Raw genomic sequence first — 170,306 nt, 5'->3', positions numbered from 1 at the left:
GGACCAGCGAGGCGCTGGACCCAGGGTTGAAAAACTGCGCGGTGCGCAGTTTTTCAAACAGGCCGACGAAGAGGCCGGGGTGCCAGCAGAAGCCGTAGCGCGGCTGTCTTGGTGGGGGAACGCCGCCACCGGTCAAAGGCCAATGGTGATCTTGTCTACCAAAGGCCGCAGCGCGGACAGGTCGACGGCCAACGCCTCGTCGCATGACGTCGTGGTGTGACGCGATGGCCTCACGTTCCAAACAGCACGGCTCCGTCCCTCCACGTGATGGGGTCGTAAGTCTTCGGGCGATGAGCCCATGGTCTCCCGCATCGTGCCCATCTCTCGAAGCCACGAGCCCGCCGCCCCTTCCATCGTCCCCGTTCCTCCAAGGCACGGCCTCGTACCTCCGGAGGGTCGAGGGCACGCCCCAGAGACACGTCCCCGTTCCTCCAAGGCACGGCCTCGTGTCTCCAAGGCACGGCCTCGTACCTCCGGAGGCTCGACGTCGTCTCTTCGGACACATGCCCCCATCTCTCGCACACACGTGCACGTCGCCTTTTCGCTCGGCCCCCAGGCTTGAAGACACGGCCTCATCGATGAACTGCGCATCGCGCAGCTCCTCGAACCGACGCCAGCGAACCTCCCCATGGTCTTGCCACCGGCCCGCTGGAAGGCCGCGCGCCTGTCTCGGTTGGCAACGTCGCTGCTGGTCTTGACCGGGCCTGTTCGATGAACTGCGCATCGCGCAGTTCATCGACCCCGGGTCCAGCCCCTGGCTGGTCCGGGTCCAGGGGTGGACAACCCCTGGTCGGGGCCCGGGGTGAAACCCCGGCGCTACGCCTGCATGTCGCTCGCCGGCGCGCGCTTGGGCAGGCGAAGCTGGGCGTGCGGCGTGAAGAGCAGGCGCCTTCCGAATTCCCCTGCGAGCACCCCGGAGACCGCAGCCACGGCGACGAGCTGATACAGGATCACGATCTGGTAACGCACGGCCTGCTCGGGCGCCGTGCCGCTCACGATTTGACCCGTCATCATCCCCGGCAGCGCGACGAGCCCGACCGTGAGCAGGCTGTTGATGGTGGGGATCATCGCGGCGCGCACCGAGGCCCGCACGTGCCGGGCGAGCGCCTGCTCGGGCGTCGCCCCGAGCGCGAGGAGCTGCTCGATCTCGCCCGCATGTGCATGCGCAGCGGCGAAGATGCGCTCGAAGACCTGTGCCACGACGTTCATGGCGCTGGCGATCATCATCCCGCTGATGGGCACGAGATATCTCGCCTCGTACATCGGGTGCAGAGGCACGACGAAGATGAAGACCGGGGCCAGCGCCACCACGGAGCCGAGCACGATGGCCAAAAGCGCATAAGGAAACAGCGTGCGTGCCGAGGGCCCGTGCTCCACGCGCCGCGCGCTGGTCGCTGCGGCCACGCCGAGCATCCCCGAGATGGCCAGCGCCACCCATTCCGGCCGCTCGTGCTTGAAGAGCAGGAGCAGCACGTGACCGATGGCGAGAAGTTGCACGGCCCCGCGCAGCGCGCCCCAAGCGAGGTCACGCTCGAGGTCGAGCCGCTTCCAGCGCGAGGCGAGGATCGCCAGCGCGACGAGCCCGAGCGTCATCACGAGCCGCGGCAGCGGGATCTCGAGGTAGCTCACGGCCCCTCCGCGACGGCCACGAGCTTCCCCGCCTGGAAGACGTAACGCCTCCCAGAGAGCGCCTCTGCGTGCGCCGCGATGTGCGTGACCATCACCACGCCGCGCCCTGCGGTCGCCATGCTGCGGACGAGCTCGATCACCTGCAGGGCCGTCTCTGGATCGAGCGCGGCCGTGGGCTCGTCGAGGAGCAGCACCTTCGGTTCGTTGGCGAGCGCGCGGGCCAGCGCGACGCGCTGGCGTTCTCCGCCCGAGAGCTCGCTTGCCCCGCGCGTGAGGAATGCTTCGTCGAGCCCTACGGCCCGCAAGAGCTCGATTTGCCGCTCGGGCGCGAGGGCCTCGCCGCGTAGCGCCGGCCCGGCAGCCACGTTGTCCGCGACGGTGCCAGGCAGCATCGGCGGCGCCTGGGGCAGATAGGCGACGCGGGTCCGAAAGCGGGTCGGAGGCAGCGTGATCGCATCCACCCCGTCGAGCAGTACATGCCCGCTGTCGATCGGAATCAGCGTCGCCATCGCCCGAAGAAACGTGCTCTTCCCGCTGCCGGAGGCGCCCGCAATCGCGACCTTCTCGCCGTACGAGACCACGAGGCTGGCGCCGTCGACGAGGGTGCGTCCTTCGCGGATCACGCGGATGTCGCGGGCTTCGAGGGCAGAGGGCATGGGGCGTCCCGTCTGCTCGTCTAGCTTCGGGGATGGGCACGCGCCAGACGTGCGTCCTTGCGATGCGCCGGGCAGCCTCGGCCTCCCGGCGCGAAGCTCGCCCGTCTGGCGCGCCGTCGAATTCGAGGAAGCCGCGCGCGGAAGAAATCCTTGCCATCTCCGGACGACGACCGGCGACGGGGGAACGAGGCGCCTTACGAAAATGGGGCGCGTGGATGCGGTGCAATCGCTCGATTTTCCTATCCGCGGGCCCACGTTGACAGCGCGGAGGGACGTTTGTAGGCATGCGATATGGGGGAACTTCGGAGATACGACATTGCGGCCGATCTGCCCCGACCGTCGTACCTGCGGACCAGAACGCTCGCGCCGTGTGTTGTTCCGCTTCCCTGTCGACGCGTCGTTCCTGCTCGGAGGGTTGCCTCCGCGAGGGCGCTGGCGCCTGCTCGGCATCGGGCCATGCAGAGGGCCTCCCCATGACGCACCTTTCGACCGAACCAGGAATGGTTCCGATCCAAGGGTATCGCGTCATCGCGAAGACCGGCGAGAGCGCAGGATCCGTCACGTACCGGGCCTACCGCGAGGCCGACGGCGTCGAGGTGGCGGTGAAGGTGCTGCATATCGACTCCGCACGGATGGCCGACATCACGCGGTTCAAGCACGCCTACGGCATCATCAAGCGCATCGATTCGGAGAGGATCGTCAAGGTCCACGATGTCGAGGAGCACGAGGAGGGGCTCATGCTCATCACCGAGTGTTTCCCGGGCACCGCGCTGTCCGCGAAGCTCCCCGGCAAGCTCGACCTCCGCGCGTTCCTGGACGCCGCCGTCTCGATGGCCGAAGCCCTGGTCGACATCCACCGGTGTGGTGTCATCCACGGCGACGTGAGGCCTCCGAACATCCTGCTCGGCGCGAGAGGTCAGGTAAAACTCACGGGATTCGGCGTCGATTCCATCGTGACGCGTGAAAAAGAAGCGATCTACAGCCCCCGCGTCCTCTCGGAGGTGCTCCCCTACACATCCCCCGAGCAGACCGGCCGCATGAATCGCAGCGTCGACGACCGCACCGACATGTATTCGCTCGGGGTCGTCTTCTACGAGATGCTCGCCGGGCGAAAGCCATTCGAGGCGGCGGATCCGCTCGAACTGATGCACGCTCACATGGCCGTGAAGCCGGCTCCCCCCTCGGACATCCATTCCGAGGTGCCCGACGCGCTCTCGGCCATCACGATGAAGCTCCTCAGCAAGAACGCGGAAGACCGCTACCATGGCGCCGATGGGCTGAAGGCCGATCTGGAAGCATGTCGATCGCAATGGGAGCGCACCGGCAGGATCGGGCCCTTCCGCCCCGGCCAGTACGACAGGCGAGATCTCTTTCAGATCCACCAGAAGCTCTACGGCCGCGAAGGGGACATCCGAAAGCTCATCACGTCGTTCGACGACGTGCTCCAGGGCAAGCGCGCGATCGTCCTCGTTTCGGGCTATTCGGGCATCGGCAAATCGTCTCTCGTCCAGGAGATCCTGAAGCCGCTGGCGCGCGAGAAAGGCTACTACATCAGCGGGAAATACGACCAGCACAACCGCGACACGCCCTACAGCGCCATCGTCCAGGCGTTCGACGCGCTCATCAAGCAGCTCCTCTCTGAAAGCGAGGAGAGAATCACGACGTGGCGAGACGCCATCCGGAGCGCCCTCGGGAGCAACGGTCAGGTGCTCTGCGACGTCCTCCCTTTCCTGAAGCACATCATCGGCGAGCAGCCGCCCGTCCCCGCGCTCGGACCGATCGAGGCACAGAATCGATTCAATTTCTACTTCCAAACATTCGTCTCGGTGTTTGCCAGCCACGCCCACCCGCTGGCCATGTTCCTCGACGACCTGCAATGGGTGGATTCGGCCAGCCTCAGCCTGATCACGGCCCTCCTCGCGAACGAGGACATGAAATCACTCCTCTTTTGTGGTGCGTATCGCGACAACGAAGTGAGCCCGACACATCCCTTCCTCGTCGCGCTGAAGGAGCTTCAAAAGGGCGGACTCGGCGTGGTGAACATCGTCCTCGAGCCCCTCCGGCGGGTCCACTTGATCGAGCTCATCAACGACAGCCTCCAGGTCACCGACGGAGCTCCGCTCGCGAGCGCGGTTCTGAAAAAGACCGGGGGCAACCCGTTCTTCGTCAAGCAGTTCATGAGGCACCTTTACGAGACGAAGGTGCTCGTCTTCGATCCCAAGGCGGGTTGGGGCTGGGACCTGCCGCAAATCGCGCGGCTCGGGTGCACCGACAACGTCCTCAGCCTCATGGTGGAGACCCTCCGGCGCCTGTCGCAGGCGACGCAGGAGGTGCTGCGGCTGGCCTCGGCGATCGGCAACATGTTCGCGCTGGACGTGCTGAACACCGTCAGCGAGCGCCCTCCCGAGGAGACGTACGGGAGCCTCGACAAAGCCCTCGGGGAAGGGTTGATCGTGAGCGCCGACCAGCAGTACCGCTTCGCGCACGACAAGATCCAGGAGGCTGCGTACGCGCTGATTCCCGAGGGAGACCGACCGGCGTTCCACGACCGGATCGCAAAGCTCCTGCTCGGCAAGCTGGACCTCGCCGAGGGGCGCAACCTATTCGACATCGTCAATCACTTGAACAGCGCGGGCGACCTGATCCGGGCCCCGCACGAGCGCATGCAATCGGCCAGGCTCAACCTCGAGGCTGCGGGGCGAGCCGAGGAGTCGGCGGCCTTCACCGCGGCGTTGAAGTACCTGGAGCATGGCATGGCCATGTTGCCCGAGGACGCGTGGACCTCCGCGTACGAGCTGACGTTCGTCTATCACACGAAAAAAGGATTGATGGAGTCGCTCTGCGGGCGGCACGACGACGCGCTCGCGACCCTCGCGGGCTGCATCGACCATGCGAGGGGACGCCTCCACAAGACCGAAGTGCGGCGCCTGAAAATGAACGTGCAGATCCTCGAAAACGATCTGCCTGCTGCCCTGGAAGAGGGGCTCGCGGCCCTGCGGGCCTTCGACATCCATTTGCCGCCCTACCCCGATGACGACATGCTCACCGCCGAGTTCGAACGGACGATCGCCATGATCGGGGACCGCCCGATTGCATCGCTCGTCGACCTGCCCGCGCTGAACGATCCCGAGATCGCCGTCCTGCAGGATGTCCTGCAAGAGATGTTTTCGCCTACCTATCAGCTCGGGACGAACAATTTCGAGATCACGGTGATGCGGATGCTACAGAATTCGATCGAGCATGGTGTCTCGAAGAATTCGATCTACGCGTACGTGAATTTCGGGACGGTCCTGTGCGCCAGGCACGAGATCGAGAAGGGATATGCGTTCGGGCGGGCGGCGGTCCGCCTCAACGAGATCCATCCGGACAAGAAGTCCGAATCCATGCTGTGCAACATGTGGGGAGCGTGGGTCCAGCACTGGAAGGACACCTACGAGGAATCGAAGGCTTCCTTGCGCAAGGGCATCCACGCCGGCATCGAGACCGGGCAATACATCTGGGCCTTTTACAACACGTGCAACGCGACCGTGAACAGCCTGCTCCGCGGGGCACACCTGCGCGACATCCTCGAGGAGGCGAAGCAGTATCTGCCGCTGTGCAAGCTCGATAAATTCAATGCGATCACGTGGATGGTCGGGGCCGTCGCGCAGGTCGCCGAAAAGCTCTGCGCGACGTCCGAGGGCGAACGGACGCACGCGGCGTGGGCGGACATCGACGCCGTCGCCGAGGAGGCCCGCAGGATCAACAACCAGGCGTCCCTTTACTTCTTGAACATCTTCGAGGTCCTCGCCGGCGTCTTTCAGGGCGCGTACGAGGAGGTGGCGCAGCGATGGGGCTCGACCGACCCGGAGAGCCTGGGAATGCTCGCGGCATGGCACGCGAGCCCATGCTATTCTTTTTATGGCGCGCTTTCGTTCTCGCGGGCCGCCGACGCTGCCGCCCCAGCGCTCAGGGAAACGTACCTCGCGAGGCTCAGGGAAGGCGCGCACAAGGTGGAGTCCTGGGCGCAGCTCGGCCCGGCGAGCTTCCGCCACCGCAGCCTGATCCTGCAGGCAGAGCTCGCCCGGGTGGAGGGGCGCGAATGCGCGGGCGCCCTGTACGATCGCGGGATCGCCGCCGCGCGGGAGGGGCGATTCCTGCATGACGCGGCGCTGGCCAGCGAGCTCTGCGCCCGCCATTACATCGATCTCGGCAGGGAGTTTTTGGCGTACGCCTACATGACCGAGGCGCATCGCCTCTACGCTCGGTGGGGCGCTTTTCGGGTCACGGAGCGCCTGGAGAGAGACTTCCCGCACCTCCTCCCGCGCGAGACGACGCGCCGGCAGCAGGATCGGGGCGCGCCCGGGCCTCCCGCCTTGTTCGACGCCTCGCGCGCGGAGCTCGATTTCGCCACCGTGCTCAAAGCCTCGCAGGCCGTCTCCGGGGAGCTCGTCCTCGACCGGCTCATCGAGACGCTGCTGTCGATAGCGGTCGAGCACGCGGGCGCCGAGCGGGGCCTCTTGATCCGCCCCCATGGCGCCGAATGCGACATCGAGGCCGAGGTCGTCACCGTGCGCGACCGGGTCGAGGTCACCCTGCGCGAGGCGCCCATCACCCCGGCCGATCTTCCCACGGCCATTCTGCACTACGTGATTCGCACGCGGGAGACCGTGATTCTCGACGACGCGGCCGCGCCCAACCTGTTCTCGGAGGACGCCTACGTGCGCGAGCGGCGCCCCCGCTCCGTGCTTTGCCTCGCCCTCGTGAAGCAAGGCACGCTGGTGGGCATGCTTTATCTGGAGAACAACCTGACCCCGCGTGTCTTCACCGCCGACCGGATCGCGATGCTGGAGCTTTTGGCCTCCCAGGCCGCCATTTCTCTGGAGAATGCGCGCCTCTATACCCTGCTCCAGCAAGAAAACAGCGAGCGAAAGCGGGCGGAGCTTTTGCTGCGGGAAAGGGAAGCGCGGATCCGACGCCTGGTGGACGCCAACATCATCGGGATCAATTTTTGGGACCTGGATGGCAGGATCACGGACGCGAACGATGCATTCCTGCGCTTCATCGGCTATAGCCGGGAGGATCTGGTCTCGGGAAACCTCGACTGGATGAAGATCACGCCTCCGGAGCATCACGCCGTCGACGAGCGGGCGCGGGAGCAAGTGCGTTTGACGGGCCAGTTCGGTCCTTTCGAGAAAGAATTTTTCCGGAAGGACGGCAACCGCATCCCGGTGCTGCTCGGCGTTGCACGATTCGAGGGGTCGGAGAGCGAGGGGGTGGCGTTCGTCCTCGACTTGACCGAGCGCAAGCAGGCGGAGGAGCTCCAGAAGCTCTTGCTGAACGAGCTGAACCATCGGGTGAAGAACACGCTGGTGATCGTGCAGGCAATCGCCGCGCAGACGCTGCGCATGGCGGATTCGCCCAAGGCCTTCACGGAAGCCTTCATGGCCCGGCTGCTGGCCCTGTCCCAGACGCACAACCTCTTGAACCAGACCTCCTGGCAGAGCGCCAGCCTCCGCGATATCGTATGCGCCGAGCTGGCGCCGCACGCCAATGGCGACGCCGGCCGCTTCAGCCTGGCCGGTCAGGATGTGCGCCTCCGCCCGGAGGCAGCGGTGACGCTCGGCATGGTCTTCCACGAATTGTCGACCAACGCGGCCAAGTACGGCGCGTTGTCGCTGCCGTCCGGTCACGTCCAGGTCACGTGGAACGTGAACACCTGCGCGGCCGAACGGCGGCTCCACCTGGAATGGCAGGAGATGCACGGGCCGCCGGTGCGGGTGCCACGCCGCAAGGGATTCGGCTCGCGCCTGATCGAACGTGACCTCGGGCGCCAGCTCGAAAGCGAAGTGCACCTCGAATTCCTGCCCGAGGGCGTGCGTTGCGTGATGGACCTGCCCTTGGAGCGCGTAGCCGCATGATGACCGTGGATCCCAAGAATGCGGGCGTGCTGCAGGGACTCCGTGTCCTCATCGTCGAGGATGAAGCCTTGATTGCCTCGTTCCTCGAAGACGCGCTGACCGACCTCGGCTGCGAGGTGATCGGCCCGGCCTCGAACATGAAGGACGCGCTTCGGTTGGCCCGCGAGGCGGTGATCGATGGGGCGGGACTGGACATCAACATCGCCGGCGAGAAGGTCTATGCCGTGGCCGACATCCTCGCCGAGCGGGGTCTCCCGTTCGTCTTCATGACGGGATATGGGAAAGCAGGGCTGCGCGAGTCCGATCGCGGCCGGCCCGTGCTGCAGAAGCCCTACAATCTCGATCGGCTGGTGGAAATCATGACGCAGTGGCGATAGCCGCAGGGCGCGCGGCGTCGTTCACGCACCGATCGAGGATGGCTCGTAGCGCGTCACCCAGACGCGGAACTGAAGCTCGCCGAAGATGAAGCGGGGCGCCGTGAAGCCTGCCTGGGCCAGGAGCGCGAAGACCTCGGCATCCGAGGCCGGGATCCGCAGCGATGCCATTGCCTTCCGTCGGTGCTCCACCACCTCGGGCGGCTTGCCATTCAATACGATCCGCTGCTCCTCGACGGCCCTGAGCAGCGGCTCATCTCCAACCCGACAACCGATCACGAAGTGCGCCCCCGGCGCGAGCCGCCCGGCGATCTCCCGCAGGAGCGCGATACGCGCATCGTCATCCGGAAGATGATGCAGGACGCCGATCATCTGCGCGCCGTCGAACAAGGGCCCGCGCGGGAGATCACGGAGCTCGCAGGCATGAAGGCTCGTCCGTTCGAGCAGGCCTGCCGCCTCGAGCTTCTCCCTGGCAATGTCGAGCATCTCCGGCGAGGGATCGACGCCCGTGAATTGAAAGGCGGATCCTGCGTAGCGCGCGAACGGCTTCACCTCGCTCCCGGTCCCGATGCCGACCATCAAAAGCGACGCGGCCTTCTGGTCCGCGAGCGCCGCGACGAGCACCTCCGCGGCGACCTGGTGCATGGCCTCGTAGCCCACTATCGAGAGGCGCACCTGGCTGTCGTACTGCAATGCACGCTCGCGCTCGAAGATCACCGCATGTTTTCCGTGCTCGTCCGTTTTCATCACGCGCTCTCCTTGGACCAACGGTCATCGGACCGCCGGCAAGCAAGAAGTAGCCATCTCCGCCAAAGCACGACAGGGCGGGGCTTTTGATCCAATCGGCGGATCTTTCGAAGCCGGCCCACACGCACGATCCTCGCGCCCTGTCAAGGCAAACTCCATTTCGGACGCGGCGCGCGCGGGTCCTCGGTCACCTTCACACGCGCGCAACGCGCCTCTGCTTGGCTCCCGGAGGCTCCCGGGTCAGAATCCTGGTTCGCGCATGCGCCCTGGGGACATCATCGGTGAGCGCTTCCGTGTCGAGCGCCTGGCCGGCGTGGGCGGCATGGGGGAAGTGTATCGCGCCGAGGATCTCCAGACCGGACACGTCGTCGCCGTGAAGCTCCTCCGCGCATCGGAGCTCTCGAACAGCGAACGGCTCGCGCAAGAAGCCCGCGTGCTCGAGGCGCTCGGCCACCCGCACATCGTGCGCTACGTCGATCACGGCGTCGCCCCCACGGGCGCCCCCTGGCTCGCCATGGAGTGGCTCGAAGGCGAGAGCCTCGCCGCGCGCCTCGGCCGACAAGGCCTGCGCCTCGAAGAGTGCATCACGCTCGCCGTGCGCGTCGCCGATGCCCTCGCCACGGCCCACGCGCGCGGCGTCGTCCACCGCGACATCAAACCCAGCAACCTCTTCCTCGAGCGCGGCGAGATCGAGCGCGTCAAAGTGCTCGACTTCGGCGTCGCGCGGGATCGAGGTCGCGGTCGCTTGACCCTCACCGGCACGATCGTGGGCACGCCGGGCTACATGGCGCCCGAGCAAGCGCGCGCCGACAAGGCCGGCGTCGACGCGCGCGCGGACGTCTTTTCCCTCGGCGCCGTGCTCTTCGAGTGCCTCACCGGGCAGCCCGCCTTCGACGGCGAGCACGCGTTCGCGATCCTCGCGAGCCTCTTGCTCGCCGAGGCCCCGCGCGTGCGCGACCTGCGCCCCGACGTGCCCCAGGCCCTCGACGATCTCGTGTCCAGCATGCTCTCGAAGGACGTGGCGAGCCGGCCCTCCGACGCAGGCGCCGCCCTGCGCGCGCTCGTCGCGCTCGGCCCCGTCGAGGGCAACGCCACGCCCGTGCACACGGCCTCCGCGGAGGTCATCACCGACAGCGAACGGCAACTGCTCAGCATCGTCGCCGCGCTGCCGCCCTCGCTCCCCGACGGCAAGGAGGCGCCGTCGCGGTTCTTGCCGCGGGATCGGATCGTGGCCATCGAGCAGGAGATCGCGAAGCTCGGCGCCCGCGTGGAGGAGATCGACGGCGGCGCGCTGCTCCTCGGCCTCGTCGGTCGCGGCAACCCCACCGATCAGGCCGCACGCGCAGCCCGCGCCGCGCTCCGCCTGCGCGCCCTCGCCCCCGAGGCCCGCATCGTGCTCGTCACGGGGCGCGAGGAGACCTCGCACGGGCTCGCGCTCGGCTCGATCTCGAAGCGCGCCGCCGCCCTGCTGGATCTCGGCGAAGAGGCGGGCGCCGTGCGGATCGACGCCTCGACACAAGCCCTGCTCGACGTGCGCTTCGACGTGAGCGCAGGCGCCGACGGGATCTTCCTGCGCGGCGAGCGCGAGGTCGGTTCGGGCACGCGCACGCTGCTCGGCAAGCCGAGCCCGTACCTCGGCCGCGAGCGTGAGCTCCGCAGCGTGCGCGACTTCCTCGAAGAGGGCCTCGACGAAGGCAAGCCGCGCGTCGCCGTCGTGCTCGGCCTGCCCGGCATGGGCAAGTCACGCCTGCGGCACGAGCTCGTCGAGCAGCTCCGCCGCGGCGCCGTGGAGCCCGCAATCGCCATCGGCCGCGGCGATCCGATCGGCGCGGGATCGGCCTTCTCCATCCTCGGCTCCGCCATCCGCACGATGGCCCAGATCGGCATCGGCGAGCCCGTCGCCTCGCGCAGGCTCAAGCTCGAAGCGCTCGTCGCGACCTACATCGAAGGCGACGATCGCGCCCGCGTCACGGCGTTCCTCGGCGAGATGGTCGGCGCGCCCGCGGGCGACGAGCGCCCCGACCTCCGCGCCGCGCGCCAGAACGCCACGCTCATGGCCGATCGCATCCGCGAGGCGTGGATCGACTTCGTCGAGGCGCTCTCGGTCGTGCGCCCGCTCGTGGTCGTCCTCGAGGATCTGCACTGGGGCGACCGCGCATCGATCAAGCTCGTCGACGCGGCGCTCGCGGTGCAGGGCGAGCGCCGCTTCGCCGTGCTCGCGCTCGCCCGGCCGGAGCTGCACGATCTCTTCCCGAAGATCTGGGCCGATCGGGAGCTGCTCGAAGTGCGCCTCGGCGAGCTCGGGCGCCGCGCGGCCGAGCGGCTCGTCCAGCATTTCTTGGGTGAAGTCATGTGCGAGGAGGAGATCCAGCGCCTCGTCGATCGCGCAGCGGGCAACGCCTTCTACCTCGAAGAGCTCATCCGCGCCGTGGCCGAGGGCCGCGGCCGTGATCTGCCCGAGACCGTGCTCGGCATGGTCGAGGCGCGCCTCCTCTCGCTCGAACCCGAGGCGCGGCGCGTCCTGCGCGCGGCGAGCGTTTTCGGCCAGTCGTTCTGGTGGGGCGGCGTCGCCGCGCTCATCGGCGACGCGTCCTTGCCGAACGGCCGCGTCGGTCTGCTCGATCGCCTCTGCGAGCGCGAGCTCATCGTGCGCCGCCGCGAGACCCGCTTCCTCGGCGAGGAGGAGTATGCCTTCCGCCATGCGCTCGTACGCGAGGGTTCGTACGCGATGCTCACCGAGCGTGATCGCCGGCGCGGACATGCGCTCGCGGCCGAGTGGCTGCTCACGTCGGGCGAGACGGACCCGACGATCCTGGCCGATCACTTCGAAAGCTCGGGCGACATGGAGCGCTCGGCCGAGTTCTTCGCGGCCGCGGCCGAGCTCGCGCTCTCGGCCGGTGATTTCTCCGCGGCCGTGAGCTTCACGGATCGGGGCCTCGTGGCGAACCCGCGCGCGGACATCGTGGCCCAGCTCCGCGCGATCCGCGCCGACGCATGGAACTGGACGAGCTCCTCCGCGAAGGCCTACGAGGCGGCCATGGAGGCGCTCGAGAGCGCGCGCTCTGGCAGCAAGGAGTACGGCCGCGCGCTCGGCGCCGCCCTGGGCAGCGCCTTGCTCCTGCGCAAGAAAGACGCCCTCGACGCCCTCATGGGCGAGCTCTACCGCATCGAGCCCGCCGAAGACGCCATCCCCGCGCTCTCGTTCGCCTACAGCTCTGCGATCATCTCGCAGCTCGTCATGGGCGAACGCGCCATGGCCGAGCGCTTCTTGCGCCGCATGGAGCAGGTCGTCGGCCCTCTCCTCGCCCGTGATCCGTCCGTCGCCGGCCGCTTCGGCTACGCCCGCGGCTACTGGCATAGGTACGCCGAGCAGGATCCGTACACGGCGCTCGGCATCGAGCGCGAGGCCATCGCGAACTTCATGGTCTCGGGCGATCGACGGTTCCTGCCGCTTCTCCGCGCCCATGTGGGCCTCGACCTCGTGCTGCTCGGCGCGTACGACGAGGCCGAACGCGAGTTCGAGCTCGCCCTCGCGATCGCGTCGGCCGACAGCGTCTCCGCGCTCCTCGCCGGCTGCTTCCGCGCCGGGCTCCTCGTCGAGCGCGGCGCGCTGGACGAGGCCATCACGCTCGGCACCACCGTCGCGGACGAGGCCGCCACGCACAGCGAGGGAGTGATCAGCGTGAGCGTGCAGTACTTCATCCTCGAAGCGCATCTGCGTCGTGGCGACCTCGACGCGGCTCGGCGCCTCCTCACGGCCGTCGCGCCGCTCGTCGAGCTCCTCCCGCTCGGGCGGATATGGGCGCTCGCGGGCCACGCAGCGCTCGAGCTCGCCGAGGGCCGTCCCGCGAGCGCCGTCGAGCTCACCGAGAGCGCGCTCGCACAGACGGCCGAGATCGGCATGCGGCACACGAGCGCCCACGCGCGCATCGTCCTCACGCGCGCCGAAGCCCTTTGGGCCGTCGACAAGCACGGCGAGGCCCGCGCCACGATCGAAGACGCCCGCGCGGATCTCCTCACCCGCGCTGCGCGCATCGCGGATCCGGCCTACGCCCGGACCTTCCTCGAGGCGGTCCCGCTGCACATGCGGATCCTCGACCTCTGGAAGGCGTGGAGCGGCGTCTAGAACCGGCCCTCGCATTGCCTCCGCGCCCGCGCCCGGTACGCTCCATCGTATGCGCCGAAACTTCGCTCCCCTTCTCCTTGCTTGTTTCTTCGCCTCCTTCACCGCCTCGTCCGCACACGCCGACGAACCACCGGGCTGGGTGCCCCGCGACGAACCCGAAGCCCTCCCGCCACCTCCTCCCGCGCCGCCGCCCCCGCGCCCGGGACCCACGACCTACACGATCGAACAGCGGGAGTTGTCCGAGACCCCGACGAAAATGGCGAGCCCGACGGCGTTCTACGTCGGCACGATCCTCGCCGGCGCGGGGCTGCTCGGCGTCGTCACGGGGCTCGTGATCCGGGCGGATCTCCCGCAAACCGAATGCACCGACTGTCCCGCGGCAGAGAAGCGCTCGGCGTCGCTCGGCCTGATCCTCGGCGGCGGCCTCGGCATGTTGATTGGCATCCCCATCGCCGTGGTCGGTGGGCGAACGATCTCGGAGCAACCGTCGTGGGCGCGCCCGCAGGTATTCGTCTCTCCGCGCGGCGGCGCGCTTCAGTGGACGTTCTGAACGTCGCGTCACCCTCCGATTGACGAATTCGTCCCCGTCCGCCGAGCCTTGGAATGCGGCGCGCACCCGGGACGTCGCGCCTCCCAAAACGAGCCCGAATTGCTCGAAATGGCCCGCCTCTCCGGGACGTCGCCGCTGGATGCGGTGTGCATGCCGTATCCACGCCGCACGACGGAATCCTGCTCGCATGCAATGCATGCACGGCTGCAATCTGGCTCGCGCGAATTTCCCGACCGTCTGTGGATTCCCTGGTGTCTTGATCGACCAAGCTGCCCGGGCATGACGCGTGCACCCCTGGGGGTGGGCGACCTAGGCGCTTGGCCTTGTTGTGGAAAGGCTCTCACGTGCTTCTAGCCATGCAGGAACAAGGAATTCGATACGACTTTGGTTCGAGCCGGATGTGCTTCGAGCCGCCGAACACCTGCTTCGTGACGTATGTCGGCGACCTCGACGCCGACATCGTCGCGCGGATGAACGCGGCGCTCGAAGAGACCATGCGGCGGCACGAGCCCGTCGACTTGCTCGTGGATCTGTCTCGTACGGGACAGGTGACGGAGCTCGTCCGGCGCCACGCCGTGGGCGGCATGCTGGCCCTGAACCCGCGCGCCACCGCCGTGTTCGGCGCCGATTTTCACCTCCGCGTGGTCGTGTCGATGATCACGAAGGCGATTCGATTGCTCCACGTGGATCTGCGCGGGCAGATCAAGTTCTTCGACCGCGAAGCGGACGCGCGCGCCTGGCTCGCCGAGGTCAAACGGAAAGAGAGATTGCAGCGCAGCGCTTGAGCGCTTTGGGGGGGCGATCATGCTTGCAGCCAAGGAACGGCCCGACGAGACCATCACGGTTTGTCCTGCCAGGGAAATCACGGCGCCTCACGCGCCGGACCTCGCGCTCGGGATCCCGCGCCACTGGTGGCCCGATCCGCTCGTGAACGTGCACGCGGCGCGGATCGAAGAAGAGACGCTCGCGTGGTTCCGCGAGCTCGGCTTCGGCGAGCGCTCGATCTGGATCGTCCGCACCTTCGCGCCGGCCGACTATGCGGGCATGCCCTTCCCGCTCGCGGCCCCGCGCGAGCTCTTGCTCCTCGCCAAATACCTCTCGCTCTGGCTGCTTTGGGACGACGTCGACGTCGAGGGCCGCGAGCGCACCTTCCCCTTCTGCGGCCCGGCCGTCCTCGAGCCCAGCGCCTCCGGCGTCACCACCCTCTTCGGCGCCACGTGGTCGGCCCTGCTCCGCGAGCTCGCCACGACCATGAGCCCCGCCTGGATGGCGACCCTCTGCGAGGCCATGGACACCTGGAGCACGGCCGCGCTCAAGGAAGCGCGCACCTCGAAGCAGCGCCGCGCGGGGCTCGCCCACATCTCGTACGAAGAGGCGCTCCGCTCGCGCATCGACACCATCGGAATGGCCGCGACGGGCTACCTCCTCGAATACGCGCGGGGCATCGAGCTCCCGCCGGACTTCCACGCCCACGAGACCGCGCTCGCCTTGAAGACCCTCTCCGGCAAGATCGTCGGCTTCGGCAACGACATCTGGAGCCTCGGCAAGGACTGGGCTTCGGGCTACGTCAACGTCATCCTCGCGCTCCGCGAGGAGCAAGGGCTCACCATGCTCGAGGCCGTGCGGCGTATCATCCGCGACCACGACGAGGCCATCGCCGAGTTCGATCGCCTCGCCCGCGCGCTCCCGAGCTTCGGCGCGGCGTGGGACGCGCACATCGCGACCTGGGTGCAGGACCTCCGGCATGCGTCCCTCGGCTTCACGCTTTGGGAGTCGCGCGCCCCGCGGTACGCGGCGTTCAAGATGCTCGTGAATGGCACTCCGATCGATCCTTCCTTCATCGTGCCCACGTCGCTCGCCCCGCGCGCCGCCGCCGCGACGGCGTCCGCGTATGCTCCCCACGCTTGACACCGCCTCGCGGCTGGCATCACGTGCGCCGCGCGATGTCGTCCACGAACCCCCTGGTCAGCGATCGATTCGTCGACTTCCTCCTCTACGAGGTGCTCGACCTCGCAGGCTTGCTCGCCCTGCCCGATTTCGCCGAGCACACGCCCGAGACCGTGGGGATCTACCTCGGCACGGCGCGCAGGCTCGCGCGCGAGCTGCTCTTCCCGGCGTACAAGCCGATGGACGAGGCCCCGCCGCGCCTCGAAAACGGCCGCGTGCGGGTCCACCGCGCCATGCACGACATCTATCCGCGCCTCGTCGAGCTCGGCGTCCTCTCGGCCACGCGCCCGCCCGACGCGTACGGCCAGATGCTCCCGCTCACGGTCGCCTCCCTCGCCGCGAGTTATCTCATGGCGGCGAACCTCTCGGCGTACGGGTATCTCGGCCTCACCACGGGCGCTGCTCGCTTGCTCGAATCCTTCGGCTCGGACGAACTCAAAGAGCGCTTCATGAGCCGGCTTTATCGCGGCGAGTGGACCGGCACCATGGCCCTCACCGAGCCCCAGGCCGGCAGCAGCTTGAGCGACGTCGAGACCCGCGCCACGCCCGCGGAGGGCGGGCATTACCTCATCAAAGGCTCGAAGATCTTCATCTCGGGTGGTGATCACGACCTCACCGAGAACATCGTCCACTTGACGTTGGCCCGCATCGACGGCGCGCCGCCCGGCATCAAGGGTGTCAGCCTCTTTGCGATCCCCAAACTCCGCTCCGAGCGGGGCGGCCTCGTCCCGAACGACGTCGAGGTCGCCGGCGTGATCCACAAGATCGGCTGGCGCGGCCTGCCGAGCCTCGCCCTCAATTTCGGCGAGGCGGGCGATTGCCACGGATATCTCGTTGGCGAGCCTCACCGGGGCATTTCGTACATGTTCCAGATGATGAACGAGGCGCGGCTCATGATTGGAATGAATGGCGCTTCGACCGCCTCGGTCGCGTTCCACGAGTCGCTCGAATACGCGAAGACCCGGCCCCAGGGCCGCTCGCTCGGCGACAAGGATCCGCGCACGCCGCAGGTCCCCATCCTCGAGCACGCCGACGTCCGCCGCATGCTCCTTCGCCAGAAGGCCATCGCGTGGGGCAGCATCGCGCTCCTCGGCCTCACGGCGCGCCTCTCGGATCTCGCCGAGCATGCCACGGAAGAGACCTCCCGCGCGCGCGCCGCCATGCTGCTCGACCTGCTCACGCCCATCGCCAAGAGCTTCCCGGCCGAGCGTGGCTTCGAGTCGAACGCGCTCGCCGTGCAGGTCCTCGGCGGCTACGGCTACACGAGCGAATACCTCCCCGAGGCCTGGCTACGCGATCAGAAGCTCAACAGCATCCACGAGGGAACGACGGGCATCCAGTCGCTCGACCTGCTCGGCCGCAAGGTCATCGCGGCCGGCGGCGCCGCGTTCGGCGCGCTGCTCGAAGAGATCGCGGCCACCTGCGACGGCGCGCGCGACGCGGGCGTCCACCCCGATCTCGTCCAGCGCGTCGAGGGCGCGGCGATGGCCATGCGGCAGGTCACGCTCCACCTCGGCGCGCTCGGCGCACAGGGAGACGTCCGAGGCATGCTCCTGCACAGCGCTGATTACCTCGACCTCGCCTCCACCATGGTGATCGGCTGGACGTGGCTGCGCCTCGCGGCCACGGCGCAAAAAAACCAGCAGGATCGCCCGCAGGATGACGATTTTTACAACGGCATCGCCTCGGCCGCCCAGTATTGGATTCGCACCGAGCTGCCGCGCGTCGGCTACCTCGCCCAGCTCTGCCGCTCCGGCGAAGATTCATACGAACGCGTACGACCGGAGTGGCTCTGACGCGCACGGATCCGACGACGACGGTCGACGATCCCCTGTCCTCCGCGGCCGTCCTCGGGCTGCGCCGTAAGCCTGCGATCTTGTACGGATCACGCGGTCCGTGGTAGGGTCCGCGGCAGTGCCGCGGAGTGCGGCGCGAAGGCCGACGGTGACATGGAACTCAGACGAATCCTCCTTGCTTCAGTCGCCCTCCTCGCGATGGCTCCCCGGGTCGCGAGCGCCGCGCCGGTCACGATCCCAGAGGGCGTGGACGATCCCATCGACGGCCTCGGTACGGGCCTCTGCGCGGCCTCGGCGATCGCCACGAACCCCAACGCCGATTTCGGACTGAACGCTCCGGACAATTACAACGGCGCGGTCAACTCGTTCATCGAGGTGCATGCCGCCGATCGCGTCGAGCAGACCATCCGCACGCTGCTCGACCTGTCCAACAACAACGCCGCGAACCAGGCGCTGAGCTACGGTGACTTCGTCGACGCCGCGCTCAATCAGGGGTGCAAAACCGGCGGCTGCGATTTCTTCTTGAACGACACCACAACGTCGTTCGGCACCCGCATCCGTGGCTTCCTCAACGTGACCGCGGATCTGGTCAACCAGCCGATCCATTTCGGGTTTTACTCGGACGACGCCGTCAGCCTGACGATCTACGACAAGAGCGCCGTCGGCTACTCCGTGGTGTTCCGGCCTCCGGCGTTCGGCGCGGCGACGTACCGCCTGACGAACCAGGTCACCTTCCAGAAGGCGGGCCTCTATCCGGTCGAGATCCTCTACGTCGAGCTCATCGAGCACGCCGCGCTCGAGATGTCATACTTCGTCGGCCCCTTCACCGACTTCGAGCGCCCCGCGAACGCCCCGCCGGTCACCAAGCTGAACGACCTCGGCTTCACGCTCTTCCCTGCGACCATGTTTTTCCAGACGCTCAGCGGCACGCCCGCGTACCCGGACCTCGGCGTCTGCAAGCAGTGCAAGCGCGAGTTCGTCAACCAGCCCGGCAACAACGGCTGCGACGCGGGGTACTACTGCAACGAAGCCGCCCTCTGCGCCCCCTGCGACACCGACAATCTCTGCGGCCCGAGCTGCGTGAAGTGCGGCGCCGACACGCCCTTCTGCGTGAACATCAACGGCAACGTCCAGTGCGGCGCCTGCGACACCGACGCGGACTGCAAGGGCGGCTTCACCTGCAACCCCGACACGAAGACCTGCGACGAGTGCAACGACAGCTCCGACTGCCCCAAGGGCGCGGCGTGCATCGAGAACAAGTGTGAGCCTTGTGCGACGAGCGCCGAGTGCGCCGGCGCCTCCTGCAACTGCTGTCCCGACGGCGCGAACGGCCAGCAGATGAAGTGCGCCCCGCTCGAGCCGAACGGCAACCCGAGCTGCGTCGAGTGCACGACCGACGCCGAGTGCGGCGGCGGCATCTGCAACCTCTCCGTCGGCCGCTGCCAGGGCACGCTCCCCGAGAACAACACGCCGACCTGCTGCGGCGACGGCTGCGTCAACTGCACCGCGCTCGAGGTCATCGTCGTCAACGGCACGGCCCAGCCCCGCTATCCGTTCTGCCTGCCCGGCCCCGTCGGCACCGCGTGCGCCGAGTGCCGCCACGACATGGATTGCGGCGAGGGCGCCTTCTGCCTCAGCGGCACCTGCACCCCCTGCACCCGCGACAAACGCTGCGGATTGCGCTGCGATAGCTGCGGCGGCGACACGCCCTTCTGCTCCGGCCAGAACGCCGCCGCCGCTGCGTGCGTGCGTTGTGTCGACGACGCGCAATGCGGCGCGGGCTCGACCTGCGACACGGCGACCCACACCTGCACGGTCAGCACGGGCTGCATGCTCACCTGCTCCTCCGAGACGCCTTATTGCAACGGCACGGCCTGCGTCGCTTGTTATGCCGACTCGCACTGCCCCTGCGGCGGCACCTGCAACCTCTCCTCGAACACCTGCACGCCCTCGTGCAAGACCAATGTCGACTGCCTCGGCAGCGACCACTGCCGCTGGAACGAGACGGAGACCGCGAAGGAGTGCGCGCTCGGCCCGATGCCCGACGGCGTCGATTGCGGTGGCACCCTCGCCACGATATGCTCAGCACGGCCCGGTCGACATGGAGGTGGCGCGCCCGGAGCCGCATTGCTCGTCCTCTCCGTCCTTGGCCTGCTTGGCCGCCGCCGCCTCCGTTCAACCCTCCGAGGTGAGTCGTGAAGCGATCGATCTCGTTCTTGCTCTCGCTCGCGACGCTCGCCGTGGCGCCTGTGGTCGCGGAAGCCGCCGAAGAAGGCCGCTTCGACGCGCAGACCTTCCGGCCCTCCGCGGCCCCGCGTGATCTCGTGATGATCCAGAAATCCGAGGTCGTCAGCCATCTCTCGCCGACGTTCGGCATCTACACGGACATCGGCCTCGATCCCCTCGCGGTCGCGGCGATCACGACGGGGCAACAGATCCGCGCCGTCGGCGCGCGCCTTCAGGTCACGGCCCTCGCGGGCATCGGCTTCTACGACATCTTCGACATCACGATGGCGATGCCGTTGGTCGCCTGGCAGATGTCCGACAACCTGAGGCCGCTCGGCACCGAGGGCGAGATCTCGCCGAGCGCGCTCGGCGATCTTCGTTTCAACACAAAGATTGCGATCCCCTACCTGAACCGGAAAGCCCAAATCAAAGAGGGCTTCGGCATGGCGGTCACGGGCAACTTGAACTTGCCCACGGGGGATCAGAACGCGTTCGCCAGCGACGGCGCCGTCTCCGGCGGCCTCGGGCTCGTCGCGGATTATCGCTTCAACTTCGGCCTGCTCGTCACGGCAAACGGCGGCGTCTGGTTCCGGCCCGACCGACAGTTTGCCGGGACGAAGGTCGGCGACATGGCGAACTTCGGCATCGGCGCGGAGATGTACGTCGTGCAGCGCTGGGGTTGGTCCGTGCTCGGCGGCGTGTACGGCAGCGTCTCGATGGTGAAGTTCCCGGACAGCCCCTCGCAGGTCCCGGCCGAGGCGCTCATGGCGATGCGCTGGCAGTGGGCGAGCGGCTTCTCGCTCACGGTCGGCGGCACGTTCGGCGCGAACTGCGGGTTCGGCGCGCCCGTCTTCCGCGCGTTCGCGGGGCTCACGTGGCAACCTTCGAAGTCGCGTGAGCAGCAGGAGATCGATCGCCTGAAGCAGGTCGACAGCGAGGATCCAGATCACGACGGCCTCATCGGCGACGCGGATCATTGCCCCGAGCTGCCGGGCGTCCCGCAGAACATGGGCTGCCCCGACTCCGACTCCGACAAGGACGGCGTCCCCGATCGCGACGACAAGTGCCCGATGCTCGCGGGCGGCCGCGGCGGTTGTCCCGGCGCGTTCGTGAAGGGGGACGAGATCAAGATCCTCGATCAGGTCCACTTCGCGACGGACAAGGACATCATCCTCGACGATTCGAAGAAGGTGATCGAAGCGGTCATCACGGTCCTCCGGGACAACCCCGAGATCCGCGCCGTCGAGATCGAGGGCCACACCGACGTGCGCGCGGGCGACGTGTACAACCACAACCTCTCGCAGCGCCGCGTGGAGAGCGTCCGGGCGTACATGATCCAGAGGGGGATCGATCCCTCGCGCCTCACCGCGAAGGGGTACGGTCACTCCAAACCCATCTACGACGACTCGATGTGCCTCGGGAAGGATGAAGAGCTCTCAGAAGACTGCAAGTTCATGACGCAGACGAACCGCCGCGTCGTCTTCCGCATCAAGGGCCAGGGCAGCGCGCCCGGCACGGCCGTGGGCGGCGGCGGCACGGTCCTCTCGCCGGGCGACAAGACGCTCGACGGCGAGGGCGTGATCAACGGCAACGGCGTGCTGAACGGCGGCAGCACCTTGCCGAGCGGCGGCATCCTTCCCAAGGGGAACGGCGTGCTCGACACGAAGGATCCGACCCTTCCTGGCAGCACCCTCCCGCGCTCCGGGGAGCAACTGCAGCCCGAGGCGCCGAAGGAGGAAGGCGCGGACAAACCGGCCGACGGCAAGGACAAACCGGCCGACGGCAAGGACAAACCGGGCAAGCCCGGCGCCGCGCCTGCGCCTGCAGCGCCGAAGCCTGGTGCCGCTCCTGCGCCCGCAGCGCCGAAGCCCGGCGCCGCGCCTGCGAAGCCGCCTGCGCCCGCGAAGCCCACCACGCCGAACCCCACGGCGCCGCGCTGATCCCCGAGGCCTCGCTCCGACGAACGGAGCGAGGCCCCGCGCCCCCTCCCCCGCCCTCCCTCACGATCTCGCTCGCTCGCGCGCGCCGCGAGTGCCCGCGATTTTTTGGTGCACAAACGAAACGAGGCCACGAGCGACCCTCCCCTTGCGGAGGCTCGCGCGCGACCTCGTCTCCCGTTGCCTTGCGGCGGGCTACTTCTTCGTCGTGGTCTTCGTCGTGGTCTTCGTCTTCGTCGTCGACGTCGAGCCCGTCGCCGACGTCGTGGGCGTCGGCGTCGGCGCGGCGGCCGTCGTGGCGGGCGTCGCCGCTGCGGTCGGCTGCGGCGCCGGGGCCGATTTCACCTCGGCCGCGGTGTTGATGGGCGTCGCCTCCTTCGGCGGGTTCGGATCCGCCGCCGGCACCGGCTCGGCGCCCTTGTCCGCCTCGGAATGGGCGCCCATGTCGATCGGCTTCGACGAGGATCCTTCGCGCCGGATCCAGACGATCGCCGTCCCTGTGGCGACCTTTCCGTACGAGGCGTCGGGCAGGCGGATCTCCTCCTCGATCGCCTCGATGACGGCGTCGCCGCCTGCCATGCATGCGGACTTGCGGAGCGACCGCAGGCGCTCGGGCTCGGTGCGGGCTCCAGGTTCGCTCTGCACCGGCTCGAGGCGGTGGAACTCCCTGTCGGGTTGGGTCTTGCCCGCGAAGATGGGCATGTCCGTGCAGAACTCGCCCGACGGCGTGCGCATGTCCTGGAAACGCGGAGGCGCCGCGCAGGCGACGAAGATCGCGGCCGTCGCGGCCGAGAAGAGAACGACACGTTGCATGGCTATTTTCTTACCAGTTTCTATGCACGTCGTGCAAACGTCGCGTCGAGCCAAGAGCCACCGAGTGCACGCCCGCCCCGGGTTGGGCAGCTTTCCGGCTGGCCTACGCCCGCCCATGCGGTAGAGAAGGCGCCCCCGAACGAGGACGCGCCATGACCACGCCTGCCCCGGCCGAGCTGCCCCGCGACACGATCCAGGTCCTCCTGCTCGAGAACATCCACCCGAGCGCCACGGAGACCTTCCACGCCTTCAGCGAGGGGCGCACCTACGCCATCACCAAGAAGAGCAGCGCGCTCAAGGAGGACGAGCTCATCGCCGCCCTCCCGGGCGTGCAGCTCCTCGGCATCCGCAGCAAGACCCGGATCACGGCGCGCGTCGTCGAGAACGCCCACGACCTGCTCTCCATCGGCTGCTTCTGCATCGGCACGAACCAGGTCGACCTCGTCGCCGCCAACGCCCGCGGCGTGCCGGTCTTCAACGCGCCGTTCAGCAACACGCGCAGCGTCGCCGAGCTCATGATCGGCGAGATCATCCTGCTCGCCCGCCAGCTCGGCGATCGCTCGCGCGAGGTCCACACGGGCGTTTGGAAGAAGGTCGCCGCGAATTGCTACGAGGTCCGCGGCAAGGTCCTCGGCATCATCGGCTACGGGCACATTGGCCGCCAGCTCGGCGTGCTCGCGGAGGCCGTCGGCATGCGCGTGCTCTACCACGACATCGCCGCGCGCCTGCCGATGGGCAACAACCGCTCGGTCCCCTCGCTCGCGGCCTTGCTCGCCGAGGCCGACTTCGTCTCGCTGCACGTGCCCGAGACGCCGGAGACGCGCAACATGATCGGCGCGGCCGAGCTCGCGAAGATGCGCAAGGGCAGCTACCTGCTCAACGCGAGCCGCGGCACCGTCGTCGACATCCCGGCGCTCGTCGCGGCGCTGAAGAGCGGGCACCTCGCGGGCGCGGCGATCGACGTCTATCCCGAGGAGCCCGAGTCGAACACGGATCAGTTCAAGACCGAGCTCCAGAACCTTTCGAACGTCCTGCTCACGCCGCACATCGGCGGATCGACGGAGGAGGCGCAGGAGGCCATCGGGCGCGAAGTCGCGGCGGTGCTCGGCAAGTTCGCGACGATGGGCGCGACGACGGGCTCGGTGAACTTCCCGCAGGTCGAGCTCCCGCCGGTGAAGGGCACGCACCGTATCTTGAACGTGCACCGGAACGTGCCCGGCGTGCTCCGCGACGTGAACCGTGTCGTCGCCGATCTCAACGCCAACATCGACAGCCAGTTCCTGGCGACCGAAGGCGCGATTGGTTACCTCATCATGGACCTCGAGCAGGACGTCTCCGCCGAGGTGAGCCGCCGGCTCGAGGCATTGCCCTCGAACATCCGGACGCGCGTCGTCTATTAAAACACCTTCCCCGGATTCATGATCCCCAGCGGATCGAGCACCCGCTTGATCGCGCGCATGATCTCGATCTCGGTCCCGGATCGCGAATACCCGAGGTAGTCCTTCTTGAGGAGCCCGATCCCGTGCTCCGCCGAGATCGATCCACGGTATTTCCGGACGAGATCGAACATCATGTGATCGGCCTCGTGCGTCCGCGCGAGGAACGCCGCTTTCGCCAGCGCGTCGGGCTTCATCACGTTCACGTGCAGGTTCCCGTCGCCGATGTGCCCGAACAGCGCGATCTCCCAGCCCGGATAACGCGCCTCGAACACGCGCTCGAGCTCCGCGCAGAAGCCTTCGAGCTCCTGGATCGGCAAGGCGATGTCGTTCTTGTGGGGCATCCCGGTCGCGCTCAGGCTCTCGCTGATCGCCTCGCGCAGCGTCCAGATCGCTGCGGCCTCGCCCGCGTGTTGCGCGAGCGTCCCGTCCGTCACCACGCCTCGCTCGAACAGCGACCCGATCCACGCTTCGAGCGCGTCCGGCTCGGCCCGCTCCACTTCGAGCAGCACGTAATAATCGCTCGGCGTCGCGAGCGGCTCGCGCACGCTCCGGTGCCGCCGCACCCGCGCCATGCACTTTTCCGTGAAAAACTCGTACGCCGTGATCACGAACGGCCCCGTACGCGCCTCCCGGAAGAGCGAGAGCACGCCCGCGAGGTTTGGCACGGCGAACAGGAGCACGTCGAGCTTGCCGGGCAGCCGCGTCAACTTCAGCGTCGCCTCCGTGATGATCCCGAGCGTCCCCTCGCTCCCGATGAAGAGCTGCCGCAGATCGATCCCTGTGTTGTTTTTCTCCAGCGCGCCGCCGAGCTCGAGCACCTCGCCGTTCGCGAGCACCACTTCGAGCCCGAGCACCCACTGCCGCGTCAGCCCGTAACGGATCACCTTCACGCCGCCCGCGTTCGTGGCGATGTTCCCGCCCACCTGGCTCGATCCCTTCGATGCGAAGTCCACGGGCCAGGTCAGGCCGTGCGCGCCCACGTGCAGGTGCACATCCTCCGTCACCGCGCCGGCCTGCACGCGCACGGTCGTGCCGAGCACGTCCACCGCGTCCATCCGCCGCATCCGCGACAGCGACACCACGACCTCTCCCTTTGCCGCCACCGCGCCCGCCGCGAGCCCCGTCCGTCCACCCGAGGGCACGATCGGCACCTGAAATGCCGTACAAAGCTTCAGGAGGCGCGACACATCGTCCGTCGTGCGCGGCAACGCCACGGCTGCGGGGCGCGGCTCGTACACCTTCGTCCAGTCGCGGCCGAACGTGGCGAGATCGGAAGGATCAACCGAGAAGAAATCGGCTGGGAAATCGCGGGCGACGGCGGCGAGGAACCCTTCGGGCAGCGCGGTCATGGTCGCTCGATACAGCGCTCGCGTCCTCCCTGCAACCGGCAAGCGCCGCTTGACGTAGCGGGCCCGACGGCTACCACGAGCGCGATGAGTCGCTGGCTCGAACGTACCCACGTAGAGGACGCCTCGTCCGTGCTCCGGCGCGCCATCGCCGCCGGCTTTTTTCGCGAGGACACGCCGGCCGCGCTCTTCCACGACCTCGGCCGCGTCCGCGCGCGTCTTACCGAACTCGACGCGTGTTTCCCCGAGGGCACGCTGCATGCCGTCGCGGTCAAGGCGAACCCCCTCGTCGAGATCCTCCGCGCGCTCGTCGCGGCGGGCGCGGGCCTCGAAGCCGCCTCCTTCGAAGAAGTCCGCCTCGCGATGGCGGCCGATTGCCCGCCCTCCCGCATCGTCTTCGACTCGCCCGCGAAGACGAAGGACGAGCTCGCCTGGGCCCTCGCGCACGGCGTCCCGATCAACGTCGACAATTTCGAGGAGCTCGATCGCATTGCGTCGAGGATCGGACAAACCAAACCCGCACATATCGGCCTGCGCGTCAATCCCCAGGTCGGCGGGGGCTCGATCGCGCTCACCAGCGTCGCGACCCGCGCCTCGAAGTTTGGTGTCCCGATCGAACGCCGGGACGAGATCATCGCCGCGTTCGAGGCGCACCCCTTCCTGTGCGCGCTGCACGTGCACGTGGGCTCGCAAGGCATGCCGCTCGCAACCCTGGTCGAGGGCGTGCGACGTGTGGATTCGCTGCGGGCCGAGATCGAAGCGCGCACCTCGCCGGGCCGCGTCCACACCTTTGATCTCGGCGGCGGCCTCCCCGTCGCGTATCGGCCCGACGACACGCAGATTCCGCTCTCCGCGTACGTGAATGCATTGAAGGAAACCACCCCCGGGCTCTTCGCCGGCGGCCTCCGGCTCGTGACCGAGTTTGGCCGGGCCATTCACGCGACGGCCGGCTGGGCGGCGAGCCGCATCGAATACGTCAAGCAAGCCGGCGACGAGCGCCTCGCCGTGATCCACCTCGGCGCCGATCTCCTGGTCCGGCGCGCCTATCGCCCGGATGAATGGCACCACGAAATCGCGGTCCTCGACGCGGAAGGGCGGCCCAAGGGCGGCCCCACGGAGCCCGTCACGATCGTCGGTCCCCTCTGCTTCTCGGGCGACGTCCTCGCCCGAGGCCTCGCCCTCCCCCGCGTCGATCCGGGCGATTTCGTGGTCCTCCACGACGTCGGCGCCTACACGCTCGGCATGTGGTCGCGCCATTGCAGCCGCGGCCTGCCGCTCGTCCTCGGCTATGACGGAGAAACCCTCTCCGTCCTGAAAGACCGCGAAACGCCGGACGACGTCGTCGCCTTCTGGAGCCGCTCCCGCGAGCAACCCCCCGGAAGCGAACCGTAATCCCTCTCTATCGCCGCGTCCCCTGCGGAATCCTGTGCGGCCGATGCTCCTGCTTCACCCAGAGCCGCAGGTGCGACGCGCCTTCGGGGTCCTCCTCCACGATCTCGTAATCGGGCGGCATCTTCCCGCCGAACCCCTGGTACGTCACCACGCGCATCCCGGGCGGCGCGGCTTCGAGCGCGGCCTCGATCCGCGCCACGTCCTCCTGGAACCGCTCCAGCGAGAGCGGCACCGCTCCGTCCATCTGCCACGACGGCGCGACCAGGTTCTCCTCGAACGGGTTGTAGAAGTAGAGCGCGTCGAAATACGAAAAATCGATCTCCTCGATCGTCCCGTGCACGAGCCGCGCGTTCCTCGCGCCCACGGCCGCCATCACCTCGCGGCCCACGTCGACGAGCGCCCGCCTGTGCTCGATCCCCACGAAAATGCTCTCCGTGACGAGCGCGCCGACGAGGCAGAATTTCCCCACGCCTGCGCCCACGTCGAGCACGCGCGCCCGCCCCTCGGGCGCGCAGAGCTTGGCCGCGCGCACGGCGATGGAGACGGGCGTCCAGAATCGTGACGAGAGCTCGCGGACGTCTGCAGGATACAGCGTGTCCAGCGCCTCGTCGGTCACTGGCTCGCCGGCGCGGAGCGCCTCGATCGTTTCCCACTGGGACGCAGAGAGCACGAGGGTGCCTGGACGGTGATGCGGGAGAACGGCGCGCATGCGCGGTTCATCGGACGCGGGATCCGGGACCGGGAGCCCTCCGGAGAGGCGCTCGCGGCCGCTTTACCGGATGATGAGCTCCTGGATCCGTCCGCGCCCCGTGCCCTTGCAGTTGATGGCGCGCGAAGCGCCCACCGCGGCGAGCTCGAAGCCGTCCCCATAGAGCGAGTACACCTCGGGCGCCGACGAATTCGAGAGCAGGACGCGCACCCCGCGCTCCTTGAGCTCGCGCGCCACGTCGCGAAGCCTCTGCTGCTCGTGCATCCCGAACCCGCCGCTCGTGTACGACGTGAAGCTCGACGACGCCGAGAGCGGCACGTAAGGCGGATCGAAATACACGAAGTCGCCCGCCCGCGCCCGCGCAGCGACGTCCTCGAACGAAGCATGCCGGATCGAGGCGTGCTTCAGGGCCCGCGAGCAGGCACGGAGGTTCTCCGCGTCGCAGATCGTGGGGTTCTGGTAATCGCCGAACGGCACGTTGTACTGGTTTGCCCGGTTCACCCGGTAGAGCCCGTTGAATCCCGTGCGGTTCAGGTAAATGAACCAGGCGGCCACCTCCACGTCGGTCTTCGTGTCGATGTCGCTCGAGCGCAACTTCATGAAGAAATCGCGATCGTGCGGGTAGGACGCGAGCCTGTCGATCACGTCCTCGACGGCGTCGCGCACGCCGAGGTACGTGCGCACGAGCCGCTCGTTCGTATCGCTGAGCTCTGCGCGCTCGGGCATGAGGTGGAAGAAGAGCGCGCCGCCCCCGACGAAGGGCTCGTGGTACGTATTGAAGCGCGACGGAATGCGCGGCTCGAGCTCGTGGATGAGCTGCCGTTTTCCGCCGACCCACTTGATGAACGGTTTTGCCGTCCCCGGCTCGATTTCACGAATGTCCGGACGCGGCTTTCCACGGGCCTTGAGGGGCCCGGGGCGGACGGACGGAAGGGGAACTGCGGCCGGGGTGGAGAGCGGTCGAATCGCGCGCTCGAGCATGTGGATACCCCAGCACCTACAATGGGGAATCGCGCTCGGCAAAACTTTCGATCGAAGAAGTTCCGGACAAATTCTATCGCTGAAAACTTGTCCCGGATTCGTGCGCTGAAAACTTGTCCCTGAACAACCGATCGGGTCTCACGGGTTCAGGGCTTCGGAATGCGGAGCGTCTTCGATATCATCGCGCTGCCGCTCACCACGAAGAGCAATACGATCGGGTGCAGCTCCCACGGCCCGAGCGTGACGGCCCCGCCCGGCAGCGCCGCGCCGATATACCCGTGCGCCGAGAGCGCGCCGAAGAGCGCCACGAGCGCGAGGCTCGTCGGGATCGGCGTCCCCTCATAATACTTCACCTTCCCGCCCTCGTCGGCGAGCTGGCTTGCCGTCGCGTTGTACCGCGCGAGCCGGCTGATGCCGCAGGCCACGAAATACACGAGCGCGATCGCGTCCCAGCCCCCGCGCATCCCGAGCCCGAACGCGAGCGCGGCCGGGGCCACGCCGAACGACACGAGGTCCGCGAGCGAGTCGAGCTCTTGCCCGAGCATCGAGACCTCGCGCCGCGCCCGGGCCACGCGCCCATCGAGGAAGTCGCAGAACAGCGCGACCGGGAGCAGCCCAAAGGCGAGCCGGAGGAACGTAACGTCGCCCGAAGCCACGTACTTCATCGTCGCCAGCATCGACCCGGTGCCGGCAAAACCATTGCCGAGGGTCAAGAAATCCGCGATCTGGAAGTCACGAATCATCGAGAAGCGGCGGCGTCGAGGCTTCTTCATGGCAGCGCTGGCATCCATGGCACAACGTGGGCACGCGGCCAAGATCCCCCGCACGGTACCGCCCCGCGCCTTGACACCCCCCGTGTTTCCATCGGACCCTCGACGCCCTGGACGACGCCCGCCCGCCGAGGCGTTCCCGGTCCGCCATGGCCCCCACGACCCCGCGCCTGCTCCCCCGCCTCGCCCCGATCCTCGCCCTCCTCGTCGCCGCCGCATGCGACCCGCCCAAGACCGAACCCGCCGCCTCCGCTCCCGCTTCCGCTTCCGCGCGCGCCTCCGCTCCCGCGTCCGCATCCGCCGTCACCCCGGCCTCCGCCCCCGCCGCGCCTGCCTTCGGCCCCTTTGGTGAGCTCGTTCGCACCCTCTCCGAGCCGGGAGGCGACTTCATCTCGGACAACCTCATCTCGAACGAGACCTCGTACCTCCAGACGGCCGACGCGCTCGCGGCGCGGCCGGCGGGGGGCGTCTACGTCGGCGTCGGGCCGGAGCAGAATTTTACGTATCTCGCCCTCACCCGCCCGCGCCTCGCGTTCATCGTCGACATCCGCCGAGATAATCTCCTCCAGCACCTGTATTATCGATTCCTCTTCGAAGAAGCCGAGAGCCGCTCCCATTTCCTCGCCCTGCTCGTCGGGAGGCCCTACGACGCGGCCACGGCCCCGCCCACGACCGCGGACGTCGACGCCGTCCTGAAGCACGCCGAGACGAAAGCGCCGGATCCGAAGCTCTTCGCCACGACCGTCGATCGGGCCATGAAGCGCATGCAGGAGGCCTACGGCGTCACGCTCACGGACAAGGACAAACGCGCCCTCGCGCGGATGACGCAGGTCTTTTTCGACAAACAGCTCGATCTCCGGTTCGAGCTCAAAGAAACCTCCGGCCGCAAATACCCCTCGCTCCGCGAGCTGGTCGGCGCGGCGGATCCCGCAGGCAAGAAGCGCGGGTTCCTCGCGACGGACGAAACCTTCCGGTTCGTCCAGACGATGGAGCGCGAAGGCCGCGTCGTCCCCGTCGTCGGCGACTTCGCGGGCGACGGCGCATTCCCCGCCATCGCCGCGTTCCTCCAGAAAAACGACCTCCGCGTGAGCACGTTTTACGTATCGAACGTCGAGCAATACCTGCTCGAACCGCCCACGTGGTCGAAATGGATCCGGAACGTCGCCGCCCTCCCACGCACGGACGACGCGCTCTTCCTGCGTTGTTACCTCGACCAGGGCAAGAAGCACCCGAAGCAGATGGAAGGCCACCGCACGGCCACCGTGCTCGCCAAGATCGACGATTTCGTCACGCGCGAGCAGAAGGCCCCGACGCGATCGTGGTTCAAGATCGCGACCGAAGGCAACCTCGACTGAAACGAGAACGTGGGCGCGCGCGGGGCTCTGCCCCGCACCCCGGAAGGGGGCTGTCCGCCCCCTTCACCCCGGACCAGGCACGGCCTGGACCGAAAGCGTAGAAGCCGCGCGATGCGCGGTTTCTGAAGCCCGGCGTCTCGCGCTTGACGATCGGGCCTTATGCGCACCGCACCACATCATCTCTTGACATTCGGGGGGTTCCCGATTGAGATCCCCCCCGGAGGATTTTTCGTGCACAGATCTATGTTGTTGCAATTCGGATGGACGCTCGTCTGCGCCTCGCTGATCGGCGTCGCGGGATGCGGCCCGGCTGGCGGCGAGTCGAGCGGCAGCGGCGCCAACGGCCAGGGCGGCGACGCCGGGAGCGGCGGTAACGGGGGAAACAACCCTTCCGGGACCGGCGGGATGGGACAGGGCGGCGGGGGCGGCGGCGAGTGCACGGATCAATGCAGCGCAGGGCAGACCCAGTGCTCGAACACGCAGCTCCAGACGTGCGCGCTCCAGGCCAATGGCTGCTACGATTGGTCCACGCCGCAGAGCTGTCCCACCTTCCAGACGTGCTCCGGCGGGCAGTGCGCCTCGTCCTGCACCGATCAGTGCTCCGCGGGGGAGACGCAGTGTTCCGGGGCGAACGTCCAGTCCTGCGCGCTCCAGGCGAACGGCTGCTACGATTGGAACCCGGCGCAGGCATGTCCCACGTTCCAGACCTGCTCCGCCGGCCAGTGCGCGCTCGCGTGTACGGACACGTGCTCGAATGGCGGCACGCAATGCGCGAACGGACAGATCCAGACCTGCGGCCTGCAGGTCAATGGCTGCTATGACTGGAACCCCGCGCAGAACTGCCCGACGTTCCAGACCTGCAATGGCGGCCAGTGCGTCAGCTCGTGCAGCGATCAATGCATGGGCGGCGCGACGCAGTGCTCGGGTCCGCAGGTCCAGACGTGCGGGCTCCAGGCGAACGGCTGTTACGACTGGAACCCCGGCGCGAGCTGCCCCTCGGGCCAGGCCTGCGAGGCCGGAGCCTGCGCCTCCCAGTGCGACGACAAGTGCACGCAGGGACAAACCAAGTGCTCGGGGACGCAGGTGCAGTCCTGCGCCATGCAGCCGACCGGCTGCTACGACTGGGCCGCGCCGATGGCCTGCCCGTCGCCGCAGATCTGCCAGGGAAGCGCGTGCGCGTCGTCGACGTGCGTGCAGAACGATCTGCGCTGCAACGGCAACCTCCTCGAGGTCTGCAACGGCAGCAACCAGTGGCAAACCCAGCAGGTCTGCGCGCAGGCGTGCGACCCGGCGATGAAGGCCTGCACGGGTACGACCACCTGCGTGGCCGGCTCGCGGCGCTGCAACGGCCTGCAGACGCAGGTCTGCAACTCCACCGGCACCGCGTGGCTCACGGTCGAGACGTGCGCCATCGCCTGCGACAGCGGCAGCGGCCTCTGCGCCGGCTCGTGTGAGGCGGGCGAGAAGCGCTGCAATGGAAACACGCCCGAGACCTGCAACCCCACGGGCACCGCCTGGACGCAGGGGCAAACCTGCGGGACGTATTGCTTCAACGGTGACTGCGCGCAGCCGAGCCTGGTCATCGACGCCAACGCCAACGCCACGCTCAACGGCGAGCAGGTCTTCGCGGGCGACGTGACCATCATCAACTCGAGCGTGCTCACGGTCCCTTCGGGCAAGCTCGTGATCCGCGCGAAGAACTTCGTCCTCGACGCGAGCTCGCAGATCGTCGTGACCCCGACGGGCAACGATCCGCGCGGCAAGGGCGGCAACGGCGGCGCGAGTTCCTGCAACGCGCAGGGATATTGCACCGCCTCCGGCACGCTGCCCGCCGGCGGCGGCGGCTACGGCGTTGCGGGCGCCACCACCAGCGCGACGTTCAGCTGCTACTACAGCGGCACGCGGTACTGCAGCGTGTCGGCCCAGGGCGGCCCCGTCTACGCGATCGCCGATCAGGATCCGGCGACGGGCTCGAGCGGCGGCACCTGCACGAGCGGCACGCCGGGCCTGGGCGGCGGCATGCTCGTGATTTACGCCGAGAACATCACGATCGCGGGTCAAGTCACGGTGAACGGCCAGAGCGCGTCCGGCTGCGCCGGCGGCGGCTCCGGCGGCGGCGTCGTGCTGCGCGCGACGAACGATCTCAAATTCACGGGCTCCATCTCGACCGCGGGCGGCAACGGCGGCTCGAGCGGCGGCGGCAACGGCGGCAACGGCGCGGTCAAGCTGCTCTACGGTAACTCGAAGACGCTGACCGGCTCGGTCGTGGCCTCGAAGTTCGAGTCCTACATGGCGCCGTTCGACGTCTCGTCGTCCACGCACCCGAGCTCCAACCTCTGGTACAACGACGGGTATCCCTCCTTCGAGCTCGCGTGGAGCAAGCCGTTCACGGCCTCGGCTGGCTACTACTACAAGCTCAACACGGCCTACGGCTTCGTGCCGAATTCGTCGAACGCGAGCTACAAGCCGGAGGAGTCTGTCCTGTACACGCCGGCGGATCTCGCCGTCGGGACGAACTACTTCCACATCAGCACGCTCGGGCCGTTCGCCAACTTCGGCACCGTCGAGTCGCGCTTCGTGGTCAACATCAACGCGACCACGCCCACGGTGTCGTCGTCGAGCCACACGACCCCATCCACCTGGTACACGAACAACTCGCCGTACTTCGCGTGGACGCTGCCGAAGGCGGACGAGAACACGAAGAACTTCTACTGGGAGTTCGATCCGTACGCGACGACCATGCCGGATCACGACTCGAACACGATCCCCATGGATCTGACGAGCCCGCAGAACTCGAAGCAGATCCTCCTGCCCGGCAAGGCCAACGGCATCTGGTTCTTCCACCTGATCGCCGAAGACACGATGGGGAACCTGACGAAGAACGCCACGCACTTCCGCGTCCAGATCGGCACCGATCCGGGCAAGGGCAGCGTGTCGGGCACGGTCACCGACGCGATGACGGGCCAGTTCGTGTCGGGCGCGTCGATCACCCTGAACCGCGGCATGCACGACGGGACGACCAACGCGAGCGGCGGCTTCGCCTTCGCGAACGCGGTCTTCGCGCAGCAATACGAGGTGCGCGTGAGCAAGGCCGGATATCAGGACATGGTCAAGATGGTCACGGTCACCTCCGGACAAACCTCGACCGTGAACTTCGCGATCCAGCAGTAACCCAGATCGACCCACCCCTCCGCGGCCGGGACGAACCCGTCCCGGCCGCGCTCCCCTCCCTCGCCGGATCCCGTCAATTGCAGGTGAGCTGCGGCTGCACCGGCGTCGCTTTCAAAAGGACGGCCGTGCCATCGCCGATCTGCCCGGCGTCGTTGCGCCCCCATACGTAGATCAGGCCGTCGGCCGTGAGCGCGAAGCTGTGCTGCGCGTCGGGGCCCGCCGCGATGGTCTTGATCGCGGGCAGCCCGGTGACCTGCGCCGGCGTCGATCGTGACGATGTGCTGCCGTCGCCGAGCTGCCCGTTCTGGTTATCGCCCCAGGTCCATAACGTCCCGTCACTCCGAAGCGCCATGCTGTGCAAATCCCCTGCAGCGATGGCCACCACGTCGGAGAGCCCCTGCACCTGCACGGGCGTATTTCGCTGCGTCGTGGTGCCGTCGCCGAGCTGACCGTTCGTATTCTGGCCCCAGGCCCATACGGTCTTGTCGGACTTCAGCACCAGGTTATGCCCCTGCCCGGCTGCCACGGCCGCGGCCCCCGTCATGCCTTGCACCTGCACGGCCGTATTTCGTTGCATCGTGGTGCCGTCGCCGAGCTGGCCATACAGATTCGAGCCCCAAGCCCACGCCGAGCCGTCCGCCCGGAGCGCCACGTTGTGGAGCTGCCCGGCGGCGACGATGGCCACGTTGGAAAGATTCTGCACCTGAATGGGCGCCGTGCGATTGTTGACGCTCCCATCGCCGAGCTGACCGTTCGTGTTCTGCCCCCAAGCCCATACCGCGCCGGCCTTCGTGAGCGCCAGCGAATGGTACGAGCCCGCGGTGACGGAAATGATGTCGGCAATGTTCTGCACCAGCACCGGCGTATTCCGTTGCGTCGTGGTCCCATCGCCGAGCTGGCCATACAGGTTCGATCCCCAGGCCCGGACCGTGCCGTCGCTCTTGACCGACACGGCGTGGACACGACCCGCGGCGATCCGCAAGGCGCCCGTCAGCCCCTTGACCGGTACCGGCGTGGCCTGATTGTTCGTGCTCCCTTCGCCGAGCTGGCCCGAGGCGTTGCTGCCCCAGCCCATGACCGTGCCTTCGCCGCGCACCGCCAAGCTATGCCCGCGACCGCCGGCCACGTCGACGAGGCAAGGCCCCTTTTCGCACGTGGGCCCCGTATATCCGGGGGCACAAACGCATACGAAGGCGCCATCGGTGTTCGTGCAGGTCGCGTTTGCGCTACACGGGTTCGACGTGCACTCGTCGATGTCCTCGCATTTCGTGGGCTCGCCGCTGCACGTGAAGCCCTGCTCCGTCGAACACGTGGCCGAGCACCCGTCACCGTCCGCCGTATTGCCGTCGTCGCAGTCCTCGCCGCCGCCGACGATCCCATCCCCACATTCCTGGTTGCCCTCCCCTCCGGCCCCCCCCTCGCCAATCGTCCCGGAGGCCCGCGCGCAGCCCCCGCCCGATGCTCCGAGCACGCCCGAGAGAAGCGCCCCGCTCAGCAACGTGGCCAGCGCTGTCCAGCTCGTCATCGTTCGAATTTGGTCCACTGCTCGACTCCTCCCTCTGGATCTCGCCGCGTACCACGTCCATCTACCCGATTCCAGGAACCTTCAAAGCCCCAGCGCGAGCCCGCTCTTGTTGCGCGGCTCGGCGGCGCCCGTCCACACACCGCCCGGACCCCGCACGATCGACGGCGCGTCAGCGATCGCGTCCCACGCCTCGAATTTGTGCCCACGCGCGCCGAGCGCCCGCTGCACATCCTCCGGCAGCCCGCCTTCCTCGATGAAGATCTGATCGGGCAAATGTTGATGATGCACCCGCGGCGCGCCCACGGCCGCGGTCGCGCCCATTCCGTGATCGAGCACGTTCGTGATCACCGCGAGCGCCGCCGAGATGATCGTCGGCCCTCCGGCCGCGCCCGTCACGATCCGCACGGCCCCGTCCGGCCCCACCACGATCGTCGGCGTCATCGACGAGAGCATCCTTTTGCCCGGCGCGACCGCATTCGCCTCGCCCTGCACGAGGCCAAAGACGTTGGGCTTTCCGGGCTCGGTCGCAAAATCGTCCATCTCGTTGTTCAGGAGAAACCCGCCGCCCCGCACGACCACGGCCGAGCCGAGGGACGTATTGATCGTCGTCGTCAACGCCACGGCCGCTCCGCTGCGATCGACGATCGAAAAATGGGTCGTGTGTTTTTTCTCGTTCGCGCCCCCGCGCCCGGGCCCGACCTCGGACGAGGGCGTCGCGCGGGCCGGCTCGATCGAGGCACGCGCCTTCTCCATGGCCTCCGCCGAGAGAAACTCGCCCGTGGGGACCGGCACGAACGCAGGATCCCCGAGGAAATGGTTTCTCTTGGCGAACGCCCGCCGCGACGTCTCCACCGTCACGTGCAGCGCCTCCGGCGACAAAAAGCCCATCTTCCCGAGATCGTAGCCCCCGAGCACGCCAAGCGAGAATGCGAGCACGAGCCCGCCGGACGAGGGCGGCGGCATCGCGAACACCTTGTGCCCGCGATACTCCATCTCGACCGGCGTCCGCCAGACCGGCCGATAGGCCGCGAGATCCTCGGCCGACACGATCCCCCCGCCCGCCTCCATTTCCTCGACGAGGAGGTTTGCCGTCTCGCCCTCGTAAAACCCCGGCGCCCCGCGCTCCGCGATCCGCACGAGCACCTGCGCGAGCGCCGGGTTTTTCAGCACCGCCCCCACGCCGAGCGGCTTTCCCCCGGGCATGAACATCGCGGCCGAGGCCGGAAACCGGGCGATGTCCGCCGCGCGATCCCGGAGGATCTCGGCGAGCCCCTCGTCCACGACGAACCCCTCCTCCGCGAACCGGATCGCGGGCGCGACGAGCTCCTTCCACGGAAGTTTCCCGTACGTACGATGTGCCTCCCATAACCCGGCCACCGCCCCCGGCACCCCCGCGGCCAGGTGACCCACGAGCGACGCGTCGTTTTTCCCAAAGAACATTTCCCGCGTCACCTTCGCCGGCGCGGTCTCGCGGAAATCGAGCGCGCGCACCTCCCCTTGTTCCGCGCGTACGACCATGAATCCCCCGCCGCCGATGTTCCCCGCCTGCGGGAACACCACGGCGAGCGCGAATGCCACACCCACCGCCGCGTCCACGGCGCTCCCGCCCTTGCGGAGGATCTCCACGCCCACGCGCGTCGCGTCGGCCGCGTCGCTCGTGACCATGCCCTCCCGCCCCGACGCGGGCGCGGCGCGCAAATCGAAGCGCCACTTCGCAGGGACACGCGCGAGCGCGGGCACCACGGCAGGCGAGGACGCGACCGCCGGCACCTCCGGGGGTTTTGCGCCTTCGCCGCACGAAGCCGCGAGGATGGAGGAAACGAGGAAAGTAGCGCGGGCGAGGAGCCGGCGCGCGGCAGCGTTGGCGTTCACGGGCGCTACATACCACGCGCATGGCGAAGGCTCGCATCGATCCTACGATCGTCTTCATGCCGCCGCGCCCCTCGCGTAAGGATGGACAGGAACCGCGGAGGTCCTCCATGCGATCTTTCTTTTCGTCCATCACCCTCGCCACGCTCGCCTGCACCACCCTGCTCACCGCCTGCGGAGGCAATGGCGGCAAAGTCGAAAGCGGGAGCGGCGCCGGAAGCGGCAGCGGCGGCGAAGGCGGCACCGGCGGCGGCACCGGCGGCGCAGGCGGCAGCGGCGGCGCAGGCGGCGGCGGCAGCGCTCCGATGGGCTGCGAGCCGCCGAACGAGCTTGCCGACGTCTCCAGCCCGACCACCGTCGTCGGCACGGGGACGCCCGCGAGCTGCACCGAAGCGGCGCTCGACGCGGCGATCACGAGCGGCGGCGTCATCGTCTTCGATTGTGGCCCCGACCCGGTCACCATCGTCCTGAGCAAGGCGAAGACCATCCAAGCCGACACCGTCGTCGACGGCGGCGGCCGCGTCACCTTGAGCGGCGACCAAAAGACCCGCATTTTCGAGATGGACACGAAAAACTTCGAGGCCACGAGCCCCACCCTCACCGTGCAGCGCCTCACGCTCCGGGACGGCAAAGCCTCGGGCACGGCCATTCCGCTCGGCACCGACGTCGACGGCGGCGGCGGCGCCATCTACCACGTCGGCGGCAACGTCAGCGTCGTCGATTGCGTGTTTCTGGACAACGAGGCCGCGCTGGAGGGCCCGGACGTCGCGGGCGGCGCCATTTACAGCATCGGCCGCGGCACGCTCCGCGTGACGAGCAGCCGCTTTTCGGGCAACCGCGCCTCGAACGGCGGGGCCCTCGGCGCGCTCGGCGCAGCGATCCTCATCGCGGACAGCACCCTCGAAGAAAACCGGGCCACGGGCTACGGCGCCAACTCCGTCGAACCGAATGGCCAGCAGGTCGGCCGCGGCGGCAATGGCGGCGCGATCTGCATGGATGGGCAAGGGCGCACGCTCTCGATCTGCGGCACGCTCGTCCAGAACAACCAGGGCCGCGCCTACGGCGGCGCGCTCTTTCGCACCGGCTACGAGACCGAACCCACGATCATCGATCGTTCGACCTTCGACGGGAACTCCATCGTGGATCAGAACGACGCCCCGGGAATGCCGAGCAGCGCCGGCGGCCTCTACATCCAGGGCACGCACGTCACGATGACCGCGTCGACGGTCTCGAACAACCAATCCGAGGCCGTCGCGGGCCTCTGGATCCTCGGCCACGGCGCGACACCTGCCATTGCGGATCTCACGAACGTGACCCTCACGGGCAACACCACCTATCCCCGCGCTGATTTCACGACCCGTGGCATCGGCGGCGGCCTCTACATCGGCGACAAGACCAGCGGCAAGCTCACGAACTGCACCATCGTCGGGAACGCGGCCCAGTTCGCCTCGGGCATCGCCAACGTCTCGAACCTCGAGCTCCACAACACGATCCTCCACAACGACGCCGAGAACCCGTACACGCCCCTCAACTGCACCGGCAGCGCCTACGCGCAGCCGCCCGGCACCGGCACGAACAACCTGCAATGGCCCATCGGGATCAAAGACGACATGGATTGCACGCCGGGCATCTCCCGCGTGGATCCGCTCCTCGGCGACCTCGCCGACAACGGCGGCCCCACACGGACGATCGCGCCCCAGGCGGCGAGCCCCGCGATCGGCGCGGGCACCGATTGCCCGCCCACCGATCAACGGGGCAACCCCCGCAATCCAGCACAGTGCACGCTCGGCGCTTACGAACCCTGACCGATTCGATCACGCGCGCCCGCGGTCAACTCGCGTCGGCGCGGGCGACCGGGAGCCGGAAGCAGAACCGGCTCCCCCGCGGCGCGTCGTCGATCCAGCTCGTGCCGCCGTGCGCCTCGACGGCCATTTTGCAAAAGGCGAGCCCGAGCCCCCACCCGGTGCGGCCCTTCTCTTCGACCCGCACGTACCGGTCGAAAATGCACTGACGCATGTCGACCGGAACCCCGGGGCCCTCGTCGCAGATCGCGACCGTCACCCACGCGGCGTCCGCATGCGCCTCGATGCGCACCGTGCTCTTCATGGGGCTGTGACGAATCGCGTTGTCGACGAGGTTCTGCAGCGTGCGTCCGACGAGCTCTCGATCGGCCCAGAGCGCGCCCTCGGGCACCTCACACGACACCACGATCCCCTGCTCGCGTTTCTCGGCGAGCGGCAAGAGCTGCTCGCGAATCTCGGCGATGAGCCCGCCGAGATCCACGACGGCGTAACGCGGCACGAGCCTGCCCTCCTCGCTCTGGGCGATATCGAGCACGCTCGCCGCCGTGCGGACGATGCGCTCCGCCGAGGAAAACACGACGCCCCAGCGGCGCCGCTCCGCGGGCTCGAGGTCGGGGCTCCGGAGCTGCAAAGAAGCGGCGAGCACGATGGCGGCGGCGGGGCTCTTGAGATCGTGCACGACGAGCGCGCTCAGCGCCTCCTTTTGTCGCTGAAGCTCGAGCAGCGCCGCGTGCTCCTCGGCGAGCCTTTGGCTCTTCTCCTCGAGCTCGCGCGTCCGGTCCAGCACGCGTTTCTCCAGCTCGGCGTAGACCTCGACATTCTCCATCGCCACCGAGGTGCTATCGGCGAGCGCCTGGAGGAGCGCGAGCTCGCACGGCGTCGTGTGGTGCTGCGTCGCCCAGTAATTGCCGATGGCGCCGATGGGCGCCTTCGTCCGGATGGGCACCATGCACAGGCTCTTCACGAACGTCGGCCGATACGCGTCGAAAGGGATGCGCGGATCCTCGTAGATGTCCTCGATGGCGACGGCCTCGTGGTGAATCATCGACCAGCCGCTGATGCACGCGGTCATCGGGAATCGCCGGCCTTTCCAGAGCGGCTCGATGGCGTTCTCCTCCGCGTAGTAGCAGAGGTCGCCGTCGCGCAGGACGAACGTCGCGCCGTCGGCGCCGGTCAGCTCCCGGGCCGCCTTCCGCACGACCTCCATCAGGGCCGGCATGTCGCGCACGAGCGATAGATCCTGGACGACGCCGACGAGAGAGACAGGCGAAGGCTCCCCCCCCTCCGTCCGCGTGTATTCCCCGAGGCGCGCAGGCTCGACCAGACTGCTAGCAGCAGCCGTCATCTTTATTTGATACGGCAGAGCCAAGGCCGTGACAAGCTTACGTTCGGGCACATCGTTCGATTCGGACCAGCCCCGGTCCACCCGCAAGAGAACGAGGACGCCTGCCTGCCGGGCGAACGGCCCCTCGCCTTTCGCTGCCTCCTCACCTCACCGCCGAAGGACGATCCAGGTCCCCGGCGCGTTCGGGCGCGCGTCCGCGCTCGACCAGCCGTCGGGGACGGGCGGGTCGGTCCAGGCAAACACGATCGACGCGTCCTCGGGCGAGAGGTTGATGCAGCCGCCGCTCTTCGGGCTGCCGCCCACGCCCCCCCGCATCCTCGCCATACCCTCCTCGAACGACTCCCCCGCCCCGCGCGCGAGGAGACTCGGCGAGGCCGTCATGACGGTGCAACAGGCGCTGTAACGATGCCGCGTCAGTTGTTGCGCGCGAGTGACAGGCCGCGCGGATGGAACTCGATTTTGCCCGCTCAGCGAGGCCCTGAACCCTGTCGGGCGGGTCGGCACGGCCATTGCGATACCGATCAAACGTCGGCGCCCCGCGCGGCAGGTAGCTCGCGGCCACCGCCATCACGCCCGATCGCAATAAGGAGCATCGCCATCATGAAGACGAGCCTCGAACACAAGCGCAATTGGTTCTTCGCAACCGCCTTCCTCGCCGCGGCCCTCCTGTATCCGGTCCTCACGGCGGAGGCGAGCGAGGGGGTATCGGCCCAAAGCCAGGACGCCGTGGAGCAAGCGGAGCAGCTCGTCGGCTATCAGACAGCACCCGAAGCGACGCCGATGCAGTCGGGGGTCATCAAGTGCTGCAAGGACACCAATGGTGACGGGACCCCCGATACTTGCGTGTGGCTGCCCAGCACCGGCCATTGCGGTGAGAACGGCGGCGAATACCACAGGGCTTTGTGCCCGAGCGAGGATTCCCACCCGTCGCGTTGCCAGTTTATGTAATGCCACTCGCCGCGTGATCTCGCCGAGCGCCTAGCAGAGCTCGCCGCGCGTGCAGCGAGCCAGCATGGCCGTCCGAGAGCAGGGGGCGCCTTGTGTTGCACGCACCACACCGCGGCCAAGCTCCAGCGCCCGAAGCCCCTCGACCTAAACCCTTCCTCAACAGCGGTACACAATCAGATCCTGGTTGCCGCTCCCGCGCCCGCTCCCGCTCCCGCGCCCGCGTCAGGCACGGGCGCGTGCCTTGGGGCCGCCGCAGCCGGCCGCAAGCGCGAAGAGGAGCGTGAGGCGGGGTCGGATCAATGCGAGGCGAGGATCTCCGCGATGCTCGCGTACCGGCTCGGCGCGCGCGTGCCGTAGTGCAGGAGCCCGCCGCCGGCCGTCATCCACGACTCGTCGAAGCGACCGTCGGGGGACTGGATCCGCACCAGGTGATCGCCGTTGTCGAACGCCCAGTGCCGGCCGTGCGGATCGAAGTGATCGATGAGCGCGCCCTGGCGTGTGCGGATGTGGAACTGATCCGACGGGATGTCCCACGTCCGGTCCACGACGAACTCGTAGATCTGCCAGATGTTGCCCGAGGGCAGCACGCCCCAGTCCGTGTTCAGGCCCGCGTCGTTCGGCAGGCCGAAGACCCGGTAGTCGCCGAAGCGCCGCGCCGCGTCCCAGAGATCGCCGTTGCGGCTCGCGTCGTGGTGCAGCGTGATCATCGACTTGCGCACGAGGCCAAAGCCTTTCGTGTCCGTAGAGTCGTCGTACGTGCGCCGGAAGATGTGCTCACAGAGCTGATCGGCGCCCGCCGAGAAGCCCACCGTGAGCAGGCCACGCGCCTTGCGCTCGTGCAGGATCCGCCCGAACAGCCCCGGCTCGCCGTTGAAGCGCGCGCCGAGCTCCTTGTAGCGGTGCAGCCCCGTCACACTGTGACCACCGCCGAGGATCACGACCTCCGACGACCACAGGGAATGCCAGAACGTCTCGACGTCCTCGCGGCGCAGGCCGCTGTTCCAGTAAAACGGCAGGTACTCGAGGCCAAACCGATCGTAGAAGCTGAAGAAATACCGGAAGTTGCCCCAGGCGAACTCCTGGCGTTCGTACTCGCTCCCGTTCTGCGGGGTCTCGGACATCGGAAGGAACAGGATCCGCCTGTTGTCCTCGCCGCGCAGCGCGCGCTGCACGATGAAGTGATCGTGGATCAGGTCGGAGCGGTCGTGCGAGCTGTAGACGAGCGAGGTGCCTTTCATGATCGGGGCAGAGTAGAGTCCCGGAAGGCGCCGTTCGTCAAGGCGATCGTGACGGAACGTGATCAGTCCATGAAGAGCATCAAGGAGAGCGCGGAGAGGCGCTCGGCGTCGCTCCATGTGGACAAGCCGCGGCCGACCTGCAGCTCCACCTCCTCCGGCTGCCAGCGCCCGTCACAACGCTTGCGCCCCACGTAGACCGGCCCACGGCGCCCGAGGTCGAGCTCACACGGCCCGAGCACCACACGCGCGCGCTCGTCGCTCAGCGCGACCTCCACGTTCCTCCCGTAGACGAGCCCGCGCGCCGTCACCACGCGCTCTTCGCGCGCGATGGCGAGCTCGAACGGCAACGACGACGCGAGCCCGCGCACGCGATCGCCCTCGATGCGCATGTCGACGAGCCGACCGTAGACGCGCCCGCGCAGCGCGTGATCGTCGGCGTCGGTGTAGCGGCCGAGGTTCACGTCGAGCCCGAGCACCCCGCCCGCGTTCACCTGACCGCCGATGACCTCGCGGCCATGGCTGAAGACGGCGAAACGATTGTAGTCCCGGGGTTCGTCGTAGAGCTCCTCTTGCGAGGGGAAGTTCGACGGAACCGCACACCCCAGGGGAACGACGAGCGCGAAAAGCGACAACATCCACGTTCGCACGAGCACCTCCCTCGGCCGGTTACGCTCGGGCAAGCCGAGCTACAGCCCGGCGATTCTGCCACGGGATGCAGCCCTTGAAAACCCTCGCGACGCGTGAGCATCATGCGCGCCGATGAAGCACTCGCGCCCCTCCCCTCTCGCCGTTCTGCCCGTGCTCCTCGCCGCCTGCGCCGGCGCGCCGCCGGCCCCGCCCGAAGACGGCGAGGGCGCGCCCCCGCCCCCGCCCGCGACGGCGACCGCCGAGGTCAAACCCGACGCGCCCGCGAACAAGGCCGCGTTCCCCTACCCGAAGACGCGCAAGGTCGACGCGGCGGACACGTTCTTCGGCGTGAAGGTGGCCGATCCGTACCGGTGGCTCGAAGACGAACGTTCGCCCGAGGTGCAAGCGTGGGTGAAGGCCCAGGACGAGCTCGCGCGCGCCGAGCTCGCGAAGCTGCCGAAGCGCGAGGCGCTCGCCGAAAAACTCCGCGCGCTCTCGTACCTCGAATTCGTGAGCCCGCCGCTCCGCCGCGGAAAACGTTCGTTCTGGTCGCACCGGCCCGCCGACAAGGAGAAGAGCACGATCTACTGGCGCGAGGGCGAGAAGGGAGAGCAACGTGTCCTCATCGACGTCGCCTCGCTCAGCGCCGATGGCTCGACGTCGCTCGGCGCGTGGGTGCCCTCGTACGACGGCAAATGGGTCGCGTACATCGCGCACCCGAACAACGCGGACGCGGGGGAGCTCCGCGTGCGTGAGGTCGCGACGGGCAAGGACAGCACGATCGACACGATCCCGGGCGCCGAATACGCCCACCCGCTCTGGACGCCGAAGGGCGACGGGTTTTACTACGTCTCGATCCCGGTGGATTCGAAGATCCCGGCCTCCGAGCTGCCGGGGTACTCCGAGGTGCGCTTCCACAGCCTCGGCAAGAAGGCGGACACGGACACGGTCGTGCTGCCGAAGAACGGCGATCCCGAGACCGAGCTCGAAGCGCGGCTCTCGCGCGACGGCCATTTCCTCGTGGTCAACGTCCTGCACGGCGGCAACGTGAGCGGCATCAAGTTCCTCGACCTGCGCAAGAAGGGCGCGGCCTGGGTCGATCTCGTGAAGGGCTACGAGGGCTCGATGAACGCCTTCGCCTACAAGAACGTGATTTACCTCCGCACCACGGAGGGCTCGCCGCGCGGGCGCATCTTTGCCATCGATCCGGCCAAACCTGCGCGGGATCAGTGGAAGGAGATCGTGCCCGAGTCGAAGGACGCGGTGCTCCAGGAGGCGTCGATCGTCGGCGGCCACCTCGCGCTCGACTACCTGCGCAAGGCGTCGAGCGAGATCGAGGTCTGGACCACGGCGGGCAAGAAGGTGCACGCGATCAAGCTGCCCGGCATCGGCACGACGAGTGGCCTCCTCGGCGAGCCGGACGAGGATCGCGCCTACTACGTGTTCACCTCGTTCACCTACCCGACCTCGATCTTCGAGGCGAGCATCAAGACCGGCGAGAGCAAGCTCTGGTACGCGCTCAAAGCGCCCGTCGATCCGGCGCCGTACGGGGTCGAGCAGGTCTTCTACCCGTCGAAGGACGGCACGCAGGTCTCGATGTTCGTCGTCCGCAAGAAGGACGCCCCGAAAAACGGCACGACGCCCTTCCTCCTCACGGGCTACGGCGGCTTCAACATCAGCAAGACGCCGGCCTTCTCGCCCATGCTCTACACGTGGCTGGAGAACGGCGGCGGCCTCGCCTTGCCGAACCTGCGCGGCGGCGCGGAATACGGCGAGGAATGGCACCGCGGCGGGATGCTGACGAAAAAGCAAAACGTGTTCGACGATTTCATCGCCGCGGCCGAGTGGCTGGTGAAGGAAAAGCTCACCGCGACCGATCGCCTCGTCGTGTATGGTGGTTCAAACGGCGGTCTGCTCGTCGGCGCCGTGGCGAACCAGCGGCCGGACCTCTTCAGCGCCGTGCTTTGCGCGGTGCCCGTGCTCGACATGATCCGGTATCCGCTCTTCGGCGACGGGAAGACGTGGGTCTCCGAGTATGGATCGCCCAAAGAGGAGAGCCTCTTCAAGGCGCTCTATGCGTATTCGCCGTACCACAACGTCAAGCCCGGGGCGAAGTACCCGGCGTTCTTGATGTTGTCGGCGGACGCGGATGATCGCGTGCATCCGCTGCACGCGTGGAAGACGACGGCGGCGCTGCAGGCGGCGCAGGCGGGGGATCCGCCGGTCCTGATGCGCGTGGAGAAACATTCGGGGCACGGCGGCGCGGATATGGTGAAGAGCCGCGTGGAGCAGGCCGTCGATATGCTCGCGTTCGCGTTCGGGCACGTGGCGCACTGAGAGAGGCGGCAGCGGCGACGGTTGCCGCTGCTGCGTCATCCCTTCAGCAAATTCTCGGTCGCGCCGAGGAGCTCGACGTCCGTCGGGACCGGCTCGACGCCGGTCGTGCCGTACCGCTGCGCGAGGACGCGAGCCTGCGCGTCTTCGCGTTCCGCGACTTCGACAATCACGGCATCGTACGAAAGACCGTAGTTGCGCCGAAGCTCGGCGTTGTAGGCGAGGGCGTATCGCGCCGCGTCGAGGGTGCGGACGAACCCGCGCGCATGGTCCACGAGGCGCTCGTACTCGCCTTCGACTTCGAGGAACCGAACGAGCTTCGTATCGGGCGCACCGGGGGCCTCCATCATGACGAACGGATACGTCTGCGCCGACGGTTCGGAGGTCGCCCTCGCGTGGTCGAGGGCGCGAGCCGCCAGATGCTCCAATGGATGGTTTCTTTCGAGGGGAACGGGCGCTGCGAACTCGTCACGCAACGCGCCCTTGAGCACGAGGCTCGGCTTGAACGAGAGGCGTCGCTTTCCCCCCTTCTTCTCGATGCGAAGCTCTCCGAGCCCGGACACCTTGACGACATTCTTGCTCGAAAGTGCGGCGACGAGATGCGCGTGGAGCTTGGGACAGGAAACGGTCGGGCATCCCCGTGTCCCCTCTCCCGCCTCGGCCGAGCGGGGCGCCGAGGCATCGTCGACAGCGTCGAGCGTGACCGCCTCCAGGAGTGCCTTCGACGGAACGAAGCGCGGATCGAGCCGCCGCGGTACGAAAAGGGGCCGACCGCTGCTCGGCACCACGGAGATGTGGGGGGGAGCCTCGACGCACGCGAAGGAGCCGAAGCTCGTTTCCACCCTGCCCGACGGCCGCCGGAGCGACGCCGCGAGCATTCCGCATAATTCGTTCAGCTCCTGGGCGATGTCGGGTTTCACGAGGGCCTCCCGGTCGGGTCCCAACGTAGCGCATCGTAGCCCGCCTGCGGGCAACGGAGGGTTCGCGTCCACGCGAACGACGAGGGCGACGACACGAGTGGAGGTTCGCGTCCACGCGAACGACGAAGGCGACGACGCGAGTGGGGGGTCGCGTCCACGCGAACGACGAGGGCGAAGGCGCGAGCGGGGGTTCGTGTCCACGCGAACGACGAGGGCGACGACACGAGCGGGGGTTCGCGTCCACGCGAGCGCCGAAGGTGAAGGCACGAGCGGGGTTCGTGTCCACGCGAGCGCCGAAGGCGAAGGCACGAGTGGGGGTTCGTGTCCACGCGAACGACGAGGGCGAAGGCGCGAGGGAAGGTTCGCGTCCACGCGAACGACGAGGGCGAAGGCGCGAGCGGAGGCTCGCGTCCACGCGAGCGCCGAGGGCGAAGGCGCGGTGGAGGGACCGCTCGGACGTGGTCACCGTGGGCTACGATGGGGTGGAGGGACCGCTCCGCGCTTCTGCGCGCTGCTCGTCGACCCCGCGCCTCCGCACACGGTGTACCTCGATGGCTTCGCGACCGCCGAGGGGCGCTTCGTCGCGGCGATTTGACCAAACCGTGGCCTCCAGCGGAGCATAACGATCGAAGTCGGACACGGGTTTGGCCATGCAATACCCATCGGCCACGCGCGTGCCCTTTTTGCCCGTTGCTCCCGGCCGCCCGCTGGGGCATAGGCCGCGCCCATGGGCGCCTTCTTCACCAACGTGCATGTCCGCCTCCCCCAGGGGACCTCACTCGAGCCGCTCCGCGCCGCGCTGATCGCCGCCGCCGAGGAAGAGGGCGCGGAGCTCTGCGCCGAGGGCGCGGAGCCGGACCGGACCGTGCTGATCCTCGGGCCGAACAAACAGGGCTGGGTGTCCCTTTACGACGAGCGCACCGAGGGCCAGGACCAGGCGCGGCTCGACGATCTCGCCGCGCTGACCTCGCGCGCACTCGACGCGCCCGCCCTCACCGTGCTCGTGCACGACAGCGACGTGCTTTGTATGGACCTCTTCGACAAGGGCGCCTGCGTCGACCGATACAATAGCCATCCGAGTTATTTCGGCGAGGAGGCCGACGCGGGGGACGCCGAGGATCTTTCGGGACACCCGGAGCGGTGGGTGAAGGGCTTCGGCCTGGCCCTCTCGGCCGCGGAGCTCCGCGCCATCTGGAGCGGCAAGGAGCTCTTCGCGGAGGTCACGCTCGCCGAGACGGCGCGCGCTCTGGGTGCACCACCAGAGCAAATGGGCGTGGGGTACCGGTATCTGGACGAGCAGACCCGGGCGAAGGCGACGGCGCTTCGCTTCCGGCTGCGCGAGCGGCCGGGGTACGAGGCCGCCGCCGCGGGGCCGACGGTGCTCGTGGCGCAGACGGTCGGGGAGAACGTGCCGGCGAGGTTCGCGGTGGGCGACGAAGTGCGCGTATCGCTGACCACGCACAACCAGGGCGGGCCGTCGCAAGGATTGCTGGTGGCGGCCTGGGGCGAGGCGATCACGCAGGGTCTCGTGAAGGTGGAGCACTTCGAGGTGCTCGTTGGTGATGTGCGCGCGGGCGCGCAGCACGAGATGGTGGCGCCCTCGGCGCGCGAGCACCAGGGCAGCACGGTGGTGGTGGCCGAGCTGAAGGAGGCCGTCTTGCCTGCGGGCGTGCCCGGGGGCTTTCATGCAATGGCGCCCGGCGGGGACTGGCAGCGCGCCTTCACGGCCATGCAACGGGCGCAGGTGCACGTGAACGTGGTGGGCCGGGTGGTCTCCGCGGGAGCGGCGGCGCTCCACGTGGGATTGGTGCCGCTCGCGCATCGCGAGGGGCAAACGTCGATCACCTACGAGCTGACCCTGGACGCGCCTCTCTGGCGTCCGCTGCGCGCAGCGCCGGAAACACCCTCGCAACTGCTCCTGCCGCTCTCGATGGGGCAGCTCTTGGTGGCATTCGTGGTCTTCCCCGACCGCAGCGAGGCCGTCGCCCAGCACGCGGCGCAGGCGTTCGAGAAGCTCGCGACGCTGGCGGCGAAAGCGTCGGCCTTCGATACCACCATGTTCCTCGCCAAAGCGGGCCGCCGTCCCGATACGAAGTCAGCGCCGGGCAATGGTTTTTTCAAGGGCGCGCGCTGGCGGGCGCTCGTCCAGGGAATGCGCGAGGAGCAGGTCGTCACGGTCCAAGCGCAAGAGGACATACACGCGCGCATGGCCCAGGCGGCGGCCACGGGCTTGATGCCCATGCCAGGGCTCGGGGTCTCGTTCGGCGGCTCGATCCTGCCGCAAGAGGAGCCGGAGACCACGGTGCTCAGCCTGTGGGTGAACGTCACGGAGCTCGCCGAGGCGCAAGGTTCCGCGGCACGGGCGCACCTCGTCGAGGTGGTGGAGGGCGCCGTGGAGCGGCTGGGCGCGCTGCAAGGGTTTCTCGCGCGCTGGGGGACGGCGCCGTCGAACAGCCTGGATACGACGCCGTACGAGGTGGCGTGTGGCATTCACCACGGCACGCTGCGCCCGAGCAGGGCCTCGCGCTGGCTGCGCGCGGTGGGGAGCGAGGTGACGTGGATCGGGGCGCCGCTGCTCGCGCATCTGGACGCGGCGTCCCGGGAGAGGCTCGCGCAGGTGGCGGACGTCCGCGCGGGGACAGAATGGCTGCGCGTGGAGGCGCGGCCGGGGGAATCGCTGACGGAGATCGAGCGGGCGCTCGCGGCGTTGCTCCCGGAGCGTTGAGGAAGCCGTGCGGCCGTGGCGTCGGGGGGACGACGCACCGACGGCGCGCGCGGATCAAAAAACGCACGGCTGTGCAAAAAGCGCAACCTTCCGGTTCGACCTTGGCGATGGCCGTCGCGAGCGCGTGTGCACTTCGGCTAGGATGCGCGCACCAATGACATCCTCCTCTTCCATTTCCATGAATGCAGCCACGTTGAAGGTGGTCGGGCGGCTCGGCTGCTGGGCCCTCGGCCTCGGGGTGATGCTCGGGTCGACGGGGTGCGAGATCATCGCCCGCATCGATCGCAGCGAGATCGATCAAGGCACCAGCGGCACGAGCGCGGTCTGCGGCGACGGCGCCCTCGCCGCGCCGGAGGCCTGCGACGACGGCAACAAGGCGAGCGACGATGGCTGCTCCAGCGACTGCAAGGTCGAGAGCGGCTGGACCTGCACCGAGCAGCCGAGCACGTGCACGAACGTCGACGACTGCGCCCCGAACCCCTGCCAGAACGGCGGCACCTGCACCGACGGCGTCGACAGCTACACGTGCCAGTGCGCGCCCGGCTTCACCGGGACGAACTGCGAGACGAACGTCGACGGCTGCACCCCGAACCCCTGCCAGAACGGCGGGACGTGCACCGACAGCGCCGACGGCTACACGTGCGCGTGCGCGCCCGGCTTCACCGGGGCGAACTGCGAGACGAACGTCGACGACTGCACGCCCAACCCGTGCGAGAACGGCGGCACCTGCACCGACGGCGTCGACGGCTACACGTGCCAGTGCGCGCCCGACTTCACCGGGCCGAACTGCGAGACGAACGTCGACGGCTGCACCCCGAACCCCTGCCAGAACGGCGGGACGTGCACCGACAGCGTCGACGGGTACACGTGCCAGTGCCCGACCGGCTTCACCGGGACGAACTGCGAGACGAACGTCGACGACTGCGCTTCTGACCCCTGCCTGAATGGCGGCACCTGCACCGACGGCGTCGACGCCTACACGTGCCAGTGCGCGACCGGCTTCACCGGACCGAACTGCGAGACGAACGTCGACGACTGCACCCCGAACCCCTGCCAGAACGGCGGGACGTGCACCGACAGCGTCGGCGGTTACACGTGCCAGTGCCCGACCGGCTTCACCGGGGCGAGCTGCGAGACGAACGTCGACGACTGCGCCCCCAACCCCTGCCAGAACGGCGGCACCTGCACCGACGGCATCAACAGCTACACGTGCCAGTGCGCGGCGGGCTTCACGGGGACGCTCTGCGAGACGAACATCGACGACTGCACCCCGAACCCCTGCCAGAACGGCGGCACCTGCACCGACGGCATCAACAGCTACACGTGCCAATGCGAGCCCGGCTTCTCCGGGGCGAGCTGCGAGACGAACATCGACGACTGCGCGCCGAACCCCTGCCAGAACGGCGGCACCTGCACGGACGGCATCAACGGCTACACGTGCCAATGCGCGCCCACGTACGCGGGGACCAACTGCGAGGCGTGCGCCGGCACCCTCGCGAACTGCAATGGGCTCGCGTCCGACGGCTGCGAGGCGAACCTCCAGAGCAGCGTCGACCACTGCAACGCGTGCAACCTCGCGTGCTCGATGGGCGACATCTGCTCGAATGGCGCGTGCCAGACGCCGCCCACCGGCCAGGTCCCCGGCACGCCGATCGACGTCCCGGCGACGCACACGCCGCTGGCGCCGGCCATCGCCGATGTGAACGGCGACGGCAAGCTCGACATCCTCGTGGCCAACGCCGAATCCGGATCGACGAGCACCCCTTCCGGCTCGGTCTCCGTTTTCTTCGGCAATGGCGACGCGACCGTCCAGGCGGAGGTCAATTATGCGGGCGCGCCGCTCTCCAGCAACGCGGTCGTGGCGGCGGACGTGGACGGCGACGGGTGGCTCGACGCCATCACCGTCGATGGCCAGACCAACCTGCCCGCCACGAACGGGAACATCAGCGTCTACCGCAACCTGGGCGCGAGCGCGCCCGGGACCTTCGGCACGATGACGAGCTTCACCACCGGCGCCCCGGGCTCGGTGCACCTCTGCGCCGGGGACTTCGACGGTGATGGGTCGGTCGACATCGCCACCACCAGCGTCGTCTCGAACCAGGTGAGCGTGATGTTCGGCGACGGCGCGGGCAGCTTCGACGCGCCCGTGCTCATCTCCATCCTCTCCACCGGCGGCGTCCAGTCGACCATTGCCTGTCGTGATCTGAGCGGCGACGGCCACCCCGATATCGTGGTGACGAGCCCGAGCTCCGCGCGCCTCTCGATCCTCATCAACCAGGGCGACGGCTCGTTCGCGGCCCCGGTCGCCTACACGAACGCGGCGAATGGCCAGACGGCTGGCATCGCCTTCGGCGACGCCGATGGAGACGGCACGCTCGACATCCTCGCGAACGGCGCGGCCGGCCGGTTCCTCTTTTTCTTCAAGGGGAATGGCGATGGCACCGTCGCGAGCGGCGTTTCGTCCACCGTCTCGCCCACTGCGATCGCCAACTCGGCGCTCGGGGTCGTGGCCAGTGACTTCAACGGCGACGGCAAGCTCGACGCCTACGTCCTGGCCACCACATCCGCGGGCGGCGTCCGCCCGATGACCGGCAACGGGAACGGGACCTTCGCCGCGGGCGACTTCGTCGCGACCGGCGCGTCGCCCGGCCTCAACGCCATTGCCGTCGCGGATCTGGATGGGGATGGATACGACGATCTCATCCTGACGAACAAGGGATCCGCCACCCTCACCGTGATCCCGAACGGACTCTGAGAGGGCGTTCCACGGGCGGCGCGAGGCATCCCTCGCCTCGCGCCGCAGCCTGGGGAACATCCTCGGAGATGTCAGCGGCGACGGCGGCGAAGAAGGAAGCCGAGACCGACGAGCGCGAGCCATCCGGGAGTCCCCGAGGAGCGCGGGTCGACCGCGCATTGCACGCCCCCGCCACCGGGAGGCGTACCTGCGCCGCTGCTGCTGCTGCTGCTGCTGCCGCTGCTGCTGCTGCCGCTGCCGCTGCTGCTGCTGCTGCTGCTGCCGCTTCCGCCGCCGCCTGCTCCACCTGCTCCACCTGCGCCGCCTGCGCCGCCTGCGCCGCCTGCTCCACCCGCGCCGCCTGCTCCACCCGCGCCGCCGGCTCCACCCGCGCCGCCGGCTCCACCGGCTCCACTCCCACGGCCATCCACGCACACGCCGTCCGTGCAATCACCGCTCGCGCATTCATCGCCGATGACACATGCAGCGCCGAGCGCGGCATTGCCGAGCGGGTAGAGCTCCACGTTCGTCCAAATGGGTCCGCTGAACGCGTGCAACTGTCCGCCGGCCACAACCAAACCGTGCCCCGGCACGAACGTGGCCGTGTGTCGCCAGCGGTTCACGGCCATGGGCGGGAGCAACGTCCAGGTCCCCGTCGTGGGATCATACACCTCCGCGGACGTGAGCGCCGTGCCGCCACCGAGGCCGCCGGTGACCATCACGCGCCCGCTCGGGAGCGACGTCATCGTATGCCCCCACCTCGCCTCGTTCATGGGCGCGATCTCGACCCACGTATTCGCGGCCGGATCATAGACCTCTGCCGCCGCGGTGGGCGGAAAGCCTCCCGCGACGAGCACGTTGCCGGACGGCAAGAGCGCGGCCGCGTGCCGGTAGCGGGCCGCGTGCATGGGCGAAACGAGGGTCCACGTATCGGTCGTGGGGTCGTACACCTCCGCCTCGGCCCGGGGCCACTGAATCTCGTCGCCCTCTTCCGTCGGGCCCCACGCCCGGCCGCCCGCGACGAGCACGCGCCCGGAAGGCAACGTCGTCGCCGTATGGCTGGCGCGGCGTTGATGCAGGCTTCGAACGAGGAGCGTTTGGCCCATGCGATCATAACGTCTCGAGGTACCCGACGTGTTGAAGTCCATCACTCCGCCCGTGGAGAGCACATTGCCGTCCGGGAGCGCGGTGAGTGTCATATCGTCGTCAAAAGAGGGGAGCTGGGGTTCTGCGATCCAGGTGTCGCTCACGGGGTCATACGTGTAGGCCTGCTCGATGTCGCAGACGATCCACAGGCCATCTGGGAGCAGAGCCCCTGTCACGAAACGCATGGTGGGCGCGGGATTTCGCGGCGTCCACGTACCGGTGGCCAGATCGAGCGCCTCGAACAAGGAGGGCCCGCCCACGGCGACCACGCCAATGCCCGGAAAAAATTCCGCCGCATGGCCGTGGCGTGCCACGCCCATGTCCGGCAGGCCCTGCCAGGACGGAGCCGCGAGCGCAGAGGACGAAACGAGCGAAAGGCAAAGGGGCGCGATGCAAGCAATGAAGGGTTTACGAAGGTGCATGGATCTCCCCATGGGGGTCGAGATACGCCCCCATTCCCGGGACGGGACGACGGGGGGCCACCGTGCATGGTCTGCGTGAGGACGTCAACACGAGAGCAAGCAAAAGCCCCTTGCCTTCCCCCCAGATCCCTGCTGCTCTCGCCGCCCATGCCCGGCCGCACCTTCGCCATTGGCGACATTCACGGCGACCTCGACGCGCTCCTGCGCCTCCTCGGCACCCTGCCTCCGCTCGACGCCGCCGACACCCTCGTCTTCGTCGGCGATTACCTCGATCGAGGTCCCCGCTCGGCCGACGTCGTCGCTCTCCTCCGCGCCCTCCCCTCGCAGACGCCCGCGAAGGTCGTCCTCCTCCGCGGCAATCACGAAGACGGCTGGCTCCGCGTCCTCGAGCGCGGCTGGCCCGAATTCGTCATTCCCCCGCAAAACGGCTGCCTCCCCACCCTCCGCTCCTTCCTCGGCCGACCCCAACCGGCCGAAGGCGAAGGCATGGCCGACGACGAGGTCGAGCCCCTCTTGAAAGGGACCTTTTTCCCGCCGGACGTCGTCGAATGGATGCAGCAGCTCCCGTACTGGTACGAGGACGAGCACGCGATTTACGTGCACGCGGCCCTGCCGAAGGGCCCGAACGGCTTCGAGCACCCTTCCACCACGCAGAAGCGCCTCGCGATGCTCTGGTGCCGCGACGACGACTTCGTGCGCGAGTATCGTGGCAAGCTCGTCCTTTTCGGGCACACGGCCACGAAATACCTCCCGCCCGAGCTCTCGGACTACACGCCGGAGGACAAGGAGGACGCGTGGGTCGGTCCGTGCGTGATCGGGATCGACACGCGCTGCGGCAAGGGGGGATTTCTGACGTGCGTGGAGCTGCCGTCCGGACAGGTGTACGAGTCGCGCTGAGTCAGGGCGCGCCGGCGATCTGCTCCCAGGCGTCGCATTGCGCCTTGCGCACGCCCTCGCCGCTCGAAATCGGCGCATCGAGCACGATGTGCGAGTCCTTCTGCACGTCGTATTGCGGCCAGGGCGCGGCGCCGCTGCCGTTCGGATCTCCCTTCGCGGCGAAACGCCCCCAGTAGCCCATCATCGCGTCCGAGAGCGCGACGTCCTCGGGGGCCGGCGTGAAGAGCGCGATGTCCGTCAGCGTGTGGAAGACGTAAAGCAGCTCGACCGCGTGGGCCGCCGGGTTCTCGCCTTGCGCCGTCTTCGCCCGCCGCGTGAAGAAGTACCGATAGACGGCCTCGCTCTGGTTCCCCGCGACGGCCTGCGCGATGCTCCGGTTCGGGCAGTTGAAGCGCAGATCGGAGTAGAGCGCGACGAGCGCGTCCTGGGGCGTGGGATAATCGCCGACCGGATACGCGGCGAGGACCTGGGGCGCGAGCGGGCCGAACGATTGCGTGACCACGGTCTCGAATTGCGCGGCCGTGGACACCTCGATCGCCATCCCCTTCGCGAGCTCCTCGCCGTTCGTGCCAATCACGAGCGGCACGTGGTTGTGCTCGCCCGCGGAGAACGTCGCGAGCGTCGCCTTGGGCAGCACGTAGCCGTCGATGACGGGGCCGTACTTGGCGGCATCCATCCCGATCGAGACGTTCCCGATCCCCACGGAGCCCGGCAGCTCCGCGAGCAGTTCCGCCGGCGTCTTGCCCCGCAGGCACGCGAGTGTGTCCGCCGCGCTCCCGCAGGACGATGCAGCGACGCGCTCGCTCATCGCCGCCTCGGCGTCTTGCTTGGGCGTCGAGGTCGTGCCCCCGCTCTCGGCGAGCGCCGCGGCGAAGAGGCCCTTCGCGAGCGGCGAAGCCATGAGCGTGAGCGTGTTCAGCGCGCCGGCGGATTCGCCGAACAGGAGGACCTGCGCGGCATCCCCGCCGAACGCGGCGATGTTCTTCTGGACCCATTGCAGCGCGGCGATCTGATCCTGCAGGCCGTAATTGCCAGACGCCGAGACAGGCGACTCCGCGGCGAGCTCGGGCAAGGCGAGGAAGCCGAGCGCGCCGAGGCGATAATTGATCGTCACGACGACGGCCTTTTGCGACTCGGCGAGGTCCTGACCATTGTAGAGCGGGGCGCCGCCGGGGAGGGTCTCGCTGCTCGCGCCCTGGATGTTGCCGCCGCCGTGCACGAAGAACAGGACGGGCAGCTTCGCGCTGTCCTCCGTGACGTCGGGGGCCCATACGTTGAGGGAGAGGCAATCCTCCTCGCCGATGGCCGTCTTCGTTTTTTCGTCGAACTGCGGGCATTTCGCGCCGAACGAGCTCGCGTCCCGCACGCCCTCCCAGCAGGCGGCGAGCGCGGGCGGCTTCCAGCGAAGGTCACCCACGGGCGGCGCCGCATACGGAATGCCGCGGTAGACCCAGCTCGCGCCTTCCATCTTGCCGCGGACGAGGCCGCTGTCCGTGGCGACGATGCCCGGATCGGAGGGCGTCTCCACCACGCAACGCGCAGAGTCGCCGCCGCTGCCGCCGCTGCCGCCGCTGCCGCCGCCGCCGCCGCTGCCGCTGCTGCTGCTGCCGCTGCTGCTGCAGGCGAGGAGGGCCGCTGCGAGCGGGACGAGCAGCGTCAAGGCCGAACGTGGGTGACCGAGGTTCATCGAGGTTCCTTCTTTCTCAGGGCGCGGCCTGGCATTCCGAGCTGACCGCCGGCAGCCCCCAGTGCCAGTTCGGGACCTGGACACGCGGGTAATAGGCGGCGAAGACGAAGCACATCTCGCTCGACGTGTCCTCGCCGAAGGTCACGTTCGAATTGCTCGGGTTTTGCCAGACGCAGCGCGTGGTGATGGTGTCGCCGGGGTTGATGGTGGTGCTCGTCATGTCCCAGTATTGATCGTCGAAGCTCCACGGCTCGCGGTGCGTCAGGTCGACGGCGGCTCCGCTTCCCTTCTTGTGCTGGGCCGAGATGACCGTGCCGAGCTTGTGCATGTGCGGGCCGATCGCGAACGTGTTGAGCTTCGGGAAGCCCGCCGGGACCGTGAGGCTGCAACTCAGGTCGAGATCGCTGTGCGGCGGGATGTTGATCTTCGTCGTGCCGAACGCGAGGATGTCCGCGTCGTTCGGGCGCAGGTTCGTCGTCGTGCACAGGTCGAACCCGCTCAGATCCGTCTGGCCGTCGAGCGCCGTCAGGTTCGAGTAGTGCATTTGAATCATGTAATGGCCCGTGCCCTCGATCGGCAGGCCCGCCTCGGGCGGCAAGACGAGCGCCTGCGCGCCGGGCGCCCACACGCTGACGAGGCGCCCGCCCCCCGAATCGCCCGCGCCGCACGGCTTCGGCGTCGTGCCGTACGCCGACGGCACCTCGTACAAGAGCATGTGATGGACGATGACGTCGTTGTCGACGGCCGGCGCGATCGTCGTGATGTGCCGCTTCGTTTGCACGACGGCGTCGGCGCCGAAACATACGTACGCATCTTCCGTGAGCTTCGGCATGGTCCACGCGGTCTTCGGCCGGAGCAAGACATCGGGCGTGCATGAGGGGCCCGATCCGCCGCCTCCCCCTGCGCCGCCCGTGCCCGAGCACGACTCGCCCGAGGCCCCGGGCGCGCCGGCCGCGATCCACGCATCGAGGACGCCCTGCGAGGCCGGATCGAGCAAGCCCTTCGGCGGCATGGGCCGGGCCACGTCGTGGATGCGCGTGCCCACGAGCTCGTGGACCTTTTTCGAAGGATCACTCTGCGCGCCGATGTGGAAATCGGCCGCCGTCACGAGGGCCATCGGCGCCCCGTATTTGGGCGGGGCCGCGTGGCAGATCTGGCAATTCTCGGCGATGATCTCGGCCACGTCGCACGGCAGGTCCGGGCCGCCGCCCATGCCGCCGTTCCCGCCGCCGTTCCCGCCCGCGCCGCCTTCGCCGCCCGGCGTCGCCGAGCCGCCGCCGCAGGCCCAAAGCAGGATCGGAATGAGGACCACGCCCGCTCGTAATCGTGTGTTCGTCATGAGGTGCTCCGTTCGCGAGCCCCCATGAGACACCGGAGACGGGCCGAACGTAAAGAGCCCACGGAGACCTTCGCCCGTGTATCCTCCGGCCGCCCGGACGAGGCGCCGGGTGAAGGGTGCGAGGACGATGGCGAACTTCTTCCGAGACAACGAGGACCTCCGCTTCTACGTCGAGCGCTGGATCGACTGGGAGCCCATCGCACGCGCCACCGAGCACGACTTCCGGAGCGAAGGGGGTCCGCAGAACCTCGGCGAGGCCCTCGACCTCTACCGCGACATCCTCGACATGATCGGCACCTTCGCCGCCGAGGAGATCGCGCCGCACGCCGCGCAGATCGACCGGGAGGGCGTGATCTTCCAGGACGGCGAGGCCTCGTTCCCGCCGCGGCTCGCGTCGATCTTCGAAAAGATCCGCAGCATGGAGCTGCACGGCCTGTGCCTGCCGCGCGAGCTTGGGGGGACGAACGCGCCGGCGATGCTGTATTTCATCGGCACGGAGGTCCTCGGCCGCGCCGACGTCTCGGTGATGGCGCACCACGGCTTCCACGGCGGCATCGCGCTGGCGATGTTGATGTTCTCCATGCGCGAGGGCACGAGCGAGATCGATCCGGAGACGGGCCGGATCCTGAAGACGCGCTTCCGCTCGTACATCGACGAGATCGTCCGCGGCGAGGCCTGGGGTTGCATGGATATCACCGAGCCCGACGCCGGCAGCGACATGGCGCGGCTCCGCACGCGCGCCGAGCAGGACGCCGAAGGAAACTGGTTCGTCACAGGGCAGAAGATCTTCATCACGTCGGGCCACGGAAAATACCATTTCGTCATTGCGCGGACCGAGGAGCCGAAGGACGAAGCCGACCCGTTCGCGGGCCTCGGGGGCCTCTCCATGTTCCTCGTCCCGACGTACGAGGATCTCCCGGACGGCACGCGAAAGCGGATCGTGACGCTCGATCGCGTCGAGGAGAAGCTCGGCCATCACGCGTCCGTGACGGCGGCGCTCTCGTTCGACCGCGCCCCCGCGCACCTCGTCGGCAAGCGCGGCGAGGGGTTTCAATACATGCTGACGATGATGAACAACGCCCGCATCGGCGTGGGGTTCGAGACCCTGGGCCTCTGCGAGGCGGCGCTCGCGATCGCGCGCGGCTATGCGGCGGAGCGGCGATCCATGGGCAAATCCATCGATCGGCACGAGATGATCGCCGATTACCTCGACGAGATGCACACGGACATCCAGGGCATTCGCGCGCTCGCGATGCACGGCGGCGTGCACGAGGAGCTCGCGCAAAAGAAATCGCTGCGCCTCCAGTTCGGCCGGCTCTCGGAGATCGAACGGGCCCGGTTGGGACGCGAGATCTCGAGGCACAAGCGCGAGGCGCGGCGCGTAACGCCCCTTGTAAAATATCTCGGCGCGGAGAAGTCCGTGGAGATGGCGCGGCGCGCGGTCCAGATTCACGGCGGCGTGGGGTATACGAAGGAGTATGGCGCGGAGAAGCTCCTGCGGGACGCGACCGTGATGCCCATCTATGAAGGCACGAGCCAGATCCAGTCGCTCATGGCCATGAAGGACGCGCTCGCCGGCATCCTGAAGCGCCCGGCCGCCTTCCTGCGCCGGGGCGCCGAGGCGCGCGTGCGCAGCGTGTCGGCGCGGGATCCGCTGGAGCGCAAGCTCGCGCGCATCCAGGTGCTCTCGCACGCCGCGCAGCAGCACCTCGTCGTGCGGACGGCGGGCGACAAGCTCGGCGACGCGCTGCGCTCGCCCGTCGGGTCGTGGTCGACGAAGCTCCTCGGGAGCTGGGATCCGAAGCGCGATTTTTCTTATGCGATGCTGCACGCCGAGCGGCTCACGCGCCTGCTCGCCGACGAGGCCATCGGCGAGCTTCTGTTCAAGCAAGCCCAGAAGCACCCCGATCGGCGGGAGGTCCTCGAGCGGCACCTCGAGCGCGCCGAGATCCGCGCGCGGCACCTCGCGGACGCCATCACGACCACCGGCGATCGCCTGCTCGCCTCGCTCTCCGGGACGGACGAGGCGAAACCCGCGGCCGCGGAATGAAGAAAAAGGCGCGCATGCTCGCGCTCGCCCTGCTCGCGATCGTCGGGCTCACGCTCTTCGCAATCGCGCTCACCCGGGCGAACGTGGGGCTCGAGGGCCCGCACACGACACGCGTGTCGTCGGCGACGCTCGACAAATCACTCGAAGCTGCGATCGAATTCAAGCTGCGCGAGGCGCGCCTCGCCACGGTGGAGGACGCGATCGAGCTCTCGCTCCGTTTGACCGGCGCGCGGCTGCATTTCGGGCTCGGGCACCCCACGCGGCTCTCGTTCGGGGCGGAGCCGCGCGAGGCCAACTGCATCGAGTACGCGCACCTCTTCGCGCGGATCTTCGACATGGCCGCCGCGCGCTCGAAGCTCCCGGCGCGGGCCTACGTGGTGCACAGCGACCGCGCCGCGGTGTTCGACAAGGTCGTGCCGCTGCCGGGGCTGCGGGATCACGACTGGGTCGTGGTCGAGGACGAGACGCCCGGCGCGAGCCGTCAATGGTTCGTCGACGCCACGTTCGAGGACGCGTGGCTCGGCTGGGACCTCACACACAACGTCAAAGGAAACGTGAAGGGCAGACGGTAAAGGCCCGGCAGGGTGGGTGCTCCCGGCGCTCCGGGATTGACGCGAACCTGGACAATCCGGTTTCACGGCGTGCTCGTTCCCAATGCGGCATTGCGACATCGACACCCGACCAAGGTCGGGTTTCCTGCGCCGGCATGATTGTGATATATGGGCACCGATGTCTACCAGACCGAAATTGACGCACGCCACGGGGACACCCGTGGTCGACAATGTGAACATCCAAACCGCCGGTCCACGCGGCCCGGCGTTGCTGCAGGACATCTGGCTGATCGAGAAGTTGGCGCACTTCGACCGCGAGGTCATCCCCGAGCGGCGCATGCACGCCAAAGGCTCAGGGGCGTACGGGACGTTCACCGTCACACACGACATGACGCGCTACACCCGCGCGCGGCTGTTCGCCCAGATCGGCAAGCAAACGCCCGTGTTCGTGCGATTCTCGACAGTCGCCGGCGAGCGCGGCGCCGCCGACGCCGAGCGTGATATCCGCGGCTTCGCGGTGAAGTTCTACACCGAAGAAGGCAACTGGGACATCGTTGGCAACAACACGCCGGTGTTCTTCTTTCGCGACCCGCTGCGCTTCCCCGACCTCAATCATGCCGTGAAGCGCGACCCCCGGACCGGGATGCGCAGCGCGGACAATAACTGGGACTTCTGGTCGTCGCTGCCCGAAGCGCTCCACCAGGTGACGATCGTGATGAGCGATCGCGGCATCCCGCGCAGCTACCGCACAATGCATGGCTTTGGCAGCCATACCTTCAGCATGCTCAATGCCGAGAACGAGCGCGTATGGGTCAAGTTCCACTTCATCAGCCAGCAGGGGATCGATAACCTGAGCGACGCCGAGGCTCTCGCAGTCGTAGGACGAGACCGCGAGAGCCACCAGCGCGACCTATTCGAAAGCCTCGAGGCGGGTCGGTTTCCGCGCTGGAAGCTCTGCCTTCAGGTCATGACCGAGGCGCAGGCGCGGACGCACCGGCACAACCCGTTCGACCTCACCAAGGTCTGGCCGAAGGCCGGCTATCCGCTCATTGAGATCGGCGTCCTCGAGCTGAATCGCAACCCCGACAACGTGTTCGCTGAGGTCGAGCAGGCCGCTTTCTCGCCAGCCAATATCGTCCCCGGGATCGGCTTCTCGCCGGACAAGATGCTGCAGGCGCGGCTCTTCTCGTACGGCGACGCGCAGCGCTACCGACTGGGCGTCAACTTCAATCAGATCCCCGTCAACGCGCCGAGGTGCCCGTTCCACAGCTTCCACCGTGACGGCGCGATGCGCGTCGACGGCAATCTAGGCGCCACGGCCTCCTACTTCCCCAATCGACACGGCGAATGGGACGATAGCCCGAGCGCAGGCGAGCCGCCGCTGCCCGTCGCCGGCGACGCAGCGCATTGGGATCATCGCATTGACGAGGACCACTGGGAGCAGCCGGGTTGCCTGTTCCGATTGATGTCTTCTGGGCAGCAGCAGGCGCTGTTCGACAACACCGCGCGTTCGCTCGGCGGCGCGTCGGTCGAAATCCAACGCCGGCACGTCTCCAATTGCATCAAGGCCGACCCCGCTTACGGGGCCGGGGTGGCGCGGGCGCTCGGCCTTGACCGGGGCTAGCGGCGGGTTCGCATAGAGGAACGAAGCGTTATGGCAACAATCACCGTCAAGGATAGCACGCAGATCTACCAGACGATCGGGCCGCAGGTAGACAGACTGCGCCCTCATCCTTGCATTCGTCATCGTCTTCGCACTCGCCCCCAAGCGCCGCGCCCGGATCGATGGCCCCCCTGCAGTCCGGCTCGTCTTTGAGGGTGTTGTTCGCGTAAGTGTCCGCGCCCCTACCATGGACGGGTAGATCGGCGCGTTGGTGGTTCCTACAATCCGAAAACCAGCAGGATGAAAGACCCTGAGCCCCTGCGCCAACAAGCCGGCTCTTTCGTGGTCGCCGTCGTGGACGACGACGAATCGCTGCGTCAGTCGGTCAGTAGCCTCTTCAGGTCGGTTGGGCTGAGCGTCGAAACCTACTCCTCGGCCGAGGCGTTTGCGTCGGGTGCGCAGCTCGAATCGCTCGCATGCCTGGTGCTCGATCTGCGTCTGCCCGGAATGAGTGGGCTGGAGTTGACCACACAACTCAGGGCCGCGGGCTCGCGTTTGCCGATCGTGATCTTGAGCGCCATCTCGGACGAAGACACGCAGAGGCGTTCCCAACAGGCGGGAGTCAGCGCATTCCTTGCCAAGCCGTTCGCAGCGGAGGAGCTGTTGAGCGCAGTACGAAGGGGAGCTCGGTGAACACGCCCGAACCGGTGGTCTTCGTCGTCGACGACGACGAATCGATTCGCTCGTCGATCTGTCGCCTGCTTCGCTCGGTCGGGCTCAGCAATCAAGCTTTCTCCGACGCCGCCGACTTTCTTGCCGCGCCTCTCCTGAACCGGGCCGGTTGCCTCGTCCTCGACGTCGGCCTGCCAGGCTTGAATGGACTCGAACTCCAGGAATGGCTGAACCGGAGCGGCGTGGCGCTACCGATCATCTTCCTCACCGGTCGCGGGGACATTCCGATGTCGGTGCGAGCGATGAAGGCCGGAGCTCATGAGTTCCTGACCAAGCCGTTTCAGGAACGGGAACTCCTGGAAGCGATTCGCGAGGCGCTCAAGCGCGACTGTGACCTGCGCAGCGCACGCGAACGGCGCTCCCTGTTGGAGAATCGCTACGCGACGCTCACTCCGCGTGAGCGCGAGGTCATGGCGCACGTGATCGCCGGCCTGCTCAACAAGCAGATAGCGAGCGAGTTCGGCACCGGCGAGGCGACAGTCAAGGAGCAGCGTGGCCAAGTCATGGCCAAGATGAAGGCCGATTCCTTGGCGGATCTCGTGCGCATGGCGATGGAGCTCGGTAGCGTCGTGGCTCGCAGGCCCTTTCAGGCGGCAACTCCCTTGACGCTCACCTGCGCCGATCGACCCCACCCGACCAAATTCGGGTAGCCGGGCCCGCCGGTGGGCCAGAGCGAGAGTCGGTCGAATGCGCTGGGTTCCTGATGTCTGGCGCGCACGCGGGGAAACCCGGCGCCTTTTGCCGTGGGCGTGAGGACCCGGTGGATCTTCCCGAACGGCCGGCGGCACAAAGTGTTCAGCGCGTGCGGCACGCAGCGCAGGCCGCGTGCCGCACGCACGAGACCTCAACCCTGAATGAACGCTAGCAGGTCTGCATTGACCACATCCGCGTTGATCGTGCACAGCCCGTGACCCAGGCCCTTGTGGACCTTGAGCGTCCCGCGCTTGAGGAGCTTGATTGCCAGCAACGCCGAGTCCGCGATCGGAACTATCTGATCGTCGTCGCCGTGCATGACGAGGGTCGGGACGTCGATCTTCTTCAGATCCTCGGTGAAATCCGTTTCGGAAAACGCCTTGATGCAATCGTAGTGGGGCTTGATGCCGCCCATCATTCCCTGCCGCCACCAGTTGTCGATCACACCCGGCAGCACTTTCGCGCCGGGCCGATTGAAGCCGTAGAACGGGCCCGAGGGCACGTCGCGATAGAACTGCGCGCGGTTGGCGACGAGCGCAGCCCGGAATCCATCGAACACCTCGATGGGCAGCCCGCCGGGATTCTTCTCGCTCTTCACCATGACCGGAGGCACGGCTCCGATAAGTACGGCTTTCGCGACACGCCCGCCGCCACCGTATTGCGCGACATACCGCGCCACTTCGCCGCCGCCGGTGGAGTGTCCGATGTGGACGGCATCCTTGAGCTTCAGATGTTCCGCAAGCGCGGCGACGTCAGCGGCGTACGTATCCATCTCGTTGCCGCTGAACGTCTGTGAGGACCGTCCGTGCCCGCGCCGGTCGTGCGCAATCACGCGGAACCCTTTCGAGAGGAAGAACATGAGCTGCGCATCCCAATCATCGCTGCTCAAGGGCCAGCCATGGTGGAACACGATCGGCTGACCGCTGCCCCAGTCCTTGTAGAAAATCTCGGTGCCGTCTGCGGTACGTACGAAGCTCATGATGTGGACTCCTCGGTCTTGTGGGATGGCTGGAATCTGAACGTCTGCGACCTGCGCGTTACGCCAGTTCGCGGTTGAAGAACTCGAGCGTGCGGGCACGGGAGAGGCGCGCTGCTTCGGCATTGAAGTGCATTCCGCCGTGCCGCGAGAACGCGTGACGGCAACCCGGATAGCTGAAGACCTCGAACTTCGGGTTTCCCGCGAGGACCGCAGCGATTTCTCGCTGCGCTTTCTTCGGGATGAACTCGTCCTCTTCGGCGAGGTGCATCTGCAAGGGTCCGTCGATGTCCGCTGTTTCGCTGAGAAACTCCTCCGTACGCCCACCGTGAAAGGCGACCGCCGCATCCACGCGCGTGCGCGCCGCTGCGAGAAATGTGAGCAGCCCGCCAAGGCAGAAGCCCATGACACCCACTCGTCCCACAGCTCCCGTAAGCGGGCGCGCAGCGGCTATCGTCGCTTCGACGTCGCGCACGCCAGCGTCGATATCGAACGCCTTGTAAAGGGCCAGGCCCTTCTCCCAGTCGGGTTGCGATTGAACGGACAGGTCCACGTGCGACTCCCCCTGGCGCCAGAACAGTTCCGGGCAGATCGCGATGAATCCTGCCGCGGCAAGCTCGTCGCAAGTGGCACGAAGGTCCACATTGACGCCAAAGACTTCATGCAGAACGACGATGGCCGGTGCCGCCACTGCTGCCGGTCGCGCCAGGTAGCCGTCGAAGCTGCCCTCTGCTGAGCGGATGCGAAACACATGTTCGGGATCGTTATGCCAGGTCGATGTCGTCATTTGCGTGCTTCCCCGGTCGGAATATACGTTGCAAGGCAGTCAGAGCAATAACCCAATGATTTCCGCCTCCTCGGAGGCGCAACACGCTTCCCGCACGGCGCGGAACCGTGTCCTTCCCGCCCGGGCAGCGCCCCGGCGTGGCGGCCCCCAAGTGAGGCGCGCGCTACATCCGCGCCGTCATCCACTCGACGATATCGCGCAGCACGCCCTCCTTGCCGACGTCGGCCAGCAGATCGTGGAAATGCCCCTCGTACAGCTTGAGGGTCTTGTCCTTCGATCCGGCCTTCTCGTGGAAAAGCTGGCTGCCATGCGGCAATGTCACCCGGTCCTCGGTGCCGTGCAGGATCAGCACCGGCAGCGTGATCTGCGGGAATTCCCGCTTCAGTCGCTCGTCCGCGCGCACCATTTCGGCCACTGTCTGCGTCGGGTACCCCGCGCGCTCGATGAGCGGGTCGTTCTTCATCCGCTCGACGAAGCTCTTGTCGCGCGAGAAGTCGTCGTCGTCGAGCTTCAGGACGTGGGCATGCGGCACGATGTGGCTGAGGCCCTTGAGGATCGCCAGCGCGAAGTCCGGCGCGGGCACCTCGTGCGCGAAGCTCTCGCAGATGAATCCCGCGAGCTCCTCGCCGTGCTCGAGCGTATAGATGGACGAAATCACGCCGCCGGCGCTGTGCCCGAGCAGGAACACCGGGAGCCCGGACTCCCGTGATTTCGCCAGCCGCACGAGCGTGTGCACGTCGTCCACGTAGTCGCTGAACTTGTCGACGTAGAGCCGCTCCCCCTCCGATCGCCCATGCCCGCGGTGGTCGAGCGCGTACACCGCGAATCCATGCTCGACGAGCTGCTCCGCCGTCCACTCGTACAGGCCGCTGTGGGCCTTGAAGCCGTGGACCAGCACCACCACGGCGCGCGGCGTCCCCGGGCGCCACGAGCGCATGAAAATCTTCAGCCCACCTTTGCCCTCGAACGTCTCTTCTTTTTTCATCTCGCCGTCCTTCCAGTTCTGCTCTGTGCGCACGCTCAGGGAGCCGTTGGGCGCGTGTATGAACGGGATCCTTGTCGGATGGAACCCGACCAAAGGCGGGTCTCGTTCCCCTCCCTTCAAACGACCCCGTACAGCTCCGTAAGTTTTGAGCTCGTATCGGATGTTATCGCCGACGAGCCCGAGACGCTCCTTTGCAATCGGCGGCCTCACGAGATACCGGGACATCCACTCCACGCGTTTGCGATCCCGACCGCCGAGCGGCGCCCCCTTGATACCTCAACGTCGAGGCGTCCCGCGAGCGCCCGTGCGGCTGTCCACCTCGGCCGCCTGCTGCCCCCCGTGTTCGCGGTTCTAGCGCGCGTGCATCCCAAATCCGTGTCCGTTGCTCTTTCTTGCGTGCCTTGCGCGAGGATTGTGAGCGCCAATGCGGCTCGAATTGGTCATTGATCCACCGTGTCACTTTTGCTAGTTGCCTCGGGCCACGCCGAGCCGTGAGCGGGGCCGTCGCTTCCAGTCAACGAGGTAGTCCATGTCCACGCGAGCGCGCCCTCGCAGAGGACGAGCATGAACGAGCTGTCGGCTGGATCGGTGCTGCTCCGACACGATGGGGAGTGGGCGCTGTGGCGACGACTCGGGACGGCGCAAGTGCCGCCATCGCTCGTGCTCGCGCCTACGTCGAGACACGTCTCGGCCGAGCGCCTGCTTCACGAGCACGGCCTTCGCGACCAGCTCGATCCGATCTGGGCGGTACGTCCCCGGGAGCTCGTGCAAGAGGCGGGCAAGCCGGTGCTCCTCCTCGACGACCCGGGCGGAGAGCTCCTCTCCACACGGAAGCACAACGACGACGTCGGTTCGCTGTTGCGAATCGCGACCGAGCTGGCGAGCGCTCTCGCCAAAACGCATGCGCACGGCTTGATTCACCAGGACATTCGTCCGGCCAACATTCTCGTCGACGCGGGCGGACGTGTCCGCCTCACTGGCTTCGGGCTCGCCATGCGCGCCGATCGCGAGCACCGCATCTTCGACTCGGGGCGACACGGCGCGGGCTCGCTACCCTACATCGCCCCGGAGCAGACCGGCCGCATGAACCGGTCCGTCGACATGCGGAGCGATCTCTACTCTCTCGGCGTCACGCTGTATCAGCTCCTGGCCGGTGATCTGCCGTTCTCGGCCTCGCTTCCGATCGAGTGGGTCCATTGCCACATCGCAAGGCCGCCGGTGCCGCTCGAAGAACGCGCCCCCGCGCTTCCGGCGACGATCGCCGCGATCGTCATGAAGCTCCTCGCCAAGGCGCCCGAGGACCGCTACCAGACGGCGGCTGGCGTGGAGGCGGATCTCCGGCGCGGCCTCGAACAATGGGAAGCCGGAATCGTATCGGCGTTCCCGCTCGGCGAAGCCGACATCCCGGACCGCTTGGTCCTGCCTGAGCGCCTCTACGGAAGAGCGCGCGAGATCGGCGACGTGCTGCGCGCGTTCGAGCGCGTGGCGACCGAAGGAACCGCAGGGCTGCTCCTCATTTCCGGGCCCTCCGGCATCGGGAAGTCGGTTGTCGCGCGCGAGCTCGATCGCGCTCTCCTCGCACGACCAGGCTGGTTCGCGTCCGGCAAGTTCGATCCGTACAAGGGAAACATCCCCTACGCGCCGCTCGCCCAGGCTTTTGGCGCTCTCGTACGGCAGCTCCTCACCCGCTCGGAGGAGGAACTCGCGTGGTGGCGTGAGGCGCTCGTCAGGACGCTCGGCCCGAACGCCCGTCTCATGTGCGAGCTGGTTGCGGAGCTTTCGCTCGTCCTCGGACCGCAGCCGCCGGCCCCCGCTGTGCCGCTCGAGAACGCGCGGGACCGGCATTTGTTGGCCTTCCGTCAGTTTCTCTCGGCGTTCGCCCAGAACGACCGGCCGCTTGCGCTCTTCCTCGACGACCTCCAGTGGCTGGATCGCGGCACGCTCGACTTCATCGACCACGTCGTGGCGCACCCGGACGTGAAGCACGTCCTCGTCGTCGGCGCCTACCGCAGCAACGAGGTCAGCGAAGCGCACCCGCTCACCGCGACCCTCCGTCGGTTTCGCAGCGTGAGCGCTCCGCTCGTGGAGGTCGAGCTCGCCGGCCTCTCGAGCTCACACGTGAGCGAGCTGATGACCGACGCGCTCCGGGCTCCCCATGCCGACGTCGACGACCTCTCTCGGCTGATCGTCGAGAAGACCGAGGGCAATCCTTTCTTCGCTCTCCAATTTCTTCGTGAGCTCTGGGACGCACGCTTGATCAGCTTCGATCGAGAGCGTCGCCTTTGGACGTGGGACCTCGACGTCATCCGGGGACGCCCTTCGACCGAGAACATCGTCGAGCTCGTCCTCCGCCGCATCGAGCGGCTCCCGAGAACCACGGGGGATGCGCTCGCGGCGCTCGCGTGCTTCGGGAACGCGGCTTCGGCTGCCGAGCTGGCGAGCCACTGCGAGCGCGAGCTCCAAGAGATCGACGACGGTCTGACGGACGCGGCCTCCGTCGGCCTCCTCCATCGAGGGGCCTCAGGCTTCTCGTTCGTCCATGACCGCGTACGCGAGGCGGTTTACTCGCTCCTCTCGGAAGAGCAGAGGGCGGCGCTCCACGCGAGGATCGGTCGCAAGCTTCGTGGTGCGGCTCCAGCGGACATGGTTGAATCCGTGTTCGACGTCGTCGGGCACCTGACGCGCGGCCTCCCGCTGTTGTCGGCCTCGGAGCGAGTGGAGCTCGTGACGTTCAGCCTTTCGGCGAGCAAGCGCGCGAAGTCGACCGGTGCTCACGCGACCGCGCGGACGTACGTGAGCGAAGCGACCCGGATCCTCGAGAGCCTCGAGTCGGATCCGTGGTCGCGGCATCCCGAGCTCATGTTCGAGCTCGCCTACGGCCATGCCGAGTGCGACTCGCTCTGCGGGGAGCTCGCGAGCGCCGAGCTTCGACTCGTCGATCTCGCTGCCCGCGCCACGCGCCTGACCGATGCGGGAAGAGTCGTGGCGCTGCGCGCGGCCGTCTCCTACTACTCGGGCGACTTCGACCGAGGCCTCGAGGTCGGACTCGAGTACCTGAATGGGGCTGGAAGCCCGTTGCCATCGGCACCGACGGACGAAGACCTCGCCCGCGAGTACGGCCGGCTTCGAGAGCAGATCGGGACGAGGAGCATCGCCGATCTCGCAGACGTTCCGGTCTGCGCGGATGAGCTTCACGCCCGAACCCTCGAGCTCGCGTTCCAGTTGACCCAGCCGGCGCGGTGGGGCAATCACGATCGGCTCCACGACCTCCTGGTCTGCCGCATGGTCAATCTGAGCCTCGAGCGCGGCCACGCGGAAGCCTCTGCAATCGGCTATCTGCTGCTGGGCATGGTGGTCGGCCCCCGGTTCGGCGACTACGCCATCGCGCGCCCGCTCGGAGAGCTCGCCATAGAGCTCGTCGAACGCCATCGGCTCGACCAATACCGCGCCCTCGTGCGACACGGCATGGGCGCGATGATCGGGCCTTGGTCCCAGCCCTTCGACGTTTGCGTACGCTACGAGAGGCACGCGCTCGCAGAGGCACAACGAATCGGAGAGCCGATCGTCGGAAGCGGGTGGTTCCAGATCGTCTCGAACTATCTGGCCAGTGGAAGACCCCTCGCCGATGCCGAAGCGGAGGCCGAAGTCGCCATCCAGACGGCTGCGAAGCTCAACGTTCTGCCGTGCGTCGCGCTCGCAACCGACCAGCTCCGGCTGATCCGCACGCTGCGTCGGGCCGGCAGTGCCTTCCCGGACATGTCGGACGCGTCGCGCGACGAGGCGGCCTTCGAGCGCGACCTCGAGACGAACCCAGGGATGCCGCTCGTCACGTGCTGGTACTGGATCCGGAAGCTGACCGTCCGCTTCTTCGCGCGGGATCTCCGGACCGCGCTCCACGCTGCGAATGCCGCGCGCGCGCTCATCTGGTCTTCCGCGTCGAACGTCGATGTGGAGGAACACCATTTCTATGCCGCGCTGGTGCATGCGGGGCTCTGCGACGGCGCGCTGCCCGAGGCCACACACGCGCATCGCGAGAGCCTGGCCGAGTACAAACGGCAGTTCGACATCTGGGCGACCCACTGCCCCGAGAACTTCGGGGCGAAGGCGATTCTCCTCGCCGCGGAGACGGCGCGGATCGAAGGGCGGGGTTTCGACGCGGAGAGCCTCTACGAGAAGGCCGTGCGCATGGCGCAAGAGCAGGGCCTGATCCACGTCGAAGCGATCGCCAGCGAGCACGCGGCACGGTTCTACGAGCGGCGCGGCCAGGCGATCGTCACCGAGGCTTATCTCCGCCACGCTCACGCCGCCTATCGCGCCTGGGGCGCGGAGGCGAAGGTGCGCGCGCTCGAGCATGCTCACCCGTCGCTCTTGGAAGGCCAGCGCGGCGGAGGCCCCGCCGCGCTGGCGCGTGGGCTCCACGAGCTCGATCTGACGACGGTGGTCCGCCTGAGCCAAGCGATCTCGCAGGAGATCGTGCTCGAGCGATTGATCGAGACGCTGCTCAAGGCGGCGCTCGAGCACGCCGGCGCGCAGCGAGGCGTGCTCGTCCTGCCGCGCGGAGAGGCCCTCGAGGTCGTCGCCGAGGCCCGCGCGCAGCCCGATGGCGTGAGCCTCGACCTCCGGCGTGCTCCCGTCTCCGAGCGCGAACTCCCGCTCGCGCTGCTCCACTATGTTCGGCGGACGCAAGAGAGCGTGCTGCTCGGGGATGCGGCCGAAGCAAACCAGTTCTCCGAAGAAGCCTACTTCCGTCGACGCGGATCACGCTCGGTGCTCTGCCTCCCCCTCGTCAAGCAGGCGCGGCTCGTAGGCGTTCTGCACCTGGAGAACGACCTCGCGCCTGGCATCTTCACACCGGGGCGCTTCGCGATCCTGGAGCTCTTGGCGTCGCAGTCCGCGATGTCGCTCGAGAACGCGCAGCTCTATGCGGACCTGCGGCAGGCCAAGGTCTACATGAGCAAGGCCGAGAGCATTGGTCAGACGGGCACCTTCAGTTGGAAGCCTCGGACGGAGGAGATCTTCTGGTCCGACGAGGTGTTCCGCATCTTCGGTACGGCGAGCTCGCCATCGGTGGAGTCGATGCGCGCGCGCATCCATCCCCACGACGTGAGCATCTTCGATGCCATCGTCGCCGACCCCTCGCGCCTCGTGGAAGGCCCGCAGGTGGAGTATCGGCTGATGATGCCGGACGGCTTCGTAAAGCACGTCAGCATTTCCGCCCATCGCGTATCCGACGACGCGACGGAGCAGGAGCAGTACGTCGGCGCCATCCGGGACGTCACGGAGGTCAGACGTTCGGAGGAGGCCCTCCAGCGCACGCAGGCAGCGCTCGCCGATCTCACGCGGGTGTCGAGTCTGGGCGAGATGGCAGCCGCGATCGCCCACGAGATCAGTCAGCCGCTTGCCGCGATCGGCGCCAATGCGAGCGCCTGCGTGAACTGGCTCCAGCGTGACCCGGCGAATCCGGAAGAGGCTCGCGAGGCCGCGAGCTGCATCGCCCGCGACGTCACGCGGGCGGAGAACGTGATCCGTCGGCTCCGAGCCCTGTTTGGACGCTCAGGGGAAGCGCACATGCCGCTCGACCTCAACGAGGCGATCCGAGAGGTCGTCCTGCTGACCCGGGCCCGCGTGCAGCGGAATGGCGCAGCGATCCGCCTGGACCTCGCCGATCAGCTTCCCCCGGTGCTCGGCGACCGCGTTCAACTGCAACAGGTCATCGTGAACCTCGTCGTCAATGCGTCCGAGGCGGCATGCGGTGTCGCCCCCGGTCCCCACGAAATCCTGGTGCGAACGCGCCTGACCGAACCAGATGTCCTTGTGCTCGAGGTGAAGGACAGCGGTCCGGGCGTGAGCCCGGAGGAGGCCGCGCGACTCTTCAGCCCTTTCTATACGACCAAGCAGGGAGGTATGGGAATGGGCCTCTCGATCTGCAAGACCATCGTAGAGAAGCACGGTGGTCGCATTGGAGTGCGTCCGAACGAGGATCGAGGGGCGAACTTTCACGTCTCGCTCTCGGTTGGGCGCTAGGTCAGCGTACTGTCCGCGCTCGAATCTCCCCGCGCGGGCCTACGTGGTGCACAGCGACCACGCCTCGGTGTTCGACAAGGTCGTGCCGCTGCCGGGGCTGCGGGATCACGACGGGGTCGTGGTCGAAGACGAGACGCCCGGCGCAAACCGTCAATGGTTCGTCGACGCCGCGTTCGAGGACACGTGGCTCGGCGGGGACCTCACACACAACGTCAAAGGAAACGTGAAGGGCAGGCGGTAACGCCTCGGCAGGGTGGGTCCTCCCGGCGCTCCGGGATTGACGCGAACCTGGACAATCCGGTAGCGTCCAACGAATGGTCGCCCCAGTCCTCGAATCTCCCTCGCTCCTCGACCAGCCCCCAAACACTGCGCCAACGGAAGGCGCCCTCGCTCCCCTCGTCCCCCTCGACGAGGCCGCGCTCGCCGCGGGTCCGACGAGCCGCCGCAACTTCCTCGCCGGCGGCATCGCCGCGGCCGCCACGCTCCTCGGGCGGGACGCCCTCGCCCTCGTCGGCGGCGACGACGTGCCGGTCTTCCGGATTCATCCGGCCATCGGGATCGCCCGGGTCGGCAACGCCCCGCCGGACACCTTCTTCATCGGCCCCGAGATCCCGGGCCAGCCGCCGCTCGGCGACGCGCCCGGCACCGCCGTGCCGAACTACAAAGTCGACGGCAAGATCAAACCCCAAGCCGTTCGCTTTCGCATTTTCGAGTATCGCTGGATCAACGGCACGTTGACGCTGATCCGCGAGGTCAACCTCAGCACGCCCGGCATCCTCGATATCACCTGGACGGCGCACCTCGCCAACAAGAAGGCGTCGTTCCACAAGTTCTACGGGATGGCCGGCGAGAAAGGGCCGCCCGGGCCGCTGCGGAATGCGTCGGTCGAGGATCGACGCTCGCTCGAGATCGACTTTGGCCCGCGCTCGATCAACGGCGCCTCCGCGGGCCCCGTCCGGTTCCGCGCGGGGACGAGCGGCGATCCCAGCCAGGAGTCGTGCCCGCTCGACGTGAACGGCGAGCCCGTCATCAAATACCTCGGCCAGCTCCGCACCGACGACGAGGGGCGGCTCATCGTCCTCGGCGGCCGGGGCCGCGCCCGCTACAACACCGCCGAGCAGCCGCCGATGCCCTCGTACGCGAACAACGACGGCTGGTTCGACGATATCTCCGACGGCCCGGTGACGGCCGTGGTCACGGTCGAGGACAGCAACGGCAGCATCCGGGAGATCCCCGTCGACGCGGGCGGCGGCGCGTGGGTGCTCGTCGCCCCGCCCGATTTCGCGCCGCACATCACGAGCGCGGTCACGCTCTACGACCTGCTCTACGACATGGCCGTGCGCGAGCTGCCCATCCCGCTCGACAACGCTCTCTACGATCCGGGCGGGCCACTCGCCCGGCTGCGGCAGCTCGCGTCCGATTTCCAGCCCGACGGGCCCGTGGAGTTCCCCAACTTCTTGCCCGATTTCACCACCGAGGTCCGTTCGCTGTTCGCGCGCGGCGGCGGTTATCGCTGGGTGATCGAGTCGGCGGGCGACACGTCGCACGCGCCCCTCTTCGGCGCGAACGTGGGGGATCCCGATCCGCAATACGCCGCGATGCGGAAAGGCTTCTTCGGGGCCATGCGCGAGCCGAAGGATGCGCCGAACGCCAAAGGCAAAGGGACGATGCCGATCTTGCTCGGCGACGACCCCTACAACAGCGACGCGCCCAAATACGAGAAATGGCTGACGGTCACGCGGACGCAGTTCGGGCTCCTGCGCAACTGGGCGAACGGGCAATTCGTCCCGGGCCCCGTCGCGGTCGCGCCGGAGGGGATCACGGCGCACGGGCTCGATCGTGCCCAGCTCGAGTCCGCCTCGGGCGGCGCGTTTTTCCCAGGCATCGAGGTGGGCTGGCAAATCCGCAATGCCTCGCTCTTCATCGAGCCCTTCCGGCTCGACCACCAGGCGATGAGCGCCTATTGGGGCGAGGAGGCGGCCATCGGCCCGGGGCATTTCTCGCGGCAGATGGCGCTCCCGTGGCACGCCGATTTCACCGACTGCGCCGCCGAGGGTGCGAAGGGATGGTGGCCGTCCGTGCGACCGGACCACGTCCTCACGGCGCCCGGAGCCACGGAGCGCGAGGACTGGGCCCGGCCCACCAAGAAGTTCAAGTCCGGCAAGAAGAAGGTCCAGCACGAGGACATGGTCGACAACTGGTTCAAGTTCGGCTTCGTCGTACGGCAGCCGGACAAGACGCAGATCGAGACCGAGCGCGCGGCGCAGATCCCCTAAGCTCGTGAAGCCGCCTCGCTGGGGCTTTGCCCCAGGCCCCAGCAGGGGCTATCCGCCCCTGCACCCGGACCAGCCAGGGGCTGGACCCAAGCTCGATGAACTGCGCGATGCGCAGTTCATCGAACAGGCCCGGTCAAGACTGGCAACGACCCTGCCCACCAAAACAGCCGCGCTGCTGGTTCGGCTGGCCCCCCGGCTTCTTCGTCGGCCCGTTTGAAAAACTGCGCGCAGCGCAGTTTTTCAACCCTGGGTCCAGCGCCTCGCTGGTCCGGGGTCGAGGGGGCGGACAGCCCCCCGCGGGGTCCGGGGCAGCGCCCCGTCCGCGTGTTCGCACGCACGGCGGGGGCCATGTGCGTTCGCCAGGAATCGCATTACGTTCGTGACTCGGGCGCCGCGTCCGGAGGAAATGGAACCGAGCGATCGGCAAACTTGGAGACGGGGGAAGGCACGTCCATGGGGAGGACTTTGTGCCCGCCGAACCGGCGGGTGCGACCGCTGCACCACCTCGCGAGGGGCCTCGCCGGGGTGGTCCTGGACGCCTACTTTTCCGATAGCAGGAAGCGGAGCGCCGAGCGGAGCCTGCGCGAAGAGATCCGGATCAACGAGACGCTCCAGCGCATCGGCGCCGCGCTCGCGGCCGAGCTCGACCTCGACAAGCTCGTGGAGAAGCTGACGGACGAGGCGACCGTGCTGACGGACGCGCAGTTCGGCGCCTTCTTTTACACCGGGCAGACTGGAGAGCCCCTGACGCTCTATTCGCTCGCCGGCATCCCGCGCGAACGATTCGAGCGCCTCCCGCTCCCTCGTTTCCCCGTGCTCTCCACGCCCATGAGCGAGCGCGTGGTGCGCGTCGACGATCTTCACGTGGATGCCCGTTATGGGAACACCCTGCTGCATCACGGGGCGCCGAGGGCACCGCTGCCGGTCCGCAGTTGCCTCATGGTCCCGGTCGTGTCGCGCTGCGGGAAGGTGCTCGGCGCGCTGCTCTTCGGGCACGCCGAGCCGCGCGTGTTCACGGAGCGGGACGAGCGGGTCGTCGTTGGCATCGCTGGGCAGGCTGCGGTCGCGATCGACAACGCGCGGCTTTACAAGGCTTCCGAGGGCGCGCGACGGCAAGCCGAAGAGGCGCACGGGCAGGCCGAGGAGGCGCGCGCGCAGGCCGAGGCGGCGCGCAGGCAAGCCGAGGAGGCGAGCCGGCTGCGGGACGAGTTCTTGAGCCTGGTCTCGCACGAGCTGCGCACCCCGATCACCGCGATCATGGGCTGGACGCAGGTCCTCGCGACGCGCGAGTGCGACGCGGAGACACGAAAGCGCGCGCTCGGCGCCATCGACAGGAACGTCCGGGTGCAGATGCGGATCATCGACGATCTGCTCGACGTCTCGCGCATCATCACGGGCAAGCTCGGGCTCGCGCAGCGGCGCATGGATCTCGGGGACGTCGTGGGGGCGGTGCTCGACGTGGTTCGCCCCGCCGCGCAGGCGAAGGGCATCGAGCTCCACGTCACGCCCGAGCGCTCGTCCATTCCGGTCTTCGGGGATCCCGATCGGCTGCGGCAGATCCTCTGGAACCTGCTCGCCAACGCCATCAAATTCACGCCGCGCGGCGGGCGCGTCGAGGTGGAGATCACGCGGGACGAGGGCTTCGTCCACCTGATCGTGCGGGACACCGGAAAGGGCATCAGCGCCGGGTTTCTCCCGTACGTGTTTGATCGTTTCCGGCAGGCCGACAGCTCGGCGTCGAGGCCGCAGGGCGGGCTTGGGCTCGGGCTCGCCATCGTGCGCCACCTCGTGGAGATGCACGGGGGTACCGTGAAGGCCGAGAGCGCGGGCAGTGATCACGGGGCGACGTTCACGGTCACCTTGCCGCTGCCGCAGGAGGCGCGGGACGGAGGCCACGACGGCGAGGCGAAGACAGGCGACTATCGCAGCGAAGGTTCGTCGAGGTATGCTGCCGCCGTGGAACACGTACCGAGGAGAACCTGATGAGCCGCCATCTCGACGCGGATCCGGAGTGCAAAGGTGGAGACGGCGGGATCGATCTCGTGATCGAGGGGCGCCCGCGGGACCTCGGGGGCTTCGTCGTGCGACGGGTCCTGCCGTCGATGATGCGGCGTCTCGTGGGACCGTTCATCTTCTTCGATCACATGGGCCCCGTGGCATTTCCGCCAGGCGAAGGGCTCAGCGTGAGGCCACATCCGCACATCGCGCTGGCGACGATCACGTACCTGCTCGAAGGGGCGTTCGTGCACCGCGACAGCCTCGGCTCCGAGCAGACGATCCGGCCTGGCGACGTGAACTGGATGGTGGCGGGACGCGGCGTGGTGCACTCGGAGCGTACGGCGCCCGAGGTGAAGACGAGCGGCGGGCGGATGCACGGGATCCAGACGTGGGTCGCGCTGCCGCAGAAGGACGAGGAGATCGAGCCGCGCTTCGAGCATCACCCGCGGAGCACGATCCCGATCGTGAACCGCCCCGGCGCAGAGCTTCACGTCATCGCGGGGACCGCGTACGGCGCGAAGGCGCCGACGGGCGTCCTCTCGCCGACGCTCTACGCCCACGCGCGGCTCGATGCTGGCGCGAGCTTGCCCGTGGATGAAGAGCACGAGGAGCGCGCCGTGTACGTGGTCGACGGCAGCGTCGCGTGCAGCGGCAAGACGTTCACGGAGGGCACGATGTTCGTGCTGCGCCCGGGCGCGTCCGTGAGCCTCCAGGCGCTCGAGGCGTCGAACGTCATGCTCGTCGGCGGCGCGCGCATCGACGGCGAGCGGCACATCTTCTGGAACTTCGTTTCGAGCTCGAAGGAGCGCCTCGACCGCGCGAAGGCCGACTGGCGCGAGCAACGTTTCCCGAAGATCCCGGGCGACGACGTCGAGTTCATCCCGCTGCCCGAATGACGCTGCGACGCTCCCGCGCGGGCCTCGTGTACGATCTCGGCTGGGCCGGCGCGCGCTTCGGGGTCGCCTTCTTGCCGGTGATCCTCTTTCCCTCGTGGATCACGTGGATCGTCGCCGTGCTGCTCGCGCTCGGCGTCGTCTTCTTGATCGTCGCGGCGTTCATGTATTCGTACGCCGCGGCGTGCCCGGCGTGCGGCGGGCTCGTCCTGGGGTTGTCGCAGCGCGATTGCGTGGGGTACCAATGCGGCCATTGCAAGCGGTTCGTCGAGGTCGAGCGAGGTGATCTCGTGCTCACGCCGCCGGATCGCGTGGACGACACGCCTTCGTTCGGGGTCGTCCTGCGAGGCTCGCCGGGCGAATTGCCGGCGATCTGCTGCACCTGCGGCGCGCCCGCCGCGCGGACGCGGACGTACGCGGATGCGCGGATGGGTGTCTCGCTCGCCATCCCCCATTGCGAGCGCCACGAGCCTTCGGTGCGGCTGCGGAAGGTGGCGGGGCACGTACGGCTCGACGTCGCCTCGCTCCGCTTCGCGCGGGCCCTCGGCGAGCGGGACGGGCTCGACCTCGTCGGCAGCGGTCCGTACAGCGAGGCGCCGGCCCGTGTCCCCTGGATCTCCGGCCTCGGGGGGCTCGGGTTCATGGGGCTCGGGTTCTTGATTATGCGGCTGGAGCTGTCTTCCAAGGGGCTGCTCGCGGGGGTCGCCGCGGGGGTTGGCGCGTTCGTGCTGATGCATTTCGTCGTGGGCGCCGGGTTTCTGGTCCGGCGGCGGGTCGTCAGGGATTGAGGCCGGCGCTCTGACGCGCCTTTCGCCCTTTCCGAGGGGAAGGGGTGCCTGACGACGGGAAGTGCCGACAGGTCGAAGGCACGCTCGCCGGGCTTGTTGACAACGGCTGGGAGGTTGTCGACACGCGCGCCGGGCTCGTCGGCAACGGGTGGGGAGGTTGTCGACGTGCGCGCTGGGCTTGTCGGCAACGGGTGGGAGGTTGTCGACATGCGCGCCGGGCTTGTCGGCAATGGGTGGGAGGTTGTCGGCATCCGCGCCGGGCTTGTCGGCAATGGGTGGGAGGTTGCCGGCATCCGCGCCGGGCTTGTCGGCAATGGGTGGGAGGTTGCCGGCATCCGCGCCGGGCTTGTCGGCAACGGGTGGGAGGTTGTCGACGTGCGCGCCGGGCTTGTCGGCAATGGGTGGGAGGTTGTCGACGTGCGCGCCGGGCTCGTCGGCAACGGCTGGGGAGGTTGTCGACATGCGCTGCCGCTGCCGCTGCTGCCGCTGCCGCTGCTGCCGCTGCCGCTGCCGCTGCCGCTGCTGCTGCTGCCGCTGCTGCTGCCGCTGCGGCGGCGGCGGCGGGAGGGCGTGCCGCCCAAGCGGAGGCGGCACGCCTGGGCCATTAACGCCTGGTCAGGCGATGCAGGGTACCGACGAGATGGTCCAGCTTGTTGCGCAGCTCCTCGTCCACTTTATCTACGTATCCGAGTGCTTCCGCTACATCGAGGCACGCGCGGACCTCTGCCGCCGAGCCCATGGCCGTGTGCCACCGAGCCCGCTCGTTCCTTCCTTGTGAATACGCGCCCTCGCTCAAGTTCAACGGGACACTCGTCGCCGCCCGCCGCAACTGATCCCCCAAGTTTGGATCCTTCGACCCGATGCGCTCCATCGTCGGCCGCAACATCCTGAGCATCTCGATCGCCACGTCATAAATCCTGAGAACCATTGTTTCCTCCGAATCCCCGACCGGGGACCCCCGCCCCCGGCCCGCGCGCGGAGGAAGGCGAAAGGCTGCGAGGCGAAGCCTCGCACCGCGCGGAGCCGCGCGGAGCCGCGCGCAGCGAAGCGAGCACGGCGAGCACGGCGAGCACGGCTTGGCCTTTCGCCTTCCGAGCACGCGGGCACAATCGCCCTCCCCGGACGAGGACAGAGCACGAGCGTTCCGGAAGCAGCAGCAGCAGCAGCAGCAGCAGCAGCAGCAGCAGCAGCGGCAGCAGCAGCGGCAGCAGCAGCAGCAGCGGCAGCAGCAGCAGCAGCAGCAGCAGCGGCAGCAGCAGCAGCAGCGGCAGCGGCAGCGGCAGCAGCAGCAGCAGCAGCAGCAGCAGCAGCAGCAGCAGTCAAAGGCCCAAAAGCTCTTGCAAAAAGACGCCCCCCTGCCCTGCACCGGCGTGCGTAAAGAACAGCCGCCCCGCGTCGAAATCGCCTCCCTCCGCGATCCACTCGGCCGCATGCGCCGACAGCCGCGCGACGGGCTCGCTCGGGAACGCGAACGGCGAGCGCGAGCGATACACGAACGTGGCGTCCCAGGCCGTGGGATAACTGGTCACCGTCAGGTAAAACCAACCCTTTCGCTCGAACACGAACGGCGACTCGGTATGGCCGCTGTCGTGCCGGATCGTCTCCGGCCCGAGCGTCAAGGCCAAACGCGGCTCACTCCATGTCGCGAGATCGAGCGACGTGCGGTACGCGACGCCGCTCAGGCGGCGGTCCTTGGACGCGCAGCGCGTATAATACGCGACCCATAGATTCGCGAATCGAACGAGCATCGGATCCCGGGCGATGCAGAGGTCCTCGAACAGCGTCCCCCCGGCGCGCGTGAAGCTCGTCCCGTTCGTGGAGCGCGCGATGCGGAAACCCGCGCGATCGTGGTCGCGCGCGCCCACGTGGTACATCATGACCAGGCTGCCGTCGTGATCCCGGGCGAGGTGGGGGGCCCAGATCCAGGGCTCGTCGTGCTGGGCGCGGAGCGTGAAGCGCGGAGGGGTGATCGAAAAACTCGGCGCGGAGGCGTCGTACCAGCGCGCGGGCCCCGGGCCGTCCGCGAGGGCGTGGATGAACGCGCGCTCGTCGAGGCCCTCGTAAGGCTCCTTGTGGAAGATGCCCGTGAGCAACCATCGCCCATCGGCGAGCTCGATCAACGAGTGATCATTGACGTAATGGGGCCCCTCGGGCAGGGACCCGGTGTCCAGGATCTTCACGTTTCGCCCCTGCGAAAGCGTGGGCAAGCCGGCGCTGGTGAAATATCGCAAAAGGTAGCTGCTCTCGCTGAAGGGCTCCGGGGACTCCGTCGCGTCGACCTCGACGACGGCCCCCTTGCCGGCCGCGCAGGCCCCGGGAGGAAGCTCGATCCAGAGCGCGTCCTCCGCGAGCACGCGGGCCTTGTTTTGCTGGGATTCGAAGAAGGTGCCGACGTCCTTTCCGTCGAGCCGCACGCGCGCCTCCTGCGGCCCTCGCGATTGCGCGTAGGAGCGGACGAGCAAGAGCGCGCGGGCGTCCTCGGAGGGGCAATGCAAGAGGATCCGCGTGACGCCGCGGCGCTCCCGCACCGGGAAGGTTTGGACGGGCGTGTCCCGCTCGGCGTCGACGGCCGAGGTCCGGAGGCGCGTCGCCCGGATCGACGCCCTTTGCTCCCCGATCGCGCGGATCCCGGAGAACACGTACGCGAGCCCGAGCGAACGCACGCGCAGCGGCGTGTAGGCGCCCGTGGGGCCGACCTCGAAGCCAAAACGCATGCCGGAGCGGCTCACGAGGGGGTCGGGCACGTGCAAGCGATAGAGGGAATGCTCGAACTTCGCGCGCTTCCATTCGTCCTCGGGATCCGTGACGAGGAAACGGAGCTGGCCGCTCAACGGGTTCGCGTGGGCCCCGAGGAAGTACCAGCCGCCATTGTAATAGTCCTCGGTGCCGGTCCCGTGCTGCACCGGGAAGCGCATGCCGTCGGTCCGGATCATCTCGTCGCCCTCCAGGTACCGGCGATCGCCGCGCAGGCCTTCGTCGAGGTTCTCCAGCAGCGCCACGAACTGGAGGGGTTCGTCGCTTTCGAACATGGGCAGGGTGGTCTCGCGCCCGGGCGCCGCCTGATCGCGGTATTGCGCAGCGAGCCGCACGCCGGGGCGGGCCTCCGCGAGATCCGCGGCGACCTTGATTTCCTCGATCGGATCCTCGGACGCCGCTTCGAGCGAGAGCGCCTCCCCCGCGGCGAGCGGAATGGGCAGGCGCGTCGCGACCCGCCCCAAAGCGCCCATCTTCCACGCAGCATGAAGCGCGCTGCGGAACGTGACCCACCCTTCGTCGACCGCGTCCCGCTCGCTGGCGAGCCCAAAAAAGAAGGACGCCGGCACGGGGGGCTGCTCCCCGATGCGCACCCGGAGATCCCCGAGGCGCGCGGCCGGCAGCTCGACGAAGAGCCGGGAGACCGTGGTCGGGCCCGTCGCGACAATACGCGTCGTCCCGGGTCCGAGCGTGCTCCCGGGGCTCCACGCCGGCGGCTCTTCCGTCCAGTCCTCGCGCAAGAACCGGGAGAGCGCCGCGGCGTCCGGGCCTGCCGCGGATCCGGGCCCCTCGCGGTAGGTGATCTGATGATAAAGAGCGACGCCGCGATACCGCACCTTGGCCTCGCGGGAATACGCGAACGGCACGTAACTCGTGAATGCCCCGGAGCTCGCGTCGACGCCGAGGACGAGCGGGGATTTCCACGGGCCTCGTCCCTCGAAGAAATCACGCGGGTCTCCGCGGAACGTGGTCTGCCCATCGACCTCGATCCAGAGCTCCTGGCCTTCTTTTTCGAGCTCCTTCCGCGGCGCCGTGATCCAGATCCGGGTGATCCTCCCCTCCCCGCGTGCATGAAAAAGAACCCGAAAATCTCCCTCCACGGCGACGCCCGCGCGGAATCCATCGTCGTTTCCCCCCGCGGGATCGTGCGTGGTCACGCTCTGGGTGATCCACCCCGGATGAAAGGTGAGGAGCTCGGAGAGGACCGGGGAGATAGGCAAAGAACTCCCATGCGGGGCGATTGCGAGCGCTGCGCCGAGGAGGTGCTGGAGGGACATGGGGCAAACCTAATGTGGCCCCCGCTGGAATGGTGCCGGCCTCCTTGCTCGCCGCGAACACGAACGTGTATGCTGCGCCGATGACGGAGACCGGTCAGGGCGATCCCGAACCAGCGAAACCGAATACCACGGAGCTCGCGCCCATCGCCGCCGTGGAGCGCGTCGTGGTCCTCGACGTGGTACGCGCCTTCGCGCTCTACGGCGTGCTGCTCGCGAACACCGTGCCGTGGTTCAGCGCGATCGCGTTCATGCCGCGCGACGTGGCCCTCGCGCAGACGGACACCGTCGACAAGGTGTTCCTCTTCTTGCTCGGCCTTTTCGTCGACGGAAAGGCCATGGCGCTCCTGACCATGCTCTTCGGCCTGGGCTTCTCCGTGCAGCTCGAGCGCGCCGAGGCGCGCGGGCGCAGCGTGGTGCCGCTCCACGTCCGCAGGCTCGCGGCGATGGCGCTGATCGGCGTCTCGCACGTGCTCCTGCTCTGGTGGGGCGATGTCCTGTGGAGCTACGCGATCGCCGGCTTCGGCCTCCTGCTTTTCCGCCGCGTGCGCGGCTGGAAGCTCCTCGCGTGGGGCCTCTTCCTCACGGTCGTCCCGGCGTTCATCTGCTCCATTCCCCCCATCTTCAAGGCGCTCCGGGCCTACACGCCCGCGCCGCCCGATTTCATGGCGTTCCGTGCCGACGTGTACGCGGCGATCCTCGGTCACGATCGCCGCCTGCTCACGGTGCTGCACGTGAAGCAGGCCATCTATCACGTGGGCTTCATCTGGATCTGGTACTTCGTGTGGCTCGTCGGGCGATTTCTCGTGGGCGCCTGGGCCGGCACGACGAGGATCTTTCAAGAGGCCGAGGCGCGCCTCCCGTTCTTCCGCAAGCTCCTCGGCTGGGGCCTCGGGCTCGGCCTTCTCGGCTCCGCGATCCATCCCGTGCGCATGCTCCTCCATCGCCGCGGCGTCGTCATTCCGGAGCTCGTCGGGCTCGCGCTCGGCCCTGTCGCAGAGCTCGGGGTCATGCTGCTCGCGGCCGGATACGCGGCCGCCGTGGTCCTCTTGATGCAGCGGCCCGCGTGGCGTCGCGCCCTCTCGCTCTTCGCGCCCGTCGGCCGGATGCCGCTCTCGACCTACCTCGGTCAGAGCCTCCTGAGCACGTTCGTCTTTTATGGCTGGGGGCTCGGGCTCGCGGGCCGCATCCACGTGTGGTGGACGCTCCCGATCACGCTCGGCATTTTCACGCTGCAGGTGCTCTTCGCGCACGCATGGCTCGCGCGCTTCCGCTTCGGGCCGATGGAGTGGGTGTGGCGCGCGATGACCTACGGTCGATTGCAGCCCAATCGATTACCGGCGCGGCAAGAAGAGCTCGCGTAGGCGCGCGTCCCGCAGAAAGAGCCCGCCCCAGAGGAATGCGGCGACGTAGACCGGGAACAGGACGTGGCTGAAGAGCGGATTGCCGACCCGCACGTGCGTCGCGATCGCGCCGCCGAGATACCCCGTCAACAAGATCGCCCCGAGAAACGAGGTCCGCGGAATCACGTAGGTCACGACGCACGCGAGGAGCAGGCTCCCGAGGCTGCGGGCGAGGCCCGGGGGAAAACCGAGCTGTTCGTGGGCCGTGAGCACCTCCGGCGGTGCCATCAGCTTGAGGGAAACGTCGAAGAGCAGGAACGCCACCGCGAGGCCGCTGAGGATACGTCCGGTCCAGGCCATCTTCGTCGACGTGGGTTCCATCGGGCGCTCGGACACAAGGGCAGTCGTCACCATCTCGTTCTCCTCCGGCTTCCAGTCCGTTTCGGGTTCGGCGGCCCGGTCCCCCGCGCCGTCGACACACCCCATGGACCACCCGCCCCCGAAAAACTCATCGGTCCCCGCGAAAGATTTTTACGCGCGCCGATTCGGCAAACTCCACCGTTCGTGAGGAGCGTGGTTTGGATGTCGTGCAGGCGGGCATCCCCGCTCACCTCGCCACGCGGAGCGTCTGCCGGACCCTCGAGCAAGTTTGAGCCGTACGTGGCCGAGGCGTATGATTGCCCGTCCGGGTCTCCCTCATGCACCACGCATCTCCACCGATCCCTCCCTTCGGGCCCGGGGCGCCCCGCGCGTCCGTATCCGAGGTCCTGGCCGCGTTCCTCGCGAGCCTCGGCGTGGAGGTCGCGTACGGTCTCGGCGGCGGCTCCATCGTCCCGTTCTGCCACGCGCTCGCGCGGAGCCGGGTGCGCGTCCTGCACTGCCGCCACGAGTCCGGCGCGGCGTTCGCGGCGCTCGAGGAGAGCCTCGCCAAGGACCAGCCGACCGTGGTCTTCGCGACGGCCGGCCCTGGGATCACGAATGCGATCACGGGGCTCGCCGCCGCTCGCATCGAGGGCGCGAAGGTCGTGCTCGTCTCCGGCGGCACCTCGCCCTCGCAGCGCGACCGCGGCGCCGCCCAGGAGACGACCGCGCGGACGCTCCCCGCGGGCCTGCTCTGCGACGGCCCTCTCTTCCACTACGCGACGACCCTGGAGCATCCCGCCCAGTTGCCGGTCATCCTGCGACGATTGGCCGTCGGCGCGCAGGCCGTGGAGGGGTTCGTCGCGCACATCCATTTGCCGCTGAGCATGCAGTCGGCGATGTTCGAGGGCCCGGCCCTCGCCGAGACGAATGCGCTGCCCGGCCCGGCCCCGTCCGCCGAGGCCCTCGACGCCGTGGCGAAGATCCTCACGGAAGAGCCCTGCGCGTTATGGGTGGGTTATGGCGCGCGAAAATCCGTTCCGCTCGTCCGCGCCCTCGCCGAGCGGCGGTCGATGCTCGTGATGTGTTCCCCCCGCGCGAAGGGCATTTTCCCCGAGGATCATCCGCTCTCCATCGGGACCACGGGCGTCGGGAGCCATGCGCGCGTGGCGTCGTGCCTGAAGGCCGCGGGCATCCGCCGCACCCTCGTGCTCGGCACACGGCTATGGGAATGCACGTCGTTCTGGCGGCAGGATCTCGTGCCGCCGCGCGGCTTCCTTCACGTGGACGTCAATCCTGCGGTGTTCGGCGCGGCCTATCCCTCGGCGGAGACGCTCGGCGTGCAGGCCGAGATCGGAGCCTTTTTATCGGCATTGCTCCCGCGGCTGCCGGCGCGTGAAGGCGCGCCGCCCGCGCTGCCCCCCATGGCGAGGCCCGCGCCGCTGGATCCGCTCGCGGAAGGGGCGGTCCGGCCGCGTTTTCTTTTCGAGGCGGTGCAGCGCGTCGTGGTCGAATCCTCCGACGCGCCCGTGCTCACGGAGGCGGGCAGCGCATTCGTGTGGGGCAACCACGTGCTCCGGTTCCAGGAGCCGGGGCGCTATCGCTCGGGGCTCCATTTCGGATCGATGGGCCACGCGACGACGGGCGTGCTCGGGGCCGCGCGCGCGCGGGGCAAGGCGGCGGTCGCGCTCGTGGGCGACGGCTCGATGCTCATGCTGGAGGAGGTGAGCACGGCCGTGCGGTACGGCATCCCGGCGATATGGGTGGTCTTGAACGATCGCCAATACGGCATCGTCGAGCACGGCATGCGCGCGTCGGGGTATGATCCGGTGGAGACGACGCTGCCCGATACGGATTTTTCACTGGTAGCAAGGGGGCTCGGGGCGCTCGGGGCGAGGGTCGAGCGGGAGGAGGAGCTCGAAGCGGCGCTCGGGGCAGCGCTCGCTGCGGGAAAACCCTTCGTGGTGGACGTCCGGGTGGACCCGGAGGAACGACCGCCCATCACGAGCCGTGTCCGAAGCCTGGAGGCGCAAACCGCCAAGGAGAGCTTTTCCCCATGACTACCTCCGCAGGGATGCGATCCCTCGCCATCACGTTCCCCGGTGGCCTGAAGACGAACGATTATTGGCGCCGCCATTATCCGCAGATGCTCGGCGCGGCCGTGGAAAAACGGAACGTGTGGGCGGCGCCCGAGGAGCCACGCGAGAATCCGGATGCGTTCGACGCCGAAATGGCGAAATACCTCGACGACCCGTTCCGCGGCGCCCGGGAGCGGCGCGTGCTCCTGCCGCACGAGAATGCGATGTCGCTCGAGACACGCGCCGCGACGATGGCCCTCGGGGCCGCCGGAATCGAGCGCGCGGAGGTGGATCTCGTGATCGCGTGCTCGCTCTTTCACGACGTGATGGGGATCGGCCACGCCACGTTCCTCGCCGGCGAGCTCGGCCTCCGCTCGGCCGCGTGGAACCTGGAGACCGCGTGCTCGGGCGCGTTCGCCCTCTTCGAGACCGCGTGCGCGCTCGTGCGCGCGGGGCAATACCGGAACGTGCTCGGCGTCGTCTCGTGCACGTATTCGCGATCGGTCGAGGAGCACGATACGATGTCGTGGTTCTCGGGCGACGGCGCCGGGGCGTTCGTGGTCTCGGAGGTGCCTGCGGGCGAAGGGCTCGTCGCCTCGGCGATGCTGCACAGCGCCGAGACGTGCAAGGCCTTCCTGCTCGACGTCGTCGACGATCCGAAGCGCGGCAAGCAGGTGGTCCGGCTCCGCTCGGATCGGAGCGCGAGCAAGGTCCTGCGCCAGGTCTCCGAGCCGTATCTCCGAAAGACGGCCGACATGGCCCTCGAAAAGGCGGGGCTCCGGATGGCGGACATCGACTGGCTCGTCGTGAACACCCCGACCGCGTGGTATGCCTCGTTTTGCGCGCGCGTCCTCGAATTCGATCGGGCGCGCACCATCGACACGTTTCCGCGTTATGCGAACTGCGGCCCTGCGCTGATGCCCGTCAACCTGTATACGGCCGCGGCGGAGCTGCCGATTCGGCGCGGGGATCTGGTCCTCCTGCACACCGTCGGCAGCGCGTCGAGCTCGGGCTCGGCCATCGTTCGCTGGGGCGACGTTGCGCTCGGCCCCTCGCCCGGTCTGCCCCTCGAGGTTTTGTAAGGACCATCGACGAACCCCGGCGACGCGTCGTACGCGATCCTTTTCCAGGGCCGCGTCTCCTGCTAGCCTTCCGGGCCGTGGAGATCGTCTACGACCAACCTGCCGTCGCCATGGGGTGGCGTCCTCCCGTCCTCGTCGTGTTGTGGAAGCAGGCGCCGACGTTGCCGGCGGCCATCCAGGTGAACGAGCGCGGGTCGAAAATCATGCAGGCGCACCCGGGCGGGAGCATCTTCATCGTGGTCACCAGCGCCGATCATGGCGCGCCCGAGCGCGCCGCAGCGAACGCGCTCGGCCAGGCGACACGCGCGCTCGAGAAGCACATTCTGGCGCACGCGTTCATCATCGAGGGTCAGGGGCTCAAGGCGGGCGCGATCCGCGCGACCGTGAAGACGCTGCAGTCGCTCACGCGCGTGATTTTCCCGTGGACCATCGCGTCGACCACGGAAGAGGGCATCCTGTGGGTGGCCCGCAAGGCGAAGTTCCTCAGCGAGGAAGAGGCGCAGGTCGTCCTCGCGGACGTCCAGGCCATGAAAGCGGCGGCGAAGGGCTGAACGCGGCGGGCGTCGAAAAATCGACGCTTTGCGGAGGGCGTCTACGCGGAGCGGCATTGCCGCCGATTCCCGTCCGACGTTGCAAAGGCGCTCGGCCCGAGCAAAGCAATGCGGAGGAACGCGCTCGGAAGCGAGGCGGATCCCCGGCGCACGCCGTGTCGCCCCGGTGGCATTCCGGTTGCACGTGCCCGGGGGATGATGGCTACGTACCCTTACGCGGGCTGCTCCAGGGCGGTCCTGGCGCTCGGCATTTCGACCCTCGTCGCGACCTCCGTATCCGCCGCGGAAGAGCCGCCCCGCGCCGCCGTGGGCGCGCAAGCGACGGGGTTCGTCGTCGGCGCGAGCCTATGGGTCGCCCCCCTCGACGAAGACGTCCTCCGCGAAGAGCTGACGATCGGGTTCAAGGTCGAGGGACTGTTGCTCGGCGTCAACATGTATTACGCCAGCCACACACGCGACTATAAACCGGAGGTTGGCTCCAGGAAGGAGGACGAAGAGACATTCGTGGTCTCCCCTGGGGCCCAGTTCGTCCTGGGTCGCACCAAGAACGCGCGGTTCGAGCTCCTCGGCCTCCTCGGTGCCGGCGTGGGGACGTGGAGGCAATCGAACAGGGTGGTTCCCTCCTTTCAGCGGGGAGATGAAGCCCCTCCGGAACCCACGGTGAGCGCAGGCAACGGCCCTCGCGTGCGCTGGTATGTGGGAACCGGCGGACGCGCCTGGTTCTACCCCACGTTCGGATTGAACCTCGGCGCAGGGCTCCTCGGCGATTACCGCCTGCAGAAGGGCACCTTTCGCGAGCCGCCCGTCACCCTGTTTCTGCAAGCAGGCGCCATCGGCGTTTTCTGAAAGGCAGGAGCACGCACCCCCATGAAAACGAAATGTCTCCTGCCTGGGGCCGCCGGCCTCGTGCTCCTCGTGGCCACGAGCGCGGCGAGCGCTGAACCGAAAGACGAGGCGCGCAACGGTCCGCCAGAGTGGGGCTTTGCGATCCAACCGTCATTCTCGACCGCCCCGCGTGGCCACGTCGATGGAAGCCTCCTCCTCGGCGCCGCCCTCCCTCGTCTCGTGCTCGGCCTCGGGGTCGACCTCTCGCGGGCCTTCGACGAGCCGCACGACGACCCGCTCTTCATTCCGTATGCCGAGCTTCAGGGGACCCTCCTTCGCTCCGAGGATCGGCGTACGGAGCTCTTCGTCTTCGGCTCGGTAGGGCGCGTGCCCATCGGCGTCACCAGCGCCTTCACGAGGGAACGTATCTTCCGCTGGCGGGTCGCGCCGGGGCTGCGGGTATGGCCCCTCCGCAGCCTGGCCGTCACCGCCGCCGTCGGCCTCACGGCAGACGAATACGAACGATTCGGCCACGATGACTGGGACCAAGGCCAGCACGTCACGATGTTCGGGAGGCTCGGGCTCCTCGTGGTGCTCGGGAAGTGATCCGTCGCTCGAAACGCAGCCTCAGGCCGCGCCGCGCTCGCTCGGAATGCCGAGCTTGTTCGAGCGCGCGGCGTCGAGCGAAATCGTGAGATGCTCCTCCAGCGCGTCGAAGATGGTATCGACCATGCCAATGGCCACGTCGCGCTCGGCCGTCGTGATGCGCTCGCTCGTGATGAACGCGCTTCGCGGCAGGCGCTCGCCGCGCGCGCCATGCGCCACGTCGTGCCGATCGCAGAGGTAATCGAGCCTGATCCCGTGCTCTTTCTCCACCACGTCCGCGAGCCGCTTCACGTTCTCGAAGAACGCGTGCCCGCTCGCCTCCAGGGCCGCGACGAACCAGAAGAGCATCGCCGGATCCCGGTGGCCCATCGCGAGCTTCGCGAACGTCGCGAGGTTTTTCCGGTGCGTCTCGACCTGCGGATCGAGGAACAGGAACTTCAACGTGTCCTTCGCCTTCCACCCGAGGACCTCGTCCATTCCGAGGGCCTGCCAGTCGTTCAGGAAGAGCGCGCTGTGCGTCTCCAGGTCGTCACACCATTCATTGATGCGCCGCTCCTTCGGCGTCCGGGGCTCGGGATAACGGACCGCGTATCGGTTGAGATCGCGGTAGCCCATGATGTCGGGCACCCATAGCGGGAGCAGCCGCATGAGCTTTTCCCGCGGGGAGACGCTCGTCTCCTCGCGCAGCCACGCATAAAAAGGATGCCGCGCCGCCTGCGCCTTTCGCTCCTCGATGACGCGAAGGACATCCTCGTGATACAGCGCCATGGGCTGCTCGAGCTCGACCTCGTACGAAGGCCGCTCCCTCGGCACGGCTTCCGCGCGGCGCGCGATCCCTTCGGCGGGGGGTCGTTTCGGGAGCACGCCCGGCTCCATGAACGAGCGCCCGTAGTTCAGGAAGCAATCGTGGACCTCCTCGAAGAGGTCGAACATGCGGTTCGACAGGCGCATCGCCAGCGGCCGTTGCTGCTCGTCGAGGACCTCGTCGTCGAAGACGCCTTTGGATCCCCAGACGAACCCCGGCTCCCGGTCGAGGTGGTGATTGCCGTAGTAGATGTACCGGAGCCCCGTCTTCGCCTCGATCTCGCTCGTGACCTTCGCCATGTGATGAAAAAACGCGTTCCCCGCGGCCTCGCCGGCCTCGGAGTGCGTGAAGCGGACGAGCGGATCCCCCGCGTCCTCGACGTCGAGCCGACCGAACTCCAGCACGAAATACCGAAATCGCTCGTTCTCCTTCGACAGGAAGAGCCACCAGAGCATGTCGCTCGCGCGAAAGCCGAGGCGCTCGTCGAGCTTCATCTTGCTCCAGTCCTCCAGGAAGAGCCGCGAGTGGGTCTCGTCCTCGCGCGTGCCGCCGTTCAGCGCCTCCTCGAAGCGGTTTCGCGGCTTCGGGAAGCGGATGAAATACCGGCTCGCGTCGCGGAAGTTCATCACGAACACGGTCATGATCGGCGCGATCAGGACCTTGTCCTCGAGCGGCACCGCGTCGGAATGCAGCCAATCGAAGAACGGGTGCGACAGGATGCGCTCCCACCGCGCCGCCTTGAGCTTCATGAACTCCTTCATTGTAGGCCTCCTTTGCCTTTGCCGTGGCTCCGATCGGGCGAGTCTATCACGAGCAGAAATCGAAGGAGGTCCCTCCCCGCGAAGCCGCCGTCGAAAGAGCCGGTCACAGGACGCATGTGCGCCGGCCCGCCTCGCGAAGCGTGATCTTCCCTTGCCTCGCGCCTCGCCTTCCGCCTATTCTCCCTCGCCCCCTCCGTCTGGAGAAACCCTGTGTCCTTGCTCATCGATCCGGAGATCGCCGCCCGCGTCGACCGCCTCGAGTTGCCCTTCAACACCTACGGTGTCGATCCCTACGGCGCCTCGAAGCAGCACCTCGCTCGGCTGTTCACGGCCTTCCGGTTCCTCTACCGCCATTACTTCACCGTCGGCGTCGAGGGCGTCGAGCACGTCCCCGCCCGCGGCCGCGCCATGCTCGTCGGCAACCACTCGGGCGGCATCGCGATCGACGGCGCCATGGTGATCACGTCCTGCTTCTTCGAGCTCGAGCCTCCCCGGCTCGCCCAGGGCATGGCCGAGAAGTTCATGGCCCAAACGCCGTTCATGGGGCTCCTCGCCACGCGCAGCGGGCAGCTCACCGGGCTCGTGGAGACGGCCGAGCACCTGCTGCACGACGATCGGCTGCTCATGATCTTCCCCGAAGGCGCCCGTGGCACCGCCAAGCTTTATCCCGAGCGCAACACGCTCGTCCATTTCGGATCGGGCTTCATGCGCCTCGCCATGAAGACGCGCACGCCCATCATTCCGTTCGGGTTCGTCGGCGGCGGCGAGGCCATTCCCACGATCGCGAATTCGTATGCCCTCGGAAAGCTCTTCGGCGCGCCCTACGTCCCGATCACGCCCTGGGGCGTCGCGCTCCCGGCGCCCGTGCGGCTCGAGCTCACGTATTCGGCGCCCATGACATTCGAAGGGTCGGGGACCGAGGAGGACGAGGTCATCGAGGGCTACGTCGAGCAGGTGAAGCAGCGGATCGCCGGCCTCATCGAGGTGGGCCGGGAGAGGCGGCGCAAGGCGCTCGCCTGGTCGCGCGGGGCAGAGGACGAGGCCCGGATCGAGGGTGAGCCGGGCAGCACGAAAAAAGAGGAGCAGCGATGAGGGTTCTCATTCCCGGCATCGGGGGCGTGCTCGGTCAGCGCGTCGCGCGCCGCCTGCTCGAGCAGGGGCACGAGGTCATCGGGATCGATCGCCGGCCGTGGCACGACGCGCCGCCCGGCATCGAGCTCCACAACGTGGATATCCGCAAGCGCGCGGCCGAGGACGTCTTCCGCAAGAGGCGGCCCCAGGCGGTCATTCACATGGCCACCGTCACGCACCTCGTGGAGAAGACCGCGGAGCGCTACAAGATCAACCTCGGCGGCACGCGCGCCGTCTTCGAGCATTGCCGCGATTGGGGCGTCGAGCACGCGATCTTCGTCGGGCGACACACCTATTACGGCGCGGCCGCCGATTCGCCGCTCTACCACAAGGAAGAGGACCCGCCGATGGCGGTGACCACCTTCCCGGAGCTGTCGGACCTCGTCGCGGCCGATCTGTATGCGTGCACGGCGCTCTGGCGGCTGCCCAATCTGTGCACGACGGTCCTGCGCATGGCGTACACGCTCGGGCCCACGGGGCACGGGACGCTCGCCACGTTCCTGCGCGGGCGGCACGTGCCCATGGTCCTCGGATTCGATCCGCTCTTTCATTTCATGCACGAGGAGGACGTGACGACGGCGATCTGCCTCGCGCTCGAGAAGCGGGTGCAGGGCGTCTACAACGTCGCCGGGCCGCAGCCGGTGCCGCTCTCCGTGGTCGTTCGCGGGACGGGGCGATCGCCCATTCCGCTCCCCGAAATCGCGTTCCGCGCGGCGCTCGGCCGCTTCGGCCTGCCGCGGCTGCCGCCGGGCGCGCTCGCGCACATCAAATACCCGGTCGTGGTCGACAGCGAGGCATTTCGCGCGGCCACGGGCTTCGTCCACCAGGTGGACGAGGTCCGGGCGATGCAAGAATTTCGGGACGCGTTCCCCGTGCGGGGATAACCGCGAGGGCGCGCCCCTTCCTCGGGAGCGCGCCCTGCCCAAAGACGTTCTACTGGCAAGCGCCGCGGAGGCACTTGCCGCTCAGGCATTCGATGCCCTTCGTGCACGTCTGGCTGGCGACGCTCTTGCACGCGCCCTTGCCGTCGCAGACGGAGGTGCCGCCGCCACACGCCTGGGCCTCGTGGGTCTCGTTCTCCGGGACGTAGGCGCAGATGCCCACGGCGCCTTCGAGGTCGCACCGGACGCACGCGGCGCCACACGCCTCGTTGCAGCATACGCCGCCCGTGCAGTAGCCGGTCGCGCAATCGCCGGCCGCCCCGCAGGCGAGGCCCTGGGTGCACGGGCCGCAGGAGCCGCCACAATCGACGTCGGTCTCGAGGCCGTTGCGGAGGCCGTCGCTGCAGCTCACGCACGCGCCCATGACGCAGGATTGCCCGACGGCCGCGTCGCATTGCGGGCCGCACGTGCTGCGCGCGCCCGGGAGCGGCTCCTGGCATACCCAGCAGGGCTCGACCGCGCACGCCGCGTCGCAGCCGTCGCCCGGCGCGGTGTTGCCGTCGTCGCACGCCTCCTTGTCGTGGCGAACGCCGTCCCCGCAGCGCGACGCGAGCGCGCTGGCGCCCAGGTCGGGCCCGGACGGCACGAGATCCTCGAGGTATTCGCCCTCGACCACGCAGCCGTAGCCGAGAAGTGCGCAAGCCACGATCCACAAGCAATCCCGTCCAACGTGTTTACGCGCCATGACGACCGTACCCCCCAAAAGTCAGAACCGGATGTACGCCTCGGTCAGAACAGGAGCTGGACGCCGAGGAGCCCGCCTTGGAAGCGCACGACCGCCTGCGGGACGATTTCTTTTTTCTTCGCGGTCCTCGCGTCGTCCTCGATTTGAATGGCATACAGGGCCGTCCCAAGGCCGGCGACGCCGGCGCCGACGAACGACAGGATCGAGGCGTTCGCGAGGAACGCCATGTCGCGCTGCATGTCATTGAAACCGCCGGGACAGCTCCGGCAGGGATCGGCCCGCAGCCGCTCGCTCTCGGCGTCGAGCGTCGCCGCCGCGGCGCCGAGGCCAATGCCGATCGAGGCGAAGAGCACGGTCGCCGCCACGCCGCCTTCGACCACCTCCTCCGCGCCCCGATCGGGCGTGATGGGCGGCGGGACCGTGACCTCCCAGGGCTCGCGGCAGAGGCCGTTTGCCGATTGGAAGAGCCCGCCCGAGAGGACCAGGAGCGATAGAATGCCCCGCACGACCACGCGCGAAGAACCCCTCGCGTTCTCACGAGAATGCATCGTTCCCCCCATATCAATGCAATCTCTAGCACCCGCGTGGGGGTCGTACGAGCAAATGCTCGCGGCGCGGCGCGCTCGCGCGGCCTACGTCCGCGCGCTCACCGATTCCAATGCCGAGAACAATGAAAAGTCAGCGTTCGTCGGGCTCGAAGAGCGCGCCGGGGTTCATGATGCCGGCAGGATCGACGGCGCGCTTCGCGGCGCGGAGCGCGAGTTCGAATGGCTCGGGCCGCTCGGCGCGAAAGTAGGGGCGGTGCACGCGGCCGACGGCGTGATGGTGCGTGATGGTGCCGCCCGAGGCGAGAATCGCGTGGCTCGCGGCGTCCTTGATGGCCGCCCACGTCTCCAGCTCGTGGCCTTCCCGCGCGGGGCCGAGGAACGTGTAATACGGCGCGGGGCCGTCCGGATACACGTGGGTGAAACGTCGCGCGAGGATGCCGCCGCCCAGAGTACGCTGCAATGCCGGGAGCACGGCCTCATGCACGGCGACGTCGAGCGCCTCGAACCTGTCCCACGTGCACGCCGTCTCGAACGTGTCCGCGAGGACGCCGAGGGAGACGAGCGCGCTCTGCAGATACGGCGCGCGGAAAAACGATTGCTTGTACGTCGCCTGCGCCCGCGCCCCTTCGCCGCGCTCCTCGCGAAACACCGGTCCCTCGGGGCACACGCCGCCTGCCTCGGCCGTGATCTCGAGGGCCCGGTTCATCGAGGGCCCGAGCGGGTGATCCGCTGATTCGAAGGCGAGGAGCAGCACGGCCCCGCCGTCGACGAACACGCCGCCGAGCAGGGCGTCCGTGCGATCGAGCAAGCGACAATTCGAGGGATACAGGCCCGATTGCGCGAGCATGCGGCACGCGCGGGCGCCGTCCGCGAAGTGCGGGAACGTCACGCTCGCCGAGGCCCGGTACCGGGGCCGCGCCTGCAGGCGCACCCACGCCTCCGTGATGACGCCGAGGATCCCCTCGGAGCCGAGCGCGAGCCGGTCCGGATTCGGCCCCGCGCCCGAGGCGGGCAGCCTGCGGCTCGCCCAGGTGCCGGCGGGCGTGATCATCCGGACGGAGGAGACGAGATCGTCGATATGGGTGTACAGCGTCGCGAAATGGCCGCCCGCGCGCGTCGCGATCCAGCCGCCGAGGGTCGAGAATTCGAAGCTCTGCGGGAAATGGCGGAGCGTGAGCCCGTGCGGGGCGAGCTGCTCTTCGAGGACGGGGCCCGTCGCGCCGGCCTGAATGCGCGCCGATCGGGAGACAGGCTCGATTTCGAGCACCCGATCGAGCCGCCGCAGGTCGAGCGAGACCACGCCGCGCGGGCGATCCCCCACGCTCGCCTCGACGCCCCCGACGACGCTCGTGCCGCCGCCGTACGGGATCACGGCGATGCCCTCGGCCGCGCAATGGGCGAGCAACCGCTCGATGTCCTCCTCGGACTGGGGAAAGCTCACCCAGTCGGGGGCGACCGAAAAATCACCGTGGTAGGCCCGGACGAGGTCACGATACCCCTTGCCGTACGTGTGGAGGATCCGTTCCTTCGGCGCGGCCGAGGAGATCGGCGCGAGGGACGTCGGCGGCAGGACGCGGGGCTCCGGGAGGCGCGCGGCTTCGAGGGTCGGCAAGGGCCGCAGGGAAAACTCGCGTCCCAGGAGGGCGCTGACCTGCGCGGCGAGGGCCTGCCGCCCAGGTTCGTCCGGAAAAGCGTCCGTGTACCCCCACGCCCAATGGCTCCGCTCACGCTCGCTCATCGTCCTTTGGCTCCTCCGCGACAGGCGCGGCCTTGGCGCTCACCGGTGCGCTCGGCGGACCGGCCGGCGGATCGGCGGGCGCGTTCGAATCGAGTAGCATGGCCATCCAGCGCGTCTTGTCGCTCCCTTCGAGGAGGATGCGCGCCACCATCGTGAGGGGCACCGAGAGAAACATGCCGGCCGGCCCCCATAACCACCCCCAGAACAGGAGGGAGAGAAAGACCACGGTCGCCGAGAGCCCGAGCCTGCGCCCCATCCACGCAGGTTCGAGGATGTTGCCGAGCACCGTGTGCACCACGAGAAACCCGGCCGAGACAGCCAGCGCCCGCCCCGGGCCGTGCGAGAGGAGCGCGAAAAAGACCGGCGGCGCCCCGGCGATGAGCGCGCCCACGTTCGGGATGTAGTTCAGGAGAAACGCGACGAGGCCCCAGAGCAGCGCGAAATCCACGCCGAGGACGTAAACGATGAGGCCCGCGAGGAGGCCGACCGCGATGCTGACGACGGTCTTGATGAACAGGTAGTTCTGCACGTCGCCCACGATCCCGGGGAAGAGCCCCACGTAGCCGCCGCGCGCGCCCGCGAGGACGCGGAGCTTGCGCGAGAACGTGCGCGACTCGAAGAGCATGAAGCCGAGGATCAAGAGGACGATGAAGATGTTCGAGACGAGCCCCGCGAGATCCCGGATCATCCCGGCGCCGAACGAGAGCACCGTGCCCGGCGAGACCATCTGCGTGATGGCGCCCTTGGGGACGTGGACGTTGTGCGCGCGCAGCCAGGTCGTGAGCTCCGCGGCGACGATGTCGAGGCGGGTCTGGTACCGGGGCACGGCCTCGCCGAACTCGGTCGCCGAGCTCGCGACGACGGACGCGCCGGCGCTGAGGACCGCGATGTTCGCGAGCAGGACGAGGGTGGCGGCGACGGGCTCGGGGACGCGCCGCTTCTCGAGCCACGCGAGCGGCGGGGCGCTGACGACGGCGAGCAGGAGCGCCATCATGATCGGCACGAGCACGCTCGTGGCCGCGTGGAGGGCCGCGACGACGACCACGAAGGCGGCGAGCTGCAAGAGGGCGTCGGAGCGGCGAGACGGGACGCGGGTGTCCAAGGCGGCGCCATCCTAGCCGGACGGGACGCATCGCGCACCCTGGATGCTCGTCCCTTCCCCACGGCACGGCCCGTGCGATGGGCTGCGCCCCGGATGCGGGCCCAAACCCAATCGAAAGGCGGAGGAGACACGATGGGACGAACGATGACCCTGGCCATGTTCATGCTCGCCGCGGTCGTGGCGAACGCGTGTGACGGGAGCGGTGGCGGCGGAGACGGCGGCGCAGGCGGCAGCGGCGGCGCAGGCGGCAGCGGCGGTGCAGGCGGCACGGGTGGCAGCGGCGGCATGATTGGCACAGGCGGGAGCGGTGGCACAAGCGGCGCGGGCGGCAGCGGCGGCAGCGGCGGCAGCGGCGGCGCGGGCGGTGGGAACGTGCTCGGGCCTGGGGAATGCCGCACGAGCGCCGATTGCAACCAGGGAGGCGAGTTCTGCTTGTCGCCGGGCGAGCAGCTCCCGTGCGGGATCTGTTACGACCCGCCGAACCCCTGCACGACGGACGCGGCGTGCGCCGCGCAGGATCCCATGACGATCTGCGCGAAGGCGCCGTGTAGCTGCGGTGAACCCGAGTGTTTGCCCGGCTGCACCTCGGACGCGGCGTGCCTGCCCGCGGAGCACTGCTCGCCGGGGCACCGGTGCGAGCCGGATCCGTGCGCCATGGACGGCGATTGTCCGGCGAATTTCGCGTGTGCCCCGCAGGTGCTGACGTGCGCGCGAAAGGCTTGCAGCGCGGACGCGGAGTGCAGCGGCTTTTGCGTCAATGGCCTCTGCCACGCCGAGGCCGGCGCCTGCGCCCTGCCGCCGCCCTGACGGCCGACGTCCGCGAATCGAACACGCCTCAGGGGCAACTGCAATGCACCTGGGCCGTGCCCACGCAGAAGACGTCCCACGACAACTTGCAGCACGTCTTGTCGATCAGGCAAACGGCGTTCACGCAGGGGTCGCAGAGCGGATCGAGCTCGCCGCCGGGCGTACACGGGTCGTGCGCGCAAGCCGGCGGGCCCACGCTGCACCCCTCGTCCACCACGCCGTCGCAGTTGTCGTCGACGAGGTTGCCGCACATCTCGTCCTGCGGAGAGGCCAGGGGCGCACACGAGAGCGCGCCCGCGGCGCACGTGCGGATGCCCTCCGCGCACGCGCCGGGTTCGCCCGTATCGCACGTCTCGCCGCCGCCGGGGTTGTCCTCGTCGATCACGCCGTTGCAGTCGTTGTCGAGGCCGTCGCAGATCTCGACGGAAGGCGAGGCCGTCTGGACACAAACGAGCCCCGTTTTGCCATGGCAAACGAGCGCGCCCGCGCTGCACACACCCGGCGCGCTCGTGTTGCATTCGTCGCCGACGCCCGGGCTCTCCTCGTCGACCACGCCGTCGCAATCGTCGTCGACGCCGTTGCAAACCTCGGGGATGCACGCGCTGCCGCCGCTGCCGCCTGCGCCACCGCTGCCGCCGCTGCCCACGCTCCCGCCTCCACCGCCGCCTCCGCCTCCGCCTCCACTGCCGGTGACGTTTTCCTCCACGACGGGACGTGTCGTCCCCCGCGCGCAACCGGCGGCCCCCACGAGGAGCCCCGCCGAAACCATCACCGCCCATCCCACGAGATACCGCTCGCCCATCACGCACCCTCCCCCACGTCGACGCGGGCGAACCACCTCATCGGCCGCCCGCGCCAAGCCATCCGGCCCCCTACGATGATCCAAAGCACGTAGTGGGGGTCACCAAATGGAATGCGTGAAGAGACGTTCGCGAGACGAGGACGGAATTCGCCCACGGACAGGCGCCTCGAATACGTGCGCCGCGACCCTCATGGTTCTTCCCGCGCCTTCGTCCCGCGTGTACAAGGAGACATGCTTCGAAACGAATTTGGCTCGGTGGGGCGATGGGGGCGTGTCCTGGGCGTGATGGGCGCCCTTTCTTTGCTTGCGGCTTGCGGGTCGGGCAATGGCACGACCGGGAGCGGCGGCAACGGCGCAGGCGGGAGTGGGGCCGCCGGCGGCAACGGCGGCAGCGGCGGCAACGGCGGCGGCAACGGCGGGGGCGGCAACGGCGGCAGCGGCGGAATCGGCGGGGGCGGCGGCGCGGGCGGGTCGGGCACACCGGCGGGGCTCTTCGAGGCGCCGAACCCCTGGAACAAGGACGTCTCGGCCTTGCCGAAAAACGCGGAGTCGGACGCGATCACGGGCTGGCTCGAGGACAATGGCGGCTGGGGCGCGGGCTCGTTCCGGATCGATTTCAGCATCGAGCTGCTCCACGCCGACGCGAACACCGAGATGCGCACGTTCGAGACCACGGACGAGTTCTACTCGCCCGATTGCGAGCACGTCCCCTACCCCGTCCCGGCCGGCGGCGCGCTCGAAGGCGAGCAGGGGTATGCGTGCACGAACGACGGCGATTGCCACCTGCTCGTCGTGCACGAGCCGACGAAGACGCTCTACGAGATGTGGCGGGCGAACATCGTGGGCAACACGTTCTACGGCGGCTGCGCGGTGACGTGGGACCTGACGAAGTCGTACCCGCCGAACCTGCGCGGCGAGGGCTGCACCTCCGCGGACGCGGGCGGCTTCCCCATCTCGGCGATGCTCTTCTCGGCCGACGAGGTGGCGGCCGGATCGATCGATCACGCGATCCGGTTCATCCTGCCGAACGCGCGCATTCGCGACAACGTGTACGTGCATCCGGGCACGCACAGCACGGGCCCGACGTCCGGCGGCCCGAACGCGCCGCCCTACGGCGTGCGCTTCCGCCTGCGCGCAGATTACCCGCTCGAGACGTTGCCGACCGAGGGCGCTCGCGTGGTCGCGCGAGGCCTCCAGAAATACGGCATGTTCCTGGCCGACGCCGGCAACATCGCGCTCACGGCGCAGAGCGACAGGTTCACGACGCACAAATGGGACGAGGTCGGCGTGGACTCGTTCTCGCTCACGGACATCCAGCCCGGGGACTTCGAGGTCGTCGACATGGGCGACCCGATTCAATGGAGCGGGGACTGCGTGCTGAACCCGCCGTGATCGGCGTCAAAGCATCTCGGGGAAGCGGCTGAAACGCTCCCCGAAATGCAAGACGAACGGGTTCGTCATGAGCTCGTAACGAAAGCCCTGGATGGGCGCGATCGGCACGTCCATCGGCAGATCCTCCACGCAGCCATACGAAAAGATCCAGGTCTCGATGACCTGCCCCGTCGGGGCGTCCCGCCGCGCGACGCGCTCGATCCTCGATCCGGACCAGGCGACGTCGGTGATGAACTTCTGCGTGCCCTGATCAAAGACGTCCCACGTGCGCCGGACGAGCCGCCCCGCGTCGTACTCGAAATCGATCGATTGATCGAGCACGCCGTCCCCCTTCGTGTCGTACTCGACGCGCGTGATGCCCCCGCTCTCGTTCCAGAAGAAGCGGTCGACGTAGTCGGGCTGTCCGTCGCCGTCGGCGTCGAAGTCCCGCCGCGAGAGCCGCTCCGCCGCGAGGTCTTCATACCAAAAATCCTCGGTGACGACCTGCTCGCCGTTCATGTACACATGTTCGGCCTTCACGAGCCACTGTCCCGCCGCATAGAACTGGCGTAAGACGTTCTCCTCCGTGCCGTCGCCGTCGTCGTCCCACCCCGTTTCGAGGACGAACGGCTCGCCTCCGAGATACCGGTACCGCATCACGCGGGAGAGGACCCCTTCCTCAAAATTCTCGTCCCGCTCGTGGTTGCCCGCAGCGTCGAAGAAGAAGCGCGATTCGCTCGACGAGTCGCCCTCGGGCTTCGAGGAGACGTACGTCGTACGCACCACGCGATCCTGGTCGTCCCATTCCCAGGTCATCTCGCGGTGCGGCGTGCTGAAGCGGCTATCCTCGACCGTCTGTGTGATCCGTCGGCCAAGCGCGTCGTAGCCGCGTTTCACGAGGAAGACCCGCTTGCCCTCCGCCGTCCGCTCGGCATACTGGATGACGCGGCCGCCCTCGTCGTAATGGTAAACGGCCGTCAAACGAAGCGCTTCGTCGAGCTGATACTCGATCCGGTTCGTGCAGACCGCCCCGGGGACCACGTCCTCGTCCTCGTCCACCACAGGCACGGAATCGGCTGCGGCGGGCCCCCCGCAGCCCAAGGCGCCAAAGGCCAGCGGGAGGAGGACGAGCCTGCGGAGGCAGCGCATCCCCCGAGGGTACACGCAAAAAGCGCCGGAGGGTTCAGCCTTCCAGCACCTCGAACCGGATCCCCGCTGCCTGGAGCCGCTCGATCAGCACCTCGCCCATGCCCGCGGCCGGCGTCACGACGCCGACGTGCGGCGCGAGCCGGTCCCGATCAAACGCCAGGCACAACGCGCTCTCCGCGATCATCTTCGAGGTCTCGCCATACCCGGGATCTCCGCCGCTCACCCGCGTGAGCACGCGGCGGCTCGAGCTCCGCCCGCGGAACGTGACCTCGAACCAGCTCCGCGCGCGCTTTTCCGCGCTCGGGCCCTCCCCCGAAGGGCGGAGCCGCGAGAGCAGCTTGCGCGCCGGCCCGATCTGCGAGAGCCCCACGATCGTGCCCATCCCGAGCGTGACGCCCGCGAGCACCAGGGGCGACGAAAAGACGAGGTTGTGGCCATACCGGAAATCGGGGCCGTACACGTCGAGCGCGCGGGCGCTGCGCAGGACGATCTGCGGATCGATCGACGGCATCGGGCAAGCCCAGCCGCCGAGCTCCGGCTCCTTGCGCACGCGCGGGCGCAGCTCCTCGACGATACGGCCGTCGGGCAACGGATCCTTGGCCCAGGGGCGCGCGTTCCCGGCAGCGAAGCCCACGCCGCCCATTTCGTTGAGCAGCGATTGCCACGTGCCGCCCGAGAACGACCCGGTCGTGCGGACGAACCCTTCGAGCGTGATGGGCTCGCCCTTGGGGAGCTTCTGCACCGTATAAAGCGCGCCGAGGTCGTGCGGGATGCTGTCGAACCCGCAGCAATTCACGATACGAACGCCCGCCTTGCGCGCGTCCTCGTGGTGCCGCTCGATCAGGCGATTCACGAAGCTCGGCTCGCCCGTCAGGTCGACGTAATCGGCGCCCTCGCGGATGCAGGCCTCGACGAGCGGCTCGCCATGGACGGCATAAGGCCCGACGGTGGTGAGCACGACCCGGGCGGATCGGGCCAACCGCGCGAGCGAGGCGGCGTCGTCGGAGCTCGCTTCGAGGAGCGGGAGGGAGGAACCCGGGGGCAGGACGGACGCGACCTCGCGCTGGACGCCTTCGAGTTTTCCCTTGCTGCGGCCGGCGAGGGCCCAGCGGAGGGGCGTCTTCCTCGACGTCTCGGCGAGGTAATGGGCGACGAGGCGGCCGGTGAAGCCGGTCGCGCCGAAGAGGACCACGTCGTATTCGCGCTCGGTCGTCATGAGAGGCTCGATACCACGGCGGGCCCTCGGGCAGGAAGGGCCGTGCTACCCTGGCCCGCCATGAGCATCGAGCAGGCCGGAAAGCTCATCGCCGGAGCGCAGTCGGCCCTGTTCATCACGGGCGCGGGCATCTCGGCCGCGTCGGGAATCCCGACGTACCGCGGCGTGGGCGGGCTCTACGGAGATCGGGTGACCGACGAAGGGATGCCCATCGAAAAGGCCCTCTCCGGCCCGATGTTCCGGCGCTCCCCCGAGCTCACGTGGAAGTACATCCACCAGATCGAGCAAGCCTGCCGCGGCGCCGCGCCGAACGCCGCGCACGTCGCGCTCTCGCGCCTCGAAGCGCGCCTGCCCCGGAGCTGGGTGCTCACGCAAAACGTCGACGGCTTCCACCGCGCCGCCGGCTCGCGCAACGTGATCGACATCCACGGCGACATCCACCGGCTCCACTGCACCGGCTGCACGTTCACCGAGGTCGTCCAAGACTACGCCCACCTCGCCCCCTGCCCCCGCTGCACCTCCTGCGAAAAGGTGCTCCGGCCCGACGTCGTGCTCTTCGGCGAGATGCTGCCGATGACCAAGCTCGAAGTGCTGCAACGTGAGCTCGATCGAGGCTTCGATGTCGTCGTCTCGGTCGGCACGTCGAGCCTCTTCCCGTACATCGCCGAGCCCGTCCTCGACGCCGCGAGGCACGGCATCCCCACGATCGAGGTCAACCCCGAGCCGACGGTCATCTCGCACGCCGTCGCGCTCCGCCTGCCGATGGGCGCCGTCGAGGCGCTCGAAGGGATCTGGCGGATCGTGGAGCACACGTCGTAGGTAGCGCCCTCCGAGGCTCGTCCGCATCGGCCTCCTGTCCTCGATCGAGGCCCCGAGCCCTCAGCCTTCCCACCCAGATACGGTGTCGAAAACCTGGCATGCGGTTGCCGAAAACCTGGCATGTCGGTTGCCTAGCGCGCCGCGCTCGCGGAGAATCCCGCGCGTCCTTTGGCACCACATTCCGGTGCAGCGCTTGTTTGAGGAGAAGACATGAGGAACATGAAGCAAATCCTGGTCGCTTTGGGGCTCGTGGCGTTCTTGGCCGGCTGCAGCGACGGCGGCAACGAGAACACGGGCGGCGCAGGCGGCGACGGCGGCAGCGGCGCCGCGGGCGGCCAAGGCGGCGCAGGCGGCGAAGGGGGCCAAGGCGGCGCGGGTGGCGCGGGCGGCGACGATCTGCAGGCCCTTTACGAGGCCGCCGTCACCGACGCCTCGACCCCGGAGGCGGACGAGATCTCCGACAAGCTGACGGAGATCCGCCCGGACAACGCCGAGCTCGTCCTCGACGCGAATGGCCGGGTGAAGATGGTCACCTGGACCTCGTACGCGGGCTACGACGCGCTCGTCGGCATGGAGACGACCGTGCCCGTGGAGGTCTGGGTCACGGCGGCGCCGAAGCTCGCGGAGTTCTGCAAGGCGACGGGCCTCAAGGGCGCCGCGCTCGACCTCCGGCTGGAGCAGCTCCTCGGCCTGCCGCCCGGAAACGGCAAGACCCGCGTCGTCGAGCTCTGGGTCCCGATGAACAGCATGTTCCGGCCCTCGCCCGACATGGAGATCGACGACAACGTTGCCCAGCTCGACTTCCCCGCCGGCACGCCGCAGACGCACATCGACTGGATCACCAACCTGCGCATGACCTCGTACGGGGACCCCGGGTACCCCTGGACCCAGCTCGGCTACACGTACGACTGGCTCCCGGGCGGCGCGTCCGAGGTCGGCCTGAGCGAGTTCGTCATCAGCAAGGGGACGATGCTCGCCGTGGCGGACGTGAAGAGCCAGGAAGAGTACTGCACGCCGTGATCCCGCGGCGTTAGCCCCACGCCCGCAAGAAAAACAGCCCCACCACGATCACGACGAGCGCCGCCACGATCCCCCAGACGAGCAGCGCTCGGCTCTCCCCGCGCGGCTTCGCCTTGGGCGACGTTGCCCGGCCCTCGCGCGGGGCGAGCACCTCGATCTCCCGCCGCCCCGGTTTGTCCCCCGCCCCCGGCGGCACGTCCTTTTTCTCCCCGAGCACCCGCAGCCACTCGGCGAGCGCGCCGATCTCCCGCGTGATCTGCGCGAGCTGCGTCTCCGTGTTGTCCGCGATCGTGCGCAGCACGGCCGGCTCGGCCTCGCCCCGCTGCTCCTGCGCCTCGCGCAGGATCGCGCCCAGCAGCGAGAGCCGCTCCAGCACCTCGCGCATCGGCGTCATCTTGTCGCGCAAGCTCGTCACCTTGCGGGCGAGGCCGTCGATCCGGCCGAGCGCGTCCTCCAGATCGCGCAGCCGCTCCTGCTGGTAGGACGCGACGAACGCCTCCAGCGCCTTGCGCATGTCGTTCGCCGCCGAGAACCGCGCCTCGGCCTCGAACGCGAGCGCCTTGACGAGCACGTGGTAGAGCCCCTCCGGCATGAACGCCGGCCGCGCGGGCGGGTCGTACAACGTCTTGGCGCGCCGCTCGATGATCTCGTGCACGCGCCCGTCGGTCGTCGCGGGGTACGGCACCGAGCCCGTCGCGAGCTCCCACAAAACCGAGCCGATCGCGTGCAGATCCGACGCGGCGCCCACCTTCTCGCCCGTCGACTGCTCCGGGCTCATGTACGCGGCCGTGCCCGCCGTGCCGGGCATGCCCACGAGCGAGAGCGAGTCGCTCTCGCCTTGCACCTGATCAAAGGCCCACAGGCCGAGATCGGTGATCTTGACGTCGTAGCCCTCGCGATCGGGCACGTGCCGGACGAAGATGTTCGCAGGCGTGAGATCGCGGTGGACGATGCGGTGGAAGTGCATCTTCGCCGCGCCGCGCAGGATGGCGATGCCGATGCGGGCCACCTGCGCCGGTGGCAACCGGCGCTCGATCGCGGGCAGCGAGGCCACGACCTCCGCGAGCGTCTGCCAGGGGACGTGCTCCAGCGCGAGGTAGGCCGGCGCGACGTCGTCGAAGCCGAGGACGTCCACGAAAAACTGCTTGTGCTGCGCGAGCATCTGCGCCGCGGCCACCTCGCGGCGGAACATCTCCTTGAGCGACGCCTCGAGCTCCGGCAGGCCCTTCTGGATGACCTTCACCGCGACCCAGGGCCGATCCTTCGAGGCCTGATCGTAGGCCCGGAACACGGCGCCCATGCCCCCGCGGCCGAGCAGCTCGACGAAGAGGAAGCGCCCGCGCAGGACGTAGGGCATCGCGGCCCAGCCCTCGACGGGGCGCGGACGCTCGCAGGCGCAGGAGAGCTGCGAGCCGTCGGTGAAGGTCCGCCAGCACTCGTCGCAGACAAAAAGCAGCGGCGCGGCGGCGGCCGGGGTCGCGGTCACGGAGGGCGGCGGACCGTCGTAGAGGTGGCCGACGCCGGGGAGCGCCTCGTTGCGGAAAAAAGGCGACGACGGGGCGCGGGGCGAGAGCGACCGGGCGCGCACCGTGGGCGTGGGGAGGCTCGGCGAAGGGCTCACCACCGCGCCGCTGTCGCTGTCCGCCGGCTTTCGATCGTCCTCGCCCTTGTCCGTCGTCACGCTCGGAGCGCCTCGGAGGCGAGTATCTCTTGCCCTTCGGCAGAAATCACGGCCGTTCTTGCGCGGACGCGACGCGCGGGAAGGTCAGGGCCGCGCGAGCCGGAACGAGGGATCGTACGCGGAGAGCGAGGGGTACACGAGCGGCGCCGTCGTGTCCCAGGCGAGCAGGCGCTCGCGGTAGGCGGCGAGCATGTGGGCGCGATCGGCCTCCGTGGCGCGCGCGGGCGCCCAGGCGACGAAGGACGGCAGCACGTCGAAGCCGACGTACCGGAAGACGCCCTGGTTCACGGGCGCGAGCAGCATGTTCATGTCACCCGCGAGGCCGTTCTCCTCGTACATCGTCGCGGGCCCGCCCGTGGTGACGGAGGCCATGGCCCGCTTGCCGCGCATCGTGCCGTGGTCGTACCACCGGCCCCCGCCGTAGACGCGCTGGAACGCGAACACCCGATCCACCCAGCCCTTCAGGATCGCGGGCATCGAGAACCACCACATCGGGAACTGGAAGATCAAGGCGTCGCAGGCGAAGAGTTTTTCCATCTCGGCCTGCACCTCGGGGGCAAAACCGTTCGTCTCGACCGCGTGGGCCTCCTCGACCTGCTGCTTGTAGACGGCGGGATCCTTGCGGCCCGTGAAGTTGTGCGGCCCCGAAACGGGATCCCAGCCCATCGTGTAGAGGTCCGACACGACGACGTCGTGCCCGCGGCCCTCGAACGTCTCGACGGCGAGGCGCGTCAGGGCGGCGTTGAAGCTCTTCGGCTCGGGGTGCGCGTGAACGATGAACACCTTCATGGCGTGGCGCTCCTTCAAGAAAGACGGCGACCCCCCCGGGGGCGCCACCCGCATCGTATCAGCGGAAAAAGTCGAAGCTCGTCCCGAGCCCCTGTTCACGCGCGGCCGCATGCACGACCCGCGCGAGCGCGACGTCTTGCACGGCGAGCCCCGTCGAATCGAACACCGTGATCCGCGCGCCCTCGCGTCCCGGGCGCTTGCCCGCGAGGACCTCGCCGAGCGTCGCGTGGATCTGCTCGCGGCGGAGCTCGCCCGTTTCCAGCGGGACGTTCACCTCCCCGCTGTGCGTCGCCTGCTCCCAGTCGTCGATGACGACGCGGCCGTCGACGAGGATCGCGGGCTCGAGCTCCTGTTTGCCGTGGGCATCCGCGCCGATCGCGTTGACGTGGGCGCCGTCCTTCACCCAGGCGCGCTTCACGACGGGCGCGCGCGCCGGCGTCGAGGCGTTCACCACGTCCGCGCCCGAGGCCTCTTCGAGCGACACGACACGCCCGCGCGCCTCTTCTGCGAACACGCGCGCGGCGTGCTCCGAAACGTCGGCGCAGAGCACCTCGAACGTATCGCCGTAGACCGCGCGATGCGCTTCGAGCAGCGTGCGCGCCTGCACGCCGCACCCGACGAACCCCACGGTCCGCGGCGCGCGCGCGGAAAGGTGCTTCGAGGCGATCGCGGCGGCGGCCCCGGTGCGCACCGCCGTGAGCAGCGTCGCATCCATGACGGCGAGCGGCAGCGCGGTCGCGGGATCGGAGAGGATGTACATGCCCATCACGGAGGGCAGATCGAAGCGCGCGGGGTTCTCCGGGTGGGAGTTCACCCACTTCACGCCCGCGGCCCCGTCCACGTACGCGGGCATGGCGCGTAGATCGCCGTGGTAGGCGTCGAGCTCCAGGTAGACCTTCGGCGGCATGAGCGCGCGGCCCTCGCCGTGCGCGGTGAAGGCGGCCTCGACGGCGGCGATCGCGGCCTCCATCGAGAGGAGCTTTTGGACATCGGAGCGCGAGAGGAGGATGGTTGCGTGGGGAGGCATGGGCAGGCCGGCGATATAGATCAGCGAGCGGCCTGCTTCCACCCGGCGTGGATCAAGGGGCCGGCTTGGCGGCGCGGGCGGCGCGGAGGTGCGCGAGGGCCCCGCCCCAGGCAACAAGCTGGTCCAGCATGCCGTGTACGGTCTTCTCGTGGTGGTCCGCCGGCTTGAAAACCGTAAAATTCTCGAAATCGGTGCGAAGCGAGAGCGCGACCTGGTTCCGGACGTGGGCGACCTGGAGCTCGGACAGGACGAGGCGGAGCTGCTCGACGGCGCGGGTGCCGCCGGCGCTGCCATACGCGACGAACCCGGCGGCCTTGTCGTTCCATTCACGATAAAGGAAATCGAGCGCGTTCTTCAGGGCGCCGGAGGGGCCGTGGTTGTATTCGGGCGTGACGAACACGTACGCGTCGAAGGAGGCGATCGTCGCGCTCCAGGCCTTCGTGTGGTCCTTCGTGTATTTGCCCGTCGACGGAGGGAAAGGCTCGTCGAGCAGCGGGAGGTTGTAGTCCGCGAGGTCGACGAGCTCGAAGCTCGCGTCCGTGCGCTTTTGGGCGAGGTCGTGCACCCAGCGGGCGACGGCCTCCGCTTTCCGACCGGGGCGCGTGCTGCCGATGACGATGGCGACTCGAATCATGCGAGGTCGATCTCCTGGGGGTTGTCTCGCCGCAGCGTGCCACGGATGGGCCGGTTTTGCGGGAGAATCCGCTGCCGTTTGGCTTTCTCGTCGAAGCCACGAGGCGCACGAGCGCCCGTGGAGGGAGCTTGCCCGCCCCGCCCGGGTGCGGGTACCTTCCCCCCGGACGAGCAGAGGAGCCTCGGGTGCCGGAGGACATCGCCGCGCTTTTACGGAGAGCCCTCGCGGGCGAGCGGGCCGCGGTCCGCGCGTTGATCGATGCGCTCGCGCCCGTCGTGCAGGCCCGCGTCGCCCGCATCTTGCTCCGGCGCCGCGCCCCCCAGCGTGATATCCGCCAGGAGACGGAGGACCTCGTCCAGGAGGTGTTCGTCGTTCTTTTCGCCGACTCCGCCCGCGCCTTGCGCCAATGGGATCCTGCGCGAGGAATGAGCCTCCCCAATTTCGTCGGCCTCGTCGCGGAGCGCGAGGTCATCTCCATCCTGCGCAGCAAACGGCGCAACCCCTGGACCGAAGAGCCGATGCTCGACGAGGAGCTCGACCCGAAACACGACGAACAGCCCTCGACGGAGCGGCTCTTCGAGGACCGGGAGGCCGTCGCGGCCCTGCTCGCGGCCATCCACGCGCGGCTCGGCGACCGCGGAATGCTCCTCTTTCAATGGCTCGTCGTCGAAGGCCGGCCCGTCGAGGAGATCTGCGCCGCGCTGGGCATGACCCCGGACGCCGTGTATGCCTGGAAGAGCCGCCTCGCCAAGCTCGTTCGCGAGGTCGCCGAGGATCTCGCGTCAGACCCGGGCCTTTCGCCGCGAATCCCCTCGTCCAAGGTCAAGCCATGAAGGACGACGACCTCCTCGACGCCCTCGGGCGCGCTGCACGAAAAGACGATCGCCTCGCCGATCCACGCTGGGATGCGCTCGCCCGCGGCGAGCTATCCGACGAGGAAATCAAAACGCTCGCCGAAGGCTCGGACGCCGCGCGCGACGCGGTCGAGGCCTTTCGTCCGCTCGGCGAGCCGACACGCGCGCGCCTCACCGAGCAGGCCCTCGCCGCGATCGGCGCGCAAAACCCCACCGCGGCCCCCGCCGAGGTCGTCCGGCGCAACCGCCCGCGACGCGCGCTCCTCGTTCTGCTCGCCGCTTGCCTGGCCGCCCTCGTCGCGTTCGTGTGGCTCGCACGAAACGACGCAGGGCCCCCGCTCCCGGCGTACGCCCTCGCCGTCGAAGGCGGGGATCGACCGTTCCGCGCGGATACACCCTCCCCCGACGAACCTCGCCTCGCCCCCGGGTCCCGGCTGTCCCTCTCGATCCGGCCCGCCGCGGACGTGCTCGGCGCCGTCGAGGCGCGCGCCTATTCGATACGAGACGGCGTCGTCGCTCCTTCTCGCCCGCGCATCGAGATCGCAACGAGCGGCGCAATGCTCGTCACGGGCACGCGCGAGGAGCTCTTCCCCGATGTCGGGCCGGGCCGGCTTCAGATCGTGATCCTCGTGGGCCGGCCGGGGACGCTGCCCGCACACACGCCCGCCGCTGCCGAGCTCGCCCCCGCGGGCCCTCCGCGGGCCTTTCAGGTCCTGCGCGCCGCCGTTTGGCTCACGGACCCGAACGAACGATGAGCGCGCGCGTTTCCCGTTGGCTCGCGGCCCTTCTGTGCTGCGTTGCCTGCGAGGACGCGCCCGCCCCGCCCGCCCCGCCCCCGCTTCGCGTCGAGTTCGCCGGCTGCGCGGCCGTGCGCGAAGGCCCGGTCTGCGAGGTCCTCGCCCCGAGCGCGCTGACCTTCTGGGTCGAGACCCCCGAGGACGCCCATCTCTCCGCCGAGATCGACGGCACCACGCAATCCTTCCCCACGACGAGCGCGCCGGGAGGCCGCCGCGTGACCGTCGACGCGCCCGCGGGCAGCCGAGAGGTCGCCCTTCGCGCTGCGCGCGGCGGCGCGGCCGCGGTCTTTCGGCTCCGCCTCGATCCGCTCATCACCTCGCCGGCCCTCGACGAGGCCGAGGCCCTGCGCCGCCGCGGAAAGCTCGACGAGGCCGAGGCGAAGCTCGCCGCGCTGCCATCGGATCCCTCCCGCGTCCTCCGCCTGGGAGCGCTCCGCAAGCGCGCGCGCATCGAGAGCAAGCGCGGCGCTCTGGAGCTCGCCGCCCGCCTGTTCGCCGAAGCGCTCACGGAGGATCGCGCGCTCGGCCGTGTCTCCGACGAGCTGCACGACCGCTTCGCCCTCTTCCACATGCACCTGTATACGGGCCGCCGCTTCGCCGACGCGCGCGCCGCGCTCTCCGACGTCGAGCGCCTCGCGCGTGATTTCCCCGAGGGCCGCGTGATGGCTTCGTATTACGAGGGCCTGCTCGCGCGGGAGACCGGCGACCTGCGCGGCGCGCTCGGCCACCTGCGCGCCTCGCAAGAGGCCGCGGCCCGGCTCGGCTTCGAGGCCCAGCGCGTCGACGCGCTCGAAGTCGAAGCGAGCGTCCTCTCGCAGCTCGGCCGCCACCACGATGCGCTCGCCGCCATGGACGCGGCGCGTGGCGCTTTGCCCAGAGACGCGAGCCCGTGCCGGCGCGCCGAATCCGACAACAACCTGGGCTGGGTCGCCCTGCGCGCGGACGCGGACGGGCAAGGGCCACGCGCGCCGGAGCCTCCGCTCCGCGCGGCGCTCGAAGCCTTCCGCAAGGAATGCCCGCGACCGGCGGAGGTCGCGAACGTCCTCCTGAACCTCGGCCTGCACGCGATGCATCGAGACCACCCCGAGGAGGCGCGGGCCCACCTCGAAGAAGCCCGGCGCGCCGCCCCCCGCGTGGATGCGCGTTTCGAGGCCTGGGCCGCGGTGCTGGACGGGCGCATTGCCCTTGCCAAGCCGGAGACACGCACGGCCCTCGCGCCGCACGAGCGAACACGCGCCATCGGACGGGCCGCGCTCCTCTCGGACGTGGAACTCGAGGGTGCGCTCGGCCGCGCGCGGGCGCTCGAGGCGCTCGGCCGGACGGACGACGCCGCGCGCGCGTATGCCGAGGCCGACGCGTTGCTCGACGTCGTGCTCCGGGCGGTCCCGCTCGGCGAGGGCCGCGAGACCTTCCTGCACGGCGCCGAGCAGGTCACGCGTCTGCGGGTCGAGTTCCTCCTCGGGCGGGCCGAAAAGGCGGATCGCGGCGCGCGCGACGCGTGGCTGCGGGAAGCGGCGCTCGCGGCCAAACACGGCAAATCGAGGCTCTTGCGGGCGCTCGGGTGCGCCGCGCCTGCCTCGCCGACCCGCCGCGAGGCGCTCGATCGCGCCCTCACCCGATACCAACAAGGGCGCGCCGCCCTCGAAGCGGAGCTCGCTGCATCGTGGCGGCTGCCGGCCGACCGCCTCGACGCGGCGCTCCGCGCGCACGATGCGCGCATCAAGGACCTGCGCGCCCTCCTCGACGACGCGCTCGCGCACCTTTGCCCGCACGACCCCGATTCCACGCAAGGGCCCTTCGTCCCGGCCCCTTCCGAGGTCACGCTCGTCCACCTGCCCACGCGCCGCGGGTGGACCGGCTTTGCAATCACATCCGACGCAATCGTCGTTCACGACGCCGTGGGCGCTCGGCCCGACCTTTCGCCGTCCCGCCTCGCCGAGGCGCTGCTCGAGCCCTTCGCAGGCGCCCTTCGCGGCGCGTCGCGGCTGCGGCTGATCACGCATCCGTCGCTGGATCGGCTCGATCTGCACACGCTGCCGTTCGAGGGCGCTCCGCTCGGCGCGCGCCTGCCCGTCGTGCACGGCGCGGGGTTCGAGCGCCCGCTGAGGCCGCCTTCGGAGGGCCCACTCAAGGCGCTCGTCGTCGCCGATCCACGCGGCAACCTTCCCGGCGCGCGCGAGGAGGCCCGCGTGGTCGCCGCCGCGCTCCGCGCGCGGGGCGCCTCGGTCCTCTTGCTCGAAGGAGAGGCCGCCACGCACGCCGCCGTGGTCGCGGCATTGACGGATCCGGCGACGCACCTGTTTCACTTCGCGGGTCACGGGATCTACGAGGGCCGTGACGGCTGGGAGAGCGCCTTGCCGCTCGCCACGGGCGCGCTCGCCGTGGCGGACGTCCTCGCGCTCGCGCGGGTGCCGGCCGACGTCGTGCTCTCGGGCTGCGATACGGGCCGGGCGGGGACGAGCGCCGCCGCCGAGGGCCTCGGGCTCGGGCAGGCCTTTGTCGTCGCCGGGGCGCGGGCCGTCGTCGCCTCGACGCGCCCCATCGAGGACAAGAAGACGCTGCCGTTCGTGCGCGCCTTGTACGGCGACAGCGCGGGGCCGCTCGACCTGGTCGCGGCGCTCCACCACGCCCGGCGCGCGGCGCACGAGGGGGATTGGCCGAGCGACGTGGCGAGCTTCCGAGTCCTCTCGCCTTGAACGATCTTTTTTCCGAAGCCGCGTCAGATGGCCGCTCCCCGCGGCGAAGACCCAGGATGCGCCCGAAGCGCATCCCCATGCTTATGGTCTCCCGACGCACGCTTCTCCGCCCGGGCCGAGGGCCCGGCGTCCTCTCAGCCTTCGCATCTTTCGCGACCGCTCTCGTTCTTTCGACGAGCTGCACTCCGGAGCCCCCGCCGCTGCACGACGTGTCCCCAGGGCTCTCCCCCATGGCGGGCGGGACCTCGACGCCCACGGCGGGATGCGCGGGCCTGCGCTGGGTGGGCCTGTCCACGACTGGCGCGTGCCCGATGCCACCCCCGGGCTGGATCGGCGGGCCGGCCTTCGGCGTCCCCGCGGGCAGCCCCCCCTTGCCGCCGTACCTCGCGGATTATTGCCTCTATTCATGGACCGCGCCCGGGTTGCCTGCGGCGGCGGACGTGAACAACCTCGGCGTCCAGCTCGCGGGCGCGGGTGTCCTCGGCCTGGCGGAGGATTGTGTCGTGGTCGGGCCGCTCGCGGACGGTTTCTCCGACGCGTCGCGCGAATGGCTGCACGCCGAATACCTGTCGCGGATGGGCAGCTTCGGCCCGCTCACGTTCGGGAGCAAGCGGCCGGCCGAAGTGCGCATCGCGCTGGCCGACTCCTCGCCCGACGACGTGGCGGGGACCCTCCCGCTCGGCACGCTCGACCATGGTTATCTGCTCGGCTGGCTCGCGAAAGACCTCGCCTGCCCCGCGGGGGGCCATTGCGCGGCGCGCGTCACGACCGAGCTCGCCCTCCCGCGGATCGACGCCGAGAAGGCGGATTTCACGAAGGGGGGCCTGGTCGGCACCCGGCTCGACCTGGCCCGCGCGATCGTCATGGCCGTCGAGCGGTGGAAAAAAGACCGCGCCGATCACCTCCTCCTCGGCGCCGGCGTCGATCATCCGCGCCTCGTCGTCAACCTCAGCGTCGGCTGGGAGCCCGCGCTCGGCTGCGACAGCAATCCCGCGTCGAATGCGGTCTCGGCGTCGGTCTACGATGCCCTGGTCCACGCCCATTGCCATGGCGCGGCCGTCATCGCCGCCGCGGGCAACGACAGGGGCGGCCCGAGCCCTCCCCACGGATTGGTCTGTCCAGCCGCCTGGACGGTCGATGCTGGGCCGGCCTCCGGGACCTGCACGTCCCTCGAAGGAACGGGTTACACGAATGCCTTCGCCGGTGGCCTGCCCCTGTTTCCGCCGGGCCGCGAGCCTCCGCTGCTGCATGCCGTCGGCGGGCTGGAGTATGCGGATCGACCCATTGCACGGACGAGGCCGGAGGGCATGCCGCCCCTCGCCGCGCTCGCGCTCCAGGGCGTCGCCGCGGGGCCGTCGTGGCCCTTCCCCGCGCCGCGCACGGGCACTTCGCTCGGCGCGGCGGCGGTGTCGGCGATTGCCGCGGCGGCGTGGGCCTACCGGCCGAGCCTCACCGCGGGGGAGCTCCTGGAGCTCGTATACGCATCGGGCGAACGAACCAACCTCGTCGCGGACGTGCCCTCGCCGGCGGAGGTGAAACGCCCCTCGCTCTGCGCCGCGCTCGTGGCGGTCTGCTCGCTCGGGAACAACGCCGCGTGCCCGCCGGGCCTCGTCTGCGCGCCCATCCCGCCTCGATCCGACCAGAATCCGCCTTTGTTCCCGGGTGGGCTCGCGCTCCTCGACGCGGCGTTCGAGGACGCGCCCGCGTTCGTGGCGCCTCCGCCGAGCGACGACCCGGCGCCGAGCGAGCAGGTTCCGAGCCTCGCCATCCCTCCCTGGGTGCGCCCGCAACCCGACAGCCCACCTTGTGGCTCGTGTGTGATTCACTTTGGCTCCGTCCACGACCCGGCCTGGCTCGTGGTGGAGCTTGATTCTCGTTATGGCCGGGAGCTCACGGACATGAGCTTGATCCTCTCCGGCGTGACCCCCGCGGGGACGCTCGCGCGGGTGACGGTGGGCCCGCTCGGGCCGGCGCAGATGAACGGCCTGACCGGGCCGTTCCGCGTGACGGGGATCCAGCGCTCCTCGCTCGCGCGCGTGAGCTCGGCGGTGCTCTCGTGGCAGTCCACGGACCCGGTGACGGGCGAGGTGGGATCCGTGAGCGAGCAGATTTTGATTTCCGATTGATCAGACCCCGCGGGGCCCAGGGCGGCGCCCCGGCACGGCGGCTCGTGAGGAGACGCCTCAGGGACTCCCGCAGACCTCGTTCGAGTCCACGCTGTCCACCCCGCCTGCCTTGCATTGCGCGCGATAGCAGTAGACCGTCACCGACGAATAAGCGCCGTCGTCGTGTTGCTCGATCGTGCTGCCTCCGAGCGTGTAGACGAGCGAGAAGGCCCCGCCGTTCTCGTTGCGATAAAGGAGGATCTTGTCGCAGCCCGTCGCGGTCCACGTGACGTGGAGCGCGTCTCCCATCGGGATGACCTGGTCGAGCACGGGAGGCGACGGCATCGGGGGCGCGTCGTACACGCGGGGCCACACCAAGCGACCCGGCGCGCCCTCGGTGCCCTGCTCGGTGTGGCATTTGTTGCAATCGCCGTCGGTCTGCGGCCCGGTCATGGAGCGCGTGACTCCATTCGCGACGAGCCGCGCCGAATAAGGGACCGGCACGCCCGCCACGACCGCGCTCGACATGAAGTTGCCTGCGGCGTTCGGCAGGAGCGTCATCGTCACCTTGCCCGTCGTGTCGAGGATCTCCACCTTCGCGCCGGGCGGCGGCGGGCTCAGGCAAAGATCCTTCTCGTGGAACGCGGGAAAGACCGTGCCCATGAAGAAGTAATTGAAATCCGAGGCCTGGGTCTTGTGACATGCGCGGCACGCGAGGCCCGGGTTCATCTGGGCCGTCGACGTTGCGGCCGGATCCCAGGTCTTGCCGCTCGTGCACGTCGTCTCCGCCGGCTTGTCGGGAATGGCCCCGCACGACCCCGCCGGCATGCCCGCGGCCACCCATTGCTCGAAGACTTCCACCTGCTTCGTCGACGCGGGGGGTTCGGACAAAGGCGGCATCGGCGCCGCCGCCAGGTGCATTCGTTCGAGGCTCCGTTCCCCGACGGTCTTGCCAGTGTCGCCCGCGAGCGCGAGGAAATCGTGCCGCGTGACGAGGGGCATGGGCGCCCCGGCCGCGACAGGGGACGCGTGGCAGCTCACGCAGATTTCTTCGAGGACCTCACGCACGTCGCAGGGAAGCTCGTTGGGTCCCAGGTCGACGCCGGCGTCCGGCGCTTGCCCCGTCGAGGACGCGCCCTGGGGGTCCTCACCCGAAGGAGGGCCGCTCGACGAGCAACCGAGGGCGGACACCATGAGGAGAGAAAAAAAGGAGAAAGCCGTTTCTCGGGCGCGCATGCGCGGGAGTATCACCGACGACGCGCCGCTCGGCCATGCGGCGGATTGTCGCATGGCGCGCGGCAGACCGTGTCATTGAGGAAGCGCGAGGCCAGGCGGAATGTACTCGCAGGGCAACTTCCCGCTCGGCGGCCTCGGCAATGCATCCACCTCGTCGATGCACGAGACGATCGCCGTGGGCTCCCCGCCGCCCGCGCCGCCGCTCCCGCTGGAGGAGCTTGCAGACGAGCTGCCGCCGGCGCCACTCGAAGAGGAAGTGCTCGTATTCTGCGCGGGCTCGTCGGAGCAGCCCCACAGACAGGCCACCGTGGTGGCCAAGAAGAGCCAACGTTTCATCACGGCCCCCTTCCGGCTAGTAACGAACCCAGATTTCGTCATTCGCCTTCACGCCGTCCGCGGACAGCAGGTTGACGCCTTGCGTGCCCTTGATGAGCTCGACGGTGGCGTCATTGAAGCTGTAGGCATCGGAGCCACGCCAGACGATGAGCGCATCCTTGAAATAGAGGCTCAAGTCGGGGACGTCGGCGGGCACGGTGAACTTGTTCCAGCCCGGGAGGTGATCCGGGACGAGGGCTTGCGTGGCGGCGGGCTCGCCCGTCTCGCCGGGCAGGGCGACCCATTCGGCGTACGAGAGGGTCGCGTCGGCGGCGCGGCAGACCTGATGAACCTTGTAATAGATCGAGGTGAACGGCGCGGCGGGCAGCTTCGCGCGGAAGGCGATCTTGTAATAGTTCGTGTCCTTGGGGAGGGCGTCCGCTTCGTCCTTCTGCCACGTCACGCTCGTCACGAGCGCGGTGTCGACGGCGTCATAGGTGAGCGAGGTCTTGCCGAAATCGCTCTCCATGGGGCGCACGGAGGTCATGCCTTTGGGGATGTCGACGGTGATCGCATAGGTGTCCGCCCCCTCGCAGCCGTGGCCGACGCCGAGCTCGACGATGAGGGTCTTTCCGGCGATGGCCGTCGGGGCCACCGCGGCGATATGGGCCTGCGCCGAGGCGCTCACAGCGAGCACGCCCGCAATGGCCAGCGAGCCGAGAACCTTGTTCTTCATTTTCATGGTCTCCTTCGATAACGGAGGCCGAGGACTAGCATGACGGGCGTAGGGCGACGGTGCGTCACGATGTCGCATGGACGCCTCCCGCCTCTTGTTCTACGAGGGGCGCCGTGCTTGATCGATCTCGGACTTTCAAGGTGGATCGTTATGCGTTCGCCACGCTCGTGCTCGTGCTTGGGATCACGGGCTGTTCACGTCGCGACGAGGGGGCCCCGGAGCCGGGGCCAAAGTCGGTCGCCTCGGCGGCGCCGCAGGTGACGGCGGCGCCGGGGAACCACGAAAAGGCCCCGGCGGCAAACGACGCGGAGCCGCAGCCCGATTTCATCAAGCATCCGCCGGTTCACCTGAAGCCTCCGTGTGCGAGCACGAGCGCGGCGGCGGCGAACGACGGCGGCAACCGTTGCGTGACGCTGACCCTGCGTTGCGCCGAGCTCGACCGGGGCGAGCCCGTGTGGCTTTTGACGAGCCCGGCCCTCACGAAGGTTCGGTTGCCCGAAGGCGCGAAGGGACTCCGGGTCAGCGCCGAGGACGAGGTCTCGGCGACGGTCTGCTGCAAGGCGCCGGCCGCGGAGAAAGGGCCCGTCCAGGCGCAGATACGGCTCTTCACGGATGACGTGGCCGGCGCGACGCACGCGTTCGAATGCCCTTGAGGGCCGCGGTGGCGGCGCGCAGGGGGACGGCGTCGTCGCCTGCGCGTCTCCAAACGTCCTAGGCCCCTCGCGTCACCGTCGCGCGCGGGTCTCCAAACGTTCGAACACCCTCGCGTCACGGTTGCGCGTGCCGGTTCGAAACGCGCGGCCCCCCTCGCGTCACCGTCGCTTGCGGGTCTCCGAACGTTTGGAGACCCGCGCGTCACGCTTGCTTCTGCCTCTCCAAGCGTTCGATCCCCTGCGCGTCACCGTCGCACGTGGGTCTCGTGACGTTCGAACACCCGCGCGTCACGTTCTCTCGCCCCCCTTGGAACGTTCAAACACCCTCGCGCGCCGAAAACCTGCGCACGAGAACACGCCGAGGAACGCGGGCGCCTCCCGCTACGCCTTCGGCGGCGTCGCCATCATGCCGACCATCAGGTCGAGGTACGCGTCGCCCGAGGGATCCACGAGCTTGCGGCTGGCGAGCGTGCGCATGAGCGCCGAGGTCTGGTAGCGCAGGTGCGGCTTCTCGTCCGTGGCCGCGGCCAGGATCGTCTGCGCCACGTCATCGCCGGTCTGCGGCGTGCTCGTGGCCTGTCCGAAGTTCTGGCGGTACGTCTTGTACATCTCGGCATAAGGGCCGTCCGCGGGCAGCGAGTCCTCCCCCGGAGGCGGGGCGGCCGCGTTTGCAAACTCGGTGGCGACCGGCCCCGGCTGGATGAGCGACATGTGGATCCCCAGCACCTTCGCCGCGGGCGCCGCCGACTCGACCAGCCCCTCGACCGCGAACTTGGCCGCGCAGTAGACATCGTTGAACGGCGTGCCGATGACGCCGCCCAGGCTCGACACCGTGATGATGCGCCCCGCGCCGCGCTCGCGCATGCCCGGGAACACCGCCTGCGAGACACGCCAGACGCCGAAGTAGTTGAGGTCCATGGCGCGCTGCGCCGCCGCGATCGGCGTGTGCTCGAGCGTCCCGAGGTACCCCGCGCCCGCATTGTTGACCAGGATGTCGATCCGCCCGTGGTCCCGGAGCACGCCGCTCACACAGGCGTCGACCGACGCCGGGTCGACGACGTCGAGCTGGCGAATGTCGAGCTCGACGCCCTCGCGCGCCGCTCGCTCGCGCAGCGCCGTCGCCTTGCCGAGGTCCCGCATCGTGGCCACGACGCGAAAGCCGGCCTTGGCGAAGACGACCGCCGTCGCGAGGCCAATTCCCGAGGACGTGCCCGTGATCAATACGATTTGGCTCATGAATTCATCTCCTCACGGACCCCTATCACACCCTCGCCGGGGAAAGCGCGCGCTCGACAAGCGCCTCCACGGACCCGACGGGATCCATCCTTGACCCCCGGTCTGCGTCGGAGGGGATGCGCCCCGAGGGTTCGAGGGCAGGCCATGCAGCGTGGGGCCCGACCCCGGACGTACAACGTCCGCTCATCTCGTGATTTGTCTTGCCCGACTCGTTCGTCCCCCAGATAGATAGGCAACAGATCATCGCAGGAGGGGTTTCCAGATGAGACGAGGGGGTCTTCTCGTCGCGGCGCTCGTCGTCGCGGCGCCGGGCGCCGTGTTGCCTGGATGTTTGTGGTCGTTCGGGGAGGAGGAAGGACAGAGTCGCATTTGCGCGGCGCCGGTGGGGGGAAACGAGCATTGCGTCTCGTCGGGCGAGGGGCCCGCGCGCGCGTGGAACCAAGCGGCGGCGCGCGGCACCCTGCCCATCGAGATGTGGGCCGAGCGGCCGGAGGGGATGACGCTCGATACGCTCGTGACGAGCCCGGGCGACATGGCGCGGTGGCTCGTGGATATGGATCGAGCCCTCGGGTATGTACGCGACGAGCAGCGGAGCGCGGAGTCGTACAAGGCGAGCATGGAGGGCCGGCTCCGGAACCTGCTCGCGTCGGCTCGCATCCAGCAAAAGGAGCTGCTCGCCGAAGAGCCGATCGACGCCGTGGGAGGCTTCGAGGCGGCGCTCGTGGCGAAGGCGAACAGCGAAAAGGCCCCGCTCGTCGCGGAGATCGCCGCGGACAAGCTTTCCATGGGCGCCGTGCAGGGGGTCCTCGACGAGGTGACGCTCGATGTCGGGCCGCTGTCGGCGGCCTATGCGGCTCTCGCCGCGGACTTCACGGCGTATCGGAAGACGGAGTCCGGGGAGATGGACACGTATACAAAGCTCGCGGCGAAGGCGTCGATGGCGACCGTGACCGAACTCGACGCGATCGAGGCGGTGATCCTCGAAGCGGCCCATGACGCGAGCGCGGGGCCGCAAGAGATGGTGCTGCGGGCGATGAAGCTCTCGGCGGAGATCACCCAATTCGAGGTCACGTCGCAGGAGGTGCTCGCGCCGCATGTGGATTTCATGGTCACGCATGCCACGCAGAGCCCGGACATGACATCGAGCGCGCAGCGATCGATCCACGCGATGCTCGGGTATGTCGATCGGCGCGTGCGCCGGAGTGATCGGGCGGCGATGTCCCTCCTCCTCGGGATCACGATGCGGAGGCAAGCGCTTGTGTTGCTCGACGAGAGCCAAGACGTGCGGGCGCAGGTGGCGGAAGCGAAGATCGCGAAGGCGGAGGCGACGTTCCAGGAGAGCGCGGAGGCGCAGGTGCTCGCGTTCGAGAAGGCCCCTCCGCTGGGGGTGAAACTGTGGATCCCGTACCTCGCGAAGCGGTACGACGAGGTCACGGCCCTCTTGCAGATGCGCCCGCTCTGCGAGTTGCCTTCGTCGTCGTGGCGTGAAGCCGGCTGCACCGCGATGCGCCCGCATTTCAAGGCGGCGGCGACGTACCGCGCGACGACGTTGCCGGGGCTCGTGCAGACCGGGCTTTCGACGATGAAGGCGCAAGGGGTAGGAGGCGCGCTCCTCGACGCGGCGGCGGCGAAGCTCGCGGCGGGGGATGTGAAGGGGGCTGCCGTTTTGCATGATGCCGCATTGCGTGGCGCGGAGGGGACATGAATCGCTTGCTTGTTTGCTGGATCGTGGTGTTCGCGCTTCTCGTGCCTGCACATGCGCGGGCGGGGACGCCGTACAGCGTTCACTGGGAGATGCTCCAGGAGAGCAACTCTTGCGAGGATGCCCGGCTGAACATCCCCGGTGGTGCGTATTTCCACGCGAACCGGATGCCGCTCGCGACGTTCGAGGTCCCGGGGGCCTACGCGGCGATCCCGAACGGCCCGCGGAGCAACGTCGCGGAGGCGCCGTTCGACTCGGTGCTGCTTCGGATGGGCACAAACGAATTCACCTTCGGCGTCCAGAACGCCAAGGGCAACGATACCTGCGTCCGTGCGCAGAACTTCGTGACGCTCGTCTCGATCCCGCTCGGGATCCAAAAACCGCTCTTCCACGTCCGGCGCGACGGGACGGCTTTCAGCGGCAGCACGCAGGTCGGGCTCTCGCTGTCGGAGATCAATCCACCGCTCGCGCAGGCCATCGCGAACCTGGAGGTCGAGATCGCGGCGGAGCGGAAATGGCTCATCGAAAACGCGTCGAAGGCCGCGAACCTCGCGGAGAGGCTCGATCTGCTCCAGCAGATCGACACGGAATTGCACGACCTCGTGTCGCGGCCGCTCGACGAGATCAGCGAGGTGGACCTCGACGCGATTCTGGAGCGGTATGGAGACGTGGTCGACGAGGCCACGCGGGAAGCGCTGAAGCAGCTCCTCGCGGATTTGAAGAAGAGCGTGCAGGAATTGAAGGACGAACTCGCGAGCCTGCTCGAACATTTCGGCGCGCAGGCGGACGCGGTGGCGGATCTGGTGACGGGCGAGGCGCGGGCGGCGGGGTTTTCGCCGGAGGATCCGTGGGAGTATTCGCTGACGTCGTCGGAGGTGCCGTGGGTGGAGGTGCCCGATGTCTCGGGCGCGGCGGGGGCGTTCGATCCGGGGAAGGATCCTTATGCGGCGTATGCGGATGCGGTGATTGAAGCGCTTTCGCAGGACGTGCAGGGCGGCAAGGTGATCCTGCGCGGGGACTTCGTGACGAATGTGCGGGCGTGGAGGTCGAATACGGCGGCGATCGAGAAGGCGCTGGCCGCGCGGGTGAGTATTTCCCAGGCGGAGACGAGCGCGTTCTTGCAGGCGCAGATTCGCGTCACGGAGTACGTGCGGCAGTTCATGGATGCGTCGGACTGGTTCCTGGATTCGCCGATCCCCGCGGATGTCCGGGCGCAGGTGGATGGGGTTCTGAAGAATGCTTTCGCTGATATGGCGGAGCAGATGAAGGAGAGCCTGAATGTGTGGGAGGCGATCGCGCTCGGGCCGGAGCAGGGCTCCTTCGTGGAGACGGTACGTGCATTTGCCGGAGCGATGTCGTTCGTCGGGGAAGGGGCGGCGGCGTATGCGGAGGTGATGCAGACGCTGGTGCATGCGTCGTCGCGGATTGCGATCGGGTTCGTGCCGTATGCGGGGCCGGCACTCGATTTGTGTGAGGCGGTGACGGGCAAGTTGTTCTGTTTGCCCGGGGGGAAGGACCTCACGACGGGAGAGCGCGTCTTCTCGGCGATCGGGTTCGGGATCGGCAGCGTCATCGTGCCCATGAAGGGCGTGAAAAACGCGGGGGTGACCCCGGGGGCCAAGGAGATCGCGCAGCAGGTCGTGAACCTGGGGGACGACCTCGGCTTGGCGCTCCAAAACCGCTTTATCACGAAATGGAAGGGGCTCGGGGTACAACACGGGAGCGTCGAGCTCATCACGGACTTCGCGAACGAATTCGAGCGCAAGGCCATCCTCCACTTGATGAAGGACAAGGGGCACAAGGTGCTCGGGGTGGGGGGTAGCGTGCGGGACGCGCTCGGGATCGCGAAAACCTCGCCGGTACCGGACTTCGCCACGATCTCGAAAACCGACGGGCTCGTCCTCAGCGAGGTCAAGGCCGTCACCTCGGGCAGCGTCGATGTGACGAAGGTGCTCAAGCAGCTCAACAGCGCCGTGACGACGCTCAAGGGTAAAAACCTCGACGGTCTCGTGGAGAGGGTGCAGATCATCGCACCCAAGGGCGCGGGGTACAAGAACGACTACATCCCGAAGGACGGGAAGCTGTTCAACTTCAAAACCCAAAAGTTCGTGGCAATGTCCGCGAGGCCCGACCTCGTCGTTCACGTGTTGGAGCTGTGACCGAGCCGAGGGGCGCCCGGTTTCAGAAAGACGTTTGCCCACGACGTCGAGCGTGGTATGGGCGGCCTGCCTCCACGCAAGGAGCCTCGAACCATGAGCGTAGTTTCCGAACCCGATGTCTATGCCTATGCCGACGAGGCAAACAAAATCGATGCCTATGTAGCTGCGCTGTCCGCCCTGCACACGCGGCCACCGAGCTACGTACACACTTGGCAAACACAGAACATCCACATATCGACGCTAGGGGTGGAGGAGGAGATCTACCGCGATCCCATTTCGCTAGAAGAGATGATCAAACTGATCCGTGCGCATCTCACGCCGACATCGGAGGCGACCGCGCACGTGACCGTCCACATGCCCGGCCAGGATTGGTTCGCCAATCTGTCGGTTCTTTGCCAGGCGGCAAGGTATGGCAGCGAGGAGTTCGCCGTCCAGCCGCTCACGGTCAACTACGGTCGCACTTACATGTTTCTGAACGAAGTGGAGGTCGCCGCGTCGCACGAGGTGTTGTCGGTCCCCGTCGGCGCGGCGATGCTCGCGCGGTTCGCTCAGCAGGACATCGAGAACATTCTCCGCCGGTTTTGCGCGCCCGACGCGAGCGGGCGCGTCAAGGCCGGCGGCGTCACCGTACGGGACAAGGACCGCAGGATGGAGGGCTTCTGGTGGAATGCGCCGCTCGAATTGTCGGCGACATACAACGTCGACCTCCACGTGGCGCGAGACGTGGCGCTCTCTTGGCTTCACCTCCACGACGGCGATCGGGTCGAATACGTCGCGGGCCTCTCCCTCGACGCGCTGGCGGCGCGGGTGGAGGCCGCGCCGAAGGGAACCACGGTCGGCCTGGCACCGACGACGAAGCTCCTCATCGACCACCTGGGGGAGGACTCCGATGCCTCCGACCACGAAGAAACCCGCGGCCTGCACGCCGGATCCATCCGCCGCGTCCCCCGCGCGCGATTGCCGGAAGACGAGGAGCTCTCCCGGGAGCAAGTCCTTGCCATTCTCCAGACCCCGCCGGAGGTGTTGCTGCAGGCGCTCGAGACCGCCGCCGCCGTACCGGATGCGCAATGGGTGGAGGCGGAGCGCCGCGCCCTGGAGGCCCTGGAAGCGGAGAAACACGCCGAGCAGAAGGTCGTCGTCAACGTCGATACCTACGCGCATCGGTGCTTCATGGAGCGACACGCCCCTTATCATGTCCGCCGCCTGGAGACGGGCGGAGTCATGATTGCGACCCACTGCTACCGCCACCTCTGGCCCCTCTGGTCGGAGGCGCTCGCCCTCCTCGGGATTCGGCCGTAAAAAGCTCCGCTCTACGCGCGCATCGGTGACGTGCCAGAGAGCCGAACTGTTCGGCGCTCTCGTCGTCGGCCGCACCGAGGTCGCGATGACCCTCCTCGTGCGCAACGCACCCCGCCGAGCCCGGCGCTGCCCCTGCATGACCGCGGTGTAATCCTCGGACCCGGTCTGCGTCAGCAGGGGCGAGGGTTGCGACCCTGCGGCGGCCGCGTGATGGATCGGGGCCCCGCATCCCTGCGAGATCGCATGGAAAGGAGCTCGGAGTCACCGCATGAAGACCACGCTGGGCCTGCTCGTCCTGCTCTTCGCGTCCGCTTGCAGCGGGCCGGAGGTCCCTTCGGCCTACCAGCCCACTTCTCCCGCATCTCCCGCAGCGCCCCCGGCGCCCCGTCCCCCCGTCGCGGCCGTCCTCGCGTCCGCGGATCCGCTGGAGGCCGGCGTCTGCGTGCCCGGAAAACCCTGCGTCCTTCCCGACGCCCAGGGCGCCGCGGAGGACAAGGGCGGCCACCCGCACGGAAACCACGGGGGCCACGACCACGGGCATCACGGCGGCCACGGGGACCACGGCGGCCATAACGGCCACAAGCATTGACCGGGTGAACCTTCCATGACGACGAGGCCTTTTTTCTCGTTCTCCGCGCTGGCGCTCGCCCTGGGCCTGTCCGCCGGCTGCGCGAGCGGCTCGCTCCCCCAGCACGTGGGCGAGGTGAACGACATTTTCGCGGCGCGAAACCGGCGGGATCTCGCCGTCTCCGTGCCCGGCGAGGACGAAGACTGGGAGAAAACCGCGGCGGAGGTGCCGAAGCTCCTCGCGAAGCCACTCGACGCCGACGGCGCCGTGCGGATCGCGCTCGCGCAGAACCGCGAGCTGCGCGCGGCGTTTTACGAGATCGGCATCGCCCGCGGCCGCTTCGTGCAGGCCGGCCTGCCGCCGAACCCCGAAATCGATCTCAGCGTCCGGCGCCCGGACGATCCCACGCAGCCGCTCCAGCTCGACATCGGCATCGAATACAACCTCAGCGGGCTTTTGATCCTCCCGCTCCGCAAGGGCGTCGCCGAAGCCGAGCTCGCCGCCGAACGGCTCCGCGTCGCAGGGCAAGTCCTCGACATGGCCTACGCCGCCCGGACGGCGTTTTATGCGGTGCAGGCGCGCCAGCAGGAGCTCGATCTCCGCGTCCGCGCGCTCAAGGCGTTTCAGGCAGGGTTTGCCGCCGCCGAGGAGTTGCATCACGTCGGCAATCTCCCCGAGGTGGATCTCGCCAATCAGCGGGCCGCGGTGGAGGCGGCGCGCGTCGACGTCGCGGAGGCGGAGAACCGGCTGCTCGACGCGCGGGAAACCCTGCATGTGGCGCTGGGGCTCTCCGGCGAGCAGACCCAGTGGAGCATCGAAGCGAGGCTCGCGGATCCGCCGGCCGAGGCGCTCGTGTTCGAGCGGGTCGAGGAGCGCGCCGTCGCGTCGAGCTTCGAGCTACAAGAGCTCGACGCGCGCATGCGCGCCGCCTCGAAGCGCGCCGGGCTCGCGCGGACCGAGGGCAACCTCCCGCATATCTCGGGCGGCTTCCACGGCGAGCGGGATGCTTCCGTGTGGGAGATCGGCGGCCACGTCACCGTGGGGTTACCGATTTTCGATCGCAACCAGGGCACGGTCCTCAGCGCGCGCTCGGAGTTCGGCGCGCAGCGCGAGCGATACCTGGCGACCGCCACGGCGCTCCGCGCGACCGTGCGGACCGCCCTGAACCGCGTCGAGTCCACGGGGCGGCGCGCACGCCATTACCGCGAGGTCGTCCTGCCCGCGCGGGAAAAAGCCCTCGCGGAGACGGTGCTCCAGTACAACGCGATGCAGGTCAGCGTCTTTCAGGTCCTCGACAGCCAGCGGCAGGTCACGCAAACCGGCCTGACCTACGTCGAGACGCTCCTCGATTATTGGAATGCGCGCGCCGCGCTCGATCAGATCCTCGCCGGCCGCCACCGCGGCCTCGCGCTCGGCCCCGCCGGCGCGACGCGAAACAACCTCCCCACGGGCGGCGACAGCGCCGCGGCCGGGCACTGACGGCAAGGAAGAAGCACCATGGATCGCCGCAAATTCGTTCAATTCGGGGTCGCCGCCGGGGGCGCCTTGCTCGCCTCGCAAGCGTTCGGCCAAAACGCAAAGCCCGGCGCCGCGCCTGCGCGCCCCGCGCCGAAGCGCGCCGTGTTCCCGGGCGGACAGGTCGCCGTCACCACGCCGAACGGCGTGACGCTCCCGCTCAAAGAAAAGGACGGCTTGAAGATCGGTCACCTCGTCGCGATGCCCGTGAAGCACACGTTCGCGCCGGGACTGGAGGGCGATTGCTGGGGCTACAATGGCCGGACGCCGGGGCCCACGATCGAGGTCGTCGAGGGCGATCGCGTGCGGATCTACGTGACGAACAAGCTCCCCGAGCCGACCACGGTGCACTGGCACGGCGTGATTCTGCCGAACGGGATGGACGGCGTGTCCGGCCTCAACCAGCGCCCCATCAAGCCCGGCGAGACGTTCGTCTACGAGTTCACGTTCCGGCACGCGGGGACGTACATGTATCACCCCCATTTCGACGAGATGACGCAGATGGCGCTCGGGATGATGGGGATGATCGTGGTGCACCCGAAGCGGCCGAAGGGACCGGCGGTCGATCGGGATTTTGTGTTGATGACACACGAGTGGAAAATCACGCCGGGCTCACGCCGGCCCGACCCGAACGAGATGACCGATTTCAACGTGCTGACCTTCAATTCGAAGGCGTTCCCCGGGACGGAGCCGCTCGTCGTGGGCCGCGGCGAGCGCGTGCGCATCCGCTTCGGCAATCTCTCGGCGATGGATCACCACCCGATCCATTTCCACGGCCTGACCTTCGAGACCACGTGGACCGACGGCGGCGAGATCCCAGCGGCCGCGCGGCACCCCGAGACCACGGTCCTCGTGCCCGTCGGCAGCACGCGCGTCATCGAGTTCGTCCCCGACGAGCTCGGCGACTGGGCGTTTCATTGCCACATGACCCACCACGTGATGAACCAGATGGGCCACGGGATGCCCGTCATGGTCGGCGCGAATGCGCGGAAGATCGACCCGCGGGTGCAAAGCCTCGTACCGAGTTATATGACGATGGGGCAAAGCGGCATGGGCGACATGGCCGAGATGGGCATGCCGGTGCCGAAGAACTCGATCCCCATGGGCGGCGGGCCCGGGCCCTTCGGGTCGATCGACATGGGCGGGATGTTCACGATCCTGAAGGTCCGCGACAATCCCGAGACGGCGGATCCCAAGGGCTGGTATACGCATCCGAAAGGGACCCAGGCGGAGCGCGCGGAAGAGGCGCTCCTGAAAGCGGATGGAATCGATCCGGAGGCGACGTTCGGGTGAACGCGCGCGCTGCCTCCGCGCGCCTTCAGCCCCGCAACACCACGAATTGATCGGCGAGCGGGCCCCGCTCGAAAGACGCGAGGGTGGCCGCGTCGACCGGGACCCGTTCGCCGCGGGGATACACGCGGCCCGCGTCGTCGGTGACCGAACGAAAGGGTCCCTTGTAGACGACGATGCCCGGCGGCGCGTCTTCGGCGGGCGCGGCCGGCGCAAAGCCCACGAGCATGAGCTCGCGCATGCGTGCCCCCGCATGCTCGAAATTCGGGCGCGCCCCGAGCTTCTGCACGTAGAGGCCGACGAAACCGGCGTCCACGAGCCAGGCCAGCGGCTCCGATTCGAGCGGGGTATGGCGCACCAGGGCCGCGGGCCCGGGGAGCCGAGGAAACCCGCCCGGCAGCGCTCGATCACTCGCGAGCCCGTGAATCATGACACGCCCGCCAGGCACCAGGATCCGCCGCACCTCGGCGAGGAGCGTCCGGCGTGTCTCCTCGGGCATGACGACGTTGAACGTCCCCCGGAGCCTGACGTCCTCGATCGAGGCATCCGCGAGCGGCAAGGGAAAGACGAGCGCGTCGCCGAGCCGGTGCTCCCACGTCGCGCCGACGCCGCTGCGATCCCGCGCGGCGAGCGCGTCCGACGCGCTCAGGCTCCCGCGATGCGTGATCTCGCCCGTGAGGGCATAAACCTCCCAGAGGTTCTTGTCCGGATCGAGGAGCCAGAACTTCGTCTGTCGGGCATAACAACACTCGACGTCGTCCTCGCGCTCGGTCAGGAGCCCCGCCTCCTTCAGGCGCTCCTGCATGCCCGCCACGGAGTCCGGGGCCGCGAGGCGCAGGCCGAGGTGGTTGAACGAATCCGCGCTGCGGTGATACACGGGCTCCAAGGAGAGCACGAGCGGCGGATCGTCGAGCTCGAACTTGGCGTAATCCTTGTAATGCTTCGCCGGCTCCTGGCCGAAGAAGGCGCGATAAAACGCGACCGCCTTGCCAAGGTCGCCGACGTTGAGCGAGACGTGGGTCTTCTCGGAGCGCATCGGGCCTCGGGATCAGCGGAAATGAAGGTCGGCGAGCCCCATCATGCCGTAGATGGTCCGCAGGTAATGGTGAAACGCCTGGTAGTGCTCGTCCCGGAGGGCCTTGCCATCGCGCTCGGCGTTGTAGCTGTAGAGCAGGTGCCGCCGCATCGAGCCGGAGCGGTTGATGTCCGAGCGGTGGGGCATGAACGCGCCGAAGACGACCGCGTCCCCGGGGTCGAGCGTGAGCTTGACGGGCGAAAAGCCCTCGACGACCGAATCGGAGAGCATGTGGAAGTTGCCGTCCCGCTCGGCGAGGCAGCCGCGGGCGTGCGCGCCGGGGAAGACCTCGATGCAGCCATTTTCGGCGTTCGCCGCGTCGATGGCGAGGACCACCGTGGTAAAGCTCTCGGGGAAGCCGGGCCAGGCGATGAAGTCCTGATGCAGCGGATAACCGCCCGCGCCGGCGGGCTTGTAGATCAGCTTGTCCTTGAAGGGATGCGCGTGGTCCTGGAAGAGCTGTTCGAGGACGTGGGCGATGCGGCGGTCGTGAAACCAGGCGGAACACCTGGGCGCGATGTCGGTGACCGGGTCGAAGAGCTCGAAGACGGGCTCGCAGGTCTCGTAATGGTATTGCCACCGCACGCGCAGGTTGTTCTTCGCCATCAGCTCCTTGCGTTCGAGGAGCGCCGCCGTCTCCTCGGCGACCTCCTGCACTTCGGAGGGGGAGAAGAGGCCACGCAGCACGAGGTAGCCGTCGCGCTGATACGAATCGACGAGGTGCCCGATGTCCATGCCCTCACCCTACCGCGGGGCCGAGGTCGTGGTCTATAGGGAGGAGGCTCAGGCCCGGACGACGCGGCACGCAAAACACTTGTACGCCTGCTGTCCGGAGAGCGCGTCGAAATGCCCGTCGTCGACGAGCAGGTTCGCGGGCTCGTACCGCGGGAGCCCGAGATCGTCGCCCACTTTTTGCGCAGGGCCGAAGAAGTTCGGCACGAAGATCGTGTCCTCGCGAATGCCGTCGAAGAGGAGCGCGGTCGCCGTGATCACGCCCCGCGAGCTCTCCACGCGGATCACGTCCCCGTCGCGGATCCCCGCGCGTGCCGCCGCGCGCGGGTGGATCTGGACGAGCCGGAGGCCGTTCATCATCTTCCCGGTGTTCGTCCATTGCGTCATCGTCGCGAAGTGGACGACGCTCGGCCGGCCGATCATCCCGAGGAGCGGGAACCCGGCGCGCGCGGCCTCGTTCGGCGGCACGCCGAGCTTGACCCGCGGCGTGGACGAGCCCGGGTGCAGCGGATTCGGGACCTTTTCCGGCAGGTGCACGACGGTCGGGACCCCGGCGCCGACCTCGGGGTGCGAATAAAAAGGCGGGAGCGCGGCGTGCCCCGCGCGGGCGAGCTTATCGTGGATCTCCGGCGTGTGGATCTCGATTTTGCCGCTCGGCGTGAAGAATCGTTTCCCTGCGTGCCCGAGGGCGCTCGCCACGGAGGCCCACGAGGGGTGGTCGAGGTAGAGCGTGCTCGTGCCCGGGTGATCCTCGGCGGGGCAAGGCCACCGGAGCGGCTCGGCGCGCTCGCGGAGGCGCTTCGAGGTCATCCCCGCCATGCCCGGCGTGTTCTTGACGAAGACCTCGTCCCACAACGTGCGGTACTCCTTCCACGCCGCCGGGAGGTTGTCTTTCCAGTACGAAGGCGGGTGCTTTGGATCGATCGCGGCCATCGCGTGGGCGAGGTCGATCCAGAAGTGAATGTCGGGCCGCGCCTCGCCGATCGGGTCGATGACCTTGTCCGACCAGCGAATGGCGCGGTCGTCGCGGCGCATGTAGATGCATTCCTGTTCGAGCACGCTCGGGACCGGGAGCACGTAATCGGCGTAGAGCGCGGGCTCCTCCAGGAAGAGGCCCGGATACACGAGCAGCTCGAGCTTTTCATAGGCCGCGCGCACCCGCGCCGCATTCGCGCCGTCGACGAGCGGGTTTCCCATCAGGAACACGGCGCGCAGGCGGTAAGGATCCTCGTCGAGGATCGCCCGCGGGAACACGTCCGGCCCGAGCAGGCCGGGGCCCTTTTTCTCCGGGACCTCGCCTTGGATCTTCGGCAACCGCAGATCCCCCGGCCAGGTGTTGTGCATGAAATTGCAGCCGCCGCCGGGCCGGCCGACATTGCCGGTGATGGCCGCGAGGAACGCCATCGCCCGGTAGGTGTGGAACGCATTCATCTGATGCGAGATGCCCGCATTGCAGAAGATCGCCGCGGGGCGGGCCTTCGCATACGCCTCGGCGAGGGCGCGGATCGTGCTCGCGGGGACGGTCGTCATCCGTTCGCCCCACTCCGGGGAAAACCCTTGCGCCTCTACGTGCTTGACGAGCGCGTCGAACCCGACGACCCACTTGTCGACGAACGCCGCGTCGTAGAGCTTTTGCCGGAGGACATGCGCGAGCATGGCATACACGAGCGCCATGTCGGTATGCGGGCGGATGGCGATGTGCTGGTCCGCAAAGGCGGACGTCGGCGTTTGCCGCGGATCGACGACGACGAGCTTCGCGCCGGTGCGCGCGCGCGCCCGGAGGAGGTGCTCGAACGTGACGGGGTGGGTCTCGGCCTGGTTCGTGCCAAAGAAGAGGAAAAACTTCGAGCTGCCGAGGTCCTCCTGCCCGGTGATGCCGTCCTTGCCGTAGCCGTTCGTGAAATTGCCGAGGCCGAAGGTCCAGGCGAGCGCGTCGCCGCCCGCATCGTTGCAGACGGGCCCGACGTCGGTCGCGTTGGGCGATCCATAAAGGTCAAAGAACCGGCCGATGATGGATCCGACCCCGCGCACGAGCCGCCCCGAGGTCTTGCTCGCGACGCCGGCGGCGCCGGTGGAATCGCGGATCTCGACGAGCTTTTTGGCGATCTCGGCGAGGGCCTGATCCCAGCCGATGGGCTCGAACCGCGAATCCGGGGAGCCTTTCGCGCCGGAGACACGCCGGAGCGGCGTCCGAATGCGGTGCGGGTTGTAGACGATCTGCGCCATCATCGGGCCCTTGACGCAGAGGTTGCCGTCCTGGACCGGATCGGCCGTCTCGCCCTGGATGTCGATGATACGCCCGCCCTTTTTATGGACCTTCAGGCCGCAAAGGGAGTTGCAGAACTGGCAAGCAGCACTCACGACCTCGTCGGGCTGGAGCGCCCCGGAGTTCCGGGTAAGGTCGAAGGCCCCGCGCGCAGGCTCGGGCGGAGGCGGAGGCGCCGTGGCCTCACACCCCGCCACGATCCCCGCCGTGGCGCTCGTCGCGGCCGACAACTTGAGGAAACCCCGACGCGAAAGGTTCGAATCACCCGCCATGTCGGGGCGGGATCATGCGCCGGGGCACGAGCAAAACACAAGCGTTTTGCGGAGCGCTCGCGACGAGGCCACCTCGGCGAGGAGCGTCCTCCCCTTCAGCTCGACTTCGGTTCGATCGTCGGAGAGGCGTTCCCCAGGCTCGCCTCCGGGCGGGCCTTGAATTCGAGGGTCACGGCCTTCGAGAGTCGCACGACGGAGCCGGGCCGGATCGGCGCTTCTTGGTCCGGCGCGACCATCTGCCCATCCACCTCCGTCGGCTGGCGCGAGACGGGGCGCAGCACATACCCTTCGGGTTTGCGCCGAAGCTCGAAATGAAAACGGCTCACGAGCTGTTCGAGCTGCTTGTCTTGCAGCGCGAGGACCACGTCATTCGCCCGCGTCCCCTCCTCCCCGCGGAGCCGGCCGAAGCTGATGATGTCCTGCCGCGGCAAAACGAAGGTGTCGCCGGTTTCGCGGAGGACGACGCTGCCGGGCAAGCGGTGTTCGTCGCGCCAATCGAAGCGGAAGAGCACGAGCGCCTCGGCGTGCCCCCGGACGACCACGGGGGGAACGGGCCAGGCACGCACGCGCATGCCGGGCGGCGACTCGCGCAGGGCCGCCGCCGAGAGGCGCAACTCGCCGGGCTCCGCCGTCGAGGCGATACGCGCGCACAGGTTCACGGAGTCGCCCGATACGATGACGCCGTCGGTCAGCACCGGCCCGGCGTGCACGCCGAGCCGCACCACGAGCTGATGATCACGCGACCGGGTCCCGTTTTCCTGCGAGGCGCGCTCGAGGAACGTGACGAGCCCGGAGACGGCCTTTTCGACGTCGGGAAAACAGGTGAACGCGCCGTCGCCCGCGACGTCGACGATACGCCCGCCGAACCCGTGGATCGACTCGCCCAGGAGATCGTGATGGAGCTGCTGCAGCGCCCGGCCTGCCTTGTCCCCGAAACGCGCGAAATAGGCCGTCGAGCCGACGATGTCGGTGAAGCCGAGGGCAAGCGGCTTCTCGAAGCGCCGCGTGAGGACCTGCGAGAGCTGGGTCTGGAGCCGGATGATTTCCGTCAGGCTCATCGCATCGAAGTCGAGCTTCATCGTGGGCCGAACCAAGGTAGCTCGAAAGATACGTCCCGCCTAGCCTTTTAGGAGGCGCGCGCAGGGGATGTGTCGATCGACCCGAGGACCCGCTCCAGCGTGGCGAGGTCGACGGGCTTCACCAGGTGCGCGGTAAAACCAGCCTCCCTCGCGCGCCTGCGATCTTCCTCGTGGCCGTAGCCTGTCAGCGCGATGAGAATGGTCTCGGCCTGCGCGGGGTCACGCCGGAGCACGGAGGCGACCTCGTATCCGTTCATCCCGGGCAAACCAATGTCGAGCAAGACGACCTCGGGCCGGAAGGTGCGCGCGGCTTCCAGCGCGGCGCAGCCATCGAGGGCCGTGTGGACCTCGTGCCCCGCGATTCGCAGGAGCATCGAGAGGCTCTCCGCGACGTCGGCATGGTCGTCCACGACCAAAATGCGGCGCGGCCCCGCGGGGCAGCCCCCCGCCGGAGGCCTCGGGCCCGACGGCAGGTCCGTCACCGGCAAGGCCGGCAGGCGGACGATGAATTCGCTCCCCTTCCCTCGCCCCTCGCTGCAGGCCTCGACCGTGCCTCCGTGCATTTCGGCGATGTTTTTCACGAGCGTCAGGCCGATTCCGAGGCCGCCCTCCGATCGGGCCAGCGAGCGATCGACCTGCGTGAAGAGGTCGAAGACCCGGGTCAGCATTTCCTTGGGAATGCCGACGCCGGTGTCCCGCACCCGGATCGAGGCGATGTCCTCCGCGCGCTCGACGGCGAGCGTGATGCGCCCGCGCTCCTCGGTGTACTTGGCCGCGTTCGTCAGGAGGTTCTCGACCATCTGCGTGAGCCGCGTCGGATCGGCGTGGACCCAGACAGGCTCGGTCGGCATTTCGACGGAGACCTCGTGCTTGCGGGCGTCGAGCAGCGGCCGCGCCGTCTCGAGGGCACGCCCCACGGCCACCGCGACGTCCACGTGGCCCTTCTTGAGCTTGATCTTCCCGCTCGTGATGCGACTGACGTCGAGGAGATCGTCGACGAGCCGGGTCATGTGCTGGACCTGACGCTCGATCATCGCCGTGGACCGCTCGACCCGCGGATCGGCCATCCCCACGATTCGCAGGATCTGCGCGGCGCTGCGGATCGGCGCCAGGGGATTGCGCAGCTCGTGGGCGAGCATGGCCAGAAACTCGTCTTTGCGGCGGTCGGCCTCGCGGAGCGCCTGCTCGGCCTCCTTGCGGGCCGTCACGTCCATGAAAATGCCCTCCCACATGGTCTGGCCCGAAGACAAGCGGCGGAGGCCCGAACGGCAATGAATCCACACGAGGCTGCCCCAGCGCGTCCACAACCGATATTCGCAATCGAACGGGGCGACGCCACGGACGGCGGCGATCTCCTGCGCGGCCACGCGAGCGCGGTCGTCCACGTGCACGAGGCCATAAAGGACGGAGGCGTCCGCGAGAATCTCGGCAGGCGTGAAGCCTACGAGCGGCTCGACGCCGGCGCTGACATAAAGAAATCGCCGGTGCCCCTGGGCGTCGGCGAGGAGCTGGTAGATCGCGCCCCGCGGCAGGTTGTCGCTGAGGGTCCGGAGCCGCTCCTCGGTCTCGCGCAGCGCCTTCCTCGCCTGCCTGGACTCGGTCACGTTGACGATGGTCGCCACGAAGCCCGTGATCCGGCCCTCGTCGTCGACCTCGGGATCGTACGCGCACCGCATGACCTGCGGGCCCAGGTCCTCATAAGGGATCTCGATCTCGAACTCGACACGCTCGCCGCGGAGGGCGGCCGAAACGTGCGACTCGATGGCCGCATACGCGAGCTCGCCGAGCATGTCGCGGATGCGCCTGCCGACGAATTCGCTCTGCCGGCGGCCGAAGCGGGCGGCGTAGGGCTTGTTGACGTATTTGTAACGGCGGTCGGCGTCGCAATGGGCGATCAGGACGGGGATGCGGTCGGTGAGGAGGTGGAGCTGCCGCTCGCGGTCGTGCTCCGCCTCCTCGACCCGCTTGATGTCGGAGCGGTCCCGCATGATCTTGGCGAAGCCGCGGAGGAGCCCAGCCTCGTCCCGGAGGGGCGTGGCGACGCCGGCCGACCAGAAGCGCGTGCCGTCCTTGCGGACGTGCCAGCGATCGTCGTCCCCGCGCCCGCTCGCCAGGGCCTCGTCGCGCTCGTGCTGCGGTTTGCCGCTCCGCACGTCCTCCGGCGTGAAGAAGAGGTCGGAGGACCGGCCGAGGACCTCGTCCTCGCGATACCCGAGGAGCCGCTCCGCGCCCTTGCTCCAGCTCAGGACGACGCCGTCCGGGTCGGTGATGAAAAGGGCGTAATCGAGGACGTTCTCGGCGAAGAGCCGGAACATCTCGCCTTCCCACGCCCTCCTCTCCGCTCGCTCGTGTTTGGTCACGAAGCCCCGCCCTGCATGTAGGGCGAACCCGCGGGAACGGTCAGGACGCGCGGCGCGAAAGGAGCGCGCAGGCGGGCGGGGCGCTCCGAGCGGATCAGACGTCGAACGCGTCCGCGTCGCCACGTGCGGCGCGCGCGCGGAACGCCGCGGTCTTCGCAGCCGCCACGCTTTGCGCGGCATCCTCCGCCAAACCCTGCGCGCGCCCCGTGCGTTCGATCTCCTGGCGGAACGCGCGCAGCGCGAGGATCCGGCTCGTGACGGACACGAGCACGGCGAGCGCGAGGAAGACGATCATGAAGGTCGTCGAGATGTTCCACACGGCGAGCCCCGTCGCGGCGAAGAAGCACACGGCCGAGAGGAGGCGCGATTGCTGGATGGTCTGGGAGTAAACGCCCTGGGCGCGCGCCACCACGAGCTCGGCATTCGCGAGCGTGGCCGCCTTCTCGCTCTTCACCGCTCGCTCCGGACGCGCAAGCGTCAAATCGCCCCGCGTCTGGACATTCGGCAACGTCGTCATGGCATCCTCGTTCGTCATGTCGTGGGCCGTCATCAATCGATGGTCGTTTCTAAGCGATGCGGTGGCCTCGGCTGAGCGTCGGCTGCCGCGTGGAGGGAGGCTCGACGCTGAGGCCGGGAATGAAGCTCAGCACGGTCGCCGTCAGGATGAACGCGCCTGGGGCCAGGAACGCGAGATACCCGCCGACACGCACGGCCGGCACCATCAAGGCCGCGCCCGACGCGAAGGCGATGATCTTTCCGCCGCGCAGCATCGCGCCCTGCAGCGCCGTGCGACGGGCCTCGCCGCGCGAGAAAAACGAGCTCGCGAGCTGGACGCCGAGCTCGGTCGCCGGCCCCGTCATGTGGGTCGTGCGGACAGCGAGCCCCGTGGCCGTGGAGACGGTCGCGTTTTGCAGCCCCATGGCGAAGCTCAGGAGCGAGAGAAGCACGAAGTCCTTCGGCTGCTCGACGGAGGCGCCGAAAGGCCCGAAGAGCCCCACATGGCCCGCGATCGCGACGCCCCCGAGCATCAACGTCACGAAGATCAGCGGCGCCGCATGGAGCGGCTGCTTGCCACGCTGGTGGCGCCTCTGGAGCACGATCACCGAAGACATGGCGCCCACGATGAAGCAGAGCACCACGAGGCCATATTCGGCCATGAGCCCCCACATCCCGGCGTCGATGCCGAGCTGGGTGGTCAGTCCCGTGATATGCGTGACGAACCGCTGGCAGGCCAGAAACGCGCCCGCATTTACGCTCCCCGCGGCGAACGCGAGCAGAAGCCAGCTCGGCGCGTGGCGCATCGAGAAAATCGTGGGAGGCGTATGGAGCGCGACGGACATCAACATCCCTTCGTGTGGTGTTCGATGGAAAATCCACCCCGCGGAGCCACCAGCGCTTTTTCACGGAACATGCCAGCGACGGATCCCGCACGAACACGGGGGGCGCCGCGCAGGATCCGGGTCCTTCGTCGGGTCCCACCGACGCCGGATCGACGGCCCTCACCGACAGTGTCGGGGATCAGCGACAATGGCGCCGGGCCGAGCTCCGTGTCAGCTCATGTCCGGCACGATCCACGATCCACGTATTCCCGGCTTTTGTCCTCTTTCGGAGCTCATTGATGCGGCTCGTCTCGCGGCTCGTCCTCTCGCACGCGCTCCCCGTCGGACTCATGGTCTGCGCGCTCGTCGTCATGCTCGGCTCCCTCGCCCGGATCAGCTCGTCCCTCAAGGAGGTGCGTGACGCCGAGCTCGGGTCGCTGAACACGGAAGAGGCCGTTCACCGCGCCGCGTGGGCCGTCGAGATCGCCGTGCGGCACGGCGCCGTGGACTGCGAGCACGGGCGATCGTCCGAGGACGCCGCGCGTGTCATCCGGCAGCGCGCCGACGAGCTCGCCTCCGTGCTCGAGGCCGCGGGCAAACCCGTGCGCGAGTCCATGCTCGAGCCCGTCCGCGGCTACCAGGCGCTCGCCACCCGCGTCTCGACCGGCGATACCTGCGGCCACCTGCTCACGACCACCACGCGGCTCGAGCGCGAGCGGCTCGACGAGAAGCTCACGGACGCCTGGATTTCGCGCATGTTCGAGCTGCACTCCGCGCTCCTCCGCAAGGACGAGGAGTCGGGCCGCGCCGCCGGGTCGGCGCTGTCGAGTGGCATCGTGCTCGCGCTCGTGGCGTGCGTCGCGTCCGTCCTTCTGGCGCAGCGGCTCGCCCGCACGGTGACGCAGCCCCTCGCCTCGCTCTCGTCGAGCGCGCGCAGCGTGGGGCGCGGCGACTTCACCGTCACGGTCGAAGCAAAGGGCCCGCTCGAGGTGTACGAGCTCGCCGAGGAGATGGAGGTCATGCGCCGCCGCCTCGCCGAACTCGAATCCCTCAAACAAGGGTTTCTCGCGTCCGTCTCGCACGAGATGCGCACGCCGCTCACGAAGATCCGCGAGGCGCTCGCGCTCCTCGCCGACGGCGCGGGCGGCAAGCTGAACGAGCGGCAGGCGCGTATCGTGGAAATCGCGCAGGTGGCCTGCGAGCGCGAGATCCGCACCGTGACCACGCTCCTCGATCTCTCGCGGCTCCGCGCCGGCGCGCCCCTGCAACGCAAGCCCGGCGCCTCCGTCGACGAGGTCCTCTGGGCCGCGGTGCGCGACGAGGACATCGAGGCCCGCGAGCGTGGCGTCACGGTCGACGTCGAGACGCCCGGCGAGGCGGCCAAGGCCCTGCTCGACATGGTGCTCGTCGAGCGCGCCATCGCGAACATCGTGCGCAACGCCGTCGCCGTGTCGAAGAAAGGCCAGCACGTGCGGGTTCGTCGCGACCTCGTGCCCGAGGGCCCCGGCAAGGCCGCCGGCACCTGGGCACAGATCAGCGTCGTCGATCAAGGGCCGGGCATTCCGCCCGAGATCCGCTCGGTCATCTTCGACGCGTTCGTGACGCACAGCGTGGACAGCTCGCCGAAGCGGGTGGGCATCGGGCTCGGACTTGCGCTCGCACGGGAAATCGCGCGGGCGCACGGCGGCGACATCGAGGCGGCGGACGACCCGGCGGGCGGCGCGGTGTTCCGCATGTGGCTGCCCCTCGAAGACGCCGAGCCGACGTCGCGCGCCCTGCCCCCGCACGTGTGATAAAACCCCGCCCGAGGGGGAATCCCATGCGGAAGGACGAGCTCGACACCACCCCGCGCCCGCACATCCTCGTCATCGATGACGAGCCACACCTCTGCGAGCTGCTCGCCTACCGCCTGGAGCACCACGGCTACCGCGTCAGCACGGAGCTGTCGGCCCGCGGCGGGCTCGAAGCGCTGGAGCAAGCGAACATCGACGCGATCATCCTCGACCTGCGCCTCGAAGACGCCGACGGCATCGAGGTGCTCAGCGAGGTGCAAAAACGCTCGCCCGATCTGCCGGTCATCATCCTGACGGCCCACGGGACGATCGAGACCGCGGTGCTCGCGATCCAGCGGGGCGCGTACGGATTTCTGACGAAGCCGTTCCAGGACTACGAGCTGCTCCAGAAGCTCGCGCAGGCCATCGAGAGCGGGCGGCTCAAGCGCGAGGTGGCGGGCCTGCGGCGCATCGTGGGGGACACGTCGAGCGACATCCGGCTGCTCGGCACGAGCGACAACATCGCGGCCGTGCGCGAGCGGATCGCCCGCGTGGCGCCCGCGGACGCGACCGTGCTGCTGCTCGGCGAGTCCGGGACGGGCAAGGAGCTCGCGGCGCGCTCGCTCCACGCGCTCTCGGCGCGCAAGGCGCGGCCGTTCGTCGCCGTGAACTGCGGGGCGCTGCCGGCGGAGCTGCTGGAGAGCGAGCTCTTCGGGCACGTGCGCGGCGCGTTCACGGGCGCGAGCCGCGACAAGGACGGCCTCTTCGCGGCGGCGCGCGGGGGAACGCTCTTGCTCGACGAGATCGGCGAGGCCCCGGCGCCGGTGCAGGTGAAGCTCCTGCGCGTGCTCCAGGAGAAGCGTTTTTCGAAGGTCGGATCCGCAACCGAGGAGGACGCGGACGTGCGCATCGTGGCCGCGACGAACCGCGATCTGCGCGCCGAGGTCGCCGCCGGGCGCTTCCGGGAGGATCTCTTCTACCGGCTGCACGTGGTGCCGATCGTCATGCCGCCGCTCCGCGAGCGCACGGACGACATCCCGCTGCTCGCCGAGCTCTTCCTGCGCCGCGCAGCCGCGCGGTACGGCCTGCCCGAGCCCTACCTCTCGCCCGACGCGATGCGCGTGCTGCTCGCCCATTCCTGGCCGGGCAACGTCCGCGAGCTCGCGAACGTCATGGAGGGCGCCATCCTGCTTTGCCAGGAAGAACGCATTCGCCCGCAGCACATCCTGGCGACGCTGGCGACGCCCGCCCGCGCGCCCGCGCCGCTCCCCGGGGAGACGCCGGCCGAGACGAGCGAGGAGGAGCCGCCGTCCGGGCTCGCGAACCTCGATCCCGAGGCGCCGCTGCCGCCGCTGCGCGCCGCGCGGGACTCGTTCGAGCGCGCTTATCTGGTCGAGGCCTTGCGCCGCGCCAGCGGCAACGTGAGCGCCGCGGCCAAGCTCGCGGGGCGCAACCGCACCGACTTCCACGATCTGCTCCGCAAGCACGGGCTCTCGGGCGCCGATTTCAAGGCATGACCTTCACGCGGCGGTGAACGCCGGACGATGCGCTCGCGCGTGGCGCAGCGCGGCCGAGCGCGTACGCGACGCCGCTGCGCAAGCTGCCGAGGAGCACGATCGCGCCGAGATTCGCGCCGAGATCCACGAGCGTCCGCGCGACCTCGGGCCGCATGCCGGTGATCACGGCCCTGGCGCCGAGGAGCCCGATCGCACGGGAGGCGCGGACGAGCGCCTCGGCCACGGCGACGTCGACGACGCGCACGCCGGTCACGTCGAGGATCACGGTGGTCGCGCCGTGCTGCTCCACGCCGGCGAGCAGCGTGCAGAGCAGGTGCTCGGCGCGCGCGGGATCCATGGCGCCGATGAGCGGCAGGAGGACCACGCCCTCCGCGAGGGGGATGAGCGGCGTGGAGAGCTCGAGCAGCGTCGCGCGTTGCGCCTCGATGAGGCACTGCGACAGGCGCGCGCGCTCCTCCTCCATTTGCTTGCGCTCGGTGATGTCGCGCAGCGTGCCTGCCATGCGGATGGGTTTGCCGTCCGCGTCGCGGACGAACACCTTGGCGCGGCTCATGACCCAGACCCAGCCGTTCGATTTGTGCCGCATGCGATACTCGAGGTGGTAGGTCCGGAGGCGGCCTTCGAGGAAGCTTTGCAGCGTCTTCCACACCTCCCCGGCGTCGTCGGGATGCATGAGCGAGCTCCACGTCTCGGCGTTGCAGGGCATCTCGCCGGGCGCGAGGCCGAGCATCTCGAACCACGTCGGGCTCATGAAAGCCTCGTTGGTCCGGAGATCCCAGTCCCAGCCGCCGTCGTCGCTGCCATCCACCATCCAGCGAAAACGCTGCTCGCTCTCGGCGAGCATCCGCGCGCGCTCGTTTCCCTCCGCGATCTCGCGCTCGAGCTCCGCGACGCGCGCTTCGAGCCGTGACACGTCCGCTCGCGCAGCGATCTCGGACCCATCCATGAGCCACCTCCCCCCGTTTGCCCCGGTGTCATGAAAGGATCGTGCGCGGGCGAGGTCAACGGGAATACGATTGCGAGATCCCCGAAAAAAACGTTCCGTCTTGCACGGCGTCCCCCGCTCGAGCGTAGGAGGAACGTGGACCCCGGGATCGATTACGACGTTTTCCTGGACGTCGGCCTCGAAGAGGTCTGGCAACAACAGGCCGCAAAGGCGGCCGCAAAAGGACGGGCCGCTCCACGGGGACGGCGCGACGTCCTACAGCGTCACACACGAGCCGCGCGTTTCCTCCGTTCGGGCCGGAGCGCGCGTGTCTTGACGCACTGCGGAAACCTTCACGAAACATGCGGGGGTGTATCGATCGAGCATGAAGGTCGATACGGGCGACACCGCCTGGCTCCTCGTCTCCACGGCCCTCGTGCTCTTCATGACGCCGGGCCTCGCCCTCTTCTACGGCGGGATGGTGCGGCGCAAGAACGTGCTGTCGACGCTGATGCACGCCTTCGCCGCGCTGCCGATCGTGACGCTCCAGTGGGTGCTCTTCGGTTATTCGCTCGCGTTCGGGCCCTCGATCGGCGGGCTCGTGGGCGGACTCGGCTATGCCGGGCTCGCCCCGCTCGCGACCGAGGCGCGCGGGACCGTGCCGCACCTCGCGTTTTGCGCGTTTCAGATGATGTTCGCCGTCATCACCCCGGCCCTCGTCGCCGGCGCCTTCGCGGAGCGCATGCGGTTTCCGGCGTATGCCGTGTTCGTCCTGCTCTGGTCGACGCTCGTGTACGATCCGGTCGCGCACTGGGTCTGGAGCGAGAGCGGCTGGCTCTTCAAAATGGGCGCGCTCGATTTCGCGGGCGGCACCGTCGTGCATCTCTCGGCCGGCGCCTCGGCGCTCGTCTGCGCCGTGGTCCTCGGCAAACGCGTCGGATACCCGCACGAGCGCCACCAGCCGCACAACCTCACGATGACGCTCACGGGCGCGGGGATCCTCTGGTTCGGCTGGTTCGGCTTCAATGCGGGCAGCGCCCTCGGCTCCGGCGCGCTCGCCGCGCTCTCGATCGTCACGACGCACGTCGGCGCGGCCGCGGGCGCGCTCGGGTGGATCGCGGTGGAATGGTGGCAACGCGGCAAACCCACAGCGCTCGGCGTCGCCTCGGGCCTCGTCGCGGGGCTCGTCGGCATCACGCCCGCCGCCGGGTTCGTCTCGCCGGCCGCAGCCGCGGTCATCGGGTTCGTCGCGGGCGCGGCTTGTTATTTCGCGGTCGTAGGAAAAGAGCGGTTCGGGTATGACGACGCCCTCGACGCCTTCGGCGTGCACGGCGTGGGCGGCGCGATCGGCGCGCTCCTGACGGGCGTCTTCGCGCAGAAGGCCTTGAATGATGCCGGCCGGGACGGCGCGCTCGCGGGCAACGTCGCGCAGCTCGGGCCGCAGCTCGCCGGCATCGTGGTCGTGGGCCTGTATGCGGCGATCGTCACGTGGCTCCTGCTCAAGGCCATCGACAAGGTGATCGGCCTGCGTGTCGCCGAGGACGAGGAGCGCGAGGGCCTCGACGCGACCGAGCACGGCGAGACGGGCTACGCGTCCTGATCGCGGAGGATCTGCGCGGACGGCCCTCCCCCGCGGCCCTCCTGCGCGAGGGGCAGCGTGAATGCGAACGTGCTGCCCCTGCCGATTTCGCTCTCGACCCAGATACGCCCGCCGTGGGCCTCGACGAGCTGGCGGGCAATGAAGAGCCCGAGCCCGAGCCCCTCGATCTTCGTGCCCGTCCTCGCCCGGTAATACCGCTCGAAGAGGTGGGGGAGCTCCTCGGCCGGCACGCCACAGCCGCGATCCCGCACGGCAATGACGATCTCCACGTCCTTCGCCTCGATGCCGATCGTCACGATCTCCTCGGGCGGGGAGTATTTGAGCGCATTGCTGACGAGGTTGACGAGGATCCGCTCGAAGCGCGCCGCGTCGAGGATCACGGGGGGCAGCTCCTCGGGCGGGCGCTCGAGCCGCAAGCGCGCCTGATCCTGCATCGTCCACGCGCGCGAGACGATGTCCTGAATCAGGGGCAGGAAATCGAAGGCCTCGGTGTGGAGCAGGAGCTGGCCCGAGTCGAGCCGCGCCGAGTCGACGAGGTCGTCGATCATCGAGGCCATGCGCCTGGCGCTGCCGACGACGCGGTCGACGACGGACACCTCGTGGTCCATCCGGGCGCGCGAGAGCATGCGCCGAAGCATCTGCGCGGCCGACATCATCACCGTGATGGGCTGGCGCAGGTCGTGCGAAATGGCGTGCAGCACGTCCTCCCGCGCTTTCTCCAGCCGCCGCAGCTCGGTGATGTCGCGCGCGACGACGACGCCGAGGGAGATCGGCCCCTCCCCGTCCTGCACCGCGCTCGTGCTCACGAGGTTGTGGCGGCGGGAGCCATCCTGAAGTTCGATCACGTATTCGACGTCCGTGATGGTCTCGCCCCGCAAGAGCCGCTGGGAGGGGTATTCTTCCCAGGGCAAGAGCGCTCCGCCGGGCGAAAGCAGCCGCATGTGCGTCAGCGCCTCGCGGACGTGGGAGACCAGGACGCCGCTGAGCGCGCGGCTCGCCTGGTTCTGCAAAATCACGTGGCCCTGGCCGTCCATGACGAGCACGGCCTCGGCCATGCTCCGGAGGAGCGCGCGTAGCTCGGCGGCCTTGCGCTCGGCCTCCGCGCGCGCGGTCGCGAGCGCGTGCTCCATTCGTTTTCGCTCGGTGATGTCCGAGAACACCCCCACGGCCGCGACGATACGCCCTTCGCGATCCACGACCGGCGCCACGCTCATGCTGACCTCGACGCGCTCGTCGGGGCTCCGCACGTACGTGTACTCCTCGTCCCGGATGGTCTCGCCCCGGAGCGCGCGCGTGAGCGGAAATTCCTCGACAGAGCACTGGTTGCCCTCGTGGAAAAAAGCGGCGCCCTCGCATTCGGCGAGGGTCGAGGCCTGCTGCGGGGCGCCGGCGATGCGCGCGCTCTGTTCATTCGTGAGGAGAAACCTGCCCTTCGCGTCGACGATGTTCACGCCCGAGGGCATCTGCCGCAGCACCGCTTCGAGCAGCCCGCGCTCGGTCTCGATCCGCGTGAGCAGCCGTTCGCGCTCCACCGCGGCCTGCCGTTCGGCCGTGACGTTGCGGACGACCGCGACGACCTGATCGTCGAGGAGGGGCAACATGCGCGCCTCGAAAAAGAGCGTTCGCTCGTCCCACGTGAGCTCGTATTCCAGCGTGAAGGGGACGCGGGTCGCGAGCACCTCGTGGATCGCGGCCTCGCACCGGCGGGCGACCTCGGGCGGCAAGACCTCACCGACCCGTTTGCCGAGGATCTCGTCGCGAGGCATATAGAGATCGGCCAGGCGACCTGCCCTGCAATCGAGGTAGGTGCCCGCGGCGTCGAACCGGAAATACAGATCGGGCAGCGCCGAAAAGACCGCCTCGAGCTCCTTCGTTTTCCGCCAGAGCGCGTCCTCCATCTTCTTGCGCTCCGTGACATCCCGGGCGAAGGCCGCGATCCCGACGATCCGCCCCTCGGCGTCGCGCTGCGGCGCATAAAAGGCGTCGAAGCAGCGGCGCTCGTCGCCGATCGGGAGCCAGGACTCGCGCTGCACGCCCTTCCCCGTCGCGAAGACCTCCTGCTTGATGGCCGTGAGCTCCTCGGCCGACGCCCGCGGAAAAACCTCGGCGTCGGTCCGGTCGATCAAGTCCTCCCGACGAAGGGGCGGGCAGAGGTTGTAGACCTCGGTATAACGGAGGTTGAGGTCCTGATAAAAGACGATGTCCGGCAGCGCGTCCACGAGGTGACGAAATCGCACTTCGCTCTCGCGCAGCGTGTCCTCGGCGCGCACGCGGGCCGTGACGTCGCGGAGGAGGGCATACGCGCCGGAGAGCGCGCCTGCATCGTCCCGGATCGGGCTCGCGGTCACGGCGATCAGCCGATCGGCCGCGCCCGGGACGTCGAACGAGAGGATCTCGTCCACGACCGACGCGCCCTCGAGCGCCTGCGCCAGGGGTGTCTCCCCCCAGGCGAGGATTCGACCGTCCTTCCGGCGCACGGTCGCCTCCGCGATCACGAGCCGGATGTCCTCCCCGGCCTGGAGCGGGCGCCGCACGAGCGCTCGCAGGGGATCCTTGGCGAACGCGACGCGACACGCGGCGTCGACCACCAGCACCCCATCGGCGATGGGCGCGAGCGTGGCGCCGAGGGAAGACAGGTGTTCGATGGATCTGGGCAAGACCCCCCCGTCCCGCGAGGCCCGTCCGGGACGCCCGCACGAAGGCTCGCGGGGGCCTAGACCCTACCAGGAAAACCACACGGAGAGTAGCGGATTGGGGGGAGCCTCGGCACGCCCCAGCACACCGAGGGCTCGCACCGGTCCCTCAGGTCGAGAGCTCGCCTCCGGCGACCGGCTGCGCCGAGGGAGAGGACGGGCGCGTCAGCATATCGAGCGCCTTTTTCACCGAGCCCACCGCCCCGGCGAGGTACACGATGTCGCCGGCCATGAACGGGTCGTTCGGGTCCGTCTGTTCGAGGAGCTTTCCCCCGCGCCGCATGGCCACGATGAGGGCCCCCGTTTGCCCACGGACCCCGAGCGCAGCCGCAGATCGGCCGACGGCCGCGCTCGTCTCGGTGAGGAGCGCGCTCTCGATTTTCAGCTCGGCGAGATCCCCATGCTCGCCGAGGACGCGCCGCGGAAGGGTCTGGGCCCGCTCGGTCGTCTGCGTCGAGGCGCGGACCTCGTCGATCCGCTCCTCGATGACGTTGCGAGGGATCTCGAGCCAGCGGAGCAGCCGCGCGAGGATCTCCACGCCGCCCTCGACCTCCTCGGCGACCACGTCGGTCGCGCCCATCGAGAGGAGCGGCTCCTTTTCGAGCATGTACCGCGCCCGCATGAGGATCGGCACGTCCTTGGCGACGCGCTTGGCCGTGTCCACCACGCGCTGGGCGGCTTGCGGGTCGTTCATGAGGAGCAGGAGCGCGCGGGCCTTTTCGAGGTGTGCGTGCCCGAGCGCCTCCTCGCTCGTCGCGTCGCCGTAATAGACCGGCTCGCCCGCCGCGCGCGCGACGCGCACCGTCTCGGAGTTGAGCTCCAGCACGACGTACCTCGCGCCGCACGCCGCGAGCGCGCGCGCGACGAGCTTGCCCGCGACGCCGTACCCCACGATCACCACGTGCCCAGAGAGCGCGTGCTCGTCGCCCCCGTCGGCCTCGTCGATGCTGCGCACCCCGATGAGCCGTTCGAGCGGCAAGAGCAGGCGCTCGCCGGCCGTCAAATGCGGCGCCACGCGCACGACGACGGGCGTGAGGAACATGCTCGTGATGCCGGCCGCGAGCAGCGGGCGCGTCGCGCTCGCATCCACGACGCCCGTGCTCTCGCCGAGCCGCGCGAGCACGAACCCGAACTCGCCGAACTGCGCGAGCCCGACGCCCGCGAGCCACGCGACACGCGCCGGGAACCGCATGGCGAAGGCCGCGAGCGTCGCGAGGAAGCCCTTCGCCCCGAGGAAGCCCGCGAGCAAGAGCAGCACGAGGAGCGGCTGCTCCAGCACCACCCGCGCGTCGAAGAGCATGCCGAGCGAGACGAAAAAGACGCTCACGAAGGCGTCTCGGAGCGGCAACATGTCCCCCATGGCCCGGTGCCCGTATTCGGTGTCGGCGACGACCATGCCGCCGAGGAAGGCGCCGAGCGCAAGGGAAAGCCCCGCCTTTGCCGTGAGCCATGCCGTGCCCACGCAGAGCGCGAGGACGGCCAGGAGGAAGACCTCGCGGCTCCGCGCCGCCGCGACCCAACGGAGCGCGCGCGGGACGACGAGGCGCGCGACGAGGACGGTCGCAATCACGAGGGCCGCGGCTTTGCCGAGCGCCAGGCCAATCGCGCGGGCCATGTCGCCGCCCTGCGCGGCCGTCCCTAGCATCGGCACGATGAGAACCATCGGCACGACGCAGAGGTCCTGGAAGATCAGGGTGCCGACGATGAAGCGGCCGTGCGGCGCGTCGAGCTCGCGCCGCTCCGCGAGCGCCCGGAGGACGATCGCGGTGCTGGAGAGCGCGAAGACGAACCCATAAAACACGCTCCGCCCCGCCGGTTGTCCGAGCGCCATGGCGACGCCGGCCACGACGGCCGTGGTCAAACCGACCTGGAGGATCCCGCCGAGCGCGACCTGCCGGAAGATGCTCTTCAGGCGCGCGAGCGAGAACTCGAGGCCAATGGTGAAGAGCAAGAGGACGACGCCGACCTCGGCGAGGATCTCGATCGAGTGAATCGAATGGACGAGCTTGAAGCCGAACGGCCCCACGAGTGCGCCCGAGAAGAGCAGCCCCGCCACGGTCGGCAGGCGCAGGCGCGAGAGGATGACCGTGACGAGCACCCCGAGCGCGGCAATGACGGCAATTTCATCGAGGAGAGGGATTTCACCCATGGGACCGCCTCTGTTTCACACGACCGCGTGCGCGCGCTTCTCCTGCTTCGTGCGCTTGGGCGCCCGACGCTGGACCGCGCTCCCGCCGAAGAACCGCTTGTCGATCCACTCCGTGAGCGGAGCGGCGATGTAGATGGACGAATACGTGCCGACCGCGATGCCAACGAGCAGCGCAAAGGCAAAATCTTTGATCATGCCCGTGCCCCACCAGAGGAACGCAAACATCGAGAGGGCCGTCACGCCGGAGGTGATGATCGTGCGGCCGAGCATCTCCGAAATGGAGAGGTTGATGATCGCCGCGAACGAGAGCCCGCGGTGCCGCGGCAGGTTCTCGCGGATGCGGTCGTAGACGATGACCGTGTCGTTGATGGAGTAGCCGACGATCGTGAGCATCGCGGCGACCGTGGAGATCGTGATCTCGCGCTGGGTGATCGCCATGGCCCCGAGCGCGATGCCGACGTCGTGGACGAGGGCGACGATCCCGCCCGGCGCGAAGCGCAGATCGAAGCGGAGGGCGATGTAGCCCATGATGAAGATGAGCGCGATGAGGACGCTCTTGATCGCCGCGTCCCGGAGCTGCGCGCCCGCCTTCGGGCCGATCCACTCGACGCGCAAGGCCTGCTCGGGGACCTTGTCGGCGCCGAGCTCTTGGCGGAGCCCGTCGAGGAGCAGATCGCCCTTCGATCGGAGGTGGATGTCGACCTTGTGATCCCGATCGTTCGCCAGGACCACGCCTCGCTCGCGTGATTGCAGCGTGATGCCCTCGATGCCCTCGATCTGCTTTTCGATCGCGGCGAGGTCGGGATTGCTCTCGTAACGGAGCGAGATCTTGTCGCCGCCGGGGCTGAAGCGAATCTCCGTGGGGACGAGCACGCTCGCGCAATGCGGATCCGCTGCGGTCTCGCCTTCCTCCGCGAGGCAAAGCCGATGCCGCACGGCCTGCTTTTGCCCCTCGGTGAGCGTATTGACTTCGAGGACACGAATCATCACCCGGTTCGGCGTCCCGGGGCTCGTGACCTCAATCACCTCCGGGGACTCGAATCCCGCGCGCTCCACGGCGTGCCGGATCTCGGTCGTGGGGACGCTCTGCTTGAGCGCGACCTCGATCTCGGTGCCTCCTCGGAAATCCGTGCCCAGCCGGAGGCCCGGGACGAAATAGGTGACGATGGAGAGGAGGAGCAAGAGGACGCTGCCGCCGATGAAGTATCGGCGCTTGCTCATGAAATCGAACTGACGTCCGGGCTTGATGAACTCCATGGCTCAAGCCCCCGCCGGGGGCTCGGCCCCACGATTGTCCATGAGCACGCGACAAACATTGCCGGCGACGAGCCGGATCCCCACACCAAGGAACACGGGGACCGACGCGAGCAGGAGGAGCAGGAGCTCCGAGCGCAAAACGACCGCATACAACGTTGACATCTTTTCCTCGAACCCAAGCCCATGGGCATACGAGCCAGCGCACCCCCGGAATCATGCGTCCCGAGGGCATGCGTCATCGAAGGACCAAAGCCAAAACAGCGCCCGATCCCCGTTTGGGAGGGCGCGAAGGACCTTGGTTCCGTGGCGACGAACGAAGAAGGCGGAGCGTTACGTCGCGCCAAACGCGCGCATTCGCCGTTCAGCTCCGGCCTTCGGGCTGGGGAGGACCACGGGCCGGGTTGACGGCCAGATAATCGGGAGATCGGAGCGCCCGTTCGGGGAGCTCTTGGAATCGGCGCCGCTCGACCGGCGAACCCGCAAGCGCACGCGCGGCCGCGGCGCGGACCATTGCGACGGGCCAGCCGATCGCGCCGGGATCCAGCGGCGTATCCATCGGGCCGCGGGGCCGCGCCCAGGACGGTGGGGGCGGTTGCCGGGAGGGACGATCCGCTTGATCTCCCGCGCCCTCGGGCACCGGACGCACCCGCGCCTGCACGGGAGCGGGGGCCGCGACCTGCTGCAGGAGCTCGACGACCGCGCCCACGGTCCGCGTCGTGGAGAACGTGCCCGCGCCGCTCCCGCGCACCTGCACGAGCCCGATCGAGCTGAACACCAGCGAGACGAGCGCGAGCAGGCCGGCGACGACACCAAGCGGGAGAGCGCGGCCTTCGTGTGGCCTCGGGTCTCGGCGCCCTGTCGGGTCGTATGCCATCGGAGGGCGCGTCATGAAAGCTCGTGGGGACGATCCTTCTCCCTCGGATCGTCCAGAAACTCAAGCCCGAAGATCAGAAAATTGATTTGAGCTACAACGACCTCGCGACGCTCCCCGAGCCGACCTCGACAACGGGGGGACGTCGGATATCCTCACGCCCTCGGATGTCTGCGTCAAAAACCCCACCCCTTTACGGCGCCCGCCTCGAATACGTCCGTCTGCCCGCGGCCGCGCCGCGCGCGGGGGCGCCTTCCCTCGTGTTCCTGCACGAAGGGATTGGCTCGATCACGATGTGGCGAGATTTTCCGCAAAAGGTGGCCGATGCCACCGGATGCGAGGCCGTGGTGTACGACCGCGCCGGGTATGGCGGGTCTGATCCGGCGAGGCTGCCGCGCCGGCCGACGTACATGCACGACGAGGGGCTGCGCGTGCTCCCCGCGCTGCTCGATACGCTCGGAATCGAGCGGCCGATCCTGATCGGCCATTCGGACGGCGGATCGATCGCGTTGATCTGCGCCGGGGGCACCGACACGCCGCTCGCGGGCCTCGTCCTGATGGCGCCGCATGTGCGGGTGGAAGACATCTCGATCCGCAGCATCGAAAAGGCCAAGGACGCGTATACGACCACCGATCTGCCGGCGCGGCTCGGCAAATACCACGACGACGTGGACGCCGCGTTCTGGGGCTGGAAGGACATCTGGCTGCACCCGGATTTCCGCGCCTGGAACATCGAGGAATACCTGCCGCGCATTCGCTGCCCGATCCTCGCGATCCAGGGCGTGGACGACGAATACGGCACGATGGACCAGATTCACCGCATCGCCGCGCAGGCAAACGACGTCGCGCTCGTCGCGCTCGACGCGTGCCGCCATTCCCCCCACAAGGATCAGCCGCAGGCGGTGATCGACGCGGTGCGGGCCTTCGTCGCGCGGCTGCTCTCCGAATCGGCTTGACGGTGCACGGCCGCCCACGTAGCGAAAGGCAATGTGCACGCTGCGGCCCACGGCTCTCCTCCTCGCCTCCGCGTCGATCGTGTCGTGTGGAGGCGCTGAACCGGCGGTGACGAGCGCGCCGCCCGCGCGGAGCGCCGTGGCGACGGCCCCGGCGGCGCCGACCGGGGCGCCGAAGCCGCCGAAGCCCCCGAAGCCGGTCGCGGATCCGTGCGCGCTGCCGACGGCGCCGATCGAGGAGCTCACGACGGCCGAGGGCGCCACGGTGTTCACGACCGACGGCGCCTATCTCGTCTGGTCCGACGGCAACGCCGTGGTGCGCGCCGCGATGAACGGGGGCGATCGCAAGACGCTCGTCGCGGACGTGACGAAACAGGCGGTGGTCCGGGGGCTCGCCCTTTCCCAGGGAGAGGTCTGGTTCCGGGCGGAGGAGCGCTACGATCAGGGCTGCGCGGGGCTCCTCGGGTTCGTCGGGCAAAACGGCGGGCCGGTCACGTCGGTGACGCCGGAAGGGTGCATCTCGGGGTTTGCCCTGACGCCCGATCGGGTCGTGTTCACGCGGGAAGAGTCGGTCCCGACGCAATCGGGCATTTCGAGCGGGCTTTACGCGGCGCCACGAAAAGGAGGGCCCGGAAAGACCCTCCTGCGCCCGTTCAGCGGAGGCAACCGCGTCGCGACGGACGGCGAATTCGTTTATTTTCAGGGCGGCTACGACACGCTCGACCGCATGCCCCTGGGCGGTGGCGGCGGCCAGGCGGTGTCGGACGGCAAGATCGGCGATGCGTTCGGCGGGTACGACGGGCGCCGCTTCACGCTCGCCGGAAACGACATCTTCGCCTTGCACGGGCACCCGAACCTCGGCGGCATGAAGATCGCGCGGCTCACGAAGGACGGCAAGGACGCGCAGCTCCTCGGCCCCGCGGTCCCCGCGCATCCGAGCGGAGCGACGCTCCCCGCAGGGCCGCTCGTCACCGACGCGCAATTCGTGTATTGGGCGTCTCCCCTGCGCGGCGCGGTCCTTCGTGTCCCCAGGAATGGCGCCTGCGCGCCGTACGAAATTGCCACGAACCGCGAAAAGCCGGACTGGGTGGCGGTGGCGGGCTCGTACGTGTACTGGATGGAGCTCGACGCCAAACCCCCGCGGATCGCCCGGCGCAAGCTGTACGAGGATCCCGAGCCGCCCATCGTCCCGGCCGCGACGACAGCGATTCCGACGGCCGCGCCCACGCCGCCCCCCGCGCCGCCCGCGCCCACGTTCGCCGCGCCCGAGCGGCCGTTCGTCCTCGCGGGCGACTTTGCGGAGCCGACGACGGTCTCGTTCGCCGGCGGCAAGGTCTTCGTGTTGCTCCAAGATTACGGCCCGAAGCCGCGCAACGACGAGGATGCCCCGTCCCCGTACTGGATTCACGTCCTCGAATTGCGCGGGACGAAGTTCCAACCGATCAAGAAGCACCGGGTCGAAGGCCACCTCGTCGCCGAGCGGGTGACCGAGAAAAACGGAAAGCTTTACCTCGTGGTGCGGAACCCCGACGCGCGGGGCGAGGCGCATTATTACGAGCCGCTCGGCGCGGGGAAGCAACTGGCCGGGTACGACGGCGAATGGGAGGATCCGACCGGCCCGAACATGCCCCCCTCGTGCGAAGCCGCGCCCCCGCCGGCCACGAAGCTCGCGCCGATGCGGGATCTCTATGGCTGGCCGAGGCTCGACGACGCGCGCTTCTTCATCGGGACGTCGTGCGACGGAAAACCCAAGATTCAGGTCCTCTCCCAGGACAAATCCCAGATGATCGCCATCGAGCCTTCCGACGAGCTCATGCACACGCAGCTCGGGATCCTCTGGAAGGGCGCGGCCGGCGTGTTCCTCTTCGAAAAGGGGGCGTTCCGGCGCATCGCGGCAAACCTTCCCAAGGATACGTGGGACGTCCTCCGCGCGCCCGACGGCACGATCGTCGCGCGCGGCCGGGAGAATTTCGCCCTCCGCGGCGAGGCATGGGCGCCCTGGCAGCTCGCAGGCGGCAGCGCCCGTGTCACGGTGGTGTCCGACGGCGCGGCGCTGTGGGCTTTTGTCGGGGAGTCGTCGATCGGCATCACCGAGCTGCATCGGTACGCGCCGGGCGGCGCGAACAACGCGGCGCCTATCGACACGAGCACGGCGCGGCTGCCCAAGAGGCGCTGAGAGGAGCTTCCAGGCTCAGAAGCGGATCCCGTTCTGCGCCCGGTGTTTCCACCACTTCCAGCCGAGCACGGCCGCCGGGACCGCGGCGACGGTCGCGAGGACGGGCATGCCCGCCACGGCCAGAGCCACCGTGCCGGCCGTCACGACGCCCGCCTTGACCGCGTTCTTCTTGGACTCCTCGAGGACCTCTTTCCGGGACTTGCTCATGCCACGATCATGACACGCGCCGGGCAGGACGGTAGCCCCGGCGATCAGCCGCCCTTCCTTGCCCCTTCGAGGGGCGTGCCGAGCGCGACGAGGTGCTCGACGAGGTTCGTCACGTGCGGTACGCCGAGGCCCGTCACCGGATCCCAATCCGTGCACGCGCTGTAGCCGTCGACGCGCTGGACGACAGCCTTGCCCACGCTGTTCGCGACGCGCACGCAGACGTCGGTTTGTCCGATCGTGATGTCGCGGAACGCCGGGGGCTCGGCCTTGCGCAGCGAATAGAGCGCCGGGTTGACGAAGCCGACCCGGCCCTTGCCCGCCCGGCGCCGCCCCTCATTGGCGAGCGCGATGATCGCCGCCCAGATCGGCGCGGCCATGCTCGTGCCGCCCGCGTAATCGATCCAGTTGCGGCCGATCACCGCCTGGTACCCGAGCGCGGAGAGCACCTCCCCCCGCTGCACCGAGGGGCCCGAGGCCATCAAGGCGACGTCGGGAAAACCGCGGCCATACGGGACGACCGCAGGCGAATTCGCGCCGCGCGCGTACCATTTGCGCAAGCTGTCGTGTTGCCACGCCGGCGTGGGCACGTCCTGGCTGAAGCCGCCGCTCGAAGCGAGCTGCGTGAACTGGACCATCTTGGCCACGGCGACCGGCGGCGGGCCGCTCCAGGCGAGCTCGGTGAGCGGATCGAGGCACGTGATCATGGTCCCGCCGACGCCGAGCACGCGCTCCTCGACCGCAGGAAATACGCCGTGCGGCCAGGGCGCGTCGCTCACGGCATATCCGTCGACCATGCGGCGCGGAATGCCGTCGAGCGCGCCCCAATCGCCCGCCGCGCTGACCACGGTGATCCCGAGCGCCGCGGCTTGATCGAGCAGACCCGTGACGACGCTCGATCCGAAAATGCGATAATACTTCCGCTCGGGGGTGATCCAGCTCGTCGAGGCCACCGTGACGTCGCGGGCCTCGTCGCCGATGACGGCGAGCAGGAACATCGACCAGGGATCGGCGATGACCTCGGGGTCGACGAAATACACGACGAGCCGCGCCCCGGGCGCCATTGCGCCGGCCCAGGCGACGGTCATCGTGGCCTCCAGCCGGTGCAGCGGATCGACGAGCCGGCCGCCGCGCGTGGGCCCGAGATCGATCATCTCCACCGCGGGCGGCGTGACGCCGTGCGCGCGCCAGAAGAGGTGCAGGTCGCCGATGTCGATGGAGCCGCCGAGCATGAGCAGCGCAATGGTCTCGCCCTCGCCCGTGAGGTGGTCCGGGAACGAATAAATGCGGCGGATGTCGGCGGGCGTGACGCCGGCGAGGTTCGGCGGGGGTTTGCCCGGTTCACTGCGGACCGAAAAAGGAAATCCCTCGCGGAGCTCGACCGGGACTTCCTCTTGCCGGGCGCGGGAGACCATGGAGCTGCGGGCCTCGGGGGCGTTGCGCAGGCCGTGGACGGCCTGGATGAAGCCGGCGAGATCCCGGGGCACGGCCGTGTCGACGCGCGGGGCGCGGTGGCCCGTGGGCTCGCGGAGCCAATCGGCGAGGTGGCGGCCGAAGGCGCGGCGGATCGGCTCCTCGGGCGCGCGCACGACGATGAGCTGTCGGCCGACGGGCCCGGATGGCAGGGGTTCGAGGCCGGCGTGCCGGAGCCACGTGTGCACGGCGTCGATCTGCACGTCGTGAAGCGCGACGAGGCCCGCGAGCTCGGCGCGCGAGAGGTGATGGCCGAAGCGCGGGCTCGCGGGATCGGAGCCCTCGATCACGAAGTCCAGGAGCTCCGCGCGCGAGCGTTCGTGGAGGATCACCGTGATGTCGATCGGCTCGTTCGGGCCCGGCGGCGGCGTCATGGACATGCGGCGAGCCTACCCGAGCGGGCTCGGGTGAGGCAAACGGGGGCCTCGTGCGCGCGCCGCGGCTCGTGTTTGGCGCGGGCGGATGCTAGAGAGCCGGGATGTCCGAGGTCCGAACGCCCTCTCCCCGCGAGCGCTTGCACGAGCTCTTCCTCAAGGTCGACTCGTTTTTCGCGCGCGCGCAGGGCCGGCACGGCGAGGCCCTCACGTGCCGCGCGGGGTGCGACGACTGCTGCCGGCGGCGCTTCTCGGTCACGACGATCGAGGCGGCGGCGGTGCTGGATGCGCTCGATCACCTGCCCGCCGAGGAGCGGCAAACGGTGGCGGCGCGGGCGGCCGATCCCAGCGGGACGGTTTGTCCGGCCCTCGGCGAGGACGGCCGCTGCGCCGTGTACGAGGCGCGCCCCACGATCTGCCGGACGCACGGCTTGCCCATTCGTTTTACCGAGCGAAAGGACGGGCGGTCGCTCCCGGTCGTCGACGCGTGCCCGAAGAACTTCGTCGGGCAGGACCTCGCATCGATCGATCCGTCGAGCGTGCTCGATCAAACGACCCTCTCCACGGTGCTCGCGGCGCTCGACGCGGCGTACGCGGATGCGGAAGGGCTCTCGCGCGGGCAGCGGATCGAGATGACCGCGCTCTGCGGCCCCTGACACGAACATCAGCCTTGACTAATATAAGCTGGTGATGATACTCATCCGCCGTGCAAGCGTTCGACGTCCTCGGGGACCCGGTTCGCCGCCGGATCCTCGAGCTGCTCGCCGACGGTGAGCAGACTTCTGGGGCGATCTCCGAGGTCATCCAGAGGGAGTTCGGGATTTCGCAGCCGGCGGTATCGCTGCACCTGAAGGTGCTGCGGGACAATGGATTTGCCACGGTCCGGGCGGAGGGAACCCGCCGGCTGTATGCGGTCGACGTCCGGCCTTTGCAGGAGGTCGACCTGTGGCTCGATCGCTTCCGCCAATTCTGGGAGCAGCGCCTGGACGCGCTGGCCACGGAACTCGCGCGCGGCAAACGCGAGCGTCGCTTGAAGGCCGAAACGCGTTCGTCCACGAACGACGACACGACATCGAAGGAGAAGGACAAACCATGATCGACCTCGTGAAGGAGCTCAACGCCGTCCATCGCTCGACCGGCCCCAAGACCATGCCCGGGGGCGAAGGCCACACGGTGAAGTTACGACGGAGCTACGATGCGGCGATCGAGGACGTCTGGGATGCGATCACGACCCCGGCCCGCGTCCAGCGCTGGTTTCTCCCCCTCACGGGTGACCTGCGCGTCGGCGGTCATTACCAGCTCAAAGGGAATGCCCGCGGCAAGATCCTGCGCTGCGAGCCTCCCCGCCTGCTCGAAGTGACGTGGACGGTGGCCCCGGAGGACGACGGGAACAGCAAGGTCGAGGTGCGGCTGTCGGTCGGTGAAAAGGAGGAGACGGTCCTCGAGCTGGAGCACGCCGCCATCGCGCCGCCCGGCATGTGGCCCGAATACGGGCCCGGCGCTGTCGGCGTCGGCTGGGATCTCACGATCCTCGGCCTGTGTTACGAGCTCCGTTCCATGTTCATCGAAGACAAGGACGCCTGGGGGCTGACGCCGGAGGCACGGGTGTTCATCACCGGCAGCAGCGTTGCCTGGGGCGCCGCGAACCAGGCCGCCGGCGCATCGGCCGCCGATGCGCAGAAGGCCGTCGAGAACACGACCAAGTTTTACGCGCCAGAGCCGACGCCGGGGACCTGAGCCCGGATCGACTATGGATGCATTTACATAAGCTGTACAGGATTGGCGCCTCTGCGGGGATCGTGTAGCCCTGGTTCGGGCGATGAACCTTGCAGGCATCGACGTGAACCTCGTCGTCGCCCTGGACGCCCTTCTCCAGGAGCGCAGCGTCACGGAGGCCGCCAAGCGGATCGGGCTCAGCCAGCCGGCGATGAGCCACGCGCTCGCCCGGCTCCGCGAGACGCTCGGGGATCCGCTGCTCGTGCGCGTGGGCCGCGCCATGGCGCTCACGCCCCGCGCCGAGGCCCTCGTGCCCCGCGCCCGGGCCGTCGTCGAGGAGCTCGAAACCCTGCTCGCGCCGCTCCCCTCGTTCGACCCGAAGACAAGCCGGCGTACCCTCAAGCTCGGCGCCACGGACTACGTGCAGTTCGTCCTTTTGCCCGCGCTCGAAGAAATCCTCTCCCGCGAGGCGCCGAACCTCACGTTGCACATCCTGCCCATCGGCGTCCCTCCGGCCGCCGATTCGCTCTGCGAGGGCGAAATGGATGTGGCGGTCGGGCGCTTCGAGCACGAATCGTTGCCCCTCGACGTGCGCCGCGTGCCGCTCTTCCAGGACACCTTCGTCGGCGTGGCGCGCGCCGATCACCCGCGGGCGCGCGGAAAGCTCGATCTCGCGACGTACGCGGAGCTCTCGCACGTGCTCGTCTCCCCGCGCGGGACGCCGGGCGGGATCGTGGACGGCGCGCTCGCGAAACAGGGGCTCGTCCGCCGCGTCGCCCTCACCGTCCCGCATTTTCTGGTCGTGCCCCACATCGTGGCGACCTCCAATCACGTGACGACGATGCTCGCCCACGTGGCCGCGACGTTCACCGCGCTCCTGCCGCTCGCCACGTTCGAGCCGCCCCCCGAGCTCGACCTCACGCCGGTCACGATGACGATGATGTGGCACGAAAGGACGCACGAGGATCCCGGCGCGCGCTGGCTCCGCGACGCGCTCGTGCGGGCCGCGCGGCCGCTCGCCCACGCGCGAGGCGCGGAGCGCGAGAAAAAGGCCCCAAGCCCCAAGGCCCCGCTCGCCCCCGAGCACGCCTCGTGACAAAGTCGAAAGCGTCATGAGCGACGCAAAACCGCAGGAGACGAAGGCAAACCCGGTCCCCCTCCCCGCGATCCCCAGGGTCGAGGTGCCGCCCATGCCGGCCATCCCCGACGTCGAGGTGCCGCCGTTCGCTCCGCTCGCCGGCGAGGGCCCGCGCGTCCCCGAGGCGCCGCCCATCCCCCCGCCGCCGGTGATCCCGGAGTCCCCGCTCGCGCCACGCCCGCCCCTCGCAGCGGCGCCCCCGGCGCCCGCCGCCACGCCGTACGTGCCGCCCATTCCCCCGGAGACCTATCCGGTGCCGGCCGCGCCCGAGGCCTACGCGACGCCCGAGCCGCCGGCCGCGTACCCCGTCCCCGAGCCGCCCGCGCCGTACCCGGTCCCCGAGCCGCCCGCCTGATCGCAAGGGACCTCGTCTCGCCCGACGTCCGTTGCGGCACCCGCGAGATCCACGTTCAGTCGGGCAGAACGATCCTCTACGATGCACGCGAGGACCATGCCCCACCTCGTCGTGCGCAAACCGGGCCAGATGGCCTATTCCGTGCCGCTCCCGGACGTCCTGCGCATCGGGCGGCACGAGCAAAACGAGCTCGTCCTCGACGATCACCAGGTCTCGCGAAAGCACGCGACGCTGACGCGCGCCGAAAAAGGCTTCGAGCTGCGTGACCTCGGCTCGCGGCACGGCACGCGGGTGAATGGCGAGCCGATCACGGCGCACACCCTCGAAGGCGGCGACCGGATCCAGATCGGCAACGTGCTGCTCGAGCTCCACGAGGAGGACGAGCGGACGATCGTGCACCACCAGGTCACGGCCCCGGGGCCGCCGCCGCGCAAGGCCGAAGCCGATCGGCGCTTGTCGTTGCTCTTCGACGTCAGCCGCGCGATCGGGGCGATGGGCGACACCGAGGTGATGCTCGGCGAGATGCTCGAAGCCATCGTGGACGTGCTCGGCGGCGAGCGGGCGCTCGTGGGGCTCGGCGACGCGACCCGCGGCATCGTGCGGCGTTTTTGCCGGGCGCGGCGCGGCTCCTCCGCGGACGTGGTCCTCTCGCGCGCGGTGCTCGAAGCGACGCTCGGCCGGCGCGAGGCGGTGATCGTGCGCGACGCGCTGCGGGACGCGGGGCTCGCGACGATGCAGCGCGAGCGAATCGTGTCGGCGATGGCCGTGCCGCTCGGGCTCTCGGCGCGGCCGGTGGGCCTTTTGTACGTGGACGATCGGCAGGAGGCTGCGCGCTTCGGGCCGGACGATCTCGCCTACCTGACGGCGCTCGGGCACCTCGTCAGCGCGGCCCTGGAGAGCGCGGAGCGATACCAGCGGGCGGAGGCCCTCGCGGAGGCGCTCACGGGGGGCGGCGTCGTGGAGGAGATCCTCGGCCGCAGCGCGCCGATGACGCATCTCCGGGCGCAAATCACGAAATACGCGGCGGCGGGGCACGCGAACGTGCTCGTGCGGGGCGAGAGCGGCTCGGGCAAGGAGCTCGTGGCGCGGGCGCTGCACGAATCGAGCGCGCGCGCGGTGCGGCCCTTCGTGACGCTGAACTGCGCGGCGATCCCGGAGACGATGCTGGAGAGCGAGCTCTTCGGCTACGAGAAGGGCGCATTCACGGGGGCGGTCGCGAAGAGACGCGGCAAGTTCGCGCTCGCGGACGGGGGGACCTTGTTCCTCGACGAGATCGGCGATCTCGCGCTGCCGGCGCAGGCCAAGCTCCTGCGCGCGCTGCAGGAGGGCGAGATCCAGCCGCTCGGCGCGGAGCGGACGCAAAAGGTCGACGTGCGCGTGGTGAGCGCGACGCACAAGGACCTGATGAACGAGATCGCCGAGAAGCGGTTCCGCGAGGATCTCTACTATCGGCTCGCGGTCGTCGAGATCGAGGTGCCGCCGCTGCGCGAGCGCGAGAGCGACGTCCTGCTCCTCGCCATGGCGCTGATGCACAAATCGGCGTCGGCCATGGGCAAACGAATCGATGGATTTTCCGAGGCGGCCCAATCGGCGCTCCTGCGGCACGATTGGCCGGGCAACGTGCGCGAGCTCCGCAACGAGGTCGAGCGCGCGGTGATCCACGCGGACGGGCCGCTCGTGGACGCGCATGACCTCTCGCCGCGGCTCGGCGCGGCGCGGCCGAAGCCGGGGCAGCCGCGGGGCAAGAGCCTGGCCGAGCAATTCGCAGAACTCGAACCGACGGAAAAAATGCTCGTGGAAGAGGCGATGTCGCGGGCGAAAGGCAACGTGAGCGAAGCCGCGCGGCTGCTCGGGATCACGCGCATCATGATGAAGCGGCGCGTGGATCGGCTGATGGGCGGCGGGGACGCGTAACGTCCCGCGAGCACGCGGAGGACCTCGATCGATCAGGTGATCGATCGATGGATCGATCGATCGCCGATCGGATCGATCCCCGCGGGGCCCGCGCGCGTCTCCCGCGAAAAAACCCAGGATGTCCGCTCGATTCGATCCTGGCACGGATCACGCAATCACTCTCCGGCGAACGACGAGCCACCCCGCCCGATGAACGGCGCGGAAGGCGTGGCTCCCGGAGGTCTCTCGCCATGCTCTCGACGACGCGTGTGTTCCGTTCCTCGCTCCGCTTGTTGCTCCTCGCCGCCCCGATCGCTGGCTGCGTCGCCGACCCCGGCGCCGAGGACGAGGCCTTCACCGACGAGGCGCCGCAAGCCCTCGCGACCGAGACCTGCAATGGCGTCGACGACGACGGCGACGACCGGATCGACGAGGACGGGATCTGCGCTTGCCAGACGTACGTGCAGGGCGGCCACGAATACCGTGTCTGCCAGAACCAGCTCGATCACGCGACGGCGCAGGGGATGTGCGAGGGGCGCGGTTACGGCCTCGCCCGCATCGAGGACCTCGCCGAGAACGCCTTCTTGCAGCCGTTCGCCGTGGGCACGCAAGGGTTCTGGATCGACCTGCATGACCGCGTCACCGAGGGGGACTACCGCTGGTCGAACGGCTCTTCCGCCTCCTTCCTGAACTGGTCCACCTACGAGCCCAACAATGCGAGCAACGAGGATTGCGGCATGATGTGGGACACGGGCAAGTGGAACGACCTCAACTGCGCCTGGACGAACAGAACGTTCTGCGAGCTGCAAGATCCCGTCGCCTGGATCGACCTCGTGAATGCATCGAACCCCTCGGGCACGCGCCTCGAAAGGACGGCCGCGGGGACGGGCGGCGCGCGTTCGTCGGGGAACATCGGCGCGGGGGATGGATTCGTGCAGTTCTCGCCGGGCGAGGTCGCTTGGAAGAAGGCCGCCGGGCTCGGCGTGGGGAACACGGGCACGAACCGCGAGGACATCGAGTTCGGCATTCATTTCACCCACGACGCGAGCGGCGCGCCGCAGCTCCGCATCCAGGAAGGCCCCTGGGACAAGGGCAGCTTCGGGACCTACGCCGCAGATGACGTCTTCCGTGTCGAGGTCCTCGAAGGCAAGGTGCGGTACCTCCGCAATGGCCTCCCCTTCTACACGAGCGCCACGGCGCCCACGGCGGGCATGGTCCTCGATACGAGCCTCGAAGGGGCCGGCGCGTTCCTCACCGACGCGCGCGTCCACGGCTGCGTGACGGACGAGATCGGCTGCGTGAAGCCCGGGTTCTGGGACGACGTCGTGTATGCCATGGCGCGCGAGAACAACCTGCGCCGCGTCGGCAGCGCGGTCGCGGGCGCCGTCTCCCGCAAGGCGATCCCGCTCGGCGCGAATGGATACGTCCAGTTCTCGACCGGCGAGGTCACCACGAAAAAGGCCGCCGGGCTCGGCGCCGCGAACGCCAACGCGACCCGCCACGACATCGAATATGGCATTTACCTGACGCACGACGCGAGCGGAAACCCGCTGATCCGCGTCCAGGAGGGCCCGTGGGACAAGGGCAGCTTCGGGACGTACGCCGCGAACGACGTCTTCCGCGTCGAGGTCCTCGACGGCGAGGTACGGTATCTCCGCAATGGCGTGCCCTTCTACACGAGCGCCACCGCGCCGAACGCGGACCTCCGCCTCGACACGAGCCTCGAAGACGCCGGGGCCACGATCACGAACGCGGCGCTCGGGACGTGCAAGCCTGGGAATGGGGGGTGCGTCAATCCCGGCTTCTGGGACGACGTCCGGTATGTCTTCGCCGCCGGCAACGAGCTCGAAGCCGTGTGGGGGACGAGCGCCATCGGCGGAGCTGTCTCGCGCGCGTCGATCCCGTTCGGCGAGGACGGGTATACGGAGTTCGCCGTGCTCGAGGTCGGCACGAAAAAAGCAGCGGGGCTCGGGACGGGCAACGGAAACGAGAGCCGCCATGACATCGAATATGGCATTTACCTGACCCACGACGCGAGCGGCGCGCCGCTGATCCGCATCCAGGAAGGCCCGTGGGACAAGGGCAGCTTCGGGGCGTACGCCGCGGGGGACGTCTTCCGCGTCGAGGTCCTCGACGGCGAGGTCCGTTATCTCCGCAATGCCGTGCCGTTCTACACGAGCTTGACCGCGCCGACCACGGATCTGCACCTCGACACGAGCCTGGAGAACATCGGCGCCGTCGTCGTGGACGCGAAGGTCGTGACGTGCGGGGTCAACGACGCGAAGTGCATCGCTCCGGGCTTCTGGGACGACGTCCGGTACGTCTTCGCGGAGACGGGCTCGCTCGAAAGCGTGTCTGGGACGAGCGGCGTCGGCGGAGCGGTCTCGCGGCAGGCGATCACGCTCGGGCAAAATGGCTACGCCGAGTTCTCCGCGGCGGAGGTCTCCGCGAAGAAGGCCGCAGGCCTCGGGACGGCGAACGCAAACGAGAGCCGCAACGACATCGAATACGGCATCTACTTGACCCACGACGCGAGCGGCGCGCCGCTCGTCCGGGTCCAGGAAGGCCCGTGGGACAAAGGCAGCTTCGGAACGTACACGGTGAACGACGTCTTCCGCGTCGAGGTCGCGGGCACCACCGTGCGTTACCGACGCAATGGGACCGTGTTCTACACGAGCCTTTCGCCCCGCACCACGGCCCTCGCCCTCGACACGAGCCTGGAGAACGTCGGGGCCCTCCTCGACGGAATGGCGGTCGCGATCACGCCGTGAAACGCGGCCGCGAGGTGGATCGATCATGCGATCGATCCACCTGCATCTCCCCGAACATGGCGCCTCCCCCTGGCGCCGCAGAAAGGACCTTCCCCATGCTTCGCTCCACGTCGCTCCTCGGTCTTGCTTTCGTCACGCTCTCGGCTCTCTTCACCCCCGGCTGCCTCGCCGAGCCGGACGAGCCTGCGGAGCTCATCTGGTACGACGACGAGTTCAATGTCTGCTTCACCACGGGCAAGGACGGCAAGCGCGTCGAGGTGCCCTGCGACAGCACCGTGGACGCGCCCTTCGAGACGCAATCGAACCCGCCGGACCTCGGCTGCACGACGCCCGACGATTGCGACCGATCGACCGGGGACCAGAACGGCTGATTTCGCTCAGCGCGACAGGAGCGACTCGATCCGCTCGACGCAGCGCTTCTCCCATTGCTCGGTCGCGCGGCACGCGGCGAGCGCCTCCCGCGCGAGCTTCGTTTTCCCCGCCGCGCGATACACGAGCCCGCGCCAGATCGCATCCTCGCACGACCCCCGCGCCGACAGGCGCCCGAGCCATTCGACGGCGGCCTCCGGATCGACCCACAGATACGCGCCCACCATCGTCTTCGCGATCGACGAATCCGACGAGACCTTCGCGCGCATCTCGGCCTCGATCTCGCCGAGCCTGCGCCGATGCTCCGGCAAAATAGCCTTTCCCCGGGCCTTCTCCACGCGGAGGAGCCCGCGGATCGCCGCGGCCTCGGCCCATGCGCTGCCGGCGAGCGCCTCGACGTCCGTGATCTCCTGCTCGAAGGCCCGCGCAGCCTCGTCGAGCCGCCCGATCCGGAGCAGCACCACGCCTCGCCGAAAATATACGCCCATCTGCTCCGGCGGAACGCCCGCCCGCCGCGCGAGCGACCGGGCGCCGAGCCGCCGCTCCTCCTCGTGAAACGCCATCAGCGCCTCGGACTTCTTCTCCGCGACGAGCATCCGATCGTTCGCCAGCGCCAGGCTGACCGAATACTTGAGCACCCGCCCCGAGAGGCTCCGATCGTGCTCGAGGACCCGCTCCAGCGAGAGCACCGCCGCCTCGTCGTGGCACGCGCGATCCTGGAGGCGCGCGAGCGACAGATACACGTCCGCGAGCGCCGGGCCGACCCCGAGCGCCGCTTCACACGCGGCGTTCGCGCGCTCGATCGCCGCGTCCGTGGGTTTGTCGCCCCCCACTTCGATCGCTACCTGCAGCAGGCGGCAGCGCGCCACGAGCGCCATCGGATCCTGCGGCTCGTCCGCGAGCGCGCGGTCGAGCCCCGCATTCGCGTCGGCCAACCGGGACGCCTGCGTCCCCTCCCCTGCGCCCATCGAGCGGAGCAGCGCCCGCTCGACGAGAGCGGGGACATACCCCGGATCCGCGGCGATCGCGGCGTCGAGGAGGCGCAACCCCTCGGAGAAATGCTCTTTCCGGGGCCCGGGGCCCACCATTTTGTAATAATCGAGCAGGCTCCTCTTCGCCGCCTCGTTCGTCGTGCCGAGCATGGCCCGGCGGCGCTTGCCCCAATGGCGCACGACGAGCCGCGCCTCGTCGAGCACGCGGCTCCGCAGGGCCGGAAGCGAGGACTCGACGTCCTTCTCCACGGCAGCGATCTCGACGGGCTCGCCCGGCAAGGCTTCTTGTTCGTCGCCCACGGGATCGAGCTGCGCGGACAGCCGGAGCGTCTCCCCCACGCGCTGCACGCTGCCGCGCACCCAGAACGCGACGCCCGCCGCCCGCGCCGCGTCCCGATCCGCCAGGGCGACCTCCGAAAGCCGCACCTCCGGCATCGTGCGGAGCCCCGCCCGCACGACCTCGGGCGCGCTGAGGGACAACCCCTTCCACGCCGCGTCCCCCGTGAGGTCTTCGAAGGGAAGAACGACGAGGGTCGCGCGCTCGTCCACGTCCGAGGCCGGCACAAGGTGCGGCGCGGGCTCTTCGTCTTCGTCGCCGGGAAAAGGGTTCCAAGCGTCGGGAAGAGGATTCCAATGGCGAAGGTCGCCGCGCGGGAGCTGCGCCAGGAGGAAAAGACCAACAAAAAGGAGCAGCGGCGCCAACGCGAGCCGCCGCCAGGGAAACGTCCGCGGCGCGGGCGAGGTCGCGGGCTCGGACAGCCCTCGGAGCGTGCTCCGGGCCGGCGTCGTGTCCCGCGCCCGCGCGAGCGCGGCCGCAAGCTCGCCCGCGGAGGCGAATCGACCCTCCGGATCCTTGGCGAGCGCGCGCCCAAGGACCTCACGAAGGCCCTGGAGCACGGGCTCCGCGAGGCCCGGCACGTCGAGCTGCGGCGGGTCGCCGCGCAGAATCGCGGTCGAGATCGTCTCGGGCGAGCCGTGTCCAAAGGGCGATCGCCCCGCAAGAAGCTCGTATCCCACGATGCCCAGGGCAAACACGTCGCTCCGGATGTCGAGCGACCCGCCCTTGAGCTGCTCGGGCGACATGTACGCGGGCGTGCCGGCCGCGCCCGCCGCCGTCGTCGCAGCGCCGAGGCCCGGCTCGCGGGCAAGGCCGAAGTCGGCGACGAGGCAACGGCCATCCCGCCGGACGAGGACGTTCTCGGGCTTGAGATCCCGATGCACGACGCCCCGCTCGTGGGCAGCGGCGACGCCGTCGACGATCTGCTGAAACAGGTCGAGCGCGCGCGCGGGCGCGAGGGGCCCGGCCACGAGCAGGTGCCGGAGCGTGGTGCCCGGGGAAAGCTCCATCGTCAGGAACGTGAGCGCCTCGGACTCACCGAGGTCGAAGACACGGCACACGTTCGGATGCGTGATCTTGCGGGCGATCTTGACCTCGTCGCGGAGCCGCGCGAGCGCCGCGGGATCCCCGACGCGATCGGGCAAGATGACCTTGAGGGCGACGTCCTCGTCGAGCGCGCGATCATGCACGCGCCACACCGCGCCCATGCCACCCGCGCCGAGGCGCGCGAGGACCTCGTACCGCCCGGCCACGACCTGGCCCACGCGGAGCACCTCGCCGGAGGCCGCGGAGATGACCGCCGGCACCTCGGGCGCCGTGGGCAAACCGGAGAGCTCGGGCTTCACCATGGGGGGAGCGTACCTTGGAAGCGCTGCGCCGGGGCGCTGCCCCGGACCCCGCGAGGGGCTGTCCGCCCCCTCGACCCCGGACCAGCGAGGCGCTGGACCCAGGATTGAAAAACTGCGCGGTGCGCAGTTTTTCAAACAGGCCGACGAAGAAGCCGGGTTGCCAGCAGCACCCGCAGCGCGGCTGTCTTGGTCGGCAACGTCGCTGCTGGTCTTGACCGGGCCTGTTCGATGAACTGCGCGATGCGCAGTTCATCGAGCCTGGGTCCAGCCCCTGGCTGGTCCGGGTCCCGGGGCGGACAGCCCCGGGTGGGGCCTGGGGCAAAGCCCCAGCGAAGCGGCTTCGAGATGAGACTACGGTAGCCTCTCCGCGAGCCACCTCTCCCCTCGCCCCGTGTCGACCCCGAAGCGCCGGAGCCCCGGGAACACCACGAGGGACATGGTCTCGGAGAAGATCCGCCTCCGCTCGGCGCGATCCAGCGCGCCGAGGCCGGAGAGCGCCTCCTGCGCCGGGTGCTCTGCCCAGGACGAGAAAAGCTCCTCGGAGATCGTGCCCGCGAGCATCGCCGGGAGCGAGGGGCCCACGACGTCCGCGGCGCCGCGCTCGTGCTCGGCCGCGAGGTGCGCCCACCCGAGCCGCGCGTGGTCGATCTCGTCGCGCAGGATCGATTGCATGGTTTCACGCACCAGCGGATCGGTCGCACGCGCGACGAGCTCGCCGAGAAGCGCCGCGCTCAACGTCTCCGTCACGCATGACATCGCGACGATCTCATAAAGCAGCCGCTCCCGCGGCCCGAGTCCGCCGGGCGTGACCCCGCGTGGAGCGGGCACGGCCCCGAGCTCGAAGGGCTTGCCCCCGAGCTCGCGCACGAGCGCCCCGCATCGCTCCGCGTGGCGCCGCTCGTCCTCGGCCGCCTCGCGGGCCATCGTCACCACGGGCGCCACGGCGTCGCACGCCACAAGCTCGCCCGCGAGCCGCGTGAACCGCGCGGCCGCTTCGAGCTCGGCACGCGCGCGGTTCCGCCAGATCTGCGCCGCCGCTTCACGCGCGGCCGTGGCGCCGACGTCAGCCACCGCAGCAGCCTGCCCCGGCATTGCCCGCCGCGCAGAATCCGTCGCAGCACGGCTCCGTATTCAGGCAATTCGCGGCCCAGCAGCACGGGCAGCCACAAGGATCGGACGGGTCGCCGGGGGGCAACGAGCATTCGAGGTTGCTCGCGCCGCCCGCGCCGCCGCTCCCGGACGTCGCGCCCTCCCCGCCCGCGCCGCCGCTCCCGGACGTCGCGCCCTCCCCGCCCGCACCGCCGCTCCCGGACGTCGCGCCATTCCCGCCGCTTCCGCCCGCGCCATTCCCGCCGTTCCCGCCATTCCCGCCGTTCGCGCTGCTCGTGCTCGCCGCGCCCCCGTCGCCGCCGTCCCCCCCATCGCTCGCTTGGTTGCAAGCCGTGAGACCAAGCGCCGCGCCACCCAGGACCAGGACATTGAAGAGCTTCTCGATGTTCATTGCATCCCTCATGTCAAGCAGAACGGATCCAAACGGGATCCCGTGCGCCGCACGGGTCCACCGTTGGTTCTTCCTAGGATGCGGCGCATCGAATGTCCTGTGAATCGGATTGTTCGATACGGTATCGTTCGGGACGACCGAACGATGATCGACACGCCTTCCCTCCGCCCCGGCGCCTCTCTCCCCGACCTCGAATCGCTCCGTTGTTTCCTGGCCGCGGCGCGCCACCTGAGCTTCCGCGTCGCGGCGCGCGTGGTCGCGTTATCGCCCGCGGCGTTCAGCGATCGGATCCAACGCCTCGAAGACACGCTCGGCGCGTCCCTGTTCGACCGCACCACCCGCCGCGTCGCGCTCACCGCCGCGGGCGAACGCCTCGTGCCGGAGGCGCAACGTTGCCTCGATCAGGCGCGCCGGTGCGGCGAGGTCGTGCTCCACGAAGACGGCGCGCCCATGCCTTACGAGCTCACGATCGGCACGCGCTTCGAACTCGGCCTGAGCTGGCTCGTCCCGGCGCTCGACGCGCTCGACGCGGCGCGCCCCGAGCGCAGGCTCCACCTCTCGTTCGGCGATACACCGGAGCTCGTCCGGCAAGTGCAGCGCGATGGGATCGACGCCTTCATTTCGAGCGCGCGGCTCTCGGACGCAGGGTTTTCCTACGCGCGCCTGCACGAGGAGAGGTACGTCTTCGTGGGGCAACGAGAGCTGCTCGCGGCTCGCCCCCTCGCGTGTCGAGAAGATTGCGCCGCGCACACGCTCCTCGATACGCACCGCGACCTGCCGCTCTTCCGCTATTTCCTCGACGCCCGCCCGGGGAGCGAGGATTGGGCCTTTCGACGCGTAGAATACCTCGGCACGATAGGCGCCGTGCGGCTGCGCGCCCTCGCGGGCGCGGGGGTCGCCGTGCTGCCACAGTATTTCGTCGAGGGGGATCTTCGCCGGGGCCGGCTCGTGCCAATCTTGCCGAAGGTGAAGCTGCCGATCGACTGGTTCCGGCTCGTCTGGCGCGAGGGGCACCCGCGGGAGGTGGCGCTCCGCAAGCTGGCCGAGGATCTCGTCGCGCACCCGCTCCGGTGACGCCGCGCGAAAACGTCACGCGGACGCCGCTTGACCTTTTCTTCGCGCGGCCGTAGGGGTGCGCGCATGTCGCAATTCGCCGTGCTACGGCATTCTTGGTTCCGGCCCATGGCCGCCGGAGCCCTCGTGACGGTGGCCGCTTCGTGTGGCGCCGATTCCCTCCCGGATTCCCCGTCCGAGCCTTCTTCGGCGTCACCGGCGCATGCCACGTCGACCGAGATGCCGAAGGATCTCCGCGCGGCCTACATTCACGCCGTGCAGTCGGGCGCCTCGGAGGCCTATGGCGCGAGGTCGGTCGGGCCGGGTCTCGTCGAGGCGGAGAACGAGGCCGCGGGCTTCGTGACGACGCTCTCCAGCGCGGGCGTGGTGATCGCGCCCTTGGAGGCGCCTTGGTCGCTCGAAATGCGCGCGGCGGCGCTCGGCTGCGAGGGCGGCGCGGTGGCGCCGATCTCCGCGGCCCTGCCCGAGGCGACGGACAATCGTATCGTGTACGCCCATCCCGAGCTCTCCGCGTGGTACCTCAATGGCCCGCTCGGGCTCGAACAGGGGTTCGTCCTCGAACACGCGCCCCGTTGCGCGGGGACCAAGGTGGTTGTGCTGGAGCTCGGCGGCGAGCTCCGCGCAGAACTCGAGGACGCCGACGGCGACGGGCGCGGGGACGGGATCCGGCTCCTGGACGTCGAGGGCCGGGTCGCGCTCTCGTATACGGATCTCTTCGCGAAGGACGCGGAGGGCAAGACGCTGCCGGCGTGGATGTCGGTGGAGGCGGGGCGAATCACGCTGCACGTCGACGACGAGGGGGCGGCCTATCCGGTGGAGATCGATCCGCTGGTGGGGATCCAGCAGGCGAAGCTCCTGGCGAGTGATGGGGCGTCGCTCGACCGCTTCGGCATTCGGGTCGCGCTCTCGGGGGACACGGCGCTCGTGGGCGCCCCGCTCGACGACGACAAGGGGACAGGCTCCGGCGCCGCCTACGTCTTCGTGCGCAGCGGCAGCACCTGGACCCAGCAGGCGAAGTTCGTGCCGAGCGACGGGGCGGCGGGCGACCAATTCGGCACCTCGGTCGCGCTCGCGGGGGACACGGCGCTCGTGGGCGCCGGGCTCGACGACGACAAGGGGACCGATTCTGGTTCCGCCTACGTCTACGTGCGCAGCGGCAGCACCTGGACCCAGCAGGCGAAGCTCCTGGCGAATGATGGCGCGCCGGAGGACTGGTTCGCTTATGCGGTCGCGCTCTCGGGGGACACGGCGCTCGTGGGGGCCTTGTACGATGACGACAAAGGGGTCAACTCCGGCGCCGCCTACGTCTTCGTGCGCAGCGGAAGCACCTGGACCCAGCAGGTGAAGCTCCTGGCGAGCGACGGGGCGGCGAACGACCAGCTCGGCGCCTCGGTCGCGCTCTCGGGGGACACGGCGCTCCTCGGGGCCTACTGGGACGACGACAAGGGGACCGACGCCGGCTCGGCTTATGTCTTCGTGCGCAGCGGGAGCACCTGGACCCAGCAGGCGAAGCTCCTGGCGAATGATGGCGCGGCGAATGACCTGTTCGGGTATTCGGTCGCGCTCTCGGGGGACACGGCGCTCCTGGGAGCGTACCGGGACGACGACAAGGGGACCGACTCCGGCTCGGCGTATGTCTTCGTGCGCAGCGGCGGCGCCTGGGCCCAGGAGGCAAAGCTCCTGGCGAGCGACGGGGTGGCGTCGCACAGCTTCGGCCATTCGGTCACGCTGCTCGGGGACACCGCGCTCCTCGGGGCGTATAAGGACAACAACGACAAGGGCGCTGCCTACCTGTTCCTGCGCAGCGGCGGCGCCTGGACGCAGCAGACGAAGCTCGTGGCGAGCGACGGGATGACGGACGACGAATTTGGGTATTCACTCGCGCTGTCCGGGGACACGGCGCTCGTGGGGGCTCAATTCGACGACAACAAGGGCTCTGCCTACGTGTTCGTCCTGGCGGTGGGCAATGGATCGCCCTGCGCCTCGGGCGCCGCGTGCACGAGCGGCTTCTGCGTCGACGGGGTGTGCTGCAACAGCGCGTGCGGCGGCGGCGGCGGAAACGACTGCCAGGCTTGCAGCGCGGCGGCGGGCGCGGCCCTGGACGGGACGTGCAGCCCGCTCGTGATGGGCACGGAATGCCGCGCGTCGGGGGGTGCCTGCGACGTGGCGGAGAGCTGCGACGGCGTCGCGACGGCGTGCCCCGCGGACGGGAAGGTCGCGCAGGGGACCGAATGCCGCGCGTCTGGGGGGGCCTGCGACGCCGCCGAGAGTTGTGACGGGACGTCGAATGCTTGTCCGGCGGACACGAAGGTCGCGACGGGCACCGTATGCCGCGCGTCTGCGGGTGCTTGTGACGTGGCGGAGAGCTGCGACGGGACGTCGAATGCTTGCCCCGTCGACACCAAGGTCGCGATGGGCACGGAATGCCGCGCGTCGGGCGGTGCCTGCGACGTGGCGGAGAGCTGTGACGGCGTCGCGACGGCTTGCCCTGCGGACGGGAAGGTCGCGCAAGGGACCGAATGCCGCGCGGCGGCCGGTGCTTGCGACGTCGCCGAGAGCTGCGACGGGGCGTCGATGGCTTGCCCCATGGACACCAAGGTCGCGGCCGGCACCGAATGCAGGGCGTCTGCGGGTGCTTGCGACGCCGCCGAGAGTTGTGACGGCGCGGCGGTGAATTGTCCTGCCGATGCAGCCGTGCCGGACGGGACGTCGTGTGAAGACGGCGATACGTGCACGGAGGGCGATTCGTGCGAGCTTGGCGCTTGTAAGTCGGGCGCCACCGATCCGAGTTGCGGCAGCGGCGGCGCTGGCGGAAGCGGCGGCGCTGGCGGCAGCGGCGGCGCTGGCGGAAGCGGCGGCGCTGGCGGCAGCGGCGGCGCGGGCGGAAGCGGCGGCGCAGGCGGAAG

General features: G+C 68.8%; 127 protein-coding genes. 69 read left to right on the top strand and 58 right to left on the bottom strand.

Going from position 1 to position 170,306, the window contains the following annotated elements; genetic code table 11:
• The coding region (locus tag QHF89_RS23875) for a hypothetical protein (RefSeq protein WP_284720872.1) at positions 1–220 on the top strand (220 nt) is incomplete at its 5' end.
• A gap of 596 nt (positions 221–816) precedes the next feature.
• Here QHF89_RS23875 and QHF89_RS23870 read toward each other — a convergent pair.
• Both QHF89_RS23870 and QHF89_RS23865 read right to left on the bottom strand, forming a co-directional pair.
• Positions 817–1,629, bottom strand: coding sequence for an ABC transporter permease (locus QHF89_RS23870; RefSeq protein WP_136969823.1), 813 nt, complete (start codon positions 1,627–1,629; stop codon positions 817–819).
• Positions 1,626–2,285, bottom strand: a complete 660-nt coding sequence (locus QHF89_RS23865) for an ABC transporter ATP-binding protein (protein ID WP_284720871.1) — start codon at positions 2,283–2,285, stop codon at positions 1,626–1,628. The genes QHF89_RS23870 and QHF89_RS23865 overlap by 4 nt, the downstream gene beginning before the upstream one ends.
• Positions 2,286–2,758: 473 nt before the next feature.
• Here QHF89_RS23865 and QHF89_RS23860 point away from each other — a divergent pair, with 473 nt between their 5' ends.
• Positions 2,759–8,185, top strand: coding sequence for an AAA family ATPase (locus QHF89_RS23860; RefSeq protein WP_136969821.1), 5,427 nt, complete (start codon positions 2,759–2,761; stop codon positions 8,183–8,185).
• Positions 8,182–8,562, top strand: coding sequence for a response regulator (locus QHF89_RS23855; RefSeq protein ID WP_211365415.1), 381 nt, complete (start codon positions 8,182–8,184; stop codon positions 8,560–8,562). Before QHF89_RS23860 ends, QHF89_RS23855 begins: the two co-directional genes overlap by 4 nt.
• A gap of 21 nt (positions 8,563–8,583) precedes the next feature.
• On the opposite strand, the gene QHF89_RS23850 is transcribed toward QHF89_RS23855, so the two are convergent.
• Complete coding sequence (locus QHF89_RS23850; protein WP_136969820.1) at positions 8,584–9,306, bottom strand: class I SAM-dependent methyltransferase; 723 nt, start codon at positions 9,304–9,306, stop codon at positions 8,584–8,586.
• A 259-nt stretch (positions 9,307–9,565) separates the two neighbouring features.
• On the opposite strand from QHF89_RS23850, the gene QHF89_RS23845 reads away from it, so the two are divergent.
• The 7 genes from QHF89_RS23845 to QHF89_RS23815 all read left to right on the top strand — a co-directional run bounded on the left by QHF89_RS23845 (position 9,566) and on the right by QHF89_RS23815 (position 21,891).
• Positions 9,566–13,432: a protein kinase domain-containing protein gene (locus QHF89_RS23845; RefSeq protein ID WP_136969819.1), complete on the top strand. Its 3,867-nt coding sequence runs from the start codon at positions 9,566–9,568 to the stop codon at positions 13,430–13,432.
• A 49-nt stretch (positions 13,433–13,481) separates the two neighbouring features.
• Positions 13,482–13,982, top strand: coding sequence for a hypothetical protein (locus QHF89_RS23840; RefSeq protein ID WP_136969818.1), 501 nt, complete (start codon positions 13,482–13,484; stop codon positions 13,980–13,982).
• Between the two features lie 356 nt (positions 13,983–14,338).
• Positions 14,339–14,767 (top strand): SpoIIAA family protein, encoded by a 429-nt coding sequence (locus QHF89_RS23835; RefSeq protein ID WP_136930887.1) that lies wholly within the window; start codon positions 14,339–14,341, stop codon positions 14,765–14,767.
• Positions 14,768–14,786: 19 nt separating this feature from the next.
• On the top strand, positions 14,787–15,890 hold the full coding sequence (locus QHF89_RS23830; protein WP_136969817.1) for a terpene synthase family protein: 1,104 nt from the start codon (positions 14,787–14,789) through the stop codon (positions 15,888–15,890).
• A gap of 35 nt (positions 15,891–15,925) precedes the next feature.
• Entirely contained in the window at positions 15,926–17,725 is a 1,800-nt protein-coding gene (locus QHF89_RS23825; RefSeq protein ID WP_136969841.1) for an acyl-CoA dehydrogenase C-terminal domain-containing protein, read from the top strand.
• A 198-nt stretch (positions 17,726–17,923) separates the two neighbouring features.
• Positions 17,924–19,924, top strand: a complete 2,001-nt coding sequence (gene traA, locus QHF89_RS23820) for an outer membrane exchange protein TraA family protein (RefSeq protein WP_136969840.1) — start codon at positions 17,924–17,926, stop codon at positions 19,922–19,924.
• Positions 19,921–21,891, top strand: coding sequence for an OmpA family protein (locus QHF89_RS23815; RefSeq protein ID WP_136969816.1), 1,971 nt, complete (start codon positions 19,921–19,923; stop codon positions 21,889–21,891). The genes traA and QHF89_RS23815 overlap by 4 nt, the downstream gene beginning before the upstream one ends.
• A gap of 192 nt (positions 21,892–22,083) precedes the next feature.
• Here the strand turns inward: QHF89_RS23815 and QHF89_RS23810 are convergent, their stop codons facing one another.
• A complete protein-coding gene (locus tag QHF89_RS23810; RefSeq protein ID WP_284720869.1) occupies positions 22,084–22,701 on the bottom strand; it encodes a hypothetical protein in 618 nt (205 codons plus the stop codon).
• Between the two features lie 152 nt (positions 22,702–22,853).
• Here QHF89_RS23810 and serA point away from each other — a divergent pair, with 152 nt between their 5' ends.
• Positions 22,854–24,101, top strand: coding sequence for a phosphoglycerate dehydrogenase (serA, locus tag QHF89_RS23805; protein ID WP_136931063.1), 1,248 nt, complete (start codon positions 22,854–22,856; stop codon positions 24,099–24,101).
• Here the strand turns inward: serA and QHF89_RS23800 are convergent.
• Positions 24,098–25,489 (bottom strand): FAD-binding oxidoreductase, encoded by a 1,392-nt coding sequence (locus tag QHF89_RS23800; RefSeq protein ID WP_136931064.1) that lies wholly within the window; start codon positions 25,487–25,489, stop codon positions 24,098–24,100. The genes serA and QHF89_RS23800 overlap by 4 nt on opposite strands.
• Positions 25,490–25,573: 84 nt before the next feature.
• On the opposite strand from QHF89_RS23800, the gene QHF89_RS23795 reads away from it, so the two are divergent.
• Entirely contained in the window at positions 25,574–26,878 is a 1,305-nt protein-coding gene (locus QHF89_RS23795) for a type III PLP-dependent enzyme domain-containing protein (RefSeq protein WP_136969815.1), read from the top strand.
• A gap of 7 nt (positions 26,879–26,885) precedes the next feature.
• Here the strand turns inward: QHF89_RS23795 and QHF89_RS23790 are convergent, their stop codons facing one another.
• From QHF89_RS23790 to QHF89_RS23780, 3 genes are all read right to left on the bottom strand, one after another.
• Positions 26,886–27,587: a class I SAM-dependent methyltransferase gene (locus QHF89_RS23790; protein ID WP_136931066.1), complete on the bottom strand. Its 702-nt coding sequence runs from the start codon at positions 27,585–27,587 to the stop codon at positions 26,886–26,888.
• A gap of 63 nt (positions 27,588–27,650) precedes the next feature.
• Positions 27,651–28,568 (bottom strand): DNA adenine methylase, encoded by a 918-nt coding sequence (locus QHF89_RS23785; RefSeq protein WP_136969814.1) that lies wholly within the window; start codon positions 28,566–28,568, stop codon positions 27,651–27,653.
• A gap of 146 nt (positions 28,569–28,714) precedes the next feature.
• Positions 28,715–29,341, bottom strand: coding sequence for a CDP-alcohol phosphatidyltransferase family protein (locus tag QHF89_RS23780; RefSeq protein WP_136969813.1), 627 nt, complete (start codon positions 29,339–29,341; stop codon positions 28,715–28,717).
• A 146-nt stretch (positions 29,342–29,487) separates the two neighbouring features.
• Here QHF89_RS23780 and QHF89_RS23775 point away from each other — a divergent pair, with 146 nt between their 5' ends.
• Both QHF89_RS23775 and QHF89_RS23770 read left to right on the top strand, forming a co-directional pair.
• Positions 29,488–30,693: an LIC_10091 family protein gene (locus QHF89_RS23775; RefSeq protein ID WP_136969812.1), complete on the top strand. Its 1,206-nt coding sequence runs from the start codon at positions 29,488–29,490 to the stop codon at positions 30,691–30,693.
• Between the two features lie 231 nt (positions 30,694–30,924).
• A complete protein-coding gene (locus QHF89_RS23770) occupies positions 30,925–33,864 on the top strand; it encodes a carboxypeptidase regulatory-like domain-containing protein (protein ID WP_284720868.1) in 2,940 nt (979 codons plus the stop codon).
• A 73-nt stretch (positions 33,865–33,937) separates the two neighbouring features.
• On the opposite strand, the gene QHF89_RS23765 is transcribed toward QHF89_RS23770, so the two are convergent.
• Positions 33,938–35,407, bottom strand: a complete 1,470-nt coding sequence (locus QHF89_RS23765; RefSeq protein WP_284720867.1) for an RCC1 domain-containing protein — start codon at positions 35,405–35,407, stop codon at positions 33,938–33,940.
• A 63-nt stretch (positions 35,408–35,470) separates the two neighbouring features.
• Positions 35,471–37,261 carry a gamma-glutamyltransferase gene (gene ggt / locus QHF89_RS23760; protein WP_136969808.1) on the bottom strand — a complete coding sequence of 597 codons (1,791 nt, stop codon included), beginning with the start codon at positions 37,259–37,261 and terminating at the stop codon, positions 35,471–35,473.
• Positions 37,262–37,368: 107 nt separating this feature from the next.
• Here ggt and QHF89_RS23755 point away from each other — a divergent pair, with 107 nt between their 5' ends.
• Positions 37,369–39,063 (top strand): choice-of-anchor Q domain-containing protein, encoded by a 1,695-nt coding sequence (locus tag QHF89_RS23755; protein WP_136969807.1) that lies wholly within the window; start codon positions 37,369–37,371, stop codon positions 39,061–39,063.
• A gap of 25 nt (positions 39,064–39,088) precedes the next feature.
• On the opposite strand, the gene QHF89_RS23750 is transcribed toward QHF89_RS23755, so the two are convergent.
• On the bottom strand, positions 39,089–40,405 hold the full coding sequence (locus QHF89_RS23750; RefSeq protein ID WP_136969806.1) for a GAF domain-containing sensor histidine kinase: 1,317 nt from the start codon (positions 40,403–40,405) through the stop codon (positions 39,089–39,091).
• A 147-nt stretch (positions 40,406–40,552) separates the two neighbouring features.
• Positions 40,553–40,729 (bottom strand): L,D-transpeptidase family protein, encoded by a 177-nt coding sequence (locus tag QHF89_RS23745; RefSeq protein WP_136969805.1) that lies wholly within the window; start codon positions 40,727–40,729, stop codon positions 40,553–40,555.
• Between the two features lie 276 nt (positions 40,730–41,005).
• On the opposite strand from QHF89_RS23745, the gene QHF89_RS23740 reads away from it, so the two are divergent.
• Positions 41,006–41,353: a hypothetical protein gene (locus QHF89_RS23740; RefSeq protein WP_136969804.1), complete on the top strand. Its 348-nt coding sequence runs from the start codon at positions 41,006–41,008 to the stop codon at positions 41,351–41,353.
• A gap of 296 nt (positions 41,354–41,649) precedes the next feature.
• Here QHF89_RS23740 and QHF89_RS23735 read toward each other — a convergent pair whose 3' ends face one another.
• Together QHF89_RS23735 and QHF89_RS23730 are read right to left on the bottom strand one after the other, a co-directional pair.
• Complete coding sequence (locus QHF89_RS23735; RefSeq protein ID WP_136969803.1) at positions 41,650–42,591, bottom strand: type 1 glutamine amidotransferase family protein; 942 nt, start codon at positions 42,589–42,591, stop codon at positions 41,650–41,652.
• 62 nt (positions 42,592–42,653) lie between these two features.
• A complete protein-coding gene (locus tag QHF89_RS23730) occupies positions 42,654–43,238 on the bottom strand; it encodes a hypothetical protein (protein WP_136931078.1) in 585 nt (194 codons plus the stop codon).
• A 112-nt stretch (positions 43,239–43,350) separates the two neighbouring features.
• Between QHF89_RS23730 and QHF89_RS23725 the strand changes: the two genes are divergently transcribed.
• Positions 43,351–45,555 carry a prolyl oligopeptidase family serine peptidase gene (locus tag QHF89_RS23725; RefSeq protein WP_136969802.1) on the top strand — a complete coding sequence of 735 codons (2,205 nt, stop codon included), beginning with the start codon at positions 43,351–43,353 and terminating at the stop codon, positions 45,553–45,555.
• A gap of 35 nt (positions 45,556–45,590) precedes the next feature.
• Here QHF89_RS23725 and QHF89_RS23720 read toward each other — a convergent pair whose 3' ends face one another.
• Entirely contained in the window at positions 45,591–46,472 is an 882-nt protein-coding gene (locus QHF89_RS23720; RefSeq protein WP_136969801.1) for an HU family DNA-binding protein, read from the bottom strand.
• Positions 46,473–47,199: 727 nt separating this feature from the next.
• Here QHF89_RS23720 and QHF89_RS23715 point away from each other — a divergent pair.
• Positions 47,200–49,197 (top strand): hypothetical protein, encoded by a 1,998-nt coding sequence (locus QHF89_RS23715; RefSeq protein ID WP_136969800.1) that lies wholly within the window; start codon positions 47,200–47,202, stop codon positions 49,195–49,197.
• A gap of 154 nt (positions 49,198–49,351) precedes the next feature.
• Positions 49,352–51,952 (top strand): FG-GAP-like repeat-containing protein, encoded by a 2,601-nt coding sequence (locus QHF89_RS23710; protein ID WP_284720866.1) that lies wholly within the window; start codon positions 49,352–49,354, stop codon positions 51,950–51,952.
• Between the two features lie 71 nt (positions 51,953–52,023).
• On the opposite strand, the gene QHF89_RS23705 is transcribed toward QHF89_RS23710, so the two are convergent.
• Positions 52,024–53,499, bottom strand: coding sequence for a Kelch repeat-containing protein (locus tag QHF89_RS23705; RefSeq protein ID WP_284720865.1), 1,476 nt, complete (start codon positions 53,497–53,499; stop codon positions 52,024–52,026).
• A gap of 147 nt (positions 53,500–53,646) precedes the next feature.
• Here QHF89_RS23705 and QHF89_RS23700 point away from each other — a divergent pair, with 147 nt between their 5' ends.
• Complete coding sequence (locus tag QHF89_RS23700) at positions 53,647–54,396, top strand: metallophosphoesterase family protein (protein ID WP_284720864.1); 750 nt, start codon at positions 53,647–53,649, stop codon at positions 54,394–54,396.
• A 1-nt stretch (position 54,397) separates the two neighbouring features.
• On the opposite strand, the gene QHF89_RS23695 is transcribed toward QHF89_RS23700, so the two are convergent.
• Positions 54,398–56,083, bottom strand: a complete 1,686-nt coding sequence (locus tag QHF89_RS23695; RefSeq protein WP_136969796.1) for a carboxylesterase/lipase family protein — start codon at positions 56,081–56,083, stop codon at positions 54,398–54,400.
• Positions 56,084–56,099: 16 nt separating this feature from the next.
• A complete protein-coding gene (locus QHF89_RS23690; RefSeq protein ID WP_136969795.1) occupies positions 56,100–57,422 on the bottom strand; it encodes a monooxygenase in 1,323 nt (440 codons plus the stop codon).
• Between the two features lie 127 nt (positions 57,423–57,549).
• On the opposite strand from QHF89_RS23690, the gene QHF89_RS23685 reads away from it, so the two are divergent.
• The 5 genes from QHF89_RS23685 to QHF89_RS23665 all read left to right on the top strand — a co-directional run bounded on the left by QHF89_RS23685 (position 57,550) and on the right by QHF89_RS23665 (position 63,008).
• Positions 57,550–59,472 (top strand): acyl-CoA dehydrogenase family protein, encoded by a 1,923-nt coding sequence (locus tag QHF89_RS23685; protein ID WP_136969794.1) that lies wholly within the window; start codon positions 57,550–57,552, stop codon positions 59,470–59,472.
• Positions 59,469–60,044, top strand: coding sequence for a hypothetical protein (locus QHF89_RS23680; protein WP_136969793.1), 576 nt, complete (start codon positions 59,469–59,471; stop codon positions 60,042–60,044). Before QHF89_RS23685 ends, QHF89_RS23680 begins: the two co-directional genes overlap by 4 nt.
• A gap of 157 nt (positions 60,045–60,201) precedes the next feature.
• Positions 60,202–61,647, top strand: coding sequence for a catalase (locus QHF89_RS23675; RefSeq protein ID WP_136969792.1), 1,446 nt, complete (start codon positions 60,202–60,204; stop codon positions 61,645–61,647).
• Positions 61,648–61,926: 279 nt separating this feature from the next.
• On the top strand, positions 61,927–62,319 hold the full coding sequence (locus tag QHF89_RS23670; protein WP_284720863.1) for a response regulator transcription factor: 393 nt from the start codon (positions 61,927–61,929) through the stop codon (positions 62,317–62,319).
• Positions 62,316–63,008, top strand: a complete 693-nt coding sequence (locus tag QHF89_RS23665; RefSeq protein ID WP_284720862.1) for a response regulator transcription factor — start codon at positions 62,316–62,318, stop codon at positions 63,006–63,008. Before QHF89_RS23670 ends, QHF89_RS23665 begins: the two co-directional genes overlap by 4 nt.
• 194 nt (positions 63,009–63,202) lie before the next feature.
• On the opposite strand, the gene QHF89_RS23660 is transcribed toward QHF89_RS23665, so the two are convergent.
• The 3 genes from QHF89_RS23660 to QHF89_RS23650 all read right to left on the bottom strand — a co-directional run bounded on the left by QHF89_RS23660 (position 63,203) and on the right by QHF89_RS23650 (position 65,832).
• On the bottom strand, positions 63,203–64,030 hold the full coding sequence (locus QHF89_RS23660; protein ID WP_284720861.1) for an alpha/beta fold hydrolase: 828 nt from the start codon (positions 64,028–64,030) through the stop codon (positions 63,203–63,205).
• Positions 64,031–64,088: 58 nt separating this feature from the next.
• Entirely contained in the window at positions 64,089–64,814 is a 726-nt protein-coding gene (locus tag QHF89_RS23655) for a dienelactone hydrolase family protein (protein ID WP_136969789.1), read from the bottom strand.
• Positions 64,815–64,977: 163 nt separating this feature from the next.
• Entirely contained in the window at positions 64,978–65,832 is an 855-nt protein-coding gene (locus QHF89_RS23650) for an alpha/beta hydrolase (protein ID WP_284720860.1), read from the bottom strand.
• 531 nt (positions 65,833–66,363) lie between these two features.
• Here QHF89_RS23650 and QHF89_RS23645 point away from each other — a divergent pair.
• The 6 genes from QHF89_RS23645 to QHF89_RS23620 all read left to right on the top strand — a co-directional run bounded on the left by QHF89_RS23645 (position 66,364) and on the right by QHF89_RS23620 (position 77,778).
• Positions 66,364–71,823 (top strand): trifunctional serine/threonine-protein kinase/ATP-binding protein/sensor histidine kinase, encoded by a 5,460-nt coding sequence (locus QHF89_RS23645; RefSeq protein ID WP_136969787.1) that lies wholly within the window; start codon positions 66,364–66,366, stop codon positions 71,821–71,823.
• A 43-nt stretch (positions 71,824–71,866) separates the two neighbouring features.
• Positions 71,867–72,064 (top strand): hypothetical protein, encoded by a 198-nt coding sequence (locus QHF89_RS23640; RefSeq protein WP_136969786.1) that lies wholly within the window; start codon positions 71,867–71,869, stop codon positions 72,062–72,064.
• Positions 72,065–72,137: 73 nt separating this feature from the next.
• Positions 72,138–74,099: a LodA/GoxA family CTQ-dependent oxidase gene (locus tag QHF89_RS23635; protein ID WP_136969785.1), complete on the top strand. Its 1,962-nt coding sequence runs from the start codon at positions 72,138–72,140 to the stop codon at positions 74,097–74,099.
• Between the two features lie 453 nt (positions 74,100–74,552).
• Positions 74,553–76,082, top strand: a complete 1,530-nt coding sequence (locus QHF89_RS23630; protein WP_284720859.1) for a GAF domain-containing sensor histidine kinase — start codon at positions 74,553–74,555, stop codon at positions 76,080–76,082.
• Complete coding sequence (locus QHF89_RS23625) at positions 76,082–76,993, top strand: pirin family protein (protein ID WP_136969783.1); 912 nt, start codon at positions 76,082–76,084, stop codon at positions 76,991–76,993. The genes QHF89_RS23630 and QHF89_RS23625 overlap by 1 nt, the downstream gene beginning before the upstream one ends.
• Positions 76,990–77,778: a hypothetical protein gene (locus tag QHF89_RS23620; RefSeq protein ID WP_136969782.1), complete on the top strand. Its 789-nt coding sequence runs from the start codon at positions 76,990–76,992 to the stop codon at positions 77,776–77,778. Before QHF89_RS23625 ends, QHF89_RS23620 begins: the two co-directional genes overlap by 4 nt.
• Positions 77,779–78,382: 604 nt before the next feature.
• Here the strand turns inward: QHF89_RS23620 and QHF89_RS23615 are convergent.
• A complete protein-coding gene (locus QHF89_RS23615) occupies positions 78,383–78,706 on the bottom strand; it encodes a four helix bundle protein (RefSeq protein WP_136969781.1) in 324 nt (107 codons plus the stop codon).
• A 391-nt stretch (positions 78,707–79,097) separates the two neighbouring features.
• Positions 79,098–81,809 (bottom strand): DUF2961 domain-containing protein, encoded by a 2,712-nt coding sequence (locus QHF89_RS23610; RefSeq protein WP_136969780.1) that lies wholly within the window; start codon positions 81,807–81,809, stop codon positions 79,098–79,100.
• 29 nt (positions 81,810–81,838) lie between these two features.
• Between QHF89_RS23610 and QHF89_RS23605 the strand changes: the two genes are divergently transcribed.
• Entirely contained in the window at positions 81,839–83,170 is a 1,332-nt protein-coding gene (locus QHF89_RS23605; RefSeq protein ID WP_136969779.1) for a DUF418 domain-containing protein, read from the top strand.
• Here the strand turns inward: QHF89_RS23605 and QHF89_RS23600 are convergent.
• Positions 83,141–83,530 (bottom strand): DoxX family protein, encoded by a 390-nt coding sequence (locus QHF89_RS23600; RefSeq protein WP_284720858.1) that lies wholly within the window; start codon positions 83,528–83,530, stop codon positions 83,141–83,143. The two genes, QHF89_RS23605 and QHF89_RS23600, sit on opposite strands and share 30 nt — an antisense overlap.
• 317 nt (positions 83,531–83,847) lie before the next feature.
• Here QHF89_RS23600 and QHF89_RS23595 point away from each other — a divergent pair, with 317 nt between their 5' ends.
• The 5 genes from QHF89_RS23595 (at position 83,848) to QHF89_RS23575 (ending at position 88,651) form a co-directional block, all read left to right on the top strand.
• Entirely contained in the window at positions 83,848–85,569 is a 1,722-nt protein-coding gene (locus QHF89_RS23595; protein WP_136969777.1) for a thiamine pyrophosphate-dependent enzyme, read from the top strand.
• A gap of 14 nt (positions 85,570–85,583) precedes the next feature.
• Positions 85,584–86,669, top strand: a complete 1,086-nt coding sequence (locus tag QHF89_RS23590) for a 3-oxoacyl-ACP synthase III family protein (RefSeq protein WP_284720857.1) — start codon at positions 85,584–85,586, stop codon at positions 86,667–86,669.
• Between the two features lie 77 nt (positions 86,670–86,746).
• Entirely contained in the window at positions 86,747–87,220 is a 474-nt protein-coding gene (locus QHF89_RS23585) for a hypothetical protein (RefSeq protein ID WP_136969775.1), read from the top strand.
• 195 nt (positions 87,221–87,415) lie between these two features.
• On the top strand, positions 87,416–88,066 hold the full coding sequence (locus QHF89_RS23580) for a hypothetical protein (protein ID WP_136969774.1): 651 nt from the start codon (positions 87,416–87,418) through the stop codon (positions 88,064–88,066).
• A 21-nt stretch (positions 88,067–88,087) separates the two neighbouring features.
• A complete protein-coding gene (locus QHF89_RS23575) occupies positions 88,088–88,651 on the top strand; it encodes a hypothetical protein (RefSeq protein ID WP_136969773.1) in 564 nt (187 codons plus the stop codon).
• Positions 88,652–88,672: 21 nt separating this feature from the next.
• On the opposite strand, the gene QHF89_RS23570 is transcribed toward QHF89_RS23575, so the two are convergent.
• Entirely contained in the window at positions 88,673–90,217 is a 1,545-nt protein-coding gene (locus tag QHF89_RS23570; protein ID WP_136969772.1) for a hypothetical protein, read from the bottom strand.
• A 210-nt stretch (positions 90,218–90,427) separates the two neighbouring features.
• Between QHF89_RS23570 and QHF89_RS23565 the strand changes: the two genes are divergently transcribed.
• Entirely contained in the window at positions 90,428–91,309 is an 882-nt protein-coding gene (locus QHF89_RS23565; protein WP_136969771.1) for a lysophospholipid acyltransferase family protein, read from the top strand.
• On the top strand, positions 91,306–92,232 hold the full coding sequence (locus QHF89_RS23560; protein WP_136931101.1) for an SDR family oxidoreductase: 927 nt from the start codon (positions 91,306–91,308) through the stop codon (positions 92,230–92,232). Before QHF89_RS23565 ends, QHF89_RS23560 begins: the two co-directional genes overlap by 4 nt.
• A 49-nt stretch (positions 92,233–92,281) precedes the next feature.
• Here the strand turns inward: QHF89_RS23560 and QHF89_RS23555 are convergent, their stop codons facing one another.
• From QHF89_RS23555 to QHF89_RS23540, 4 genes are all read right to left on the bottom strand, one after another.
• Positions 92,282–92,935 carry a hypothetical protein gene (locus QHF89_RS23555; protein WP_284720856.1) on the bottom strand — a complete coding sequence of 218 codons (654 nt, stop codon included), beginning with the start codon at positions 92,933–92,935 and terminating at the stop codon, positions 92,282–92,284.
• An 83-nt stretch (positions 92,936–93,018) separates the two neighbouring features.
• Complete coding sequence (locus QHF89_RS23550) at positions 93,019–93,522, bottom strand: hypothetical protein (RefSeq protein ID WP_136969770.1); 504 nt, start codon at positions 93,520–93,522, stop codon at positions 93,019–93,021.
• 130 nt (positions 93,523–93,652) lie between these two features.
• A complete protein-coding gene (locus tag QHF89_RS23545; protein WP_136969769.1) occupies positions 93,653–95,260 on the bottom strand; it encodes an FAD-binding oxidoreductase in 1,608 nt (535 codons plus the stop codon).
• Entirely contained in the window at positions 95,247–96,362 is a 1,116-nt protein-coding gene (locus QHF89_RS23540) for an AI-2E family transporter (RefSeq protein WP_136969768.1), read from the bottom strand. Before QHF89_RS23540 ends, QHF89_RS23545 begins: the two co-directional genes overlap by 14 nt.
• Before the next feature lie 132 nt (positions 96,363–96,494).
• On the opposite strand from QHF89_RS23540, the gene QHF89_RS23535 reads away from it, so the two are divergent.
• Entirely contained in the window at positions 96,495–97,169 is a 675-nt protein-coding gene (locus QHF89_RS23535; protein WP_136969767.1) for a hypothetical protein, read from the top strand.
• A gap of 28 nt (positions 97,170–97,197) precedes the next feature.
• On the opposite strand, the gene QHF89_RS23530 is transcribed toward QHF89_RS23535, so the two are convergent.
• The gene (locus QHF89_RS23530; protein WP_136969766.1) at positions 97,198–97,971 is read right to left on the bottom strand and encodes a MopE-related protein; all 774 of its coding nucleotides are present in this window, start codon (positions 97,969–97,971) and stop codon (positions 97,198–97,200) included.
• Between the two features lie 231 nt (positions 97,972–98,202).
• Between QHF89_RS23530 and QHF89_RS23525 the strand changes: the two genes are divergently transcribed.
• Positions 98,203–99,363, top strand: coding sequence for a hypothetical protein (locus tag QHF89_RS23525; RefSeq protein WP_284720855.1), 1,161 nt, complete (start codon positions 98,203–98,205; stop codon positions 99,361–99,363).
• A gap of 6 nt (positions 99,364–99,369) precedes the next feature.
• On the opposite strand, the gene QHF89_RS23520 is transcribed toward QHF89_RS23525, so the two are convergent.
• Both QHF89_RS23520 and QHF89_RS23515 read right to left on the bottom strand, forming a co-directional pair.
• Positions 99,370–100,491: a hypothetical protein gene (locus QHF89_RS23520; protein ID WP_136969764.1), complete on the bottom strand. Its 1,122-nt coding sequence runs from the start codon at positions 100,489–100,491 to the stop codon at positions 99,370–99,372.
• Positions 100,492–100,525: 34 nt separating this feature from the next.
• Positions 100,526–101,707 (bottom strand): saccharopine dehydrogenase family protein, encoded by a 1,182-nt coding sequence (locus QHF89_RS23515; RefSeq protein WP_136969763.1) that lies wholly within the window; start codon positions 101,705–101,707, stop codon positions 100,526–100,528.
• Between the two features lie 60 nt (positions 101,708–101,767).
• Between QHF89_RS23515 and QHF89_RS23510 the strand changes: the two genes are divergently transcribed.
• A complete protein-coding gene (locus QHF89_RS23510) occupies positions 101,768–102,526 on the top strand; it encodes an NAD-dependent deacylase (RefSeq protein ID WP_136969762.1) in 759 nt (252 codons plus the stop codon).
• A gap of 219 nt (positions 102,527–102,745) precedes the next feature.
• Entirely contained in the window at positions 102,746–103,546 is an 801-nt protein-coding gene (locus QHF89_RS23505; protein ID WP_136969761.1) for a membrane lipoprotein lipid attachment site-containing protein, read from the top strand.
• Between the two features lie 10 nt (positions 103,547–103,556).
• Here QHF89_RS23505 and QHF89_RS23500 read toward each other — a convergent pair whose 3' ends face one another.
• The 4 genes from QHF89_RS23500 to QHF89_RS23485 all read right to left on the bottom strand — a co-directional run bounded on the left by QHF89_RS23500 (position 103,557) and on the right by QHF89_RS23485 (position 107,677).
• The gene (locus QHF89_RS23500) at positions 103,557–105,227 is read right to left on the bottom strand and encodes a protein kinase domain-containing protein (protein ID WP_136969760.1); all 1,671 of its coding nucleotides are present in this window, start codon (positions 105,225–105,227) and stop codon (positions 103,557–103,559) included.
• An 84-nt stretch (positions 105,228–105,311) separates the two neighbouring features.
• A complete protein-coding gene (locus QHF89_RS23495) occupies positions 105,312–106,016 on the bottom strand; it encodes an NAD(P)H-dependent oxidoreductase (RefSeq protein WP_136969759.1) in 705 nt (234 codons plus the stop codon).
• A gap of 58 nt (positions 106,017–106,074) precedes the next feature.
• On the bottom strand, positions 106,075–107,043 hold the full coding sequence (locus QHF89_RS23490) for an ornithine cyclodeaminase family protein (RefSeq protein ID WP_136969758.1): 969 nt from the start codon (positions 107,041–107,043) through the stop codon (positions 106,075–106,077).
• 52 nt (positions 107,044–107,095) lie between these two features.
• Positions 107,096–107,677, bottom strand: coding sequence for an NADPH-dependent FMN reductase (locus tag QHF89_RS23485; RefSeq protein WP_136969757.1), 582 nt, complete (start codon positions 107,675–107,677; stop codon positions 107,096–107,098).
• 185 nt (positions 107,678–107,862) lie between these two features.
• Here QHF89_RS23485 and QHF89_RS23480 point away from each other — a divergent pair, with 185 nt between their 5' ends.
• The 4 genes from QHF89_RS23480 to QHF89_RS23465 all read left to right on the top strand — a co-directional run bounded on the left by QHF89_RS23480 (position 107,863) and on the right by QHF89_RS23465 (position 114,150).
• Complete coding sequence (locus tag QHF89_RS23480) at positions 107,863–108,510, top strand: RNA polymerase sigma factor (RefSeq protein WP_284720854.1); 648 nt, start codon at positions 107,863–107,865, stop codon at positions 108,508–108,510.
• On the top strand, positions 108,507–109,286 hold the full coding sequence (locus QHF89_RS23475; RefSeq protein WP_136969755.1) for a hypothetical protein: 780 nt from the start codon (positions 108,507–108,509) through the stop codon (positions 109,284–109,286). Before QHF89_RS23480 ends, QHF89_RS23475 begins: the two co-directional genes overlap by 4 nt.
• On the top strand, positions 109,283–112,024 hold the full coding sequence (locus QHF89_RS23470; RefSeq protein ID WP_136969754.1) for a CHAT domain-containing protein: 2,742 nt from the start codon (positions 109,283–109,285) through the stop codon (positions 112,022–112,024). The genes QHF89_RS23475 and QHF89_RS23470 overlap by 4 nt, the downstream gene beginning before the upstream one ends.
• Positions 112,025–112,254: 230 nt before the next feature.
• On the top strand, positions 112,255–114,150 hold the full coding sequence (locus tag QHF89_RS23465) for a S8/S53 family peptidase (protein ID WP_136969753.1): 1,896 nt from the start codon (positions 112,255–112,257) through the stop codon (positions 114,148–114,150).
• A 57-nt stretch (positions 114,151–114,207) separates the two neighbouring features.
• On the opposite strand, the gene QHF89_RS23460 is transcribed toward QHF89_RS23465, so the two are convergent.
• The 3 genes from QHF89_RS23460 to QHF89_RS23450 form a co-directional block, all read right to left on the bottom strand.
• Positions 114,208–115,365 (bottom strand): hypothetical protein, encoded by a 1,158-nt coding sequence (locus QHF89_RS23460; protein WP_136969752.1) that lies wholly within the window; start codon positions 115,363–115,365, stop codon positions 114,208–114,210.
• 72 nt (positions 115,366–115,437) lie between these two features.
• The gene (locus tag QHF89_RS23455; protein ID WP_136969751.1) at positions 115,438–115,701 is read right to left on the bottom strand and encodes a hypothetical protein; all 264 of its coding nucleotides are present in this window, start codon (positions 115,699–115,701) and stop codon (positions 115,438–115,440) included.
• Positions 115,702–115,717: 16 nt separating this feature from the next.
• The gene (locus QHF89_RS23450; RefSeq protein WP_284720853.1) at positions 115,718–116,416 is read right to left on the bottom strand and encodes a DUF1775 domain-containing protein; all 699 of its coding nucleotides are present in this window, start codon (positions 116,414–116,416) and stop codon (positions 115,718–115,720) included.
• 113 nt (positions 116,417–116,529) lie between these two features.
• Here QHF89_RS23450 and QHF89_RS23445 point away from each other — a divergent pair, with 113 nt between their 5' ends.
• Positions 116,530–117,069 carry a hypothetical protein gene (locus tag QHF89_RS23445; RefSeq protein WP_136969749.1) on the top strand — a complete coding sequence of 180 codons (540 nt, stop codon included), beginning with the start codon at positions 116,530–116,532 and terminating at the stop codon, positions 117,067–117,069.
• A 381-nt stretch (positions 117,070–117,450) separates the two neighbouring features.
• Here the strand turns inward: QHF89_RS23445 and QHF89_RS23440 are convergent, their stop codons facing one another.
• Entirely contained in the window at positions 117,451–118,305 is an 855-nt protein-coding gene (locus tag QHF89_RS23440; protein ID WP_136969748.1) for an SDR family oxidoreductase, read from the bottom strand.
• A 262-nt stretch (positions 118,306–118,567) separates the two neighbouring features.
• Here QHF89_RS23440 and QHF89_RS23435 point away from each other — a divergent pair, with 262 nt between their 5' ends.
• The 6 genes from QHF89_RS23435 to QHF89_RS23410 all read left to right on the top strand — a co-directional run bounded on the left by QHF89_RS23435 (position 118,568) and on the right by QHF89_RS23410 (position 126,841).
• The gene (locus tag QHF89_RS23435) at positions 118,568–120,010 is read left to right on the top strand and encodes a hypothetical protein (protein WP_136969747.1); all 1,443 of its coding nucleotides are present in this window, start codon (positions 118,568–118,570) and stop codon (positions 120,008–120,010) included.
• Entirely contained in the window at positions 120,007–122,166 is a 2,160-nt protein-coding gene (locus tag QHF89_RS23430; RefSeq protein ID WP_284720852.1) for a hypothetical protein, read from the top strand. Before QHF89_RS23435 ends, QHF89_RS23430 begins: the two co-directional genes overlap by 4 nt.
• A gap of 93 nt (positions 122,167–122,259) precedes the next feature.
• Positions 122,260–123,465: a hypothetical protein gene (locus QHF89_RS23425; RefSeq protein ID WP_136969746.1), complete on the top strand. Its 1,206-nt coding sequence runs from the start codon at positions 122,260–122,262 to the stop codon at positions 123,463–123,465.
• A 268-nt stretch (positions 123,466–123,733) separates the two neighbouring features.
• Positions 123,734–124,054: a hypothetical protein gene (locus QHF89_RS23420; protein ID WP_136969745.1), complete on the top strand. Its 321-nt coding sequence runs from the start codon at positions 123,734–123,736 to the stop codon at positions 124,052–124,054.
• Between the two features lie 15 nt (positions 124,055–124,069).
• A complete protein-coding gene (locus tag QHF89_RS23415) occupies positions 124,070–125,512 on the top strand; it encodes a TolC family protein (protein WP_136969744.1) in 1,443 nt (480 codons plus the stop codon).
• An 18-nt stretch (positions 125,513–125,530) separates the two neighbouring features.
• Complete coding sequence (locus tag QHF89_RS23410; protein ID WP_136969743.1) at positions 125,531–126,841, top strand: multicopper oxidase family protein; 1,311 nt, start codon at positions 125,531–125,533, stop codon at positions 126,839–126,841.
• A 25-nt stretch (positions 126,842–126,866) separates the two neighbouring features.
• Here QHF89_RS23410 and QHF89_RS23405 read toward each other — a convergent pair whose 3' ends face one another.
• The 7 genes from QHF89_RS23405 to QHF89_RS23375 all read right to left on the bottom strand — a co-directional run bounded on the left by QHF89_RS23405 (position 126,867) and on the right by QHF89_RS23375 (position 135,962).
• On the bottom strand, positions 126,867–127,874 hold the full coding sequence (locus QHF89_RS23405) for an ArsI/CadI family heavy metal resistance metalloenzyme (RefSeq protein WP_136969742.1): 1,008 nt from the start codon (positions 127,872–127,874) through the stop codon (positions 126,867–126,869).
• Positions 127,875–127,886: 12 nt separating this feature from the next.
• The gene (locus QHF89_RS23400) at positions 127,887–128,648 is read right to left on the bottom strand and encodes a phytanoyl-CoA dioxygenase family protein (protein ID WP_136969741.1); all 762 of its coding nucleotides are present in this window, start codon (positions 128,646–128,648) and stop codon (positions 127,887–127,889) included.
• Positions 128,649–128,696: 48 nt separating this feature from the next.
• The gene (locus QHF89_RS23395; RefSeq protein WP_136969740.1) at positions 128,697–131,183 is read right to left on the bottom strand and encodes a molybdopterin-containing oxidoreductase family protein; all 2,487 of its coding nucleotides are present in this window, start codon (positions 131,181–131,183) and stop codon (positions 128,697–128,699) included.
• Between the two features lie 95 nt (positions 131,184–131,278).
• A complete protein-coding gene (locus QHF89_RS23390; protein WP_136969739.1) occupies positions 131,279–132,262 on the bottom strand; it encodes an FHA domain-containing protein in 984 nt (327 codons plus the stop codon).
• A gap of 47 nt (positions 132,263–132,309) precedes the next feature.
• Positions 132,310–134,577 (bottom strand): hybrid sensor histidine kinase/response regulator, encoded by a 2,268-nt coding sequence (locus tag QHF89_RS23385; protein WP_284720851.1) that lies wholly within the window; start codon positions 134,575–134,577, stop codon positions 132,310–132,312.
• Between the two features lie 139 nt (positions 134,578–134,716).
• Positions 134,717–135,157, bottom strand: coding sequence for a hypothetical protein (locus QHF89_RS23380; protein WP_136931134.1), 441 nt, complete (start codon positions 135,155–135,157; stop codon positions 134,717–134,719).
• Between the two features lie 31 nt (positions 135,158–135,188).
• A complete protein-coding gene (locus QHF89_RS23375; protein WP_284720850.1) occupies positions 135,189–135,962 on the bottom strand; it encodes a YoaK family protein in 774 nt (257 codons plus the stop codon).
• Between the two features lie 278 nt (positions 135,963–136,240).
• On the opposite strand from QHF89_RS23375, the gene QHF89_RS23370 reads away from it, so the two are divergent.
• Together QHF89_RS23370 and QHF89_RS23365 are read left to right on the top strand one after the other, a co-directional pair.
• Positions 136,241–137,734 carry a HAMP domain-containing sensor histidine kinase gene (locus QHF89_RS23370; protein WP_136969736.1) on the top strand — a complete coding sequence of 498 codons (1,494 nt, stop codon included), beginning with the start codon at positions 136,241–136,243 and terminating at the stop codon, positions 137,732–137,734.
• A 26-nt stretch (positions 137,735–137,760) separates the two neighbouring features.
• Positions 137,761–139,230 carry a sigma-54-dependent transcriptional regulator gene (locus tag QHF89_RS23365; protein ID WP_136969735.1) on the top strand — a complete coding sequence of 490 codons (1,470 nt, stop codon included), beginning with the start codon at positions 137,761–137,763 and terminating at the stop codon, positions 139,228–139,230.
• Here QHF89_RS23365 and QHF89_RS23360 read toward each other — a convergent pair.
• On the bottom strand, positions 139,220–140,176 hold the full coding sequence (locus tag QHF89_RS23360; protein ID WP_136969734.1) for a PAS domain-containing protein: 957 nt from the start codon (positions 140,174–140,176) through the stop codon (positions 139,220–139,222). The two genes, QHF89_RS23365 and QHF89_RS23360, sit on opposite strands and share 11 nt — an antisense overlap.
• A 364-nt stretch (positions 140,177–140,540) precedes the next feature.
• Between QHF89_RS23360 and QHF89_RS23355 the strand changes: the two genes are divergently transcribed.
• Complete coding sequence (locus QHF89_RS23355) at positions 140,541–141,755, top strand: ammonium transporter (protein ID WP_136969733.1); 1,215 nt, start codon at positions 140,541–140,543, stop codon at positions 141,753–141,755.
• Here the strand turns inward: QHF89_RS23355 and QHF89_RS23350 are convergent.
• From QHF89_RS23350 to QHF89_RS23330, 5 genes are all read right to left on the bottom strand, one after another.
• Entirely contained in the window at positions 141,743–144,412 is a 2,670-nt protein-coding gene (locus QHF89_RS23350) for a sensor histidine kinase (protein ID WP_136969732.1), read from the bottom strand. The two genes, QHF89_RS23355 and QHF89_RS23350, sit on opposite strands and share 13 nt — an antisense overlap.
• Positions 144,413–144,557: 145 nt before the next feature.
• Positions 144,558–146,597, bottom strand: coding sequence for a monovalent cation:proton antiporter family protein (locus tag QHF89_RS23345; protein WP_136969731.1), 2,040 nt, complete (start codon positions 146,595–146,597; stop codon positions 144,558–144,560).
• Between the two features lie 15 nt (positions 146,598–146,612).
• On the bottom strand, positions 146,613–147,854 hold the full coding sequence (gene secF, locus QHF89_RS23340) for a protein translocase subunit SecF (RefSeq protein WP_136969730.1): 1,242 nt from the start codon (positions 147,852–147,854) through the stop codon (positions 146,613–146,615).
• Between the two features lie 3 nt (positions 147,855–147,857).
• Positions 147,858–148,016, bottom strand: a complete 159-nt coding sequence (locus QHF89_RS23335; RefSeq protein WP_284720849.1) for a hypothetical protein — start codon at positions 148,014–148,016, stop codon at positions 147,858–147,860.
• A gap of 199 nt (positions 148,017–148,215) precedes the next feature.
• The gene (locus QHF89_RS23330) at positions 148,216–148,728 is read right to left on the bottom strand and encodes a hypothetical protein (protein ID WP_284720848.1); all 513 of its coding nucleotides are present in this window, start codon (positions 148,726–148,728) and stop codon (positions 148,216–148,218) included.
• Between the two features lie 164 nt (positions 148,729–148,892).
• On the opposite strand from QHF89_RS23330, the gene QHF89_RS23325 reads away from it, so the two are divergent.
• Together QHF89_RS23325 and QHF89_RS23320 are read left to right on the top strand one after the other, a co-directional pair.
• On the top strand, positions 148,893–149,681 hold the full coding sequence (locus QHF89_RS23325; RefSeq protein WP_136969728.1) for an alpha/beta fold hydrolase: 789 nt from the start codon (positions 148,893–148,895) through the stop codon (positions 149,679–149,681).
• A gap of 106 nt (positions 149,682–149,787) precedes the next feature.
• Positions 149,788–151,854 carry a TolB-like translocation protein gene (locus QHF89_RS23320; RefSeq protein ID WP_284720847.1) on the top strand — a complete coding sequence of 689 codons (2,067 nt, stop codon included), beginning with the start codon at positions 149,788–149,790 and terminating at the stop codon, positions 151,852–151,854.
• A 15-nt stretch (positions 151,855–151,869) separates the two neighbouring features.
• Here QHF89_RS23320 and QHF89_RS23315 read toward each other — a convergent pair whose 3' ends face one another.
• Both QHF89_RS23315 and QHF89_RS23310 read right to left on the bottom strand, forming a co-directional pair.
• Complete coding sequence (locus tag QHF89_RS23315) at positions 151,870–152,061, bottom strand: hypothetical protein (protein ID WP_136931147.1); 192 nt, start codon at positions 152,059–152,061, stop codon at positions 151,870–151,872.
• A 44-nt stretch (positions 152,062–152,105) separates the two neighbouring features.
• Positions 152,106–153,911, bottom strand: coding sequence for a S53 family peptidase (locus QHF89_RS23310; protein ID WP_136969726.1), 1,806 nt, complete (start codon positions 153,909–153,911; stop codon positions 152,106–152,108).
• A 98-nt stretch (positions 153,912–154,009) separates the two neighbouring features.
• Here QHF89_RS23310 and QHF89_RS23305 point away from each other — a divergent pair, with 98 nt between their 5' ends.
• From QHF89_RS23305 to QHF89_RS23270, 8 genes are all read left to right on the top strand, one after another.
• Entirely contained in the window at positions 154,010–154,561 is a 552-nt protein-coding gene (locus QHF89_RS23305; RefSeq protein ID WP_136969725.1) for a YkgJ family cysteine cluster protein, read from the top strand.
• 50 nt (positions 154,562–154,611) lie between these two features.
• A complete protein-coding gene (locus QHF89_RS23300) occupies positions 154,612–155,001 on the top strand; it encodes an ArsR/SmtB family transcription factor (protein WP_136969724.1) in 390 nt (129 codons plus the stop codon).
• On the top strand, positions 154,998–155,642 hold the full coding sequence (locus QHF89_RS23295) for an SRPBCC family protein (protein WP_136969723.1): 645 nt from the start codon (positions 154,998–155,000) through the stop codon (positions 155,640–155,642). The genes QHF89_RS23300 and QHF89_RS23295 overlap by 4 nt, the downstream gene beginning before the upstream one ends.
• An 82-nt stretch (positions 155,643–155,724) precedes the next feature.
• On the top strand, positions 155,725–156,717 hold the full coding sequence (locus QHF89_RS23290) for a LysR family transcriptional regulator (RefSeq protein ID WP_136969722.1): 993 nt from the start codon (positions 155,725–155,727) through the stop codon (positions 156,715–156,717).
• Between the two features lie 16 nt (positions 156,718–156,733).
• Positions 156,734–157,114, top strand: coding sequence for a hypothetical protein (locus QHF89_RS23285; protein ID WP_136931153.1), 381 nt, complete (start codon positions 156,734–156,736; stop codon positions 157,112–157,114).
• A gap of 96 nt (positions 157,115–157,210) precedes the next feature.
• Positions 157,211–159,028, top strand: coding sequence for a sigma 54-interacting transcriptional regulator (locus QHF89_RS23280; protein WP_284720846.1), 1,818 nt, complete (start codon positions 157,211–157,213; stop codon positions 159,026–159,028).
• 230 nt (positions 159,029–159,258) lie between these two features.
• Positions 159,259–161,778, top strand: coding sequence for a C-type lectin domain-containing protein (locus QHF89_RS23275; protein ID WP_284720845.1), 2,520 nt, complete (start codon positions 159,259–159,261; stop codon positions 161,776–161,778).
• A gap of 95 nt (positions 161,779–161,873) precedes the next feature.
• Positions 161,874–162,149: a hypothetical protein gene (locus QHF89_RS23270; protein WP_136969719.1), complete on the top strand. Its 276-nt coding sequence runs from the start codon at positions 161,874–161,876 to the stop codon at positions 162,147–162,149.
• 6 nt (positions 162,150–162,155) lie between these two features.
• Here the strand turns inward: QHF89_RS23270 and QHF89_RS23265 are convergent, their stop codons facing one another.
• From QHF89_RS23265 to QHF89_RS23255, 3 genes are all read right to left on the bottom strand, one after another.
• Positions 162,156–164,825, bottom strand: coding sequence for a protein kinase domain-containing protein (locus QHF89_RS23265; RefSeq protein ID WP_136969718.1), 2,670 nt, complete (start codon positions 164,823–164,825; stop codon positions 162,156–162,158).
• Positions 164,826–165,176: 351 nt separating this feature from the next.
• A complete protein-coding gene (locus tag QHF89_RS23260) occupies positions 165,177–165,896 on the bottom strand; it encodes a ferritin-like domain-containing protein (protein ID WP_136969717.1) in 720 nt (239 codons plus the stop codon).
• On the bottom strand, positions 165,889–166,326 hold the full coding sequence (locus QHF89_RS23255) for a hypothetical protein (protein ID WP_284720844.1): 438 nt from the start codon (positions 166,324–166,326) through the stop codon (positions 165,889–165,891). The genes QHF89_RS23260 and QHF89_RS23255 overlap by 8 nt, the downstream gene beginning before the upstream one ends.
• A 144-nt stretch (positions 166,327–166,470) precedes the next feature.
• Here QHF89_RS23255 and QHF89_RS23250 point away from each other — a divergent pair, with 144 nt between their 5' ends.
• Complete coding sequence (locus QHF89_RS23250; RefSeq protein WP_284720843.1) at positions 166,471–167,400, top strand: LysR family transcriptional regulator; 930 nt, start codon at positions 166,471–166,473, stop codon at positions 167,398–167,400.
• 108 nt (positions 167,401–167,508) lie between these two features.
• Positions 167,509–170,306 (top strand): hypothetical protein (locus QHF89_RS23245; protein ID WP_342763970.1); only part of this gene is annotated, 2,798 nt, incomplete at its 3' end.

The sequence above is a fragment of the Polyangium sorediatum genome (genome assembly GCF_029946465.1).
Taxonomy (GTDB): Bacteria; Myxococcota_A; Polyangia; order Polyangiales; family Polyangiaceae; genus Polyangium; species Polyangium fumosum.
The sequence above is the reverse complement of the archived record's forward strand: the minus strand, read 5'-3'. Positions and strand labels throughout refer to the sequence as shown.

Coding starts and splice junctions, on each gene's coding strand:
- QHF89_RS23475 (WP_136969755.1), top strand. CDS start 108,507: ATGAAGGACGACGACCTCCTCGACGCCCTCGGGCGCGCTGCACGAAAA.
- QHF89_RS23635 (WP_136969785.1), top strand. CDS start 72,138: ATGGTCGCCCCAGTCCTCGAATCTCCCTCGCTCCTCGACCAGCCCCCA.
- QHF89_RS23385 (WP_284720851.1), bottom strand. CDS start 134,577: ATGTTCCGGCTCTTCGCCGAGAACGTCCTCGATTACGCCCTTTTCATC.
- QHF89_RS23520 (WP_136969764.1), bottom strand. CDS start 100,491: ATGCGCTGCCTCCGCAGGCTCGTCCTCCTCCCGCTGGCCTTTGGCGCC.
- QHF89_RS23370 (WP_136969736.1), top strand. CDS start 136,241: ATGCGGCTCGTCTCGCGGCTCGTCCTCTCGCACGCGCTCCCCGTCGGA.
- QHF89_RS23380 (WP_136931134.1), bottom strand. CDS start 135,157: ATGACGAACGAGGATGCCATGACGACGTTGCCGAATGTCCAGACGCGG.
- QHF89_RS23660 (WP_284720861.1), bottom strand. CDS start 64,030: ATGAGCTTCGTACGTACCGCAGACGGCACCGAGATTTTCTACAAGGAC.
- QHF89_RS23840 (WP_136969818.1), top strand. CDS start 13,482: ATGCGCCGAAACTTCGCTCCCCTTCTCCTTGCTTGTTTCTTCGCCTCC.
- QHF89_RS23410 (WP_136969743.1), top strand. CDS start 125,531: ATGGATCGCCGCAAATTCGTTCAATTCGGGGTCGCCGCCGGGGGCGCC.
- QHF89_RS23270 (WP_136969719.1), top strand. CDS start 161,874: ATGCTTCGCTCCACGTCGCTCCTCGGTCTTGCTTTCGTCACGCTCTCG.
- QHF89_RS23255 (WP_284720844.1), bottom strand. CDS start 166,326: ATGAACATCGAGAAGCTCTTCAATGTCCTGGTCCTGGGTGGCGCGGCG.
- QHF89_RS23800 (WP_136931064.1), bottom strand. CDS start 25,489: ATGACCGCGCTGCCCGAAGGGTTCCTCGCCGCCGTCGCCCGCGATTTC.
- QHF89_RS23525 (WP_284720855.1), top strand. CDS start 98,203: ATGCTTCGAAACGAATTTGGCTCGGTGGGGCGATGGGGGCGTGTCCTG.
- QHF89_RS23365 (WP_136969735.1), top strand. CDS start 137,761: ATGCGGAAGGACGAGCTCGACACCACCCCGCGCCCGCACATCCTCGTC.
- QHF89_RS23495 (WP_136969759.1), bottom strand. CDS start 106,016: ATGAAGGTGTTCATCGTTCACGCGCACCCCGAGCCGAAGAGCTTCAAC.
- QHF89_RS23455 (WP_136969751.1), bottom strand. CDS start 115,701: ATGAAACGTTGGCTCTTCTTGGCCACCACGGTGGCCTGTCTGTGGGGC.
- QHF89_RS23250 (WP_284720843.1), top strand. CDS start 166,471: ATGATCGACACGCCTTCCCTCCGCCCCGGCGCCTCTCTCCCCGACCTC.
- QHF89_RS23430 (WP_284720852.1), top strand. CDS start 120,007: ATGAATCGCTTGCTTGTTTGCTGGATCGTGGTGTTCGCGCTTCTCGTG.
- secF (WP_136969730.1), bottom strand. CDS start 147,854: ATGGAGTTCATCAAGCCCGGACGTCAGTTCGATTTCATGAGCAAGCGC.
- QHF89_RS23745 (WP_136969805.1), bottom strand. CDS start 40,729: ATGGCGAGGATGCGGGGGGGCGTGGGCGGCAGCCCGAAGAGCGGCGGC.
- QHF89_RS23700 (WP_284720864.1), top strand. CDS start 53,647: ATGCCCGGCCGCACCTTCGCCATTGGCGACATTCACGGCGACCTCGAC.
- QHF89_RS23780 (WP_136969813.1), bottom strand. CDS start 29,341: ATGAAGAAGCCTCGACGCCGCCGCTTCTCGATGATTCGTGACTTCCAG.
- QHF89_RS23505 (WP_136969761.1), top strand. CDS start 102,746: ATGAAGCAAATCCTGGTCGCTTTGGGGCTCGTGGCGTTCTTGGCCGGC.
- QHF89_RS23290 (WP_136969722.1), top strand. CDS start 155,725: ATGAACCTTGCAGGCATCGACGTGAACCTCGTCGTCGCCCTGGACGCC.
- QHF89_RS23705 (WP_284720865.1), bottom strand. CDS start 53,499: ATGCACCTTCGTAAACCCTTCATTGCTTGCATCGCGCCCCTTTGCCTT.
- QHF89_RS23670 (WP_284720863.1), top strand. CDS start 61,927: ATGAAAGACCCTGAGCCCCTGCGCCAACAAGCCGGCTCTTTCGTGGTC.
- QHF89_RS23325 (WP_136969728.1), top strand. CDS start 148,893: ATGTCTGCGTCAAAAACCCCACCCCTTTACGGCGCCCGCCTCGAATAC.
- QHF89_RS23715 (WP_136969800.1), top strand. CDS start 47,200: ATGGGCGCCTTCTTCACCAACGTGCATGTCCGCCTCCCCCAGGGGACC.
- QHF89_RS23620 (WP_136969782.1), top strand. CDS start 76,990: ATGACGCTGCGACGCTCCCGCGCGGGCCTCGTGTACGATCTCGGCTGG.
- QHF89_RS23750 (WP_136969806.1), bottom strand. CDS start 40,405: ATGACGGCTGCTGCTAGCAGTCTGGTCGAGCCTGCGCGCCTCGGGGAA.
- QHF89_RS23265 (WP_136969718.1), bottom strand. CDS start 164,825: ATGGTGAAGCCCGAGCTCTCCGGTTTGCCCACGGCGCCCGAGGTGCCG.
- QHF89_RS23375 (WP_284720850.1), bottom strand. CDS start 135,962: ATGTCCGTCGCGCTCCATACGCCTCCCACGATTTTCTCGATGCGCCAC.
- QHF89_RS23865 (WP_284720871.1), bottom strand. CDS start 2,285: ATGCCCTCTGCCCTCGAAGCCCGCGACATCCGCGTGATCCGCGAAGGA.
- QHF89_RS23345 (WP_136969731.1), bottom strand. CDS start 146,597: ATGGGTGAAATCCCTCTCCTCGATGAAATTGCCGTCATTGCCGCGCTC.
- QHF89_RS23575 (WP_136969773.1), top strand. CDS start 88,088: ATGAAAACGAAATGTCTCCTGCCTGGGGCCGCCGGCCTCGTGCTCCTC.
- QHF89_RS23655 (WP_136969789.1), bottom strand. CDS start 64,814: ATGACGACATCGACCTGGCATAACGATCCCGAACATGTGTTTCGCATC.
- QHF89_RS23675 (WP_136969792.1), top strand. CDS start 60,202: ATGTCTACCAGACCGAAATTGACGCACGCCACGGGGACACCCGTGGTC.
- QHF89_RS23305 (WP_136969725.1), top strand. CDS start 154,010: ATGTCCGAGGTCCGAACGCCCTCTCCCCGCGAGCGCTTGCACGAGCTC.
- QHF89_RS23420 (WP_136969745.1), top strand. CDS start 123,734: ATGAAGACCACGCTGGGCCTGCTCGTCCTGCTCTTCGCGTCCGCTTGC.
- QHF89_RS23485 (WP_136969757.1), bottom strand. CDS start 107,677: ATGATTCGAGTCGCCATCGTCATCGGCAGCACGCGCCCCGGTCGGAAA.
- QHF89_RS23570 (WP_136969772.1), bottom strand. CDS start 90,217: ATGAAGGAGTTCATGAAGCTCAAGGCGGCGCGGTGGGAGCGCATCCTG.
- QHF89_RS23335 (WP_284720849.1), bottom strand. CDS start 148,016: ATGTCAACGTTGTATGCGGTCGTTTTGCGCTCGGAGCTCCTGCTCCTC.
- QHF89_RS23390 (WP_136969739.1), bottom strand. CDS start 132,262: ATGAAGCTCGACTTCGATGCGATGAGCCTGACGGAAATCATCCGGCTC.
- QHF89_RS23685 (WP_136969794.1), top strand. CDS start 57,550: ATGGCGAACTTCTTCCGAGACAACGAGGACCTCCGCTTCTACGTCGAG.
- QHF89_RS23535 (WP_136969767.1), top strand. CDS start 96,495: ATGGGACGAACGATGACCCTGGCCATGTTCATGCTCGCCGCGGTCGTG.
- QHF89_RS23825 (WP_136969841.1), top strand. CDS start 15,926: ATGTCGTCCACGAACCCCCTGGTCAGCGATCGATTCGTCGACTTCCTC.
- QHF89_RS23405 (WP_136969742.1), bottom strand. CDS start 127,874: ATGCGCTCCGAGAAGACCCACGTCTCGCTCAACGTCGGCGACCTTGGC.
- QHF89_RS23315 (WP_136931147.1), bottom strand. CDS start 152,061: ATGAGCAAGTCCCGGAAAGAGGTCCTCGAGGAGTCCAAGAAGAACGCG.
- QHF89_RS23735 (WP_136969803.1), bottom strand. CDS start 42,591: ATGAAAGGCACCTCGCTCGTCTACAGCTCGCACGACCGCTCCGACCTG.
- QHF89_RS23850 (WP_136969820.1), bottom strand. CDS start 9,306: ATGAAAACGGACGAGCACGGAAAACATGCGGTGATCTTCGAGCGCGAG.
- QHF89_RS23530 (WP_136969766.1), bottom strand. CDS start 97,971: ATGGGCGAGCGGTATCTCGTGGGATGGGCGGTGATGGTTTCGGCGGGG.
- QHF89_RS23790 (WP_136931066.1), bottom strand. CDS start 27,587: ATGCGCGCCGTTCTCCCGCATCACCGTCCAGGCACCCTCGTGCTCTCT.
- QHF89_RS23710 (WP_284720866.1), top strand. CDS start 49,352: ATGACATCCTCCTCTTCCATTTCCATGAATGCAGCCACGTTGAAGGTG.
- QHF89_RS23580 (WP_136969774.1), top strand. CDS start 87,416: ATGATGGCTACGTACCCTTACGCGGGCTGCTCCAGGGCGGTCCTGGCG.
- QHF89_RS23275 (WP_284720845.1), top strand. CDS start 159,259: ATGCTCTCGACGACGCGTGTGTTCCGTTCCTCGCTCCGCTTGTTGCTC.
- QHF89_RS23450 (WP_284720853.1), bottom strand. CDS start 116,416: ATGAAGAACAAGGTTCTCGGCTCGCTGGCCATTGCGGGCGTGCTCGCT.
- QHF89_RS23355 (WP_136969733.1), top strand. CDS start 140,541: ATGAAGGTCGATACGGGCGACACCGCCTGGCTCCTCGTCTCCACGGCC.
- QHF89_RS23470 (WP_136969754.1), top strand. CDS start 109,283: ATGAGCGCGCGCGTTTCCCGTTGGCTCGCGGCCCTTCTGTGCTGCGTT.
- serA (WP_136931063.1), top strand. CDS start 22,854: ATGACCACGCCTGCCCCGGCCGAGCTGCCCCGCGACACGATCCAGGTC.
- QHF89_RS23285 (WP_136931153.1), top strand. CDS start 156,734: ATGAGCGACGCAAAACCGCAGGAGACGAAGGCAAACCCGGTCCCCCTC.
- QHF89_RS23695 (WP_136969796.1), bottom strand. CDS start 56,083: ATGAACCTCGGTCACCCACGTTCGGCCTTGACGCTGCTCGTCCCGCTC.
- QHF89_RS23725 (WP_136969802.1), top strand. CDS start 43,351: ATGAAGCACTCGCGCCCCTCCCCTCTCGCCGTTCTGCCCGTGCTCCTC.
- QHF89_RS23415 (WP_136969744.1), top strand. CDS start 124,070: ATGACGACGAGGCCTTTTTTCTCGTTCTCCGCGCTGGCGCTCGCCCTG.
- QHF89_RS23630 (WP_284720859.1), top strand. CDS start 74,553: ATGGGGAGGACTTTGTGCCCGCCGAACCGGCGGGTGCGACCGCTGCAC.
- QHF89_RS23295 (WP_136969723.1), top strand. CDS start 154,998: ATGATCGACCTCGTGAAGGAGCTCAACGCCGTCCATCGCTCGACCGGC.
- QHF89_RS23610 (WP_136969780.1), bottom strand. CDS start 81,809: ATGTCCCTCCAGCACCTCCTCGGCGCAGCGCTCGCAATCGCCCCGCAT.
- QHF89_RS23330 (WP_284720848.1), bottom strand. CDS start 148,728: ATGGCATACGACCCGACAGGGCGCCGAGACCCGAGGCCACACGAAGGC.
- QHF89_RS23830 (WP_136969817.1), top strand. CDS start 14,787: ATGCTTGCAGCCAAGGAACGGCCCGACGAGACCATCACGGTTTGTCCT.
- traA (WP_136969840.1), top strand. CDS start 17,924: ATGGCTCCCCGGGTCGCGAGCGCCGCGCCGGTCACGATCCCAGAGGGC.
- QHF89_RS23560 (WP_136931101.1), top strand. CDS start 91,306: ATGAGGGTTCTCATTCCCGGCATCGGGGGCGTGCTCGGTCAGCGCGTC.
- QHF89_RS23600 (WP_284720858.1), bottom strand. CDS start 83,530: ATGGAACCCACGTCGACGAAGATGGCCTGGACCGGACGTATCCTCAGC.
- QHF89_RS23625 (WP_136969783.1), top strand. CDS start 76,082: ATGAGCCGCCATCTCGACGCGGATCCGGAGTGCAAAGGTGGAGACGGC.
- QHF89_RS23595 (WP_136969777.1), top strand. CDS start 83,848: ATGCACCACGCATCTCCACCGATCCCTCCCTTCGGGCCCGGGGCGCCC.
- QHF89_RS23755 (WP_136969807.1), top strand. CDS start 37,369: ATGCGATCTTTCTTTTCGTCCATCACCCTCGCCACGCTCGCCTGCACC.
- QHF89_RS23440 (WP_136969748.1), bottom strand. CDS start 118,305: ATGAGCCAAATCGTATTGATCACGGGCACGTCCTCGGGAATTGGCCTC.
- QHF89_RS23835 (WP_136930887.1), top strand. CDS start 14,339: ATGCAGGAACAAGGAATTCGATACGACTTTGGTTCGAGCCGGATGTGC.
- QHF89_RS23785 (WP_136969814.1), bottom strand. CDS start 28,568: ATGCTCGAGCGCGCGATTCGACCGCTCTCCACCCCGGCCGCAGTTCCC.
- QHF89_RS23690 (WP_136969795.1), bottom strand. CDS start 57,422: ATGACGAACACACGATTACGAGCGGGCGTGGTCCTCATTCCGATCCTG.
- QHF89_RS23590 (WP_284720857.1), top strand. CDS start 85,584: ATGCGATCCCTCGCCATCACGTTCCCCGGTGGCCTGAAGACGAACGAT.
- QHF89_RS23775 (WP_136969812.1), top strand. CDS start 29,488: ATGGCCCCCACGACCCCGCGCCTGCTCCCCCGCCTCGCCCCGATCCTC.
- QHF89_RS23280 (WP_284720846.1), top strand. CDS start 157,211: ATGCCCCACCTCGTCGTGCGCAAACCGGGCCAGATGGCCTATTCCGTG.
- QHF89_RS23395 (WP_136969740.1), bottom strand. CDS start 131,183: ATGGCGGGTGATTCGAACCTTTCGCGTCGGGGTTTCCTCAAGTTGTCG.
- QHF89_RS23795 (WP_136969815.1), top strand. CDS start 25,574: ATGAGTCGCTGGCTCGAACGTACCCACGTAGAGGACGCCTCGTCCGTG.
- QHF89_RS23855 (WP_211365415.1), top strand. CDS start 8,182: ATGATGACCGTGGATCCCAAGAATGCGGGCGTGCTGCAGGGACTCCGT.
- QHF89_RS23615 (WP_136969781.1), bottom strand. CDS start 78,706: ATGGTTCTCAGGATTTATGACGTGGCGATCGAGATGCTCAGGATGTTG.
- QHF89_RS23310 (WP_136969726.1), bottom strand. CDS start 153,911: ATGTCCATGACGCCGCCGCCGGGCCCGAACGAGCCGATCGACATCACG.
- QHF89_RS23465 (WP_136969753.1), top strand. CDS start 112,255: ATGGCGGGCGGGACCTCGACGCCCACGGCGGGATGCGCGGGCCTGCGC.
- QHF89_RS23510 (WP_136969762.1), top strand. CDS start 101,768: ATGAGCATCGAGCAGGCCGGAAAGCTCATCGCCGGAGCGCAGTCGGCC.
- QHF89_RS23425 (WP_136969746.1), top strand. CDS start 122,260: ATGAGCGTAGTTTCCGAACCCGATGTCTATGCCTATGCCGACGAGGCA.
- QHF89_RS23740 (WP_136969804.1), top strand. CDS start 41,006: ATGAAGACGAGCCTCGAACACAAGCGCAATTGGTTCTTCGCAACCGCC.
- QHF89_RS23605 (WP_136969779.1), top strand. CDS start 81,839: ATGGTGCCGGCCTCCTTGCTCGCCGCGAACACGAACGTGTATGCTGCG.
- QHF89_RS23400 (WP_136969741.1), bottom strand. CDS start 128,648: ATGGACATCGGGCACCTCGTCGATTCGTATCAGCGCGACGGCTACCTC.
- QHF89_RS23360 (WP_136969734.1), bottom strand. CDS start 140,176: ATGGATGGGTCCGAGATCGCTGCGCGAGCGGACGTGTCACGGCTCGAA.
- QHF89_RS23550 (WP_136969770.1), bottom strand. CDS start 93,522: ATGCATTCTCGTGAGAACGCGAGGGGTTCTTCGCGCGTGGTCGTGCGG.
- QHF89_RS23810 (WP_284720869.1), bottom strand. CDS start 22,701: ATGCAACGTGTCGTTCTCTTCTCGGCCGCGACGGCCGCGATCTTCGTC.
- QHF89_RS23645 (WP_136969787.1), top strand. CDS start 66,364: ATGAACGAGCTGTCGGCTGGATCGGTGCTGCTCCGACACGATGGGGAG.
- QHF89_RS23680 (WP_136969793.1), top strand. CDS start 59,469: ATGAAGAAAAAGGCGCGCATGCTCGCGCTCGCCCTGCTCGCGATCGTC.
- QHF89_RS23490 (WP_136969758.1), bottom strand. CDS start 107,043: ATGCCTCCCCACGCAACCATCCTCCTCTCGCGCTCCGATGTCCAAAAG.
- QHF89_RS23435 (WP_136969747.1), top strand. CDS start 118,568: ATGAGACGAGGGGGTCTTCTCGTCGCGGCGCTCGTCGTCGCGGCGCCG.
- QHF89_RS23545 (WP_136969769.1), bottom strand. CDS start 95,260: ATGAGCGAGCGTGAGCGGAGCCATTGGGCGTGGGGGTACACGGACGCT.
- QHF89_RS23845 (WP_136969819.1), top strand. CDS start 9,566: ATGCGCCCTGGGGACATCATCGGTGAGCGCTTCCGTGTCGAGCGCCTG.
- QHF89_RS23515 (WP_136969763.1), bottom strand. CDS start 101,707: ATGACGACCGAGCGCGAATACGACGTGGTCCTCTTCGGCGCGACCGGC.
- QHF89_RS23460 (WP_136969752.1), bottom strand. CDS start 115,365: ATGCGCGCCCGAGAAACGGCTTTCTCCTTTTTTTCTCTCCTCATGGTG.
- QHF89_RS23860 (WP_136969821.1), top strand. CDS start 2,759: ATGACGCACCTTTCGACCGAACCAGGAATGGTTCCGATCCAAGGGTAT.